General features: G+C 65.0%; 193 protein-coding genes, 4 tRNA genes, 19 pseudogenes and 1 riboswitch (2 of these 217 running past the window's edge). Of the genes and pseudogenes, 114 read left to right on the forward strand and 102 right to left on the reverse strand.

Annotated elements, in window-relative coordinates; genetic code table 11:
* Positions 1–735 carry the 5' end (the start) of an MFS transporter gene (locus ABIF91_RS14335; RefSeq protein ID WP_424579211.1) on the reverse strand. The gene continues 753 nt to the left of window position 1, outside the view, so only the first 735 of its 1,488 coding nucleotides appear in the window; the start codon lies at positions 733–735; its stop codon lies off the left edge, out of view.
* A 177-nt stretch (positions 736–912) separates the two neighbouring features.
* On the opposite strand from ABIF91_RS14335, the gene ABIF91_RS14340 reads away from it, so the two are divergent.
* Positions 913–1,287: a DUF3175 domain-containing protein gene (locus tag ABIF91_RS14340; protein ID WP_050995074.1), complete on the forward strand. Its 375-nt coding sequence runs from the start codon at positions 913–915 to the stop codon at positions 1,285–1,287.
* 51 nt (positions 1,288–1,338) lie between these two features.
* On the opposite strand, the pseudogene ABIF91_RS14345 reads toward ABIF91_RS14340, so the two are convergent.
* Positions 1,339–3,233, reverse strand: a pseudogene (locus ABIF91_RS14345) (methyl-accepting chemotaxis protein).
* A gap of 322 nt (positions 3,234–3,555) precedes the next feature.
* Between ABIF91_RS14345 and ABIF91_RS14350 the strand changes: the two are divergent.
* The 4 genes from ABIF91_RS14350 to ABIF91_RS14365 all read left to right on the forward strand — a co-directional run bounded on the left by ABIF91_RS14350 (position 3,556) and on the right by ABIF91_RS14365 (position 8,595).
* Complete coding sequence (locus ABIF91_RS14350; protein ID WP_028181083.1) at positions 3,556–4,041, forward strand: (2Fe-2S)-binding protein; 486 nt, start codon at positions 3,556–3,558, stop codon at positions 4,039–4,041.
* 86 nt (positions 4,042–4,127) lie between these two features.
* Positions 4,128–6,470, forward strand: a complete 2,343-nt coding sequence (locus ABIF91_RS14355) for a xanthine dehydrogenase family protein molybdopterin-binding subunit (RefSeq protein WP_028181082.1) — start codon at positions 4,128–4,130, stop codon at positions 6,468–6,470.
* 15 nt (positions 6,471–6,485) lie between these two features.
* Positions 6,486–7,286, forward strand: a complete 801-nt coding sequence (locus tag ABIF91_RS14360) for an FAD binding domain-containing protein (protein WP_028181081.1) — start codon at positions 6,486–6,488, stop codon at positions 7,284–7,286.
* A gap of 196 nt (positions 7,287–7,482) precedes the next feature.
* A complete protein-coding gene (locus ABIF91_RS14365) occupies positions 7,483–8,595 on the forward strand; it encodes a CaiB/BaiF CoA transferase family protein (protein WP_028181080.1) in 1,113 nt (370 codons plus the stop codon).
* 299 nt (positions 8,596–8,894) lie between these two features.
* Here the strand turns inward: ABIF91_RS14365 and ABIF91_RS14370 are convergent, their stop codons facing one another.
* Together ABIF91_RS14370 and hppD are read right to left on the reverse strand one after the other, a co-directional pair.
* Complete coding sequence (locus ABIF91_RS14370; RefSeq protein ID WP_026192128.1) at positions 8,895–9,959, reverse strand: IS630-like element ISRj1 family transposase; 1,065 nt, start codon at positions 9,957–9,959, stop codon at positions 8,895–8,897.
* 100 nt (positions 9,960–10,059) lie between these two features.
* A complete protein-coding gene (gene hppD, locus ABIF91_RS14375; RefSeq protein ID WP_424579212.1) occupies positions 10,060–11,178 on the reverse strand; it encodes a 4-hydroxyphenylpyruvate dioxygenase in 1,119 nt (372 codons plus the stop codon).
* Between the two features lie 118 nt (positions 11,179–11,296).
* Between hppD and ABIF91_RS14380 the strand changes: the two are divergent.
* Together ABIF91_RS14380 and ABIF91_RS14385 are read left to right on the forward strand one after the other, a co-directional pair.
* Positions 11,297–11,771 (forward strand): annotated as a pseudogene (locus ABIF91_RS14380) (Lrp/AsnC family transcriptional regulator).
* Between the two features lie 73 nt (positions 11,772–11,844).
* Entirely contained in the window at positions 11,845–12,156 is a 312-nt protein-coding gene (locus ABIF91_RS14385) for a DUF1272 domain-containing protein (protein WP_028178777.1), read from the forward strand.
* Positions 12,157–12,272: 116 nt separating this feature from the next.
* Here the strand turns inward: ABIF91_RS14385 and fahA are convergent, their stop codons facing one another.
* The 5 genes from fahA to ABIF91_RS14410 all read right to left on the reverse strand — a co-directional run bounded on the left by fahA (position 12,273) and on the right by ABIF91_RS14410 (position 17,851).
* A complete protein-coding gene (gene fahA / locus ABIF91_RS14390) occupies positions 12,273–13,541 on the reverse strand; it encodes a fumarylacetoacetase (protein WP_028178778.1) in 1,269 nt (422 codons plus the stop codon).
* Between the two features lie 140 nt (positions 13,542–13,681).
* Positions 13,682–15,028, reverse strand: coding sequence for a homogentisate 1,2-dioxygenase (gene hmgA, locus ABIF91_RS14395; protein WP_028178779.1), 1,347 nt, complete (start codon positions 15,026–15,028; stop codon positions 13,682–13,684).
* 2 nt (positions 15,029–15,030) lie between these two features.
* Positions 15,031–15,987, reverse strand: coding sequence for an MBL fold metallo-hydrolase (locus tag ABIF91_RS14400; RefSeq protein WP_028178780.1), 957 nt, complete (start codon positions 15,985–15,987; stop codon positions 15,031–15,033).
* Between the two features lie 18 nt (positions 15,988–16,005).
* Positions 16,006–16,230 (reverse strand): DUF2783 domain-containing protein, encoded by a 225-nt coding sequence (locus ABIF91_RS14405; RefSeq protein ID WP_028178781.1) that lies wholly within the window; start codon positions 16,228–16,230, stop codon positions 16,006–16,008.
* Between the two features lie 7 nt (positions 16,231–16,237).
* Positions 16,238–17,851: an FAD-dependent oxidoreductase gene (locus ABIF91_RS14410; RefSeq protein ID WP_035670619.1), complete on the reverse strand. Its 1,614-nt coding sequence runs from the start codon at positions 17,849–17,851 to the stop codon at positions 16,238–16,240.
* A 110-nt stretch (positions 17,852–17,961) separates the two neighbouring features.
* Between ABIF91_RS14410 and ABIF91_RS14415 the strand changes: the two genes are divergently transcribed.
* On the forward strand, positions 17,962–18,495 hold the full coding sequence (locus tag ABIF91_RS14415; protein WP_028178783.1) for a MarR family winged helix-turn-helix transcriptional regulator: 534 nt from the start codon (positions 17,962–17,964) through the stop codon (positions 18,493–18,495).
* A 118-nt stretch (positions 18,496–18,613) separates the two neighbouring features.
* On the opposite strand, the gene ABIF91_RS14420 is transcribed toward ABIF91_RS14415, so the two are convergent.
* Positions 18,614–19,420: an N-acyl homoserine lactonase family protein gene (locus tag ABIF91_RS14420; protein WP_028178784.1), complete on the reverse strand. Its 807-nt coding sequence runs from the start codon at positions 19,418–19,420 to the stop codon at positions 18,614–18,616.
* 366 nt (positions 19,421–19,786) lie between these two features.
* Between ABIF91_RS14420 and ABIF91_RS14425 the strand changes: the two genes are divergently transcribed.
* From ABIF91_RS14425 to ABIF91_RS14440, 4 genes are all read left to right on the forward strand, one after another.
* Complete coding sequence (locus ABIF91_RS14425; protein WP_028178785.1) at positions 19,787–21,337, forward strand: caspase family protein; 1,551 nt, start codon at positions 19,787–19,789, stop codon at positions 21,335–21,337.
* A 144-nt stretch (positions 21,338–21,481) separates the two neighbouring features.
* Complete coding sequence (locus ABIF91_RS14430; RefSeq protein ID WP_035670633.1) at positions 21,482–22,147, forward strand: OmpA family protein; 666 nt, start codon at positions 21,482–21,484, stop codon at positions 22,145–22,147.
* 155 nt (positions 22,148–22,302) lie between these two features.
* Complete coding sequence (locus ABIF91_RS14435) at positions 22,303–23,232, forward strand: efflux RND transporter periplasmic adaptor subunit (RefSeq protein ID WP_028178787.1); 930 nt, start codon at positions 22,303–22,305, stop codon at positions 23,230–23,232.
* Positions 23,232–26,381, forward strand: coding sequence for an efflux RND transporter permease subunit (locus ABIF91_RS14440; protein ID WP_028178788.1), 3,150 nt, complete (start codon positions 23,232–23,234; stop codon positions 26,379–26,381). The genes ABIF91_RS14435 and ABIF91_RS14440 overlap by 1 nt, the downstream gene beginning before the upstream one ends.
* A 94-nt stretch (positions 26,382–26,475) precedes the next feature.
* Here the strand turns inward: ABIF91_RS14440 and ABIF91_RS14445 are convergent, their stop codons facing one another.
* On the reverse strand, positions 26,476–27,150 hold the full coding sequence (locus ABIF91_RS14445; protein WP_028178789.1) for a Crp/Fnr family transcriptional regulator: 675 nt from the start codon (positions 27,148–27,150) through the stop codon (positions 26,476–26,478).
* Positions 27,151–27,386: 236 nt separating this feature from the next.
* On the opposite strand from ABIF91_RS14445, the gene ABIF91_RS14450 reads away from it, so the two are divergent.
* The 11 genes and pseudogenes from ABIF91_RS14450 (at position 27,387) to ABIF91_RS14500 (ending at position 40,038) form a co-directional block, all read left to right on the forward strand.
* On the forward strand, positions 27,387–29,435 hold the full coding sequence (locus tag ABIF91_RS14450; protein WP_035670613.1) for an AsmA family protein: 2,049 nt from the start codon (positions 27,387–27,389) through the stop codon (positions 29,433–29,435).
* Positions 29,436–29,665: 230 nt separating this feature from the next.
* A pseudogene (locus ABIF91_RS14455) lies at positions 29,666–32,114 on the forward strand (adenylate/guanylate cyclase domain-containing protein).
* Between the two features lie 210 nt (positions 32,115–32,324).
* Positions 32,325–33,191, forward strand: a complete 867-nt coding sequence (locus ABIF91_RS14460; protein WP_028178792.1) for a hypothetical protein — start codon at positions 32,325–32,327, stop codon at positions 33,189–33,191.
* A gap of 127 nt (positions 33,192–33,318) precedes the next feature.
* A complete protein-coding gene (locus ABIF91_RS14465; protein WP_035670631.1) occupies positions 33,319–34,026 on the forward strand; it encodes a GntR family transcriptional regulator in 708 nt (235 codons plus the stop codon).
* 47 nt (positions 34,027–34,073) lie between these two features.
* Entirely contained in the window at positions 34,074–35,036 is a 963-nt protein-coding gene (locus tag ABIF91_RS14470) for an ABC transporter substrate-binding protein (protein ID WP_028178794.1), read from the forward strand.
* A 6-nt stretch (positions 35,037–35,042) separates the two neighbouring features.
* Positions 35,043–35,798: an ABC transporter permease gene (locus tag ABIF91_RS14475; protein WP_028178795.1), complete on the forward strand. Its 756-nt coding sequence runs from the start codon at positions 35,043–35,045 to the stop codon at positions 35,796–35,798.
* Complete coding sequence (locus tag ABIF91_RS14480; RefSeq protein WP_284282302.1) at positions 35,777–36,583, forward strand: ABC transporter ATP-binding protein; 807 nt, start codon at positions 35,777–35,779, stop codon at positions 36,581–36,583. Before ABIF91_RS14475 ends, ABIF91_RS14480 begins: the two co-directional genes overlap by 22 nt.
* A gap of 7 nt (positions 36,584–36,590) precedes the next feature.
* Positions 36,591–37,400 (forward strand): ABC transporter permease, encoded by an 810-nt coding sequence (locus ABIF91_RS14485; protein WP_028178796.1) that lies wholly within the window; start codon positions 36,591–36,593, stop codon positions 37,398–37,400.
* A 9-nt stretch (positions 37,401–37,409) separates the two neighbouring features.
* Complete coding sequence (locus ABIF91_RS14490; RefSeq protein ID WP_424579213.1) at positions 37,410–38,069, forward strand: polysaccharide deacetylase family protein; 660 nt, start codon at positions 37,410–37,412, stop codon at positions 38,067–38,069.
* 3 nt (positions 38,070–38,072) lie between these two features.
* Positions 38,073–38,942 carry a fumarylacetoacetate hydrolase family protein gene (locus tag ABIF91_RS14495; protein WP_028178798.1) on the forward strand — a complete coding sequence of 290 codons (870 nt, stop codon included), beginning with the start codon at positions 38,073–38,075 and terminating at the stop codon, positions 38,940–38,942.
* Positions 38,943–38,994: 52 nt separating this feature from the next.
* On the forward strand, positions 38,995–40,038 hold the full coding sequence (locus ABIF91_RS14500) for a uroporphyrinogen decarboxylase family protein (protein ID WP_028178799.1): 1,044 nt from the start codon (positions 38,995–38,997) through the stop codon (positions 40,036–40,038).
* A 32-nt stretch (positions 40,039–40,070) separates the two neighbouring features.
* Here ABIF91_RS14500 and ABIF91_RS14505 read toward each other — a convergent pair whose 3' ends face one another.
* Both ABIF91_RS14505 and ABIF91_RS14510 read right to left on the reverse strand, forming a co-directional pair.
* Positions 40,071–41,363, reverse strand: coding sequence for a Spy/CpxP family protein refolding chaperone (locus ABIF91_RS14505; protein WP_051052517.1), 1,293 nt, complete (start codon positions 41,361–41,363; stop codon positions 40,071–40,073).
* 212 nt (positions 41,364–41,575) lie between these two features.
* Complete coding sequence (locus tag ABIF91_RS14510) at positions 41,576–42,592, reverse strand: LysM peptidoglycan-binding domain-containing protein (RefSeq protein ID WP_028178801.1); 1,017 nt, start codon at positions 42,590–42,592, stop codon at positions 41,576–41,578.
* 182 nt (positions 42,593–42,774) lie between these two features.
* Between ABIF91_RS14510 and ABIF91_RS14515 the strand changes: the two genes are divergently transcribed.
* A complete protein-coding gene (locus ABIF91_RS14515) occupies positions 42,775–43,467 on the forward strand; it encodes a hypothetical protein (protein ID WP_028178802.1) in 693 nt (230 codons plus the stop codon).
* 280 nt (positions 43,468–43,747) lie between these two features.
* Here ABIF91_RS14515 and ABIF91_RS14520 read toward each other — a convergent pair whose 3' ends face one another.
* Entirely contained in the window at positions 43,748–44,662 is a 915-nt protein-coding gene (locus tag ABIF91_RS14520; protein ID WP_080660004.1) for a class I SAM-dependent methyltransferase, read from the reverse strand.
* A 39-nt stretch (positions 44,663–44,701) separates the two neighbouring features.
* Between ABIF91_RS14520 and ABIF91_RS14525 the strand changes: the two genes are divergently transcribed.
* The gene (locus tag ABIF91_RS14525; RefSeq protein ID WP_244430014.1) at positions 44,702–45,748 is read left to right on the forward strand and encodes a GlxA family transcriptional regulator; all 1,047 of its coding nucleotides are present in this window, start codon (positions 44,702–44,704) and stop codon (positions 45,746–45,748) included.
* Between the two features lie 107 nt (positions 45,749–45,855).
* Here ABIF91_RS14525 and ABIF91_RS14530 read toward each other — a convergent pair whose 3' ends face one another.
* The gene (locus tag ABIF91_RS14530) at positions 45,856–45,978 is read right to left on the reverse strand and encodes a hypothetical protein (RefSeq protein ID WP_256439331.1); all 123 of its coding nucleotides are present in this window, start codon (positions 45,976–45,978) and stop codon (positions 45,856–45,858) included.
* Positions 45,979–46,087: 109 nt separating this feature from the next.
* Entirely contained in the window at positions 46,088–46,264 is a 177-nt protein-coding gene (locus ABIF91_RS14535) for a hypothetical protein (RefSeq protein ID WP_155252009.1), read from the reverse strand.
* Positions 46,265–46,511: 247 nt separating this feature from the next.
* Here ABIF91_RS14535 and ABIF91_RS14540 point away from each other — a divergent pair, with 247 nt between their 5' ends.
* Positions 46,512–47,666 carry a lactonase family protein gene (locus ABIF91_RS14540; RefSeq protein WP_028180955.1) on the forward strand — a complete coding sequence of 385 codons (1,155 nt, stop codon included), beginning with the start codon at positions 46,512–46,514 and terminating at the stop codon, positions 47,664–47,666.
* 239 nt (positions 47,667–47,905) lie between these two features.
* On the opposite strand, the gene ABIF91_RS14545 is transcribed toward ABIF91_RS14540, so the two are convergent.
* Positions 47,906–48,517 carry a PAS domain-containing protein gene (locus ABIF91_RS14545; RefSeq protein WP_035670580.1) on the reverse strand — a complete coding sequence of 204 codons (612 nt, stop codon included), beginning with the start codon at positions 48,515–48,517 and terminating at the stop codon, positions 47,906–47,908.
* Positions 48,518–48,803: 286 nt separating this feature from the next.
* Here ABIF91_RS14545 and ABIF91_RS14550 point away from each other — a divergent pair, with 286 nt between their 5' ends.
* Positions 48,804–49,694, forward strand: coding sequence for an efflux RND transporter periplasmic adaptor subunit (locus ABIF91_RS14550; protein ID WP_028180956.1), 891 nt, complete (start codon positions 48,804–48,806; stop codon positions 49,692–49,694).
* Positions 49,695–49,980: 286 nt separating this feature from the next.
* Here the strand turns inward: ABIF91_RS14550 and ABIF91_RS14555 are convergent, their stop codons facing one another.
* Complete coding sequence (locus tag ABIF91_RS14555) at positions 49,981–50,829, reverse strand: caspase family protein (protein WP_028180957.1); 849 nt, start codon at positions 50,827–50,829, stop codon at positions 49,981–49,983.
* A 421-nt stretch (positions 50,830–51,250) separates the two neighbouring features.
* Here ABIF91_RS14555 and ABIF91_RS14560 point away from each other — a divergent pair, with 421 nt between their 5' ends.
* The 3 genes from ABIF91_RS14560 (at position 51,251) to ABIF91_RS14570 (ending at position 55,143) form a co-directional block, all read left to right on the forward strand.
* A complete protein-coding gene (locus tag ABIF91_RS14560; RefSeq protein WP_028180958.1) occupies positions 51,251–52,978 on the forward strand; it encodes a hypothetical protein in 1,728 nt (575 codons plus the stop codon).
* Between the two features lie 152 nt (positions 52,979–53,130).
* A complete protein-coding gene (locus tag ABIF91_RS14565; RefSeq protein ID WP_028180959.1) occupies positions 53,131–53,853 on the forward strand; it encodes a thermonuclease family protein in 723 nt (240 codons plus the stop codon).
* A 102-nt stretch (positions 53,854–53,955) separates the two neighbouring features.
* Positions 53,956–55,143: a pyridoxal-phosphate-dependent aminotransferase family protein gene (locus ABIF91_RS14570; RefSeq protein WP_028180960.1), complete on the forward strand. Its 1,188-nt coding sequence runs from the start codon at positions 53,956–53,958 to the stop codon at positions 55,141–55,143.
* Between the two features lie 174 nt (positions 55,144–55,317).
* Here the strand turns inward: ABIF91_RS14570 and ABIF91_RS14575 are convergent, their stop codons facing one another.
* Positions 55,318–56,424: a hypothetical protein gene (locus ABIF91_RS14575; protein WP_424579214.1), complete on the reverse strand. Its 1,107-nt coding sequence runs from the start codon at positions 56,422–56,424 to the stop codon at positions 55,318–55,320.
* Positions 56,424–57,482, reverse strand: a complete 1,059-nt coding sequence (locus tag ABIF91_RS14580) for an MBOAT family O-acyltransferase (protein ID WP_424579215.1) — start codon at positions 57,480–57,482, stop codon at positions 56,424–56,426. Before ABIF91_RS14580 ends, ABIF91_RS14575 begins: the two co-directional genes overlap by 1 nt.
* Between ABIF91_RS14580 and ABIF91_RS14585 the strand changes: the two are divergent.
* Together ABIF91_RS14585 and ABIF91_RS14590 are read left to right on the forward strand one after the other, a co-directional pair.
* Positions 57,436–58,501, forward strand: a pseudogene (locus ABIF91_RS14585) (IS630-like element ISRj1 family transposase). The gene ABIF91_RS14580 and the pseudogene ABIF91_RS14585 overlap by 47 nt on opposite strands.
* A 680-nt stretch (positions 58,502–59,181) precedes the next feature.
* Positions 59,182–61,287: a S9 family peptidase gene (locus tag ABIF91_RS14590; protein WP_028181004.1), complete on the forward strand. Its 2,106-nt coding sequence runs from the start codon at positions 59,182–59,184 to the stop codon at positions 61,285–61,287.
* Positions 61,288–61,483: 196 nt separating this feature from the next.
* On the opposite strand, the gene ABIF91_RS14595 is transcribed toward ABIF91_RS14590, so the two are convergent.
* Positions 61,484–62,203, reverse strand: a complete 720-nt coding sequence (locus tag ABIF91_RS14595) for a ribonuclease activity regulator RraA (RefSeq protein WP_424579216.1) — start codon at positions 62,201–62,203, stop codon at positions 61,484–61,486.
* Between the two features lie 127 nt (positions 62,204–62,330).
* Complete coding sequence (gene araD, locus ABIF91_RS14600) at positions 62,331–64,070, reverse strand: L-arabinonate dehydratase (RefSeq protein WP_028181006.1); 1,740 nt, start codon at positions 64,068–64,070, stop codon at positions 62,331–62,333.
* A 266-nt stretch (positions 64,071–64,336) separates the two neighbouring features.
* Here araD and ABIF91_RS14605 point away from each other — a divergent pair.
* Positions 64,337–64,435, forward strand: a pseudogene (locus ABIF91_RS14605) (response regulator); the annotation flags it as partial.
* A 73-nt stretch (positions 64,436–64,508) separates the two neighbouring features.
* Entirely contained in the window at positions 64,509–68,027 is a 3,519-nt protein-coding gene (locus ABIF91_RS14610) for a PAS domain S-box protein (protein ID WP_424579217.1), read from the forward strand.
* A gap of 183 nt (positions 68,028–68,210) precedes the next feature.
* Here the strand turns inward: ABIF91_RS14610 and ABIF91_RS14615 are convergent, their stop codons facing one another.
* A complete protein-coding gene (locus tag ABIF91_RS14615) occupies positions 68,211–68,846 on the reverse strand; it encodes a response regulator transcription factor (RefSeq protein ID WP_028181008.1) in 636 nt (211 codons plus the stop codon).
* 149 nt (positions 68,847–68,995) lie between these two features.
* On the opposite strand from ABIF91_RS14615, the gene ABIF91_RS14620 reads away from it, so the two are divergent.
* A complete protein-coding gene (locus ABIF91_RS14620) occupies positions 68,996–69,298 on the forward strand; it encodes a hypothetical protein (RefSeq protein ID WP_028181009.1) in 303 nt (100 codons plus the stop codon).
* Between the two features lie 153 nt (positions 69,299–69,451).
* Here the strand turns inward: ABIF91_RS14620 and ABIF91_RS14625 are convergent, their stop codons facing one another.
* The 7 genes from ABIF91_RS14625 to ABIF91_RS14655 form a co-directional block, all read right to left on the reverse strand.
* Positions 69,452–69,955 carry a response regulator gene (locus tag ABIF91_RS14625; protein WP_028181010.1) on the reverse strand — a complete coding sequence of 168 codons (504 nt, stop codon included), beginning with the start codon at positions 69,953–69,955 and terminating at the stop codon, positions 69,452–69,454.
* A 140-nt stretch (positions 69,956–70,095) separates the two neighbouring features.
* Positions 70,096–70,413: a hypothetical protein gene (locus ABIF91_RS14630; protein WP_028181011.1), complete on the reverse strand. Its 318-nt coding sequence runs from the start codon at positions 70,411–70,413 to the stop codon at positions 70,096–70,098.
* A 1-nt stretch (position 70,414) separates the two neighbouring features.
* Entirely contained in the window at positions 70,415–71,296 is an 882-nt protein-coding gene (locus ABIF91_RS14635; RefSeq protein WP_028181012.1) for a CheR family methyltransferase, read from the reverse strand.
* Between the two features lie 60 nt (positions 71,297–71,356).
* Positions 71,357–71,743 (reverse strand): response regulator, encoded by a 387-nt coding sequence (locus ABIF91_RS14640; protein WP_028181013.1) that lies wholly within the window; start codon positions 71,741–71,743, stop codon positions 71,357–71,359.
* Positions 71,744–71,775: 32 nt separating this feature from the next.
* On the reverse strand, positions 71,776–72,246 hold the full coding sequence (locus ABIF91_RS14645; RefSeq protein ID WP_124161037.1) for a chemotaxis protein CheW: 471 nt from the start codon (positions 72,244–72,246) through the stop codon (positions 71,776–71,778).
* 83 nt (positions 72,247–72,329) lie between these two features.
* Positions 72,330–75,155 carry a chemotaxis protein CheW gene (locus tag ABIF91_RS14650; RefSeq protein ID WP_424579218.1) on the reverse strand — a complete coding sequence of 942 codons (2,826 nt, stop codon included), beginning with the start codon at positions 75,153–75,155 and terminating at the stop codon, positions 72,330–72,332.
* A 425-nt stretch (positions 75,156–75,580) separates the two neighbouring features.
* Positions 75,581–75,721 (reverse strand): hypothetical protein, encoded by a 141-nt coding sequence (locus ABIF91_RS14655; RefSeq protein ID WP_162131062.1) that lies wholly within the window; start codon positions 75,719–75,721, stop codon positions 75,581–75,583.
* A 337-nt stretch (positions 75,722–76,058) separates the two neighbouring features.
* Here ABIF91_RS14655 and ABIF91_RS14660 point away from each other — a divergent pair, with 337 nt between their 5' ends.
* The 3 genes from ABIF91_RS14660 (at position 76,059) to ABIF91_RS14670 (ending at position 77,735) form a co-directional block, all read left to right on the forward strand.
* Positions 76,059–76,757 carry a Crp/Fnr family transcriptional regulator gene (locus ABIF91_RS14660; RefSeq protein WP_028180973.1) on the forward strand — a complete coding sequence of 233 codons (699 nt, stop codon included), beginning with the start codon at positions 76,059–76,061 and terminating at the stop codon, positions 76,755–76,757.
* Positions 76,758–76,891: 134 nt separating this feature from the next.
* Entirely contained in the window at positions 76,892–77,290 is a 399-nt protein-coding gene (locus ABIF91_RS14665) for an Hpt domain-containing protein (protein WP_155252013.1), read from the forward strand.
* Positions 77,291–77,486: 196 nt separating this feature from the next.
* The gene (locus ABIF91_RS14670; RefSeq protein WP_028180971.1) at positions 77,487–77,735 is read left to right on the forward strand and encodes a hypothetical protein; all 249 of its coding nucleotides are present in this window, start codon (positions 77,487–77,489) and stop codon (positions 77,733–77,735) included.
* Between the two features lie 72 nt (positions 77,736–77,807).
* Here ABIF91_RS14670 and ABIF91_RS14675 read toward each other — a convergent pair whose 3' ends face one another.
* A complete protein-coding gene (locus ABIF91_RS14675; protein ID WP_028180970.1) occupies positions 77,808–78,425 on the reverse strand; it encodes a response regulator transcription factor in 618 nt (205 codons plus the stop codon).
* A gap of 333 nt (positions 78,426–78,758) precedes the next feature.
* On the opposite strand from ABIF91_RS14675, the pseudogene ABIF91_RS14680 reads away from it, so the two are divergent.
* The 3 genes and pseudogenes from ABIF91_RS14680 (at position 78,759) to ABIF91_RS14690 (ending at position 81,962) form a co-directional block, all read left to right on the forward strand.
* Positions 78,759–79,923 (forward strand): annotated as a pseudogene (locus ABIF91_RS14680) (hypothetical protein).
* 300 nt (positions 79,924–80,223) lie between these two features.
* A complete protein-coding gene (locus ABIF91_RS14685) occupies positions 80,224–80,652 on the forward strand; it encodes a hypothetical protein (RefSeq protein ID WP_155252012.1) in 429 nt (142 codons plus the stop codon).
* A 95-nt stretch (positions 80,653–80,747) separates the two neighbouring features.
* Positions 80,748–81,962, forward strand: coding sequence for an EAL domain-containing response regulator (locus ABIF91_RS14690; protein WP_028180968.1), 1,215 nt, complete (start codon positions 80,748–80,750; stop codon positions 81,960–81,962).
* Between the two features lie 10 nt (positions 81,963–81,972).
* Here the strand turns inward: ABIF91_RS14690 and ABIF91_RS14695 are convergent, their stop codons facing one another.
* Complete coding sequence (locus ABIF91_RS14695; RefSeq protein ID WP_028180967.1) at positions 81,973–82,833, reverse strand: DMT family transporter; 861 nt, start codon at positions 82,831–82,833, stop codon at positions 81,973–81,975.
* A 125-nt stretch (positions 82,834–82,958) separates the two neighbouring features.
* Here ABIF91_RS14695 and ABIF91_RS14700 point away from each other — a divergent pair, with 125 nt between their 5' ends.
* Positions 82,959–84,371, forward strand: coding sequence for a PLP-dependent aminotransferase family protein (locus ABIF91_RS14700; protein WP_028180966.1), 1,413 nt, complete (start codon positions 82,959–82,961; stop codon positions 84,369–84,371).
* Here ABIF91_RS14700 and ABIF91_RS14705 read toward each other — a convergent pair.
* The 4 genes from ABIF91_RS14705 to ABIF91_RS14720 form a co-directional block, all read right to left on the reverse strand.
* On the reverse strand, positions 84,368–84,982 hold the full coding sequence (locus ABIF91_RS14705) for a GDYXXLXY domain-containing protein (RefSeq protein ID WP_028180965.1): 615 nt from the start codon (positions 84,980–84,982) through the stop codon (positions 84,368–84,370). The two genes, ABIF91_RS14700 and ABIF91_RS14705, sit on opposite strands and share 4 nt — an antisense overlap.
* Positions 84,979–86,250 (reverse strand): DUF2157 domain-containing protein, encoded by a 1,272-nt coding sequence (locus tag ABIF91_RS14710; protein ID WP_028180964.1) that lies wholly within the window; start codon positions 86,248–86,250, stop codon positions 84,979–84,981. The genes ABIF91_RS14705 and ABIF91_RS14710 overlap by 4 nt, the downstream gene beginning before the upstream one ends.
* A gap of 314 nt (positions 86,251–86,564) precedes the next feature.
* Positions 86,565–87,080 carry a nuclear transport factor 2 family protein gene (locus ABIF91_RS14715; protein WP_028180963.1) on the reverse strand — a complete coding sequence of 172 codons (516 nt, stop codon included), beginning with the start codon at positions 87,078–87,080 and terminating at the stop codon, positions 86,565–86,567.
* Positions 87,081–87,150: 70 nt separating this feature from the next.
* Positions 87,151–88,212, reverse strand: a complete 1,062-nt coding sequence (locus tag ABIF91_RS14720; RefSeq protein ID WP_284278174.1) for an aldo/keto reductase — start codon at positions 88,210–88,212, stop codon at positions 87,151–87,153.
* Between the two features lie 92 nt (positions 88,213–88,304).
* Here ABIF91_RS14720 and ABIF91_RS14725 point away from each other — a divergent pair, with 92 nt between their 5' ends.
* Positions 88,305–89,207: a LysR family transcriptional regulator gene (locus ABIF91_RS14725; protein ID WP_028180017.1), complete on the forward strand. Its 903-nt coding sequence runs from the start codon at positions 88,305–88,307 to the stop codon at positions 89,205–89,207.
* An 84-nt stretch (positions 89,208–89,291) separates the two neighbouring features.
* Here the strand turns inward: ABIF91_RS14725 and ABIF91_RS14730 are convergent, their stop codons facing one another.
* The gene (locus tag ABIF91_RS14730) at positions 89,292–90,185 is read right to left on the reverse strand and encodes a LysR family transcriptional regulator (protein ID WP_028180018.1); all 894 of its coding nucleotides are present in this window, start codon (positions 90,183–90,185) and stop codon (positions 89,292–89,294) included.
* Between the two features lie 96 nt (positions 90,186–90,281).
* On the opposite strand from ABIF91_RS14730, the gene ABIF91_RS14735 reads away from it, so the two are divergent.
* Positions 90,282–90,611 carry a nuclear transport factor 2 family protein gene (locus ABIF91_RS14735; protein WP_028180019.1) on the forward strand — a complete coding sequence of 110 codons (330 nt, stop codon included), beginning with the start codon at positions 90,282–90,284 and terminating at the stop codon, positions 90,609–90,611.
* The gene (locus ABIF91_RS14740; protein ID WP_028180020.1) at positions 90,608–91,396 is read left to right on the forward strand and encodes an SDR family oxidoreductase; all 789 of its coding nucleotides are present in this window, start codon (positions 90,608–90,610) and stop codon (positions 91,394–91,396) included. The genes ABIF91_RS14735 and ABIF91_RS14740 overlap by 4 nt, the downstream gene beginning before the upstream one ends.
* A 198-nt stretch (positions 91,397–91,594) precedes the next feature.
* On the opposite strand, the gene ABIF91_RS14745 is transcribed toward ABIF91_RS14740, so the two are convergent.
* Positions 91,595–91,684: transfer RNA gene (locus ABIF91_RS14745), tRNA-Ser, on the reverse strand.
* A 415-nt stretch (positions 91,685–92,099) separates the two neighbouring features.
* Positions 92,100–93,230: an ROK family protein gene (locus ABIF91_RS14750; protein WP_028180021.1), complete on the reverse strand. Its 1,131-nt coding sequence runs from the start codon at positions 93,228–93,230 to the stop codon at positions 92,100–92,102.
* Positions 93,231–93,561: 331 nt separating this feature from the next.
* Between ABIF91_RS14750 and rplU the strand changes: the two genes are divergently transcribed.
* The 3 genes from rplU to ABIF91_RS14765 all read left to right on the forward strand — a co-directional run bounded on the left by rplU (position 93,562) and on the right by ABIF91_RS14765 (position 95,054).
* Positions 93,562–93,948, forward strand: coding sequence for a 50S ribosomal protein L21 (gene rplU / locus ABIF91_RS14755; protein WP_028180022.1), 387 nt, complete (start codon positions 93,562–93,564; stop codon positions 93,946–93,948).
* A 102-nt stretch (positions 93,949–94,050) separates the two neighbouring features.
* A complete protein-coding gene (gene rpmA, locus ABIF91_RS14760; protein WP_008538809.1) occupies positions 94,051–94,320 on the forward strand; it encodes a 50S ribosomal protein L27 in 270 nt (89 codons plus the stop codon).
* A 140-nt stretch (positions 94,321–94,460) separates the two neighbouring features.
* On the forward strand, positions 94,461–95,054 hold the full coding sequence (locus ABIF91_RS14765; protein ID WP_028180023.1) for a GNAT family N-acetyltransferase: 594 nt from the start codon (positions 94,461–94,463) through the stop codon (positions 95,052–95,054).
* Positions 95,055–95,238: 184 nt separating this feature from the next.
* Here the strand turns inward: ABIF91_RS14765 and ABIF91_RS14770 are convergent, their stop codons facing one another.
* On the reverse strand, positions 95,239–96,153 hold the full coding sequence (locus tag ABIF91_RS14770; RefSeq protein ID WP_028180024.1) for a DMT family transporter: 915 nt from the start codon (positions 96,151–96,153) through the stop codon (positions 95,239–95,241).
* Between the two features lie 267 nt (positions 96,154–96,420).
* Here ABIF91_RS14770 and ABIF91_RS14775 point away from each other — a divergent pair, with 267 nt between their 5' ends.
* The 3 genes from ABIF91_RS14775 to ABIF91_RS14785 all read left to right on the forward strand — a co-directional run bounded on the left by ABIF91_RS14775 (position 96,421) and on the right by ABIF91_RS14785 (position 99,885).
* Positions 96,421–96,903, forward strand: a complete 483-nt coding sequence (locus ABIF91_RS14775; protein ID WP_424579219.1) for a MaoC family dehydratase — start codon at positions 96,421–96,423, stop codon at positions 96,901–96,903.
* An 85-nt stretch (positions 96,904–96,988) separates the two neighbouring features.
* Positions 96,989–98,029 (forward strand): GTPase ObgE, encoded by a 1,041-nt coding sequence (gene obgE / locus ABIF91_RS14780; protein WP_028180026.1) that lies wholly within the window; start codon positions 96,989–96,991, stop codon positions 98,027–98,029.
* Between the two features lie 221 nt (positions 98,030–98,250).
* Positions 98,251–99,885 (forward strand): alkaline phosphatase family protein, encoded by a 1,635-nt coding sequence (locus tag ABIF91_RS14785; protein WP_028180027.1) that lies wholly within the window; start codon positions 98,251–98,253, stop codon positions 99,883–99,885.
* A 134-nt stretch (positions 99,886–100,019) separates the two neighbouring features.
* On the opposite strand, the gene ABIF91_RS14790 is transcribed toward ABIF91_RS14785, so the two are convergent.
* On the reverse strand, positions 100,020–100,985 hold the full coding sequence (locus tag ABIF91_RS14790) for a Bug family tripartite tricarboxylate transporter substrate binding protein (protein ID WP_028180028.1): 966 nt from the start codon (positions 100,983–100,985) through the stop codon (positions 100,020–100,022).
* 203 nt (positions 100,986–101,188) lie between these two features.
* On the opposite strand from ABIF91_RS14790, the gene proB reads away from it, so the two are divergent.
* The 7 genes from proB to ABIF91_RS14825 all read left to right on the forward strand — a co-directional run bounded on the left by proB (position 101,189) and on the right by ABIF91_RS14825 (position 108,337).
* Positions 101,189–102,307, forward strand: a complete 1,119-nt coding sequence (proB, locus tag ABIF91_RS14795; RefSeq protein WP_028180029.1) for a glutamate 5-kinase — start codon at positions 101,189–101,191, stop codon at positions 102,305–102,307.
* 202 nt (positions 102,308–102,509) lie between these two features.
* The gene (locus ABIF91_RS14800) at positions 102,510–103,805 is read left to right on the forward strand and encodes a glutamate-5-semialdehyde dehydrogenase (protein ID WP_028180030.1); all 1,296 of its coding nucleotides are present in this window, start codon (positions 102,510–102,512) and stop codon (positions 103,803–103,805) included.
* A 23-nt stretch (positions 103,806–103,828) separates the two neighbouring features.
* Complete coding sequence (locus tag ABIF91_RS14805) at positions 103,829–104,473, forward strand: nicotinate-nucleotide adenylyltransferase (protein ID WP_028180031.1); 645 nt, start codon at positions 103,829–103,831, stop codon at positions 104,471–104,473.
* A gap of 197 nt (positions 104,474–104,670) precedes the next feature.
* A complete protein-coding gene (rsfS, locus tag ABIF91_RS14810) occupies positions 104,671–105,027 on the forward strand; it encodes a ribosome silencing factor (RefSeq protein ID WP_028180032.1) in 357 nt (118 codons plus the stop codon).
* Positions 105,028–105,139: 112 nt separating this feature from the next.
* A complete protein-coding gene (rlmH, locus tag ABIF91_RS14815; RefSeq protein ID WP_028180033.1) occupies positions 105,140–105,622 on the forward strand; it encodes a 23S rRNA (pseudouridine(1915)-N(3))-methyltransferase RlmH in 483 nt (160 codons plus the stop codon).
* A 34-nt stretch (positions 105,623–105,656) separates the two neighbouring features.
* Complete coding sequence (locus ABIF91_RS14820; protein ID WP_028180034.1) at positions 105,657–106,982, forward strand: murein hydrolase activator EnvC family protein; 1,326 nt, start codon at positions 105,657–105,659, stop codon at positions 106,980–106,982.
* Entirely contained in the window at positions 106,979–108,337 is a 1,359-nt protein-coding gene (locus tag ABIF91_RS14825; protein ID WP_028180035.1) for a S41 family peptidase, read from the forward strand. The genes ABIF91_RS14820 and ABIF91_RS14825 overlap by 4 nt, the downstream gene beginning before the upstream one ends.
* Before the next feature lie 267 nt (positions 108,338–108,604).
* On the opposite strand, the pseudogene istB (ABIF91_RS14830) reads toward ABIF91_RS14825, so the two are convergent.
* The 4 genes and pseudogenes from istB (ABIF91_RS14830) to ABIF91_RS14845 form a co-directional block, all read right to left on the reverse strand.
* Positions 108,605–109,371: pseudogene (gene istB / locus ABIF91_RS14830) on the reverse strand (IS21-like element IS1631 family helper ATPase IstB).
* 4 nt (positions 109,372–109,375) lie between these two features.
* A complete protein-coding gene (istA, locus tag ABIF91_RS14835; RefSeq protein WP_424579220.1) occupies positions 109,376–111,133 on the reverse strand; it encodes an IS21-like element IS1631 family transposase in 1,758 nt (585 codons plus the stop codon).
* Between the two features lie 108 nt (positions 111,134–111,241).
* On the reverse strand, positions 111,242–111,709 hold the full coding sequence (locus ABIF91_RS14840; RefSeq protein WP_424579221.1) for a DUF2269 family protein: 468 nt from the start codon (positions 111,707–111,709) through the stop codon (positions 111,242–111,244).
* The gene (locus ABIF91_RS14845) at positions 111,706–112,605 is read right to left on the reverse strand and encodes an alpha/beta hydrolase family protein (protein WP_028177051.1); all 900 of its coding nucleotides are present in this window, start codon (positions 112,603–112,605) and stop codon (positions 111,706–111,708) included. The genes ABIF91_RS14840 and ABIF91_RS14845 overlap by 4 nt, the downstream gene beginning before the upstream one ends.
* A gap of 267 nt (positions 112,606–112,872) precedes the next feature.
* On the opposite strand from ABIF91_RS14845, the gene ABIF91_RS14850 reads away from it, so the two are divergent.
* Both ABIF91_RS14850 and ppa read left to right on the forward strand, forming a co-directional pair.
* Complete coding sequence (locus ABIF91_RS14850; protein WP_008136728.1) at positions 112,873–113,382, forward strand: GNAT family N-acetyltransferase; 510 nt, start codon at positions 112,873–112,875, stop codon at positions 113,380–113,382.
* Between the two features lie 178 nt (positions 113,383–113,560).
* Entirely contained in the window at positions 113,561–114,097 is a 537-nt protein-coding gene (gene ppa, locus ABIF91_RS14855; RefSeq protein WP_028177050.1) for an inorganic diphosphatase, read from the forward strand.
* Between the two features lie 134 nt (positions 114,098–114,231).
* Here the strand turns inward: ppa and ABIF91_RS14860 are convergent, their stop codons facing one another.
* The 3 genes from ABIF91_RS14860 to ABIF91_RS14870 are packed head-to-tail and all read right to left on the reverse strand — an operon-like array spanning position 114,232 to position 115,778.
* Positions 114,232–115,116 carry a bifunctional methylenetetrahydrofolate dehydrogenase/methenyltetrahydrofolate cyclohydrolase gene (locus ABIF91_RS14860; protein ID WP_028177049.1) on the reverse strand — a complete coding sequence of 295 codons (885 nt, stop codon included), beginning with the start codon at positions 115,114–115,116 and terminating at the stop codon, positions 114,232–114,234.
* Positions 115,117–115,126: 10 nt separating this feature from the next.
* Entirely contained in the window at positions 115,127–115,471 is a 345-nt protein-coding gene (locus tag ABIF91_RS14865; protein WP_028177048.1) for a DUF167 domain-containing protein, read from the reverse strand.
* Positions 115,472–115,487: 16 nt separating this feature from the next.
* Positions 115,488–115,778 (reverse strand): YggT family protein, encoded by a 291-nt coding sequence (locus tag ABIF91_RS14870; protein WP_028177047.1) that lies wholly within the window; start codon positions 115,776–115,778, stop codon positions 115,488–115,490.
* Positions 115,779–115,983: 205 nt separating this feature from the next.
* Between ABIF91_RS14870 and ABIF91_RS14875 the strand changes: the two genes are divergently transcribed.
* A tRNA-Ala gene (locus tag ABIF91_RS14875) sits at positions 115,984–116,059 on the forward strand.
* 111 nt (positions 116,060–116,170) lie between these two features.
* Here the strand turns inward: ABIF91_RS14875 and ABIF91_RS14880 are convergent.
* The 7 genes from ABIF91_RS14880 to ABIF91_RS14910 all read right to left on the reverse strand — a co-directional run bounded on the left by ABIF91_RS14880 (position 116,171) and on the right by ABIF91_RS14910 (position 124,100).
* Positions 116,171–116,983 (reverse strand): enoyl-CoA hydratase, encoded by an 813-nt coding sequence (locus ABIF91_RS14880; RefSeq protein ID WP_028177046.1) that lies wholly within the window; start codon positions 116,981–116,983, stop codon positions 116,171–116,173.
* Between the two features lie 120 nt (positions 116,984–117,103).
* Entirely contained in the window at positions 117,104–117,898 is a 795-nt protein-coding gene (locus ABIF91_RS14885) for a glutamine amidotransferase (RefSeq protein WP_028177045.1), read from the reverse strand.
* A gap of 117 nt (positions 117,899–118,015) precedes the next feature.
* Positions 118,016–118,795, reverse strand: coding sequence for an SDR family NAD(P)-dependent oxidoreductase (locus ABIF91_RS14890; RefSeq protein WP_028177044.1), 780 nt, complete (start codon positions 118,793–118,795; stop codon positions 118,016–118,018).
* A gap of 222 nt (positions 118,796–119,017) precedes the next feature.
* Positions 119,018–119,503 (reverse strand): TerB family tellurite resistance protein, encoded by a 486-nt coding sequence (locus ABIF91_RS14895; protein WP_028177043.1) that lies wholly within the window; start codon positions 119,501–119,503, stop codon positions 119,018–119,020.
* A gap of 361 nt (positions 119,504–119,864) precedes the next feature.
* A complete protein-coding gene (locus ABIF91_RS14900; RefSeq protein WP_424579222.1) occupies positions 119,865–121,274 on the reverse strand; it encodes an adenylate/guanylate cyclase domain-containing protein in 1,410 nt (469 codons plus the stop codon).
* Between the two features lie 50 nt (positions 121,275–121,324).
* Positions 121,325–122,695 carry a cytochrome P450 gene (locus ABIF91_RS14905; RefSeq protein WP_028177041.1) on the reverse strand — a complete coding sequence of 457 codons (1,371 nt, stop codon included), beginning with the start codon at positions 122,693–122,695 and terminating at the stop codon, positions 121,325–121,327.
* A gap of 34 nt (positions 122,696–122,729) precedes the next feature.
* Complete coding sequence (locus tag ABIF91_RS14910; protein WP_028177040.1) at positions 122,730–124,100, reverse strand: hydrolase; 1,371 nt, start codon at positions 124,098–124,100, stop codon at positions 122,730–122,732.
* Positions 124,101–124,237: 137 nt separating this feature from the next.
* On the opposite strand from ABIF91_RS14910, the gene ABIF91_RS14915 reads away from it, so the two are divergent.
* Positions 124,238–125,926 carry an MFS transporter gene (locus ABIF91_RS14915; protein WP_028177039.1) on the forward strand — a complete coding sequence of 563 codons (1,689 nt, stop codon included), beginning with the start codon at positions 124,238–124,240 and terminating at the stop codon, positions 125,924–125,926.
* A gap of 46 nt (positions 125,927–125,972) precedes the next feature.
* Here the strand turns inward: ABIF91_RS14915 and ABIF91_RS14920 are convergent, their stop codons facing one another.
* Entirely contained in the window at positions 125,973–126,185 is a 213-nt protein-coding gene (locus ABIF91_RS14920) for a cysteine rich repeat-containing protein (RefSeq protein WP_028177038.1), read from the reverse strand.
* Between the two features lie 172 nt (positions 126,186–126,357).
* Complete coding sequence (locus tag ABIF91_RS14925) at positions 126,358–126,666, reverse strand: hypothetical protein (RefSeq protein ID WP_028177037.1); 309 nt, start codon at positions 126,664–126,666, stop codon at positions 126,358–126,360.
* A 253-nt stretch (positions 126,667–126,919) separates the two neighbouring features.
* Here ABIF91_RS14925 and ABIF91_RS14930 point away from each other — a divergent pair, with 253 nt between their 5' ends.
* On the forward strand, positions 126,920–127,975 hold the full coding sequence (locus tag ABIF91_RS14930; RefSeq protein ID WP_028177036.1) for a polysaccharide deacetylase family protein: 1,056 nt from the start codon (positions 126,920–126,922) through the stop codon (positions 127,973–127,975).
* A gap of 140 nt (positions 127,976–128,115) precedes the next feature.
* Here the strand turns inward: ABIF91_RS14930 and ABIF91_RS14935 are convergent, their stop codons facing one another.
* The 5 genes from ABIF91_RS14935 to ABIF91_RS14955 all read right to left on the reverse strand — a co-directional run bounded on the left by ABIF91_RS14935 (position 128,116) and on the right by ABIF91_RS14955 (position 132,682).
* The gene (locus tag ABIF91_RS14935) at positions 128,116–128,505 is read right to left on the reverse strand and encodes a hypothetical protein (RefSeq protein WP_028177035.1); all 390 of its coding nucleotides are present in this window, start codon (positions 128,503–128,505) and stop codon (positions 128,116–128,118) included.
* A gap of 151 nt (positions 128,506–128,656) precedes the next feature.
* A tRNA-Thr gene (locus ABIF91_RS14940) sits at positions 128,657–128,732 on the reverse strand.
* 100 nt (positions 128,733–128,832) lie between these two features.
* Positions 128,833–130,596: a heme biosynthesis protein HemY gene (locus tag ABIF91_RS14945; protein ID WP_028177034.1), complete on the reverse strand. Its 1,764-nt coding sequence runs from the start codon at positions 130,594–130,596 to the stop codon at positions 128,833–128,835.
* Positions 130,597–130,632: 36 nt separating this feature from the next.
* The gene (locus ABIF91_RS14950) at positions 130,633–131,871 is read right to left on the reverse strand and encodes a COG4223 family protein (RefSeq protein WP_028177033.1); all 1,239 of its coding nucleotides are present in this window, start codon (positions 131,869–131,871) and stop codon (positions 130,633–130,635) included.
* 64 nt (positions 131,872–131,935) lie between these two features.
* A complete protein-coding gene (locus ABIF91_RS14955; protein WP_028177032.1) occupies positions 131,936–132,682 on the reverse strand; it encodes a uroporphyrinogen-III synthase in 747 nt (248 codons plus the stop codon).
* Between the two features lie 151 nt (positions 132,683–132,833).
* On the opposite strand from ABIF91_RS14955, the gene tsaD reads away from it, so the two are divergent.
* The 3 genes from tsaD to ABIF91_RS14970 all read left to right on the forward strand — a co-directional run bounded on the left by tsaD (position 132,834) and on the right by ABIF91_RS14970 (position 135,422).
* The gene (gene tsaD, locus ABIF91_RS14960) at positions 132,834–133,907 is read left to right on the forward strand and encodes a tRNA (adenosine(37)-N6)-threonylcarbamoyltransferase complex transferase subunit TsaD (RefSeq protein ID WP_028177031.1); all 1,074 of its coding nucleotides are present in this window, start codon (positions 132,834–132,836) and stop codon (positions 133,905–133,907) included.
* A 2-nt stretch (positions 133,908–133,909) separates the two neighbouring features.
* Positions 133,910–134,890: an NAD(P)H-dependent glycerol-3-phosphate dehydrogenase gene (locus ABIF91_RS14965; RefSeq protein ID WP_028177030.1), complete on the forward strand. Its 981-nt coding sequence runs from the start codon at positions 133,910–133,912 to the stop codon at positions 134,888–134,890.
* A gap of 118 nt (positions 134,891–135,008) precedes the next feature.
* Positions 135,009–135,422: an EVE domain-containing protein gene (locus tag ABIF91_RS14970; RefSeq protein WP_028177029.1), complete on the forward strand. Its 414-nt coding sequence runs from the start codon at positions 135,009–135,011 to the stop codon at positions 135,420–135,422.
* A gap of 67 nt (positions 135,423–135,489) precedes the next feature.
* Here ABIF91_RS14970 and ABIF91_RS14975 read toward each other — a convergent pair.
* Positions 135,490–136,594, reverse strand: a pseudogene (locus tag ABIF91_RS14975) (adenylate/guanylate cyclase domain-containing protein).
* 102 nt (positions 136,595–136,696) lie between these two features.
* Between ABIF91_RS14975 and ABIF91_RS14980 the strand changes: the two are divergent.
* A complete protein-coding gene (locus ABIF91_RS14980; RefSeq protein WP_028177027.1) occupies positions 136,697–137,152 on the forward strand; it encodes an SRPBCC family protein in 456 nt (151 codons plus the stop codon).
* An 11-nt stretch (positions 137,153–137,163) separates the two neighbouring features.
* Here ABIF91_RS14980 and ABIF91_RS14985 read toward each other — a convergent pair whose 3' ends face one another.
* Entirely contained in the window at positions 137,164–138,330 is a 1,167-nt protein-coding gene (locus ABIF91_RS14985) for a DNA topoisomerase IB (RefSeq protein ID WP_028177026.1), read from the reverse strand.
* A gap of 402 nt (positions 138,331–138,732) precedes the next feature.
* Between ABIF91_RS14985 and acs the strand changes: the two genes are divergently transcribed.
* Together acs and ABIF91_RS14995 are read left to right on the forward strand one after the other, a co-directional pair.
* On the forward strand, positions 138,733–140,679 hold the full coding sequence (gene acs / locus ABIF91_RS14990) for an acetate--CoA ligase (protein WP_028177025.1): 1,947 nt from the start codon (positions 138,733–138,735) through the stop codon (positions 140,677–140,679).
* Positions 140,680–141,118: 439 nt separating this feature from the next.
* Positions 141,119–141,634, forward strand: a complete 516-nt coding sequence (locus ABIF91_RS14995) for a L,D-transpeptidase (RefSeq protein ID WP_028177024.1) — start codon at positions 141,119–141,121, stop codon at positions 141,632–141,634.
* Between the two features lie 57 nt (positions 141,635–141,691).
* Here the strand turns inward: ABIF91_RS14995 and ABIF91_RS15000 are convergent, their stop codons facing one another.
* Together ABIF91_RS15000 and ABIF91_RS15005 are read right to left on the reverse strand one after the other, a co-directional pair.
* Entirely contained in the window at positions 141,692–142,282 is a 591-nt protein-coding gene (locus tag ABIF91_RS15000; protein ID WP_028177023.1) for a thermonuclease family protein, read from the reverse strand.
* Between the two features lie 70 nt (positions 142,283–142,352).
* The gene (locus tag ABIF91_RS15005; protein WP_028177022.1) at positions 142,353–142,553 is read right to left on the reverse strand and encodes a DUF1674 domain-containing protein; all 201 of its coding nucleotides are present in this window, start codon (positions 142,551–142,553) and stop codon (positions 142,353–142,355) included.
* A 189-nt stretch (positions 142,554–142,742) separates the two neighbouring features.
* On the opposite strand from ABIF91_RS15005, the gene ABIF91_RS15010 reads away from it, so the two are divergent.
* The 3 genes from ABIF91_RS15010 (at position 142,743) to purH (ending at position 147,718) form a co-directional block, all read left to right on the forward strand.
* Complete coding sequence (locus ABIF91_RS15010) at positions 142,743–144,089, forward strand: RsmB/NOP family class I SAM-dependent RNA methyltransferase (RefSeq protein ID WP_028177021.1); 1,347 nt, start codon at positions 142,743–142,745, stop codon at positions 144,087–144,089.
* 153 nt (positions 144,090–144,242) lie between these two features.
* The gene (locus ABIF91_RS15015) at positions 144,243–145,961 is read left to right on the forward strand and encodes a heparinase II/III family protein (RefSeq protein WP_028177020.1); all 1,719 of its coding nucleotides are present in this window, start codon (positions 144,243–144,245) and stop codon (positions 145,959–145,961) included.
* A 57-nt stretch (positions 145,962–146,018) separates the two neighbouring features.
* Positions 146,019–146,100, forward strand: a riboswitch (ZMP/ZTP riboswitch).
* Between the two features lie 25 nt (positions 146,101–146,125).
* Positions 146,126–147,718: a bifunctional phosphoribosylaminoimidazolecarboxamide formyltransferase/IMP cyclohydrolase gene (gene purH, locus ABIF91_RS15020; protein WP_424579223.1), complete on the forward strand. Its 1,593-nt coding sequence runs from the start codon at positions 146,126–146,128 to the stop codon at positions 147,716–147,718.
* A gap of 99 nt (positions 147,719–147,817) precedes the next feature.
* Here purH and ABIF91_RS15025 read toward each other — a convergent pair whose 3' ends face one another.
* Positions 147,818–149,143, reverse strand: coding sequence for an MFS transporter (locus tag ABIF91_RS15025; RefSeq protein ID WP_028177018.1), 1,326 nt, complete (start codon positions 149,141–149,143; stop codon positions 147,818–147,820).
* Positions 149,144–149,244: 101 nt separating this feature from the next.
* Between ABIF91_RS15025 and ggt the strand changes: the two genes are divergently transcribed.
* Both ggt and ABIF91_RS15035 read left to right on the forward strand, forming a co-directional pair.
* The gene (ggt, locus tag ABIF91_RS15030) at positions 149,245–150,996 is read left to right on the forward strand and encodes a gamma-glutamyltransferase (protein ID WP_080659868.1); all 1,752 of its coding nucleotides are present in this window, start codon (positions 149,245–149,247) and stop codon (positions 150,994–150,996) included.
* Between the two features lie 95 nt (positions 150,997–151,091).
* Positions 151,092–152,388: pseudogene (locus ABIF91_RS15035) on the forward strand (MFS transporter).
* Positions 152,389–152,480: 92 nt separating this feature from the next.
* On the opposite strand, the gene ABIF91_RS15040 reads toward ABIF91_RS15035, so the two are convergent.
* Positions 152,481–153,146, reverse strand: a complete 666-nt coding sequence (locus ABIF91_RS15040; RefSeq protein ID WP_028177015.1) for a glutathione S-transferase family protein — start codon at positions 153,144–153,146, stop codon at positions 152,481–152,483.
* A 164-nt stretch (positions 153,147–153,310) separates the two neighbouring features.
* Between ABIF91_RS15040 and ABIF91_RS15045 the strand changes: the two genes are divergently transcribed.
* The 4 genes and pseudogenes from ABIF91_RS15045 to panE all read left to right on the forward strand — a co-directional run bounded on the left by ABIF91_RS15045 (position 153,311) and on the right by panE (position 157,065).
* Positions 153,311–153,877, forward strand: a complete 567-nt coding sequence (locus tag ABIF91_RS15045) for a DUF2239 family protein (RefSeq protein ID WP_424579224.1) — start codon at positions 153,311–153,313, stop codon at positions 153,875–153,877.
* Between the two features lie 102 nt (positions 153,878–153,979).
* Positions 153,980–155,329: an MATE family efflux transporter gene (locus tag ABIF91_RS15050; protein WP_028177013.1), complete on the forward strand. Its 1,350-nt coding sequence runs from the start codon at positions 153,980–153,982 to the stop codon at positions 155,327–155,329.
* Between the two features lie 90 nt (positions 155,330–155,419).
* A complete protein-coding gene (locus tag ABIF91_RS15055) occupies positions 155,420–156,034 on the forward strand; it encodes a 2-hydroxychromene-2-carboxylate isomerase (protein ID WP_028177012.1) in 615 nt (204 codons plus the stop codon).
* 106 nt (positions 156,035–156,140) lie between these two features.
* Positions 156,141–157,065 (forward strand): annotated as a pseudogene (panE, locus tag ABIF91_RS15060) (2-dehydropantoate 2-reductase).
* 193 nt (positions 157,066–157,258) lie between these two features.
* Here panE and ABIF91_RS15065 read toward each other — a convergent pair.
* The 4 genes and pseudogenes from ABIF91_RS15065 to ABIF91_RS15080 form a co-directional block, all read right to left on the reverse strand.
* Positions 157,259–157,852, reverse strand: coding sequence for a c-type cytochrome (locus ABIF91_RS15065; RefSeq protein WP_028177010.1), 594 nt, complete (start codon positions 157,850–157,852; stop codon positions 157,259–157,261).
* A 191-nt stretch (positions 157,853–158,043) separates the two neighbouring features.
* Positions 158,044–159,326: pseudogene (locus ABIF91_RS15070) on the reverse strand (PQQ-dependent sugar dehydrogenase).
* A gap of 384 nt (positions 159,327–159,710) precedes the next feature.
* Positions 159,711–160,697: an NAD-dependent epimerase/dehydratase family protein gene (locus ABIF91_RS15075; RefSeq protein ID WP_028177008.1), complete on the reverse strand. Its 987-nt coding sequence runs from the start codon at positions 160,695–160,697 to the stop codon at positions 159,711–159,713.
* 79 nt (positions 160,698–160,776) lie between these two features.
* A tRNA-Gly gene (locus ABIF91_RS15080) sits at positions 160,777–160,851 on the reverse strand.
* Positions 160,852–161,122: 271 nt separating this feature from the next.
* On the opposite strand from ABIF91_RS15080, the gene trxA reads away from it, so the two are divergent.
* Positions 161,123–162,046 (forward strand): thioredoxin, encoded by a 924-nt coding sequence (trxA, locus tag ABIF91_RS15085; protein ID WP_028177007.1) that lies wholly within the window; start codon positions 161,123–161,125, stop codon positions 162,044–162,046.
* Positions 162,047–162,079: 33 nt separating this feature from the next.
* Entirely contained in the window at positions 162,080–162,757 is a 678-nt protein-coding gene (locus ABIF91_RS15090; protein WP_028177006.1) for an LON peptidase substrate-binding domain-containing protein, read from the forward strand.
* A gap of 127 nt (positions 162,758–162,884) precedes the next feature.
* Here ABIF91_RS15090 and ABIF91_RS15095 read toward each other — a convergent pair whose 3' ends face one another.
* From ABIF91_RS15095 to ABIF91_RS15105, 3 genes are all read right to left on the reverse strand, one after another.
* Entirely contained in the window at positions 162,885–163,472 is a 588-nt protein-coding gene (locus tag ABIF91_RS15095; protein ID WP_035669013.1) for a cytochrome b/b6 domain-containing protein, read from the reverse strand.
* A gap of 35 nt (positions 163,473–163,507) precedes the next feature.
* Positions 163,508–163,786, reverse strand: coding sequence for a PepSY domain-containing protein (locus tag ABIF91_RS15100; protein ID WP_028177004.1), 279 nt, complete (start codon positions 163,784–163,786; stop codon positions 163,508–163,510).
* Between the two features lie 162 nt (positions 163,787–163,948).
* The gene (locus tag ABIF91_RS15105; protein ID WP_028177003.1) at positions 163,949–164,299 is read right to left on the reverse strand and encodes a hypothetical protein; all 351 of its coding nucleotides are present in this window, start codon (positions 164,297–164,299) and stop codon (positions 163,949–163,951) included.
* 96 nt (positions 164,300–164,395) lie between these two features.
* On the opposite strand from ABIF91_RS15105, the gene ABIF91_RS15110 reads away from it, so the two are divergent.
* Positions 164,396–164,926, forward strand: a complete 531-nt coding sequence (locus tag ABIF91_RS15110; protein ID WP_028177002.1) for a TetR/AcrR family transcriptional regulator — start codon at positions 164,396–164,398, stop codon at positions 164,924–164,926.
* A gap of 60 nt (positions 164,927–164,986) precedes the next feature.
* Entirely contained in the window at positions 164,987–165,184 is a 198-nt protein-coding gene (locus ABIF91_RS15115) for a Trm112 family protein (RefSeq protein ID WP_028177001.1), read from the forward strand.
* 216 nt (positions 165,185–165,400) lie between these two features.
* Here ABIF91_RS15115 and ABIF91_RS15120 read toward each other — a convergent pair whose 3' ends face one another.
* Positions 165,401–166,621, reverse strand: coding sequence for a ubiquinone biosynthesis hydroxylase (locus ABIF91_RS15120; protein ID WP_028177000.1), 1,221 nt, complete (start codon positions 166,619–166,621; stop codon positions 165,401–165,403).
* Positions 166,622–166,827: 206 nt separating this feature from the next.
* On the opposite strand from ABIF91_RS15120, the gene tesB reads away from it, so the two are divergent.
* Positions 166,828–167,691 (forward strand): acyl-CoA thioesterase II, encoded by an 864-nt coding sequence (tesB, locus tag ABIF91_RS15125; RefSeq protein WP_028176999.1) that lies wholly within the window; start codon positions 166,828–166,830, stop codon positions 167,689–167,691.
* A 39-nt stretch (positions 167,692–167,730) separates the two neighbouring features.
* Here the strand turns inward: tesB and ABIF91_RS15130 are convergent, their stop codons facing one another.
* Positions 167,731–168,618 (reverse strand): DUF4339 domain-containing protein, encoded by an 888-nt coding sequence (locus ABIF91_RS15130; RefSeq protein ID WP_028176998.1) that lies wholly within the window; start codon positions 168,616–168,618, stop codon positions 167,731–167,733.
* Between the two features lie 235 nt (positions 168,619–168,853).
* Between ABIF91_RS15130 and ABIF91_RS15135 the strand changes: the two genes are divergently transcribed.
* From ABIF91_RS15135 to ABIF91_RS15170, 8 genes and pseudogenes are all read left to right on the forward strand, one after another.
* On the forward strand, positions 168,854–169,192 hold the full coding sequence (locus tag ABIF91_RS15135; RefSeq protein ID WP_028176997.1) for a P-II family nitrogen regulator: 339 nt from the start codon (positions 168,854–168,856) through the stop codon (positions 169,190–169,192).
* Between the two features lie 130 nt (positions 169,193–169,322).
* On the forward strand, positions 169,323–170,624 hold the full coding sequence (locus tag ABIF91_RS15140; protein ID WP_028176996.1) for an ammonium transporter: 1,302 nt from the start codon (positions 169,323–169,325) through the stop codon (positions 170,622–170,624).
* Positions 170,625–170,934: 310 nt separating this feature from the next.
* On the forward strand, positions 170,935–171,273 hold the full coding sequence (locus tag ABIF91_RS15145; protein WP_008142813.1) for a P-II family nitrogen regulator: 339 nt from the start codon (positions 170,935–170,937) through the stop codon (positions 171,271–171,273).
* Between the two features lie 37 nt (positions 171,274–171,310).
* Positions 171,311–172,759 (forward strand): ammonium transporter, encoded by a 1,449-nt coding sequence (locus ABIF91_RS15150; protein WP_028176995.1) that lies wholly within the window; start codon positions 171,311–171,313, stop codon positions 172,757–172,759.
* Between the two features lie 310 nt (positions 172,760–173,069).
* Positions 173,070–174,284 carry an aminotransferase class I/II-fold pyridoxal phosphate-dependent enzyme gene (locus tag ABIF91_RS15155; RefSeq protein ID WP_028176994.1) on the forward strand — a complete coding sequence of 405 codons (1,215 nt, stop codon included), beginning with the start codon at positions 173,070–173,072 and terminating at the stop codon, positions 174,282–174,284.
* A 9-nt stretch (positions 174,285–174,293) separates the two neighbouring features.
* The gene (locus ABIF91_RS15160) at positions 174,294–176,771 is read left to right on the forward strand and encodes a DNA translocase FtsK (RefSeq protein ID WP_028176993.1); all 2,478 of its coding nucleotides are present in this window, start codon (positions 174,294–174,296) and stop codon (positions 176,769–176,771) included.
* A 152-nt stretch (positions 176,772–176,923) separates the two neighbouring features.
* Positions 176,924–177,679 (forward strand): outer membrane lipoprotein carrier protein LolA, encoded by a 756-nt coding sequence (locus ABIF91_RS15165; RefSeq protein ID WP_028176992.1) that lies wholly within the window; start codon positions 176,924–176,926, stop codon positions 177,677–177,679.
* 132 nt (positions 177,680–177,811) lie between these two features.
* A pseudogene (locus ABIF91_RS15170) lies at positions 177,812–178,189 on the forward strand (endonuclease/exonuclease/phosphatase family protein); the annotation flags it as partial.
* Positions 178,190–178,265: 76 nt separating this feature from the next.
* On the opposite strand, the pseudogene istB (ABIF91_RS15175) reads toward ABIF91_RS15170, so the two are convergent.
* Together istB (ABIF91_RS15175) and istA (ABIF91_RS15180) are read right to left on the reverse strand one after the other, a co-directional pair.
* A pseudogene (gene istB / locus ABIF91_RS15175) lies at positions 178,266–179,032 on the reverse strand (IS21-like element IS1631 family helper ATPase IstB).
* Positions 179,033–179,036: 4 nt separating this feature from the next.
* Positions 179,037–180,794 (reverse strand): IS21-like element IS1631 family transposase, encoded by a 1,758-nt coding sequence (gene istA, locus ABIF91_RS15180; RefSeq protein ID WP_100214066.1) that lies wholly within the window; start codon positions 180,792–180,794, stop codon positions 179,037–179,039.
* 96 nt (positions 180,795–180,890) lie between these two features.
* Here istA (ABIF91_RS15180) and ABIF91_RS15185 point away from each other — a divergent pair.
* A pseudogene (locus ABIF91_RS15185) lies at positions 180,891–181,343 on the forward strand (exodeoxyribonuclease III); the annotation flags it as partial.
* A gap of 236 nt (positions 181,344–181,579) precedes the next feature.
* Here ABIF91_RS15185 and ABIF91_RS15190 read toward each other — a convergent pair.
* From ABIF91_RS15190 to ABIF91_RS15200, 3 genes are all read right to left on the reverse strand, one after another.
* A protein-coding gene (locus tag ABIF91_RS15190; protein ID WP_129557670.1) for an IS3-like element ISRj2 family transposase occupies positions 181,580–182,709 on the reverse strand; the annotation gives its coding sequence in 2 pieces (ribosomal slippage) (positions 181,580–182,457 and positions 182,457–182,709; 1,131 coding nt in all).
* 145 nt (positions 182,710–182,854) lie between these two features.
* Positions 182,855–183,298 (reverse strand): Crp/Fnr family transcriptional regulator, encoded by a 444-nt coding sequence (locus tag ABIF91_RS15195; protein WP_028181423.1) that lies wholly within the window; start codon positions 183,296–183,298, stop codon positions 182,855–182,857.
* A gap of 60 nt (positions 183,299–183,358) precedes the next feature.
* Entirely contained in the window at positions 183,359–184,045 is a 687-nt protein-coding gene (locus ABIF91_RS15200) for a response regulator transcription factor (RefSeq protein WP_024338712.1), read from the reverse strand.
* Positions 184,046–184,221: 176 nt separating this feature from the next.
* Between ABIF91_RS15200 and ABIF91_RS15205 the strand changes: the two genes are divergently transcribed.
* Positions 184,222–184,815, forward strand: a complete 594-nt coding sequence (locus ABIF91_RS15205) for a L,D-transpeptidase family protein (RefSeq protein WP_028181422.1) — start codon at positions 184,222–184,224, stop codon at positions 184,813–184,815.
* Positions 184,816–184,821: 6 nt separating this feature from the next.
* On the forward strand, positions 184,822–185,607 hold the full coding sequence (locus tag ABIF91_RS15210; RefSeq protein ID WP_028181421.1) for a 2-keto-4-pentenoate hydratase: 786 nt from the start codon (positions 184,822–184,824) through the stop codon (positions 185,605–185,607).
* Positions 185,608–185,844: 237 nt separating this feature from the next.
* Here ABIF91_RS15210 and ABIF91_RS15215 read toward each other — a convergent pair whose 3' ends face one another.
* A complete protein-coding gene (locus tag ABIF91_RS15215) occupies positions 185,845–186,534 on the reverse strand; it encodes a YggS family pyridoxal phosphate-dependent enzyme (protein WP_028181420.1) in 690 nt (229 codons plus the stop codon).
* Between the two features lie 109 nt (positions 186,535–186,643).
* Here ABIF91_RS15215 and ABIF91_RS15220 point away from each other — a divergent pair, with 109 nt between their 5' ends.
* A complete protein-coding gene (locus ABIF91_RS15220; protein ID WP_028181419.1) occupies positions 186,644–188,347 on the forward strand; it encodes a diguanylate cyclase domain-containing protein in 1,704 nt (567 codons plus the stop codon).
* On the opposite strand, the gene ABIF91_RS15225 is transcribed toward ABIF91_RS15220, so the two are convergent.
* Positions 188,344–189,390, reverse strand: a complete 1,047-nt coding sequence (locus ABIF91_RS15225; protein WP_028181418.1) for a GGDEF domain-containing protein — start codon at positions 189,388–189,390, stop codon at positions 188,344–188,346. The genes ABIF91_RS15220 and ABIF91_RS15225 overlap by 4 nt on opposite strands.
* Before the next feature lie 190 nt (positions 189,391–189,580).
* Between ABIF91_RS15225 and leuS the strand changes: the two genes are divergently transcribed.
* From leuS to holA, 3 genes are all read left to right on the forward strand, one after another.
* Positions 189,581–192,217 carry a leucine--tRNA ligase gene (gene leuS, locus ABIF91_RS15230; protein WP_028181417.1) on the forward strand — a complete coding sequence of 879 codons (2,637 nt, stop codon included), beginning with the start codon at positions 189,581–189,583 and terminating at the stop codon, positions 192,215–192,217.
* Positions 192,204–192,755 carry an LPS assembly lipoprotein LptE gene (gene lptE / locus ABIF91_RS15235; protein ID WP_028181416.1) on the forward strand — a complete coding sequence of 184 codons (552 nt, stop codon included), beginning with the start codon at positions 192,204–192,206 and terminating at the stop codon, positions 192,753–192,755. The genes leuS and lptE overlap by 14 nt, the downstream gene beginning before the upstream one ends.
* A gap of 130 nt (positions 192,756–192,885) precedes the next feature.
* Positions 192,886–193,914, forward strand: coding sequence for a DNA polymerase III subunit delta (gene holA, locus ABIF91_RS15240; protein ID WP_028181372.1), 1,029 nt, complete (start codon positions 192,886–192,888; stop codon positions 193,912–193,914).
* Positions 193,915–194,088: 174 nt separating this feature from the next.
* Here holA and ABIF91_RS15245 read toward each other — a convergent pair whose 3' ends face one another.
* From ABIF91_RS15245 to mnmG, 4 genes and pseudogenes are all read right to left on the reverse strand, one after another.
* A complete protein-coding gene (locus ABIF91_RS15245; protein ID WP_028181373.1) occupies positions 194,089–194,973 on the reverse strand; it encodes a ParB/RepB/Spo0J family partition protein in 885 nt (294 codons plus the stop codon).
* Positions 194,974–195,108: 135 nt separating this feature from the next.
* Positions 195,109–195,975 (reverse strand): ParA family protein, encoded by an 867-nt coding sequence (locus ABIF91_RS15250; RefSeq protein WP_028181374.1) that lies wholly within the window; start codon positions 195,973–195,975, stop codon positions 195,109–195,111.
* Positions 195,976–196,003: 28 nt separating this feature from the next.
* Positions 196,004–196,669, reverse strand: coding sequence for a 16S rRNA (guanine(527)-N(7))-methyltransferase RsmG (gene rsmG / locus ABIF91_RS15255; RefSeq protein WP_193374329.1), 666 nt, complete (start codon positions 196,667–196,669; stop codon positions 196,004–196,006).
* 108 nt (positions 196,670–196,777) lie between these two features.
* Positions 196,778–198,659 (reverse strand): annotated as a pseudogene (gene mnmG / locus ABIF91_RS15260) (tRNA uridine-5-carboxymethylaminomethyl(34) synthesis enzyme MnmG).
* Between mnmG and ABIF91_RS15265 the strand changes: the two are divergent.
* The gene (locus tag ABIF91_RS15265; RefSeq protein ID WP_155252043.1) at positions 198,641–198,931 is read left to right on the forward strand and encodes a hypothetical protein; all 291 of its coding nucleotides are present in this window, start codon (positions 198,641–198,643) and stop codon (positions 198,929–198,931) included. The pseudogene mnmG and the gene ABIF91_RS15265 overlap by 19 nt on opposite strands.
* 253 nt (positions 198,932–199,184) lie before the next feature.
* Here the strand turns inward: ABIF91_RS15265 and mnmE are convergent, their stop codons facing one another.
* The 3 genes from mnmE to hemJ all read right to left on the reverse strand — a co-directional run bounded on the left by mnmE (position 199,185) and on the right by hemJ (position 202,781).
* The gene (mnmE, locus tag ABIF91_RS15270) at positions 199,185–200,543 is read right to left on the reverse strand and encodes a tRNA uridine-5-carboxymethylaminomethyl(34) synthesis GTPase MnmE (protein WP_424579225.1); all 1,359 of its coding nucleotides are present in this window, start codon (positions 200,541–200,543) and stop codon (positions 199,185–199,187) included.
* A gap of 301 nt (positions 200,544–200,844) precedes the next feature.
* Positions 200,845–202,110 carry a transcription termination factor Rho gene (gene rho / locus ABIF91_RS15275; protein ID WP_028181378.1) on the reverse strand — a complete coding sequence of 422 codons (1,266 nt, stop codon included), beginning with the start codon at positions 202,108–202,110 and terminating at the stop codon, positions 200,845–200,847.
* 248 nt (positions 202,111–202,358) lie between these two features.
* Positions 202,359–202,781, reverse strand: coding sequence for a protoporphyrinogen oxidase HemJ (gene hemJ / locus ABIF91_RS15280; RefSeq protein WP_028181379.1), 423 nt, complete (start codon positions 202,779–202,781; stop codon positions 202,359–202,361).
* 522 nt (positions 202,782–203,303) lie between these two features.
* Here hemJ and ABIF91_RS15285 point away from each other — a divergent pair.
* Genes ABIF91_RS15285 through dnaQ form a run of 4 tightly spaced genes read left to right on the forward strand, consistent with a single transcriptional unit; the run spans position 203,304 to position 206,145 of the window.
* The gene (locus ABIF91_RS15285; RefSeq protein ID WP_424579226.1) at positions 203,304–204,155 is read left to right on the forward strand and encodes a pyruvate, water dikinase regulatory protein; all 852 of its coding nucleotides are present in this window, start codon (positions 203,304–203,306) and stop codon (positions 204,153–204,155) included.
* 8 nt (positions 204,156–204,163) lie between these two features.
* Positions 204,164–204,772, forward strand: a complete 609-nt coding sequence (locus ABIF91_RS15290; RefSeq protein WP_035668978.1) for a Maf family nucleotide pyrophosphatase — start codon at positions 204,164–204,166, stop codon at positions 204,770–204,772.
* 23 nt (positions 204,773–204,795) lie between these two features.
* The gene (gene coaE, locus ABIF91_RS15295; RefSeq protein WP_028181897.1) at positions 204,796–205,395 is read left to right on the forward strand and encodes a dephospho-CoA kinase; all 600 of its coding nucleotides are present in this window, start codon (positions 204,796–204,798) and stop codon (positions 205,393–205,395) included.
* A 27-nt stretch (positions 205,396–205,422) separates the two neighbouring features.
* A complete protein-coding gene (dnaQ, locus tag ABIF91_RS15300) occupies positions 205,423–206,145 on the forward strand; it encodes a DNA polymerase III subunit epsilon (RefSeq protein WP_028181896.1) in 723 nt (240 codons plus the stop codon).
* On the opposite strand, the gene secB is transcribed toward dnaQ, so the two are convergent.
* Complete coding sequence (gene secB, locus ABIF91_RS15305) at positions 206,136–206,621, reverse strand: protein-export chaperone SecB (protein ID WP_028181895.1); 486 nt, start codon at positions 206,619–206,621, stop codon at positions 206,136–206,138. The genes dnaQ and secB overlap by 10 nt on opposite strands.
* Positions 206,622–207,018: 397 nt before the next feature.
* Between secB and ABIF91_RS15310 the strand changes: the two genes are divergently transcribed.
* Genes ABIF91_RS15310 through ABIF91_RS15320 form a run of 3 tightly spaced genes read left to right on the forward strand, consistent with a single transcriptional unit; the run spans position 207,019 to position 209,805 of the window.
* Positions 207,019–207,726 carry a Tim44/TimA family putative adaptor protein gene (locus ABIF91_RS15310; protein ID WP_028181894.1) on the forward strand — a complete coding sequence of 236 codons (708 nt, stop codon included), beginning with the start codon at positions 207,019–207,021 and terminating at the stop codon, positions 207,724–207,726.
* A complete protein-coding gene (locus tag ABIF91_RS15315) occupies positions 207,704–209,218 on the forward strand; it encodes a murein transglycosylase A (RefSeq protein WP_028181893.1) in 1,515 nt (504 codons plus the stop codon). Before ABIF91_RS15310 ends, ABIF91_RS15315 begins: the two co-directional genes overlap by 23 nt.
* Positions 209,215–209,805 carry a Smr/MutS family protein gene (locus tag ABIF91_RS15320; protein WP_424579227.1) on the forward strand — a complete coding sequence of 197 codons (591 nt, stop codon included), beginning with the start codon at positions 209,215–209,217 and terminating at the stop codon, positions 209,803–209,805. Before ABIF91_RS15315 ends, ABIF91_RS15320 begins: the two co-directional genes overlap by 4 nt.
* Positions 209,806–209,968: 163 nt before the next feature.
* Here ABIF91_RS15320 and ABIF91_RS15325 read toward each other — a convergent pair.
* Positions 209,969–210,244, reverse strand: a pseudogene (locus ABIF91_RS15325) (hypothetical protein); the annotation flags it as partial.
* A 108-nt stretch (positions 210,245–210,352) separates the two neighbouring features.
* Here ABIF91_RS15325 and istA (ABIF91_RS15330) point away from each other — a divergent pair.
* From istA (ABIF91_RS15330) to ABIF91_RS15345, 4 genes are all read left to right on the forward strand, one after another.
* Complete coding sequence (gene istA / locus ABIF91_RS15330) at positions 210,353–212,110, forward strand: IS21-like element IS1631 family transposase (RefSeq protein ID WP_100214066.1); 1,758 nt, start codon at positions 210,353–210,355, stop codon at positions 212,108–212,110.
* 4 nt (positions 212,111–212,114) lie between these two features.
* Positions 212,115–212,882, forward strand: coding sequence for an IS21-like element IS1631 family helper ATPase IstB (gene istB, locus ABIF91_RS15335; protein ID WP_038952109.1), 768 nt, complete (start codon positions 212,115–212,117; stop codon positions 212,880–212,882).
* Between the two features lie 89 nt (positions 212,883–212,971).
* Entirely contained in the window at positions 212,972–214,291 is a 1,320-nt protein-coding gene (locus ABIF91_RS15340; RefSeq protein ID WP_424579228.1) for an SDR family oxidoreductase, read from the forward strand.
* Positions 214,291–214,698: a thiol-disulfide oxidoreductase DCC family protein gene (locus ABIF91_RS15345; RefSeq protein ID WP_028180015.1), complete on the forward strand. Its 408-nt coding sequence runs from the start codon at positions 214,291–214,293 to the stop codon at positions 214,696–214,698. Before ABIF91_RS15340 ends, ABIF91_RS15345 begins: the two co-directional genes overlap by 1 nt.
* Before the next feature lie 22 nt (positions 214,699–214,720).
* On the opposite strand, the gene ABIF91_RS15350 is transcribed toward ABIF91_RS15345, so the two are convergent.
* The 6 genes and pseudogenes from ABIF91_RS15350 to ABIF91_RS15375 all read right to left on the reverse strand — a co-directional run bounded on the left by ABIF91_RS15350 (position 214,721) and on the right by ABIF91_RS15375 (position 221,421).
* Complete coding sequence (locus ABIF91_RS15350) at positions 214,721–215,965, reverse strand: flavin monoamine oxidase family protein (protein WP_035671644.1); 1,245 nt, start codon at positions 215,963–215,965, stop codon at positions 214,721–214,723.
* Between the two features lie 96 nt (positions 215,966–216,061).
* Positions 216,062–217,889: pseudogene (gene typA, locus ABIF91_RS15355) on the reverse strand (translational GTPase TypA).
* Positions 217,890–218,128: 239 nt separating this feature from the next.
* Entirely contained in the window at positions 218,129–218,413 is a 285-nt protein-coding gene (locus tag ABIF91_RS15360) for a hypothetical protein (RefSeq protein WP_028180012.1), read from the reverse strand.
* Positions 218,410–219,802, reverse strand: a pseudogene (locus ABIF91_RS15365) (radical SAM protein). Before ABIF91_RS15365 ends, ABIF91_RS15360 begins: the two are co-directional and overlap by 4 nt.
* A complete protein-coding gene (locus ABIF91_RS15370; RefSeq protein ID WP_028180010.1) occupies positions 219,783–220,499 on the reverse strand; it encodes a prolipoprotein diacylglyceryl transferase family protein in 717 nt (238 codons plus the stop codon). The pseudogene ABIF91_RS15365 and the gene ABIF91_RS15370 overlap by 20 nt, the downstream one beginning before the upstream one ends.
* Before the next feature lie 157 nt (positions 220,500–220,656).
* Positions 220,657–221,421 (reverse strand): Crp/Fnr family transcriptional regulator, encoded by a 765-nt coding sequence (locus ABIF91_RS15375; protein WP_028180009.1) that lies wholly within the window; start codon positions 221,419–221,421, stop codon positions 220,657–220,659.
* A 182-nt stretch (positions 221,422–221,603) separates the two neighbouring features.
* On the opposite strand from ABIF91_RS15375, the gene ABIF91_RS15380 reads away from it, so the two are divergent.
* The gene (locus ABIF91_RS15380; protein ID WP_028180008.1) at positions 221,604–221,987 is read left to right on the forward strand and encodes a response regulator; all 384 of its coding nucleotides are present in this window, start codon (positions 221,604–221,606) and stop codon (positions 221,985–221,987) included.
* A 104-nt stretch (positions 221,988–222,091) separates the two neighbouring features.
* Here ABIF91_RS15380 and ABIF91_RS15385 read toward each other — a convergent pair whose 3' ends face one another.
* Together ABIF91_RS15385 and ABIF91_RS15390 are read right to left on the reverse strand one after the other, a co-directional pair.
* Positions 222,092–223,633: an alkaline phosphatase D family protein gene (locus tag ABIF91_RS15385; protein WP_028180007.1), complete on the reverse strand. Its 1,542-nt coding sequence runs from the start codon at positions 223,631–223,633 to the stop codon at positions 222,092–222,094.
* A gap of 186 nt (positions 223,634–223,819) precedes the next feature.
* On the reverse strand, positions 223,820–225,265 hold the full coding sequence (locus tag ABIF91_RS15390) for a TAXI family TRAP transporter solute-binding subunit (RefSeq protein ID WP_028180006.1): 1,446 nt from the start codon (positions 225,263–225,265) through the stop codon (positions 223,820–223,822).
* Positions 225,266–225,420: 155 nt separating this feature from the next.
* Here ABIF91_RS15390 and ABIF91_RS15395 point away from each other — a divergent pair, with 155 nt between their 5' ends.
* On the forward strand, positions 225,421–225,711 hold the full coding sequence (locus tag ABIF91_RS15395; RefSeq protein ID WP_028180005.1) for a 4a-hydroxytetrahydrobiopterin dehydratase: 291 nt from the start codon (positions 225,421–225,423) through the stop codon (positions 225,709–225,711).
* Between the two features lie 100 nt (positions 225,712–225,811).
* Positions 225,812–226,201, forward strand: coding sequence for a YkvA family protein (locus ABIF91_RS15400; protein ID WP_035671635.1), 390 nt, complete (start codon positions 225,812–225,814; stop codon positions 226,199–226,201).
* Positions 226,202–226,439: 238 nt separating this feature from the next.
* Here ABIF91_RS15400 and ABIF91_RS15405 read toward each other — a convergent pair.
* Positions 226,440–227,415: pseudogene (locus ABIF91_RS15405) on the reverse strand (NADPH:quinone oxidoreductase family protein).
* A gap of 196 nt (positions 227,416–227,611) precedes the next feature.
* Between ABIF91_RS15405 and ABIF91_RS15410 the strand changes: the two are divergent.
* Positions 227,612–227,791, forward strand: partial view of an SDR family oxidoreductase gene (locus ABIF91_RS15410; RefSeq protein WP_035671628.1) — the start only. It continues 660 nt past the right edge of the window; 180 of the gene's 840 nt are visible here — the first part of the coding sequence; its start codon is at positions 227,612–227,614; its stop codon lies off the right edge, out of view.

Consider the following 227,791-nt stretch of genomic DNA (forward strand, 5'->3'; position numbering starts at 1 on the left):
GATGGCATGGGCTTCGTCGGGACGGCCATGGATCATCAGCCAGCGCGGACTTTCCGGGATCCACATTCGCATCAACAGCACGACGAGGCCGAGAGTCGCGCCGATGAGAAAAGCCAGGCGCCAGCCGAGATCGGGATCGATCACGGCCGGATCGAGCAGCACGATGGCCGCCACCGCGCCCATCGCGGCGCCGATCCAGAAACTGCCGTTGATGACGAGATCGGTCCAGCCGCGATAGCGCGCCGGCACCAATTCCTGGATGGTCGAATTGATCGCGGTGTACTCGCCGCCGATACCGGCGCCGGTGAGGAAACGAAACAGTGCGTAGCTCGCGACGTCCCATGACAGCGCGGTCGCCGCCGTTGCCGAGAGATAGAGCGCAAGCGTGATGAAGAACAGCTTCTTGCGGCCGATGCGGTCGGTGAGCCAGCCGAAGCCGAGCGCGCCCAGCACGGCGCCCGCCAGATAGGCTGAGTTGGCGATGCCGAGATCGAGATTGGAGAACTGCAGCGAGGGACTCTGCTTCAGCGCCCCCGAGAGCGCACCGGCCAGGGTCACTTCGAGCCCATCGAGAATCCAGGTGATGCCCAGCGCGAGCACGACACGGGTGTGGAAACCGCTCCACGGCAGCGCGTCGAGCCGCGAGGGAATGCTGGTCTCGACGATACGGTCGGTCGCGGTCGCCGCCGGGACTACGGGTACATAGTTCAGGGCTGGGCTTTGCTGCAATTCCATCGGGTTCGTCTGATCAATGGAAAGGACCCCTCTCACGTGATGTGGACGGGTCGATCCGATCATCGGGGTGCGGCAATTCGCCTGCCACCCTGCGACAACGCCTGCGGCGAGGCCAGGTTCCCATGGGAATGCCCGTTGGCACCGCTCGTTTCCGATGGAGCCGCAAGGAGTTGACGCATGGCTCACGTCAGAAAGACGACACATTCAAGGAAGACAGGCGCGCGCAACACCGCGCGTCGCAAGGCGAGCACGACGCGCAAGAGGTCAAATCGCCGTGCAGCACCGAAGCGCTGGTCGCAACGGGTGACGCAGGAGAGCGACGCACTCGATCTCAAGCGCGGAGTGTTCAAGCTCAAGGACCCCAGGAAGATCGCGGCCTCCCTGAAGCGCTCGGCGGAACACAGATCGCGTCGCAAGACCGGCGCCTATCGCTCGGCGCTGTCGATGCTGACCTTCTACATCAACCGCGCCGGCAAGACGCTGCCGAAGACGCAGCGCACGCGACTGGAGCGCACGAAGGTGGAGCTGAAGCGAGCCTTCGGGCGAGAATAAGACTCACGCGCTTCTTACTCCGGCGACGGCGCGGCCTCGGAGGCCGCAAAGCTACGCTGCCCTTATATTCGCCATGAAGCGGTCGAGCTCGGCGCGGAGGCGGGTGCTCTCGCTCGACAGGGTCTTGGCCGAATCCAGCACCTCTTCCGAGGCCGAGCCGGTCTCGGCGGCGCCGCGGTTGACCTCGCCGATATCGGTAGCGGCCGTCTGGGTGCCCTGCGCGACCGTCTGGACGCTGCGGGCGATCTCCTGGGTGGCGGCGCCCTGCTGCTCGACCGCGCTCGCGATCGACGTCGAGATCGACGAGATCTGGCCGATGGTCGCACCGATCTCCTTGATCGCGGCGACCGATTCGGCCGTGGCGCCCTGCATGCCGGCGATGTGCGAGGAGATCTCGTCCGTCGCCTTCGCGGTCTGGCTCGCCAGCGATTTCACTTCGCTCGCCACCACCGCAAAGCCGCGGCCGGCTTCACCGGCGCGGGCGGCCTCGATGGTGGCGTTGAGCGCGAGAAGGTTGGTCTGCTCGGCGATCGCCGTGATCAGCTTGACCACCTCGCCGATCTGCTGGGCGGCATGCGACAGCTTGCCGATGCGGCCGTCGGTCTCCTTGGCCTGCACCACGGCAGCCTCCGCAATGCGGCTGGAATCGCGGACCTGCCGGCCGATCTCCTCGACCGAGGCCGAGAGCTCTTCCGTCGCGGTCGCGACCGACTGCATGTTGCTGGACGCCTGCTCGGAGACGCCGGCGACCTGGCTCGACAGGCTCTGCGTGGTCTCGGCGGTGCGGGTCAGCGTCGAGGCCGCCGATTCCAGCTGCACGGCCGAGGCCGAGACGTTGGAGACGATGGCGCCGACCGCGCTCTCGAAATCATCGGCAAAGCGGATCAACTCGGCGCGGCGGCTCGCGGCCTGCTCCCGGTTCTGGACCTCGCTGGCGGCGGCGTCGCGCTCGGCCTTGGCGACCGCCTGAACCTTGAACTCCTCGACCGCGCCGGCCATCTCGCCGATCTCGTCCTTGCGGCCGAGACCCGGCAGCACGACGTCGAAATTGCCCGACGCAAGCTCGCGCATCGCCTTGCACATCGCGATCATCGGACGCGAGATTCCGGTGCCGAGCAGAAAAGCAAGGACCGCGCCGAGCAGCGTGCCGCCAACGGCCAGCATCAGCACCAGTTGCTCGGTCCGCCCGATGGTCGCCTCCGACTCCGAATCCAGCCGCTGCTGCTCGGCGAGGAGGTCGGCCTTCATCGTGGTCGCTCCTTGCAGGATCGCACCGGCCGAGCCGTTCATCTCGGTGACGAGCTCATCGACCAGCTTGGCATTGGCGATCAGCTTCTCCAGCGCTTCGCGATAGGCGCCGAGCAGAGCCTTGGCATCCTTCAGGCCGGCGACGACCTTGTCGTCCATGGAATAGATCGCACCGAGCGAGTTCTCGACGAATTTCAGCCGCGCCAGCGCGCTGGTGGCGATCGCCTGGTCGGAGGTCAGCACGAAATTGGTCGCCGCAGCGCACTGTCGCGCTTGGCCTTGAGCACCTTTGCGAAGGTCGCGGAGAAGTTGGAGAACTCCTTGGCGAGCTTGTCGAGGCTCTCCTGCCGCGCCGGCGTCTTGGCGCCCTTCACCGCCTGGTCGATGGCGTTCTTCAGGCTGCCTTCAGCATCCAGCGCCGCCTTGGCGTCGTCTTCCTTGCCGGTCACCACGAAATAACGGGCGGCCGAACGATAGGCGAGCAGCTCGCGATCGATGTTGCGGGCGAGATCGGCCTCGGAAACGCTGCTGCGGTACGACCCGACCCCGGAGGCGACCCGCTCGAAGCCGAAATAGGAGAAAGCCATGCTGCCGGCGGAAATCACCAGCACGGCGGCGAAGCCGAGAATGATCTTTGCACGGAACCTGAGGGCCGGAAACAGTGTACGCTTAGACGGCGACGCGATACGCCCGGACATTCCCACCCCCATTTGTAATTCAGCCGCGATCCGGAGGCGCCCCGCCCCCCGACCTGGATGCGCAAAACTAAGGCAGAATCGATAAGGGGCGGTAAATTTGGCAGGCCCGCACGATGCTCGCCGCATCGGCCAAAGGCCGATCTGGATCGAGATGATTGCTGGCATCCCACGCCAGCCCGGCTGCTCCGCCTCCCAAATCCTCGCGCGTCGAACTGGATCAATGACTTTTCAATGACGCCGGCGACCAAAATCCTAGTTGCAAAGTTCCGGGCCGCTGTCTCTAATTAGAAGCAATCAAAATCAATCCCGGGAGGACTACGCCGTGTCTAAAGTCAACCTGACAGTGAACGGCAAGGCCGTTGCTGTCGACGTCGAGGACCGGACGCTGCTGGTCCAGCTCCTGCGCGATCACCTCAACCTCACCGGAACCCATGTCGGCTGCGACACCAGCCAGTGCGGCGCCTGCGTCGTGCACATGGATGGCCGCGCGGTGAAATCCTGCACGATGCTGGCAGGGCAGGCCGATGGCGCCAGCATCACCACGATCGAGGGCATCGCCAAGGGCGACGAGCTGCACCCGATGCAGGCTGCCTTCCGCGACAATCACGGCCTCCAATGCGGCTATTGCACGCCGGGCATGATCATGTCCGCGATCGACATCGTGCAACGCCATGGTGGCCAGCTCGACGAAGCCACCGTCCGCCAGGAGCTTGAGGGCAATATCTGCCGCTGCACCGGCTACCACAACATCGTGAAAGCCGTGCTGGATGCGGCCGGACGCATGAAGGTCGCGCAGGCGGCCGAGTAGAGCGGCCGTCGCGAAGCAAGAAATCACCACTCCCGCTTTCGAGGGAAAGCGCGGGTCAACAAGAATTCCGGTCGGGAGGACCAGTCATGGGTGTTGAAGGCATCGGCGCACGCGTCGTGCGCAAGGAAGACAAGCGTTTCATTACCGGCAAGGGCCGCTACGTCGACGACATCAAGCTGACGGGCATGACCCATGCCTATTTCGTCCGCAGCCCGCACGCGCACGCCAAGGTGAAGGGGATCGACTCCTCCGCCGCACTGAAGATGCCGGGCGTGGTCGCAGTGCTCACCGGCAAGCAGCTCGTCGACGACAAGGTCGGCAATCTCATCTGTGGCTGGGCCATCACCTCCAAGGACGGCAGCCCGATGAAGATGGGCGCATGGCCGGCCATGGCGCCCGAGACGGTGCGCTTCGTCGGCCAGGCCGTTGCCGTCGTCATCGCCGAGAGCAAGAATCTGGCGCGCGACGCGGCCGAAGCCGTCGTCGTCGATTACGAGGAGCTTCCCGCGGTCGCCGACATGCAAGCTGCCATCAAGGCCGGCGCGCCCCAGCTTCACCCCGAAGCGCCCGGCAACCAGGTCTATGACTGGGTGATCGGCGACGAGGGTGCCACCGACGCCGCCTTTGCCAAGGCCGCCAATGTGGTGAAGCTCGACGTCACCAACAACCGTCTCGCCCCGAACGCGATGGAGCCGCGCGCGGCCATCGCCGATTACGACGCGGCGGAGGAGCACTTCACTCTATATACGACCTCGCAGAACCCGCACGTTGCCCGCCTCGTGCTGTCGGCGTTCTACAACATCGCGCCCGAGCACAAGCTGCGCGTGATCGCCCCCGACGTCGGCGGCGGCTTCGGCTCCAAGATCTTCATCTATCCCGAGGAGATGGTGGCGCTGTGGGCCTCGAAGAAGGTCGAGCGTCCCGTGAAATGGACGGGTGATCGCACCGAAGCCTTCCTCACCGACGCGCATGGCCGCGACCACATCACCCATGCCGAGATGGCGTTCGACGCCAACAACAAGATCATCGGCTTGAAGGTGAAGACCTACGCCAATTTCGGCGCCTACATGTCGCTGTTCTCGTCCTCGGTGCCGACCTACCTCTACGCGACGCTGCTGTCGGGCCAGTACAACATCCCGGCGATCCATGCCGAGGTGATCGGCGTCTACACCAACACCACGCCGGTCGACGCCTATCGCGGCGCGGGCCGCCCTGAGGCGAGCTATCTGATCGAACGGCTGATGGAAACGGCGGCGCGGCAGTTGAAGGTGGACCCGGCGGAGCTGCGCCGGAGCAACTTCATCACCCAGTTCCCGCACCAGACGCCGGTGATCATGGCCTACGACACCGGCGACTTCAACGCTTCGCTCGATGCCGCGATGAAGGCGATCGACTATGCCGGCTTCCCCGCCCGCAAGGCCAAGGCGAAGGCCGACGGCAAGCTGCGCGGCATCGGCGTGTCCTGCTACATCGAGGCCTGCGGCATCGCGCCGTCGAAGGCGGTCGGCAGCCTGGGCGCCGGCGTCGGCCTGTGGGAATCGGCCGAGGTGCGCGTCAACCCGGTCGGCACCATTGAGATCCTCACGGGATCGCACAGCCACGGCCAGGGTCACGAGACCACCTTCTGCCAGCTCGTCGCGGAACGGCTGGGCATTCCGATCAGCCAGGTCTCGATCGTCCATGGCGACACCGACAAGGTGCAGTTCGGCATGGGCACCTACGGCTCGCGCTCCGCGGCCGTCGGCCTCACCGCCATCCTGAAGGCCATGGAGAAGATGGAATCCAAGGCCAAGAAGATCGCGGCGCATGCGCTGGAAGCGTCGGAAGCCGACATCGTCATCGAAAACGGCGAGTTCAAGGTGACCGGCACCGACAAGGCGATCGCCCTGCCGATGGTCGCGCTCGCGGCCTACACCGCGCACAATCTGCCTGACGGGATGGAGCCGGGCCTGAAGGAGAGCGCCTTCTACGACCCGACCAACTTCACCTTCCCGGCCGGCGCCTATATCTGCGAGCTCGAGGTCGATCCCGGCACGGGCAAGACCTCCTTCGTCAACTTCGTCGCGGCCGACGATTTCGGCCGGCTGATCAATCCGATGATCGTCGAGGGCCAGGTCCATGGCGGCCTGGCGCAAGGGATCGGTCAGGCGCTGCTCGAGCACGCGATCTACGATGCCAACGGCCAGCCGGTCACGGCCTCGTTCATGGACTATGCCATGCCGCGCGCCGACGATTTGCCCTCGTTCAACCTTTCCCACACCACGACGCTGTGTCCGGGCAATCCGCTCGGCATCAAGGGCTGCGGTGAGGCCGGCGCGATCGGAGCGTCAGCGGCCGTGATCAACGCGATCACGGACGCGATCGGCAAGAACAATCTGGAAATGCCCGCAACCCCTGATCGGGTGTGGCGCACGGTCCACGCGGCTTAAGAGGGAGGAACGAAGATGTACCAGACCACCTATCATCGCGCCTCCTCGGTCGACGAAGCCGTCAGCCTGTTCGGCAAGAGCAGCGAGGCGAAGTTCCTTGCCGGCGGCCAGACGCTGCTGCCGGTGATGAAGCAGCGGCTTGCCGCACCGTCGGACGTCATCGACCTCGGCAAGATCAAGGAATTGCAGGGTGTCGAGCTGTCGGGCGACGTGCTGACCATCAAGGCCGGCACGACCTACTACGACATCATGACGAATGCCGACGTGAAGAAGGCGATTCCTGCGATCGCCTATCTCACCTCGGTGCTCGGCGATCCCGCCGTGCGCTACCGCGGCACGATCGGCGGCTCGATCGCGAACAACGATCCTGCCGCGGATTTCCCGGCCGCGCTGCTCGCGCTCGGCGCCGCCGTGAAGACCAACAAGCGGTCGATCTCGGCGGATGACTTCTTCAAGGGCCTGTTCACCACGGCGCTCGAAGACGGCGAGATCATCACCGCCGTGTCATTCCCGGTGCCGGCGAAGGCAGGCTACGAAAAGATGCGGCATCCGGCCTCGCGCTTTGCGCTGACCGGCGTGTTCGTCGCGCAGACCAAGTCGGGCGAGGTTCGGGTGGCCGCCACCGGTGCCTCGCAAAGCGGCGTGATGCGCGTGCCTGCGATCGAGGCCGCGCTGAAGGCGAACTGGTCGCCCTCGGCGATCGACAACGTGACGATTTCGGCGAGCGGACTGCTGGCCGATATCCACGGCACGGCGGAGTACCGCGCCAATCTCGTCAAGGTGATGGCCCAGCGCGCGGTCGCCGCTGCGCGCTGATAGCGCCTCCACGCAAATTTTCCGCGGCGCGCACTTCGGTGCGCGCCGTTTTTATTTGGCCATGCGGCATGAAAACCGCTTGCCTCGCTGGCGGGAAGGCGAGAAAAGTTAATCAGCCGATTAACTCGCCCCCAAGAGCAACGTGAGGCGTTTGCCGGATCATCGGCACCTGCCCGCGACCCGAGGAAACAACAACGTGCTCGACAAATCAGCCCCCACCTCTTCCGTCCGCACCTCCGGCCCGCTCTCGGGCTTTCGCATCGTCGAATTCGCCGGCATCGGGCCGGGCCCGTTCGCCTGCATGATGCTGGCCGACATGGGCGCCGACGTCGTCACGCTCGATCGCGTCGGCGCGAAGAAAAGCATGAAGTCGGTGGCGGGCCGCGGCCGCAAGGTGATCGAGCTCGACCTCAAGGACAAGGCCGCGATTGCACAGGTGCTCGACCTGCTTGCCAGCGCCGATGCGCTGGTCGAGGGCTTCCGTGCCGGCGTGATGGAGCGGCTCGGGCTCGGGCCCGAATTGGTGCTCGCGCGCAACCCCAAGCTGGTCTATGGCCGCATGACCGGCTGGGGCCAGGAAGGCCCGCTCGCCAATTCTGCGGGGCATGACATCAACTACATCTCCATCACCGGTGCGCTTGCCGCGATCGGCACGAAGGAGGCGCCAGTGCCGCCGCTCAACCTCGTCGGCGATTTCGGCGGCGGCGCACTTTATCTCGTCGTCGGCGTGCTTGCAGCGCTCCTGGAAGCGCAGAAGTCCGGCAAGGGTCAGGTGGTCGATGCCGCCATGTGCGACGGCGCGGCATCGCTGATGTCATTCTTCTTCGACATGACCGCGATGGGACGCTGGACCGAGGGGCGCAACCAGAACTTCCTCGATGGTGGCGCGCATTTCTATGGCGTCTATGAATGCGCCTGTGGCCATTTCATCTCGATCGGCTCGATCGAGCCGCAATTCTACGCGCTGCTGCGCGAGCACGCCGGGCTCACCGACGCCGATTTCGACGCGCAGATGGATCCCAAGGCCTGGCCCGCGCTGAAGGAGAAGCTCCAGACGGTGTTCAAGAGCAGGACGCGCGAGGACTGGTGCAAGATCATGGAAGGCACCGACATCTGCTTCGCGCCGGTGCTGACCATGTCGGAGGCGACAAAGCATCCGCACATGGTCGCGAGAAACGTGTTCGTCGAACGCCACGGGGTGAAGCAGCCGGGGCCGGCACCGCGCTTCTCGCGCACGCCCTCGACGGTGCGCGAGCCGGAGCCGGCGGAGATCGCCGCGGTGATGCAGGCGTGGAAGGCGGCGAAGTAGCCCAGCGACAGACCTGTAGGGTGGGCAAAGGCGCGACGCGCCGTGCCCACCATCACTCCGCAATTGGAGGTGGTGGGCACGCTTCCGCCTTCGCTCTTCGAGCTACGGCGGACAAGTCGCTTTGCACACCCTCCTACTTCAATTTCCGCTGTCGTCCCGGGGCGCGCGAAACGCGAGCCCGGGACCCATAACCCCAGGGAGTGGTGTGGCGACGGCTCGGAGTTTTCACTTCGCGCGACAACTCCTCCCTGTGATTATGGGTCCCCGCCCCCGTGCGCAATTGCCACTAGTACCCGGAATCAGAGCTGAGTGATACGGCGGCCTTTGAAACGGCGTTGACGGACCTTTTTCTTGGTCCAGACGAAGGGCTCGGCTCTGTCGTTGTATGCGTTGACGTAGGCATCGATGTGTTCCTGAAGCTGCTTGAGGCTCGTGAAGGAGGTGCCGCTGAGCGACTGCCCCTGCAAGATGGAAAACCATACTTCGACCTGATTGAGCCATGACGCACTTGTCGGCGTGAAATGAAATTGCACGTTGGGGTGGGCCTTGAGCCAGTCCTCGTTCTTTTTATGGGTGTTGAGGTTGTCGAGGATGACGTGAAGCTTGCGGTTCGGAAAAGCCGCGGTGACGCTGTTCATGAAATCGAGAAACTCGACGCGGCGCCGGCGTTTTGAATGGGTCGCGATGATCTTTCCGGTGGCGACTTCGAGCGCCGCAAACAATGTTGTGGTGCCATGCCGCTTGTAATCGTGGCTTTGGCCGGTCAAGGCGCGGCCATTGGGCAACTTCAGATAACCCTGCGCTCGCTCCAAAGCCTGGATCGAGGGCTTCTCGTCCACGCACAGCACAATGGCCTTCGCCGGCGGCGCGACATAGAGGCCGACAACATCGGCGGCTTTGGCCGTAAAGTTCGGGTCGTTGCTCTCGCACCAGGACTTGCGAGCCACCAGGTCAATCTTGTGGCTGCGCAGGAACCGCCAGACATATTGGACATCGACATCGCCCAGCGCCTCGGCCAGCAGGGGGCCGGTCCAGCGCGCAAACCCTTGCGGTGGCGGCTTATCCAGCAGCTTCAGAATCCGCTTGTCGGTCGTCTTCGTATAGATCGGCTGCTTGCCAGGCCGCGGCTTGTCTTGCAGCCCTTCAAGGCCATGGTCGGCATAGCGATGCCGCCAAAGGCTGACAATCCGCGGCTGGACCCCAACTTCCTTGGCGATCGACCGGGTGCTGCGCCCATCCGCCGCCAACAGAACTATCCGCGCCCGCTTCAAATCGCGCTGCAACGTCACCGGTGAGCGACAGCACGCCTCAAGCACCTTGCGATCTTTCCTCGAAAGGTGGACTTCTCTTGCTTCGGGTATCATCCCGACCTTGAATCACGACTCACGTTCCAAGAAAAGTGGGTACTAGGCGGGGACGACAGCCGTTGTGACGCGGCAGCTGTGCCCGCACGCGCCGCGCGACCTACGCCGCGCTATCCACCTTCAACACGCCGCGCCGGATCTGATCCTCCTCGATCGATTCGAACAGGGCCTTGAAATTGCCCTCGCCGAAGCCATCGTCGCCCTTGCGCTGGATGAACTCGAAGAAGATCGGGCCGATCGCGTTGGCGGAGAAGATCTGCAGCAGCACCTTGGTCTGGCCGCCCTCGACCACGCCCTCGCCGTCGATCAGGATGCCGTTCTTCCGGAGCCGTGCGACGTCTTCCCCATGCTTGGGCAGGCGCGCATCGATCTTCTCGAAATAGGTGTCGGGCGGCGACGGCATGAACGGCAAGCCCGCTTCGCGCAGGCCTTCGATGGTGCGGTAGATGTCGCGGCAGCCGCAGGCGATGTGCTGGATGCCCTCGCCGCGATAGGTCTTCAGATATTCCTCGATCTGGCCGGACTCGCCGGCGTCCTCGTTGATCGGAATCCTGATCTTGCCGTCCGGGCTCGTCAGCGCGCGCGAGAACAGGCCGGAGGCCCGGCCCTCGATGTCGAAGAAGCGGATCTGACGAAAGTTGAACAGCTTCTCATAGAAGCCGGCCCAGACGTCCATGCGGCCGCGATGAACGTTGTGGGTGAGATGGTCGAGATAGAACAGGCCGGCGCCGACCGGCCGCGGATCGCGTGCGCCGAGCCATTCGAACTCGGCATCATAGGCCGAGCCGTTGGCGCCGTAGCGGTCGACGAGATAAAGCAGGCTGCCTCCGATCCCCTTGATCGCGGGGACATCGAGCGTTTTCTGCGCGGATGACACGTCCGCAGGCTCGGCGCCAAGCGAAATCGCGCGGTCATAGGCCGCCTTCGCGTCGACGACACGAAAGGCCATCGACGGCGCGCAGGGACCGTGCGCGGCGACGAACTCGTAGCCGTGGGTTCCGGGCTGCTCGTTGACGAGATAGTTGATGTCGCCCTGGCGGTAGACCGTGATCTTCTTGGTCCTGTGGCGCGCGACGGACGCATAGCCCATCAGCTTGAACAGCGCGTGCAGCTCTTCCGGATTGGGATGCGCATATTCGACGAACTCGAACCCGTCGGTGCCCATCGGATTGTCGGCGCTGATCGTGGCCGGCGGTGCATCGTGCGGAAACGGACCCATGCTGTTCTCCCAATTTGATAGGAGGAACTATCCTTCATAGGAAGCGCAAGGGGCGTGCAAACGGGACCTGATTTCGCTACCTTATGCACGCTTTGTGCAAGAAATGGACGATTGACGCATGATTCCTGTGGACGCCTTCGACCTCAAGATCCTGGGCGCACTCCAGGACGACGGCCGCCTCACCAACCAGGAGCTCGCCGACCTCGCGGGCCTCTCCGCCTCGCAATGCTCGCGGCGGCGGATGCGGCTGGAGGAGGAGAAGGTGATCGCGGGCTATCATGCCGACCTCTCCAGCGAGGCGCTCGGCTTCGGCGTGATCGCCTTCATCCAGGTGGGGCTCGCGACCCACTCCCCGGACAATTCCAAGCGTTTTCGCGCGCTGGTGAACCGGATCGACGAGATCCAGGAGGCGTATTCGCTCACGGGCGATGCCGACTATGTGCTGAAAGCCGTGCTGCGCGACCTCAAGGGCCTCTCCAACCTCGTCAACGACGTCTTGATGCCGCACCAGAGCATGTGCGCGCTCCTCGATCGTGCTCGACAGGCTCAAGGAAAGCTCACGGCTGCCGCTCAAGGAGATCAGGGCCGGCTGAAATGGAGGGAACTATGGCATTCGCGCGGCGCGCGCGATCTGCGATGATCCGGCTCCACGTGCGGAGATTCGACATGGCCCTCCAGCTTCGGCCGAACTGCGAATTTTGCGACCGCGACCTGCCGCCGAGCTCAACGGACGCGCGGATCTGCTCCTATGAATGCACCTTCTGCGCGGATTGCGTCGAGACCAAGCTGTTCAACGTCTGCCCGAATTGCGGCGGAGGTTTTACCCCGCGCCCGATCAGGCCGGCGCAGGAGTGGCGGCCGGGGGTGTGCACAGCGAAGCAGGCGCCGTCCGACAAGCGGGTGCATTTGAAGTACAGCGTGGAGGATGTCGCGGCGCATTGCGCGAGGATCAAGGACGTGCCGCCGGAGCGGCGGTAGTTTCAGGGCCGTCGTTCCCAGGCGCACAAAGCGCGAACCCGGAACCTCGAGACTCTCAGGTGCGCAATTGCGCACCGTAGTTCGATGCTTCGCATCGCCCCGGAATGACGGTGACCCTACTCCGCCGGCAGAATCGTCCCCTCGACCTCGCCGAAGCCGACACGATAACCATTGCCCTGGCACCAGCCGCGCATCACGAGGCTGTCGCCGTCTTCCAGGAACGAGCGCTTGGCGCCGCCAGGCAGTTCGACCGGCTCGGTGCCGTTCCAGCTGATCTCCAGAAGACTGCCGCGCTGGTCCTTCTCCGGGCCGGAGATGGTGCCGCTGCCTAAGAGATCGCCGACATTCATGGCGCAGCCGCTGGAAGCGTGGTGCATGAGCTGCTGCACCGAGGACCAGTACATGTACTTGAAATTGGTGCGGCTGATGCCGGCGGGTGCATTGGCACCCGCAGCGCGCAAGGATACATCCAGCTCGACATCATAGTTCTGCGGCTTCGTCTGCTTGAGATAGTCGAGCGGCACCGGCTCCTGCTCCGGCCCCTTCAGCCGGAACGGCTCCAGCGCCTCGCGCGTCACCACCCAGGGGCTGATCGAGGTCGCAAACGCCTTGGCGAGAAACGGCCCGAGCGGCACATATTCCCATTGCTGGATGTCGCGCGCGCTCCAGTCGTTGAGCAGCACGAAACCGAAGATCATCTCCTCGGCCTGCTGCTCTGTGAGCATTCCGCCCATCGGCGAGGGCTGACCGATCACGACACCCATCTCCAGTTCGAAGTCGAGCCGCTTGCAGGGCCCGAAGCTCGGCGCTTCGACATTCGGCGGCTTCAGCTGCCCGCGCGGCCGCTTCACCTTCGTGCCGGAGACCACGACGGTCGATGCGCGGCCGTTATAGGCGATGGGCATATGCAGCCAGTTCGGCTGCAGCGCGTTGTCCTTGCCGCGGAACATCACGCCGACATTGGTGGCGTGCTCTTTCGAGGAATAGAAGTCGGTGTAGCCGGAGACCGCGAAGGGCATGTGCAGTTTGGCATCGCGCATGGGAATCAGGGCCAGCTTGCGCAACTCGTCATTGTCGCGCAATTCGGGATTGTCGTGCCGCAAGAGCTCGCTGATCCGCGCGCGGGTCGTCGACCACACCTTCGGGCCCAACGACATGAACGGGTTCAGGCTGCCTGCCGCAAAGGTCCCTGGCTGCCCGACATCGAGGCGGCCATCCTGCTCAAGCTCCCACAGATCGAGAATGTAGGCGCCGATGGCGACACCAACGCGCGGCGCCAATCCATTCGCCGAGAACACGCCATAGGGCAGATTCTGAATCGGGAAGTCGGAAGAGGGATCGACATCGATGAAGGAGCGGAGGCTGGGGTCGTTGGGATGGGGCATTGGCTTCCTGCCGGATGTTTTTTTCAGTTTCTTCGCCGTCATTCCGGGGCGCGCGGAGCGCGAGCCCGGAATCCATAACCACGATCGTGAGTATGGATTCCGGGCCTGCGCCTTCGGCGCATCCCGGAATGACGAAGTAACTACGGCCGGCTCGGATCGAACCGCTTCTCCAGGCCTTTCCAGCAATCGGCATAGTCGTCCTGGAGCGTCGATGATTTCGCCGCATGCGCGGTGACGCGCTGCGGATAGCGGGTCTCGAACATGAAGGCCATGGTGCCGGTCAGCTTCACCGGCTTCAATTCGCCGTTGCTGGCGTGCTCGAAGGCGTCGCGGTCCGGGCCATGCGGCAGCATGCAATTGTGCAGGCTCATGCCGCCGGGGACGAAGCCCTGCGGCTTGGCATCATAGACGCCGTAGATCAGGCCCATGAACTCGCTCATGATGTTCATGTGGTACCAGGGCGGACGGAAGGTGTTGTCCGCAACCATCCAGCGCTCGGGGAAGATCACGAAGTCGATATTCGCGGTGCCCGCGGTCTCCGACGGCGAGGTCAGCACCGTGAAAATCGAGGGATCGGGATGGTCGAAGCCGATCGCGCCGACGGGAGAGAAGGTGCGCAGATCGTACTTATACGGCGCGTAGTTGCCATGCCAGGCGACGACGTCGATCAGCGAATGGGCGAGCTGCGTCTTGAACAGCGACCCGCCCCACTTCACGAACAGTTCGGTCGGCGTGTCCTTGTCCTCGTAGTTCGCGACCGGCGTGAGGAAGTCGCGCGCGTTGGCGAGACAGTTGGCGCCGATCGGCCCGCGCTCCGGCAGGGTGAAGGCGCCGCCGTAGTTTTCGCAGAGATAGCCGCGCGCCGGGCCGTTCGGAATCTCGACGCGGAATTTGACGCCGCGCGGGATCACCACGATCTCGCCGGGCTCGGCATCGATGCGGCCGAACTCGGTGACGAGGCGAAGATTGCCCTGCTGAAGCACGAACATCAGCTCGCCGTCGGCATTGTAGAAATGCTGGTCCACCATCGATTTGGTGATGAGGTAGACATGCGCGGCCATACCGGCCTGGGTGTTCACGTCACCCGCTGTCGTCATGGTCTGCACGCCCTCAACGAAGGTGACATCCTCCTTCGGAAGCGGCGTCGGGTCCCAGCGCAGCTGCGCGATCGGCAGCTCGTATTCATGGCACGGTGCCGAGCGCCACAGGCCGGCATCGACCTTCTCGAACCGGCCGGAATGCTTCACCGAGGGCCGGATGCGGTACAGCCAGGAGCGCTCATTGGCGCCGCGCGGCGCGGTGAAAGGCGAGCCCGAGAGCTGCTCGGCATAGAGCCCGTAGGCGCAGCGCTGCGGCGAGTTGCGCCCGATCGGCAGCGCGCCCGGCAGCGCCTCGGTCTCGAAAGAGTTGCCGAAGCCGGACATGTAGCCGGGCGTCACCTGGGCCGAGCTGCGGATGATCTGGTCAGGCGAGGTATTGATGTTCATGACTATCCTCCTCCTTGCAAGGCGGCCCACATTTCCTGGTCGCGCTTGTCGGTCCAGATCACGGGGTCGTCGATTCCGGACGCTTCGTCGTAGGCGCGCGACACGTTGAACGGCAGGCAGTGCTCGTAAATGGCAAAGCTGGAAAATTTCGGATCCATCACCTCGCGGGTCGCAGCCATCGATTCTTTCAGCGTGCGGCCCTTGGCGACCGAGATTTCGGCCGCGCCATACAGCCAGGTGACGAAGTCGCGCGTCATCGCGATGGCCTCGCGCACCGTGGCTGTGCCCTTCAGCGCATCGCCGCGGCCCGGCGCGATCGCCTTGGGATTGAAGTTGCGGATCTCGTTCAACGTCATCGGCCATTCGCGCAAATGCGCATCGCCGCAATAACAGGCCGAGTGATATTCGATCAGGTCGCCGGAGAACATCACCTCCGCGTCCGGAACCCAAGCGACGATGTCGCCTGAGGTGTGGCCGGCGCCCAGCTGCATCAGGCGAACCTCACGCTTGCCGAGGTAAATCGTCATCTCGCCTTCGAAGGTCAGCGTCGGCCAGGTCAGGCCGGGAATGCTCTGCGCATCCTGGAACAGCCGCGGAAATCGGCCGTATTCGGAATCCCAGTCCTGCTTGCCGCGCTCCTCGATCAGCCGATACGTCTCCTGCGAGGCGACGATGCCTTGCGCCTTGTAGGCCGAGGCGCCAAGCACGCGCACGGCGTGATAGTGCGACAGCACGACATACTTGATCGGCTTGTCGGTGACTGCGCGCACGCGCTCGATCACCTTGTTCGCCATCGCGGGCGTCGCCTGCGCGTCGAACACGAGGCAGCCGTCGTCGCCGACGATGACGGCTGTGTTGGGATCGCCCTCGGCGGTGAAGGCATAGAGATCCGTACCGATCTCGGAGAAGGTGATCTTCTTCTCGGAGAGATCGCCGGTGGATGCGAAGTTCTTCGCCATCAATTCGTCCTTACAGGTTTATTGCTGTTGCTGTTGTTGCTGCTGACCGTCGATCATGCGGCGCTTCGCCAGCCCGATCGCCTCCCGCAGCACGTCGATATCGCCGATATGGTTGGCGAGGATCAGCACCAGCGCCGAATCGAGATCGGCGCTCTGCTCCTCGGTGAGCCCGCGATGCGCCTCGACGATGGCGCGGAAGGCGTCGTCCGGACGTGCGAAGTTGGAACTGGTGGAAAGCGGCATGCGAACCTCAATACAAGCCTTCGGCACGCGCCAGCGCTGCCGCGATCGTCGCACGCGCCGGATGGCGGAAGCGCGCCGCGACATAACCATCCGGCCTCAGCAGATAGGCGGCGCCCGGTTCGGCGCCGTAGCGCTTTGCGACCAAGCCCGAGGGATCGGCAAACCCGCCCTCACCGCCGATGCGGATGCCCTTGACGCCATCGGGCGCATCGATGGCCGCACCATTGCTGAACGACAGCAGGGTGAAGTCCGTTCCACCCTTGCGGAAGGCATCCGTCAGATAGATCTGCTCGCCGGCCGGCGTCGTGACGGGAGCGTCGAGCATGGAACAGCCGGGCGACGGTCCACCGTGCCACGTATCCGCGTCGAGCGAGGACAAAGGGGAATCATAGCTGCATGGCACCGAAAGCCGACCGCCATTGACCATACGCTTGCCGAACTCGGTCTCCTTGGCCAGCGACAGCACCGCCTTGCGCAGCCGCGCCTCCTGGTGCGAGTTCGGCGCCATGAAATCGGTCGAGCGGGTCGATTCGCGGATGTTCTCGTCGGCGGCTGCGCTACGCTCGATGTGATAGCTCTCGAGCAGGCTCGCGGGCGAGGTCCCGCGCAGCACGCGATTGAGCTTCCAGGACAGGTTTTCGGCGTCCTCAAGTCCCGAGTTGGCGCCGCGTGCGCCGAAGGGCGAGACCTGATGCGCGGAATCGCCGGCAAAGACCACGCGGCCATGGATGAAGCGGTCCATCCGCCGGCACTGGAATTTGTAGAGCGAGATCCACTCGAACGCGAACTTGTCGTGGCCGAGCATGCGCGCGATCCGCGGCCGCACGTTCTCGGGCTTCTTCTCGACGACGGGATCGGCGTAGCGGTTGAGCTGGAGGTCGATGCGCCAGACATCGTCGGGCTGCCGGTGCAGCAGCGCCGAACGCCCGGCATGGAACGGCGGATCGAACCAGAACCAGCGCTCGGTCGGGAATTCCGCAGTCATCTTGACGTCGGCAATGAGGAACTGATCCTCGAACACCTGTCCGGCGAACTCGGCGCCGACCATCTGCCGCAGCGAGGAGCGCGCGCCGTCGCAGGCGATGACATATTGGGCGAGCACGCGGTAGGCGCCCTCGGGCGTCTCGATGGTCAACGCGACGGAACCGTTGCGTTGCTCGAGCGCCGTCACCTTGTTGCGCCAGCGCAGGTCGATCTCAGGCAGATCGTCGATGCGATCGACCAGATAGGCCTCGGCGTAATATTGCTGGAGATTGATGAAGGCCGGCCGCTTGTGGCCGTCCTCCGGCAGGAGATTGAACTGGTAGAGTTGGGATTCGCCGTGGAAGATGCGGCCGACGCTCCACACCACGCCCTTGTCGACCATGCGGTCGCCGACGCCGAGCCGGTCCCAATATTCCAGCGAGCGCTTCGAGAAGCAGATCGCGCGAGAGCCCTCGCCGATGCGGTCGGCATCATCCAGAAGGACGACACGCTGGCCGCGCTGAGCAAGATCGATCGCCAGCGACAGCCCGACCGGCCCCGCACCGACGACCACGACCGCGTGCTCGGCCGGGCTCTGGCCGGAACGATCCTGATCGGGGTGGCGTCGATAGCCGAACTGGGATTTGGCCTGTGCCATGCACTAACCTCGGCTCTGGTCAGGAGAGGACTGATCTGCTAGATAGTCTCACATGCAACTATTTTGGACCGGAGCCGGCCGGCCGTCAACTGGAATTCGGAGCGCTTTCCTTGGCAAGGACATCCAGCGACATCGCGCTGAAGGCGCGCGAGACTTCGGCGCGGCCAAAGCCACGGCTCGACCTGTTCAAGTTCGTGCCGTTCCGCCTCAACCGGCTCGCAGCGGAAGTCAGTTCCGCGCTTTCGGTCGAATATCAGGAACGGCATGGCCTCGACATTCCGGCCTGGCGCGTGATCGCCACGCTCGGCTTCCGCAACGATGCCTGCAGCGCGCAGTACATCGCGCAATGCACCCGCACGCACAAATCCACCATCAGCCGCGCGGTGACCACGCTGCTCAACGACGATCTGATTGAACGGGTCGAGAACGAGGCCGACCGCCGCGAATTCCGGCTGCAACTGACGAGGAAAGGCCGCGCGCTCTACGAAGAGCTTTTCCCGCAATTGCTGCGGCGGGAAGACGAGATCCTCGCTTGCCTTTCCGCGCAGGAGCGCAGGCAACTCTCGGCCCTGCTCGGCAAGATCGAGCAGAGCCTCGATCTGATCCAGACCAGCGAAGAGGCCGACGCCAAGCAGGCGTATTAGTTAGCGTCATTCCGGGGCGCGCATAGCGCGAACCCGGAATCCGTCTATCCGCGCAATTGGCCGCGCGATGGATTCCGGGCCTGCGCCTTCGTCGCACCCCGGAATGACGGCTTCGCTGTCATTTCGCGAAAGATCGCGTCGGCGGCATATGCAGCGCCCAGGCGTCGACCTTCTCGCTGGCGCGCGGATAGATCTCCGTCACGATCGGATCATGTCCGGGAATGAACCTGTCGGGATGGCCGGCAAGGCGCTCGATCGTCTCCCAGCCCTGCGCCATGTCGCCGACATTGTAGACGATCGGGAACGGGCTCCTGCGCTGCAGATTGGCGTAGTAATGCGCAGCATCGGATGCCAGCACCACCGGGCCGCGCGCGGTCGCGACCCTGACCACCTGCAAGCCGTCGGAATGGCCGCCGACGCGATGCACGGTCACGCCTGGAGCAACCTCGCCGTCACCCGAATAGAAGCTGACGCGCTCGCGATAGACGTGGCGCACCATCTGCGTGACGTGCTCGACCGAGAACGGATGTCGCAACAGGCCGTTGCACATGCAGCGGCCGGTCGCGTAAGCCATCTCGCGCTCCTGGAGATGGAAGCGCGCATTCGGGAAGCGGTCGAGATTGCCGGCATGGTCGTAATGCAGATGCGTCACGATGACGTCGCGAACCGCAGATGCGGCGACCCCGAAGCGCTCCAGCGCATCGACCGGGTTGAGCGTCAGCTTGCGCGCCCGCGCACTCGCCTCCTCGGCATTGAAGCCGGTGTCGACCAGAATGTCGCGGCCGTGCCCTCGGATCAGCCAGACGAAATAGTCTAGGTCCTGCGCCGCACTGTCATGTGGATCGGGTAGCAGGAAGTTCATGCTGGGGGTGCGCGGCGACATCGTCGCGTAGCGAAGGGCGTAGATTTCGTAGACGTTTCCCATGGTCTTGCTTTTCTGAGTTGGATCTTCTGGGACGATCGAGCACACCAAGCCATCACCGGCATGAAAGGTCAAACGGGGCATTGCGCCGGGAGCCGGCCCCGCAATGTGAGACCAATCACATTTTTCATCGCAATGGTTGCCCTAACATGCTGCCGATGGGATCGAACCAGGCCGCGCCGAGTACCGTCATGACAGCCCGTCCACCCCCTCGCGGCACGCCCATACGTTGCGGTCAATCGCTACGATAATGCCGAATCTCCAAGCGGTTGACGCCCCCCGTCCCCGGTTTGATAATGCAAGAAGCGTAAGTTAAGGTCGCCGCGGCGCAAGCTGGAACGGCGCCTTTTTGGCTGGACCGCGCTGATTATGAAAATTCGCTTCTTTTTTCTTCTGCCCTTGCTCGTCTCGCTTGTCCCGACTGCCCCATCCTTTGCGGCCGGCGACCGTTTTGCGCTGGTCATCGGCAACGCCAAATATCCGGACGCGGATGCTCCGCTGAAGGAACCGATCAACGATGCGCGCGACGTGGCTGATGAGCTCAAGCGGGACGGCTTCTCGGTCGAGATCGGCGAGAACCTGACCGGCGACGGAATGCGCCGTGCCTTCGACAAGCTCTACGGCAAGATCAAGCCCGGATCGGTGGCGCTGGTGTTCTTCAGCGGTTTCGGTATCCAGTCGGCGCGCCAGAGCTACTTGCTGCCGGTCGATGCGCAGATCTGGACGGAGTCCGACGTGCGCCGCGATGGTTTCAGCCTCGAGACCGTGCTCGGCGAGCTCAACAGCCGCGGCGCCGGCGTCAAGATCGCGCTGATCGATGCGTCCAGGCGCAATCCGTTCGAGCGCCGGTTCCGCAGCTTCTCGGCCGGCCTGACCCCGGTCATCGCGCCCAACGGCACGCTGGTGATGTATTCGGCGGCGCTGGCCTCGGTGGTCTCGGACGCCGGTGGCGACCACAGCCTGTTCGTCCAGGAGTTGTTGAAGGAGATCCGCGTTCCCGACCTGATGGCCGAAGAGACGCTGAACCGTACCAAGATGGGCGTCACCCGTGCCTCTCGCGGCGAGCAGGTGCCGTGGATTTCCTCGTCATTGGCCGAAGATTTCTCGTTCATTCCGGGCGCCGGCGGATCGCGTCCCGCAACGACGCCGCCGCCTGCGCCTCCCGCTGCGCCGGCCGTCGTCGCCAACAACCCGCCGCCGGCACCACCTGCCCCGCCGGCGCCGCCTCCGCCGCCGAAGCCGGCCGACACTGCCGCGGCATCCGCTCCTGTTGCTCCAGCTGCCCCCGCCCCCGCACCCGCGCCGCCCCCCGCGCCGAAGCCACAGATCGAGGCCGCCCTGCCTCCGCCGCCACCGCCGGTAAAACCGATCGATCCCGGCCTCGCACCGAGCACCGACAGCGGACCCAGCGCCGCCGCGCTGGCTGACGATCCCACGATCAAGGGCCTGACCGCCAAGATCGCCGCCAATCCGGACGACGTGAACGCGTTGTACCGGCGCGGCCAGGTCTATGCCAGCAAGGGTGCCTACAACCTCGCGATCAAGGATTTCGACGACACGCTCCGGATCAATTCGAAGGACGTCGAGGCGCTGAACAACCGCTGCTGGACTCGCACCGTGGTCGGTGACCTCCAGGGCGCGCTGAAGGATTGCAACGAGGCACTGCGGCTTCGGCCGAACTTCGTCGATGCACTGGACAGCCGGGGACTCGTCAACCTCAAGTCGGGCGCGGTGAAGAACGCCATCGCCGATTTCGATGCGGCCCTGAAGATCAACCCGCGCCTGACCTCCTCGCTCTACGGACGGGGCCTTGCCAAACAACGCAACGGCTCCGCCCAGGAAGGAGCGCTGGACATCGCCAATGCCAAGGCGATGGATCCGAACATCGTTCAGGAATTCGCAAGCTACGGAGTGCGTTGATATTTTTTCGAGTTGAGGCAGTCGAAGCCTCGAACCTTGAACGGGCCAAGAAAGACTAATGGGCGGATGCCGCAAGAGGCCTTTTCCGGGGCTTATTGCTGGAATTTGGAAGCACGCAAGCTGGCTGAGCAGGAGGGACTGGCTATGAGATTGGCTGCAAAAGGACTTACCGCGATCCTGTCCATCATCATCGTCGGCGCCGCTCTGTCATTGCCGCGCGCGTACGCAGGCGATGACGGCAACAGCAAGAATGTCACCGAGGACGAGATCGTTCGCGCGCTCGCGCCGCCAGCCAAGAAGCCCCTGACCCGCGGCCTCTCGATCGGCCCGCAGACCGAATCCGCGCCGAACGCGGCGGAGACCAAGCTGATTCAGTCCGTGCGCGGCCGCTCGACGCGCTCGCTGTCGTCGACCGAGCGCGAGGAAATCGCTTCAGTCGTCAAGGACAAGCCGAACATCGATCTCGAAATCACGTTCGACTACAACTCCGCCAATATCAGCGCCAAGTCGATGCCGTCGGTGCAGGCGCTCGGCCGGGCGCTGACCAGTCCCGACCTGAAGGGCTCGACCTTCGTGGTCGCCGGCCACACCGATGCCGCCGGCGGCGAAGCCTACAACCAGGACCTGTCGGAGCGACGCGCCGATTCGATCAAGCGCTACCTGGTCGAGAAATACAGCATCGCCGCGACCGATCTCGTCACCGTCGGCTATGGCAAGAGCAAGCTCAAGAATCCGAGCCAGCCGCTGGCAGAGGTCAACCGCCGCGTGCAGGTCGTCAACATGGAAAACAAGACTACCGCGTCGAAGTGAGCTCGACGTAATCCTTTACAGTGAACAGTCGTGATGTGGTGTAAGGTCTCGCTTCCAAAGCGCGTCCCGCAACCTTGCGGGACGCTTTATTTCAGGGAAACGCTCTGTCTGGGCCTCGCACGGACGGCCGTGAGCCAGGCCAGGATGATCCGGCGATGAATCTGACTCAATATCTCAAGCCGGCCGGAACTGTGCTGTTCGTCGCCGTGCTCGGCGTCGGCTATTATCTGTTCGAGCATCGGCATCGCCCCGAAGCGAAGGAGACGCCGGGCGAGGCGCTCGTCATCGTGACGAAGTCGACCAACGCCTGCTTCTCCGACCTGGTCCGGGTGACCGGCTTCTTCGTGCCGCGCCGCGAGGCGGTGGTCGTTGCCGACCAGGAAGGCTCAAGAGTCACCGACCTCCTGGTCACAGAAGGCGCCATTGTCGCCGACAACCAGGAGCTGGCGCGCCTGACTGCGCCGCCGCAGATTCCGGGGCAGCCGCAGCGACCCGGCCCACAAGGCCCGATCTCGTTGAGAGCACCTGCGCCGGGGCTCATCACCGAGGTCCGCACCATCGTCGGCGCGCCGGCCTCGCCGCAGGCCGGTCCGATGTTCCGCATCGCCGTCAACAACGAGATCGAGCTCGACGCCCAGGTGCCGGCGGTGCACATGTCCAAGCTCAGTTCCGGCGCGACCGTGCGCATCAGCCGCGACGACGCGCCCGATCTGATCGGACGCGTCCGGCTGGTCGCGCCCGAAATCGACCGCACGACCCAGCTCGGGCGCGTTCGCATCAGCGTCATCAACAATCCATCACTCAAGGTCGGCGTGTTCGCCCGCGCCTCGATCGACGCCAAGCGCAGCTGCGGCGTCTCGATCCCCAAGACCGCGATCGACCATCTGATGGTGCAGGTCGTCAAAGGCAATGTCGTCGAGACGCGCAAGGTGCGGGTCGGACTGTCGTCCGACACCTCGACGGAAATCCTGGAAGGTCTCGAGGTCGGGGAAATCGTCGTGGCCGACGCCGGCTCTTCGCTCCATGATGGCGACCAGATCAAGACCATGTTCGCCGATGAACTCGATCGCACGCGGGTACGCTGATGGCTCTCAATATCTCGGCATGGTCGATTCGTCATCCGCTGCCGTCTGTCGTCTTTTCAATCATCCTCCTGGTTCTCGGCTGGACCTCCTTCACCAAGCTTGCGGTGACGCGGCTGCCCTCGGCCGACATCCCTGTGATCTCGGTTGCGGTCTCGCAGTTTGGCGCAGCGCCAGCCGAGCTCGAATCCCAGGTCACCAAGACGGTTGAAGACGCGGTCTCCGGCGTCGAGGGCGTCAGGCACATCACCTCCTCGATCACCGACGGCCTGTCGGTCACCACGATCCAGTTCGCGCTCGAGACCAACACCGACCGCGCGCTCAACGACGTCAAGGACGCGGTGACGCGCGTGCGCTCCAACCTGCCGCAGAACGTCACCGAGCCGCTGATCCAGCGCGTCGACGTCATCGGCCTGCCGATCGTCACCTATGCCGCGATCTCGCCCGGCAAGACGCCGGAGCAACTCTCCTATTTCGTCGACGACGTGGTCAAGCGCGCGCTTCAGGGCGTGCGCGGCGTCGCGCAGGTCGAGCGCATCGGCGGTGTCGAGCGCGAGATCCTGGTCTCGCTCGATCCCGATCGCTTGCAGGCCATGGGCCTGACTGCCGTCAATGTCAGCCAGAGCCTGCGCGGCACCAATGTCGACGTCGCCGGCGGCCGCGCCGAGATCGGCAAGAACGACCAGGCGATCCGAACGCTCGCGGGCGCCAAGACGCTGGGCGATCTCGCCGGCACCATGATCCCGCTGTTCGGCGGCGGCGAGGTCCGGCTCGACGATCTCGGCACCGTCACCGACACCATCGCCGACCGCCGCACCTTCGCCCGCTTCAATGGCGAGCCGGTGGTTGCGCTCGGCATCAAGCGTTCCAAGGGCGCCAGCGACGTGAAGGTCGCCGAAGCCGTGCAGAAGCGCATCGACGCGCTCAAGGCGGCCTATCCCGACGTCGATCTGAAGGTGATCGACACCTCGGTCGAATACACCAACGGCAACTACCACGCGGCGATCTCGACCCTGTTCGAAGGCGCCATCCTCGCCGTCGTCATCGTGCTGCTGTTCCTGCGCGACCTGCGCGCGACCATCATCGCCGCGATCTCGCTGCCGCTGTCGATCTTCCCGGCGTTCTGGGCGATGGACCTGCTCGGCTTCTCGCTGAACCTCGTCAGCTTTCTCGCCATCACGCTGTCGACCGGCATTCTCGTCGACGATGCCATCGTCGAGATCGAGAACATCGTCCGGCACATGAACATGGGCAAGTCGCCCTACCGCGCCGCGCTGGAGGCCGCCGACGAGATCGGCCTCGCGGTCATCGCGATCTCGCTGACCATCATCGCGATCTTCGCACCGGCGAGCTTCATGTCGGGCATTGCCGGACAGTTCTTCAAGCAGTTCGGCATCACCGTCTCGGTACAGGTTTTCTTCTCGCTGCTCGCGGCCCGATTCGTCACCCCGGTTCTGGCAGCCTACTTCCTCAAGCACCATACGCATGTGGAACCGCCGCCCGGCCGCATATTGCGGTCCTATCATCGGATCGTGGCCTGGTCGGTGAAGCACTATTTCATCACGGTGCTGATCGGCCTCGGCGTCTTCGCCGCCTCGATCTGGAGCATCACGCTGCTGCCGCAGGGCTTCCTGCCGGCGCAGGACAGCGCCCGCTCGCTGCTTGCCCTCGAGCTGCCGCCGGGTACCCAGCTCGCCTACACCGAGAAGGTCACCGAGGACATCGTCGCGCGCCTGCGCAAGCGGCCCGAGGTCAAGAGCATCTTCGTCGACGGCGGACGTGTCCCGCCGGGGACCCAGGAAGTACGGCGCGCCGCCCTGATCATCAACTACACGCCCAAGAACAGCCGCGACATCACCCAGCGCGAGCTTGAATTCTCGATCAGCCAGGAGCTGGAGAACGTTCCCGATATCCGCTTCTGGTTCCTGGACGAGAACGGCCTGCGCGCGATCTCGCTGGTGGTGACCGGTGTCGACCCCAACATCGTCAACAACGTCGCGAGCGAGCTTGCGACGCAGATGAAGCGCATTCCCACCATCGCCAATGTGATCTCGGAGACCTCGCTGGAGCGTCCCGAGCTGCGTATCGAACCGCGCGCAGATCTCGCCGCACGGCTCGGCGTGTCCACCGAAAGCCTGTCGCAGACCATCCGTGTCGCCACCATCGGCGACGTCGGCCCTGCGCTCGCCAAATTCGACGTCGGCGATCGCCTGGTACCGATCCGGGTGCAGCTCGAGGATGCCGCGCGCGGCAATCTGAAGACGCTCGAACAGTTGCGCGTGCCGCTCGGCGAGCGCGGCGAGAAGGGCGGCGTGCCGCTCTCGGTCATCGCCGATGTCAAGCTCGACCAGGGTCCGACCAGCATCAACCGCTACGACCGTGAGCGGCAGGCAACCGTCGCGGCCGACCTCGTCGGCTCCGCCGCGCTCGGCGACGCCACCAAGAAGATCTACGACCTGCCGGTCATGAAGACACTGCCGAAGGGCGTGAAGGTCTCGCCCTCCGGCGACGCGGAAAGCCTGAACGAACTGTCCGACGGCTTCGCGACCGCGATCACGGCGGGACTGATGATGGTCTACGCCGTGCTGGTGCTGCTGTTCGGCACCTTCCTGCAGCCGATCACCATCCTGTTCTCGCTGCCGCTCTCGATCGGCGGCGCCATCGCCGCGCTGCTCGTCACCGGCAAGCAGCTCACCACGCCGGTGTGGATCGGCATCCTGATGCTGATGGGTATCGTCACCAAGAACGCGATCATGCTGGTGGAATTCGCGATCGAAGCCATTCGCGCCGGCAAGCCGCGCGAGGAAGCCATGATCGACGCCGGCATGAAGCGCGCCCGGCCGATCGTGATGACCACGATCGCGATGGCCGCCGGCATGATACCGAGCGCTCTCGCGGTCGGCGCCGGCGGCGAATTCCGCTCGCCGATGGCGCTCGCGGTGATCGGCGGCCTGATCTTCTCGACCATCCTGTCGCTGGTGTTCGTGCCCGCGATGTTCATGGTGATGGACGATTTCGGCGCCCTGATCTGGCGCTTCGCCAAGCGGCTGATCGTGCACAGCGAGGACGCCGAGACGGACGATCATCACGGAGCGGCACCAGCGGAAGCGCCCCGCGTACCAAAGAACTTCGTGCACCCGGCGGCGGAGTAGGACCGCGCGTCTCAAACGGACGACGCCGCCGGTTGGGTGCGATGATGAGTGCGCGGCGAGCAGGAAGATCGGACGCCGCGAGCAGCCGCCTCCCCTACTCGTTCCGCGCGATCGCGGTCAGCTTGCTCATGTTCCGCAGCAATATCCGGCCGCGCTGGAGATCGAGGATCGCCTCCTTGCGCCAGGCCTGAAGCTGGCGATTGACGCTCTCGCGGGCGGCGCCGACGAAGACGCCGAGCTGCTCCTGCGAGATGTGGACCTCGGAGCCGAAATCGGCGGCAAGCGCGCAGAGCCGTCGCGCCAGGCGAACCGGCAGCGGCTGCAGCATGGATTCTTCCATGCGCTCGCTCTGCCAGCGGATGCGCTGGCACAGCAGTGCGATGATCTTGATCGCGACCTTTGGCTCGCGCTCGAGGAAGCCGAGGAAATCTTCGCGCCGCAGCACGAACAATTCGCTGGTCTCGCCCGCAGTGGCGTCCGCCGTGCGGCTTTGGCCGTCCAGCACCGCGACCTCGCCGAACAGGTCGCCCGGCCCCATGAAATTCAGCGTCAGCCGGCTGCCGTCGGAGGCGCCGGTCTCGATGCGGACCTGGCCGCGGCGCACGCCGAACAGCGCGTCCCCGGGATCGCCCTTCTGGAACAGCACCTCGCCATTCCCCAAATGCTGGGTGTGACAGAGATTGGACAGCCGCTGGAGCTCGTCTGCGCCGAGATCGGCGAACATCGGGTTCATCTTCAGGATGACCGCAAATTCGGCCTGCTTGCTCATTTCAATGTCCTTGTGAACGTCCTGGTCACTATTCCTGTCAAATCGCTTGAAACCATCAACTTCAGGATCGCGTAAAACCGCGCCGGAGAAGTGTGTCATAAGTCACATAACTTTGCAGTACCCCCTGACTATTTTTACGCGCTTGGAGCCGCTTCCCGTCCGGGGATAAACTAAAGGCGCAAAGGACGGGTCATCTGCCGGATTCGACGCCGATCATCCGTCGTTGGAAAGTCGACATGAGAGCATTGAAATTCGCCGGCGGAGCTTTGGCCGCCGTCATCATCGTGATCGCACTCCTGCTGATGGTGGGAATCCCCTCGGGCTTCCTGACCTCCACGATCGCCTCGCGCGTCGAGAGCGCGACGGGCTATCGCCTGTCGATCGACGGCACCACGAAGATCAGCCTGTGGCCGACGCTGAACGTCACCCTGAACGACCTCACGCTGGCCGACCCCAGGGATCGCAGCGGCATCACGCGCCTGACGGTCGACAGCGTGCAGGCCGACATGTCGCTCGCAAGCATATGGTCCGGCCGCCCTGAGATCGGCGAGCTCGTCGTCACCCATCCCGTGCTCTACCAGCCGCTGCTGCGTGAGCGCCTGCCGAGCGCCGGCGCCCCGTCGAAGCCGCTCGCGCTCGATACCAATGGCGCCACCGTCGACCGCATCAAGGTGATCGACGGCGAAGTTGCATTCTCGCGCCTGCGCGATCGTGTCGAGGGCCGCATCAGCGCCATCAACGCCGACGCGACCGTCGACCGCGACCGCAAGGTCAATATCACCGGCACCGCGCGCGTCGGCGATCATCCGACCAAGTTCGACATCAAGGCAACCGCGCCGGCATCGCCGGGCGAACGGCCAACCGTTCCAGTGGATTTCGCCATCGACATGCCTGACGTGCTGAAGTCCCAGCTCACCGGCCACGCCGAGATGCGGCTCAACCGCGATGTGGTGATGATCAACGGCGTGAACGGCAGGCTCGGCGACGGCGCATTCAACGGCTGGGCTTCGGTCGACATCGCGAGCAAGCCTCTGGTCAAGGTCGACCTCGATTTCCAGCGGCTCGCGATGCCGCTGGCGAAATCGCCGCAGGGCACGGCCGGGCAGCCCTGGAGCGATGCGCCGATCAACGTGTCCGGGCTCAACTATGTCGACGCGCAGTTGCGGATCTCCGCGAACGAAGCCTTGATCGGCGATGCGCGCATCGCGCCGCTGGCGCTCGACGCCAAGCTCGCCGGCGGCGTGCTGAAGGCCGGCACCTCCAATCTCGGCGCCTATGGCGGCCAGGTCTCGGGCGAGGTGATCCTGGATGCGACCAGCGGCGCGCCGAGCTTTGCCATGCATTCCGATCTGGTCGGCGTGCGCGCGCTGCCGCTGCTCCAGGGCCTTGCCGAATTCGACCGCATCGACGGCAAGCTGCAGGCCAAGCTCGCCCTGCGCAGCGCAGGCAACAGTCAGCGCGCGCTGATGGCGAACATGCAGGGCACGGCCTTCGTCAATTTCCAGGACGGCGCCATCCGCGGCATCAACGTCGCGCAGATGATCCGCTCGCTGACGACGGGCATGCTGTCCGGCTGGCAGGCAAATCAGGACCCCGGCCAGGACCAGAGCACGGACCTGTCGCAGCTCTCGGCCTCCTTCCGCATCGACAAGGGCCAGGCGGTGACGACCGATCTCAACCTGATCGGGCCGCTGGTGCGCGTGACCGGCGCCGGCACCATCGCGCTCGACACCAAGATGATGGGCTTTCGCGTCGAGCCGAAGCTCGTGATGACGACCGAAGGCCAGGGCCGCACCTCCGAGCCGGTCGGCTTCGGTATTCCCGTGATGATCCAGGGCAGCTGGTCGCAGCCGCGGATCTATCCTGATATGGCCGGCATGCTGGACAATCCGGACGCCGCCTATGCCAAGCTGCGCGAGATGGGCAAGGGCCTGTTCGGCCCCGACGGCGCCGGGCTCGGCAACATCCTGGGCAGCCTCGGGCTGGGTGGCGCCACCGCGCCGGGCGGCGGCAATGCGCCCGGCAATGCCAATCCGCAAGCCCAGCAGCCGGGCCAGAACAATCTGCTCGGCGGCCCGCTGGGGGAGGCGATCGGCAATCTGATCCAGCAGGGGCTTTCCAGTGGCGCAGCAACCGGCCCCGGCCGCAGCCGCAGCGTGCCGGCAACGCCCTCCACGCCGGCGCCGCAGGCCTCGCCTGCCGCCCCCGCTCTGGAGGACCCGCCGCTGGCGCAGCAGGACAGTCAGCCAATGAACGACGTACTGCGGCAGCTCTTCAATCGCTGACCGAAGGACTGGCGTGCTGGACGTCACGGGCAGATCCTTGCATCGGCTTCGACCCCTGCGGCTTCCTCCGAGCGGGATGAGGCTGCGGCAATTTCCCCCTTCCATCGGCCCGAAAGTCCGCAGGGGGTAACCACGCCGGCCGGTCCGCCGGACCCGCCACGGCCCCATGGCCCAAATTGTGGTAGAACGGCCCGCAGCGCCGGCGTCGATGGCGGCGCGAGAGGATCGGGATGGCAGGAGCGAACGACAAGACACGATCTCTGCGCGGGGGCCTGTTCGCCAAATACGTCGTCTCCCTCGTCGGCCTCGTCGTGTTCGTCCTCGCCGTCAACGGGGCGATGGAGACCTGGATCTCCTACCGCGCCACAAGGACGCAGCTGACCGACGGGCTGGAGGACAAGGCCCAGGCAGCCGCCAGGCGGATCGAGCAGTCGATCTCCGAGCTCGATCGCCAGATCAGCTGGGTGACGCGGGCGAGCCAGGACACGCTGGAGAAGCGCCGCGCCGACTATGCCCAGCTGCTGCACCAGGTCTCCGACGTCAACCAGCTGTACCAGCTCAACGGCGACGGCCGCGAGGTGTTGCGCGTCTCCAGGCAATCGACCACGACCGGCGGCAACGCCGACCTCTCCCGCGACATGCGCTTCACCGACGCCGTCGCCCGCGGCGTCAGCTATGCGCCGGCCTGGTTCGCCGACCGGACGCCGCTGATGTCGATCTCGGTGGCGCATTCCGGCTTCAACGCCGGCGTCACCGTGGCCGAGATCGATCTCAGCTTCCTCTCCGACTTCCTGTCGGACGCCCAGGTCGGCAAGGCGGCCTTTGCCTATGTCGTCGATCCACGCGGGCGCGTGCTGGCGACGTCCTCGAAAGGGCCCGAAATCGGCAAGGACCTCTCCAGGCTGCCGCAGGTTGCGGCCGCGATCGCGCCCGGCCACGAGCCCGACACGTCCGGCACCGACTTCAATGGCCATGCGGTGATGAGCGCCGCGAGCATCGTGCCGAAGCTCGGCTGGAGCGTGCTGTTCGAGCAGCCGACGACGCAGGCCTTGATGCCGATCCGCGACCAGCTGGTGCGCATCGCGCTGCTGATCGGCATGGGCCTGATGGTCGCGATCCTGGCCGGTACGCTGCTGGCGCGCCGCATGATCATCCCTATCACGGCGCTGCGCGACGGCGCGCACAAGCTCGGCGAAGGCGATTTCAGCCACCGCATCGACGTGCACACCTCCGACGAGCTGGAGGACCTCGCCGGGCAGTTCAACCGCATGGCCGACCAGATCCAGGAGACCTATTCGCACCTGGAGACCAAGGTCGAGGAGCGCACCCGCGATCTCGCGCAGTCGATCCACGAGCTCAAGGTGCTGGAGGAGGTCGGCCGCGCGGTGGCCTCCTCGCTCGATCTCAACGCGGTGCTTGCGACCATCGCGGCCCGTGCGATCGAGATCACCCATGCCGACGCGGTGCTGATCTACGGCTTCGACGCCGAGGCGGGCCGCTTCAACCTGGTCGAGGCCAACGGCATCGACAAATCCGCCGACGGCGCGCATGTCACCATCGAGCAGGGCGAGAACATCCTGAGCGATGCCGCCGCCAGCGGCGAGCCGATCGCGCTTGCCGAGCTCGGCGATGCCGCGGAGCAGCCGCTGCGCGAGGTCGCGCTCGCGGCCGGCTTCAACTCGGTGCTGGTGGTGCCGCTGATCGACCAGCAGGGCACGCTGGGCTCGCTGGTGGTGCTGCGCCGCGCCGGCGGGCGAGTTCGCCGGCAGCGTGATCGGATTGATGCGCACCTTCGCCAACCAGGCCGTGCTGGCGATGCGCAATGCGCGGCTGTTCAGCGAGGTCGATCACAAGAGCCACGCGCTGGAGGCGGCGAACAAGACCGTGCGCGCCCAGGCCGACAAGCTGCGCGAGCAGACCGAGCAGCTCAAGGACTGGAACAAGTCGCTGGAGGCGCGCGTCAGGACCCAGCTCGGCGAGATCGAGCGCATCCGCAAGCTCGAGCGTTTCCTGGCGCCGCAGGTGGCGCAGCTGATCGCCTCCTCCGACAGCCCGGAAGGGCTGCTCACCAGCCAGCGCCGCGAGGTCACGGTCGTGTTCTGCGACCTGCGCGGCTTCACCGCGTTCACGGAAGCGACCGAGCCGGAAGAGGCGATGAACGTGCTGCGCGAATATCACGCAGCGCTCGGCCAGCTGATCTTCAAGTACGAGGGCACGCTCGACAAATATGCCGGCGACGGCGTGATGATCCTGTTCAACGCGCCGATCCAGTTCGAGGACCACACCAGGCGCGCGGTGAAGATGGCGGTGGAGATGCGCGACACCATCGGCCCCTTGACCGAGCGCTGGCGCAACCGCGGGCACAGCCTCGGCTTCGACATCGGCATCGCGCTCGGCTATGCCACGCTCGGCCAGGTCGGCTTCGAGCAGCGGCTGGAATATGCCGCGATCGGCAGCGTCACCAACCTCGCCTCCCGCCTCTGCGGCGAAGCCAGGCCCAACCAGATCGTGGTGAGCCGCCGCGTCTACGGCATGGTCGAGCCCTGGGTCGAGGCCCGCGCCCTCGACGATCTCCAGCTCAAGGGCTTCAATCACCCCGTGCTGGCGATGGAGATTTTGAGCTGGCGCGAGGAGGTGGAGAACGTGGTGGATGCCGCGGCGGTGCGGCGGCGCGGGTAGCCAAGACAAAAAAGTGCGAAAACAACCCCATGCACAGTAGACGGGGGTCAGAAAATCAATGGGTTAGCGGGGCCTTCACGCGGGTGCCGAAGCGTTTGACACATCGCGCGAAACACCGCCGGGATGGTAGCATCCCCCGAACCACATCGGTCCTCCCCGCGACCAACCCTCGCCTCGACGGCGAGGCCGAATCCGGATGGGAGACGACCCGTGGCATTTGCCCTGCCTTCGCGCGCTTATGATCTGCAGATGCTGGACCGCCCCGCCGACCGCGCGCGCGATCATGGCTGGGTCTATGGGGTGCCGCCGGGAATCACGAGCGAAGAGTGGCCGCTCGATCCCGTCACGGGCTATCCGCTGATGCACGGTTTCACGCTGCTGCTGCCGGAGGATTATCGCGTGCATGGCGAGGACATCGTCGCGGTGTCGTTCTTTGCCACGGCACCCGATCACAATGACGGCGGCGCGCCCGATGATCCCGAAGTCCGCGAAGCGGTGATGGCGCGCACATCCCATCCACGCCTGTCGCGCATGACCGACATCCTCGACTACGAATATGCCGCGCTGCTGCTGACGCGGGCCGAATACGAGGGCGCGTTCGCGACGCCGCCGGCACCGCTGGCTCTGGCGACGGCCGAGCGGCCGCGCTGGCTCGACGTCGGCGGCGCGAGCGCCTTCTTCGAGGCTGCGCCGCCTTACGCGAGGAAGATGTTCGCCGCTCCGCCGCGCGCGGATCTCAGCGAGAATCGCGCGATCGCCCTGACGCCGCGCGCGAACGACCCCAATGCCGGCAAGGGACCGCAGGACGAGCACGTCCGCGAAAATCCGCCGACCGGTTATCAGCCTTACTACTATTATGTCGGCGGCAGGCCGGGCCGCGACAATTTCCGCCTGCATGACTGGGCCAGGGACCACGCCCACAATCATCTCGGCGGCACCATGCGGCCCTGCCAGACCGTGCCGGAGATGAGTCCGTTCTACATCGAGTTCGAGGAATATCTCGGCGGCTGCAATTTCGGCGGCGGCAACGCGCAGCTCGACTTCAGGGATATGAAGTTCGACTGGGCGTGCGGGTGATCACGCCGAGCGTGCCGCTGCTCCTCAAGCTCAACCAGCAGGCGCCAGAAAAATCGATTTTCGATTTTCTGTTGACCGCGAGGGGCCGCCTTGCAATCATCCCGTGATGGGTCCGCTTCAGTTCGATATGTCCGGAAACCCCGGGGATGGTCCGCGCAGCCTGACGTCGGCGCTGCATGAGCGGTTGCGCGCCGACATCCTGGCAACGCGGCTGCTGCCGGGTCAGAAGCTGCATATCGCCGGCCTCGCCAAGACGTTTTCGGTGAGCCTTGCGGCGGTGCGCGAGGCTCTGTCCCGCCTCGTCGCCGACGGCCTCGTGCAGGCGTCGGACCAGCGCGGCTTCCGCGTGAGCCCGGTGTCGCTCGCCGATCTCGCCGACGTGACACAGACCCGGATCGACATCGAGGGTCTCGCGCTGCGCCGTTCGATCGAGCGGGGCGATGAGTCCTGGCTCGCGTCGGTGAAGTCGACCTGGGCGGATCTGAAGGCCGTCCCCTATCACTACCCCGATGATCCGACCGTGCATTACGAGGAATGGGTGATCCGTCACCGCATTTTCCATCGCGCGCTGGTCAACGCCTGCGGCTCGCCATGGCTGCTCGGCTTCCGCGACGTGCTGCACGAGCAAAGCGAGAGATATCGCCGTCTTTCGATCCGTCGCGAGCTCGGTGGCAAGCCGCGCGACGTCGAGGCCGAACACGAGGCGATCGTCGCTGCCGTGATGAAACGCGACGCGGATGCGGCAGTTCGCGCCTTGTCGAAGCATTTCGGCATCACCAAGGAATTCGTCGAGCTCGCCGCCTCGCGCATTGCGGAGGTGAGCCGCACGACCTGACGATCCCTAGAAATTCGACACAAAAAAAGAGAGACCGGGAGGAAACAATGAAGATCAATCGCCGTCACGCGTTCATGTCGCTCGTCGCCGCCGCAATTTTCGCCGGCCCCGCGAGCGCCGCCGACACCATTCGCGTCGGCCTGCCCACGAAAACATACTGGCCGACGACGATCGCCGAGACGGCCGTGCGGCAAAAGCTATTCGAGAAGGAAGGCATCAAGGCCGAGCTGACCATCTATCGCAGCGGTGCGGAAACGTTCGAAGGCATGGCCGCAGGCGCGGCCGACATCATCCTCGATCCGCCATCGCTGGTCTCCGCTGGGCGCAAGAAGGGCGTGATGTCGCGCATCGTCGCCAATGCCGCGATGGGCAATTTCGGCTGGCAGCTGATGGTGCCGACAAAATCGACGCTCGACGTCAAGGACCTCAACGGCAAGAAGGTGGCGATCACCGCGGCCGGCTCGGGCTCGGACCTGCTTGCGCTGTGGACCATTCAGGACAAGAAGATCGACTTCACGCGCGTCTCCGTCGGCGGCGGCGGCCTGGTGCCGAACCTGTTGGCCGGCAATGTCGAGGCCGCCGTGGTCTATTCGCCGCTGAGCTTCCAGATCTCGAAATCCGGCGAGGCCAAGACCATCCTCGACTACGCGACCGCGGTTCCGCCGAACCTCACCGCGGGCTGGATCGTGCTCGACAAATTCGCCGAGGCCAAGCCTCAGCTGGTGCAGAAGGCGGTGAATGCCCTCTACGGCGCGGTCGCGTTCATGCGCGCCAATCGCGACGTCACCGTCAAGCTGATCGCCGAGCTCTACGAAATGCCGCCGGAGATCGCCGCTCTCGAATACGACAACACGATCATGAAGCTCGAGACCAGCGGCGACATGGGCGCGGCCAATGTGAGCGCGGCGGTGCAGCTCTCGCTCGACCTCGCCAAGCTCGGCGGGCTCAAGGACATCGTGCCGGTCGAGGACGTGATCTCGACCAAGTTCAAGCCCGTCCCGACCAAGTAGTTGGCGATGCAGAGCACGCTTGCCATCAACCTGGCGCGGATCGCGATCATCGTCGCGATCCTGGCGCTGTGGGAGGTGCTGTCGCGCACCGGCATCGTCAATCCGCGCCTGCTGCCGTCGGCGTCCGACACCTTCGTGACGCTCGGCGATCTCCTGCAGCGCGCGGCCGTGCAGAAGGACCTGATGGTGACCGCGACCGAGGTGCTGGCCGCGTTCGCGCTGGCCGTGCCGTTCGGCGCGGTGATCGGCTTTCTGGTGGCGGAGAACCGCTACTTCGCCGATGTCGCCAAGCCGCTGCTGTTCTTCGCCTTCAGCATCCCGAAATCGATCTTCCTGCCGATGTTCATCCTCGTGTTCGGCGTCGGCTTTGCCCAGAAGGTCGGCTTCGGCTTCTTCTCGACGATCTTCATCGTGATCATGTCGACCACCACGGCGGTGGAGTCGGTCAAGGTCGAGCATCTGACGGTGGCGCGCTCCTATGGCGCCACGCCGATGCAGACGGCATTCCGCGTCTACCTGCCGAGCATGCTGCCGGTGCTGCTGGAGGCGCTCAGGATCTCCATGATCTTCAACCTCACCGGCGTGATCCTTGCCGAGATGTACGCCTCGCGCGACGGCATCGGCCACCAGATCGCGACCTGGGGCGAGAATTTCCAGATGAAGCAGCTCCTCGCCGGCGTCGTGATGGTCGCCGCGATCGCCATGACCTTCAACGAACTTGTCAGATGGGTGGAAACGCGATGCAGCCATTGGCGAACGTGACCCCGCTCAAGCCCGCCGCGCGCGCCGGCGCGATCGAGGTGAAGAATGTCGGCCAGGTGTTCAAGACCCGGTCGCAGGACGTCGTCGCGCTGGAGGACGTCTCGCTCGAGGTCAAGCCCGGCCGCTTCGTCGTGCTGGTCGGTCCGAGCGGCTGCGGCAAGTCGACCCTTCTGATGATGATGGCGGGGCTGCGCCAGCAGACCGCCGGCACCATCACGATCAGCGGTGCGCCGATCCTGGAGCCTGACCCCGACAGGGTCGGCGTGGTGTTCCAGGAGGCGAGCCTGTTTCCGTGGCTGACGGCGGAGGACAATGTCGAGTTTCCGCTGGCGTTGCGGGGTGTCCCCAAGGCCGAGCGGCGCGCCAAGGCGCAGGATGCGCTGAAGCTGGTCGGGCTCGAAGGCTTCGGCAAACGTCATCCGCACGAGCTGTCAGGCGGCATGAAGCAGCGCGTCTCGATCGCGCGCGGGCTGGTGCAGGACCCGCCGGTGCTGCTGATGGACGAGCCGTTCGCAGCGCTCGACGAACAGACGCGCATGACCATGGGCGATGAGCTGCTGCGAATCTGGGCCGCGACCGGCAAGACGGTCGTGTTCGTCACCCACAGCCTGACCGAAGCCGTCTATCTCGCCGACGAGGTGATCGTCATGTCGGCACGGCCCGGCCGCATCGTGGACCATCTCCAGGTCCAGCTGCCGCGGCCGCGCACCTACGAGATGCTGAGCGGCGATGCCTTCGGGAGCTTGCGGGACCGCATCTGGCGGCACATCCGCAAATCAGCGTGAGGCGGAGATGAGTGCCAGGATAAGCGCGAAGACGCTGCGACATCTGATCGTGATCGGCCTGATTGCGCTGTGGGAGCTGTTGCCGCGCGCCGGGCTGATCCCGGAACTATTCCTGCCGTCGCTGTCGTCCACGTTGATCGCGGGATGGACAGACGCGGGCGAATACGGTCATGCGCTTGCTGTCACCCTCTATGAGGTCGTGGTCTCCATGGCGTTCGCCTGCGGCGGCGGCATCCTGCTCGGCGCCATCGTCGGCAGCCTGCCGCGTCCGCGCGTGCTGATCATGCCGATGGTGTCGAGCCTCTATGCGGTGCCGCTCGTGATCCTCTATCCCGTCTTCACCGTGTGGCTCGGCATCGGCTCCGAATCCAAGATCGCATTCGCCTCGATCTACGGCTTCCTGCCGACGATGCTCGCCACTGCCGCCGGCATCCAGACCATCGATCCGCAACTCCTGCTCGCGGCCCGCAGCATGGGCGCGACGCTGAGCCAGCGGCTGGTCCGCGTCATCATCCCGGCAGCAATCCCGACGGTGCTGTCGGGTCTGCGCGTCGGCGGTGCGCTGGTCATCGTCGGCGTCGTCGTCTCGGAGATGCTGATCTCCTCGGCGGGCATCGGCTACCTGATCTCGCGCTACCGGACGATCCTCGACAGCCCGCACGTGTTCGCAGGCGTGCTGCTCGTGCTGTTTCTTGCGATCGGCTTCAACGCCGTGATCCGATGGATCGAGCGCAAGGCGGCGATCTGGCAGACCGGCACCCGCGCCGGTCAGGCCAACGACGACATCGCCTCTGGCGCGATGCAGCCGGCCACCTGAGGTACTCGCGTGTACGACTTGACCCTGACGTTCGACAACGGTCCCGACCCTGACGTGACGCCACGCGTGCTCGACATTCTCGGCGAGCGCGGGATCAAGTCCACCTTCTTCGTCATCGGCGAGAAGCTCGCCGATCCGGAGCGGCGCGGCCTTGCGGAGCGTGCGCACCGCGAAGGGCACTGGATCGGCAATCACACCTTTACGCACAGCATTCCGCTCGGCGAGCAATCCGGGCGCGATACCGCAGAGAACGAGATCGGACGCACGCAGGACGCGATTGGCGATCTCGCACATCCGCAGCGCTGGTTCCGGCCGTTCGGTGGCGGCGGCAATCTCGACAAGCGGCTGCTCAAGCCCTCCGTCGTCGACTATCTCGCGCGCAAAAAACACAGCTGCGTGCTCTGGAACTCCATTCCGCGCGACTGGGACGACCCCGACGGCTGGACCGAGCGCGCCCTCGACCAGTGCAGCCGGCAGCCCTGGACGCTGATGGTGCTGCACGATCTGCCGACCGGCGCCATGGACCATCTGGAGCGATTCCTCGACCGCGCCGAGTCCGCCGGCGCGCGCCTCCGCCAGGATTTCCCGCCGCAATGCGTTCCGATCCGCAGCGGCGACATCGTGCTTCCGATCAACGACTATGTTTCCTCCATCGAAGAGAGTGTTTGACCAATGAAAGTCGCAAGCTTCACGATCGCGGGCACTGCAAGCTATGGCATCGTCACCGACAAAGGCGTCATCGATGCGGGCAAGCGCCTGAAGTCCTATCCGACCTTGAAGGCGCTGCTTGCGAAGGGGGCGCTCGACGAGTTGAGAAAACTTGCCGGCGAGAATCCCGACTACGCGTTGCAGGACGTCGCGTTGCTGCCGACCATTCCCGATCCCGACAAGATCTTCTGCATCGGCGTCAATTACGCCACGCATCTGGCCGAGAGCGGCCATCCGACGCCGGCGCATCCGATGATCTTCACCCGCTTCGCCAACAGCCAGGTCGGCCACGGCCAGCCGATGATCCGGCCGCTGGAATCCGAACGTTTCGACTATGAGGGTGAAATGGCCGTCATCATCGGCAAGGCCGGCCGCCGCATCTCGCGTGAAGCTGCGCTCAGCCATGTCGCCGGCTATGCCTGCTACAATGACGGCAGCATCCGCGACTGGCAACGCCACACCTCGCAATTCGCGCCGGGCAAGAATTTTGCCGGCACCGGCGGCTTCGGGCCCTGGATGGTCACGACCGACGAGTTGACCGATATCGCAAAGCAGACGCTGATCACCCGGCTCAACGGCGTCGAGGTGCAGAAGGCACCGATCTCCGATCTCGTCTTCGACGTGCCGGCCCTGATCGCCTATTGCTCGACCTTCACCGAGTTGGTGCCCGGCGACGTGATCGTGACAGGCACGACCGGCGGCGTCGGCGCCTATCGCACGCCGCCCCTGTGGATGAAGGGCGGCGACGTCGTCGAAATCGAGATCTCCGGCATCGGCATCCTGCGCAATCCCGTCAAGGACGAGGGATCGGTCGCGGCAACGCGCGCGGCCTGAACAGTCGCGCTCAACAACGACAAGCCTCGACAACAAGAAGAAGGAGAACCCCATGCCCATCCCGACGCACATCCTGCCGACCACCGTGGTCGGCAGCTATCCGCAGCCGGAATGGCTGGTGAATCGCGCCATGCTGTCGAAGGTGGTGCCGCGCACACGCCTGCACGACATGTGGCGGTTGCCGCCCGAACACCTGGGAGAAGCCCAGGACGATGCCACCATCGTCGCGATCCGCGACATGGAGCGCGCCGGCATCGATATCGTGACCGACGGCGAAATCCGCCGCGAGAGTTACTCCAATCGCTTCGCCACCGCGCTCGACGGCATCGACGGGGACAATCCCGCGATGATCGTGGCGCGCACCGGCAACACCCAGACGCCGGTGCCGCGCGTCGTCGGTCCTGTGAGGCGCAAAGGCCCGGTCGAGCTGCATGACATGCAGTTCCTGCGCAAGAACACGGAACGCGCGGCGAAGATCACCCTTCCCGGCCCGTTCACGATGAGCCAGCAGGCCAAGAACGAGTACTACAAGTACGAGGAAGAGCTCGCGATGGCTCTCGCCGAGGCCGTCAATGCCGAGGCGCTCGATCTGCAAAAGGCCGGCGCCGACGTGATCCAGCTCGACGAGCCCTGGGTGCGCAACAATCCGGAGCTCGCCAAGCGCTATGCCGTCAAGGCGATCAATCGCGCGCTGCAAGGGATCACGGTGCCCACCGTGGTGCATCTCTGCTTTGGCTATGCTGCGGTCGTGCCGGGCTCGAACAAGCCGGCCGGCTATTCCTTCCTGGCCGAGCTCGACGACACCACCGCCGATCAGATCTCGATCGAGGCGGCGCAGCCGAAGCTCGACCTCGGCGTGCTCAAGGACCTGTCGTCGAAGAAGATCATGCTCGGCGTACTCGACCTCGCGGATCCCACGATCGAGAGCGTCGATACCGTCGCCGAACGCATCCGCAACGGGCTGAAATATGTCTCGCCGGATCGTCTCGTCCCGGCGCCGGATTGCGGCATGAAATACATGCCGCGTGCGACGGCGTTCGGGAAGCTGAAGGCCATGTGCGACGCAGCGGCGAAGGTTCGGCGGGAGGTCGGCTAACGACTTTGACGGGAGGAGTTGCGACTTCGGCGTCACGCCCCCCGCTTCGGCCCGAGCGCCTCGAACCCCGCCTTCTGCTCGTCGCTCAGATCCGCCTCGAAATCGTCGAGCGCATCGGTGACGTCGCCGACGGCTTGCAGCATCGTCTGCAGCCGCGCCTTCACGGGCGCGACGCGGGCTTGCGGTGTCGCGGCGGGCTCTGTCGGGCAGGCACTGAGCGTCTGCATGGTGCGCAGGGTGGTGTCCTGGAGCACCTCGAGGCGGGCGCGGGCCACCTCGTCGAGGCGAAGCGTGGAGGCAATGTCGTTTGCGGGCCATTGCTGCTGGACCAGCTGCTCGTATTGGCGCTGCGCCTTTTCGTCATAGCGGGGATCGTAGTCGGGCCGGCAGGCGGCCACCGCCTGCGCACCCCTGGCCGCATCCTTCTGCGAATCCTTTGGCTGATGTGATGCCAGTGCCGCGCGACGGTCGTTGGCCAGGGCATTGAGCCTGGCCCTCTGGTCATCATTGAGGAGGCCGGTGAATTTCGCCAGCGGCGCTTCGATCGCGTCAATCGCCTTGATCATGGCCTCGAGGCGCTCGCGCATCAGGCCGAGGCGCTCCGACGCAGTCGCGGGTGCCTGCTCCGGGCAGGCGGTGTGAATGGAGTCGCGCGCCGCATTCCAGGCGGATGCGAGCTCGTCGAGAGCGGTGCGCTGCAGCTCGTTCGGTGTCACGGCCGCGGCAATGCGGTCGACCGGCAGGCCGCCGGTGTCGCTGGCCTCGCAGAGCGTCTCCGCCGTCGGGACCCTTCGTCCACGCCGGCTTTGCGGCGCGGTGTAGGCGGCGAGCTCCGTCGCCGCATAGGGCGAGAAGATCGCGGCATAGATGTCGCCATAGCCATACAACGAGAGGCTGGTGGTGTCGCCGAACATGATCGCGGTGGTGAGATCGTCATGCGCGAACGGCCAGAACACCGGGCCGACCCAGCCGTAGCTGCCGTCGGGATGGCGCCACCAACCCTGCGGGCGTCGGCCGCCCTGCCAGCCCGATAGCGCAGCCTGCGCCGTGAGGGCCGCACGCAGGACGTAAGGATTGGATAGCTGGCCGCGCTCGGCCCCGCGCGGATCCTGCGCCCTCAGTGCAGCGGAACGGTATCGGCTGCCGCGCACGGCCATGCGGGAGTGGCGCAGGCGCGGCAGGCCGAGCATGTGGCCGACCGCGAAACGTGCAACGCCAAGCGGACCGCCGCGCAATCCGAACTGCGCTTCCGCCTTGTTGGGGAGCAACACCGCCGCAATCACGAGGGTCGCGCCGGCCAGAGCCAGTCCCATGCGTCCCGACATGATCGCCGACCTGGCCACCTCGGTCTCCTCCCAGCACCAAGCGCAATGCGTCGCAGCACAATGACGCGCGAGGGAACCGATTGTTCCGGAGAGACACAGGGCAAAGCGTCGCGGGCGACCGTGCGCTCTGTCCATAGACAGGCAATCTGCGGCCCAACGTTCAAGGCGCCCGCTTGGGCGGGGGTTGGGCGGGGAGAGGACGGAGCGTGCCCTCACTCCGCCTTTTGCGGCATCACGAAAGTCTGGCCGGGATAGATCAGATTGGGGTTGTTGATCTTGTCGCGGTTGGCCTTGAAGATCACCGCGTAACGGGCGCCGTCACCATAGGCGAGCCGGCTCAGAGCCCACAGACTGTCGCCACGAGCAATGACCCGGCTGCCGCCCGCCGGCGCCGGTGCGGTGGTGAGCGCGTCCGCCGGCGAGGCCGATGCGACCGCGGTAGCCGCCGGCGCACGCGCCAGGACCTTGGGCTTCGGCGCGCCGATCGGCCGCGCCGCCTGCCTGTCAGGCACTGAAGCCAGGCGCGGCGAGGCCGATGGCAGGGCGGCCACGACGTCCGGCTTGTCGTCGGGCTTCTCGGCCTGCTTCGGCTCCTGTCCCGCATCTTGCTTCGCGGCCGGTGCGGGCCGCGCGGGCGGCGGCGCCGCCGCGGCGATGGTCACCGGCATGGTCCGGCCGGACTCCGTCACCGTGCCGTCCGGTGCCTTGGCCCGGAGCGTCAATTCATAGGAACCGGAGGGAAACTGCGGCGGGGTCATGACGAACTGGCCCGAGGCGTCCGCGACGACGCTATCGAGCGGCTTGCCGTCGCGCAGCAGCTCGACCCTTGCACCCGGCGCGGCGCGGCCCGCGATCACCGCCGCCTCGCCGTGATCGTCGACGCGGGCGACGTCGAAACGAGGGCCGCTATCCGCAACCGCCGGCGGCGGCTTGACCGGCGCGAGATCGGCGAGCGCGGCCGTGACCTGGTTCTGCGTCTCGGCCAGCGCGCCCGCCTTCGGCCCGGAGGCCGGGGCTGGCGGCGAGCCGCCGGCGAGCTTTGGCTGTTCCGGCTTGAGCTCGGCCTTAGCCTCAGCTTTGGGTTCGGGCTTGGCCCCCGGCTTGACGGCGACGGCGGTCTCCGTCCCGGACGGCAACAGGCGGCGCAGCTCGGTCGGGCCGATCACCAGTGCGGTGCCGGCCAGCGCGAGCAGACAGAGGGCAATGAGGGCCTTGGACGCGGTAATCATCTGAAAAGGACCTTGGGTGGCAAATCAGCCGAGGCCGGCAAAGTGCGCCGATTTGGCTGCGGCAGCAAGACGGTCGATGGGATGATAAGCCTCCGTCCCAGCGCCCGGGATGAACCGGCGCCACCCCGCCGGCGTCCAATCGTCCGAGGCCGCAGCGCGGCATTTCTTCAAGGAATTTTCCCGTGGCCGTATTTCGCCGTCCCGCCCGATGGCTGGCGCTGGTCCTGACGATGGCCGCTTCACCCGCACTCGCTGCCTCCGGCCCGCCGCCCGGCTTCACCCTCTCCGACAACACGGATCTCGCCTTCACCTCGCCCGACGGCGCCACCAGGATCGAGCAGTACGTGAAGGAGAGCGAGGAATCCGACGTCAGGTGGCAGGTCTGGGCTCGGCACGGCGAAGAGATGACCGAGCTGAAGCCGGAGCAGACCTATCCGGCGGGCTTCCGTTTCACCGACGACTCGCAATGGCTGGTGCGGATGCAGAAGACCGGCTCCGGCGAGCAGGACCTCTATCTCTACCATGTCAAGAAGGGAGCCGTCGTGAGTGCGACCAGGAAGTCGCTGAGCGATCTCGCCTGGGCCTATTTCCACAGCCGGTCCGACACGAAGAGGATGAAGCTCGACTACCACATCTCGGCCAATCTCGTGAAAGGCACGGAGGATGGCTATCGCCGGCTCGGCGTCCGCTGGCCCAACAACCGCTATCTCGTGATCTCGCTGTCGGGCGAGATGGACAAGCATCCGAAGAACGTTGCCGTGAAGGGCCTCGCCGACTGGCGCTGCCGCTATGATCTCGAGACCGGCACTTTCGATGTGCCGTCGATATTCGCCAGGGCGAATGCGGAAGCGCTGCGATGGGAGATCAGGCGGTGAGGCTTCATCGTGGACGCGAGGCCGCCATGCCCGGGCTTGTCTCCCGGCGCAGGCGGTGGCGGCCTAACACATCGGCGTCATTCACGCCCCCGCGGTGACCGTCCAGAACGCGCGCCATCCGCGGCGACCGAGCACAGCCACACGCCTCCAGGACAGGCGGGACAGGCCGGCCACTAGCGAAGCGCGGGCGAGGAGGAGGTGGACGACGACGTCAATCACGGCCGCCTCGCGTGCGGCTGGACCGCGATCGCGCCGATGCGCGCAAGGACATGCGCGGCCGTCATGGCCGCGCCTCCAGGATCATGTTGAAGGGCGAGGCGGCAGGCTTGCCGATCTGCGAGAAGCCGCCTTGCCGCAACACCTGCGCGATGCGCTTCTCGCCGGCCTGCGCCCCCAGCCCCAGACCGACGTCCTGGCTCAGCGACGTCGGAAGGCAGATGTGGGTGGAGCCGGCGTAATAGACTCGCCCGACCGGATTGAGATTGTCAGCCAGGCTGTCCCCCGCCGCCGGTTCGACCAGCATCAGCGTGCCGTCGTTCTTCATCGCTGAACGAATGTGGCGGGCGGCGCCGACGGGATCGCCCATGTCGTGCAGCGCATCGAACATCGTCACGAGATCGAAGCCGGATCCGGCGAAATCCTGGGCCTTGGCGACCTCGTATCGCAGATTGCGCGCGCCGGAGATCTCGGCCCGTGCGCAGTCGATCGAGGCCTCGTCGTAGTCGATGCCGATGAAGTCCGAGTTCGGGAATGCTTCGGCCATCAGTCTTGTCGAAAAGCCATGGCCGCAACCGACGTCTGCGACCTTGGCGCCTCGCTCCAGCTTCTCGACGACGCCGTCGAGCGCAGGCAACCATTCGGCGATCAGATGCGCGCGATAGCCGGGCCGGAAGAAGCGGTCGACGCCGCAGGACATGCAATTGCAATGATCGCTCCAGCGCAGGCCCTTGCCGGTCTTGAACGCCTCGGCCAATCGCGGCTCGTCGTGATAGACCGCCGGCAGCAGGCTGAAGCCGCCAACCATCGCGACTGGACTGTTTTCATCCGCGAATACGGCCTTCTGCTCCGGTGTCATGCTGAACGTGTCGTTCGTCGCATCAAAGCTCACGAAGCCGGAAGCCGCCTGTGCGGACAGCCATTCGCGAACGTAGCGTTCGTGAGTCCCCGTTCGCAGAATAGTCAGTTTCGAGCCAATCGAGCCAGAGGCTGCAGAATGTCACGTGGACGTGTACGCGTGAGTATTCCCGTGTTCGCCGAATGCGATCCGTCGATCATCTACGGCGTATTCGACACGCTGTGGGGCGCGGGACGGATGTGGGACGGCGTCAAGGGCGGCACGCCGGAAGGCCTGTTCGAACCGCGGCTGGTGGGCGCCGAACCTGGCCCGATCACGCTGATCACCGGGGTCAGCATCCTGCCGCAGGACTTGGCCGATCACGTTGAATCGACCGACATCGTGTTCGTGCCGAATGTCATCGTCACCACGGAGACGGGCACCGCCGTGCTCGATCGCCGGCTCATCGCATGGATCAGGCGGATGCACGAAGCGGGCGCGCAGCTGTACGGATCCTGCGGCGGGTCCCTCGTGCTCGCCGAAGCCGGCCTGCTCGACGGATACGAGGCGACCACGCACTGGGTTTACGAGCCGGTGTTTCGAAAGCATTTCCCCAAGGTCAAGCTCCGCATGGAGCGCGTCCTGGTGCAGAACGGGCCCGGCCACAATCTCGTCTGCGGGGGCGGTGCATCATCCTGGCAGGATCTCGCGCTGCTGATCGTCGCGAAATACGGCGGTACGGAAGAGGCAATTCGCATCTCGAAGCTCTTTCTCTACCAGTGGCACCGCGAAGGACAATTGCCGTTCGCCTCGATGGTGCAGAACGTGGATCACGGCGACGGCGTGATCAGGAAGTGCCAGGACTACATCGCGCAGAACTACCAGCGGCAGGACCTCATTGCGGAGCTGGTGCATCACTCCGGATTGCCGAAGCGCTCGTTCGATCGCCGCTTCCGGGCAGCGACCGGTTATTCGCCGCTCGCGTATGTGCAGACGCTGCGTATCGAGGAAGCCAAGCAACTGCTTGAGACGACGGAAACGGGCATCGAGGACATCTGCCGCGAGGTCGGCTACGAGGACGTGGCGTCCTTCCGCCGCTTGTTTCGAAAGCAGGCCGGCGTGTCACCGAAGGATTACCGGCGCAAGTTTCAGCTTCCCGACTACGTGACGGGATCGCGGCCCCCGGCCTCCGGCGCATCGGTCAGGCCGCGGCGGGCTGCCGGCTGACGACAACAGGGATCACGGTGGCGGCAGGCAGTCGTGGCGGGCTGCCCTCCGCATTCGTCCGCTCAGGGTCTCGCCGAAACAGGATCAAACCCGCGACCTCGGCAAGCTCACATCGATCGTCGGGCCGCCCGCACTTCGGCAAATTCGGCGTCGGGGTGGCTGACGATGGTGGCGACCATGATGCCGCTGATGATCAGCGACCAGGCGGTGTTCCAATAGATCCAAAACACAGGCCAGCCTCCGTTTCCATCTCTCGCCCGCCAAGCGAGGCTAACGGCGTGGCGATGCCGCCGTTCCCTGGCGCGGCGACCGTCCAACAGCATGCGGGCGGACGAGGCGCTATTTTGGTTTGGTCGGTGGCGGCGCGCGATCGGTTTGGCCGGTGTGGCGCTTTGCCACGACGTCCTCGTCGCGCTCGCCCTCGCGCGGGCGTGGTGGAGGCTTGGGCTGGCCGGCTTGACCGCCATGCTTGCCGCCCATGTCGGGCTTACCTTCGAGATCGTTTTCACGGGGCATGGCGGTTCAATGCGTTCGCACGGCATTGGTTCGCAGCGGCATCGGCTCTTTTCGACCTGTGAACGGGCTCATGGGAGCGTCGCTTTGCAATGCACTGGCCGCACCGCAGCGGTGCGTTGGCTAACCCGGCGCCACCGATACGAATTCGGCATCGATCGATCCCGATTGGGATTTGGTGCGGCGGCGCGCCTGCCGCTATCCTCGCCGGCAAAACGACAATGCCGCGATCCGGCTTTAGGAGGAGCCCATGCCGAAACCGAGGCCGAGACCGCGCCGAGGATCCGCATCCAGAGCATCACGCGCTGCGATCGCCACCACCCTGTTCGTTTCCCTCATTCTCGTTTCCGGAGCCCGTGCTGGCATGGCCGAGACCTTCGCCTATGTCGGCAACGCCGACAGCAACGATATCAGCGTGTTCGAGATGACCGAGCGCGGCGAGATGACGCTCGTGCAGACGGCCCCCTTCAAAGGCGTCGAAAAGCCCGGCTCCTCGACGCCGCTCGCGATCACGCCCGACCACCGCGTGCTGATCGCCGGAATCCGCTCGCAGCCATACCTCGCGGTGAGCTTTGCGATCGATCCCAGGACGGGCCGGCTCAGCCATCTCGGCAACGGACCGCTCGCGGACAGCATGGCCAACATCGCCATCGACCGCAGCGGCAAGTTCCTGTTCAGCGCCTCCTATGGCGGCAGCAAGGTCGCGCTGAATCCGATTCTTGCCGACGGCGTCGTCGGCGAGCCCAAGCAGGTGATTCCGACCGGGCTGAACGCCCACGCCTTCCTGCCCTCGCCCGACAACCGCTTCGTGTTCGCGACCAATCTCGGCTCCGACCAGGTCCTGAGCTTCGCGTTCGACGCCGCGACCGGTACGCTCGCGCCGGGCGATCCGCCGGCGCACAAAGTGCCGGAAAAATCCGGGCCGCGGCACTTCGTGTTTCATCCGGGCGGCAAGTTCGTCTATCTCCTGCACGAGCTGAACGGCGATGTCGCGGTATTCACCTATGACGCCAGGAGCGGCGCGTGGAACGAGATCCAGCGCACCACCACGCTGCCGGAAGGGTTCAATGCCAAAGCGTCCGACAAGAAGCCTTGGGCCGCCGACATCCACATCACTCCGGACGGCCGCTTCCTCTACGCCTCCGAGCGCACCACCAGCACGCTCACCGCCTACAGGGTCGATGGATCAAGCGGCAAGCTGACCACGGTCGGCAGCGTCCCGACGGAAAAGCAGCCGCGCGCCTTCCACATCGATCCCTCCGGGCGCTACCTCGCGGCTGTCGGCGAGCTCTCGGACGGCATGACGGTCTATGCCATCGACCAGAGCAGCGGTGCGCTGACCAGGCTGAAATCCTACCCCACTGGCAAGAAGCCGAACTGGGTCGAGTTCCTGAGCTTGCCGTGAGGGCCGCCGACCTACGTAAACATCCGTAATTTCGCAAGGTCCGGCTTGGCGGCATATCTCAGGCCATGGATCGACAGATTGTCTTCAAATGCCCTCAGACTGGCTTGAACGTGCAGCATCGGCTTACCGATGAGCCCTCCGATCGCACACACGTGTCCGTGTCATGCCCGGCCTGCACGCGGCTACATCTGATCGAGCGGGCCACCGGCAAGTTGCTGGGTGATCGACGCGGCTGACGGTTAACGCGGTGCCGTAACCTGCGCCGTGACGTCTTCGACGTGGTGCAGCAGGAAGACCAGATGGCCCGCCGTGTCATGGAGCGGCGAGTTGATCGGCTGCCAATGACGCTCCACGAAGGTGCCTCCGGGATCCCGGATGTCGTAGCGCTGGATCGCCATGGCATGGGCCCGCCCCGTCTCGCCGACGATCCGCAAGCTGCTGTAGAGATTGCTGACGCCATCGGCGAGCGGATCGTCGGGATTGTCGGGAAATATCTCGAACAGGGACCGGCCGACGACGTCGGCCCGGCTGATGAAGGTCGCCGCCGCATAGGCGTCGTTGATGTCGACGATCGACAGGCCCGGCCCGGGGTCGAGCAGCATATAGGGATGCGGCGAGCCATCGAACTCAGGCTGGAATTGCCGCCGGATCGTTGCGGCGTCGATGTGCTGCCGCCGGCGCTGTTCGAGCGGCGTCGTATCGGCACCGGACGCAGCCGAGTTCAGCAACGCCAACTGGCGCTTCGCCGATGCCAGCAGCGCGCGCACGGTACTCTGGACCGTCGGGTCGCTCGTCTCATTGAGCAGCCGCTCGAAATGGACGATATTCTGCTCGCATACGAACTGCTGCATCCCGTCTCGACCACGAGTTGTACGGCAGCGACGCCGCATCGTTCCTGATCCTAATTCCATACAGGTGGGTCTGGCAGATGAGAAGACCGTGATCGGCCGCACCCGGGGCCCGGACGGCCACGGTAACCGCGCCCCAGAGGCGCGAACCTGTTCTCCAATCCCGCGACCAATCAAAGACTTGCCGCGACGGCCTGCGGCGCGGCATCCTGTTTCGGGACGACGCGGCCATAGTGCGGGCGGCGGCCATCTGCTATCGATTGGAGACATAGTCCCTGTGGAATTTCCGATGCGTCATTTGCCCCGTGCCGTTGGTCGAAGCCTGTGTCCCGCAGCCGTCGCCGGCCTGCTCGTCTTCAGCCCCTGTCCGGCCGGAGCCGCCGATGACGACGCGCCCAAGGGGCCGGCGGTCACGGTGCTGAAGGTCGCGAAATCCTGCTTCTCCGATATCGTCGAGGCGACCGGCACGATCGTCGCGCGCGAGCAAACCTCGGTGCGGCCCGAGCGTCCCGGCCTGAAGGTCACGGAGGTGCTGGCGGAAGCGGGCGATACCACCACCGCCGGCCAGGTGCTGGCACGGCTGGCGCTGCCCGAAGGCGGCACGCTTCAGGTCACCGCACCGGTGGCGGGCGTGATCGCAACTTCGACTGCCCAGATCGGCAACTTCGCCTCGGCCAAGGGCGAGGCGCTGTTCACGATCGTGGCGCGCAGCGAATACGATCTCGTCGGCCTCGTGGCCACCACCGATGTGCGCAAGCTCGCGGCCAATCAGCCGGCGACGGTGTGGATCGCAGGCGCCGACGACATCAGCGGCAAGGTGCGCCGCATCGGCGCGACCGTCGAGCCGAACATCCAGCAGGGGATGGTCTATATCGGCATCTCTTCGCAGAAGCGTCTGCTCCTGAACGCGAGCGGGCGCGCGCTGATCAAGACCGGACAGAGCTGCAACGTCGCGGTGCCGCTGACCGCCGTGCAGTATTCATCCGCGGGCACCGTGGTGCAGGTGATCCGCCGCAACCGCGTCGAGACCAAGCGTGTCGAGGTCGGCTTGATGTCGGGCGGCAACATCGAGGTCCGCGACGGCCTCAATGAAGGCGATGTCGTCGTCGCCCGCGCCGGCGCATTGCTGCGCGAAGGCGATCCGGTGCGCCCGGTGATGGCCGCGGAAGCGGCGAAGTAACAAGTGGAGAAGCGGGATGCTTCACCCTCCCCTGGAGGGGCAGGGCTATCGCATATGACTTTCGGACGGGCCTGAGCAAGCGCCTCGTCCTTCGAGACGACCGCTTTGCGGTCTCCTCAGGATGAGGCTAAGTGGCATCGGTGCCCGTTGAAACTGCTGCCGCACACTCCGCCCTCATCCTGAGGGCCTGCCGGAGGCAGGCGTCTCGAAGGATGGCCGCAGGCGAGTTTCCCGCCGCGTTTCCTCACATGCGATAGCCCTGCCCCTCCAGGGAAGGGTGAGAAGACTAGCCGCCGGCTTCGCCGAACTGGACGTCTTCGAGCAGCGAGGAGGAAACGGTCGGGACCTGGTCGCCTTCGCTGGCGCGGGAGATGGCGAGGCGGGTCTTGTTGAAGACGCTCTCGGCGCTGCCCTGCTTGCTGAGGTTGTTGAGGAACTCGCTGACCAGCACGCTGTGCTCGCCCTTGCCGTCGTCGACGACCTTGCCGGGCGAAGCGGAAGTGAGGATCAGCGCATTGTCCGACGCACTGATCGGCGCGAGGCCGTGGCTATAGGAGCGGAAGCGGCGCTCGTAAGGGTTACGGCGGGAGGCATCGACCACGACGAGCTTGGCCTTGGCGCCCTGCTCCTTCATCATCTCGAGCACGCCCTCGATGGAGACACCATGGCGGCGGACGTCGCTTTCCTTCCAGATCACGGCATCGACCGGCAGCATGTAGCTCTCGCGGCCGGCCTGCACGCCGAAGCCGCCGAAGAACAGCATGACGACGCTGTCGTGCTTGATCCGGGACTTCAGGCGGTTGACGGCGCGGACCATGTCGTCCTTGGTCGCGTCTTCCACCATGTCGACGTCGAAGCCGTTCTTGCGCAGCGACGAGGACAGCGCACGGGCGTCGTTGATCGACTGCGTCAGCGGCGCGCCGGCGTCGGGATAGTGTCCGTTGCCGATGACCAGAGCCAGGCGCGAGGTCTGGCCGATCGAACCGGTGATCTGGTCGGTCGAGACGGCCTTGGCGGCGTCGATCGCCCGCATGTTGAGAGCAGCATGGGCGCCGATCACCAGCGACACCGTGCCGATGAGGGCTGCGGCGAAGGCGATCGTGCGTCTGGAAAGGTCGAGCTGCTTTACATTCATCTCGGTTCGTTTCCTGTGCCAAAGACCAGCCACGCGCGCGCACACTGTTTGAGTAGCGCGATAGCGTCTTTAGGTTTGAGGGATTGGCCGGGGGAGTGCCCCCGAATTGCGCGCAATTTGCGGCGCCGCACCAAACAATCCCTTAACCGCATATAGGCGCTCGGGCAATAGATTGCTCGAAATTTGATATAAGTATCTGAATACGTTGGTTAATTCTCCGAGCCAGACTGCTCCATTTTGGACTCTCCCGTAGCATTCCGGAGGCCGGTCATGCAGGCCTCGTGCCGGCTTTTTCTGTGACGTCTATCACATTTGTTTTTCCTGCGAATCCGGGTAGCCTTTTCAAAGACTTGCAGGGGGTGGTGTGCGGACGGCTGCGCGCTCGCCGGCCCCGGACAAGCCCCCCGCGACCAGGTATTTCATGAGCTTTCATTATTTTGCCGGCGCCGCCTGCCGGGCGCTGACGGCGCGGAAGGACGGCCCCTCGCTTTACGACGTCTGCGATCCCGTATTGTCCGACACGGCCAGCGGCGATCTGCATCTGGCCAAATTCTACAAGACCGCACTCGGCAATCCCGCGCTGCGGATCCTGCTCCGCCGCGCCGGCCTGCCCGAGCTGCGCGACGAGGCCAGGCTGACCCGGCTGCGCGAGGCACTCGTCCACGCCCGCGACGAGGTCGAGCCCGACTGGGCGGCGGTCGGGCAGCCGATCGCCGATCTCGTCGACAGCATCGCGCTCGACCATCCCAAGCCCCCGCCGACGCCGTTCACCGCCGCCATGCCGCAGAGCGCGCAGATCGACGGCGCGATCCGCGACTGCGCGCAGCATCTGCTCGGATCGTACCGCCGAAACGGTTTCCTGCCGACCTATGCCGCCTTCAACCTGATCGGCGATCCCGATTTCCGCGGACGCGAGCTGATCATGGCGCTCACGGGGCTGAACGCGCGCGGCTACAAGAACTCCTCGCTGCTGTTCAACCTCGCCCGCGTCTTCATCGCGCGCTCGCACGCGCGCGCCGTGGTCAATCCGCCCTGGAAAGGCATTGCCGAACCGATGTGGGAGCCGGTGCAGATCCGCCACCGCTCGGCCTATTACGATGCGTTCTTCATCGAGGCGCTGCTGAGCTACGTCGAGACCGGGCTCGCCTCGGTCGCCGACAAGATCGCGGCGGAGCGCGCCATCGCCGACATGGTCGATTTCTGCGTCAACATCAGCCGCGAGGAGGTCGAGGGCATCGACGGCGCGCGCTTCAACGTCGTCACCGCACTCGCGCCGGCGCCGCATCCGCGCTTCTCCCGCTTCTTCGCCCAGATCAAGCAGGATCTCGGTTTCGGCATCTACGTGCCGGATTGCGACACCACGGCGTGCTCGATCTCCGCGGCCACGCAGGCCGGCTGCACCGATCCCATCATCGACCAGCCATTGCTGGATTTCTACGCCGGCTATCAGGTGCGCGCCGGCGTCAACGCGCCGCGCGTGACCGTGCCGCTCAACGACAATATCGACTATGAGGGCGGGGTTGCGACCTGGATCGACAATCTCGACGGCGAGCGCCCTTACGGCAACGATCTCGATCCGACGCTCAATCTCGACATTCTCGAGGTCAGCTTCCGTAATCTTGCGCGCTGGAAGATTCTGGAGACGCCGGCGCGGCTCGCCACCGTGCATCGCATCATCGGCTTTCAGAAGCGGTTGGCGGCCAGCGGCGCCTTCGCCAATCCGCGCTCGCATATCTATTACCTGCCGGAGCTCTACAGCGCCTATTTCGGCCGCTGCTATGCCGCCTTCCTGGCACTGCCGCTGGCGGCGCAGGCCGCGATCGATCCCGAAGGCGATTTCGATTTCATCCGCCACCGCGTGCTGTCCTACGTCAAGGGCGAGCTGATGGCGGCCGAGATGAACGTGTTCGACGCCGCGCTCGCGCTGATCGCGCTCGGCCATCTCGGCGCCGACCCGCGAGCCTTTGCGCCGGCCTTGAACGTCATCATCGCAAGCCTGGGCGAAGGCGGCCGCCGCGGCCCGTTCCGCGCCTATGAATGGAACAAGATGAAGACGCCGACGCGGATTCTGGTCGGCGGACCGGAGGTGACATCGGCGTTCGTGCTGATGGGACTGGCGGTGGCGAAGCGGGCGATGGCGCGGGGGTGATGCTTCATCTTACCCTCCCCTGGAGGGGGAGGGTAAGAGAGAGCCACAATGACAGGAAGTTGAAAGCAGTCGTCAGGCATATGCTGGCCCGGAGGCCAAAAGCCGACCACAATCGCGGGCTCTATCGAGATTTTCCTCACACGCGGACCGGCATGTTGCGAAAGATCCTGATTGCGCTGTCACTGTTCGCCCCGTCGCTCGCCCAGGCTGCCGACATCACCGGCATCGCAAAAGTGCGCGCGGGCGACGCCGTCGTGATCGGGAACACGCGGATCCGGCTCGGCGGCATCGACGCGCCCGCGGTCGACCAGCTCTGCCTCAACACCAAGACCGAGCGCTGGACCTGCGGCGTTGCCGCCCGCGACGAGCTTGCCAAATACGCCGAGGGCAAGAGCTGGGCCTGCCACACGAGGTCGATCGACCGGCGCGGCCGCACCGTGGCGCGCTGCGAGGTTGGCGGCGAGGACATCCAGAAATGGCTGGTGCGCAACGGCTGGGCACTGGCCTACACCCGCATGTCCCACGACTATGAGGCGGATGAGAAGGCCGCGCGCGAGGCCAAGGCCGGGATGTGGCAGGGCGCCTTCATCGCGCCCTGGGACTGGCGCGTGCGCAACAAGAAGACGACCATCCTGGGCGCCACCAGGCCGCCCGACGGCGCGCATGCGGTGCTGCTCGCCTCTGCCTCGGGGCCGGTCGCGCCCTCGCCGGACTGCACCATCAAGGGCAACGTGAACAGCGCCGGCGAGTGCATCTATCACCAGCCGACCAGCCGCTGGTACACCCAGATCAGGATGAAGATCAGCAAGGGCACTCGCTGGTTCTGCTCGGTTGAGGAAGCCGAAGCGGCCGGTTGCCGGGAGACGAAGCGATAACCCAGCCCTGCATTTTACGTGCTTTTCTCGAGACCCGGCGGCGCGTAAAAGCATGAATCAGCGACCTATCAGCCTGTTCTCAACCAACAAGGACCAACAGCAATGACCGTTCGCGCGGGCCGGGAGTTTCTGGCCATCCCCGGGCCCACCACGATGCCCGACGAGGTGCTGCGGGCGATGCATCGTCCGGCGATCGACATCTACTCCAAGGAGATGCTCGATCTGACCGAGAGCCTGCTCAGCGACATCTCGAAGCTGTTTGCGACCAAGGGCAAGTCCTACATCTACATCGCCAACGGTCACGGCGCCTGGGAAGCGGCGCTGAGCAACGTGCTGTCGCGCGGCGACAAGGTGCTGGTGCTGGAGAGCGGGCGCTTTGCGATCGGCTGGGGCAATGCGGCGGCGCTGATGGGCGCCGAGGTCGAGGTGCTCAAGGGCGACTGGCGCCGCGCGGTGCGGCCGCACGAGGTCGAGGAGCGCCTGCGCCGCGACAAGGAGCACACGATCAAGGCGGTCGTCGTCGTCCAGGTCGACACCGCCTCGGGCGTGCAGAACGACATCGAGGCGATCGGCAAGGCGATCAAGGCGAGCGGTCATCCCGCGCTGTACATGGTCGACACTGTCGCCTCGCTCGGCTGCATGCCGTTCGAGATGGACAAGTGGGGCATCGACGTCGCGATGTCCGGTTCGCAGAAGGGCCTGATGACGCCGCCCGGCCTTGGCTTCGTCGCCGCCAATGCGCGCGCGCTCGAGGTGCACAAGAAGGCCAATATGTCGACGCCCTATTGGAGCTGGAGCGAGCGCGAGGGCACCGAGAATTATCGTAAATATGCCGGCACCGCGCCGGTGCATCTGTTGTTCGCGCTGCGCCGGGCGATCGACCTGCTGCACGAGGAAGGCCTGGAGAACGCCTTCCGCCGCCACAGCCTGCTCGCCGAAGCCGCGCGCCGCGCGGTCGCCGTATGGTCGGAGGGCCAGGTGCTCGGCTTCAACGTGGCCGAAGCGAGCGAGCGGTCCAACACCGTGACCACCGTGACCATGAGCAACGGCCACGACCCGGCCGTGCTGCAACGCTATTGCAAGGAGAAGTGCGGCGTCGTGCTCGGCACCGGAATCGGCGACCTCTCGGGACAGGCCTTCCGCATCGCCCATATGGGCCACGTGAATGCGCCGATGCTGCTCGGCACGCTCGGGGTGATCGAGATCGGCCTGAACGCGCTGAAGATTCCGCACGGCAAGGGCGGGCTCGAGGCGGCGGTTTCGTATCTCGGCGAAGAGGTGGCGGCATAGGCGGAGCCACAAACTCCGCCGTCGTCTCTGCGAACGCAGGGACCCATACCGCGCGATATCGTGATAAGGCGCGGAGCCAGTACCAAAGGCCTTTTCGCTACGTGTCTTCGCCAAACTCCTTCCTGGGGTTATGGGTCCCTGCGTTCGCAGGGACGACAGGTGAATTTGCGGCCGTCACTTCGGCACTCGGTAAGCCTCGACCTGCGCCTTCAGCTCATCCAGCGAAGCGAGCGGCGCCTTCGGATCGAGGCGGTACTCCCCGCTCGCCAGCCACTTCAACACCATGGCGTCCACCACCGGCGAATGGTGGATGACGTCGCTGTAATTATCGAGATCGTGCGTCACCGCCTTGATCGCGCGGAAATCATGCAGGCGCACGTTGGGAAACTGCGTCAGGCGCCGCGCGACATGCGCCGTCAGTTCGGTGACGATCTTCAGCGTCTCGGGCGAGGCATCGCGCATGGCGACGAACTGCAGGATCGAATAGGGCGGGAAGTAGATGTCGAAGGTCACGCCGGGATGTCGCGTGATCAGGCCGACGGCGTCGTGCTCGAAATGCCCGGCCATGGCGTCGTAACCATAGCCCTCGCCGAGGAAGCGGCGGCGAACGGGATCGGTGATGTAGGCGAAGGCGGCAAGCGTCCTGGTCGCGTTGTAGCCGCGCGCGACATCGAAATCTCGCGGCAGCGCGTAGATGTCATCGACATCGGACAGCGCGAACTTGACCGGCAGAAACGGCGCCGCCCGGATCAGCGGCTCCCGCAGCGGCAGCATCGACCGCGCCAGCGCGAACAGGGATTCCTTCGCCATCGCCGCGCTGAACAGATAGGACGCGATGCCCTTGGCCGTTCCGCGATAGAGGTCGACGGAGAGATAGGGATCTGTCTCGATGTCGGCGGCATCGACGAAGATGAAGTCGTCCATCTCCCAGATCACCCGTCTTGCGCCGCGGTCGATCGCCTGCGCCAGCACGAAGGCCTGCTGGCGCGAATTGGAGCCGGTCATCGCCAGCTTGAGCGAATGGACGCCGAGCGCGCGATCGATCTCGCTCTGGCGGAAATGGATCGCGAGCGATGTGCCCATGAAGGCGGTGTCGAACGACTGGCTGCGGATCAGCCCGGCATTCTGCACGCGCGTGTCGTCGGAATAGAAGGCCGCCATGAGGCGCGAGGGGCGAAACAGTTGCAGGGGATCGACGACGAAGGTCAGCGCAGCCGCGTCCAGCGCGCACACGACGCTCGCGAGGAGAAGACGTCTCACATTGGCGAACGGTGCGCGCATCAGAACCGGAAATAGATGAATTCGCTGTGGCTCTGGATGCCCAGAATGCCGAACGCGAGCACCAGCGATGCGCCATAGAGGAACAACGGTCGTATCCGCCCTGCCAGCAAGGCCTCGCCGACCCTGCGGTTGCCGTGATCGTAACCCATGATCGCCTGGGTGTTCGGGGTCAGCCACACCAGCGCCGCGTAGACCGACACCAGCATCAGCGCCGCAATCTCCTCGCGGCCAAGGACGATATCGGCGGGATCGGCCATGGCGCGGAGGAGCCGTAGCGCCCATGCGACGCTCTCGGCGCGGAAGAACACCCAGGCGACGACGACGGCAAGAAACGTCAGAACCGCTCCGACGATGCGGGCCGGGCGCGCCAGCGACGACGGGATATCCGGCACCAGCGCGTTGAAGGCATGATTGAGACAGAGATAGGCGCCGTGCAGCATGCCCCACACCACGAACGTCCAGGCCGCGCCGTGCCAGAGCCCGCCGAGCAGCATCGTGATCATCAGGTTCGCATAGCGCAGCACGCGACCTCTGCGGTTGCCGCCGAGCGGGATGTAGAGATAGTCGCGCAGGAACTGCGACAGCGTCATGTGCCAGCGCCGCCAGAACTCGACAATGCTGGCCGCCTTGTAGGGCGAGTTGAAATTGACCGGCAGGAAGATGCCGAACATTAGCGAGATGCCGATCGCCATGTCGGAATAGCCGGAGAAGTCGAAATAGAGCTGGAAGGTGTAGGCGAGCGCGCCAAGCCAGGCTTGGTCGAAGCTCGGCGAGCGCGTCTCGAAGGCGAGCGCGACCAGCGGCTGGATGCCGTCGGCAAGGCAGGTCTTCTTGAACAGGCCGATGGCGAAGATGATGATTCCGCACAGGATCAGATGCGCGTCCGGGTGCTTCGATTCCTCTCGCTCGACCTGCGGGATCATGTCCTTGTGGTGGAGGATCGGTCCCGCAATCAGATGCGGGAAATAGTACCCACTTTTCTTGGAACGTGAGTCGTGATTCAAGGTCGGGATGATACCCGAAGCAAGAGAAGTCCACCTTTCGAGGAAAGATCGCAAGGTGCTTGAGGCGTGCTGTCGCTCACCGGTGACGTTGCAGCGCGATTTGAAGCGGGCGCGGATAGTTCTGTTGGCGGCGGATGGGCGCAGCACCCGGTCGATCGCCAAGGAAGTTGGGGTCCAGCCGCGGATTGTCAGCCTTTGGCGGCATCGCTATGCCGACCATGGCCTTGAAGGGCTGCAAGACAAGCCGCGGCCTGGCAAGCAGCCGATCTATACGAAGACGACCGACAAGCGGATTCTGAAGCTGCTGGATAAGCCGCCACCGCAAGGGTTTGCGCGCTGGACCGGCCCCCTGCTGGCCGAGGCGCTGGGCGATGTCGATGTCCAATATGTCTGGCGGTTCCTGCGCAGCCACAAGATTGACCTGGTGGCTCGCAAGTCCTGGTGCGAGAGCAACGACCCGAACTTTACGGCCAAAGCCGCCGATGTTGTCGGCCTCTATGTCGCGCCGCCGGCGAAGGCCATTGTGCTGTGCGTGGACGAGAAGCCCTCGATCCAGGCTTTGGAGCGAGCGCAGGGTTATCTGAAGTTGCCCAATGGCCGCGCCTTAACCGGCCAAAGCCACGATTACAAGCGGCATGGCACCACAACATTGTTTGCGGCGCTCGAAGTCGCCACCGGAAAGATCATCGCGACCCATTCAAAACGCCGGCGCCGCGTCGAGTTTCTCGATTTCATGAACAGCGTCACCGCGACTTTTCCAGAACCGCAAGCTTCACGTCATCCTCGACAACCTCAACACCCATAAAAAGAACGAGGACTGGCTCAAGGCCCACCCCAACGTGCAATTTCATTTCACGCCGACAAGTGCGTCATGGCTCAATCAGGTCGAAGTATGGTTTTCCATCTTGCAGGGGCAGTCGCTCAGCGGCACCTCCTTCACGAGCCTCAAGCAGCTTCAGGAACACATCGATGCCTACGTCAACGCATACAACGACAGAGCCGAGCCCTTCGTCTGGACCAAGAAAAAGGTCCGTCAACGCCGTTTCAAAGGCCGCCGTATCACTCAGCTCTGATTCCGGGTAATAGGTCACGAACAGCGTGTAATGCGGCAGCGCATAGGCCGCGACCTGCCCGCGATAGGCATCGACCAGGAACGCGATCTGGGTGAACGTGTAGAAGGAGATGCCGACTGGCAGCAGGATGTGGACCGCAACATGCGTGCCGAGCAGCGCGTTGATGTTCTCAGCGGCAAAGCCGGCATATTTGAAGATGCCGAGCACGAGGAGATCGCCGATGACGCCAAAAGCGAGCGCTGCGCGGCGCTGTGACGCCTTGAGCTCCGCCACGATGAGGAGGTGGCCGACGCCGTAGTTGAACGCGATCGATACCAGCAACAGGGCCAGGAACTGCCAGCTGCCAATCGCATAGAAGGTGATCGAAGCCAGTGCCAGCCAGATCACCGGGGCCAGATTGCTGCGCCGGCCGAGCCAGAAGTAGCCGGCCAGCACGACCGGCAGGAACAGCAGGATGAAGGGATAGGAATTGAACAGCATCTGGCTGGACCGGCGGCGGGGATATCGTCCCTAAAGCATACAAGGGCCCGGTCAACAACCCGGCGGCCTGGCGCAGTCCTTCGCCCGCCGCGCTGGCAATTCGCAGAATCGGGACGATATAAGGGAACGCGGCGAGCCGCTTTCTCCCCCTCTCCCCGCTTGCGGGGGGAGCAGCGACGTCGGACACGAATGAGGATCGAGTGACACAAGCCAAGACGCCTTCGCAGCCCCCCGTCGCCCCGCGCCGGCCGCATTCCTTCACGCGGCACGGCATCACCGTGACCGACGACTATGCCTGGCTGAAAGACGCGAAATGGCAGGAGGTGCTGCGTAACCCTGCGGTGCTCGACCTCGATATCCGCAAATATCTGGACGAAGAGAACGCCTACACCGAGAGCCTGCTCGGCCACACCGCGGGCCTGCAGAAGACGCTGGTGCGCGAGATGCGCGGGCGGATCAAGGAGGACGATTCGAGCGTGCCGTCGCCCGACGGTCCCTTCGCCTATTTCCGCCGGTTTCGCGAGGGCGGGCAGCACGAGCTGTTCGGCCGCATGCCGCGCGATGGCGGCGAGGGCCAGATCGTGCTCGACGGCGACGCGCTCGCCAGGGACCACAAATATTTCAAGTTCGGCGGCAGCCGGCACTCCCACGATCACAGGCTGCAGGCCTGGAGCGCGGACACCAAGGGCTCCGAGTATTTTTCCGTCCGCGTGCGCGACTGGGCGACTGGGGCGGATCTCGACGATCTCGTCGAGGAGACCGATGGCGGCGTGGTCTGGGCCGCGGACTGCAAGAGCTTCTTCTATGTGAAGCTCGACGACAATCACCGTCCGATGCAGGTCTGGCGCCACAGGCTCGGCACCAGGCAGGCCGATGACACGCTGGTCTACGAAGAGCAGGATGCCGGCTGGTTCACCCATCTGCACGAGAGCACCAGCGGCCGCTTCTGCGTGATCGCAGGCGGCGACCACGAGACAAGCGAGCAGCGGCTGATCGATCTCGCCAACCCCGAGGCGCCGCCGCGCCTGGTCGCGGCGCGCGAGGAGGGCGTGCAATATTCACTCGCCGACCGCGGCGACGAGCTGTTCATCCTCACCAATGCCGACGACGCCATCGACTTCAAGATCGTGACCGCGCCGCTTGGCTCGCCCGAGCGCAAGAACTGGCGCGACCTGATCCCGTATCGCCCAGGCATCTACATCATCGACCTCGATCTCTATGCCGGCCATCTGGTGCGGCTGGAGCGCGCCAACGCGCTGCCGTCGATCGTGATCCGCGACCTCGCGACGAAGGAAGAGCACGCCATTGCCTTCGACGAGGCCGCCTATTCGCTCGACACGATGGGCTCCTACGAGTTCGAGACGACGAATCTGCGCTTTGCCTATTCCTCGATGACGACGCCGTCGGAAGTCTATGACTACGACATGGCCCGGCGCACGCGCACCCTGCGCAAGCGCCAGGAGATTCCGTCCGGCCACGATGCCGCCAATTACGTCACCACGCGCATCATGGCGAAGGCGCATGACGGCGCCGAGGTACCGGTCTCGATCCTGCATCGCCGCGGGCTGAAGCTGGACGGCGCGGCGCCGCTGCTGCTCTACGGCTACGGCTCCTACGGCATGGCGATGCCGGCCTCGTTCAACGCCAACCGCCTGTCGCTGGTCGATCGCGGCTTTGTTTACGCCATCGCCCATATCCGCGGGGGCGCCGACAAGGGCTGGGGCTGGTATCTCGACGGCAAGCGAGAGAAGAAGACGAACTCGTTCGACGATTTCGCCGCCAGCGCCCGGGCGCTGATCGATGCGAAATACACCAGCGCAAAGCGCATCGTCGGCCATGGCGGCTCGGCCGGCGGCATGCTGATGGGCGCGGTCGCCAATCGCGCCGGCGAATTATTCGCCGGCATCGTGGCCGAGGTGCCGTTCGTCGACGTGCTCAACACCATGCTCGACGACACGCTGCCGCTGACGCCGCCGGAATGGCCGGAATGGGGCAACCCGATCGAGAGCGAGACGGATTTTCGCACCATCCTGTCCTATTCGCCTTACGACAACGTCGCGGCGAAGGACTATCCGGCGATCCTGGCGATGGGCGGCCTGACCGACCCGCGCGTCACCTATTGGGAGCCCGCCAAATGGATCGCGCGCCTGCGCGCCACCATGACGGGCGGCGGCCCGGTCCTGCTCCGCACCAACATGGGCGCCGGCCACGGCGGCGCGTCGGGACGATTCGACCGGCTTGACGAGGTCGCGATCGTCTATGCGTTCGCGCTGTGGGCGGCCGGAATGGCGGAGGCCGGGGTGTAGCGACACCCACGGCTGTCGTCCCTGCGAAGGCAGGGACCCATACCGCGTGATTTATCGAGGGAGTGCGAGAGCAGTACCGGCGAAGAACTGTTACTGCTGGTCATCGCCAAACCACGCCCTGGGGCTATGGGTCCCGGATCTGCGCTTCGCTTGTCCGGGACGACATCGGAGAATGTCGTGCATTCTTCGGGCCGCACTACCTCCCGTTCTTCTTCCGCCATTCCGCGAAATCGATCAGCGTCTGCGGGTCGGTGGCGGGATAGAGGCCGAAGACGCCGCGGCCCTTGCCGACTTCCTCGGTGACGAAGTCCTCGAACGCGGTCATTTCGAACGTCTCGCTCGCAATCTCGTCCGCGAGATGCGCCGGGATCACGATGACACCGTCGGCATCGCCCAGGATGACGTCGCCGGGAAATACCGGGGCATCGCCGCAGCCGATCGGGACGTTGATCTCGATCGCCTGGTGCAGCGTGAGGTTGGTCGGCGCCGAGGGGCGGTGATGGAAGGCGGGGAAGCCGAGTTTTGCAATTTCAGCGGAATCGCGAAAGCCGCCGTCGGTGACGACGCCGGCGATGCCCCGTTTCATCAATCGCGTCACCAGGATCGCGCCTGCCGATGCCGCGCGCGCGTCCTTGCGGCTGTCCATCACCAGCACAGCGCCCGGAGGGCAATCTTCCACGGCCTTGCGCTGCGGATGCGAACGGTCCTTGAAGACGTCGATCGTGTTGAGATCCTCGCGCGCCGGCATGTAGCGCAGCGTGAAGGCTTCGCCGACCATGGTCGGCTGATCGGGACTTAGGGGATGCACATCCTGGATCATCTGGATGCGCAGGCCGCGCTTGAACAGGGCGGTGGCGACCGTGGCAGTGGAGACGGATTTGAGCTTGTTGCGGGTGGCTTCGGAAAGTTTTGTCATGTCGTTCTCTCTCGTGGCGTCATTCCGGGGCGCGCGTAGCGCGAGCCCGGAATCCATCGGGCGGTATGTACTGCTGCAAGATGGATTCCGGGCTCATCGCTTCGCGATGCCCCGGAATGACGGGACATCAGTAAATCGACGGCTCGCCGATCGGCGCGCCGAAATCGGTCTCGAGGAAATCGAAGTCGCAGCCGTCATTGGCCTGCTTGATGTGCCTGGTGAACATCCAGCCATAGCCGCGCTCGAAGCGGGGCTCGGGCTGCTTCCAGGCGGCGCGGCGCTTTGCGAGCTCGGCCTCGGAGACGTCGAGATTGATGGTGCGCGCGGCGACGTCGAGCGTGATGCGGTCGCCGTTCCGCACCAGCGCCAGCGGACCGCCGATGTAGGATTCCGGCGAAACATGAAGGATGCAGGCGCCATAGCTGGTGCCGCTCATGCGCGCATCCGAGATGCGCACCATGTCGCGCACGCCCTGCTTCACAAGCTTGGTCGGAATCGGCAGCATGCCCCATTCCGGCATGCCCGGCCCGCCCTGCGGCCCCGCATTGCGCAGGATCAGGATGTAGTCCTCGGTGACATCAAGATTGGGATCGTCGACCGCCTTCTTCATCGAGGCATAGTCGTCGAACACCAGCGCCGGTCCCGTATGTTTGAGGAAGCGCGGCGCGCAGGCGCTCGGCTTGATGACGCAGCCGTCGGGCGCGAGATTGCCCTTGAGCACGGCGAGCGCGCCTTCCTTGTAGATGGGATTGTCGATGGAGCGGATCACGTCGGCATTGTGGACCTCGGCGCCCTCGATGTTCTCGCCCAGCGTCTTGCCGGTGACGGTGATGCAGTCGAGATGCAGATGCGGCTTGATCTGGCCCATCAACGCTGGCAGCCCGCCGGCATAGAAGAAGTCCTCCGTCAGATAGGTATCGCCGCTTGGACGGACGTTGGCGATGACGGGCACCTTGCGGCTCGCGGTCTCGAAATCGTCCAGGCCGATGTCCTGGCCGGCACGGCGGGCCTGAGCGATGAGATGGATGATCGCATTGGTGGAGCAGCCCATCGCCATGGCGACCGCGATCGCGTTCTCGAAGGCTTTGCGGGTCTGGATCAGCTTCGGCGTCAGGTCCTCCCACACCATTTCGACGATGCGGCGGCCGCATTCGGAGGCCATGCGGATGTGGTTGGCGTCCGCTGCGGGAATCGAAGAGGCGCCCGGCAACGTCATGCCGATCGCCTCCGCGATCGCGGTCATGGTCGAGGCCGTGCCCATGGTCATGCAGGTGCCGTAGCTGCGGGCGATGCCGGCCTCGATGTCGAGCCAGTCCTTGTCGGAGATTTTTCCGGCGCGGCGCTCGTCCCAATATTTCCAGCCGTCCGAGCCGGAGCCGAGCGTCTTGCCCTTCCAATTGCCGCGCAGCATGGGACCTGCCGGCAGATAGATCGCCGGGATGTTCATCGAGGTCGCCCCCAGCAGCAGCGCCGGCGTGGTCTTGTCGCAGCCGCCCATCAGCACCACGCCGTCGACGGGATGGCTGCGCAGCAATTCCTCGGCGTCCATCGCCAGCAGATTGCGGTAGAGCATCGTGGTCGGCTTCAGCAGCGATTCCGACAGCGACAGCGCCGGCAGCTCCAGCGGCAGGCCGCCGGCCATCAGGATACCGCGCTTGACGTCGTCGACACGCGACTTGAAGTGCATGTGACAGGGCTGCGCGTCCGACCAGGTGTTGAGGATCGCGATGATCGGGCGGTCCTTCCACTCCTCGGGGGCATAGCCCATCTGCATGGCGCGGGAGCGGTGGCCGAACGAGCGCAGATCGTCGGGCGCGAACCAACGCGCGCTGCGAAGCTGGTCGGGCGACTTCTTCTTGTTGGTCATTTTATTCCTTGTCCGTCCGAAGGATTGGCCCTGCTCTTCTCACAGGCCCTCCATGCCCGGCAAGGCGCTGGGCGGGCAGAGGGCGAACCTCTGCTATGCACTCAGGCGGGCATACGGACGGTGCGGCGCAATAAATCGGCGGACTCAGGCCGGAGGAGCTCCGAAGTGCTTGCCGGCAGACGAGAATCCGCGCAACAATTTCATGTTTTTGATGGCTTTGATTATGGTCGCCGGGGACTTCCCCACTGACCCGGAGGATTTCAGACGTGGCCAACATCCTGATCGTGGGGGACGATCCGGCCTTGGAGATCACCATCCGGCTGCTGGAACGCGGTGGTCCTCACGTGACGGCCGCCGGCGATGGTTGCAGATGACCAGGACACCTCCTCTGCTCCGGGCCGGAACAGGCACGATACGGCAAGCCCGGCGAAAACCCCCATGAGACTGGCAACGACGCTGGCAACGCGGCTGGCCATCGCGATGATCCTGCTGGTGGCGGTGACCGTGGCCGCAGTCGGGTGGTTGGGCTATCGCAACACCACACAGGCCGTCATTCCGCGGGTCCTGGAACGGGTTGAAGCCCAGTCACGCCTGCTCGCGACCAATCTCGAATCCTACGTTGCCGGCGTGCGCGGCGATATGGTCGGCTACCGCGCCGCAGCGGCAATCAACGGCCTCATCCGCGCTCACACCGGTGGAGGAACCGACCCCATCGATGGCGTCTCGGAGCAAACCTGGCGCGAGCGTATCGCGACGCGGCTCGCGGCCGAGATCGACGCCAAGCCCATCTATGGGCAGTTCCGGATCATCGGTGTCGACAACAACCAGCGCGAACTGGTCCGCGTCGACCGCTCCGGACCGGGCGGAACGGCACGGATCGCCCCGGACGGCGAGCTGGAGCGCAAGGGCGACCGAACCTACTTCAAGGAAACCATGCGGCTCGGGCCCGGCGAGGTTTTACGTGTCCCCGTCGATCTCGCCACCCGCCACGGCGGAACCACGGCCGCTCACGCTCCGACTTTGCGGGTCGCGATGCCTTTGTTTGCATCCGACGGCAAGCCGTTCGGCCTCATCGTCGCCAATGTCGACATGCGTCCGGCACTCGAGCGCGTCCGCTCCATCATGACCTCGGGAGGGGAGATCTACGTCGTGAATTCGCGCGGCGATTATCTCATCCATCCCGATCGCACGCGGGAATTCGGCGCATTGCACGACCGTGCCAACGACTGGCGCAAGGATTTTCCATATTTCGCCGCCTTGGCCGGCACGCTTGAAGTATCCACGCGGCTCATACCGGATGGATCCGGCCGGCCGAGCGGCGCGGCCATCGCGCCGGCGCTGCTCGCGGGCCAGGAATGGGTCGCAATCATCGAGACGATTCCGGCGCCTGTGTTCGGCCTCGTGCCCGGAGCCATCCAGAGAACCTCCTTGCTCGTCGGCGTGCTGGCCGTCCTCGCAGCGGCCTCGCTCGCAGTGCTGCTGGCGCGTTCGCTGACACGCCCGATCGGGCGCCTCACCGCGGCGGTGCAGGCCATCGGCAGCGGACGTCCAGCGGAGATTCCCGTCGACGCCGGCGGCGAGACCGGCGTGCTGGCGCGGGCCTTTGCCCGGATGGTCGAGGAGACGCGTGCGAAAACGGCCGCTCTGGAGCGCGAGATCGAGGAGCATCGCCGTACCGAGGCTGCGCGAAGCCATCACGCGGCGCGCGAGAGGCTGTTCAGCGCCGCGGTGGAATCGTCCGACGATGCGATCGTGATGCAGACGCTCGACGCGGTCATCACGGGCTGGAATCCGGCCGCCGAACGTCTTTACGGCTACTCGGCGGATGAGGCGATCGGCAAGTCCACGTCGATCATCGTCCCGCCCGACCGTCGCGCGCACGGCAAGGACTATCTGCAGCGGATCGCGCGGGGCGAGCCGATCGAACGGTTCGAGACCGTGCGCCTGCGCAAGGACGGCACGCCGGTCGAAATTTCGCTCAGCCTCTCGCCGATCAGGGGGCCATCCGGCCAGATCGTCGGCGTCTCCGGGAGCGCGAGCAGCCTGACCGAGGCGCGGCGCGCCGAGCGGGTGCTGCAGCACCAGCTCGAGGAGCGGCGACAGATCTTCGAGACATCGCAGGACCTGATCATGATCATGGATGCGCGGGGCCATATCGCGCAGATCAGCCCGAGCACTGAGGCCATTCTCGGCTACCGGCCCGACGAGATGATCGGCCGCAGCGGCGCCGATTTCATTCATCCCGATCATCTCGAGACGTCGCGCGCCGAGATGCGCGCCTTGCGGCGCGGGGAGCGTCCAAAACTCGCCGACACCCGCTGCTTCCACAAGAACGGCCACGAGGTCTGGCTGTCCTGGCTCGGTAACTGGTCCGAGCCGGCGCATCGCTTCTTCTTTGTCGGACGCGACATGACCGAAGCGCGGCTCGCGCAAGAATCGCTCCGCGAGAGCGAGCGGCTTGCCCGCAACATCGTCGAGACCTCGCTCGACGCTTTCGTCCAGACCGACGAGACCGGCAGCATCCTGAACTGGAACTCGCGGGCCGAACAGCTGTTCGGCTGGCGCCGCGACGAGGTGCTCGGCAAGAGCACCATCGATCTGATCGTCGCCGAGAGCGAGCGCGAGAGCGTCAGGGCGGGGCTGAAGCGTTTCCTCGCGGACGAGAACGTCACGACGCTGAACCGCCGCCGCGAGCTCATGTGCCGCCGCCGCGACGGCAGGGAATTCATGGCCGAGCTGAGCGTCACCGCCCTGAAGCGCCGCGAGGGCCTGTTGTTCAACGTCTTCTACCGCGACCTCACCGACAAGATCGCCGCTGAGGAGCGCATCCGTCACGCCGAGAAGATGGAGGCTGTCGGCCAACTGACCGGCGGCGTCGCGCATGACTTCAACAACATTCTGACCGTCATCACCGGGACGATCGAGATTCTCGCGGAAGCGGTCGAGAAGGAGCCGCAACTCGCGGCCATCACCAGGATGATCGACGAGGCTGCGGCGCGCGGCGCCGAGCTGACCCAGCACCTGCTCGCCTTCGCACGCAAGCAGCCGCTGCAACCGCCCGAGATCGACGTCAATTCGCTGGTCATCGACACCGCGAAATTGCTGCGGCCGACGCTGGGCGAGCAGATCCAGATCGAATCGGTGTTCGAGGACGAGAACTGCGTCGCGATCGTCGATCCCAACCAGCTCACCACCGCGATCCTCAACCTCGCGCTCAATGCTCGTGACGCCATGCCCGGAGGCGGCAAGCTGATCCTGGAGACGGGCGCCGCCTATCTCGACGAAGCCTATGCCAGCGCCAACGATGTGCCGCCGGGGCATTACGTGCTGATCGCCGTGAGCGACACCGGCACCGGCATCCCCGCAGGCATGCTGACCAGGGTGTTCGACCCGTTCTTCACCTCGAAGGGACCTGGCAAGGGCACCGGCCTCGGGCTTTCGATGGTCTACGGCTTCATCAAGCAGTCCGCAGGTCACATCAAGATCTACAGCGAGGAGGGCCACGGCACCACGATCAAGATGTACCTGCCGCCCGGCAAGACGCCGGCAGCGGCTGGCGAAGGCGTGACGCCGGCGACGATCGAGGGCGGACACGAGACGATCCTCGTGGTCGAGGACGACCGGCTGGTGCGGGACTACGTGCTGGCGCAACTGCATTCGCTGGGTTACGTCACCTTGCAGGCTGCGAACGCCGCGGAGGCGCTCGCGATCGTCGCCAGCGGAAAGCCGTTTGACCTTCTGTTCACCGACGTCATCATGCCCGGCAAGATGAACGGACGGCAACTTGCCGACGAACTGATGAAGACGCGCCCGGATCTCAAGGTGGTCTACACGTCAGGCTATACCGAGAACGCGATCATCCATCACGGCCGGCTGGATTCGGGTGTTCTCCTGCTGGCAAAGCCCTATCGCAAATCGGACCTGGCGCGGATCATCCGCAAGGCGCTGAGCGCTTGAGGCGCGTCTGGTGTCCCGGACGAGACGCAGCGTGCCAGAAGCGCGTTCACGCGCGTCTTCGTCGCGCTATGGCAGCGACGCAGAGCCGCGACCCAGAACTGTCCGCGGTGAAGTTGGAAAGATGGGCCCCGGCTCCGCAGCACATCATTGCATGATGCGCTGCGTCCGGGGCACGAGACCGTTCTACGACGCGCGCTGGGCCGCAGTCATCACGATGCGGATCAGATCGGCGGCATTGCGTGCGCCGAGCTTCTTCATGATGTTGGCGCGATGGTCCTCGATCGTGCGCGGGCTGATGCCGAGCGTGCGTCCGGCTTCCTTGTTGGATGCACCGGAGGCGAACTGCTCCAGCACCTCGCGCTCCCTGCGCGTCAACGGCTCGCGTCCGGGGAAATGCAGCGAGCCGAACTTCGGCGCTGCATTCTGCGCCTGCCTGCGCGCATAGGCGCCGATCGCCTCATCGAGCCGGCCGACGATCTCGCTGCCGCGGAACGGCTTCTCGATGAAGTCGAGGGCGCCGCTCTTGATCGCGCCGACCGCCATCGCGATGTCGCCCTGACCGGAGATCATGAAGATCGGCGCCGGATAGTCCTCGCCCTGCAACTCCTTCAGGATGTCGAGACCCGACTTTCCGGGAATATGCACGTCGAGCAGAATCGCAGCCGGTGTGCGGCTTCGCGCGACCGAGAGCAGTGCGGCACCGTCCGCAAAACAGATCACGTCATAGCCCGCCGCCTTCAACACCATCGACAAGGTGTCGCGAACGGCAGGGTCGTCGTCCACCACGAAGATTTCACCGCGAGAGCTTTGTTCGGCCATGTGCCACATCCGGCTGGCATGAAGGACTCGCGTCCGCGCCAACCCTTATGGCGCTCGGCGCGGATTCGGCCCACCCGTATTTGTACGGGACATGGACTTAACGCACAAGTAGCGGCAGGGTGCCTAATTGCGGGACACGGAGATTATCCATGCTAAATTTCGCCGGCACGGCCCCGCTTGTCGCGACGTCTGCAACTGACAGCCGCCAGTTGATCGCAGCCGATCTTCGCTCTCTGATCGTGCGCATCGACATCAGTCTGCGCCTGATCGACGCAGTCATGGCGGAAGAAGACGCGGCAGGGCACGTGAGCGCTGTCGCGGGTTCCAATGAGATTTTCGTGCTCGACGACGTCACGCCCCGTTACGCCGCCGCGGGCGCCGCGCTCATTGCCTGCCGGGCGGGGCTCGACCGCGCCCTGCAGCAATTGTCGGAATCCGGCAAGCCGGCCTGAGCCGCAATCAGCGCGGCGGAGCCGCCGCAGCCGCTTGCATGGCAGCTCCGCGCGTTCCAGCGCGATGCGATCAGGATGAATCCTCACCGCGCTTTAGGTTGTTGTTTAAGCATGATCTTTTCGGAACCGCTGCGCACTTTTCCGGATCATGCTTTAGGCGCGGTGCCGTTCCACGATCGCGTCGTTGGCGACACCACCCCAGGTGTGGATCGCAGGCAGGCCCATCGCGATCTTGCCGAGATTGGCGAGGCTGATGCGCAGGGCCGCGAGATCCAACGGCTTCGGCAGGCTCTGCAGCTCGATCCCGACGGAGCGGGCGAAGCTGCGGGCGGCGCTGCGGCGTTTGCCGTCCATGCCGCTGATGACGATCACGGAGCCCGCAAATTTCGCGCTCGCCATCTCGCGCAGCACGTCGATGCCGTCGCCATCCTCCAGCACGAGGTCGAGCGTCACGCAATCAAAGCGCGCGGCGCGGAGCTTCTCGATCGCGTCCGTCACCGATGGCGCCACGGTGACTTCGTGGCCGGCCTGCTTGGCGGCGACCGCGATCAGGTGGCGCTGCGTGGCGTCGTCGTCGACCACCAGGAGCTGAAGCGCACGCCGCTCGGCGACATCCGGCAGGTTTGACGAGACGGGGGAAAGAGAACTTCTGGGCATTTCCGTATCCTGAGATTGAGACCCTCAATGGATACACGGCTCGCGCTTAGGCGATGTAAAGCCGCTGCGGCCAATTGATCGGAATGTGTTCAGCAAATGTGAAGCAAGGCGCCGGAAGGAATGGCGGCGCTGCGGCCAGATCACGCCGCGGCGTCGTGGCCGCCGGCCGCACCGCGCTTCTTCCTGTTCTTGCCGCGCAGGAACTGGATGTCCATTTCGGCGCCGTTGACGCGGACCAGCTCGCAGCGGCGGTAGGCGAGGCCCGTTGACGACAGCAGCAGGAAGAACTCTTTCAGATTCAATCCCTGGATCGAGCCCTCCACCGTGAGGATGGCGTCGGTGTCGGAGATTGCGTTGAGCTTGCAGTCCCGCCGCCAGGTGCCGTCGATGGCCATGATGCAGACATCATAGCCGCGGCTGAACGTCACGCGCTCCGCGCCCTTGCCATCGTCGGCCATGTTATTGCCCCGCCATCGCCGCCGCCATGCGCGGCGCCGCTGCGGCGAGAACCGGCTTGGCTGCTGCCGTACGCGGATCGTTCGGCTTGTAGAGGCCGCGCCGCTCCGGAATCGGTCTGAACGTATCGGTCAGTCCGACCACGGTCTCGGCGGCGCCCAGCACCAGGAAGCCGTCCGGCTCGATCTGGCGCGCCAGCCGGTTGAAGATGTTGATCTTGGTGTCCTGGTCGAAATAGATCAGCACGTTGCGACAGAAGATGACGTCGAAGGTGCCGAGCTGGGCAAAGTCGTGCAGCAGGTTGAGCTGGCGATGCTGGATCATCGCCCGCAATTCGGGATTAATCTGCCAGGTCTCGCCGGTCTGCTTGAAATATTTGACCAGCATCTGGATCGGCAGGCCGCGCTGCACCTCGAACTGGCTGTAGACGCCGGCCCTCGCCTTCTCCAACACCTCCTGCGACAGGTCGGTCGCGATAATCTCGATGCGCCAGCCGGTGAGGGCCGCGCCCATCTCCTTCAGGCACATCGCCAGCGAATAGGGCTCCTGCCCGGTCGAGCCGGCGGCGCACCAGATCCGCACGCTGCGGCGGTTGGCCCGCGCCTTGATGATCTCGGGCATGATGTGGTCGCGGAAATGATCGAACGGGACCTTGTCGCGGAAGAAGAAGGTCTCGTTGGTGGTCATCGCCTCGACCACATCGGTGATCAGCGTACGCGAGCCGGCTTGCAGCTTCTGCACCAGTTCGGCGATGCCGGAGAGCCCGGTCTTGCGGGCGAGCGGCAGCAGGCGGCTCTCAATCAGATATTGCTTGTCTGCGGACAGGTCGAGACCGGAATTGTCCTTTAGGAACTTGCGCAGATACTCATACTCGGTCGGGGTCACGGATGGCCTCTCGGAAGCTGTACTGGAACACTCTGGCCCAAGCACTCGGGCCAGACACACTCAGACCATGGCTTGTCCGACCGGGATCAAACCAACTTCAGCGAACTTGTCGGCGATAATGTCTTTGTCGAAAGGCTTCATGATGTACTCGTTGGCGCCGCCGCTGAGCGCCTGCGCGATATGAGCCACGTTGTTCTCGGTGGTGCAGAACACCACCTTGGGCTGGTCGCCGCCGGGCAGGCGGCGCATGTGGCCCATGAACTCGAAGCCGTCCATCACGGGCATGTTCCAGTCGAGCAGCACCGCGTCGGGCAGCTGCCGCTGGCAGATCTCGAGCGCCTTCGCGCCGTCCTCCGCCTCGGTGACTTCGAATTCCAGACCTTCCAGAATCCGGCGCGCGATCTTGCGCACCACGCTGGAATCATCGACCACCAAACACGTCTTCATTTTGGTTCTCCGGCTTCGATGGTTTCGTTGGTTCAGGCCGCCATCATTTCGGGTGCGAGCTCGAGGACGCGATCGACGTCGAGGACGACCATGAGCTGGCCGTCGAGGCGGTGAACGCCGCCGGCGAGCTTGGCCATGCGGGGGTCGAGGTTGACGGGGTTCTCCTCCTTGCCGTCCTCGGGCAGGCGCAGCACCTCGCCGATCTGGTCGATCAGCAGGCCATAGGATTCGCCGCGCAGGTCGACGCCGACCGCCATCGGCACCTTGCCGTCCTCGGCCCTGGGCAGGCCGAGACGGGCGCGCATGTCGACCACGGTGACGATGCGGCCGCGCAGGTTCAACACGCCCGCGATCTCGCGCGAGGACAGGGGAACACGGGTGACGCGCTCGGGCATGAACACGTCCTGGACGCGGGAGATCGGCAGGCCGAACAGCTGGCCGCCGATCATCGCGGTGACGTATTCGACCATGGCGCCTTCGCTTACTTGCGTCTTGCTGGTCATCTCGATATCTCCTCGTCCCGACCGTTCTTTTGTTTGAGCATGATCTCGTCGGAAAACCGCTTCACACTTTTCCGGATCATGCTCTAGGCCGCGGCCCGGCTCAGCTCGGAAGCGCCGGCGGCGCCCGCGGTCTGCTCCTTCAGCGCCGCGATCAGGCCGGGACGGTCGAACTTGGCGACATAGTCGTGGAAGCCGGCCTGGCGGCCGCGCTCGATCGCCGCCGGCGACACCAGCGCCGACAGGCCGATGATCGGCGTCGTGGCGAGGTTGTTGTCGGAACGGATCACTTCGGCGAACTCGAACCCGTTCATGTCGGGCATCTCGATGTCGGTCAGCACCACGTCGAAGCTCTGGGCGCGGAGCGCAGCGAGGCCCTCCTGCGCGGTCGGCGCGGTGCGGACGCGGTAGCCGGCAGCCTTGAGCACCGGAGCCAGCATGTTGCGGAAGAAGGCGCTGTCGTCGACCAGCAGCACCGACTGCGAGTGCATCGACGGCTTCATCTCCTTGCGGGTGAACCAGTCGGAGAACGCCATCGGCAGGAAGTGGCCGACGTCGATCACCTCGGTGGCCTGGCCCTTGATCACGGCCGAGCCCAGGATGCCCGAACTTGAACCGCCGACCTCGATGTTGAGCCGTTCCTCGACGATGTCGATGATCTCGTCGACGACGAGGCCCATGGAGCGGCCGTCGTCGGCGAACACCAGGATCGGCTGGACGCCCTGGCTGGCGATGGTGACGCCTTCCATGGCCACCAGCGGCATCAGCTGCTCGCGGTACTGCACCATGTAGCGGCCGTTGCTGAACTCGATCTTGTCGGCGGGGAGCTCTTCCAGGCGGGTGACGAGCCCGAGCGGGACCGCCTTGGGCTGGGACGAGCCGGCGCGGAACACCAGCAGCGAGGTGGTCTGCTCGCCCGATCCGATGTGATGGCCGGCCGCGTCGTCGCCCATGTCATGGGCCGAGGAGCCGGCGGCGCCGAGCGCCTTCGCAATGCCGTTGGGATCGATGATCATGATCACCGCGCCATCGCCCAGAATGGTGTTGCCGGAGAACATGTCGATGTGGCGCAGCTTGGTCGACATCGGCTTGACCACGATCTCTTCGGTGTGGAACACGCCGTCGACCACGATGCCGAAGGTCTGGCTGCCGACCTGGGTCACCACGATGAAGCCGTTCTCGGGATCGGAGGCCGCGCCGTCGTCGATCTTGAGCAGCTTCTTCAGGTGGATCAGCGGCAGCAGCTTGTTGCGGAGCCGAAGGACCGCGGTGTCCTTGATGCGCTCGATGCGGTGCTCGGAGTTGGCGCGGGCGCGCACCAGCTCGACCACCGAGAGCTGCGGGATGGCGAAGCGGTCGCCGGCGGCTTCCACGATCAGCGCCGAGACGATGGCCAGCGTCAGCGGGATCTTGATGGTGACCGAGGAGCCTTCGCCGGCCACGCTCTTGATGTCGATGGTGCCGCCGATCTGGTCGATATTGGTGCGCACCACGTCCATGCCGACACCGCGGCCGGAGACCGAGGTGATGGCGGCCGCGGTCGAGAAGCCCGGCGCGAAGATGAACTTGTGGATCTGGGCTTCGCTCATCTTCTCGAGCTCAGCCTCGGTGACGAGACCGGAGGAGATCGCCTTGGCCTTGATCTTCTCGGTGTTGAGACCGCGGCCGTTGTCGGCGATGCAGATGATGATGTGGCCGCCCTCGTGATAGGCGGAGAGGCGAATGGTGCCCTGCTCGCCCTTGCCGGCAGCCAGCCGCTCGGCGGGGGTCTCGAGGCCATGATCGGCGGAGTTGCGCACCATGTGGGTGAGCGGGTCCTTGATCAGATCGAGCACCTGGCGGTCGAGCTCGGTGTCAGCGCCGTGCATCTCCAATTCGATCTGCTTGCCGAGTTCGCTCGACAGATCGCGGACGATGCGGGGCAGCTTCTGCCAGGCATTGCCGATCGGCTGCATGCGCGTCTTCATGACGCCTTCCTGCAGCTCGGCGGTGACGTTGGAGAGGCGCTGCAGCGGCACCTTGAACTCGGTGTCCTCGTTGCGCCTTGAGATCTCCAGCAGCTGGTTGCGGGTCAAGACCAGCTCGGAGACCATGGTCATCAGGTGCTCCAGCGTATCCACGTTGACGCGGATCGACTGGTTGGCGATGCGGTCGCCCTCGGAGGCGCCCTCGTCGGCCGTCGACTTCTTCGGCGCAGCCTTCTCCCTGGCGGGTTTTGCTTCCGCGACAGGCGCTTCGGGCGCGGGCTCAGGCTTTGCTTCAGACTTGGCTTCGGCCTTGGCTTCAGCCTTGGCTTCAGCCTTGGCAACGGGCGCGGGCACCGGCGCTTCGATCGCGGTCTCGCGGAAGGCGCGCTCGAGCTCGTCGAGCGAGATCTCGCCGGGACGCAATGGGCGCTCCAGCGTCTGCTCGATCAGCGAGCCCGTGGTCAGCTCCTTGGCGGGTGCAGGCTTTGCTTCGGCGACCGGTGCCTCCGGCGCCAGCGGCGGCGACTCGGCGACAGGAGCGCTAGCAGTGCCGGCCGCCATCGCCGCCATGCCCTGCTCGACCATCGCTTCCAGCTTGTCGATGAGGTCGCGGTCGTTGCCTTCAGGCTCGGCCTCGGTCGCCTCCAGGCCGGCCAGGATCTCCTTGATGCGGTCGATCGAGGACAGGATCACCGTCACCGCCTGCCCGGTCACCGGCATGCCGTCACGGAATTTGCCCATCAAGGTCTCGCCGGCATGCGCCAGCGCTTCCAGCCGCGGCAGCCCGAGGAAGCCGCAGGTGCCCTTGATGGTGTGGACCAGGCGGAAGTTGTTATCCAGGATCTTGGCGTTGTTCGGCTCCTGCTCGAACTTCACCAGCTGATTGTCCACGGTGTCCAGGCTCTCGCTGGTCTCCGTCAGAAACTCCCGCATCAGATCATCCATGAGCTACGCCTTACTGACCTGGATTTAAACTGGACGCCCGAGCCACCCTTGGCACGGAGGGACGCCCTATCCTCGATCGTTAGACATCCCCTTTCACAGTCCCGTTAATTTCATCCTCCGTCCTACTACGGATATTGAAGAGAAGTTTGCGGTTCGACCGCATGCCCCAGCGCTTTTCGGCAAATCCGTCTCCACGCCGCAAAGGAGGCGGCGTGCGAGGTAAACGGGCCGATAACAGCGAGGCGAGGCGCGCGGGAAAGTCCTGCTCGCGAAGAGCATTGGAGACGGCCTGTGGGGGTTGGACCGAGCCGCTCGCAACCGGCGATGCTCTCGTGACCAGCGCCTTGCGGTATTGCTGCGACGTGCGCGGCCCGCGCATGAGGTAAACGAACTCTTACCCTGCGGCCATAGCGACTCGTACCGCGCTAACCTAGCCGCGCAGCCGAGGCAATGCCGCCGCCACGATGCTCTGGCAGGCAATGCGGCATGACGATGTCGATGAACATCAGATCGCGCTGGTCGTATTCGAACGTGCAGCCCGGCTTCGCCAGCCTTGCCATCATCATCCGAAAATTGTTGGACCATGTCACAACCTTCAGGCTAATATCTGCCAGACTTACAACTCAGCGACGAACGGGCACTTGCCGACGGCATCCGATGGACGCGTCGTGCTGTTCCCCGGAACTGCCTCCATGCTTGAAATCGGAGCTTTCCTTCCAGTCGCTGCCGCAAGCGCGCCGTTGCAAGCACGAAGCGCCGCAGGAAGCGATTGCCGCGGCCGGACAACCTGTCTCAATTGCCAATATATCCCGGCCTGTACATGATTGAACCTACCGCGCAGGGCCGTGATTTCGCATGTCGCGATTCGACGGTGCAGGAACAGGGGAGGCAGCTTTGGCAACGATGGCGCGTCCACCGAACGGTTTCCTGTCCGCACTGTCGGCGGACGATTATGAATTGATCCGTCCGCACCTGCGAACGGTTGATCTGCCCCATGACGCAGTGCTGGCCGAGACCGGCGAGACGCTGAAGCGCGCCTATTTTCCGCACCGCGGCGTGATCTCGCTGGTGGTGGAGCTGGCCGGGGACGAGCATGTGCAAGTCGCCATGATCGGCCGCGACAGCCTGCTCGGGACGCTCTCGATCATGGGCGAGGCGTCTGCATTGAACACCGCCCTTGTGCTGGTTCCCGGCGTCGCCTCGGTGGTGGATCTGGACCCGCTGCGGATCGCTGCCGACCAGAGCAGCACACTGCGCACGTTGCTCATGCGCCACGGGCTTGCGGTCTACGTCCAGGTGCAGCAGACCGCCGGCTGCAACGCCGCCCATCAGGTGGAGTCGCGGCTGTCGCGGTGCCTGTTGCACACTCATGATCTGTCGGGCGACTCCCGGCTGCTGCTGACCCAGGAGACCATGGCACGGATGATCGGGGCGCGGCGCAACAGCGTGTCGCTGGTCGCCCACGCCTTGCAACAGGCCAATTTCATCCACTACAGCCGCGGACACATCCAGATCATCGACATCGAAGGCCTGCGCCGGACGGCGTGCGCATGCTACGCCACCGTAAAGGCCCAGTACGACCGGCTGCTCGGCATACGCTGAACGCCGCGGGCGATTGGTAAACCGCCGGCTAATACCGGTCTGCAAACACCGGCCATCCTGCTACCGGAACTGAAATTCCGATGCCCTAGACAGGGATGTACCTCGCGCCGCCACGCGCCGCGCGACAACGCACGATGATCGAGGCAGGCAAGGCCATGTTTGACGCACCCGTCGCGCCTGCGCAGAACGCGCTCGATGCCGACCCCGCGCGCGAGCCGCGCGCGTACGAAGCGCTGGTGCGCGAGATCGGCGAGGATGCCGCCTGTGAAGTGCGCGATGTATTCTGGAGCGAGACCCGCGCGCGCCTGCAACTGTTCCGCACGATCTCGCTTGCGCAGCACCACGCCCGGATCGCGCGCGAGGCGCATTCGCTCAAGAGCGCAGCCGGGACGTTCGGCTATGTCAGGCTCGCAGCGCTGGCGTTGCGGCTGGAGAAGACCGCTGAGGGCCTCGGCGATGCCGAATTCCATGCTCTCCTGGACCGGATGGATGCCGCCTACGCCGCCGCGCGCGCGCAAGAGCCGCAGGTCTAGAACCATCTTCCTTCCGATCGAAGTCGGACGGAAATCGGGCAGCGTTGCGCGTTGACGCTTTTTCCTTGCGCGAACCGGTATCCACTCCGCCCCGGCGAAGACCGCGCGAAGCCCGCCGTACTTCTACGGTTTGGGATGTTCATAGATGGCTAATCATAGGAGGCGATAGTCCCGGGGAAAACCAGGAGGGTTTCCAATGTTCAAGTACGAGACGGCAGACCAGAAAGAGGTTCGTCGCTTCCGCATCGCACAGTTCAACGGCCGGATGGCGACAGTAAAGACTGGCGAGTCCACCGTGACCGGCTTCGTGCGATCGGTGCTTGAGCAGGAATCGAGCGTGCCTCCCCGCTGGACCATCACGATCATTCCGAACGCGCCGAAGGAAGAGATCAAGCCGCTGCGTCGCGCTTCCCCCGCGCGTCCGTTCGCCGAAGACTATTTCTGAGCAGGACGGGTTTCCGAACGTCTCGAGAGATGTCGCCGGCGCATCGCCTGCCGGCGACGCAGCACGCCCGCCTCAGTCGATCGAATGCAGCAGCGCCGCACGGACGAGATCCGCGGTGTTGCGCGCACCGAGCTTGCGCATCGCCTCGGCGCGATGGCTCTCGAAGGTGCGCGGACTGATCTGCATGCGAAGCGCGCCCTGCTTGTTCGAATAGCCTTCGCTGATCAGCCTCAGCACCTCGCGCTCGCGCTTGGTCAGCCGCTTCTGGCCCGACGGACCGACGAGCTCGGCGCTCGGCACGCGCTGCGGCTGCAGCGCGCGAGCGGCCTTCGATCGCGCCTCCTCGGTGCCGGACGGGATCGGCAAGCCGCCTTTGCCGGCGAGCTGCTTGACCAGACCGCAAACGCGCTCGGTCTGTACCAGCGCGTTCTCCACCACCCGCTGCAAATAGGCACGATCGCCCGTAGCAGGCACGAGCTGATCGCTGTGGTGCTTGATCTCGCCCATGTAGAGCAGGAGCGCAGTCAGGGGGCCGTTGAGCTCGCGGGCGATGGCCGCTGCCATTTCGTCGGCCGCCTTGGCACGGGCGGCGCTCAGACGGACGAAATCGGGCTCTTCAGGCGGCGCCGCGCCGCCTTCGTCCCATTCCGACGGCCGCGAATCAGTGGCCGTATTATTCGGTGACCCCATGGCACTCGTTTAGCGGAACCGGAGCCGGTCTGTGCTTAACTTTCTGCTCCGTAAGACTACGGTGATTTGGGCCCTTTTGCGCTGAAAAGGCGACTTCGGCACAATTTGTGCTTGCGTGCGGCCGCCCCCGATCGTGCAGCGGTTGAGTTCCGGCCACATCTCAAAGCGGTCAGACGGAAAGCCCCCCTTGATGGCCGCCTCCGACCGATGCCCGTCCCCCGGCTTTTACGGATTAATTAACGGCGACTTGCTTCTCTAGGGAGGTTGAGCGCGCAAATGCCTCCACGCATTGGGCCCGCAAGCCAGCGGGACACGCTGCGAAAGATGCGTGCCATGAACGAGATCGATCGACTGTCGGAATTCCTGCAGAGGCTGACGCCGCTGTCGCGCAGCTGTCTGCTCAGCGAGCTCGAGCGGCTCGAGCTGTGCGGCATCGACATGCCCGGGTCGGCCGACCTTCAGTCGCGCCTGCGCGCCGAGTTCCGCAAGGACGGATCGACCCAGGCGCGCGCCACCAGCCCATCGCGCTATTTCTTCGCGCCGCTCGAATTGCTGCTGATCGACGGCGCGCCCGACCATGCCAATATGGGGCGGATCTCGCGCAAGACGCTCACGCCGATCTGGGAGTGGATCTGCCGCGACCTGCTGCCGACCATGGCGCGCGACTACATCAAGGCGATCAACGACCAGGTCGCCGCCAACAACCCGAAGGAAGTGCAGAAGATCGCGTCGACCTTCCAGACCAAGGTCGTCAAGGTCCTCGAGAGCACCCTCACCTCGTCCGAGAGCGCCGAAACTGCGCGCGCCAAGCTTGCACAATACACCGCCTCGCGCACCGCCTTCGACGACGTCTTGAAGATGCTGCATGTGTTGCGCTCCGGCGATGCGCTGCCGAAGTTCAACGAGAAGCTGCCTGAGAAGATCGCAAAGTTCGACGACGGCCAGGTCGCCCAGATCACGCTGCAGCTCGACGCCTTCAAGAAGGCCCATCCCCAGGCGCTGCCCTTCGCGCTGGCGCTGGTCGCGCGCCGCCTGAAGACGCCCTGGCAATTGGTGCGGCTTGCCACCAAGGCCGCTGCCAGCAAGGCCGCCGCAGACGTTGCCGCCACGCCCTATGCCTGCGTCGTTCACATGGTCCTCGACCGGCTCGACGACAAGCGCCTCGCGCTTCGTGTCGCGCTTCGGAACAACCGGGTGCTGATTGCCCGCGACCTGCTCGCCGAAATCTACGACGCCGAATATGCGCTCAAGGTCCGCATCGACGGCATCGAGCATTGCGACTGGGGCGTCCGCCTCCAGCAATTGATGGACGCGATCGCGAAGCTGGTCTCCGCCGAGGTGAGCCGTTTCCCCGCCAATGTGGGCCACATTCTCGGATCGCGGCGGCTGCGCAGCCCACGACACGCTCGGCGGCAAGCTGACTTATCTGGCCTGGAAGGGACGCGACGCGATGCAGGACGGTGCGGCGGCGTTCCGCAAGTTGATCGGACAAAACTAGAGCGCGCTGCGATTAGGATGAATCGTCACTGCGCTTTAGGTTGCTGTTTGGGCATGATCTTTCGGAAAACCGCTACGCACTTTTCCGGATCATGCTTTAGGCGCGCGGCGCCCGCGGCAGGCTCAGGAAACGGTCGAAAAACCGCCCCGACAGCACGAATCTGAACCACCAATATATCATTCGCCGCATCGTCATTGCTGTAGTCCTCGACAGCCCACCACCGGCTGCGCGGACCAATAGCGCAGGTGCAGCAATGTGCGTGTGATGTGCTTCACATTCTCGGCCGCCGGGCCGGCTCCGTTGTCGCAGAACCACCGCGCGCGAAAGCGCAATATGCGCGCATGGCGGGAAGACGAGCTGTTCCGGCGCAGCCGTCGCTCCGATGCGCGCGCGGACGCTCGCATCGACGACAATGGCGCTGACGTCATCGCCGCAAGGCAATTGCACACCGACCACAACGACAAGCACCACCAGCCGTGTCCCTCGAACGAGCACGCGGGCTGGCGTGACATGAGAAAGTCGCCGGCAATCGATCCTCCGCCGGACTCTTCGCTGCGCCGGAGCGATAGCGCAACCGCATTGCGCGATGTGATCGAGCGGCAGATTGCACGCCCATTGCGCGCGGAAGATTTTTCACGTGCTTCGACCGTCGTTGCGCGTGCGATGCCCGGATATGCGGATTCTTTTCGAAGCTTCTGTCGAAAAATTAGCTCGAATTGCAGAGCTTAACGTTACCCAAATTATTCAAGAACGATGTGAAGCTCTCCTTATTTGAACCCACGCTCGCCGTTTAAAAAACCGTCACGGAACGGGAGTGGTGTACGATGAACGATGGGATGATTGAACTCGTCGGCCGGAGGCCTGTGACCTTCGGACGACGAAAGGTGACGCCGCGCGCCTGCGTGGCCGACAGCAAGCGTCACCTGCGCGCCTTTCTCAGCGAGGTGCTCGAGGATCTCGGCTTCGTCACCTGCGAATGCGCCAGTGCCGACGAGTTGCAAACCGTGCTCGCCACCGAGTTGCCGGACCTGATCCTGCTCGGCGTCGCCGCCGATGGCATCGAGCCGGGACGATTCCTCGAAATCCTGGTGCGCGAGGCATTTGCCGGCAGGGTCCTCGCCGTCGGTGCCCGCGAATCGATCATCGTCAAAGCCGTGCGGCAGGTCGGTGAGGAATATGGCCTTGCGATGCTGCCGCCGCTGACCACGCCCTTTGCCGCGGAGACGCTGCGCGAGCGTGTTGCGATGCTGCTGCCGGAGGAGCCGGCGCCGAGCCCGGCGGTGCATGTCGGCGAGGCCTTGCACGCCGGCTGGCTCGAACTCTGGTACCAGCCCAAGATCGACGCGCGCACGCTCGTGCGCAGCGGCGCCGAGGCGCTGGTGCGGATGCGGCATCCGACCTGGGGCGTGGTGCCGCCGGCCTATTTCATCCCGGAGCCGCACGATCCGCATTTCCGCGGTCTGTCGGAGTTCGTGATCGATCGCGCCGTGCAGGACTGGCACTATCTTCTCGAACAACAAAGCCCGGTCGATCTGTCGATCAATCTCCCCGCCTCCTATCTGAGGGAACCGCAGGCGGTGCGGGATCTCTGCCGCCGCGTGCCGACGCATCCGGCCTTTGGCGGACTGACGGTCGAGATCGATAGCGAGGAGGCGATCCGCGAGGTCGACCTCTTGACCGAGGTCGCACGCGAGGTGGGCCTGCACAATATCGGCCTGTCGATCGGCAATCTCGGCACCAACTGGCCGTCGCTGATGGAGCTCGACAGAATTCCCTTCGTCAAGCTGAAGGCCGATCGGCAATTCGTCACCGGCAGCGGCGGTGACCGGCTGAAGCGCACGGTGTGCCGTCACATCGTCGAGCTGGCGCAGAGCTTTGGCGCGCGCACCGTGGCTCAAGGGGTCGAGAGCCGCGCCGACCTCGTCGCGGCGAACGAGCTCGGCTTCGATCTCGTGCAGGGCTTTCTGTTCGGCAAACCGATGCCGCTGAAGAAGTTTGCAAGGAGCGCGCTGACGCGGACGGTGATGGGGGAGGCGTGAGGCACAGGCCTCACGCAAACCGCCGCGCGAAGAAGACGCAGACGACCACGAGCGCGGTCGCGGCGATCATGCTCCAGGCGACGGGCTCATGCAGCAGGAAGCCTGCGAGCGCGAGACCGAAGAACGGCTGCAGCTGCTGCAGCTGGCCGACGCGGGCGATGCCGCCGACGGCGAGCCCGCGGTACCAGAAGATGAAGCCGACGAACATGCTGAAGACGGAGACGTAGGCGAGCCCGATCCAGGCCGGCACGCTGATGCCGCTCAAGGCGGGCGGCCATGTCAGGATTGCGAGCGCCGCCATCAACGGCAGGGAGAGCAGCAGCGCCCAGGAGATCACCTGCCAGCCGCCGAGGCGGCGCGACAGCGCGGCGCCTTCGGCATAGCCGAGGCCGCACAGCACGATCGCGGCCACCATCAAGAGATCGCCGGTGAGCGACGCCGAACCGTCGGCAGCGAGGGCGAAGCCGGCCACCGTGGCGCTGCCGAGCACGGCGAACAGCCAGAACAGCGGTTGCGGCCGCTCACCGCCGCGCAGCACGCCGAAGATCGCCGTCGATAGCGGCAAGAGGCCGATGAACACGATCGAGTGCGCGGAGGTGATATGCTGGAGCGCCAGCGCCGTCAGCAGGGGGAAGCCGACCACGACGCCGATGGCGACGATCGTGAGCGAGGCGAGATCCGTCCGTGCCGGCCGCGCCTGACGGAGCAGGCCGAGCAGCGCAGCCCCCAGCAGCGCGGCGATCACAGCGCGCGCCGACGTCAGGAACAGCGCCGAGAAGCCGCCGACCGCCACCCGTGTCGCCGGCAGCGAGCCGCTGAAGATGATGACGCCCAGGAGACCGTTGCCCCAGCCGCTGCCCGCAGATTGCATGTCACCTCATTCCCTGGCGCGGCCATCTATCCGCTTCGACCGTGGCGAAGCCAGCGACAATCCCATACAATCCGACGAAACTGTATTGATATGGAAAGCCATACACATTGGGCGCCGACACACGCATGAAGGGCCGCAACGGCACGCGGACCGCCGATGTTATGAGCGCGGTCCGCGCCAAGGTCGCGGGCCGCGCCCTCGGTGCCGGCGACCGCCTGCCCTCGATCCGCAGCCTTGCCGCGACCATGGACGTTTCGCCCTCCACGGTGGTCGAGGCCTACGACCGGCTCGCTGCCGAAGGCCTGATCCGCGCGCGCCGCGGCTCGGGCTTCTATGTCTCCCCGATGGCAGCGCCGCCGCTCGCGCTGGCCGAAGTCGAGCCGCGGCGCGACCGGGAGGTCGATCCGTTCTGGGTGTCGCGGCAGTCGCTCGACGCCGATGCGGCCGTGCTCAAGCCGGGTTGCGGCTGGTTGCCGGCAGACTGGATGCCGGAGGCCGGCTTGCGGCGGGCCGTCCGTGCGCTGGCGCGGGCCGACGAGCGCCTGCTGACCGACTATGGCAGCACGCGCGGCGCACTGGCGCTGCGCCGGCTGCTGATCACGCGGCTGGCCGAAGATGCCGTTGAGGCGTCAGTCGACCAGCTCATGCTGACGGGCTCGGGGACGCAGGCCACCGACCTCGTCTGCCGATTCCTGCTCCGTCCCGGCGACACCGTGCTGGTCGACGATCCCTGCTACTTCAATTTCCGAGCACTGCTGCGCGCACATCAGGCAAGGATCGTCGGCGTGCCCACCACGCCGTCGGGCCCGGACGTCGCCCACTTCGAGCAGATCCTCGGCAGCGAACGGCCACGGCTCTACATCACCAATTCAGCACTGCACAATCCGACCGGCGCGACGCTGTCTCTTGCGACCGCGCACCGGCTTCTGACCGCGGCCGCCGGGCACGACCTCACCATCATCGAAGACGACATTTTCGGCGACTTCGAGCCGGAGCGCTCGCCGCGCCTTGCCGCGCTGGACGGCCTCACCCGCGTGATCCGCATCGGCAGCTTCTCCAAGACGCTGTCGGCGTCGGTGCGCTGCGGCTACATCGCGGCCCGCGCCGACTGGATCGAGCATCTCGTCGACCTCCAGGTCGCAACCAGTTTCGGCGGGCCGAGCCCGGTCGCGGCCGAGATCATAGCGAAAGTGCTGATCGGCGGCAGCTATCGCAAGCACATGGACGAGCTCAGGCAGAGGCTCACGCGGACGCGTCGCGACGTCGCGCGCAAGCTTCAGGCCCTGGGGATCGAGCCGTGGCTGATGCCGCGCGGCGGCTTCTTCCTGTGGTGCCGCCTTGCCGACGGGCTGGATGCCACGGCTGTTGCGCGTGCCGCGCTCGAGGAAGACGTCGTGCTCGCGCCGGGCAACGTGTTCAGCGTGTCGCAGTCGGCGTCGCACTTCATGCGCTTCAACGTGGCACAGATGAGCGAGCCGCGAATGTGGGACGTGCTGCGGCGGGCTTTGAAGTCGGCGCCCGGAATCACCGGCAGCTAATACAACGGCTCCTCGTACACCGGCTCGCCGTCGAGCAGCAGCCGCTTGATGGCGGCGCGGCCCGAGGGCAGCACGGCGGCGACGACGCGCAGCTTCTGCTGGTTGCGGGCCTGCTCGAGCTTCCGGCCCTCGCCCTCGGGCACGAAGTAGCTTTCGAGACCATATTTGATCAGCAGGTTGTCGCAGAAGGTGCGTCGGCCGGATCCACAGGACCCGCCGTAGTTGGCGACGCGACCGCGGATCAGCACTTCGGGCGCCGTGACCGTGACGGGCTCGGCATGCACCGAGACCGCCGCGTAGAGGCCGTTGGCGTCGGGTGCAAGCTTGACGAACACGACCGGATTGCGTGCGTCGGCCGACTTGCCGGCGAGCACGCCGGCCGGCACTTGCGAGATGTCATAGCGGAGCACGACATAGTCGCCGCGCAGGAGATCGCGGGGATCGACCGGCTGAGTCTGCAACGTGACCTCGGTGCCTTCGCGCAGGATCTGCATCCGGTCGGCAACCATCAGGACCAGCAGCGCACATTGAACGAGGATGGCGGCGGCGAACAGCGCGGCTTTCGGAATGCGCTGCCAGAGCCCGGTGAGGGACGCGATCATCTTGTTCATCGCTCAGCCCTCGGTAGCATGCGATTGAGCGCGGTTGCGAATAGGACGGCCACCACGCCCGCGGCGGCAAGGAAAGCCGATCGACGCAGCAGCGAGCCCTTCACGGCCCAGGTGATGCCCGCAATGACGCCGGCGATGCCGAGCCAGCCGGCGACGATGCGCGGACGCACATCGTCGAGCATGCCCGACACGACGAGGCACAGCATGGCGCAGAGCAGCGCGGCATAGGCGAACCAGGGCTCGCCGGCCGTGGATGCCGGCCAGAGCGGCGCCGCGACCAGCACGAGCCCGATCGCGCATCCTGCCAGGACTTCACCCGGGCGCCTGGTGATTGCGGCGGACACCAGCGCAAGGATCACGCCGGCAACGCCGCACAGGTTCGCCCAAGGCGGCTGGGCCGGCACCGTGGCGGTCCGGAGGCGGATGATGTCGTCGACGGTCGTCACTTCCAGGACGGCGACGCCGGCCAGCGACAACGCGCCGTAGATCGACAGAACTGTTCCGAGGCAGAGGGCCCGCGGCGACGGTGCTGCGGCGATCGCAAGCCCGGCGCCGAACAACAGGGCCGCACCGTTCGCGAGCACGAATGACGGCTGGGCTCCCTCGAAGTCGAAGCGGAGCGACGTCGCAATCCACCACGGCAGCACTGCGAGCGCGACGAGATGAGCCGCGGCGCGCGAATTCCAGGCGAAGGCGAGGCCTGCTGCGACCAGCCAGACCGCCACGAACGGAAGATGCAGGACGTCGGGCGCATCGTGAATCCGCATGCAGGTCCAGATGCTGGCGGCGACGAGACTGACCGCGAGCGCACCGCGCGAGCCGGTCAGCAGTGCGGCGGCAAACGCGCCGATCGACCACAGCAGCATGCCGCCGGCAAAATCCTCGCCGAGATGATACATCTGCCCGACCAGCGCGATGCCGGCGCCGAAGATGATCGCACCGACGCTGGCGCAGAGATCGGCGAGAACGCTGCGGCCGGTCGCGGCAAACCAGGCGCCGAGCGCGCCGGTGACGACCATGCCGGCGAGCAGGATCGCGAACCGCAACAGCCGCGCGATCTCCGTCCAGTGCGCCGCCACGAAGGCGAGGAACGCGGCCGCGATCAGCAGGCCGCCGACGATGGCGACGACCACGGCGATGTTGATGGCGGCCGGAAGCGGCGGCAGCGCATGGCGAATGGCGGTGGCCGCCGCCGGCGCAATCACGCCGTCGGCCTCCCATCGCGCCAGATCGGCTTCGAGGCGCTGCCGGTAGGTTTTGTCGAACATCGTCCTGGGATCACCTGGCGCCCGCCGGATGGCGGGGCCTTGCTAGGTCGGATCGTGCAGGCGATGGGTTCAATCCGCCCCTCGCAGCAGGGCTATCGCCTATGGCTGTTTGCGCGAGCTGAGCGCGCGCCTCGTCCTTCGAGACGACAGCTTCGCTGTCTCCTCAGGATGAGGCTAAGCGGCATCGGAGTTCGCTGAAACCAGCGCCACGCACGCGGTCCCCATCCTGAGGGCCCGCCAAAGGCGGGCGTCTCGAAGGATGGCCACAAGCGATATCACTCTCTCCTGCGATGACCCTCCTCCTCGGAGCGGGGCTATCGCGCCGGCGACGGAATGCGCCGCAGGACGTCGTCATAGGGGACGAGGTCGAGATAGGCCGTCACCTCCGCGGCCTTGCCGTCCTGCATGCGCATGATCCAGGCGTAGCTGTTCGCGTAAGGCTTGCCGTCGCGCGCCACGCCGCCACCTTCCCAATGCGCGATGACGTGGTCACCGTCGGCAAAAATCCTCACGGCTGTCGGACGGACCGGTGCCGACAACCGGCTCGCGAATGGACGGACCGCTCGATCCAGGAACACATCGCGGCCTCGGAATTCGCCGGCGCTTGGGCCAGACCCCTTGATGCGCCAGACCACGTTGTCGTGCAGCAGATCATGGAAGAAGCTGGTGCCTCCCGCGGCCCAGCGATCGAAGGCGTCGGCGACGATCAGCTTGTTGTCGTCCGGCACGGAATTGGCCTGTCCGCAGGGTGCGGCCGTCGTCAGGGTGGAAGCCGTCACGATGACCGCGTAGACGCACGACGCAAGTGCGCGATTAAGCATGGTTGCCATTGGTGTCTCCCGTTCTGGTGCAAAATGCCGTCCTGCCCCGAAGTGATGCACGCGTGGTCGGCTTTGCGATCTATACGCGCCGCGCGACGGCGGCGCCGCCGAAGATGAGCTGCTCGACCATCGGGCGGCGCAGGAAGCGGCCCGGAAAGATGGGATCGGGCGCAGTCGCCTGGTCGAGGCGCGCCATCTGGTCAGGAGACAGCGTGATCCCGACCGCACTGAAATTGTCTTGCGCCTGCTCCAGCGTGCGGGCTCCGATCACCGGTGCGGTGACTGCGGGATTGGCCAGCGTCCATGCGATGGCGACCTGCGAGGATGTCGCGCCGAGCTCCCAGGCGATGGCTCGCACCGTCTCGGCCGCATCCAGCGAGCGCTCGTTGAGAAGGCCGGATGACGCGATGATCGAGGCGCGTGTCGTTCCGACGGCGCGCTCCTGGGAATCCCTGAGATCGGCCCTTGTGTACTTGCCGGTGAGCACGCCGCCGCCGAGAGGCGACCAGGGCAGCACGCCCAATCCGAGGCTCGCCGCCAGCGGAATGAGCTCATGCTCGACCGTGCGCTCGACCAGATTATATTCGATCTGCAGCGCGACGAAGGGCGACCAGCCGCGCAGGTCTGCGATCGTCTGCAGCTGGGCAATGCGCCAGGCCGGCGTGTTGCAGATGCCGACATACTGGACCTTGCCGCTGCGCACGAGGTCGTCCAGCGCGCGTAGCACTTCGTCCGGCTGCGTGGTCGCGTCCCAGGCGTGGAGGTAGAGCAGGTCGATGCGGTCGGTGTCGAGCTGCCGCAGGCTCTGCTCCACCGAACGAACCATGTTGAGCCGGTGGTTGCCGCCGGAATTGGGATTGCCGGGGTCGCGCGCCATGGTGAATTTGGTTGCGAGCACGAGGCGGTCGCGCTTGTCGCGGGCGAATTGACCGACGAGACGCTCGGAAGCGCCATTGGTGTAGTTCACAGCCGTGTCGATGAAATTGCCGCCGCGGTCGACGTACAGGTCGAATATCCGACGTGCCTCGCCGGCGTCGGCGCCCCATCCCCACTCGGTCCCGAAGGTCATCGTGCCCAGTGCGAGGGGAGATACCCGCAAGCCCGAACGACCGAGCAGGCGGTAGTGATCAAGTGATGTCATCAGAGCCTCCATCGTATGGCGGAGACGTAATTTCCAACGAAAGGTGAGACAAGTTGGCCAATGATGACCGAGGTGGTAAGCTCAGCTAACCAATGACCACCGACCTGAACCTCGTCGCCGTCTTCATCGCGGTCGCGGAAGCCAAGAGCTTCCGGGGCGCCGCCGAGCGGTTGGGGGTGACGCGATCCGCCGTGAGCCAGGCCATCCGACGCATGGAAGACCGGCTGGGCGTGGCTCTCGTCCAGCGAACGCCCCGGAGCGTCAGTCTTACCGAAGCGGGCATGCGCCTGCATCAGCGCGTGGCGCCGGCGGTCGCCGAAGTCGAACAGGCGATCGACGGCGCGCGCGATCGTGACGCGCAGCCGACGGGGCAGCTGCGACTGGCTGTTTCGTCGATCGCCGAGCGATTCATTCGCGGCCCGCTGCTGGCCGAGTTCGCGCACGCCAATCCCGGCGTGCAGGTCGACGTGACCGTGACCGATGAGGAGTTCGACATCGTGGCCGAGGGCTACGATGCAGGCGTCCGGCTCGGCGAGGTGATCGAGCAGGACATGATCGCCGTGCCGGTCTCAGGCGATCAGCGTCAGCTCGTCGTGGCTGCTCCGGCCTATCTGGAGCGGTTCGGCGCCCCCTCTCACCCGCGCGAGCTCTCGCAGCATTGCTGCATCGGGTGGCGGCCGGCGCCGCACGTGGCTCCCTACCGCTGGGAATTTGGCGAGGCGGGGCGCGAGTTCGACGTCGCGGTGAACCCGAGGATCACGACGAACGACATGTGGGTCATGGTGCGGACCGCCTGCGCGGGAGGCGGCCTGACGTTCGGCATGGAAGAGACGTTTCGGCCCTATATCGAACGAGGTGAGCTGGTGCCCGTGCTGGAGGCGTACTGCCCGTTCTTCCCAGGCTTTTTCCTCTACTTTCCGGACCGGCGGAATCTTCCGCCGAAGCTGCGCAGCCTGATCGATCACGTGCGCTATCGGCCGGCCAGAAAGAGTTAGAAACTGCTGGCGGACCACGCCCGAACAAGATGCATCGCGATCGCCAACTCGCGTTCTCGACACAACCATTCATCCAGCAAACCGTCAGCCGGCAGGGCCACGCGCCATGTCGATCAACGCCTTGAACGCGGCCGAGGGATTGCGCCTGCTCGGATAGTAGAGACACAGGGGTGCCAGTAGCGGCGTCCAGTCCTCCAGGACCCGAACGAGACGCCCCGCCTCGATGTCTTCGCGCACATCGGACTCCATGAAGTAGCCGATGCCGACATGGTCGAGCACCGTGATGCGCGAGAGGCTAGCCTCGTCCAGCGTGACAGGCCCTTGAACGTCGATCTGGACGGACTGGCCCTCCTTTTCGAATTGCCAGCGATGCAGCGCACCATTCGGCAGCCGGATGCGCAGGCATGAATGGCGCAGCAGGTCGGGAGGCACGCGGGGCTTACCGTTGGCTCTGAAATATTCGGGCGATGCGACCACGGCAAAGCTCCGGGGAGGACCGACGGGAATGGCAATCATGTCGCTCGGCACCAGGTCGGCGCTCCTCAGGCCGAGATCGAACCCTTCGGCAACGATGTCGACGATCCGGCCCTCGGTGACGAGATCGATGTGAACGTGAGGATAGCGTCGCAGGAACTTCAACAGGAGCGGACCAAGAACCTCCCGCGCTCCTGTTGCGAACGCATTGATCCGAAGCGTTCCGGACGGGATTTCCTGCTGCGAACGGGCAGCCCCCATCGCATCGTGAAGCGTCTTTACGGCAGGCCCGACCTGATCGACGAAGTTCCGTCCGGCATCCGTCAGGGAAACACTGCGCGTCGTCCGATTGAACAGTCGGACGCCGAGTTGGCGCTCCAGCTTCCCGATGACGTTGCTCAGCGCGGTGGTCGACAGGCCAAGTTCCAGCGCCGCTGCCCGGAACGATCCGCGCCGCGCAATGGCGAGGACAGCATCAAATTCGATCAGGCCGTGTTTCGGCATTGTCCCACTTTTCGCAACACCGCATGCCGGTTTGCCCCGATTATCGTGAGTTATGTCTCCCTCTAAATCAACCGTCTCATGTCAAGGAGGCGAGCGATGTCGATCGAACTACCCAAGCCCATAGCCGACTATGTCGAGGCCAACGCACAGCTCGACGTGGACGGCATGCTGAAGCCGTTCGCCGCCGATGCGGTCATCTCGGACAACGAACACCGTCATGAGGGCCACGCCGAAGTGCGGACCTTGCTCGAAGAGGCGGTGGTCGGCGCGAAGGCGATATTTGTGCCGGATACCGTTCGCCACGAGAACGGTCAGGTCGTGGTCGAAGGCCTTGCCCATGGCGACTTCAAAGGCAGCCCCATCCGCTTCACCTATGGTTTCACGCTCGAAAACAATGCCATCAAAGCCTTGGAGATCACGATATGACCATCAAGGCTGATCCGACCGAGTTCGCGGGAAAGCGCGTGCTGATCAGCGGCGGCAGCAAGGGTCTGGGCCGCGCCACCGTCGACCGCTTCCTGGTCGGCGGCGCTCGGGTGATCACCGCTGCCCGCGGAACCATGGAGCCCGTCGACGGCGTCGCGTTCGTCCAGGCGGACCTGACGACGGCCGAGGGAGGGGAAATCCTGGCCAAAGCCGCGCTTGAGCATATGGGCGGCGTCGACATCCTAGCCCATGTGATTGGTGGCTCGTCCTCGCCGGGCGGCGGCTTTGCTGCCCTGACGGACGATCACTGGCTTGCCGAGCTGAACCTGAACCTTCTGGCCACGGTCCGCCTTGATCGTCTCCTCGTTCCGCAGATGATCGAACGGGGCGCCGGCACGGTGGTGCACGTCACCTCCATCCAGTCAGTCCTGCCTCTTCCCGAGTCGACCACCGGCTACGCCGCCGCCAAGGCTGCGCTCAGAACCTACAGCAAATCCCTCTCCAAAGAACTGGGGCCGAAGGGCGTGCGGGTCAACGCCGTCTCCCCCGGCTGGATCATGACCGAGTCGTCCGTCGACATGCTGAAGCGTCTGCAGGCCGCAAATGGCGGCTCGATCGAGGAAGCGCGGCAAGTCGTCCTCGACGGTCTGGGCGGGATCCCGATCGGGCGTGCGGCCGAGCCCTATGAGGTCGCCGACCTCATCGCCTACCTGGCCTCCGATCGCGCCGCAGCGATCCACGGCGCCGAGTTCGTCATCGACGGCGGCACGGTTCGGACCGTCTGAAGTCCGGCCCCGACGTTCGCCCTCCGTGGCGGGCGCCGGGAAGCGGCTCCAGGTTAGAAATGGCAAGTGTCGGTAGCCGACGTCGAAGGCTTAGCTCGGAAATGTCGGCTTCGTCTCAGATGCCGGCATTCAAGAACTGAGCGCATAGGCGACGGCTCAAGCGACCGAAGCGTCGGCATATGGCGGCGTATCACGGAATGGCGGAGAGGGAGGGATTCGAACCCCCGATAGGCTTGCACCTATGCCGCATTTCGAGTGCGGTGCATTCAACCACTCTGCCACCTCTCCTGAAGGCGCCAAGTTAGGAGCTGCGGCCCCTGTGGTTGGGGGCGTTAATAGGCGAGGATGGCGGGCCAGACAAGGCGCGGGAGACGAAAATCGGAATGGTCTTCCGCCGAACCCGCGACGGTCGCGGTGCTGACGGCGCCGATTGCGGATTTTGGCGCGCGTTCGAGCCTTTCGGCCCGGAGTTTTCGCGCTTCGCCCGGCGCGGGGGCCGAGGCCGCGGACGCGAATCACGGCTCGAAGGAAGAAAGACGGGGTGGGACCGCCAGACGCGGTAAACACTGGCGGTCCCGTGCCGCTCATTGAAATACTGGCCAGGAAGGGCGGCTTCGCCGGCCGAGTGAAAGCGGCGATTTCGACCGTAGCGTGCAGTCCGCATGGCGCAACGCAATCCGTCCCTTAACCTAACCGGTCAAGGTTACTCCTTGTCCGCCTTGCCCTTTTTCTTCCCGTTCTCCGTGGAATCCCGGTCCTTGCCGTTACCGTTCTCCCTGCGGCGGTTGGTGAAGCGCGCATTGCCGAGCCCGGTGCCGATGGTGAGCACGCCCCAGCGCCCGACATCCTGCATGAACGGCACTTCCGACAGACCCTGAACGACGCCGTCATTGTGCATCAGGATCGCGGTGTCGTGCTCGCCGATGACGGGGATCGCCTCGATGAGGCTCGCCGGCAGGTTGAACTTGCTGCTCTCCCAATTGCCCGGCAGGTTCTGCGCGCCCTTCTCGATCGAGCCGTCCGGGTTGATCACCCCGGGGCAGGCGATGCCGATGAAAGGCGCGAGCTTGTAGCCTTCGTTGTCCGCTTCCGTGATCAACCCCTTCAGCATCTTGGTGAGCCGCTTCACCGCGGCTTCGCGCGTCGGCTCGTCGTCGGCGTGGCGCCACAGCTCGGAATGCACCACCTTGGCCTTCGACAGATCCTTGGTTTTCTTCCAGCCGGTTTCCACCAGGCCGCAGCGGATGTTGGTGCCGCCGATGTCGACGGCGAGGATGCTGTCATGGGCTTCGAAGATCCAGGACGGCGCCAGATGCAGCGCGCCGATCAGGCCGGCTTCGTCGGGATGATGGCGGATCGGCTGCAGGTCGATCTTGAAGTCGTCCGACTTCAGGATGATCTCGGCGCGGGCGATCACGAGTTCGCCGAGCCGGGAATCGCGAAAGCCGCCGCCGACGACGATGCGCTCGGTCTTGGCCCAGGCCTTGGTCTTGAGGAAGCGGCGCGTGACATAGGCCAGCTCCTGGGCGAAATCCTCGATCGCGCTGTGCACCACGGCCGAGGCCTCGGTGTCGTCGCCGACCAGGATGGCGTCCAGCGTCTTCTTGTTGATCTCCTCCGTCGGCACCTTGCCGAACGGGTCCTCCCCCGTCTTGCGCAGCGGCTTGCGCCAGTGGTCGAGAATGTCGCGAAACGCGCCCTTGCTGGCGCGGTCGCCGAGAAAGCCGTTGTCGTCCTTGATCTCGATGTTGAAGCTGTCGACATCGACCGACGGCAGACGGCTCGCGCCGTGCTGGGCGATGCCCGTTGTCTTGACCAGTTCGTCCGTTGCCATGATAGCCCTAGCCCGCGAGAGATTTGCGAGGACAACGGCGAGGGAACCCGATGGTTGCAGCCCGGGCCGAGATTCCCCTCGGCCCCTTGCAAACGCTCCAAATCCTTCAGATCTCGGGCCTTTTCCCGCGGTTTTCCTTGACTCGCGGCGTCCAGCGGCTATAAGTCCCACAGCCGGCGCGGGGCGTTTCTCGCGCCGCTTGCTTTTGCGTGGGTTTTCAAAGGGGTAAGTCCCGCCCGCACAAACGCGCATAAACCCTTAGCGACTGACAAAAAGCCGGCCCCGACGATATCAGTCGCGAGGCCGGGATTGAACACGAAGGAAAAAAACGATGTTCGCAGTCATCAAAACCGGCGGCAAGCAATACCGCGTCGTGCCGGATGATGTCCTGGAAGTAGGCAAGATCGAAGGCGACGTCGGCTCGATCGTGCAGTTGAATGAAGTTCTGGTGGTCGGTGGCGACACGCCGGTGCTGGGCGTTCCGACGGTGGCGGGTGCCTCCGTTGCGGTCGAGGTGCTCGACCACAAGCGCGGCCCCAAGGTCATCGCGTTCAAGAAGCGCCGCCGCAAGAATTCGCGCCGCAAGCGCGGCTACCGCGACGAGATCACCGTGCTGCGCGTCAGCGAGATCCTGACGGACGGCGCCAAGCCCACCAAGGGCCCGCGCCCGAAGCGGGAGAAGGTGGCCAAGGAGCCGGCAGCCGAAGCCGCCGAGTAACGAGAATCGATCACGCCAGTTCACGAATTGAGGCGTGAGACCTTTTGAAATGATTCCGTCAAGGAATTGACCTAGACATACGCAGGATTTCGGAGACGAGCCATGGCTCACAAAAAAGCAGGCGGTTCATCGCGTAACGGACGCGATTCCAAAGGCAAGCGCCTCGGTATCAAGGCGTTCGGCGGGGAGATCGTCACTCCCGGCAACATCATCGCGCGTCAGCGCGGCACGACCTGGCACCCGGGCCTTAATGTCGGCATGGGCACGGACCACACTCTGTTCGCCAAGATCGAGGGCCGCGTTGCGTTCCAGGCCAAAGCCAACGGCCGCACCTTCGTATCGGTACTCCCGATCGCCGAGGCGGCTGAATAGACGGTGGATCAAATTTGGAGTCCGCCGGGTCCTGACTGAACCGGCGGAGTCCACAAGCAGGCTCCAGGGGAGGCGGGAAACCGGCCTCCCCTTTTCTTTGACTTGCTCACTTCGAATTAGTGACTTTCACGGAGCCGGACATGTTGCAGGATTTCTCGAGCGTGACCTTGCAGGAGGCGAGACCCAGCGTCGTCGCCACCGAGCGGCTGACCTTGCGGCGGCCGACCCTCGCCGACGTCAGGACCATCGCCCGGCTCGCCAATGACCGCCGCGTCGCCGAGAACACCCGCCGCCTCCCGCATCCCTATTCGCAGGAAGACGCCGTCGCATTCATCCGCGCCACCGCCGCGCTCGGCAGCGAGACCGTGTTCCTGATCGAGCACGACACCGGGCCGGTCGGCATGGTCGGCATCGACTGCTCCACGCCCGGCAACGCCGAGCTCGGCTACTGGCTCGGCGTCGAGCACTGGGGCCGGGGTTTTGCCACCGAAGCCGCGCGCGGCGCGATCGACTTCTTCTTCGAGGAGTTCGAGGACGAGCATCTCCATGCCGGTGCGCGCGTCACCAATCCGGCCTCGCGCAAGGTGCTGGAGAAGTGCGGCTTCCAGTGGAGCGGCGTGCAGCTGCACCGCTTCCTGGCGCTCGGCTCCTCGACGCCCGTCGACTGCTTCCGCCTGTCACGCGGGGTGTGGGCGTCGCTGAAGAGCTGGAGCAGCGCGCGGCGCATGAAATAGCGCAAGAGCGCACCACATTCTCCGCTGTCGTCCCGGGGCGCGACGAAGTCGCGAGCCCGGGACCCATAATCCCAGGGAGGAGTGCCAGGCAAAGCGCCCACTCCGAGTCTTCGCAAAACAGTTCTCGTAGGTATGGATCCCGGGCTCGCGCTTAGCGCGCCCCGGGATGACGCTGTGGGTGTGGCTACGCCGGCGGATTCACGTCCGCGCTCGCGCGCCCCAAATCGCGCTCGCGCAAATAGATGTAGAAGCCGGCACCGATGATGATGGCCGCACCGACGAGGGTTGCGATCGACGGGACGTCGCCGAACACGACGAAGCCGAAGATCACAGCCCAGACGATCATCGAATATTGGTAGGGCACCACGACGCTCGCCGGCGCGAGCTTGAGCGAGCGGTTGACGCAGAACAGCGCCGTCACAGAAATCAGACCGGCGGCCGCGAAGATCACGAGGCTGCCTGGCGTCGGCGGCACCCAGTTGAACGCCGACAGCACCGCGCCGAGCGAGAACGTGCCGACGAATTGCGAGGACGCCATCACGATGTCGGGTGTCTTGCGCAGGCTGCGCGTGATCAGCATCAGGGTCGCAAACGACAGGCTGCCGCCGAGCGCGATCAGCGCCGGCAGGCTGACGGTCTGCGCGGAGGGGCGCAGCGCGATCAGCACGCCGCAGAAGCCGACCAGGATAGCGGTCCAGCGCCGCCAGCCGACCTTTTCGCCCAGGAAGATCGCGGACATCGCGGTGACGAAAATGGGGCCGGCGAGATAATAGGTGATGACGTCGGCGAGCGGCAGATAGACGGTGGCGAGGAAGAAGGCGGCCACTTCAAGCGTCGACAGCACGACGCGGATCAGCTGCAAGCCCGGCCGCTCCAGATGCAGGAACTGGTGACGCTGCGTCCAGATCATCGGCGACAGCAGGAGCAGCGCCGCGCAGGCACGCAGGAACAAGAGCTGCCCGACCGAATAGGTGCCGACCAGAAACTTGCCCATGGCATCGCCGAACGAGAACATGAAGATCGACAGCACCATCAGCGCGATGCCGGCCAGCCGCGCCGAGCGGTCGTCATAGGCGGAGAGGTTCTTGAACAGGGGCATCGACAGGGTTTGCTTCGGGAAACGCGTCATTGCGAGCGAAACGAAGCAATCCAGGCTGTCACCGCGGCGGCAGCCTGGATTGCTTCGTCGCTGCGCTCCTCGCAATGACGGAGGACAGGGCAGCAGCGCGATCGATAGGGCGTCGGAAGGTCCTTTTAATGGCGACAAGGCACCAAACAAGTCCGAGTTCGATCAATTGAACGCATTGTCGCACTGCGTGCAGCGCGATACGGATCATTCTCCAAGTCCATTCCGATGGTGCAGCGCATGACCGACTTCGATCCCCCCCAGCATCGCATGATCCCCGCGCAGCGCTGGTTTGAGGATTTCGTCGTCGGCGAGCGTTTCGTGCTGCCGAGCCGCACCCAGACCTCGGCAGTGTTCGCCGCATTCCAGACCGCGAGCGGCGACACTCATCCGGTGCACTACGACGTGGAATATTGCCGCAGCCGCGGCATGCCGCATCTGCTCGCCCACGGCTTCCAGACCTTGATCCACACCGCGCTCGGTGCCGGCCTGTTTCCGTTCATGGTCGAGGACTCCCTGATCGGCTTCCTCGAGCAATCGAGCCGGTTCCTCAAGCCGGTGTTCGTCGACGACACGATCTACCCCGCGCTCGAAGTCACCGAACTGGTGCCGGGACGTACGACCGGCGTGGTCACGCTTCGAAGCACGATCTTCAACCAGCGCAAGGAGCTGGTGCTGGAGGGCCTGCAGAAATTCCTGATCCGGCGCCGCCCGGCAGGTTAAGCAAGGCGCGACTTCGCGAGAAATTCGGCCAATCCGCGGGGCAATGCGGGTTGCCGCGGGGGACCGGCTGGCCTACCTATGGCCCATGAAATTCCTCGACGAAGCAAAGGTCTATATCCGCTCCGGCGACGGCGGGAACGGCTGCGTGGCGTTCCGCCGCGAGAAGTTCATCGAATTCGGCGGTCCCTCCGGCGGCAATGGCGGCCGTGGCGGCAATGTCATCATCGAGGTCGCCGACGGGCTCAACACGCTGATCGACTACCGCTACCAGCAGCACTTCAAGGCCCAGAAGGGCGAGAACGGCTCGGGCTCGGACCGCCACGGCGCCAACGGCAAGAACATCGTGCTCAAGGTCCCGGTCGGCACCCAGATCTTCGACGAGGATCGCGAAACGCTGATCCACGACTTCACCAAGGTGGGCGAGAAGTTCGTGCTGGCCGAGGGCGGCAATGGCGGCTTCGGCAACGCGCATTTCAAGTCGTCGACCAACCGCGCGCCGCGCAACGCCAATCCCGGCCAGCCCGGCGAGGAGCGCTGGATCTGGCTGCGGCTGAAGCTGATCGCCGATGCCGGCCTCGTCGGCCTGCCCAATGCCGGCAAGTCGACCTTCCTCTCCAAGGTCAGCGCGGCGAAGCCGAAGATCGCCGACTATCCCTTCACCACGCTGCATCCGCAGCTCGGCGTCGTGAACGCCGACGGCCGCGAATTCGTGCTGGCCGATATTCCCGGTCTGATCGAGGGCGCGCATGAAGGCGCGGGGCTCGGCGACCGCTTCCTCGGCCATGTCGAGCGCTGCCGCGTGCTGCTGCATCTCGTCGACGCAACCTGCGAGCACGCCGGCAAGGCCTACAAGACCGTGCGCAAGGAGCTCGATGCCTATGGCGGACAGCTCACCGACAAGATCGAGATCGTCGCGCTGAACAAGATCGACGCGGTCGAGCCGGACGAGCTCAAGAAGCAGAAGGACCGCCTCAAGCGCGCCGCCAGGAAGACGCCGCTGCTGCTCTCCGGCGCGACCGGTCAGGGCGTCAAGGAAGCGTTGCGTGCGCTTGCCGAGGTGATCGGCGAGGCCCCGGTGTCCAGCAAGGCCAAGAGCGCCGCCGAAGCGGAGCCATGGTCGGCTTGATCGATCCTGCCGAGAGACCCTCATGGTGAGGAGCGCGGAACGCGCGTCTCGAACCATGAAGGCCCGGCTCTCGCCCGCAGCCATCCTTCGAGACGCCCGCTTGCCGCGGGCTCCTCAGGATGAGGTTCGGTGGTTGTGACCGTAGTCAAATTGGGCACTGGCTTGTCATCGCGGCCGCGATATCGCAGCATCGAACGATCAAGAAACAACAGGGATGACGCATGGCGCGCGCGAAGAACGTTCTCTGGATCATGTGCGACCAGCTTCGCTATGATTATCTCGGCTGCACCGGCCATCCCACGCTGAAGACACCGAACATCGACGCCATGGCAAAGCGCGGCGTGCTGTTCACCAACGCCTATGTGCAGTCGCCGATCTGTGGGCCCTCGCGGATGTCGTTCTACACCGGGCGCTACATGCGCTCGCACGGCTCGCATTGGAACGGCTGGCCGCTGCGCGTTGGCGAGCCCACGCTCGGCGATCACCTCAAGAAGATCGGCGTGCGCAACGTGCTGGTCGGCAAGACCCACATGGCGCCCGACCTCGAGGGCATGAAGGCGCTCGGCATTCCCCCGGAATCGATCATCGGCGTGCACGTCGCCGAATGCGGCTTCGAGCCTTACGAGCGCGACGACGGCCTGCATCCGACCGGACGGCCGCGGCCGAAATACGATGAATATCTGCGCCAGCAGGGCTTTGAAGCGACCAACCCCTGGGAGCATTGGGCCAATTCAGGCGCGGCCGACGATGGCTCCCTGCAGAACGGCTGGCTGCTGGTGCATGCCGACAAGGCCGCGCGCGTGCCGGACGAGCATTCCGAGACGCCCTACATGACGCGGCGCGCGATGGATTTCATCAGCGAGGCCGAGACCGACGGCCGGCCGTGGTGCCTGCATCTGTCCTATATCAAGCCGCACTGGCCCTACATCGCGCCAGAGCCCTATGCGAGCATGTATTCGACCGACGACATGATTCCGGTGATCCGCTCCGAGCGCGAGCGGCAGAATCCGCATCCGGTGTTCGGCGCCTATATGGACATGCGCTACTCCCGCAACATGGCGCGCGACGATGCCCGCGACAAGGTGATCCCGACCTATATGGGCCTGATCGCACAGATCGACGACCAGATGGGCGTGTTGATGAAGTTCCTGGAGGACCGCGGCCTCTTGGACACCACCATGATCGTGTTCACCTCCGATCACGGCGATTATCTCGGCGATCACTGGATGGGTGAGAAGGATCTGTTCCACGAGCAGTCGGCGAAGATCCCGCTCATCGTCATCGATCCCTCGCAAGAGGCCGACGTGACGCGCGGCACGCGCAGCGATGCGCTGGTGGAGGCGATCGATCTCGCGCCGACCTTCGTCGATTATTTCGGCGGCAAGGTGCCGGGCCACATCCTCGAAGGACGTTCGCTGCTGCCGCTGCTGCGCGGGCCGACGCCGACGGACTGGCGCAAGGTCGCCTTCTCCGAATACGACTACGCCATGCAGGATGTGCGGCTGAAGCTGAACCAGCCGATCGAGCGCTGCCGCCTGTTCATGGTGTTCGACGGCCGCTGGAAGTACATCCACGCCTCCGGCTTCCGCCCGATGCTGTACGATCTCGAAACCGATCCGGACGAATATCTGGATCGCGGCGACGATCCGGAATGCGCGGGCATCGTAGCTCGGTTGCAGGCCGAGCTGTTCGACTGGGCGCTGCATCCCAACGACCACATCACGACGCCGCGCGAGAAGATTGCAGCCTATGCGGATAACCAGCTCCAGGTGAAGGGTGGGATTTTGATCGGCATCTGGGACGAGAAAGAGCTCGCAGCAATCAAGGACGGTATCGCGCAGCGCGCGAAGATGTGAGTAGAGGGAGGCTCTCTCCATTCGTCATGCCCGGGCTTGACCCGGGCATCCACGTCTTGCGGCAAGCGCGGACGCACGTGGATGGCCGGGTCAAGCCCGGCCATGACGACTGAGTGTGTGTCGCCGCGGGAGACTCAATTCTCGATCTTGTAGCCCGTCGCTTTCACGATCGGCTGCCACAACGACGTGTTCGCGGCGAGCTCCTTGCTCAATCCGTCCCGCGTCGAGCCGACCGGGATCATCCCGATCGCCGTCAGCTTTTCCTTCACCTCGGGTTTGGCCAGCGCGGCGCTCGCGGCCGCGCCGAGCCTGCTCGCAAACTCCGGCGGGCTGCCGGCGGGAAGCCACATGCCGTACCAGGCGTCCGCAACGAGATCGATGCCGCTCTCCTTCAGCGTCGGAACGTCAGGCGCGAACGGCGAGCGCTCGGCACTCGACACCGCAATGATCTTCACCCCCTTGGCACGATGCTGCGGCAGCGCGTCGGCCAGCGTGGTGATGCCGAACGAGATGTGGCCGCCGACGAGGTCGTTGAGGATCGGCGCGCTGCCGCGATAGGGCACGCGGGTCAGGGCAATGCCGAGATCCTTCTCCAGCTTGGAGCCCATGAAATGCGGAATGGTGCCATTGCTCGGCACGCCGAACGACGTCTTGTCGGGATGCGCCTTCAGCCAGGCGACAAAGCTCTTGAAATCCGGAGCGTCGACCCCCGGGCCGATCACGACGGCGAATTCGAACCGCGCCAGCAGCGACACCGGCATGAAGTCCCTGGCCGTGTCGAAGCTCGGTGTCGTCTCCACCATCGGCAGCAGGTACATGGTGGGTCCGGTCGTCACCAGCACCATGCTGCCGTCGGGGCTTGCGCCCTTCACCGCCTTGATCCCGATCAGGCCGTCGCCGCCGGTGCGGTTCTCGACCACGATGGTCCGTTGCAGCACCGGGGCCATCTCCTGCGCGATCAGCCGGCACAACGTATCGCCGCCAGCTCCCGCTGCGAACGGGAAGATGATCTTGCTCAGCCCGGCCTGCGCCTGCGCTCCACCCGCATGCGCCAGGAGCGGCAGGCCGAGGCATCCGGTCATGAATTTGCGGCGGTCCATACGTTTCCTCTCCAGCCCCGTTTTTGGTTGCCGGCATTAGAACCGGAACGGCGTCCAAGACAAGGCCGCCGTCGGCCGTTTACCATCTCGCCCGCCTTGCGCCGGCCATCGTCCTGCTGCAAAAGCAGGCCTCACCGGCGCCGCTCTTTCGCTCCGCCGCTTCCGATGCAGAGCAATTCGCCACGCGCGCCAGCAATACACACATGGCCAGCCCCGAACTCAGTCAATTCCGCCGTATCGTCGTCAAGGTCGGCTCCGCACTGCTGGTGGATTCCGACAAGGGCGAGGTACGCGCGTCCTGGCTCGCCGCGCTCGCGGACGACATGGCCAAGCTGCACAACGAGGGACGCGACGTCCTCGTCGTCTCCTCCGGCTCGATCGCGCTCGGCCGCAGCCGCCTCAAGCTGCGCGGCCCGCTGAAGCTGGAGGAGAGCCAGGCCGCCGCCGCGGTCGGCCAGATCGCGCTGGCGCGTATCTGGTCCGAGGTGTTGGGGGCGCATGGCATCGGCGCCGGCCAGATCCTGGTGACGCTCCAGGACACCGAGGAGCGCCGCCGCTATCTCAACGCCCGCTCCACCATCGGCAAGCTGCTGGAATGGCGCGCGATCCCCGTGATCAACGAGAACGACACGGTCGCCACCAACGAAATCCGCTACGGCGACAATGACCGCCTCGCCGCGCGCGTCGCCACCATGGCCAGCGCCGACCTGCTCGTGCTGCTGTCCGACATCGACGGGCTCTACGACGCCCCGCCGAAGAACAACCCGGATGCAAAGCTCATTCCCGTGGTCGAGAGCATCTCCTCGGAGATCGAGGCGGTGGCGGGAGACGCCGAGTCCGAACTGTCGCGCGGCGGCATGCGCACCAAGGTCGAGGCGGCCAAGATCGCCACGACGGGCGGCACCCACATGCTGATCGCCTCCGGCAAGATCGAGCATCCCCTGCAGGCGATCGCCAATGGCGGCCGCTGCACCTGGTTCCTGACGCCGGCCAACCCGATCACCTCGCGAAAGCGCTGGATCGCGGGCACGCTGGAGCCGAAGGGCACGCTGACGATCGATGCCGGCGCCGTGACGGCGCTGCGCGCCGGCGCCAGCCTGTTGCCGGCCGGCGTGATCAAGGTGGAGGGCCAGTTCGCCCGTGGCGATGCCGTGATCGTCCGCGGCCCCGACACCAGCGAGGTCGGCCGCGGCCTGATCGCCTATGACGCCGAGGTGGCCGAGCGGATCAAGGGCCGCTCCTCGCCTGATGTAATGGCCATCCTCGGCATCAGCGGGCGCTCGGAGATGATCCACCGGGATGATCTGGTGGTTGGCGGGTGAGGACCGCACCGTCATTCCAAGGCGGTGCGCTAGTACCGAACCCGGAATCTCGAGATTCCGGGTCTGGTCCTTCGGACCATCCCGGAACGACGGCGCACCTGACCCAGCCAGCCCGCCATCGGAGAGACCTGCCAACCCTCCCGACCCTTCGCAAATGCGGGATTTCCGTGCTAGGACACCGCCTTAGCAGAAGGTTGAACCCATGGCCGCCCCCCTCAAAGCCGTTGACGGCAATGCCGATCTCCAGGCGCTGATGTCCGATCTCGCCGCCAAAGCCCGCGCTGCCGCGCGCGTGCTGGCGCTGGCGCCGCCGGAGCAGAAGAACCGGGCGCTCGAGGCCATGGAGCGGGCGATCCGCGCACGCTCTGCTGCGATTCTCGCCGCCAATGCCGAGGACGTCGCCGAAGCCCGCGCCGCCGGCAACATGACCGCTTCCTTCATCGACCGCCTGACGCTGACGCCGGCGCGGATCGAGGGCATGGCCGAAGGTATCGCCATCGTCCGCGGCATCGCCGATCCCATCGGCGTCGTCACCGAGAGCTGGCAGCGGCCGAACGGCATGACCATCGAGCGCGTGCGCGTGCCGCTCGGCGTCGTCGGCGTGATCTTCGAGAGCCGTCCGAACGTCGCGGCGGACGCCGGCGTGCTGTGCCTGAAGTCCGGCAATGCCGTGATCCTGCGCGGCGGCTCCGACAGTTTTCGATCCTGCCGTGCCATTCATGAGTGCCTGGTGCAGGGCCTGCGCGAAGCGGGCCTGCCTGAAGCTGCGATCACGCTGGTGCCGACGCGCGACCGCGCTGCGGTCGGCATGATGCTGTCAGGCCTGAACGGTGCGATCGACGTGATCGTGCCGCGCGGGGGCAAGAGCCTCGTCGCGCGCGTCGAGCAGGAGGCGCGCGTGCCGGTGTTCGCGCATCTCGAAGGCGTCAACCACGTCTATGTCGACGGCAGCGCCGACCTCGCCATGGCGAAGTCGATCGTGCTCAATGCCAAGATGCGACGCACCGGCGTCTGCGGCGCGGCCGAGACGCTGCTGGTCGATCGCGCCGCTGCCGGCAAAAATCTGAAACCGCTGGTCGAGATGCTGCTCGATGCCGGCTGCGAGGTGCGCGGCGACGACGCCGTGCAGAAGACCGATGCACGGGTCAAGCCTGCCGGCGCAGACGATTGGGACACCGAATATCTCGACGCGATCATCGCGGCGAAAGTGGTCGACGGCGTCGACGGCGCGATCGCGCACATCCAGAACCACGGCTCGCATCACACCGACGCGATCGTGAGCGCGGACGAGGCTGCCGCGAAGAAATTCCTGAGCGAGGTCGATTCCGCAATCGTGCTGCACAACGCCTCGACGCAGTTCGCCGACGGCGGCGAGTTCGGGTTCGGCGCCGAGATCGGAATTGCCACCGGCCGGTTCCACGCCCGCGGCCCGGTCGGTGCCGAGCAGTTGACGAGCTTCAAATATCGCGTCCACGGCACCGGGCAGACGCGGCCGTAGGTAACGTCGCGAGGCGCGGGCAATTGAGCAACAATTTCGTCGTGCCGCGTTTCGTGGCGCAAGCGATCCCGCCCTCGACACCGGGCATGCGTGTCGGCCTGCTCGGCGGCTCCTTCAATCCGCCGCATCAGGCCCATCGCGCGATCAGTCAATTCGCGCTGAAGCGATTGCAGCTCGATCGCGTCTGGTGGCTGGTCACGCCCGGCAATCCGCTGAAGGAGAACGGCTCGCTGCACGAGCTCGGCGAGCGCATGCGGGCCGCGCGCGACGTCGCCAACGATCCCAGGATCGAGGTGAGCTGTCTCGAATCCGTCATTCGCACGCGCTACACTATCGACACGATCAACACGTTGCGCCGCCGCCTTCGCGGCCTGCGCTTTGTCTGGATCATGGGCGCCGACAACCTCGCTCAATTCCACCGCTGGCAGGACTGGCGGCGCATCGCCGGCCAGGTGCCGATTGCGGTCATCGATCGCCCGCCGCAGAGTTTTCGTGCCCTCGCCTCGCCGGCCGCCAAGGCGCTATCGCGCTACCGTCTGCCCGAGACGAAGGCAGCAGAACTTGCGGATCGGCCGGCGCCCGCCTGGGTGTTCCTGACCGGATTGAAGCTCAACCTCTCCTCGACGGGCCTGCGGAACCCGGACGGGAGCTGGAAAGGTACGAAGTGAGACGAAGTGTGCGGGCTGGAGGCTCTCTGGCATATTGAAACCCTTAACCCCACATGATGTAGTGTAACCAGTGAGCGCCGGATTCGGCGTTCGCGATACAGTGAAAGGAATGGTCCCTGACCACATCTGTATTGTCCAAGCCTGTTTTACCCAAGGTTGCCAAGCCTACGCGTAAAACATCGACCAAAGCTGCGGCCTTGAAGGCGCAACCCGACGCCGACAAGACGCTGAGCCTGATCCTCTCCCGCCTCGAGGACATGAAGGCGGAAGAGACGGTCACCATCGACCTTCGCGGCAAATCGGCGTGCTCCGACTACATGATCGTGACCACCGGCCGGGTGAACCGGCACGTCGGCGCGATCGCGGAAAACGTCACCAAGAGCCTCAAGGAAAACGGCATCAAGAACATCCATGTCGAGGGCTTGCCCAATTGCGACTGGGTGCTGATCGATTCCGGCGACGTGATCGTGCACGTGTTCAGACCCGAGGTCCGCGAGTTCTACAATCTCGAGAGATTGTACACGCAGGGCCCGGGGGCGGCGAAGGCGATCTAGGCTCATCGAGCCGATTTCGAATCGGCTGGCGCGCATGCTAGCGTCGTGTGCGCGCGCTTGTTGCGCGCGGTCTTGAAGCGCGACCCTGAAGATATCAGACCCCGAAGATATCATGCGTGTTGCCGTCATTGCGGTGGGCCGGCTGAAGCAGGGCCCCGAACGGGAGCTTGCGGACCGCTATTTCGAGCGGTTCGACGAGGCCGGCCGCAAGCTTGGATTCCGCGAGCTCAGCATCCACGAAATTCCCGAGAGCCGCGCGCGCGATACCGCGACACGGATGGCCGAAGAGGCCGCGGCGATCTCGGCGCATATCCCGGAAAGATCCATCCTGGTGGCGCTGGACGAGCGCGGCCAGAATCTCGAGTCCACCGTATTCGCACGGCATCTCGGGCGCTGGCGCGACGAAGGCATCGGACATACTATTTTCGTGATCGGAGGGGCGGACGGACTTTCGCCCGAATTGCGCCGTAAGGCCAAGCTCGCGATCGCATTCGGCTCTGCGACCTGGCCGCACCAAATGGTCCGCGTCATGCTTCTGGAACAGCTTTATCGGGCCGCCACCATTCTGGCCGGTCATCCCTATCACCGCGCGTGATGCGCGTCACAACGAGCACTTTTGCCGAGAAGCGATGCGAGCGCCGATTCTCAACCTGCTGCTGATCGCCAACGTCGCCGGCGCAAGCCTGGCGCAAGCCCAGACGGCAACACCGGCGCCGCAGACCGCAGCGATCTCGCCCGACGCGATCAAGCAGCGCGAGCAGGAGCTGGAAGCTGCGCGCGCCAGGCAGAAGAGCGCGGAAGAAGCGCAGGCCAAGCTCAAGGCCGAGATCACCGCGCTCGGCCAGGACCGCACCCAGCTCAATCAGCAGCTGATCGAGACCGCCGCCAATGTGCGCACCGTGGAGACCAAGATCGACGAGGCCGAAGCGCGGCTGCGCGCGCTGAACGGCCGCGAGCAGCAGATGCGTGCTTCGCTCGATTCACGCCGTGCCGACATCGTCGAAGTGCTCGCGGCCTTGCAGCGCGCCGGCCGGCGCACGCCTCCGGCGCTGCTGGTGCGGCCCGAAGATGCGCTGCAATCACTGCGCACGGCGATGCTGCTCGGCGCCGTCGTGCCGGAATTGCGCGGCCGCGCCGAGAAGATCGCGGCCGAGCTCGGCGAGCTCGTGGCCTTGCGCAAGGCCATCGCCACCGAGCGCGACCAGCTCGCCTCCGACCGCGACAGGGTCCGCAACGATCAGACCCGGCTCGCCGCTTTGGTCGACGAGCGGCAACGCCAGCAGGCGGCGCGCGAGAAGGACCTGGACGCCGAGAGTTCGCGCGCCATCGCGCTTTCAAGGCAGGTCGGCGATCTCCAGGGGCTGATCGCCAAGATGGAGCAGGACCTGCAAAGCGCCGCCAAGGCTGCCGAGAAGGCCGCGGAGGCCGCAAGGCAGGCCGAGGCGAAAGCGGCCGCCAGCGCCAAGTCGGGCCCAGGCGCTTTCAAGGACAAGTCCCGCACCACCCCGGCGATGGCCTTCGCCTCGGCCAAGGGCCTTTTGCCTCTGCCCGTTAACGGTAACAAGATCAGGGACTTTGGCGGTTCCGACGGGGTTGGCGGGGTCCAGAAGGGGATTTCGCTGGCCACCAAGCCCGGCTCCCAGGTCACGACGCCGTGTGACGGCTGGGTGGTCTATGCCGGGCCGTTCCGCAGCTATGGACAACTCTTGATCCTCAACGCCGGTGGCGGGTATCATGTCCTGATCGCCGGGATGGAGCGCATTTCGGTCAACATCGGACAGTTTGTGCTCACGGGGGAGCCGGTCGCGACCATGGGGTCGACATCTCAAGTCGCCTCCATTCTCGCCACGAACGCGAGTCAACCTGTGCTGTATGTCGAGTTCCGTAAAGACGGCACTCCAATCGATCCAGGCCCATGGTGGGCCGCAAATGAAGGCGAGAAGGTTCGCGGATGATGCGCAAGACTTCAGTAATCCTCCTCAGCGCCGCCACCGGTGCAGCGCTGACGCTGTTCGTGACCCAGCCCCGCGCGGTGTTCATGGGCTCCAGCGCGCGAGCCGCCACCGCGGACACCTATCGCCAGCTCAATCTGTTCGGCGACGTCTTCGAGCGCGTGCGCTCCGATTATGTCGAGAAGCCCGATGACACCAAGCTGATCGAATCCGCCATCAGCGGCATGCTCACCGGCCTCGATCCGCATTCGAGCTACATGGACGCCAAAAGCTTCCGCGACATGCAGGTGCAGACCCGCGGTGAGTTCGGCGGCCTCGGCATCGAGGTCACGATGGAGGACGGCCTGATCAAGGTGGTCTCGCCGATCGACGACACGCCGGCCTCGCGCGCAGGCGTCATGGCCAACGACATCATCACCAATCTCGACGACGAGGCGGTGCAGGGCCTGACCCTGAACCAGGCGGTCGAGAAGATGCGCGGCCCGGTCAACACCAAGATCAAGCTGAAGATCATCCGCAAGGGCCAGGACAATCCGATCGACGTCACCCTGGTGCGCGACAACATCCGCGTCCGCTCCGTGCGCGCGCGCGTCGAGCAGGACGACATCGCCTATATCCGCATCACCACCTTCAACGAGCAGACCACCGAAGGCCTGAAGCGCGAAGTCTCCAGCCTCACGAACCAGATCGGCGACAAGCTCAAGGGCTTCATCATCGACCTCCGCAACAACCCGGGCGGTCTGCTCGAGGAGGCGGTCACCGTCTCCGACTCGTTCCTTGAGAAGGGCGAGATCGTGTCGACCCGCGGCCGCAATGCCGAGGAGACCCAGCGCCGCACCGCGCATGCGGGCGACCTGACCAAGGGCAAGCCGGTCATCGTGCTGGTCAATGGCGGCTCGGCCTCGGCGTCGGAAATCGTCGCCGGCGCGCTGCAGGACCACAAGCGTGCGACGATCGTCGGCACGCGCTCGTTCGGCAAGGGTTCGGTGCAGACCATCATTCCGCTCGGAAGCGGCAACGGAGCGCTGCGGCTGACCACCGCCCGCTACTACACGCCGTCGGGCAAGTCGATCCAGGCCAAGGGCATCGTGCCCGACATCGAGGTGCTGCAGGACGTGCCGGACGAGCTGAAGTCGCGCACCGACACCAAGGGCGAGGCTTCGCTGCGCGGCCATCTGAAGAACGACGGCGACGAGAAGACCGGCTCGCAGTCCTACGTCCCGCCGGATGCCAAGGACGACAAGGCGCTCAAGCTCGCCGGCGACCTGCTCCACGGCATCAAGAACAGCGCCTCCGCGGCGCCGACGCCAGGCAACGACAACAAGGCGACGACCGACAAGCCCAAAGCGGCGAACTGAGTCCTCGCATTCTGCGATCTGACGAAAAGGGCGGCTCCTGGAGCCGCCCTTTTGCTTGCAAGTCCGATCCCCGGCCTATCCCGGCCTGCCGCCGCTTGACCTCGGCATGGTATCGTCGGCTGGAGTGATTCGGGATCTCGCATGACTGAAACGGCCGATGATCTGAGCGCGCCGCTCGGACAGGACAAGCCGCCCCGCGGGTCACTTCAAATTCCTCCGGGTGTGGTCAGTCAAATTCCTCCACCCGCGAGGCAGGACAAGGGACTGTTAGTTTGAGTTTGTTTCCCGGGCAAGAGCTTCAGCGGCTTCTTTGAGCCGATAGCTGCGTCCGTCGAACTCAAGCAGATGGCAATGATGCATAAGGCGATCGAGGATCGTCGTGCTCATAGTGTTGTCCCCAAGGTATGCCCCCAATCCTGCACGACGCGATTGGAGGTGACGATGACGCTGCGGCGCAGTTTGTAACGCTGATGGATCAGGGTCTGCAGCAAAGTGCCGGCGTCGTCGGGGATGGCGCGTGCGAGGAATAGATCGTCCAGCACGAGGAGATCGCAGTCGATGATGGTTCGCAGCCGGACCTCGCGTTGTGCCGGAGAGTTCAGGGCGTAGCGGTGGAAGAAGTCGTCGGTCTCAAGATACTGGACCTTGTGGCTTTGCAGGATCGCCTGATAGGCAATCGCCTTGGCGATGTGCGACTTCCCGGTGCCAGGTTTGCCAACAAGCAGAGCGTTCTCGCCAGCGGCAATGAACGCCAGGGTGTGGAGCTGGAAGCAGGTCTGACGTGGCAGTTTGGGATTGAAGGACCAGTCGAACTCGGCGAGCGTCAGCTTTTCGTCGAGCCCGGATTGCTGGTATCGCCGCTCGATAAGACGGGACTGACGACGGTCCAGTTCATCCTGCAGGATAAGGGAGAAGGTCTCGAGGAAGGGCTGGTTGGCGCCCTGCGCCTGGAGCACGCGCGTCTGCAGCGTGTCGCGGACACCCGACAGGCGCAGCTGTCGTAGGCAACGCTCAATTTCCGGCATGGTCATCATGTGGCTAGGTCTCCAGTTTAAGGTGAGAAGGTGCAGCGGGAGCGCTCGTGGCGCCGGAGTTGGCCGGGGTTGCGCAGGGGACACGAGCGCGGATTGCCGTGGCGTGATCGTCGTGAGCCTCGGCCTGCCGACCATTGTCGTCGGCGTCGCGCCGCACAGCGCGGCTGAAGAGGTCGCCGTATTCCGCGGGGGTACGGATCAGCGGATGATCCTGGGTGAGCGGCGATGCCGGCTGTGGCGTCACTCCAACCTGCTCGATCGCCTGTTCGAACAACCGCTCGACGGTCGCACGCACGTGCTTGTAGCGGTAGATGCGGTTGTCGATGGCGTGCGCGCAGGCCTGCTCGACCAGCCGCGCCGGATACTTCCGGCCCAGCCCGACAATGCCCCACATCGCGCGCTGTCCGGGGCGCCCTTCGGTGTCGAACACCTGCTGGCACAAGGCCCTGGTCTGCGGTCCGATGCGCTCGGCGCTCGCCAGCAGCACGGCGGTTTGCCGCGACGGGTTGAACGGCCGTTCGCTGGTCGGCAGGACGACAGAACCGGGGTGCGCCATCCGGGAATGAACACGCAGCAGCGCACGGGTGTGGCGATCACGGATCTCGATCGTGGTGGTGTAGATGCGCACGACGACCTGGCTGCCGATCGGCGCGGGCCGCGCGGCGTAATAGCTGTTGTCGACGCGTACGGTGGTGTCGTCGCAGACAGTCCGGACGACTTCGGTGAAGATGCGGAAGGGAGCGACAGGCAGCGGCCGCAGGTGCGGCTTCTCTTCCTGGAACATCGCCTCGACCTGACGGCGCGTGCTGCCGTGGATGCGTTTGGAAGCCCAGTTCTCCTCCCAGTGCCTCAAGAACTCGTTTTGCGCCTCCAGCGTCTCGAAGCGCCGTCCGGCCAGCGCAGTGCCCTGGGTATGTTGAATCGCATTCTCGACGCATCCTTTCCGATTTGGATCGGCCACGCGCGCGGGATCGGCGACCACGGCGTAATGAGCCAGCATCGCGCTGTAAATCGGGTTGAGCTGGGGCTCGTACAAATCCGGCTTGAGGACGCCTTCCTTCAGGTTGTCGAGCACGACATAGCTGGGGACCCCGCCAAAATACCGGAACGCCTCTTCGTGGAGCTGCGCCCAGACTTGTTGGCTGGACTTCCAGACTACCCGCCGGAAGCTGCGCCGCGAGTAGCGTAGCGTCATCACGAACAGGCGGGGACGACGGTACCGCCCGCTCTTCGGATCAACCGTCGGCGCGCCCTCGCCATAGTCGACCTGAGCTTCCTCGCCGGGGAGGAACTCAAGACGATCAAACTGCTCAGGATCAGCGTGCCGCAACCGGCGCACAAACCGCTTGACACTCTGGTAGCTGGACGGAAAGCCAAATTGATCAACCAGGTCCTGGTAAATCGCCTGCGCGTTCCGCTTCAGCCGGACCTGTTCTTCGATCCACGTCCGATGCGCTTCGCAAGCCGAACGGGCCAGGCTGCTGGTGACCGTCGCTTCCGATGTCCCAAAAGCCGGTGGTCGGGGTGGAGGAATTTGGCCGTCCGCGCTCACCGAGCCGGTGGTCACTTCCCCGGGGGAATTTGCCTCCGCACCGGCCCGCAGCGCCTGATAACGCCGGATCGTCTTGCGATCGACACCCGTCAGCCGGTGAATCTCGCGCTGGCTGGTGTTGCGATCAAGTAATGTAAGTACGGTGCTTCGCAGATGTCGCTTCAAGACGTTCAACTCCCCGGCCCCTTGCTGGCTAAAGGGGTCGAACATAAACGTCCTGCCTGACCGGCTACTGCTGTTCAGCGGCGCTGACGGCGATCATCAGGTGGGGGAGTTTCAAGTGACCATACCCGGGGGATTTTGACCGACCCACGGGGCTCAGAATGGTTTGGCTATCATCAACCACAGGATCGCCATCGTCGCCCCGAAGCCGGGGAAGCCGAATGCGAACCAGCGGCGGAACAGGGCGTCGTAGCGCTGTGGCAGCGCACTGCGCTGGGCGGCGGCCTTGCGCGCGAGGTCGCGCATCTCGATCTGCATGAACACGACTGGAATCCAGAACAGACCGGCGATGGCGTAGAGCGCCAGCGAAGCGAGCAGCCAGCCTTCCATGATCGATGTGGCGGACAACATCATCAACAGTCCGCCGCTGAGCGGCTGGAGGATCACGGCCGACAGCGTGAAGATCGCATCCGCAATCACCACCACAGAAGCGGTACGCGCGATGAACTCCACATCGTGCGTGCGATGCGCCATCAGCATGAAGAAGGCGATGCCGGTTCCTGTGCCGAGGATGACGATGGCGCCGAGCACATGGAGAAACTTGAACAGGAAATACAGCGTCATGGCTTCTTGACCGCCACAGGCTTGGGCGGCTTCAGCGCGCGTTCGAGCGCACTGCCTGCGGCTTTGACGCCGGCTTCGGTCTCGATCATCCAGTGACCCTCGCTACCGACGGCCGGCAGGAAGCGCAGGTCGGCCTTGCCGTCGCTTCCGCGAAACGCATCGGCGAGCTTCTGCGAAAATGCGGGCGCGAAATAGCTGTCATTGGCGGCAACGAGCCATGTCACGGGAATACGCGCGGCTTTGCCGAACTCCGCTGCCGCAGCAAGCAGCGTATGCGGCGCGCAGACCCGATTCGGCTCATCATTGGCATGGCCGCCGCGCCCCGGCGCAAACACTGTGATCGCGGAGATCACCATCGGATCGGTATTGGCGAGCGCAAGCGCACCCCATCCGCCGGCGGAATGGCCGATCACGATCGCGGCATCCTTGCGGATGAAATCCTGCTTTCGCAAGAAGCCCAGCGCGAGCGAAATCGCATCGGCCGTTGCGCGGCCCGAGCGCACATAGTCGGCCTCGTCACATCCGCCCTGATCCTCGACATAGCGGCCGCCCGTCGCACCATGGCCGAGCCGCTCCGGCACCAGCACGGCAAAACCAAGCGCGACGAGATAGGCGGCAAGCGGGCGGTATTCCGGCTGCGGCATTTGCGCACGACGCAGCGCGTTCTGCGTCGAGGCGTGCGCGATCACCGCGAGCCGGAATGGACCTGGGCCAAGAGGACGAAACAGGACGGCATGCGCGGCAAGGTCGGTATCCGGCGCGGGCACCCGCCACGCTTGCCGGCGAAACGGTTCGCCCTCCCCTCCCAAGGAGCCAAACGTGACCTGGGCGCACAGAGGGGATGCAGTCAGCAAAGCCAGCAGAGGCAGGAGCGCGATGGTGTTGAGGAGCCGCATGAATTGGCCGAGGGCGGACGCGAACAGCGACAGCCAGATTAGTAGGAACGAATCAATTTCGGCCGACTTTCTGCGTTGCCATTGCCGTCCCCTCGCCGCCGAGACGTAGTTTTGCACCGACGCGCGGCACGCGGTTACGGTTCGAGGCAGCGGCTTGTCCTCTTTCGGTACAACATGGTCGAAATACTGATGCAGAAAGTCCACAGGTTAACCGATAATTAACGATAGGTCTTGCCGCCGGCGCGGTGACTTGGTTTGATCGTGTCCATGAGCACAACCCTGATCGAGGTCCGGCCGGCCAAAGCTGCAGATGCAACTGCGGTGGCGTCCACTCATGACGAAGCCTGGCGCTCGGCCTATCAGGGCATCATTCCCGGCGCCGAGCTGGAAAAGCTGATCAACCGCCGCGGTCCGCAGTGGTGGGACAGTGCGATCCGCAAGGGCAGCCGCGTCAGCGTCCTCGTATTCGGTGACAAGATCGCGGGCTATGCCAATTACGGCCGCAACCGCGCCCGCAGCCTGCATTTCGACGGCGAGATCTACGAGCTTTACCTGCGACCGGAATTCCAGGGTCTCGGCTTCGGCCGCCGCCTGTTCGCTGCCGCCCGCCGCGACCTCATGCAGAGCGGGCTGAAGAGCATGGTGGTGTGGGCGCTCTCGGACAACGATCCGGCCACGGAATTCTACCGTGCCCTGGGCGGCCGCATGGTGGCGCGCTCTTCCGAGCGATTCGGGCCGAAGTCGCTCGACAAGGTTGCCTTCGCTTGGACCAATTGAGCTGCTGAAATCCTACCGGGCAGCGTTCCCGTCCGTCGATACCGCCCGCCTTTCGAGCCGGTGATCGCTGGATTCATTATTTCACAAAAACGCGATGGATCAGCGGGCCAAGCCCGCGTATGACAGCGCCAAAATCGCTGCCGGGCGCGATTTCACCTCGGCAACAACGGAGCCTTGAATGCGTATCGATGCGGTCTCGATCGGGAAAAACGTACCACACGACGTCAATGTCATCATCGAGGTCCCCGTGGGCGGCGAACCGATCAAGTACGAGATGGACAAGGAGGCCGGCACGCTGGTGGTCGACCGCTTCCTCTACACGCCGATGCGTTACCCCGGTAACTACGGCTTCATCCCGCACACGCTGTCGGATGACGGCGATCCCTGCGACGTCCTGATCATCAACACCCGCGCCATCATTCCCGGCGCCGTCATGAGCGTGCGTCCGGTCGGCGTGCTGTTCATGGAAGACGAAGCCGGCGGCGACGAGAAGATCCTGGCGGTGCCGTCGTCCAAGCTCACGCAGCGCTATGACAAGGTGAAGAGCTATTCCGACTTGCCGGACATCACGCTGCAGCAGATCCAGCACTTCTTCGAGCACTACAAGGATCTCGAGAAGGGCAAATGGGTGAAGATCCTGCGCTGGGGCGACGCAGAGGAAGCGCACAAGCTGATCCTCGAAGGCATCGAGCGCGAGAAGAAAAAGAAGGGCTGAGCTTCTGTGTCCCGGACGCGGCGCGACATGAAATGACGCGACGCTGAGCCGGGACCCCCATGCCGCCCTGGGCCCCGGCTCAGCAGCGCACCGCTGAAGAAGCACTGCGTTGCGTCCGGGGCACGAGAGTTTACCTACACCGCCGGTTTCGGCAGGCCGGTGATCGCGCAAGCGGCGCGCAGCGTGTTCACCAGCAGGCACGCCACCGTCATCTGGCCGACGCCGCCCGGCACCGGCGTGATTGCACCGGCAACGCCAAGCGCTTCCTGATAGGCGACGTCGCCGACGAGACGATTCTTGCCGTCATCTTTCGGGATGCGGTTGATGCCGACGTCGATCACGGTCGCGCCCGGCTTCAGCCAATCCCCGCGCACCATCTCGGGCTTGCCCACCGCGGCATAGACGAGGTCCGTCTTCTTCACGAGACCCGGCAAATCGCGCGAACGCGAATGCGCGATCGTGACCGTGGCGTTTTCATTCAACAGCAGCTGCACCAGCGGGCGGCCGACCAAGTTGGAGCGGCCAATGACGATCGCGTTCATGCCCTCGAGCGAAGCGTGCACGCTCTTCGTCAGGATAATGCAGCCGAGCGGCGTGCAGGGCGACAGCGCCTCGAAGCCGCCGGCGAGCCGGCCGGCATTGTTCGGATGCAGCCCATCGACGTCCTTGGCAGGGTCGATGGCGTTGATGACGGCTTCGGTGTTCAGCCCCTTCGGCAGCGGCAGCTGCACCAGAATGCCGTGCACGGCGGGATCGCGGTTGAGCCTTGCGACCAGCGCCAGCAGGTCTCCCTGCGAGACGTCGGCCGGCAGCTTGTGCTCGAACGACGCCATGCCCGCAGCCTGGGTCTGGGTGTGTTTTGAACGGACATAGACCTCACTGGCGGGATCGTTGCCGACCAGGACCACCGCAAGGCCGGGGATCAGATTGTGCTCGCGCTTGACGCGGGCGACCTCCTCGGCGACCCGGACGCGCAGCTCCGCGGCAATGATTTTTCCATCGATGATCTTGGCCGTCATGTCAGTTCCCTCAGTCGTTCGATTTGGCCGACACAAGCTGGCGCAGGGTTTCTCCGAGCCGCGCCGGATCGCCGTCGATCGCGATCTGCTTCAGCCGCGAGGTGGCTCCGGATAGCAGCTTTACACTGGCCTTGGGAACGCCGAGCGATTTCGCCAGTAGCGCCAAAACCGCCTTGTTGGCCTCGCCGCCATCGGCAATGGCGCGCACCCGCATCTTGAGCACCGTACGCCCATCCGAGAGTTGCTCGATCCCGTCGATGTCGTCGCGGCCGCCGCGCGGCGTCACCCTCAGAGCGATGCTGATTCCTGTGGCCGAGTAGCGCCAGGGTTCTTTATGAGCTTCCTTGGCAACCAAAGGCGCTCCAGCCTGCTCAGATCACGTTCGGGTAGATGTAGTACAGGATCACCCGCTCGACGAACATGATGATCAGGATCAGGATGATCGGCGAGATGTCGAGACCGCCGAGGCTGGGCAGGAAATTGCGAATCGGCGCCAGCAGCGGCTCGGTGATCCGGTACAGGAACTCCGCCACCGCCGACACGAACTGGTTGCGGGTGTTCACCACGTTGAAGGCAATCAGCCAGGACAGGATCGCGGAGGCGATCAGCAGCCAGACGTAGAGGTCGAGCACGATGATGACGATGTCGAGAACGGCACGCATGGCTTTTGAAAACTCTGGCTTTTGAAAACTCTGGCTGCGGTCGGGATTGACGCCTTTTGCTAGATATCGGTTCCCCCCGGCCCAAACAAGGGAAGTTCGGGCACCGGAATGGCTAAAACCGGGTTACGCCCGTCCTTGACTTGACCTTGGCGGGGACTTAAATGGCGCCCGGTTGTCGGCCGCATTCACCAGAGCGGCCAGCAAAGGGGCCATAGCTCAGCTGGGAGAGCGCGTCGTTCGCAATGACGAGGTCGGCGGTTCGATCCCGCCTGGCTCCACCACGCTTCGCCCTTCGGGCTACGCGTGGCGCAGCCACGACGGAGCCCGAAGGACGAAGCGTGGTGTCCGGCGAAGCCCGAAGGGCGAAGACGGACTGTAGCTGATAGATCCCCCTACCTCCCCGTAAACCTCGGCGGCCGTTTCTCCATGAAGCTCGCCACGCCTTCCCTGAAATCACTCCCGTTCAACGCCACCATCATCTCCCGGTTGGCCTCGATCGTCGCCTCGGCAAGCGTCTGGAACGGCACCTCGTAGAGCTGCCGCTTGATCACCGCCATCGCGCTCGGCGAGACGAAATCGGCGAGGTCGCGCGCATAGGCGTAGGTCTCCTCGCGCAGCTTCTCCGGCGCACTGAGCCGGTTGACCAGCCCGATCCGCAACGCCTCCTCGCTCGGTACGCGCCGCGCCGAGAGCAACAGATCCAGCGCATTGGCGTGGCCGACGATCCGCGGCAGCATCCAGCTGATGCCGTGCTCGGCGATCAGGCCGCGCCGCGCGAAGGCGGTCGTGAACACGGTGTTGTCGGCAGCAAAACGCAGGTCGCAATAGAGTGCATGCACGAGTCCGATGCCGGCCGTGGCGCCATTGAGCATGGCGATCACAGGCTTCTTGATCGACGGATAATAGCCGTAGCGCGTCTGCCAATCCGGCCGGCGATTCATGTCGAACGGCGGCAGGTTCGAGGCACGCCTGACGTCATCTGGGTCGAGTGCCTTCAGCGCATCCATGTCGGCGCCGGCACAGAAGGCGCGGCCCGCGCCGGTGAGCACGATGACGCGGACATTGTCGTCGACATTCGACGCTTCCATCGCGTGACGCACGTCGCGCTCCATGATCGGCGTCCACGCGTTCATGCGGTCGGGGCGGTTCAGCATGATGGTCGCGATCTTGTCGCTCACCTCGTAGAGAATGTGTTCGTAGGCCACGGCGCTCTCCCTTGTCGGCCGGCACGCATTGGTGCGTGCTCGTTTGCGGAGAGCCTAGCATATCCAGGGAAGAGGTAGGGACTTGCGCGAAGGCGCGAAAAGACTTGCGCGAAGACGCGATCACTCGGCGGCTTGCGCCAGCACCGGCCGGCGTGCGAGCCAGCCATCGATGAAGTGATCGAGCCAGGCGCGCTCCGCGACATCGTAGACGGCACGATCCGCGAAATGATGATGCCGCTGCCGCGCACCGGGCGCGCTGAAGCCGTCATAGCCGCGCGTGGTCCAGCGATGCATCATCGCGTAGGTCACATCGGGGTGGAACTGCACGCCGAAAGCATTGCCGGCACGGAACGCCTGCACCGGAAAGTCATCGCCTTCGGCGAGCAGCTCAGTGCCTTCAGGCAGCTCAAATCCCTCGCGATGCCAGTGATAGACCTGCTCCGGCCAGTGCGGGCAGAGCGCACGGCCCGCAGCGGTCGGCCTGATCGGGTAATAGCCGATCTGGGTCAGCGCCTCCGCATGCGGGGCGACGCGGGCCCCGAGCTGCATGGCCAGCATCTGCGCCCCTAAGCAGATGCCGAGGAACGGCCGCTGCTCGCGGAGCGGAATTTCGATCCAGTCGATCTCGCGGCGGATGTAGTCATCGGGATCGTTGGCACTCATCGGGCCGCCGAAGATCACGGCGCCGGCATGCCGATCGAGCGTCTCGGGCAGGGGATCGCCGAAGCGGGGACGGCGGATATCGAGGCGATGGCCGAGCGCGCGTAGCGCATTGCCGACGCGGCCCGGTGTCGAGCACTCCTGATGCAGGACGATCAGAACCGGCAGCGGGGCTTTGGAGGCGGCGGCGCTCGGCGCCCTCCGTGGGAAGGCGACCACCTCTGCGCCACCAAACCTGTCCGTCCGGAACGACATGGCCTCTGCGAGTGCTATCGGTTCAGACCGCCAGCATAGCTAAGCGATGGTTAACATCGTGTGAGTTCGCGCACATACGTGCGATACTAAAGCAAACTCCGGGCCACTACGGGGCTTCTAGTGCCTCTGCCGTTGAAACCGGCTGGTCGCCGCAAGGATGAAGCCGCGCGGGAAGAAACGCAGCGCGAACGGCACAATCTTGATACCGAGGCCAGGCAGCACTGCCCGTTTGTTGGCCATCAGGCCACGATACGCCTCCCGCGCAACTTCGGCGGCAGAGACGTTGAGAACGGCCGTATCATGTTGCGATCCAACGCCGGCGCGCGCCTGGAATTCGGTCGGCACCGGACCCGGGCAAAGCACGGTGACGCGGACGCCGCGCGGTGCAAGCTCCGCCCGCAACGCTTCGGTGAAGGAAATCACATAAGCCTTCGACGCGTAGTAGACGGCCATGCCGGGACCGGGCAGAAAGCCGGCGACGGAGCCGACATTGAGAAGACCGCCCTTGTTCCTGATGAGCTGATCGGCAAAGCGTAGCGACAGATCCGTCAGGGCCCGGACATTGACATCGACGATGCCGATCTGCTCGATGCGATCGCGCTCGATGGCATCGCCGAACACGCCGAAGCCGGCATTGTTGACGAGATGGTCGAGCTCGACGCCTTCGGCTGCAAGGGCTGCCGCGATCGTCTCGCCGGCATCCGCTTTCTCGAGATCGCAGGCGATCACGATCGGCTTCTTGCCGCCCTTGGCAGCGAGCTCGTTCGCGAGCGCTTCGAGCCGGTCCGCCCGTCTCGCGGTCAATGCGAGGCGGTGTCCATTGGCGGCAAACACACGCGCCAGCTCCATCCCGATGCCCGCCGAAGCACCAGTAATCAACGTCACCCGCTCAGCCACGATCGAAGTCTCTTGAATTCAACTATTTTAGCCCCGCAACGGCGGAACGAGAGCATAGGCCGTGCGCAACAGGCAAGCGGCACTGGCAGCATGGCCGCTTGAGCAGAACGACCGGCAATGCAGAGAAACCGTTGATTTGCAGGCGTATTCGGCGCAGGCGACGATCATATTAAACTTTCGTCATGTGCCCACGCGGGCCGCGATCCGCCGAGTCCAGTGCCGTCAGCCGACGGCGCTGTCCTTGAGCTGACCACCGGCACGCTCCGCGACCGCGTGCTTCAGCTCGATCCGGTCGCGCTGGGAAATCCCGAGCAGGTCGGAAGCACGCCAGACGACATTGTCTTCGAACTCGCTGACCTGGCCGTCGGCATAGACCAGCTCCCACATCATCCGGACGATGCGCTTGCGGCCCTCTTCGTCGAGCGAGCGCATGATGACGCTGGTGAAGTGATAAAGGTCCACCGCCTCGCCCTCGACCTGGGTGGCGTCCACGATCAGACGATCCGCAGTGCCGCGATCGAGCCCAAAATGGCTTTCGATCAGGCTGTGCAGCTTGCGCTGCTCGGCCGCGCTCGGCTGGCCGTCCAGCGAGACCACGTGGACCAGCAGTGCAGTGGCCGCCAGCCGATAATCGCTGTCGCCGAATGCGCGGTCCGAGGCTTGAGGACCGACAATGTCGGCGATGAATTGACGTAAGCCGTCGAGCATAAGGTCCTACCGGGATCGATGACAGCCGCAAGGAGCGCGGCTGTTACCTGCATTATATGAGCAGGAAACCCAACCGGCGCAACGTGCGTCAGTTCCGCGCGCGTATTACGTTTCGGCAATCTGCGGACTTTTCATTCGCCGTCATGGCCGGGCTCGTTCCGGCCATCCACGGCCGCCAAGAAAGACGTGGATGCCCGGATCAAGCCCGGGCATGACGATGGAGAGTGGGGCGCACGTCCGCCCCAACACCGTCATTGCGAGCGCAGCGAAGCAATCCAGAATCTTTCCGCGGAGGCTGGCTGGATTGCTTCGTCGCAAGAGCTCCTCGCGATGACGGAGAATGTGGCGACCTCCTCCCGCCTCACGGTATCTCGTACACCACCATCTTGTCGGCGATGCCGCGGAGCGCGGCCTGCTTCTGGATCGGCTTGATCGCGCGCCGCTCGAGCACCTCGGCGACCGCGGGAGCGTCCAGCACCGGAGCGGTGATGTGAATCTCCTGCGCGGTCGACAGGCTCTGCACGCGGGCGGCGATGTTGACGGTCTGACCGAAATAATCCTGCCGCTCGTTGAGCATGACCGCAAGGCAGGGACCTTCATGGATACCGATCTTGAGAACGAGGTCGTTGGCGCCGCGCTGCTTGTTCAATTCGTCCATCGCCGCGCGCATGCGCAGTCCCGCGGTGATGGCGTGCTCGGGCCTGACGAAGGTCGCCATCACGGCATCGCCGATCGTCTTCACGACCGCCCCCTTCTCGGCGGCGATGATCTCCAGCAGTGCGCGAAAGTGCGCCCGCACGAGATCGAAGGCATTGAGGTCGCCGACCCGCTCATACAGCGCTGTCGAGCCCTTCAGGTCGGTGAACAGGAACGTCAGGGACGTGATCTTCAGCCGCTGGTCGACATTGAGGTTGTCGGCCTTGAAGACGTCGCGGAACGTTTGGTTGGACAGCATCCGCTTGGCCGTCAGGATCGGCTTGCGCTTGCCGATCATCTCGTGCAACGCGTGGTCGGCAATCCAGACCGAAGGCAACACGCGATTGTCCGATTGGTTCTCGAGCATGAGACGCAACGGTCCGGGGCGCATCACGGTGGTCCCCGTCGGCGCCTCCAGCTTGTTGAACATGATCGACAGCTGCTGACGCTCGCTCGTCGGTTCGCCCTGAACGTTCAGGAAATGGGCGGAGTGGGTAACCGGCTCGAACACGATGATGAACTGGCTGGGCAAATTGAGCGAGAGGATCGCCTTCTCGCCGGCGGGCAATTCGAGGGCTTCGAGTGTCACCTCGTTGATCAGGTGGGAAAACGATTCATCGTTGATGTCGACGCCTGAGCTCCAGAACATCTGCCGCACATATTCCCAGATCGGCAACGTGTCGGGGTCATGAGCACCGATGCGGCGGACCCGCGGACTGACGGTGAAGGCCACCTCGACCATCTCGTCTACCGAGGCCTCGTATCCGGCGGCGCAGAGCGCGCAATTGTAGTCGTCGTGCTTCAACGACTTCAACGTGGCGTGCGCCCCCAGCACACCTCCGCAGCCGGGACACAGCACGTTCCAGCTCATGTCGAACAGGCCGAGCCGCGAAGCGTGCAGGAAGCCGGAAATGACCTTCTCCTGGTCGAGGCCGGTACGGTTGGCAAAATCCAGCGCATTGATCCGGTTGAGATCGCGATCGTGACCGTTGGCGATCAGCTGCGCGATGGCCTCCACCACAACGGGATCGGCAGTCTGCTTCAGAACGGAAAACTGGGCCTGGATGTCGCTCATGGCGGGACTCTATCTAGGGTGGATCACGCCATCGGCCAGACGAACGCCTGTCACCGACACGTGATGCGGAACATGGGTGAGTGGTCCGGCTGGGTCGTGACGACGCCGAGCGGGATCACGGGATTCGCCGGGTCGGCAAGCTCGACACGGAATGCGCCGATCAGCCGGGCCAGGGCCAGCACGGATTCGGCCTGGGCAAACGGCGCGCCGATGCAGACGCGCGGACCTGCGCCGAACGGCAGGTAAGCAAAACGGTCCGGCGCCTCCTTCGACATGAAGCGCTTTGGAACGAACGCGTTCGGCTGGTCCCACAGCTTCTCGTGCCGGTGCAGCAGCCAGGGCGCAATCATGATGATGTCGCCCTTGCCGATCTCGACGCCGGCCGCATTGTCCTTGTCGCGCGCGGCCCGCGCGACCAGGAAGGCCGGCGGATAGAGCCGCATGGTCTCCTCGATCACGGCACGGGTGAACTTCTGCCGGTCGATGTCGGCCATGCTGTCGAGATGCTCGCCGCGCGTCTCGGACGCCACCTCCTCCTGCGTGTCGGGATCAAGCGCGAGCAGATAGAGCGCCCAGAACAGCGCGGTCGCGGTGGTCTCGTGGCCCGCGAGGATCATGGTCGCGACCTCGTCGACGAGCTGCTCGTCCGAGAAGCCCTTGCCCGTCTCGGGGTCGCGCGCTTCGTCCATGAGATCGAACAGGTCGCGCGGCGGCGCGCCGTCTTTCTTGCCCATCGTACGCCGTTCGGCGATCATCATGGCAACGAACTCGGTCCAGCGCTTGCGGAAACGGGCGCGGGCAAAATCCATCGGGCTCGGCCAGGACACCGGCAGCAGCATGTCGAGGAAGTACGGCCGCCCGAGCCGCGCGGCATATTCTTTGATGAAGTTGCGCAAGGTCGCGCCATACCGGTCCATGCCGAACGAGAACATCGTGCGCCCGGCGATCTCGAGCGTCATGCGCTGCATGATCTCGCGCAGATCGACCGGCTCGCCTGTTTGCGCATCGAGCTTCGCGATGGTCTCGTCGAGCACCGCCGTCATGTGCGGGACGAGATTTGCTGTGGCGCGCGGCGTGAAGGCCGGCGCGAGCGTGCGGCGCTGAAATGTCCAGGAATGACCTTCCGCGATCAGAAGGCCGTCGCCGAGCACGGGGCGCAGCATGCGGATGCCGGCCGGCGTGCGCGTATAGTTCTCGTAGTTGCTGAGCAGAACGTGCCGGATCGCGTCCGGCTGGTTCAGGATGAAACTGTTGCGGAAAAAGAAGCGGCCCGGGATGACCTCTTCCTCATAGGCGCGCTGCCCCCAGGTCGCGATCATGTTTTGCCGGATCACCGCGAGACGGCCGAAGAATGACATGTCGTCGGGCGCACGCGGAGGAGCCGGAGGGATGATGGGCCGACGCACGCTGGCGAAATTCATGGCTCTCTCCCGCAGATGTGACGCAGCTAAACAGCTAATAAGTCAGCTCGGCGATCGCAATCCTGTTCTCGGCGGCGGGCCAGGTGCGCGCCACAATCCGTTCGCCGAATTGGGCCACGATGTTACGCCCGATCTCGCTGGCCGGAAGTCGCAGGGTCGCTGCCGCATCCGTGGGCACGCCCGGCTTGACGTCGGCCGGCTCCTTGCCATCGAACAGAACCACGTCCCGCGGCAGGCCGAAATAGCCGCGCGGCCGCGACATGATCACGACCGCCCCTGCGTCCTTGTCTGCCGGCCCGAGCGGCCGCGCAGGCCGCAGGTGCACGACGTCGGACGAGCGCGGGAACGGAGAGCGGTAGATGTGCGTCGTCGGCGCATCCGGGGAGGTCAGGACGAATTCGAGCGACCAGGCCGGATCGACCTGCGCCGGCCCCCAGCGGCCGTCGGCAGCGGTCTTTGCGCTGTGCAGCGCACCACCCTTGCGCTCCCCGGTATCAGGATCGACACGGAAGATATCGACGGTTGCGCCCGCGACCGCGCGATTGGTCGGCACACCGCCTGGCGCGCCGGTGACAAGCCCGCTCAGCTTTACGCTGGTTTCGGGCACGATCGCGATGCGGGCGGGCTCGCGGCCGGCAATGAACTTGTAGATCTCGCGGAAGGCGCGAGGGTGAAATGCCACCTCGCGATGATCGAGCGCACCGAGCACGAGGTTGGTGGCGCCCTTCAGCTCAGGTCCCTCGGCGGTCACACCGGTCGGCGTGCCAGGCTTGCCGATGAAGCGGCCGTCGGCTTGCGCATATTTGTCCATGCCGTCGCTGCGCAGGGTGAGGAAGGCAACGCCCGGCGTCACCTCGCTCTCGCCCTCGTTCAGGCCGCGCAGGAATACGCCGCGGCCGTTGAACTCGTTGTTGGGCTGGTCATCGGTCGCGAACACGCCGTGATTGGGCGTGCCGCACAGGACGGCGTGGCTGACATCGCCCGCACCGCCGTTCCTGATGACGTTGCGGATCGCATAGCCCCCGCGCGAGCTGCCGACCAGGGCCACCCGCGCCGCACCGGTCCGGCGCTTCAATTCAGTAATGGCTGCGGCGAGCTCGCGGCGCTGGTCCTCGGTCGAGGAGCGGTTCGCCTGCTCGACCTTGTCATCGCTGCGCGCCAGGGGATCGGTGAAATTGATCGCCATCATACGCTCGCGGGGGATGCCGTTCGATTCCATCCGCCACAAGGTCGTCATCCAGAGCGCATCGTAATCGCCATTGCCGTGAACGAACAGGATCGGCGGCACCTCGGTGCTCGGCGGGACGCCAGGTGCCGTCTGGGCGATCGCGCCGGCCCGCATGCTCGCAACCGCGAAAGGCAGGCTGCCGGCTCCCAGCAGGATCGTCCGTCGCGACAGCCTCATCTGTTCCTCCCGGCAAAACCCATGCCTTTGCACCGCTTATACCTGCCCAACCACTGGACAGCGAAGGACTTTCGCAGGCATCAGTGATCCGATCGGAATCGCTGAAGCCAGTTCTGACACCCGATATGGAAGGGGATATGACCGAGCAGACGAACCGCCAGACATTTGCCGGCGACGGCATCACCGCCCCCCTGCGGTACACATTGTTCCGGCGCATCTGGCTCGCCAGCCTGCTCTCCAATCTCGGCCTCCTGATCCAGGGCGTAGGCGCGGCCTGGGCAATGACGCAGATGGCCGCATCGGCCGACAAGGTGGCGCTGGTGCAGACCGCACTGATGCTGCCGATCATGTTGATCTCGATGCCCGCCGGCGCCATCGCCGACATGTATGACCGCCGCATCGTCACCCTGGTCTCGCTGTCGATCGCGCTGATCGGCGCGAGCGCGCTCACCGTGCTGGCCGGCCTCAACCTGATCACCCCCGAATCGTTGCTCGTCTTCTGCTTCGTCGTCGGCAGCGGCAATGCGCTGTTCGGCCCGGCCTGGCAGTCCTCGGTCAGCGAACAGGTGCCGCCCGAGGCATTGGCGTCCGCGGTGGCGCTCAACGGCATCAGCTACAACATCGCGCGCAGCTTCGGTCCTGCGGTCGGCGGCGTCATCGTCGCCGCGCTCGGCGCCGTGGCCGCGTTCGCCTGCAATGCGATCCTCTATCTGCCGCTGCTGGTCGTGCTGCTGCTCTGGAGCCGCAGCACTGAGCCCTCGCGCCTGCCGCGGGAAAAGCTCAACCGCGCCATGGTCTCGGGCGTGCGCTACATCACCAATTCGCCGCCGATCAAGATCGTGCTGCTGCGCACGCTGGTGATGGGCCTGATCGGCGGCGCCGTGATGGCCCTGATGCCGCTGGTCGCGCGCGACCTCCTGCATGGCGGCGCGCAGACCTACGGCATCATGCTCGGCGCCTTCGGCATGGGCGCGGTGATCGGCGCCCTCAACATCCACGAATTGCGCAAGCGCATGAGCGGCGAGGCCGCGATCCGCGCCTGCACCATCTCGATGGCGTTCGCGATGGCCGCCCTCGCGGTGAGCAGCGAGCCGGTGCTGACGGCAACGGCGCTGGTCTTGGCCGGCGCGGTCTGGATGGCTGCGATCGCGCTGTTCAACATCGGCGTGCAGCTGTCGGCACCGCGCTGGGTCGCGGGCCGCTCGCTCGCGGCGTTCCAGGCCTCGATCTCCGGCGGCATCGCGATCGGTGCCTGGGGCTGGGGCCGTCTCACCGACTATGCCGGGGTCGAGGTCGCGCTGCTGACGGCGGCAGGCCTGATGCTGATCTCGCCGTTGCTCGGCATCTGGCTCACGATGCCACGCGTCGGCGCGCGCAACGAGGATGCGGACGTGCTGGCCGATCCCGAGGTGAAGCTCTCGCTGACCGGACGCAGCGGACCACTGGTGGTCGAGATCGAATACCGGGTCGCCCAGGAGAACGCGCGCGCGTTCCACAACGTGATGCAGGACGTGCAGCTCTCGCGCCAGCGCAACGGCGCCTATGGCTGGTCGATCGCGCGCGACATTGCCGATCCCGAATTGTGGACCGAGCGCTATCACTGCCCGACCTGGTTCGACTACCTGCGCCAGCGCAACCGCTCGACCCAGTCCGAACGCGCCCTGCATCAGCAGGCGATCGACTTCCACGTCGGCCCCGAGCCGGTGCGGATCCGCCGCATGCTGGAGCGCCCGTTCGGTTCGGTGCGGTGGAAGGACGAGACGCCGGACCGCGCCGATGGCGAGGTGCTGCCGGTGGTTGCGACCGCTGCGGGCAGCAGCACGTAAGGGACTGTCGTTCCGGCTCGCCTAACGGCGCGCCCCGGAATGACGATCACTGCCCGTGATCCGTCAGCACCTTGTCGCAGGCCTTGCTGAGGCGGGTGCGGTGCTGCTTCAGGCAAGCGAGCACGGCACCATCGCCATTGTTCATGACGGCGCGGCAGAAGCGCGTGACGTCACGCGCGCAAGCGTCTTGACCCAGCTGCTGCGCCGACGCGCCCGATGCGCACATGAGCAAAGGGATGATGAAAAGAAATCTGGTCATCGCGTAATGCCTCTACCCGGAAAGATGTGCGGGCGAAGCTAGTGCGACGATCCTGGCGCTGCAACGGCTTTGTGGCCGAGCCGAGCGAGTGCCACCGCGGGGGGACCCCGGCTTGCCGCCGGGGCTCATCGCGAGGGGAGCTGACCGACGCAACGATCTCGGCTCAGCGCTCTTACGGCTTGTCCTGGACGTCAGCGACCTTGCGCGAGGCGCCCTTGGCGAGGTTCTTGTCCATCACCGCGCGGCAGCCGGCACTCAGATCCGAGCGATGCTTGATCATGCACGCCGTGATCTTCGGGATGTTGGGGATCTCCGCCGAGCACAGGCGGAAGGCATCGCCGGTGCACATCTGCTGCGCCTCGGCCGAGAAGGCAAAGCTCGAACTCGTCGAAGCGATCGAGACGATGGCGGCAAAGCCCAGAGCCAGGCTGGCGTCGCGGATCTTGCCGGTAAACGACTTGGTATTCAGAGACCTGGTCATTTGAAGCTCCCATTGGCTCCGCGCAAAGCGGGCCGGTTGTCGATGGGAGCCACGATGCTCCGGCAAAACCGTTTCCACTGTGATGACGCTCACGGGAGACCCATCATCTGTGATCCCGGTCACTTTGGCGCACCCCGTTGAAATTCCTCCACAGCCGCCGTCGTGTTGGTGTCGCGTTAACTCTTACTTCGCATTAATGGCTGGTCGCGCGGAAAATTCCGCTGGTTTGGTTGCGTAATTGGAAAGAGTAGCGATGCGTAATGCGTTGGGCCTGATGCTGGCCAGTGTAATTGCGGCGGTCGTGATCGCCGCCGGCGGTTGGTTCTATTATTCCGCGCGCGCCGACCAGGGCGCTCCCAAGACAGTTGCCGCTCGTGCCGCCGATCAACTGCCGGCACGGGCGAAGCTCGCCGCCAAGGACGACGTCGAGACCACCGCGGCGATCGCCGCCAAGCCGGTGGCAGCCGCTCCGGCGCCCGCGCCCGCCCCGGTCATGCCGATGCAGCCGAAGCAGGCCTGCGCCAATCCGAACGCGCTGGGTGTGTCCCGCGTCGTCGAGATCGACACCACGGGCGGTCCCGGCTTCGGCTTCGAGCACTTCAAGCAGTTCGACTTCCTCACCGACAAGGAGGTCGTGCTGACCTTCGACGACGGTCCGTGGCCGGTCAACACGCCCGCGGTGCTGAAGGCGCTCGCCGATGAATGCACCAAGGGCCTGTTCTTCTCGGTCGGCAAGCATGCGACCTATCATCCGGAAATCCTGAAGCAGGTGCTGGCCCAGGGCCACACGGTCGGCACGCACACCTGGTCGCACGTCAACCTCAACAGCAAGAAGATGACCGAGCAGCAGGTCAAGGACGAGGTCGAGAAGGGCTTCAGCGCGGTGAGATTCGCGCTCGGCACCAATCCGGCACCGTTCTTCCGGTTTCCGCAGCTCCAGCACAATCCCGCGATGGTGACCTATTTCGGCACCCGCAACGTCGCGATGTTCTCGACCGACATCGACTCCTTCGACTTCAGGAAAGGTGCGACGCCTGAGAAGATCGTCGAGACCGTGATGACCAGGCTCGACAAGCTCGGCAAGGGCATCATCCTGATGCACGATTTTCAGAAGCACACCGGCGAAGCCATGCCGGCGCTGCTCGCGCGGCTCAAGGCCGGCGGCTACAAGGTCGTGCAGATGAAGGCCAAGGCGACGCTCCAGACGCTGCCGGAATATGACGAGGCGCTGATGAAGGACACGAAGGTGCCGACCGCCGGCACGAATGCACGCCCGATCTCGAGCGTGGTGCAGACGGTGTCGCAGTAACGCGCGATTGGTCCAATCCAAAACTCTTGCGTCATGGCCGGGCTTGTCCCGGCCATCCACGTTTTTGGATCAGCGGCGAAAGCGTGGATGCCCGGGTCAAGCCCGGGCATGACGGCGAGATCGGGGTAAAGGTCTGCCGCTCACCAATAGATGCCGTGCCGATGCAGCTCGCTGATGATTCGGCGTTCGGTCCAGCTGCGCTTTGGCTTCGGCTTGTCCGCCCTTGCCGTGCTCTTGGTGGCGGGCTTGGTCGTCGTGACCGGCGCAGAGGTTGCGGGTGTGGTCACCGTCGGAGCGGTCGCCGCAGCCGGCGCGGAGAGCGACACTGCCGGCGCACGATCGTAATATTTCTGAGCCTCGGTGGCCGGCACGGCTTCGCTCACCTGCGTCGTCACAGTGCTCGCGTACGTCGTGGTTTGCGGAGCGGAGCTCTCTTCGTCTGCCGCGGCCAAGGACAGACTGCGAGACCCGCCTGCCTGGGCAGACGCAGAAGCCAGGAGCATGGCGGCAACCAGAATGATCTTGCGCATGTGAAGTCTCCCCGTGTTTGCGTGACCGGGACGTTAGGGAAGTCATGCCTAGGGTTATGTGATCGCGATCACCCAGCTGAACGAACCTTCATAAAGGCTGACGCGCTGGTCAAAACGCCGCGTTTGCGGGGACCGGGTGAAATCTGAGCGCTGGTGCCGCAAGAGGGATTCGAACCCCCGACCCCGTCATTACGAATGACGTGCTCTACCGACTGAGCTATTGCGGCGACCCTGCCGGGGACCCGGGCGATGCCGGCCCCGATACGCGCGCTCCTGATATCGGGCATGGCCCGAATTGGCAAGGACAAGCGGGAGGCGAAATGCGCTTCACGCGCCCCAGCGGGACCAGAATCCGCGCCAGCCGCCGGCCTGGGCCTTCGGCGTGCCGATTTGTTCCGTGAATTCATCGGTGGGGCCGTCGTCGTCGTCGATGCCGGGATCATCCGGGGCACGGACGATCGGGATGACGGCCTGAATCGGCGCCGAAGCCGGCTTGCCGAGGTCGGCCCGGGTTCGGAAGACCGGCGTTTCCGCCGGCGGTGAAGATTCGGCGGGCGCCGGAGCCGGATTCGCCGGCTCGGAGGGCGTGACCACCGGCTCCTCCTTCGTGGATTCCCTGGCAACCTCTTGGGCCGGAGGGGGCGAATTGTCCTGGGCGGCCGGCGCTGATACCGGGGCCGTCACCGGCGGTTCCACCGGCGCCTCGCTGGGAGCGGCGGCCACCCGCTTCGGCGGCGGAGCGGCGAGCATGGCCTCCTCGAAGGCCGAGGATTCGATCGTGGCGCCCCGGTCCGAGGGCAGGCTGGCGACCGGTGTCTGCCACTGGAACGCATCGAGGCGGCCGGTGACCGGGGAGACCGGACGCCAGCTGTCGCTGACATAGCCGTCCGCGGTCCAGGCGGGATCGAGGCGGGCGCGCACCGCGCGCAAGGTCCAGGCGCGGGCGCGGCCGCCGTCACCATGCTCGGTGCGCTCGAGCTCGGCCATCAGCAGCGCGACGCGCTGGGTCGGATCCTTGAGATAAGGCGCGAGCACCTCGCGCGCGCGGGCGAACTCCGAGGCCTCGATCGCAGCGCGTGCGATCGCGAGCTGCCCTTCGAAATGACCGGGCTTGTCGGCTGGCGTCTTCGCGGCGAGGGTTTCGACCCGCTGCAAGCGGTGCCATGCGGTATCGCCGAGCTTCACATGCGCATAGGCGTCCGCGAGATCGGGATGCGGATTGGCGAGCCAGGCGGCCTCCACCAGCTTCATGGCGCGGCGCACCTGATGCGCCTCGCTCTCGAATTTTGCCGCGAGCACCGCCGCCGGCACCAGGGTCGGTGCGAGCTTCACCGCCTCCATCGCGCTCTCGCGCGCGACGTCGCGGTCCATCGTTTGCAATTCCAGCGCGCGCGCGGTGAGCAGGACGCCGCGCTGCCGGCGATAGGTCTGCCTGTCGATCTGCCCCGCGCGCAGATTCGAGTCGAGGATCGCGAGTGCGCCGCTCCAGTCGCTGCGCGCGCAGCGGAAGCCGAGCACCGCATGCGAGGCCCAGGTCGAGGACGGCGACAGCTTGATCGCTTCCTCCGCGATCATCACTGCGCCGACCGCATCGTCGGCGCGCTGCGCCTCGATGAACAGGCCGCGCAGGCCGAGCAGCCGCGTGTCCTCGCGCTCGGCCATGACGCGGAAGACGCGCTGCGCCTCGTCGCGATTGCCTTCGAGCTGGGCCGACTGCGCGTGCAGCAGCAGCGCGAGCGGATCGTTCGGCGCATGTCGCCGCGCCGCGTCGGCGTGACGGCGGGCCAGCGCGGAATCGCCATGACCGATCGCGAGCAGGCCGTGGGTGATGGCGTGGCGGCCGCGAGCCTGGCGCTTTTCGTGGCGACGGCGGCGCAGACGCCCCGGCGTGCGCCAGATCGTGGTCAGGATGCTCCAGACCAGCACGACGGCCACGGCAAACAGGCCAAGCAGGAGAACGAACCTGGGAAGCGTCGTCGAGATGCGGAAACCAGCCGCGGTCAGCACGAGATCGCCGGGCTGATCGGCAACCCAGGCCGCGCCGGCCGCCGCCAGTGCGATCAGGACAAGAAAGAGGACGATGCGAAGCATGGCGATCCCTATACGCGCCGATTGTTGCGCGAACTTTTACTGAAGAGGCTTGGCCGGATCAGATTTGGCGAGATCCGCCATGGCATCGTCGGCGAATTTGCGGGACGCGGCGAGCGCGGCTTCGCGGGCATCGGTCTTGTCGAGCCAGGCCTGCGCCGGGGCACGATCGGCCTCAGGCAGAGTCTTCAGCTCGCGCCGCGCTTCCACGAAATCGTTGCGAAGCGCAGCCGCGGTCACGCGCGCAACGATGGCACCGCGATCGTTGCCGACCCCGTCGGTACGCTCGATGCGGACGAGCTTTGACGCGCCGGCCTGGAGACGCTCGACGATGCCGGCGTCGCTCGACGGAGCTTCCGCCGGCGGCGACAGCTTCGGCACGATGTTGAGGAGCTCGCGGCTCAGCGCGACCGGCGTCGGAATGCCGGACGCCGCAAACGCGTCGAGCGGCTTCAGCATATCGGGCTTGGCCGCAAGTGACCGCGCCGCGGCCAATTGCGATTGATAGGGATCGCCGTGGCGAACGGCGACGTCGAGCAGGGACGCCGCCACCACATGGCGGAGCGGCTTGTCGTCCATCGTCCTGGCCTCGGCGATCTTCTCGCCCTGCCGCGCGAGCTCGGCGCGCTCCGTCTTGCCGGCGCGCTCGAGCTGGGCAATGCGGTCGATGACGGCGGCAAGATCAGGCGCTGCAGCAGGGGAGGCAACCTTCACGTCGTTCAGGGCGTTCGCAGTCTTGTCGGACTGCGCGCGCAGATTGGCCATGTCGCCGCGCAGGCTGCTCGCGGATTTCTCCAGCGCGTCGATCCGCGCCGCCATGGCCGGATCGGCCGCGGGCTTGCCGGCCTTGGCTTCGACCGCAGCAACGCGTGCGCTCAGCGCATCGATCGTCGCACGGGTGACCTCAGGCGCGGCCGGCGGCGCCTGCACGGCGGGCCAGCCCAGCATCCAGCCGACCGCGATCACGACCGCAGCCGCGACAGCGCCGGAAAACGGTGCAATGATCCAGGGGGAAATCGGCGCCGACACGGGTGCGGCCGCGACGGAAACCTGCTCCTCTGCAGGCTCGGACTGAGGCTCGGCCCTGACCTCTTCGGATCCGGGCTCTTCGAACCTGGCCTGCTCCTGCGCGACATGCTCGGACGCCTCGGGCTCGCCCGCGACCTGCTGCGGCTGGGTCGAGACTTCCGTCGCCTCAAGATCGATGGTGGGCGGGGTGCGCTTGGTACGACCCGTCTCGGGCGCCAATCCAGCGTCTTCAGGCTTGTCGTCGGCCATCGTGACGGTTCCTCACACTTCCATACCCGGGTGAACTAGATTGCGTCGGATTCGGCCTGACCTCTTACGCCAAACGGGTGCGCAACGCACGCTCCAAGGTGTCGAATAGGGCACTTTCGTCCGGCGTTGCGGCCACCAGAACCCGTGACGCGCCGGCGTCGCGCAGCACGCTCGCAACCGTCTCGGACAGGCAGCAATGCGGAATGGCCAGCGCCGAGATTTCGACGCCTTCGTCCCGCGCCGCATCCAGGAACGCGCGTGCGCTGCGCCGGGAGTAGTGCAGCACCGCCTCGACCCCGTACGCGGCAAAGCCCTCGCAAACCCCGCGCGGCAGATGCTTGACCGGCGCCATGCGATACGTGGTCCGCGTGACGACGCGGAAGCCCTCCGCACCGAGTTCGCTGCCGAGGTCGCGCGACAGATCGGCGCCGGCGAGATAGAGCAGCGCGCTCTTCTTCTTCAGCACCTTGTCGCGCGCGCTTTGCATCACCTTGTCGCGCAAGGAAGCAGCATCGCCACCGGCGACGATCACCTCGGCGAAACCGGCCTCGCGCGCCGCAGCAGCCGTATGCTCGCCGACCGCGAACAAAGGCAGCTTCAGGAGACCAAGCTCCGGCAATTGCGGCACGACAGCACGGATCGCGTTGGCCGATGTGACGAGAACGGCGCCGTAGGGACCTTCAGTCTCGTCATGGACGGCGACCGGTTCGAACTTGAGCACCGGCGCGAGCAGCACCGCATGCCCTCGCGAGCGCAGACTTTCCGCCGTCGCCTCATTGTCGGGATGCGGCCGTGTGACAAGAATGGACATCGCTGGTGTTCCCGAACCACGTGGCGGTGGCGCATTGACCAGGACGGTTGCGCGTGACGATTGCGCAAGCCGACCCCGGAATGCTACCGGACGTACCAGAACGCTGCTTTATGGATGAGCGCAAGGGCGCAAATTGGATAACAATTCGCCAATGTTGGTGCTGGGCATAGAAACCACCTGCGACGAAACCGCCGCGGCCGTGATCGAGCGCGCGCCTGACGGCAGCGGCCGGATCCTGTCCAATATCGTGCGGTCGCAGATCGAGGAACATGCCCGCTTCGGCGGCGTGGTGCCGGAGATCGCCGCGCGCGCGCATGTCGATCTGCTCGACGGCATCATCGACCGCGCCATGCGCGAGGCCGGCATCGGCTTTGCCCAGCTCAACGGCGTCGCGGCCGCCGCGGGGCCGGGCCTGATCGGCGGCGTCATCGTCGGGCTCACCACCGCGAAGGCGATCGCGATGGTGCACGATACGCCGCTGGTCGCGGTGAACCATCTCGAAGCGCATGCGCTGACGCCGCGCCTCACCGACGGAATCGAATTTCCCTATTGCCTGTTCCTCGCCTCCGGCGGCCACACCCAGATCGTCGCAGTCACCGGCGTCGGCCAATATGTACGGCTCGGCACCACGGTCGACGACGCGATCGGCGAGGCCTTCGACAAGGTCGCGAAGATGTTGGGACTGCCCTATCCGGGCGGACCGCAGGTCGAGCGCGCGGCGGCGGGCGGCGATGCCACCCGCTTTGCGTTTCCGCGGCCGATGCAGGGACGTCCCGATGCCAATTTCTCGCTGTCGGGATTGAAGACGGCGGTGCGCACCGAAGCGAGCCGGCTGGCGGAGCTCACGCCGCAGGACATCAGCGATCTCTGCGCGAGCTTCCAGGCCGCCGTGCTCGACTCGACCACCGACCGGCTGAGCGTCGGCTTGAAACTTTTCCGCGAGCAGTTCGGCGCGCCGCGCGCGCTGGTGGCCGCCGGCGGTGTCGCCGCCAATCAAGCGATCCGCGGCGCTCTGCATGACGTTGCAAGGCAGGCCGGGACGCAACTGATCATGCCGCCGCCTGCGCTCTGCACCGACAACGGCGCGATGATCGCCTGGGCCGGCGCCGAGCGCCTCGCGCTCGGCCTGACCGACACGATGGAGGCGCAGCCGCGCGCACGGTGGCTGCTCGACGCCAACGCGACGGCACCCGCAGGTTACGGCAACACGCGGGCGGGATATTAGCGATGGCCGCGCTGCAATCCGTCGCGGTGATCGGCGCGGGCGCCTGGGGTACGGCGCTGGCGACGGTGGCAGCGCGAGCCGGACGAAGCGTCACGCTCTGGGCTCGCAATGCGGAGCATGCCGCGCGGATTGCGTCGAGCCGCGACAATCCGCGGCTGCCCGGCGTGCGGCTTGCTCCGGAGATTGTGGTGACGAGCGATCTGGCGCTCGCCGCGCGTGCGGAGATGTTGCTGATTGCAACACCGGCGCAACATTTGCGCGGCGCGGTCAACATGCTGGCCTCGCACCTCGCAAGGCCGGTGCCGATCGTCGCCTGCGCCAAGGGCATCGAGCACGGCACCCATAAGTTCATGACCGACGTGATCGCGGAGGCCGCGCCGCACGCGCAGCCGGCGATCCTGTCGGGCCCGAGCTTTGCCGACGACGTCGCGCGCGGCCTGCCGACGGCAGTGACGCTGGCGGCAAGCGATGAGACGCTGGCGAGCGCGCTCGTGCAGGCGCTGGGCTCGCCGACGTTCCGGCCCTACCACTCCACGGACATCCGGGGTGTCGAGATCGGCGGTGCGGCCAAGAACGTGCTGGCGATCGCGGTCGGCATCGCCGTCGGGCGCAAGCTCGGCGCCTCCGCACAGGCAGCCCTCACAACCCGCGGCTTTGCCGAACTGGCGCGTCTTGGCCGCGCGCTCGGCGCGCGCCGCGAGACGCTTACCGGCCTGTCCGGCCTCGGCGACTTGATCCTGACCTGCTCGGGCCCGCAATCGCGCAACTTCGCGCTCGGACTTGCGCTCGGGCGCGGCGAGCAGCCTCCCGCCGGCAAGCTCGCCGAGGGAGAGTTCACGGCACCTGTGCTGATCGAACTCGCAGCTTCGCAAAACATCGAGTTGCCGGTATCAGAAGCGGTCGCGGCGATCCTGAGCGGCCGAAGCACGATCGATGCCGCGATCTCGGGGCTGATGACGCGCCCCTTCAAGGCAGAGGAATGACGTCTTCTCGTCATGCCCGCGCTTGTCGCGGGCATCCACCTCTTGATATTGAACTGGTGACAAAGACGTGGATGGCCGGGACAAGCCCGGCCATGACGAATGGATAGGGCGCGTTGTCATGAACTACTGGCTCGTGAAATCCGAACCGTCGGTGTGGTCCTGGGACCAGCAGGTCGCGAAGGGCGCCAAGGGCGAGGCCTGGACCGGCGTGCGCAATTTCACCGCGCGCCAGAACCTCGTGAACATGAAGAAGGGCGACAAGGCGTTCTTCTATCATTCCAACGAGGGCAAGGAGATCGTCGGGATCGCGGAGATCATCAAGGAAGCCTATCCCGACCCGACCGACAAGACCGGCAAGTTCGTCTGCGTCGACATCAAGGCCGACAAGCCGTTGAAGACGCCGGTGACGATGGCCGCGGTCAAGGCCGAGAAGAAGCTCGAAGGCATGGCGCTGGTGAAATATTCGCGCCTGTCGGTGCAGCCCGTGACGGCGGAGGAGTGGAAGCTCGTCTGCAAGATGGGCGGGGTGTAGTTAAGTGCAAGAGCCCGGACGAGCGAAGTGACGTCCGGGACTGGCGCACCCCCGCATATCGCTGCGCTCATGCAGGCTTCGATATCGGAACTTGCAGTTCGGGCAACGCAAGCACCTCACATGGCGCGGCAATGCCGCGCAGCGAATGTGATCCGAGCGCGACCAGAGGCATCTCTGTCTCGGCAGCGAGTGCGCCCGAGACCAGCACCGTCCTGCCAAGCGGCTTGCACAATCCCTCGAGTCGACTGGCGAGATTGACGGCGGGACCCGATCGCGGTGAAATCGAGCCGGTTGGCGGCACCGATATTGCCCCAGAGCATCTCACCGAGATGGAGCGCAATACCAAACGACAGCGGCGGAAAGCCGTGGGCGCGGCGCTCCTTGTTGAGATACGCCATCCCGGTTTCGGCTGCGCTTGCCGCGCGCAGAGCAGCCTCACAGGCGCGGCGCGGTGAAGCCTCAATCACCGGAAAGATCGCGAGGACGCCGTCGCCGATGAATTTCAGCACCTCGCCGCCAAAGGCGTGAACCGCGCCGGCGATGCGATCGAACCAGGCGTCGAGCGCCGCGATGACATCGGCAGGCGGGCTGGTCTCCGACAAGATGGTGAAGTTGCGCAGGTCCGCGTAGAGCAGTGCGGCCTGAATGGTCTCGCCGAGATCGCGGCGCAGAGGTGCCGCCATCACCCGCTCCGCGCTACGCTTGCCGAGATAAGCATCTAACGTCGCACGCAACGTCGCGCGCGCGGCGATCACGGCAAGGGGCGTCGCCGCAAAGCGCGCGGCCTGGCGCAATTGCTCGATCTCGTCTGCCGTGAACGGACGCGGCCCAATCCAGCCAAGTTGCGCCCCATCGGACCGGCCGACGATGTCTTCGTGCACCTCGCCGGGCGCGATGTCGCGCAGCCAGCGGCGGCCGGAATCGTTGGGCGGGTCTGGCGCCAGCCCGCCGGGTGCGAAGCCGAGCGCTTCGATCACCTGACCGCTGTCGGCGCGCCACAACCACGTGCGCTTCGCGATCAGCGGATGCGCTACCTCCAGCGTGAGGGCGCCGGCTGCAAGCGGCACGCCGTCGGCGACCAGATGCGTGCCGAGTTCCGCGACCAGGCGGTCGGCCCCGGGGCATTCCGAGGCGGCGTCGACGAGCCAGGCGAGGGTCGAGGAGAGGTGCATGGCCCGATGATGATGAAGCAGAGCTATCTTTGTCACGGGGAATCCTTGACGGGCCGCTTTGGCGCCGCCATGTCCCAAGGCCAGCCCAGGGGATGAGCGCCAATGGCCGAGCCGTTCATAGTGCGACGCGAAACCCAGATCGCGGCCCCGCGTGCCACCGTCTTTGCCTATCTCACCGACCCCGAGAAGATCTTGAGCTGGATGGGCGCCGACGCAACCACGGAGCCGTATCCCGGCGGTCTTTATCTGCTCAAAGGCGTTGGCCCGCGCGGCGGGGCCGCCCGCGGCGCGTTCCGCGAGGTCGTGCCGGTGCATCGTCTGGCCTACACGTTCGGCTGGGAGGGTGGCCAGGAAGTGCCGCCGGGCTCGAGCCTGATCGAGATCGACCTGATCGAGCGCGACGGCGGCACGCTGCTGTGCATGACCCATAGCGGCCTGCCGACCGCGGAACAGGCTGCCGCGCACGCAACGGGGTGGGCGCATTATCTGGAACGGCTCTCCACCGCAGCCGCAGGCGGCGATCCCGGTCCGGACAGGGGCGTTTCCAGCAAGACGTAGCGGCGGCAGGTTTACACCGCCACGGTCGCCACCACCTGCGCCAGCAGCTGCTCGCGCCTCGCCTGGGAGCGCTGGCCCTTCATGGTCGCGGCGAAGCGCTCGAGGATGCCCTCCTCGAACGCGGTGACGATGGTATCGTGGACGTAGCTCTTGCGGCAGATCGCCGGCGTGTTGGAGAGCTTGTCCGCAGCGGCGCGGATTGCGTCCAGCACCTGCTTCTTGCGGCCGCGCTGGCTCGTCGCCGGCGTGATCCGCGACAGCGATTCCACGACGACGGCGGACGCCATCAGCGTGCGAAAATCCTTCAGCGAGATCTTGATGCCGGCGATCTCGCGCAGAAACGCATTCACCTGGGTGGTGCTGACCGCGCGCACGATGCCGTAGGCATCGCGATACTGGAACATGCGCTTGCCGGGGACGCCCTGCAAAATGCGGATGGCGCGCACCAGCTTGGCGGCGTCGCACTCCTTACGCACCGCCTTGCCGCCCTTTGCCTTGAAGGTCAGCACGAAGCAGTCGTCTTCGAGCATGACGTTGGACTTCAGCAGCGTGGTGGCGCCGCGGGTACCGTTGAGGCGGGCATAGGACTCATTGCCGGGGCGGATCGCGGTACGCGCGATCAGCTCGATCACGGCCGAGAGCGCGAACTCACGCGTCGGCTCGTCGCCCGACAGGAAGGCAGAGACCTTGCGCCGGATCTTTGGCAGCGCGCCGACGAGCTTCTCCAGGCGATGCGCCTTGCGGTGCTCGCGGACCTTCTCCCAATCGGCGTGATAGCGATATTGCAGCCGGCCCGCGGCATCGCGGCCCACCGCCTGGAGGTGCGAGTTGGGATCGGCGGAGTAACGCACCTCGCGATAGGCCGGCGGCACCGCCATCGCGTGCAGTCGGCGGATGGTGCGGGCATCACGGATATGCGCGCCGTTGGGACGGACGAAGGAGTAGCCCTTGCCGCGCTTGACCCGCCGGATGGTCAGCTCGTTCTGGTCGCCGAGCCGCAAGCCGTGCTCCCTGGCGAGTGCCTCGACCGTCGCCGGCGCGGTATCGAAGGTCTTTTTCGGGCTGGGGCGCCGAAAAGGGGCCGGTTTGGGCCATTGTCCGAGGGCTTTGGCCAGGGCAATGGCCGCAGGATCGGCTGAAGCGGGCCGCATCGTCCCGGGATTCTGCTGATCCATCATAGTGTTACGCCTTAGCCCTGCGTGTTATCGATCAATGCCGTTGTTCTGATTTTTGTTCCGAGGGGTCTCTTTGGACCCGGGTTGGCCATTTAGGGTGTTCCGAACCGTATTGCGAGTCCCGAATCACTGAGAGGAGGTCTCTAAATACCTCCATGGGGTGCATGAGAGCTCTGCACCGGCCTGGTCCGCACATCCGGGTGAAGGCCCAAAGGCCGCTCGCGGCGCCTGTTTCAGATCTGCGACAGTCCAGGCAGGTCGCCTTGATCCTCCGCATGGCCGGTGGCCCGCCGAAGGTCCAGCTTGTGCTCCTTGTCGGGTCCGGTTAGCCCGACGCATAATCAGTCAATGATCAAGTCGGCTCGCCGGTCGCTGGCGTTCGGCCTGCCGCATGTGGAGGGAAGCATGTCCGAGAAGATCTACGACGTCCCCGCGGAGTGGGCGAAGCGCGCCTGGGTCGACCAGGCCAAGTACAAGGAGATGTACGCCCGCTCGATCTCGGACCCGAACGGCTTCTGGGCAGAGCAGGCCAAGCGCATCGACTGGATGCACGCGCCGACGAAAATCGAGAACGTCTCGTTCGCGCCCGGCAACGTCTCGATCAAATGGTTCGAGGATGGCGTCCTCAACGTCGCCCACAACTGCATCGACCGGCATCTCGCCAAGCGCGCCAGCCAGACCGCGATCATCTGGGAAGGCGACGATCCCTCGCAGTCAAAGCACATCACCTATCAGGAGCTGCACGACGAGGTCTGCCGGATGGCCAACATCCTGCGCACCCGCAACGTCAAGAAGGGCGACCGCGTCACCATCTACCTGCCGATGATTCCCGAAGCTGCCTATGCGATGCTCGCCTGCGCACGCATCGGCGCGATCCACTCGGTCGTGTTCGCGGGCTTCTCGCCGGACAGCCTCGCCCAGCGCATCAACGACTGCCAATCCAAGGTGATCATCACCGCGGACGAAGGCCTGCGCGGCGGCAAGAAGGTGCCGCTAAAGGCCAATGTCGACGCGGCGCTCGCCAAGGCCGACGGGGTCGACTGGGTCGTGGTGGTCAAGCGCACCGGCGGCAAGGTCGACATGAACCCGACGCGCGACCTCTGGTACCACGAGGCGGCGGCAATGGTGACGACGGAATGCCCGGTCGAGCACATGCATGCCGAGGACCCGTTGTTCATCCTCTACACCTCGGGCTCGACCGGCCAGCCCAAGGGCGTGCTGCACACCACGGGCGGCTATCTCGTGTTCGCCTCGATGACGCATCAGTACGTCTTCGACTATCACGACGGCGACATCTACTGGTGCACCGCCGACGTCGGCTGGGTCACCGGCCACAGCTACATCCTCTACGGGCCGCTGGCGAACGGGGCGACCACGCTGATGTTCGAAGGCGTGCCGAATTACCCGGACAATTCCCGCTTCTGGAACGTCATCGACAAGCACAAGGTCAACATTTTCTACACCGCGCCGACCGCGATCCGCGCGCTGATGCAGTCCGGCGACGAGCCGGTGAAGAAGACCTCGCGGGCGAGCCTGCGTCTGCTCGGCTCCGTCGGCGAGCCCATCAATCCGGAAGCCTGGGAGTGGTATCACCGCGTCGTCGGCGATGATCGCTGCCCGATCGTCGATACCTGGTGGCAGACCGAGACCGGCGGCATCCTGATCACGCCACTGCCGGGCGCGACCAAGCTCAAGCCGGGCTCGGCGACGCAGCCGTTCTTCGGCGTGGTGCCCGAGATCGTCGATGCCGATGGCAAGGTGCTGGAAGGCGAGACCACCGGCAATCTCTGCCTGACGCGGTCCTGGCCCGGCCAGATGCGCACGGTCTATGGCGATCACGCCCGCTTCGAGCAGACCTATTTCTCGACCTACAAGGGCAAGTACTTCACCGGCGACGGCTGCCGGCGTGACGCCGACGGCTATTACTGGATCACCGGCCGCGTCGACGACGTCATCAACGTCTCCGGCCATCGCATGGGCACCGCGGAAGTCGAGAGCGCACTGGTCGCGCACGAGAAGGTTTCGGAAGCGGCGGTGGTCGGCTTCCCGCACGACATCAAGGGCCAGGGCATCTACGCCTATGTCACCCTGATGGCCGGCGTCCAGCCGACCGAGGATCTGCGCAAGGAGCTCGTCACTTGGGTGCGCAAGGAGATCGGCCCGATCGCTTCGCCCGACCAGATCCAGTTCGCGCCGGGCCTGCCCAAAACCCGCTCCGGCAAGATCATGCGCCGCATCCTGCGCAAGATCGCCGAGGACGAGCCGGGCAGCCTGGGCGACACCTCGACCCTGGCCGATCCCGCTGTCGTCGACGACCTCGTCAAGAACCGGCAGAACCGGAAGTCGGCGTAAGATCCTGCGCCCCGGACGCAGCGCAGCACGTAAGTGGTGCGCTGCTGAGCCGGGGCCCATGCAGCGGCGGAACGTGTGGTCCCCTGGGTCCGAGCTCTTGCAACAGCGCTAAGGCGCTGCTGCACGTCCAGGACACGAGAGCAACAGGCAGCTTGCGCTGCCCTTCCAGAACAACAGCCGTTCACATCCTCACGCTCTTGTCAGCGCGCGCACCCGCGCGACCGGCATCTTTCCTGGAAAGTGTTGTTTTCAAGTCATTTACTTTGTTTCGAACATTTCCTTTGTTCCCGCTGCTGGCTGGCCCTCTACGGCCGCGCGCGGAAACCATCCGGTTAACAGGCGCGGTTAAGAATAAGCGCCAACGAGGGCCTGGCGCGGCGACGATTGCCGGGTTCTGTGGAATTTTTGGACAATCCATTTGGGGCAAGGGGAAGCATCGATGTCGATGAGGATTGCGGTGGCGTTGGCCGCCACCATCGGGATTGGGGTCTTGATGTCGACCGCGGCACAGGCGCGGCCGGAGCTGGTTGGCACGCACCTCGCCGACTATTCGCCGGGCACCATCGTGGTCAAAACAAGCGAGCGGCGGCTCTATCTCATCCTCGATAACGGCCACGCCGTGCGCTATCCGGTCGGCGTCGGCAAGGCCGGCAAGCAATGGGCCGGCACGACGAAGATCGAGGGCAAGTATCTCAACCCGGCCTGGGCGCCGCCCGCCGAGGTGAAGCGCGACAAGCCTGATATCCCCGACGTCATTCCCGGCGGCTCGCCACGCAACCCGATGGGCGTCGCGGCGATGACGCTGGCCGGCGGCGAATACGCCATCCACGGCACCAACGTGCCGGGCTCGATCGGCGGCTTCGTCTCCTATGGCTGCATCCGCATGCTCAACGACGACATCACCGATCTCTACGGCCGCGTCTCCGTCGGCACGACGGTGGTCGTGACGCGCTGATCGCCTGAATCTGAATCAGTCGAGATGAAAGCTGCGTGTTGCGACGCGGCTTTCTTGTTACCACAAGCGCCAACCCCGCGCGCACCAGCCGTCGCGATGGCCGCCATTGTAACTGCGCACAAAGCCGCCGGCGAGCATTGCCGCCGCAACGCTCGCGGTCTTCCGGGTGGCGACGTCGGCGAGAACGCGGCCGTATTTGTCGGGGCCGAGATTGGTGATCGTCACGCCGCCCTGACTGAGCAGATCGCGCAACGCGCGGGCAGCAGCTTCGGCCTTGTCCAGCTCCTCCTGGCAGGACGCCTTCAGTTCGGGCGCATCGATGCCGCGCAGCCGGACACGTGCGACGAGATCGCCGCCGTTGTGCTGGTGCACGCGCGCCAGAAACGTGTCGCCGTCGACGGTGCGAATGACCTCGACCGGTTGACGAGCACCCGCCGCGCCGGACTGCTGCAGGATGATTTCGGCATCGCGCGACCGTTCGTCATCCACACGCGAAATGGGCCAGATCGTTCCCTGGCGGAAGCCCAGCACGACGGCCGTCACAACGCCGACCACGAACATCCACGGTAACAGTCCGGAGAAGCGACGGCCGAACGGCGAGCCGCTGTATGAAGTCCGGTAGTGACGGCTGGGATCGAAGCGCGACATCCGCGCACGCTAGGGCTGAGTCGGCTGAACCGGCAAGATGGCTCATGAAGAGCGCGCGTAAAGCGGCGTCTCAAAAGTCCGAAGCGATGCCGTTGCGCTCCCAATCGCCGTAGCGGGTTGGCTCCGGACCCTTTGGCCCCTGCAACTCCTTCGGCGCAGCTTCATCACGCGCGGCCGCCGCAGCCTGCCGGCGCGCCTCGGCTTCGGCCAACGCCCGCTGGGCGGCCGGCGACAGCGGCTTGCGATCGGGACGGGAGGGGCGGTCACTCATCTCGTCGGGTTCCTAACGCAGGATCACGGGAAGTGCGAGGTCCAATAACGCATTGCTGAAATGGTCATCGCGGGCTGCAATCGCGAGGGTCCATTCTTACATTTGGCATATTCGCGTGCCAGAGATCGAGTCTCTCGAGGCATGCGCCATTGCGGCGGAACTGCCGCTCGCTCAGAACCTTGCTTCCGCATGCCATCTCAACGTTTCGTCCCTCCATCCGAAGTGCCCGGTCTTGCGGCACGGCGGATTGCCGCCGACATCGTCGATGGCGTGCTGCACAAGCACCGCACGCTCGACGACCAGCTCGACGGCAGCGGCGCCCATCCCGGACTGAAGACGCTGGCCGACCGCGACCGCGCGCTGATGCGCCGCCTCGTCGCCACGGTGCTGCGCCGGCTCGGCACGCTGGGCCATGTGCTGTCCCGCCTGCTCGACAAGGGCATTCCCTCCGATGCGCCCCGCGCGCATTGCGCGCTCCTGATCGGCGCGGCGCAGATCCTCTGGATGGACGTGCCGGATCACGCCGCGGTCGACCTCTCCGTTCGCCTCGTGCAATCCGACCGCCGCGCCGCGCGCTATGCCGGCCTCGTCAACGCCGTGCTGCGTCGCTGCGCGCGCGAGGGCAAGGGGCTGATCGAGGAGGTCGCGACACAATCGCTGGATCTGCCGCCATGGCTGTTTGCACGCTGGAGCGCGCATTATGGCGAGGCGACCGCACGCGACATGGCGCTGGCGCTCGGCCACGAGCCCTCGCTCGATCTGACGGTGAAGTCCGATCCCGCGCAATGGGCGAGCCGCCTGCATGGCGAGACACTGCCGACGGGAACGGTGCGGATGCTGCTGCACGGTTCGGTGACCATGCTGCCCGGCTTCGCCGAAGGACAATGGTGGGTGCAGGACGCCGCTGCCGCCTTGCCCGCCCGGCTGTTCGGCGACGTCAAGGGCAAGTCCATTGCCGATATCTGCGCCGCCCCCGGTGGCAAGACCGCGCAGCTGGCGCATGCCGGCGCGCGTGTCACGGCCATCGACCGCTCGCCCGCGCGAGTGGCGCGGTTGCGCGAAAACCTGGCGCGACTGTCGCTCCAGGCGGAGACTGTCGTTGCTGACGCCGTGGAATGGGCCGGCCCGGCCGAGGCCTTCGACGGTATTCTGATCGACGCGCCCTGTACCTCGACCGGCACGATCCGCCGTCATCCCGACGTGGCATGGCTGCGGCAGGAATCCGACATCGCCGCCCTGGCGGCGCTGCAGCAGCGGCTGCTGCGAAAATCGGTGTCGCTGCTCAAGCCCGGCGGGACGCTGGTCTATTGCACCTGTTCGCTGGAACCCGAGGAAGGCGAACAGGCCGTGGCGGCGCTGCTCGCCGCCGAGCCTGCGCTTCGCCGTGTTCCGATCGACGCGTCGGAGGTCGCAGGCCTCGACGAAATCCTTAACCGGGACGGCGACCTTCGCACCTTGCCCTGCCATCTGCCGAACGCCGATCCCAAGCTCGGCGGCCTCGACGGATTTTTCGCGGCCCGGCTCGTTAAATCCTGATTTTGCACTGGTTTTTGCCACCACGACGCTGATTCGCGCCGTTCAAGGTGGTGTCAGCCGTCCGATTTTGGGATTAATAAGGATTCGTCGTCCTCTCCCCCTTCAAGGCAAGGCGTGTCGGTCGCTCAACGCAGACATATCTCGACGCTGGTCATGAACCGCTTCGCGCGGAACATGCTCGCGCGCGCGAGCGGCGGTTCCGTTGCGCTGTCGCGGGTCTGGCCCGGCCGCACCGACCGGCTGATCATCGCACCGCACGACCTGCGCACCGCGGACGCGACCCGCGCCGCCGAAATCTATGCCGGCCGGTTCGTCTTCGCCGGCAAGATCGTCAATTGCCACGGCCGCTCGATCTTCGATCTCGAGCCGCCGTCGGAGGATTGGGAAGTTGCGCTGCTCGGCTTCGGCTGGTTGCGTCATTTGCGCGCCGCCGACACCGCGTTGACGCGAGCGAATGCGCGCGCGCTCATCGAGGACTGGATCGCCAACCCCGCCAACAAGCGCCGCCCCGTCGCGCGCCGCGCAGACGTGCTGGCCAGGCGCGTGATCTCGCTGCTGTCGCAGGCGCCGCTGGTGCTGGGCGAGACCGACAACAAGTTCTATCGCCGTTATCTGCGCGCCTTGGCCCGCGAGATCCGCTTCCTGCGCTACGCCATGGTCGACATTCCGGACGGGGTGCCGAAGCTCCAGGTGCTGATCGCGCTGTGCTACGCGGCCCTGTGTCTCGCCAACCAGGCGCGTCACATCCGCAGCGCCTCGAAGAAGCTGTCGGACGAATTGCAGCGGCAGATCCTGCCCGATGGTGGACACATCTCACGCAACCCGGGCGCGCTGATCGAACTCCTGATCGACCTGCTGCCACTGCGGCAGACCTTTGCGGCGCGCAACATCGCGCCGCCGCCGGCGCTGCTCAACGCGATCGATCGCATGATGCCGATGCTGCGCTTCTTCCGGCACGGCGACGGCAATTTCGCCCTGTTCAACGGCATGAGCGCGACCTCTTCGGACCTGCTCGCCACGCTGCTCGCCTATGACGACACCCACGGCGTGCCGATGGCGAACATGCCGCATACCGGCTTCCAGCGCCTCGATGCCGGCCAGACCACTGTGATCATCGACACCGGCCCGCCGCCGCCGGCCGGCGTCAGCCACGACGCCCACGCCGGCTGCCTGTCGTTCGAACTGTCCTCGGGCATCAGCCGCATCGTCACCAATTGCGGCATGCCGACCACGGGCCGCGACAATTGGCGACCGTTCGCACGCAGCACGGCGGCGCATTCGACGCTGACCTATCACGAGACCTCGTCATGCCAGTTCGTCGAGATGTCGGCGATGAAGCGGCTCCTGCACGGCGCGCCCATCACCAGCGGTCCCGTCGAGGTCGAAAGCTATCGCGAGATCGTGCAGAACGGCACGCTGCTCACGACATCGCATGACGGCTACCTCGCCAAGTTCGGGGCAATCCACCGTCGCGTGCTGATGGTCGCCAATGACGGCGCACGCGTCGACGGCGAGGACACGCTCTCGCCGCCGCAGGGCCGACGCTTCAAGGGCGCGGATGCCGATTTCGCGCTGCGCTTCCATCTGCATCCGGCGGTGAAGGCGAGTCGGCTCTCGGATGCCCGCGGCGTGATGCTGGTGCTGCCGAACCGCGACGTCTGGACCTTCGAGGCGCTCGACGACAAGGTCGACCTCGAGGACAGCGTGTTCCTGGCCGGCAATGACGGCCCGCGCCGCACCGCCCAGATCGTGATCCGTCAGGACGCGCGGCAGGCGCCCTCGATCCGCTGGAGCTTTGTCCGCTCCACCGCCTCGCCGGCCGTCACCAATGCCCGCCGCAACGCTCGCCGCGAGCCGGAACTTCCGCTGTAAACGCTTGAAATCGGCGTATGTCCTCGTTGTGAAAACGGGCGAAAGCTGCTAACGAACACGCGCTCGCGCGACTGGCGACCTTGGATGGAGCACCATCGGGAAGCGCGGGACATATCCGCCGCGCGCCTGGGCATAGACACTCCTTAAGACAGAGGATCTTGCTCATGACTGACCATCCCCGCCGCGTCACCCGCGCCCTCCTTTCCGTCTCCGACAAGACCGGCCTGATCGAATTCGCAAAGGCGCTTGCCGCGCACGATGTCGAGCTGGTCTCGACCGGCGGCACCGCCAAGGCCATCGCCGCCGCCGGCCTCAAGGTGAAGGACGTGTCCGAGCTGACCGGCTTCCCCGAGATGATGGACGGCCGCGTCAAGACGCTGCATCCGAAGGTGCATGGCGGCCTGCTCGCGATCCGCGACAACAAGGAGCATGCCGACGCGATGAAGACGCATGGCATCGCGCCGATCGATCTCCTGGTCGTCAATCTCTATCCGTTCGAGGCGACCGTCGAGAAGGGCGCCGGCTTCGAGGATTGCATCGAGAACATCGACATCGGTGGACCCGCGATGATCCGCGCCGCCGCCAAGAACCATGACGACGTCGCCGTCGTGGTCGAGGCGCAGGACTATCAAGCCGTGCTCGACGAGCTCGCCTCCAATAAGGGCGCGACCACGCTGAAGCTGCGCCGGCGGCTTGCGGCAAAGGCCTATGCGCGCACCGCGGCCTATGACGCTGCAATCTCGAACTGGTTCAACCGCCAGCTCGAGATCGACGCGCCCGACTTCCGCGCCTTCGGCGGCCGGCTGATCCAGTCGCTGCGTTACGGCGAGAACCCGCATCAGACCGCGGCGTTCTACGCGACGCCCGACAAGCGCCCGGGCGTCTCCACCGCACGGCAGCTCCAGGGCAAGGAGCTCTCCTACAACAACATCAACGACACCGATGCGGCCTATGAATGCATCGGCGAGTTCGACGCCAGGCGCACCGCGGCCTGCGTCATCGTCAAGCACGCCAATCCCTGCGGCGTCGCGGAAGGCTCCAGCCTCGTCGACGCTTATCGCAAGGCGCTGGCCTGCGATTCCACCTCGGCGTTCGGCGGCATCATTGCGATGAACCGTCCGCTCGATGCCGACACCGCCCGCGAGATCACCAAGATCTTCACCGAGGTCATCATCGCGCCCGACGCCAGCGAGGAGGCGATCGCCATCATCGGCGGCAAGAAGAACCTCCGCCTGTTGCTCGCCGGCAGCCTGCCTGATCCGCGCGCGCCGGGCCTGACCGCCAAGACGGTGGCCGGCGGCCTCCTCGTGCAGAGCCGCGACAACGCCGTGGTCGACGACATGACCTTCAAGGTCGTGACCAAGCGGGCGCCAACCGATGCCGAGATGCGCGATCTCAAGTTCGCGTTCCGCGTGGCCAAGCACGTCAAGTCCAACACCATCATCTACGCCAAGGATCTCGCCACCGTCGGCATCGGCGCGGGCCAGATGAGCCGGGTGGATTCAGCCCGCATTGCTGCACGGAAGGCGCAGGATGCCGCAGCTGAGCTGAAGCTCGCCGAGCCGCTCACCACGGGCTCGGTGGTGGCATCGGACGCGTTCTTCCCGTTCGCCGACGGCATGCTCGCCTGCATCGAGGCCGGTGCCACCGCCGTGGTGCAGCCCGGCGGCTCGATGCGCGACGATGAGGTGATCAAGGCCGCCGACGAGCACGGCATCGCCATGGTGCTCACGGGAACACGGCACTTCAGGCATTGAAGCCGCTTTCATTTCGGGGTGCATGCAGCGCGAACTATGGTGCGCAATTGCGCACCATAGTTCATCGCTCCGCGATGTCCCGGAATGACGGTGGTGCCGCTATTGCCGCACCCGCATCAACAGCCCCAGTCCTGCAACGAAGAACACCACCAGCACGGCCATGCCGGCCTTCTGGCTTGCGGTCACGGCGGTGATCACGCCGATCAAGAGCGGGCCGATGAAGGATGTCACCTTCCCGGTCAATGCGAACAGGCCGAAATACTGCGCGATGCGATCCTTCGGTGCGAGGCGGATCAGCAGTGTGCGGGAGGCGGCCTGGAGCGGGCCGCCGGCTGCACCGATCAAGCAGCCCAGCACGAGATAGGCGCGCTCCGCCGCGCTCCAGAACAGGGGAGCGCCTGCTTGCGGCGGCTCAACCTTGACGAACAGGACACTGTCCTTGTCGACCAGAAGGATCGCGGCCACCGACAGCAGCAGGACCAGCAGACTGCCGGCGATGACGCGCTTCGGCCCGAGACGATCGTCGAGCTTGCCGCCGAGCCACGCGCCGAACGTGCCGGCGGCATAGATGCCGCCAAACGCGAACAGCGACACCAGACCATCGGTGTAGATCATGTTGGCGAGCAGGAATGCCGCAAGCGACTTCTGCCTGGGCAGGCCGTTGATCGATCGCTTCAGTTCGGACAAACCTTCTCGCAGGGCCTCGCGTAACGGGCGCTTGGCTGGATAGTCCGGCGTGAACAGGAACATCGGCGTCACGAAGATGATGAACCATAGCCCGGTCAACGGCCCGGCAGCGCGATCGCCCTGATGAGTCACGGGATCGAGCCCGAACAACGGTGTGAAGCCGAGCAACGTGCGACCGGTCTCGGGATTCGCTGCGAGAAAGCCGAGCACGATGATCAGGCTGACGATGCCGCCGACGTAGCCGGTAGCCCAGCCGGTGCCGGAGAGCCGGCCGATGCGCTCCGGCGGCACCAGGGTCGGCATCATCGCATTGTTGAAGAGGGTGGCGAACTCCGCACCGACGCTGGCGAGCGCGACCGCGGTGAGCAGCAACGGAATGATGGCGTAATCGCCGGGCTTGCCGATCCACAGCGTGCAGGATGCCAGCACCAGCACCACGCCGAAACCTGCGATCCATGGTTTCCTGCGGCCCGATGCATCCGCGATGGCCCCCAGCACCGGCGACAGCAGCGCGATCGCAAGGCCCGCGGCGGCCATCGCAAAACCCCACAGCGACTGGCCGGTGGCGGGATTTGGCGCAACGCTGGTGGCGAAATAGGGGGCGAACACGAAGGTCGTGATCAGTGTGAAATAGGGCTGCGCGGCCCAATCGAAGAAGATCCAGCTGACGACGGCAGCACGCGGCGGATAGGTCCGCTGCGCGCTGGCCATACGCACATCGGGGGCAATCGTCGTCATCCCGCGGTCCTCATCACGAACAGTTTTGTCCCTCTTGGAGCAAACCGTATAGCATTGCTGCGAGGTGTGTGAACCGGCCCGAGGCCGCGGCGGACGTTTTGATGATGTCATCATATTCGACACGACGAACATTCTTCGCCTTCATAGCCACTTTGGCGTTCAGTCTCGCTCCTGCGACCGCTCAGGATGCGCGGCGTGGCTATGTGCCGCCCGCGCGCGACACGGTGCGCGCCGTCGCCGCCGACCACGGCATGATGGTGGCGCAGGAGAGGTTCTCTGCGCAGGTCGGCGCCGACATCCTGCGGCGCGGCGGCAATGCGGTCGACGCTGCGGTCGCGACCGGCTTTGCGATGGCCGTCACCTATCCACGCGCCGGCAATATCGGCGGCGGCGGCTTCATGGTGATCCATTCCGCCGATCGTAACGAAGACATCACGATCGACTATCGCGAGACCGCGCCGGCCGCGACGACGCCACAGATATTCCTCGGCGCAGACGGCAAGCCTGACGCGACGAAGTCACGGGATTCCGCGCTCGGCGTCGGCGTTCCCGGCACGGTCGCGGGCCTCGCGCTGGCATTGGACAAATACGGCTCCGGCCAGTTCACGCTGGCGCAGCTACTCGCGCCCGCCATCGCGCTCGCACGCGATGGCTTCATCGTCAGCGACGACATCGCCGATACGCTGCCGAGCTGGCACCGGCGGCTGGCACGCTGGCCTTCCTCGGCCAAGATCTTCTCGCGGCCTGACGGCACGCCGCTGGTCGAAGGCGACCGGCTGGTGCAGGGCGATCTCGCCGAAACGCTGTCGGCAGTCGCCGCACTGGGACCGCGCGGCTTCTACGAGGGGGAGGTCGCCGAGAAACTCGCCAAGGCCGTAACCGATGCCGGCGGGATCATGACGCCGGCCGATCTCAAGGCCTATCGACCGGTCATCCGCGCGCCGGTGCGCGGCACCTATCGCGGCTACGAGATCGTCTCGATGCCGCTGCCTTCGTCCGGCGGCGTGGTGCTGCTGGAGACGCTCAACATCCTCGAAGGCTTTCAGCTTGCCGATCTGAAGCAGGGATCGCCGGCATCGCTGCACCTGCTGATCGAGGCCATGAAGCGCGCCTATGCCGATCGCGCGCGCTATCTCGGCGATCCCGCCTTCGTCAACGCACCGATCGAGACACTGATCGCGAAGGACTACGCCGCCAAGCTGCGCGCGGGCATTTCTGCCGAACGCGCCACGCCGTCGAAGGAGCTCGTGTCCGCTTCTGCCGCGCCCCGTGAGGGCAGCAACACGACGCATTTTTCCGTCGTCGACGGTCGCGGCAACGCCGTCAGCAACACTTATACGCTGAACTTCAGCTATGGCGTCGGCCTCGTCGCCGACGGCACCGGCGTGCTGCTCAACAACGAGCTCGACGATTTCACGGCGGCGGTCGGCGCTTCCAATGCCTATGGCCTCGTCGGCTTCGAGGCAAACCTGCCTGGCCCCGGCAAACGGCCGCTCTCATCGATGTCGCCGACCATCGTGCTGAAGGACGGCAAGCCGGTGTTGGTGACGGGCTCGCCCGGCGGCAGCCGCATCATCTCGACCGTGCTCCAGGTGATCGTGAACGTTCTCGACTACAAGATGGATGTTGCGGCCGCCGTCGCAACGCCGCGGCTGCATCACCAATGGCTACCGGATGAGGTGCGCGTCGAGCGCGGCTTTCCCGACGACGTGCTGCTCGCGCTGAAGGCCATGGGCCATCTCATCGTCGAGCCGATGGGGCAGACATCGGCGAATTCGATTCTCGTGACGCCGAGCGGGTTGCTCGGCGCGGCCGATCCGCGGACGCGCGGTGCGGAAGCGGCGGGGCAGTAGCCCGCTCTCTGCATGGCACGGCAGCGCGCACCGGCTTGCACAGGCCGGCGTGCGTGTTACCACCGCCGGCCAAAGCAATTGCCAGGGAAACGCACATGACCACCGCCGATCCGAGCCAGCGCATCGAACGCGCCGAGATCGAGGACACCAGCCTGCTCGCCTTCTATCGCGACATGAACGCGCCCGAGCGGCGGGACGTTCTGGGCCTGCGCTGCAGGCTGGGCGCTCGACGGCATGGACTTCATGATCTACCCGCTGGTGATCGGCACCATCATCGCCCTGTGGAAGGTCGATGCGGCCTCGGCCGGCCTTGCGGGCACGGTGACCCTGCTCGCCTCCGCCATCGGCGGCTGGCTCGGCGGCTATCTCTCCGACCATATCGGGCGTGTCAGGACGCTCCAGATCACCATCATCTGATTCTCGTTCTTCTCTCTGGTCTGCGCCGTCGTGCAGAATTTCGACCAGCTCCTGATCGCACGTGCCGTGCTCGGTCTCGGCTTCGGCGGCGAATGGGCGGCGGGCGCCGTGCTGATGGGTGAGGCGATCCGGCCGCAATATCGCGGGCGCGCGGTTGGCTCGGTCCAGTCGGGCTGGGCGGTCGGCTGGGGCCTTGCGGTGCTCTCGCAGGCGATTCTGTTCTCGGTCCTGCCCCCGGAGACGGCCTGGCGCTGGATGTTCGTGATCGGTGCGCTGCCGGCACTTCTGGTGTTCTACATCCGCCGCTCTGTCACCGAGCCGGAGATCGCAGCCGAGGCCCGCGCCAGGCGGGCGGAAACGGGCAGTCATCCGAAGCTCTGGGAGATCTTCACCTTTCCGATCGTGAAGACCACGGTGCTTGCGTCGCTGATGGCGACGGGCTGCCAGGGCGGCTACTACGCCGTCACCTTCTGGGTGCCGCAATTCCTGACCAAGGAGCGGCACCTGTCGATCGTCGGATCGACCGGCTATCTCGCGACGCTGATCATCGGCTCCTTCATCGGCTATCTCGTGGGCGCGTGGCTCGCCGACCGGATCGGGCGACGCAATCTGTTCCTGATCTTCTCGATCGGAGCCATGGCGGTGGTGCTTCTCTACACACAGCTGCCGCTGACCAACGAGATCCTCTGGATACTCGGTTTCCCGCTCGGCTTCTTCGCCTCGGGCTATTTCTCCGGCATCGGCGCGTTCCTGACCGAACTCTATCCGACGCGGCTGCGCGGCTCGGGCCAGGGCTTCTGCTACAATTTCGGCCGCGGCATCGGTGCGCTGTTTCCATTCCTGGTCGGCGCGCTGTCGGCGACGACGTCGCTCGCCAATGCGATCGCGATCTTCGCGGTGGTGGCTTACGCGGTGTTCTTCATCGCCGCCTTCGCGCTGCCGGAGACGCGCGGACGCGTGCTGTACGCGGACTGACCTGTCATCCCGGGACACGCGAAGCGTGAACCCGGGATCTCGAGATTCCGGGTTCGGTGCTACGCACCGCCCCGGAATGACGGGAGAGAGACCTACCGCCCGACCTGATACGGCCCGCCCTTTTCCAGCGCGCGCGCATAGGCTGGCCGGGCGTGGATGCGCTCCAGGAACGCCATCGCCCTGGGATGGCCCTGCTCGAGCCCGCCGCGCGCCTGGGCTGCTTCCAGCGGAAAGCTCATCTGGATGTCGGCCGCGGTGAACTCGCTGCCGGCGAACCACTCGCTCTTGGCAAGCTCGCCTTCCCAATAGTCCATGTGCTGCTTGAGCTGCGGATTGACCAGCGCAGTCAGCGCCTGGTTGCAGACCTTGCGCACCAGCGGGCGCAGCAGTGCCGGCGCGCGCTTCGGCATCAGCGTGAACAGCAGCTTGAGCAGCAGCGGCTGCATCGCGGATCCTTCCGCATAGTGCAGCCAATAGGTGTACCGCAGCCGCTCCGGCGTGTTCGGCGGCGGGATCAGCCGGCCGTTGCCGTAGGTCGCGATGAGATATTCGATGATCGCGCCCGACTCGGCGATGGTGTTGCCGTTGTCGGTGATGACCGGCGACTTGCCGAGCGGATGGATGGCGCGCAGCTCATTGGGCGCGCGCATGTCCGGCTGGCGCTGATAGCGCACGATCTCGTAGGGCACGCCCAACTCCTCGAGCAGCCACAGCACGCGCTGCGAGCGGGAATTGTTGAGGTGGTGAACGGTCAGCATCGCGGGGTCCTCAGGGCTAGGCGTGGTCGATCGGCCGAGCGTTCGTGCCAGCCCGGGAACACATTGTCGAGGCGCCGGTGCGGATATTTTCACCCGGGTATATTGACGCCGGCAATTTACCCGGGTATTAAGCTGCCACCACGATCAATATGGCAATGATTCCAATGCAAGGGACCTACACAGCGTTCGTCGGCCAGCGCCGGCTGGCCTCCGGCACGGCCGGCGAGGTCGCGCTCGCCGTCAAGCGGGCAACGCAGCCGCTGGACCAGCCGGTCATCATCTTCGACGACGGGACGGGCCGGTCGATCGACTTCGACCTGCGCGGCGACGATCGCGAGGTGCTGGCGCGGCTGGACAAGCTGGCACCGCCGCCGGCCGAGGCGGCCGAGACACCCGCAGAGCCGCGCGGCCGCGGCCGGCCGAAACTCGGCGTGGTCGCGCGCGAAGTGACGTTGCTGCCGCGGCACTGGGAGTGGCTCGGCGCGCAGCCGGGCGGCGCCTCGGTCGCGCTGCGCAAGCTCGTCGACGACGCCAGGCGCGCCAGCGGCGCCAAGGACCGCGAGCGCCAGGCGCGCGATGCGGCCTATCACTTCATGTCGACCATGGCCGGCGATCTGCCGCAGTTCGAGGAGGCCTCGCGCGCGCTGTTCGCAGATGACCGACGGCGCTTCACCGGACTGATCGCCGATTGGCCGACTGATATCCGCGACCACATCGTCAAGCTCGCCTGACAGCGACCGCGCTTAAAGCGCAGCGCTCTTCACAACCCCATCGACGGCCGGGCCGCGCATCGCGCGGCAACGGCTTCGCACGCCCTGATGAAAGGCCGATCCATGTCCGCTCCAAAGCCGCTCTGGACCACATTCCTCCGCTTCCTCGCACCCTTGATGCTGAGCAACGCGCTGCAATCGCTGTTCGGCACCGTCAGCAATGTCTATCTCGGCCAGATGATCGGGGTCGATGCGCTCGCCGCAGTCTCGGTCTTCTTCCCGGTGATGTTCTTCCTGTTCGCCTTCGTCATGGGACTGAGCACCGGCGCCACCGTGTTGATCGGCCAGGCCTTTGGCGCGGGCGAGCACGGCCGGATCAAGGTCATCGCGGGCACGACGCTCGCAGTCGGCCTGCTGCTGTCGATTTCGGTTGCACTGGTTGGCGGGCTCTTCAGCCGTCAATTGATGATGGCGCTCGCCACGCCCGCGGACATTCTCGATGAGGCCAGCGCCTATGCGAGAATCATGCTGCTGACGATGCCGCTCGGCTTCGTCTTCCTGCTGATGACCGCAATGATCCGCGGCGTCGGCGACGCGCTGACGCCGCTGCTGGCGCTGGCGTTGTCGACTGCGACCGGCCTGATCCTGACGCCATTGCTGATCCGCGGCGCGCCCGGATTGCCGGCGGCGGGCATCACCAGCCCGGCGTGGGCGTCTGCGATCGCCAATGCGACGACGCTGATCGTGCTGGGGGCCTATCTGCTGCGGAAGAAGCACGCGCTCGCGCCGGACGCTGCGTTGCTGGGTCACCTGCGGCTGAACGGCGCCGTGCTCGGAAAGGTCCTCGGCATCGGACTGCCTAGCGCGATCGGCATGGTGGTGATGGCGATCGCCGAGCTGGTGCTGCTCGGCCTCGTCAACGGCTACGGGTCCGACGCCACGGCCGCGTACGGCGCGGTCAACCAGGTGATGGGCTACACGCAGTTCACGGCGATGTCGATTTCGATCGCGGTCTCGATCCTCGGCGCCCAGGCTGTCGGCGGCGGCGACAGGACGCGGCTCGACAGCATCGTCCGCACCGGCCTCATGCTCAACCTCGTCCTGACCGGCGGGCTGGTGGCGCTGATCTATCTCGCGCCGCGCGCGGTGCTCGGCATCTTCATCACCGATGGCGCCGTGCTCGATCTGGCGAAAGGGTTGCTGTACATCGCCTTGTGGAGCTCGGTGCCATTCGGCCTCGCCACGGTGTTTTCAGGCGCGATGCGTGCGGCCGGTGTCGCGTTCACACCGATGCTGCTGTCGATCTTCGCGATTGTCGCGATCGAACTGCCGGCCGCGGTGATCCTGAGCCGCACGATCGGCCTTGCAGGTGTCTGGGCGGCCTATCCGATCGTGTTCTGCGCCATGTTCATTTTGCAGATGGGCTATTACCTCCTGGTGTGGCGCAAGCAGGCGATCCAGCGGCTGATCTGACGGCCTTAAGTATTATGACCGTCATTAAACGGTGGACCTGTGGCGCGGCCTGCGCCACAATGACGAAAAGCGACGTCAGGGAGAATGATTTTGACCCGTACCGCCCCGCAATTCCTGTTCGACTTCGGCAGCCCCAACGCCTATCTCAGCCATCTGGCGATTCCGGCGATCGAGCAGCGGATCGGCGTCAAGTTCGAATATGTGCCGATCCTGCTCGGCGGCATCTTCAAGTCGACCAACAACAAGTCGCCGGCGGAGACCCTGGCCGGCATCAAGAACAAGCGCGAATTCCAGGCGATCGAGACCGAGCGTTTCATCAAGCGCTTTCATGTCCAGCCCTATGTCTGGAATCCGCATTTCCCCGTCAACACGCTGAACCTGATGCGCGCGGCAATCGCGGCTCAGCTCGAGGGCGTGTTCGAAAAATACGTCGAGGCCGCTTTCCACCACATGTGGCGCGAGCCGAAGAAGATGGACGATCCTGAAATCGCGGCGAAGGCGCTGGCGTCCTCCGGGCTCGACGCGCAAAGGCTGTTCACCCGCGCCGGGGAACCTGAGGTCAAGGGCAAGCTGATCAAGAACACCGAGGAGGCGGTCGCCCGCGGCGCCTTCGGCTCACCGACCTTCTTCGTCGGCAACGAGATGTTCTTCGGCAAGGAACAGCTGCGCGAAGTCGAGGAGATGGTGCTGGAAGGGGGCGAATAGGGGAATGGCGAACAGCGAGTCGTGAAATTGTGACTCGTCATTTGCGGCCTCTCACCCTATTCGCTATTCCCTACTCGCCATTCGCCTCGTTCAACGGAGCTCTGCAATGCGTATTCTCGTAGTCGGCGCCGGCGCAATCGGCGGCTATTTCGGTGGCAGGCTATTGCAGGCCGGCCGCGACGTCACATTCCTGGTCCGGCCACGGCGCGCCAGCGAGCTCGCAAGCGCCGGCCTGATCATCAAGAGCCCGAATGGCGACGTGACCTTGAAGAATCCGCCGACCGTGCAGGCGGACGCGCTCAAGGACAAGTTCGATGTCGTGCTCTTGAGCTGCAAGGCGTTCGACCTCGACGACGCCATCAAGTCGTTTGCCGCGGCGGTCGGACCTAACACCGCGATCATTCCGATGCTCAACGGCATGAAGCATCTCGACACGCTGGATGCCAGGTTCGGCAAGGAGCGGGTGCTCGGCGGCCTCTGCGCCATCGCCGCGACCTTGAACGAGAAGCGCGAGGTGGTGCAGCTCCAGCCGATGCAGTCGATCAATTACGGCGAGCGCGACGGCAAGATGTCGGACCGGGTGAAGGCGATCGACGAAGCCTTCAAGAGCGGCATCACTGGCGCCACCGCCAGCCAGAACCTCATGCAGGACATGTGGGGAGAAGTGGGTGTTCCTCTCCTCGCTCGCGGCATCCACCAGCCTGATGCGCGCCTCAGTCGGCGACATCCTTGCGGCTCCGGGCGGCCGGGATTTCCTGCTCGGCATGCTGGACGAGACCAGCGCGATCGCCGCCGCGTCCGGCTATCCGCCGGGCGGGCCGTTCTTCGAGCGGGTGAAGGGCAACCTCACCGCCGAAGGCTCGCCGATGACCGCCTCGATGTTCCGCGACATCAAGGCCGGCCTGCCGGTCGAAGCCGATCACGTCATCGGCGACCTCATCGCGCGCGCCGACGCCGCCAAGGTGCCGGTACCGAAGCTGCGTATCGCGTACACGCATCTGAAGGCGTATGAGAGGCAGCGCGCGGGGTAGGTCGTAACCACACACTCCGCTGTCGTCCCGGGGCGCGCGCAGCGCGAACCGGGGACCCATAGCCACAGGGAGTGGTTATGGAGCGAAGTGGTGACTCCGAGTCTTCGCAAAACGCCATCTTGTGGTTATGGATCCCGGGCTCGCGCTGCGCGCGCCCCGGGATGACGAGTTGTGTTTGCCGCAGCATCCCGCGTTATTTGAAATGCGCGAGATAGTGCGAGACAGCAGTGATCTCCTCGTCGCTCATGTGATAGGCGACGTCCGCCATCGCGGCGACGCCGCCGCCGACGCGCTGGCCGGCCTTGTAGTCGTGCAGCGCCTTGACGAGATATTCCTCGCGTTGCCCCGCGAGCCGCGCGACCGCCTTGGTGCCGGCATAGCTGTCCGTATGACATGAGGCGCAGCGGCGGCCGGCGGCAACCTGCGCGCCCTTCTTCGACAGGTCCGGATCTCCGTCCTCGGCTCCCTTCGGCGGCGTCAGCGAAGAAAAATAGGCGCCGAGATTGCGGATGTCCTCGTTGGTGATCTCCTCGACGATCGGCTGCATCTGCTCGTTCTTGCGCGAGCCGGCGCGAAAGAACACCAGCTGCCATTGCAGGAATTGGTCGGGCTGGCCGGCGAGCGAGGGGATGTTCTCGGTCTGCGAGATGCCGTTCTCGCCGTGACAGCCGGCGCAGACCTCCGCCTTGGCCTTGCCGGCGGCGACGTCGGCGGCGCTTGCGGGGAGGAAGGCAAGCGCGAAGAGCGCAACCGTGCTGATTGCGGACGAGATGAACTGCCGGCGCATGATGGGAATTCCGATCTGTCGAGGTCGTCATTCCGGGGCGCGCCACTGGGCGCGAACCCGGAATCCATAACCACGGATCGGGGTTATGGGTTCCGGACTTGCGCGCAAGTCGCGCAATCCGGAACGACGGTGAATCAAACAAATGTGGCTGCGGCGCCTTTCGGCCGTCGCAGCCTCGTGTCGTACGCGCGCTACTTCTTGCTGTAGCTGATGCGGTAGATCGCGCCGGCCCAATCGTCGGCGACGAGGATCGACCCGTCCTTGGCGAGGATGATGTCGTTGGGACGGCCGAGATAGCCCTGGTCGCCCTCGAGCCAGCCGGAGGCGAAGATCTCTCGCTTTTCGGGTTCTTGCCGTCGGGTCCGACGATCACGCGCACGATCCGTGCGCCCTGGTACTTGTGCCTGTTCCAGGAGCCGTGCTCGGCGATCAGGATGTTGTTCTTGTACTCGGCGGGGAATTGGTCGCCGGTATAGAACTTCATGCCGAGCGGAGCGACATGGGCGCCGAGATTCAGCACGGGCGGCGTGAACTCGGAGCATTTGTGGCCCATCGCGAACTTGTCGTCCGGCAGATTGCCCTGGTGGCAATAGGGGTAGCCGAAATGCTCGCCGATCCGGTTGATCATGTTCAGCTTGTCCGAGGGCAGGTCGTCGCTGATCCAGTCGCGGGCATTCTCGGTGAACCAGAGCTTGCCGGTGCGCGGATCGACGTCGCCGCCGACGGAGTTGCGAACGCCGAGCGCCCAGATTTCGGCGTTGCCGGTCTTGGGATCGACGCGGCGGATCTGCGAGACGCTGGTCGGCGGGATACCGATGTTGAAGGGCGGTCCGAACGGCAGGAAGAACCAGCCTTCCTTGTCGACCGCGATGTATTTCCAGCCATGCGCGGCATAGGACGGCATGTCGTCATAGACGACCTTGCCGTCGCCGAGCTTGTCGAGATTGGCCTCCGCATTGTCGTAGCGGATCAGCTTGTCGACGGCGATGACGTAGAGCGCGCCGTCCCTGAAGGCGAGACCGGTGGGCATATTCAGGCCCTTGAGGACGGTCTTGACCTCCTTCTTTCCGTTGTTGTCCTTGATGGCATAGACGTTGCCGAGGCCGAACGAGCCGACGAACAGCGTGCCCTTGTCACCCCAGGCCATCTGCCGCGCGGCCAGCACGCCCGAGGCATAGACCTCGATCTTGAAGCCCGGCGGCAGCTTGATCTTCTTGACGATGTTGGCGAGCTCGGCGTCGGAGGCGCCGGTCGGCGGGCCCGAGGGCGGCGCCAGGCCCTTCTGCGCCTCGGTCTCGTCGCCGAGGAACCAGTCGTCCGGCGGATGGGTCCAGAACTCCTTGGTGCCGGATTCGTATTTCTTCAGCGGCTTGCTCTTGTCCTGCTGTTGCGCATGGCCGGCGCCGGTCCCCGCGAGAAGGGCAACCGCTGCAAGCGCCAGAACGGATTGAAAGACGGATCGATGAAATTGCATCGCGTCACTCCCCTAAGGCAGCCGTCAGGGCTGCGCGTTATTTTGGTTTTGCCAGTCGAGAGACGAAGTTTCGGGTCCGTCAGAACGACAGACGCAAAAAGGTTAGCACATCTGCGAACGGTGAGAAGCGCGCCGCCTGCACCGCGTTCGCGCTCCGAAAAAATTGAGACGGAATGTCAATGAGGGGGCGAACGCCGCGATGACAACGCTCTCGCTGCAGCGCGGAATCGTAGTGGCGCGCGGATCGTTTTGCCGACGGCACGAGGGGTGCTCGTGCAAAAACGCGAAAACAACCCCATGCACAGTAGAACGGCTCAGACCGGCGCGCTCCCGGCGACGCCGGCCAGACATCTGAAGCGTCGAGCAAAATGGCGATTGCGGCGCTTACGAGGCGACGGGGTAGGGGCCGTCGTCGAACACCGTGTCATGATAGCCCTTCGACCCGATCTCGCGTGCCAGCGTGCTGCGATAATCGCGATCGCCTTGCAGGCTGTGCAGCACATGCGCGAAGTCGAATTCGGGCCGCCAGCCCAGCTCGCGCCGCGCGCGGTCGTTGACATAGACGCGGTCGATCGCGGGGAAGAGCCGCCAGCCGCGCGCCGCATAGAGCTGCGCGCACTCCGGATAGAGCTCGCGCACGACACGGGCCGCATCGCGCGCGAGCGCGGCGAGATGACGCTGCTCGAACGGGCTGGTGGCCGAGACGATGTAACGGGCGAAGCCGATCTTCGGCGCGCGTTCGGCGGCGAGCAGATGCGCGCTCACGGCGTCCGCGATATCCAGCCGGCGATAGAGCAGCTCGTTGGCCTGCGCATTCTCGAGCGCGCAGGCCGACCGCATCAAGGGATCGTCGTCGTCCTCGGGGAAGAAGCGCGAGGTCCGCAAGACCACGACGGGCAAACCGCGCTCGCGAAAGAACAGCTCGCAGAGGCTCTCGGCCATCAGCTTGGTGGTGCCGTAGATATTCTTCGGCACCGACGGCAGATCCTCGGTGACCCACACGGCGGCCTGCCCCGCCTCGGGGCGCAGCTGCGAGCCGAACGCGCTGGTGGTGCTGGTGAAGACGAAGCTCCTCACGCCCGCCGCCGCGGCCGCCTCGAGCAGGTTGAGCGTGCCTGATACGTTGGTGTCGACGAAGTCCTGCTTGGCGTGGGTCGCCACATGCGGCTTGTGCAGCGTCGCGGTGTGGATCACCGCCGCGACGCCGTCCATCTGGCGCCGCACGAATTCGGCATCGACGATCGAGCCGACGGCATCGGTGAAGGGGGAGGGCTTGAGATCGATCCCACGCGCGGGACAACCGCGCCCGCGGAGCGTCCGGAGAATGGCTTCACCGAGATGACCGGCACTGCCGGTGATCAGGATTGTCATGCGAAACTCAACAATACAGCCGTCAGCGGCGCGGAAAACCACGGCCCGACCCGGTTCGGCTGGATGCTCTGGGAAAAATTGGAGCGGGCGAAGGGGCTCGAACCCTCGACCCCGACCTTGGCAAGGTCGTGCTCTACCACTGAGCTACACCCGCATCCTGTGTCGGTCGCGTGACGCGCCGACAACGGCTGTCGTATGCCAAAAGCGGGAGGGGAATGCAACAGCTACCGGCGGCCTCAATTCGCAATTGAGGGCCCCAATGGACCCCGAAGCTCGCCAAATCGACCGGAAAGGCCCCGGAACCGGCGAATCGGAGGGCCTGGATTGAAATTCGGCCCATTCGGCCCAATTTAGGAGCCGACCACAAGCATATGATGTGGCGGCGTGCTAAAGAGCCGTCATTCCAGACATGAAGAGGGAATCCCGTGACGATCATCGACCAGGGTAACGGAGCGGCGGGCCCGGCTGCGGCCGACCTGATCAAGGACACCACCACTCAGACCTTCGTGAAGGACGTCATCGAGGAATCGAAGCGCCAGCCGGTGCTGATCGATTTCTGGGCGGAGTGGTGCGGCCCCTGCAAGCAGCTCACCCCCGTGCTCGAAAAGGCTGTGAAAGCGGCCAAGGGCAAGGTCAAGCTGGTCAAGATGAACATCGACCAGCATCCGGCGATCCCGGGCCAGATGGGCATCCAGTCGATCCCGGCCGTGATCGCCTTCGTCAACGGCCAGCCGGCCGACGGCTTCATGGGTGCGGTGCCCGAGAGCCAGATCAATGCCTTCATCGAGCGCCTGACCAAGGGCGTCACCGCGCCGGGCGAGGTCAACGTCGCCGAGATCGTGCAGGAGGCTGAAGCGGTGCTCGCCGAGGGCGATACGGCGGCGGCGGCGCAGATCTATGCCGAGGCGCTCCAGCACGATTCGACCAATATCGCGGCACTTGCCGGCCTTGCGAAGTGCTACGCCGTCTCCGGCGCCATGGAGCAGGCCAAGCAGACGCTGGCCATGGTGCCCGAGTCCAAGCGCAACGACCCGGCCGTGAAGGCGGTGCAGACCGCGATCGATCTTGCCGAGCAGGCCAAATCACTTGGACCGGTCGCCGAGCTGGAACAGAAAGTCGCCGCAAATCCGCTCGATCATCAGGCCCGGTTCGACCTCGCCACCGCGCTCAACGCACAAGGCAATCGCGCGGCGGCGACCGAGCAGCTGCTCGAGATCATCAAGCGCGACCGCAAGTGGAACGACGACGGCGCCCGCAAGCAGCTGGTGCAGTTCTTCGAGGCCTGGGGCGGCACGGATGATGCAACCGTCGAAGGACGGAAACGTTTGTCGACGATCCTGTTTTCGTAAGGGCGCGCTGGCGACGCCAGGGGGACCGGGCAGATGCCGATCAACATCGAATATCGCGGGCCCGCCGACCTCCCGGAGATCATTCCGGTGTTTCCGCTGCCGGGCGCGCTGCTGCTGCCCCGCGGCCAGATGCCGCTCAACATCTTCGAGCCGCGCTACCTGGCGATGGTCGACGATTCCCTTCGCGACGGGCATCGCCTGATCGGCATGATCCAGCCAGACGCGGCGCATTCGCCGAAGAATTCCGACAAGCCGGCGCTGTTCCGCGTCGGCTGCGTCGGCCGTATCACCCAGCTCGCCGAATCCGGCGACGGCCGCTACATCCTCGAGCTCACAGGCGTCGCGCGCTTCAAGCTTGTCGAGGAGCTCGAAGTGCTGACCGCCTACCGGCAGTGCAAGGTGGACTTCTTCGCTTTCGTCGACGACTTCACCGCGCGCATGGGCGAGGAGGAGGTCGATCGCGAGGCGCTGCTGGCCGTGCTGGCCGACTTCCTGAAGGCCAACAATCTCAAGGTCGACTGGGAAGGCGTCGAAAGCGCGCCCAACGAGGCGCTCGTCAACGCGCTGGCGATGATGTCGCCCTATGGCCCGGCGGAGAAGCAGGCGATGCTGGAAGCGCCCGACCTGAAGACCCGCGCCGAGATCCTGATCGCCGTCACCGAGATGGACCTCGCCAAGAAGCGCACCAGCGGCGATCCGCCGCTCCAGTGAGACTGTAGGCACTACAAGCTCATGCCCGGGCTTGACCCGGGCAATCCACGTCTTTGCCACCCAGAAGAACGTGGATGGCCGGGACAAGCCCGGCCATGACGAGGAGGGAATCTGGCCTTCGAAATTTTTACGAATGATGCCGGATACGCTTGCGTCCGGTGATCATCGCGCGGATCAGGTTCTCGCGCTGCAGAATCCCCATCACCAGCACACCCAACACGTGCAGCACGACCAGAACGATGACCGCGTCCGATGAATAATGGTGGGTGTCTTCGACCCACCACACGCCGAAGAAGGTGACGGTCACCGACATCGTACCGGTGATCGTCGAGACGGCGAGTGAGGCCAGCAGCGCGACCAGCATCAAGCTGCCGGCGGGATTGAGCCCGATATAGCGACCGGTCATCCCGCGCCGGAGATTCCACAGATAGTTCGGCGCGACGCGCAGCCTGACACCGAGCATCCGGAAGCGCGAATAGCGGCTTCCCATAAAGCCCCAGAGCAGGCGGAAGGCGATCAGGCCGATGACCGCATAGCCGACGATGCGGTGAACGCCGTCATACACGGTCGGCGTGAACCACGCGATCAGAACCGAGATCGCGAGAATCCAGTGCCAGAGGCGCAGCGGGAGGTCCCAGACCGCGACCGTCCGCGAGACAAGTCGATTCGCCGGTGTCCTGTCGGACACCCCGCGCTCCTCCGGCACTTGTTTCATCAAGCCCACTTCGCTTCGGGGCTCACGCGCGCAATCTATTTGGCGATCGTGTGCTTCAGGCTGAGATCCTCGGGGCTGTAGAACAGCTCGTAGAGCTTGCCTTCCTTGACGCCGTAGACCTCGTAACACGAGCCCTCGACCTTGGAGCGGCGCACCTCGTAGCCCGCCGCCTTGGCCTTGGCTTCGGCTTCGCTGGCCGGCTTCCACGACGCCTTGGCGAGCTTGGTGCAATCCTTGAAGCCGTCGGCCATGGCCGCCGATCCCATGCCAATACCGATCGTCAGTGCAATGGCAACAACACGAATGACCTTCACGAACGTCTCCTCCTCTCGTGTGCGCGCCGCAGAGCCGCGGGGCGCACCGAAGGAAGCAGAGGAGGTGATGAAGTCAATCGGGTACGGGCCTGGTTCGCTTTAGATAAGTTCTAACATGGCCCACCGCGGCGGCCTTACGCCTCACAGGCCGGATGCGCAGCGCTAGTAGCCGGCGACCGCGAGCGCGACCACTGCACCCATGCCGACCCAGCCGAAATGGCGGCCGCGCATGGCGAAGGCGTTGGCGAGGGCCGCAAAGCCGAACACGATGGCGAGCGTGGCGACGATCCAGTGCCGGGCGAGGCTCGACTCCAGCCGGGGCGCAACCAGCAGCAGCACGCCGCCGCCGACCCATGCCACCGTGCCGGCCTGCCAGACCAGTCGGATCAGCGTGCGCAGGCGCGCCGGCTCGATGCTGGCGCGGGCGAAGACCTTGGTCTCGCCGAGCACGCCATGGATGAGCGCCAGCACGATCGCGGCGAGGCCGGAACATTGCAGGAGAAGGTCGCGCATGGGGCATGCTCCATCCGTACAGTACTGTATGGATATATGCACCGCTTGCCCCGGGCTGTCAATACATTAGTGTATGGTCGCCATCTGGAGCCCGGCATGACCGAACAGCTTTCCGCCGGCGACTGGACCAAAGAGGGCCTGAAGGTGCTCGCCAAAAGCGGCTTCACGGCGCTGAAAGCCGATCCGCTGGCCAAGGCCATGGGCGTCTCGCGCGGCAGCTTCTATTGGCATTTCGCCGATCTGGCCGCGTTTCACGCCGCCGTGCTGAAGCGCTGGCGCGAGATCGCGGCCGAGCAGATCATCGCCGACGTCGAAGCCGCCAGCGACGAGCCGCTCAAGATGCTGCTGCGGAGATCGTTTGGCGCGCGGCTCGACCTCGAGCGCGCGGTGCGCAACTGGGCGGCGTTCGATGCGGCGGCGCAAGGGGCGGTCCGCGCAATCGACCGCCGCAGGCTCGACTACATCGAGGAGCTGCTGGGCAAGCGTGGGCTCACCCCGGCGACGGCGCAGGCGCGCGCGCAGATCCTGTACTGGACATTTCTCGGCTTCGCCCTGTCGGGCCCGCCGCTGCCGGCCGCGCGGCTTCAGGCCCTGCTCGACGAGCTCCTGGCGATGCTCGCCGCTTAGGCCCGTGATGGGCGGGCGCGAATTTCTGTGCTAAAGCCTACCGACTGCCGGAGACCCCCAATGAATGCGCCCACCGAACGTGCCGAAGCCAGCGTCGATCCCAAATTGCTGGAGATCCTGGTCTGTCCGTTGACCAAGGGGCCCCTCGAGTTCGATGCCGCAAAGCAGGAACTGATCTCGCGCAGCGCCAAGCTCGCCTATCCGATCCGCGACGGCATCCCGATCATGCTTCCGGAAGAGGCGCGCAAGATCGATTGAGCTCACGTCGCTTGAATGGGACGCTATGGCCGCGCCACATTCTCGCTGTCATCCCCGCGAAAGCGGGGATCCATAGCCACAGGGAGTGGTTGTGGCACGAGGCTGGCAACTCCGAGTCTTCGCAAAACTATTGCTGCGGCGTATGGGTCCCGGATCTGCGCGCGCCTATGGCGCGCTTGTCCGGGACGACAGCTGAGTATGCGGTAAGATCACGCGCTACAACGCCTCGCCCTTCAACAGCCGCGGCACCTCGCCGGTGAGTCCCGCGGCCTGGCGGATGAAGAGGTTCTTCAGCGGCGGGGCGCGATCAACGAGGCCGAGGCCGATGTCGCGCACCGTGCGCAGCAGCGTCGACTGGTTGGAGAACAGGAAGTTCAGCGAGTTGGTGGCAACGCCCATCGCCATGGTGTCGAAGCGGCGCCAGCGCTGGTAGCGTTCGAGCACGTCGACGCCGCCGATATCCATGCCGAGCCGTGCGGCATCGACGACCACTTCCGCCAGCGCGGCGACATCCTTCAGGCCCATGTTGAGGCCCTGGCCCGCGATCGGGTGGATGACGTGGGCGGCATCGCCGACCAGCGCCAGGCGTTCGGCGATGAAGGAACGCGCAACGAAGTAGGACAACGGAAACACGCGCGGCTTGTCGAGCGCCTTCACCTCGCCGAGATGCAGGCCGAAGCGCCGCTCGAGCTCGCTGTGAAATTCCTCGTCACTGAGCGCGATGATGCGCGCGGCCTCAGCCCGGCGCTCGGTCCACACCAGCGACGAGCGTTTGCCCGACAACGGCAGGATCGCGAAGGGTCCTGCGGGCAGGAAATGCTCTTCGGCGCGACCCTCATGATCGCGCTCATGGCCGACGGTGACGACGATGCCGGACTGGTCGTACTCCCAGCCATGGGTGGCGATGCCGGCGCGCTCGCGCAGCTTCGACCTCGCGCCATCGGCGGCGACCAGCAGGCTCGCCGCGATGACGCTGCCGTCGCCGAGTGTCACGTCGATGCCGTCGGAACGCGCGTCGTAGGACGCCACGGTGGTCGCACGCAGATCGATGCCCTCGGCCTCGGCACGCACCACCAGCGCATCGATCAGGCGGCGGTTCTCGACCATATGCGCGAAGGGCTCACCCGGCGCGACATCGCCGGCAAAGTTGAGGAACACCGGACGGGTGGCGTCCTCCAGCTTCGAATCCGTGACGACCATGTCGAGGATCGGCTGCGCCTCGCTCCTGACGGCGTCCCAGGCGCCGATCGTCTCGAACAGGCGGCGGCAGGCGGCCACGATCGCGGTGGCGCGGGGATCGCGGCTCGGCCGCGTGCCGAGCGCGGGATCGGCGACGATGACGGGGATCTCAGGCCCGAGCCCCTGGCGCAGCGCCAGGGCCAGCGCAAGCCCTGCAAACGCGCCGCCACCGATGACAATGCTACCCTGTACCGACATACCAAGTTTCCCGGTCAATTCCCGGTCTTGCTAGCAGACTTGAGCTGGGCGAAACAGTGCGGTGAAACAAGGGCCGAATGGCCCGATGTGTCATTCCGGGGCGCGCGTCAAGCGCGAACCCGGAAATCCGGAGGTTGTCAGCTCGCGATTCCGGGTTCATCGCTATCGCGATGCCCCGGAATGACGAGAACTTCGAAAGCATCATCATGTCCAAAAGCCTGATCGACCTCATTTCGATCCTCGACCTCGAGCAGCTCGAGGTGAACCTGTTCCGTGGCAACAGCCCGAAGACGAGCTGGCAGCGGGTGTTCGGCGGCCAGGTGATCGGGCAGGCGATGGTTGCCGCGTGCCGCACCGTCGAGGGCCGGCTGCCGCATTCGCTGCATTGCTATTTCATCCTGCCGGGCGATCCGCAGATCCCGATCATCTACCAGGTCGAGCGCCTGCGTGACGGCAAGAGTTATTCGACCCGCCGCGTCACCGCGATCCAGCACGGCAACGCGATCTTCTCGATCATGGTGTCGTTCCACGCCGAGGAGGAGAGCGCGTTCGACCATCAGGACAAGATGCCCGACGTGCCGCCGCCGGAGAAGCTCACGGCGGAGGAGGTCGCGAAGCAGCCGATGTTCAAGGAGATGCCGGAGTTCATCCGCCGCTACTATGAATCCGACCGCCCGATCGAGCTGCGCCCGGTCGAGCTCGGCCGCTATTTCGGCCAGAAGATCGACGACGGCCGCATTCACGTCTGGATCAAGACCGCGGCGAAGCTGGCCGACGATCCGGCGCTGCATATGTGCGCGCTCGCCTATGCCTCGGATTTCTCGCTGCTCGATGCGATCATGGCGCGCTATGGCCGCACACTGTTCGACAAACGCATGATGCCCGCGAGCCTCGACCACGCGATGTGGTTTCACCGCCCCTTCCGCGCCGACGAATGGCTGCTCTACGCGCAGGATTCGCCGAGCGCACGAGGCGGCCGCGGCCTGACCCGCGGCTCGATCTTCAAGCCTGACGGCACGCTGGTCGCCTCCGTCGCGCAGGAAGGCTCCGTGCGCGAGCGGAAGGCATAGCGCCATAAGCGCGACAGATCGCGCTCATGGCTTCCTGTGTCATGCTCCGAACGAACCGCGCGGAACGAGTTCGGTCTGCGAGGCGAACCAGTTCATGATCCAGCGATAGACCCACGGAATCGGGATGATCAGGCTGCACAAGATCGCAGCCACGATGCCGCGCCAGAGGATGTCGAGACCGCTCCCGTTGAACACGACCTCGCGCCGCGTGCCCTCGACGCTGCGGCAGAACCAGCGCATCTGGGCCGCGGCGACCCAGGCCCAGCCGATGATGGTGATGATGGAGATCGCAAACAGCAGATTCCAGCCGATATAGGCCCAGATCGTGCCGGTGAAGCTCAGGCCGAGCGGCTGCCCGTTGGAGGCGAGGTTCGCGACCATCCATTTGATCAGGAGCCAGTAGAGAACGATCTGGGCGACGAACAGCAGGTTGCTCAAGATATCGCTGCCGATGAAGCCGAGGGCGATCGCCAGAACGATGAAGCCGAAATACCAGGGCACCAGCGTCATCGCGTCGCCGATGAAGCTGAGATTGGGCCGGCCCGGGACCTTCACGCAGGACACGATCCATTTCGTGTACCAGACGAAAACCCACGGCGCCGGGATGACGAAGATCATTCCGATCAGCAGGACGATGCTGCGCCAAGTGAATTCCAGGATGCCGAAATCGACCGCCAGAGAGCCGGCGCTGCCTGCGCCGGCATAGCCGCCGGAACCCATCATCGGCGGGCCGCCGGCCGGCATCATCGGCGGGGCGCCGCCGCCGAGCAGGCCAGGGACTTCGGCAGCCTTCTGCCAGCCCGCCATGCCCTCGGTCCATACCAGCGTATCCGGGCGGACGATGCCCTGGGCGATGAGATCGCGGAATTGGCCCTCCGGAAACGGCCCCTGCTGCTTGCCCTCGGATGCGTAGAACCAACTCGCCATGAAGCGTCCCCCAAAACTCTTTTGTACCGCCGGATCGCCGCGGGTTCACCGCATCCATGCCAGAAATGCATTGTGAATGATGAACAGTTGCCCTGTACAGAGGCGGCCGTTCCCATGGCCAGACGTTTTTCCGCTTCAGTCTGCAACTTTTTTATGCCATTTGCCCGGAAAGATGCCAGATTGACGCTGCGCCGGGGACATACGGCGCGGCGCATCCCGGGGAATAGGCCTGACCATGAAACTCGTCGTCGCGATCATCAAACCCTTCAAGCTCGATGAGGTCAGGCAGGCCCTGACCGCGATCGGCGTCCACGGCATGACCGTGACCGAGGTGAAGGGTTACGGCCGGCAGAAGGGCCATACCGAGATCTATCGCGGCGCCGAATATGTCGTGAACTTCCTGCCCAAGCTGCGCATCGAGATCGCGGTCGCCTCCGACGTCGCCGACAAGGCGGTCAGCGTGATCACCGCGACCGCCCGTACCGGGCAGATCGGCGACGGCAAGATCTTCGTCACGCCGATCGACCATGCGCTGCGCATCCGCACCGGCGAAACCGACAGCGACGCGCTCTAGGTTTCGGTTCGACACGTCTTCTCGACGCGAACCGGTATCCACTTCGCTCGAAAACGCTCTGATAAATCTTCGATCGCACCGGGCAACGATGCCACAGCGTGCGACGCCAATTGATGCCGGGGGAAACGACATGGCGGGATTGTTGCGCCGCGCAGCGTGCATGGCTGCGCCGATCGGGCTTGTGTCCGTGGTGGCCTTGCCGGCGCACGCCGCGCCCTCCGGGATCGACACCGCCGACACGGCCTGGATGATCGTTGCCACCGCGCTGGTGCTGATGATGACGATCCCGGGGCTCGCGCTGTTCTATTCCGGCATGGTGCGCAAGAAGAACGTGCTCGCCACCATGGCGCAGAGCCTCGCCGCGGTGACGCTGATCTCCATTCTCTGGGTGGCGTTCGGCTATTCGCTCTGCTTCGTCGGCGACGGGCCGTGGATCGGCACGCTCGACCGCTGGTTTCTCGCCGGCATGACCATGGACAGCGTCAACCCGGCGGCGAAGACCATCCCGGAATCGCTGTTCATGCTGTACCAGATGACGTTTGCGATCATCACGGTCGCCCTGGTCGCGGGCTCGGTCGCCGACCGCATGCGGTTCTCCGCCTATCTCCTGTTCTCGGTCGCCTGGTTCATCTTCGTCTACATCCCGCTGGCGCATTGGGTGTGGGGCGGCGGCTTCCTTGCCAGCATGGGCGTGCTGGATTTCGCCGGCGGCCTCGTGGTGCACCTGTCGGCCGGCACCGGCGGCCTCGTTGCGGCCAAGGTGATGGGGCGACGTCACGGCTACGGCACCGAGAATCTCTCGCCGTTCGATCTGTCGCTCGCGGTGATGGGCACCGGCCTGCTGTGGGTCGGCTGGTTCGGCTTCAATGGCGGCTCGGCGCTTTCGGCGAATTCACGCGCGGTGATGGCGATCATCGCGACCCATCTTGCCGCCTGCGCCGGCGCGCTGACATGGGCTGCGATCGAATGGTCGACGCGGCGCAAGCCCTCCGTGCTCGGCATGACCTCCGGCGCTGTGGCCGGGCTCGGCACCATCACGCCGGCCTCGGGCTTCGTCGCGCCCTGGCACGGCATCGTCATCGGTATCGTCGCCGGGGCGGTCTGCTACTGGGCCTGTACCTGGCTGAAGCACCGTTTCGACTATGACGATTCGCTCGACGTGTTCGGCGTCCATGGCATCGGCGGGCTGACCGGCACTCTGCTCGGCGGTGTGTTCGCGACCAGCGCCATCGGCGGCACCGCGGGCCTGCTGGAGGGCCATCCTCAGCAGATCCTGATTCAGTTCTATGGGGTCGCCGTCACCTTCGTCTGGTCGGGAGGCGTGAGCTTCATCCTGCTCAAGCTGGTCGGCCTGTTCGTGCCCTTGCGCGTATCCCGTGAGCAGGAGCTCGAGGGGCTGGATATTTCGCAGCACGGTGAAGCCCTGCAATAGGCGACTGCACTACGAAATTACCTTCGTGCTGCCCGACGCGTGAGCAACATTGTGTCGGCAGTCTGTCCTGCCCTGGATTTGAGCAGGCATGACCACGATTTGAGCGCGACGTAATAGCGCACTGCACCACAATACCCGTCGAACGCGAAAACACCCGTTTTCATAGTCTGTTAGGCAACACGTCCGATCTGGCACGGCATTTGATTCTAGGGGTCCGGCTGTGCCCGCGTAGTGAATCTTCTCCCTCGTGGCGAACCAGTCGAGAAACGCCCGGCCACGTCCGGACCGGGCCCAAGCGGGGATAGGACCCATGAAAATTGTTATGGCGATTATCAAGCCATTCAAGCTGGAAGAAGTCCGTGACGCCCTGACCGCCATCGGCGTTCACGGTCTCACGGTGACGGAAGTCAAGGGGTATGGCCGCCAGAAGGGTCATACGGAAATCTATCGCGGCGCCGAATATGCCGTGAGCTTCCTGCCCAAGATCAAGATCGAGGTCGCTGTCGCCTCCGACCAGGTCGACAAGACCATCGACGCCATCACGTCCGCGGCGAAAACCGGACAGATCGGCGACGGCAAGATCTTCGTCATCAACCTCGACCATGCGGTGCGCATCCGCACCGGCGAGGCCGATGCCGCGGCCCTCTGATTTCGCGCTCAACCTTATCCAATCAGGAGTGAATAATATGACGTTCAAGCGTCCCTATGGCGCGGGATTGGCGGCTCTCGCAGTCGGCCTGTTCGCTGCGACCGCAGCCTACGCCGAGCCAACGGTCAACAAGGGAGACAACGCCTGGATGATGACATCGACAGTGCTGGTGCTGTTGATGACGATCCCCGGCCTCGCGCTGTTCTACGGCGGTCTCGTCCGTTCCAAGAACATGCTCTCCGTCCTGATGCAGGTGTTCTACACCGTCTGCGTCGTCACCGTGATCTATGCCGTGTACGGCTACAGCCTCACCTTCACCGGCGGCTCCGACTTCATCGGCGGCTTCTCCAAGGCCTTCATGATGGGCGTCACCACCGACTCGAAGGCCGCGACCTTCTCGGTCGACGCCAACATCTCGGAGCTCATCTATATGTGCTTCCAGATGACCTTCGCGGCGATCACGCCCGCCCTCATCGTCGGCGCCTTCGCCGAGCGCATGAAGTTCTCGGCGCTCGCCCTGTTCGTCCCGCTCTGGGTGACGCTGATCTACTTCCCGATCGCGCACATGGTCTGGTACTGGCCCGGTCCGGACCTGATCCAGGACGCGGCCAAGGCTCTCGCTGCGGCAGGTGACGCGGCGGCGAAGACCGCGGCGCAGGCCAAGCTCGACGAGATCAACGCCGACGCCGGCTGGATCTTCAAGATGGGCGCGATCGACTTCGCGGGCGGCACCGTGGTGCACATCAACGCCGGCATCGCAGGTCTCGTCGGCGCTCTCCTGATCGGCAAGCGCGTCGGCTACGGCAAGGACCTGATGGCCCCGCACTCGCTGACCATGTCGATGATCGGCGCCTCGCTGCTCTGGGTCGGCTGGTTCGGCTTCAACGCCGGCTCCAACCTCGAGGCCAGCGGCGGCGCAGCTCTCGCCATGACCAACTCCTTCGTCGCCACCGCGGCCGCCGCGCTGTCGTGGATGTTCGCGGAGTGGATCATCAAGGGTCATCCCTCCGTGCTCGGCGTCATCTCCGGTGCTGTCGCGGGTCTCGTGGCCGTCACGCCTGCAGCCGGCTTCTCCGGCGTGATGGGTGCGATCGTCCTCGGCCTCGTGGTCGGCGTGGTCTGCCTGTTCTTCTGCACCGTCGTGAAGAACGCGCTCGGCTACGATGACTCGCTCGACGTGTTCGGCGTGCACTGCATCGGCGGCATCGTCGGCGCCATCGGCACCGGCATCCTGGTCAACCCCGCTCTCGGCGGCGCCGGCATCGTCGACTACACGGCCATCCCGCCGAAGGTTGCCGATTACGACTTCGCCACGCAGATCCTCGCCCAGATCAAGGCCGTCTGCACCACGCTGGTGTGGTCGGGCGTCGGTTCGGCGATCCTCTACAAGGTCGTCGACGTGATCGTTGGCCTCCGCGCCAATGTCGAGAGCGAGCGTGAAGGCCTCGACATCACCGAGCACACCGAGCGCGCCTACAACATGTAAGTCTCCTCCCGGGACGCGGTCTCATCGAGGCCGCGTCCACAACTCCGGTTCGGGCACATACCCGGCAATGCCCTGACCGTTGAGGGGCTCCAGCGCAAGCTGGAGCCCCTTTCTTTTGATCGGTTCCGCTTGCAGGTCAGGGCAGAAGCGTCCCGAATATATTGTGATCCGGCCTCGATATTCCCGCTCTGGACGCAGGCGGCGGCCGATGGTTAATCGCGTCTTAACCTCGCCCTATCTATGGTGAACTGAACCGCTTCCCGCCGGTGCCTTCGCGCGACCGGCTGTTCCAAGAGTGCTGGCGCCCAGAATGGCTATGACCGCTTCATCCCGTGCGCCGCTGGCCGGTGGAAGCCCCGACAGCGACCGCTCGCCCTTCATCCGGCTGAACGAGCTGCTGGCGCCGCATCAGCCGGGTAAGCCTTTGATCACGCTTGCAGTCGGCGAGCCCCAGCATCCCGTGCCCGACTTTGTCGGCCCGGTACTGGCGAAGCACATCGCCGATTTCGGCCGCTACCCGCTCGGTAAGGGCATCGAGCCGTTCCGCAAAGCAGCCGGCGCCTGGCTGTCGTCGCGCTTCAAGCTGCCGCGGCCGCTCGATCCCGAGAGCGAGATTCTCGTCCTCAATGGCAGCCGCGAAGGGCTGTTCTTCGCGGCGATCACCGCGGCGCGCTATGTCGGGCCGCGTCCCGGCAAGCCTGTGATCCTGATGCCGAACCCGTTTTATCCGGTCTATGGCGCCGGCACCCGCGCCGCAGCTTGCGAGCCGGTCTATCTGCCGACAACGGTCGAAAACGGCTTCCTGCCCGATCTCGATGCCATCGACGAGGCTACACTGGCGCGCACGGTGGCGTTCTATCTGGCTTCACCGGCCAATCCACAGGGCTCGGTCGCCTCGCCCGATTATTTCAAACGATTGAAGCAACTCGCCGACCGCTACGGCTTCGTGATCCTCAGCGACGAGTGCTATTCCGAGATCTACACCCGCGAGGCTCCTGGCAGCGTCCTGGAATGCGCCGGCCCCGACTTCACCCGCGTGGTCGCGTTCCAGTCGCTGTCGAAGCGCTCCAACCTGCCGGGCATGCGCGTCGGCTTCGCCGCCGGCGACAAGAGGTTCATCGGCATGTTCCTGGAGCTGCGCAACGTTGCGGCGCCCCAGGTGCCCGTGCCGCTCCAGCACGTCGCGACCGTCGCCTATGGCGACGAAGCGCATGTCGAGGAGAACCGCAGACTCTACCGCATCAAGTTCGATCTCGCCGACCAGATCATCGGCAATCGTTACGGCTATCGCCGGCCCGATGCCGGCTTCTGCGTCTGGCTCAACACGTCCGCCCTCGGCGACGACGTGTCGGTGACGCTGAGACTTTTCAAGGAAGCAGGCGTGCGCGTGGTGCCCGGCAGCTATCTGGCCCGGCTCCAGCCCGACGGCTTCAATCCCGGTGCCGGCTACATTCGCCTCGCACTGGTGCAGGATGGAGAGACCACGGCGCAGGCGCTGCACCGCCTGGTCGAGACTCTGGGTTAGGCGGGGCCCATGAGCATGTCGGCAATCGAACGTGTCATTCCGCTGGTGGGCCATCTGCCGCCATCGATCCGCGAGGGTCTGGCGCGGCGCATGCGCGAGCTCACCGGCCTCGGCCTGATCGCGCTGGCGGGCGTCGCCTCGGCCGCGCTGATGACGTGGTCGGTGCAGGATCCCAGCCTCAGCCACGCCACCTCGCGGCCGATCCGCAACATTCTCGGCTATGCCGGCGCGATCGGTGCGGACCTCGCGATGCAGATCCTCGGGCTCGGCGCGATCATGCTGGTCCTGACGGTTGCGGTCTGGGGCTGGCGCATGATGACCCATCGCGCGTTCGACCGCGAAGCACTGCGGCTCGGCTGCTGGATTCTCTGCACGGTGATCGCGGCGGGCTTCGTCAGCTGCTGGCCGCATGGCGGCGCATGGCCGCTGCCGACCGGCCTCGGCGGCGTGGTCGGCGACGCGCTGGTGCGTGCGCCGGCAGTGATTTTCGGACCGGCCGGCACGATCTATCGCATCGTGCTGGGCACGATCCTGTTCGCCGCGATGACTGTGACCTTCCTGATCGCCTGCGGCCTTGGCGCCCGGGAGCAGGATGACGAGCTCGCGGAGATCGAGGATGACGACAAGCCGCTCGACGAAGACGAGGAGAGCGATCGCGGCTCGGTGTCGCTGGGCTGGCTGTTCCACGCGCTGATGAGCACCAAGGCGCGGCTGATCTGGCTGCTTGGCGCCGCCTACCGCTCGCTGGTCTCGAGTGGACCGAAAGCCAAGGCCGCTGCATTCAGCCGCCAGGAGCCGAATCTGGGCGGCGGCCGCCCCGCGCCCTCGATCTTGCCGCAGTCCGAAGACGAGAACTACGAGGACGAGCACGAAGAAGAGGAAGACGAGGAGGAGGAAGAGGAGCAGCCCGCCGCGCGCGCCCCGCGCAAGAAGGCTGCACCGAAGGCCGCGGCCAGGAAGTCCTCCGACAAGTTCGACCTTCCCTCCGTCTCGATGCTGGCCGCCCCGAAAGCCGGCGATCGCCAGCCGCTCAGCAAGGCCGAGCTGGAGACCAATTCCCGTTCGCTCGAAGGCGTGCTGCAGGATTTCGGCGTGCGCGGCGAGATCGTGAAAGCCAATCCGGGTCCCGTCGTTACGCTCTACGAATTGGAGCCGGCACCCGGCATCAAGTCCTCGCGCGTGATCGGGCTTGCCGACGACATCGCCCGCTCGATGAGCGCGCTGTCGGCGCGCGTCGCGGTCGTGCCCGGCCGCAACGCGATCGGCATCGAGCTGCCGAACGCGCATCGCGAGAAGGTCTATTTGCGCGAATTGCTGGTGGCGAAGGAGGCGACCGACACGGTAGCAAAGCTGCCGCTGTGCCTCGGCAAGACCATCGGCGGCGATCCTGTCATCATCGACCTCGCCCGCACGCCGCACATGCTGATCGCCGGTACCACCGGCTCGGGCAAATCGGTCGCGATCAACACCATGATCCTCAGCCTGGTCTACCGGCTGCGCCCGGACCAGTGCCGGCTGATCATGGTCGACCCGAAGATGCTCGAGCTCTCCGTCTATGACGGCATTCCCCATCTGCTCACGCCCGTCGTGACCGATCCGAAGAAGGCGGTGGTCGCGCTGAAATGGGCCGTGCGCGAGATGGAAGAGCGCTACAAGAACATGGCCAAGCTCGGCGTCCGCAACATCGACGGCTACAACACCCGCCTGCTCGAACTGAAGGCCAAGGGCGAGGAGCCGACGCGCACGGTGCATACCGGCTTCGACAAGGAAACCGGCAAGGCGATCTACGAGGAAGAGAAGCTCTCGCTCGACCCGCTGCCCTATATCGTCATCATCGTCGACGAAATGGCCGACCTGATGATGGTCGCCGGCAAGGACATCGAAGGCGCGGTGCAACGTCTCGCGCAGATGGCGCGCGCCGCCGGCCTGCACGTGATCCTGGCCACGCAGCGTCCGTCGGTCGACGTCATCACCGGCACCATCAAGGCGAACTTCCCGACCCGCATCGCCTTCCAGGTCACCTCCAAGATCGACAGCCGCACCATTCTGGGCGAGATGGGCGCCGAGCAGCTGCTCGGCCAGGGCGACATGCTCTACATGGCCGGCGGAGGCCGCATCAGCCGCGTGCACGGACCGTTCGCCTCCGACGAGGAAGTCGAGAAGGTGGTGCGTCACCTCAAGACGCAGGGACAGCCGGAATATCTCGAAGCCGTCACCGCCGAGGAGCCGACCGAGGACGAGGACGGCGCCGTGTTCGACGCGACCGGCATGGGCGGGGATGGTGGCGGCGATCTGTTCCAGCAGGCGGTTGCCATCGTGAAACGCGATCGCAAGGCCTCGACCAGCTACATCCAGCGCCGCCTGCAGATCGGCTACAACCGGGCCGCATCGCTGATGGAGCGCATGGAACTCGAAGGCATCGTCGGCCCCGCCAACCACGCTGGCAAGCGCGAGATTCTGGTCGAGGAAGAAGACAGCCATATGTGAGGCAAGCGGCCCCTGAACATCATTTCACGCGAAATCGTTATCTGCTTTTGCCCGAAATCACGCTAGAAAGGCGCCCAGCCATACAGGACGACGCGTTGATCAGACATCCGCACATTCGATTCGCCGCCACCATCGCCGCGCGAGGCGCGCGCGTGGCCGGCGTACTTCTCGTCACCGCCGCGATGGTGACTGCGTCCTCGTTCGCGCAGACCGTGCCCGTGCCGAAGCCCGCGCCGAAGGGCCGCGGCGATGGCGGGCCGGCCGGTGGGCCCGCTGTGACCGGCGCGATGCAGACGCCACCGAATCCGGTCATCCCGGATCCGCGACGCAACGTACCGAGCAGCATCTTCCAGACATTCGACGCCAACCAGAAAGCGCAGGCGGCCAAGGTCAGCGCCTACCTGTCGTCGCTTCAGACATTGGTCGGTAATTTCGTCCAGGTCGGCCCCGACGGCAGCAAGACAATGGGCGATTTCTACATCCAGAAGCCCGGCAAGGTGCGCTTCGAATATGACGCGCCGAGCCCGATCGACATCGTCGCCGACGGATCGTCGCTGGTGGTGCGCGATCGCAAGCTCGCGACCCAGGACATCTATCCGCTGTCGCAGACGCCGCTGCGCTTCCTGCTGTCCGACCGCATCGACCTGATGAAGGACACCAATGTCGTCAACGTCTCGGCCGACGACGTCTTCGTCAGCGTCACCATCGAGGAGAAGCAGGCGCTGGTCGGCACCAGCCGGCTGCTCCTGATGTTCGGCGCCAAGGACGGCCAGCTCAAGCAATGGACCGTCACCGACCCGCAGGGCTACGACACCACGATCGCGGTCTACAATCTGGACTCGAGCAAGAAGCTCGACCCCAACATGTTCAAGATCGATTTCACCAATTACGGCCCGTCGCCGGGCTGAGATAGCATGACCGCTCCAATCACCGTCATGCCCGGGCTTGTCCCGGGCATCCACGTTTTTGGATCCGACAAAAAGACGTGGATGGCCGGGTCAAGCCCGGCCATGACGGATGGAGTTTGTTAGATCGTCCCCATGCGTCTTTCCCTGACAACCTGGAACATCAATTCGGTGCGGCTGCGCATCGACCTGGTCGCGAAATTCTTGAAGAGCGCGCGGCCGGAGGTGCTGTGCCTGCAGGAAACCAAGTGCATCGACGATGCCTTCCCGCTGAAGCGCTTCAAGCGGCTCGGCTATGAGCATGTCGCGCTGAACGGGCAGAAGGGCTATCACGGTGTCGCCATCGTCTCGAAGATTCCCTTCGAGTCCAAGGACATCCGCACCTTCTGCGACAAGATGGATTCGCGCCACATCTCGGTGTCGTTCGGCGAGAGGGCGGGCATCGCAAAGCCTTTGGTGCTGCATAATTTCTACGTGCCCGCCGGCGGCGACATTCCCGATCCCGCGCTGAACGCCCCGCGGGTCACTTCAAATTCCTCCGGGTGTGGTCAGTCAAATTCCTCCACCCGCGAGGCAGGACAAGGGACTGTTAGTTTGAGTTTGTTTCCCGGGCAAGAGCTTCAGCGGCTTCTTTGAGCCGATAGCTGCGTCCGTCGAACTCAAGCAGATGGCAATGATGCATAAGGCGATCGAGGATCGTCGTGCTCATAGTGTTGTCCCCAAGGTATGCCCCCAATCCTGCACGACGCGATTGGAGGTGACGATGACGCTGCGGCGCAGTTTGTAACGCTGATGGATCAGGGTCTGCAGCAAAGTGCCGGCGTCGTCGGGGATGGCGCGTGCGAGGAATAGATCGTCCAGCACGAGGAGATCGCAGTCGATGATGGTTCGCAGCCGGACCTCGCGTTGTGCCGGAGAGTTCAGGGCGTAGCGGTGGAAGAAGTCGTCGGTCTCAAGATACTGGACCTTGTGGCTTTGCAGGATCGCCTGATAGGCAATCGCCTTGGCGATGTGCGACTTCCCGGTGCCAGGTTTGCCAACAAGCAGAGCGTTCTCGCCAGCGGCAATGAACGCCAGGGTGTGGAGCTGGAAGCAGGTCTGACGTGGCAGTTTGGGATTGAAGGACCAGTCGAACTCGGCGAGCGTCAGCTTTTCGTCGAGCCCGGATTGCTGGTATCGCCGCTCGATAAGACGGGACTGACGACGGTCCAGTTCATCCTGCAGGATAAGGGAGAAGGTCTCGAGGAAGGGCTGGTTGGCGCCCTGCGCCTGGAGCACGCGCGTCTGCAGCGTGTCGCGGACACCCGACAGGCGCAGCTGTCGTAGGCAACGCTCAATTTCCGGCATGGTCATCATGTGGCTAGGTCTCCAGTTTAAGGTGAGAAGGTGCAGCGGGAGCGCTCGTGGCGCCGGAGTTGGCCGGGGTTGCGCAGGCGACACGAGCGCGGATTGCCGTGGCGTGATCGTCGTGAGCCTCGGCCTGCCGACCATTGTCGTCGGCGTCGCGCCGCACAGCGCGGCTGAAGAGGTCGCCGTATTCCGCGGGGGTACGGATCAGCGGATGATCCTGGGTGAGCGGCGATGCCGGCTGTGGCGTCACTCCAACCTGCTCGATCGCCTGTTCGAACAACCGCTCGACGGTCGCACGCACGTGCTTGTAGCGGTAGATGCGGTTGTCGATGGCGTGCGCGCAGGCCTGCTCGACCAGCCGCGCCGGATACTTCCGGCCCAGCCCGACAATGCCCCACATCGCGCGCTGTCCGGGGCGCCCTTCGGTGTCGAACACCTGCTGGCACAAGGCCCTGGTCTGCGGTCCGATGCGCTCGGCGCTCGCCAGCAGCACGGCGGTTTGCCGCGACGGGTTGAACGGCCGTTCGCTGGTCGGCAGGACGACAGAACCGGGGTGCGCCATCCGGGAATGAACACGCAGCAGCGCACGGGTGTGGCGATCACGGATCTCGATCGTGGTGGTGTAGATGCGCACGACGACCTGGCTGCCGATCGGCGCGGGCCGCGCGGCGTAATAGCTGTTGTCGACGCGTACGGTGGTGTCGTCGCAGACAGTCCGGACGACTTCGGTGAAGATGCGGAAGGGAGCGACAGGCAGCGGCCGCAGGTGCGGCTTCTCTTCCTGGAACATCGCCTCGACCTGACGGCGCGTGCTGCCGTGGATGCGTTTGGAAGCCCAGTTCTCCTCCCAGTGCCTCAAGAACTCGTTTTGCGCCTCCAGCGTCTCGAAGCGCCGTCCGGCCAGCGCAGTGCCCTGGGTATGTTGAATCGCATTCTCGACGCATCCTTTCCGATTTGGATCGGCCACGCGCGCGGGATCGGCGACCACGGCGTAATGAGCCAGCATCGCGCTGTAAATCGGGTTGAGCTGGGGCTCGTACAAATCCGGCTTGAGGACGCCTTCCTTCAGGTTGTCGAGCACGACATAGCTGGGGACCCCGCCAAAATACCGGAACGCCTCTTCGTGGAGCTGCGCCCAGACTTGTTGGCTGGACTTCCAGACTACCCGCCGGAAGCTGCGCCGCGAGTAGCGTAGCGTCATCACGAACAGGCGGGGACGACGGTACCGCCCGCTCTTCGGATCAACCGTCGGCGCGCCCTCGCCATAGTCGACCTGAGCTTCCTCGCCGGGGAGGAACTCAAGACGATCAAACTGCTCAGGATCAGCGTGCCGCAACCGGCGCACAAACCGCTTGACACTCTGGTAGCTGGACGGAAAGCCAAATTGATCAACCAGGTCCTGGTAAATCGCCTGCGCGTTCCGCTTCAGCCGGACCTGTTCTTCGATCCACGTCCGATGCGCTTCGCAAGCCGAACGGGCCAGGCTGCTGGTGACCGTCGCTTCCGATGTCCCAAAAGCCGGTGGTCGGGGTGGAGGAATTTGGCCGTCCGCGCTCACCGAGCCGGTGGTCACTTCCCCGGGGGAATTTGCCTCCGCACCGGCCCGCAGCGCCTGATAACGCCGGATCGTCTTGCGATCGACACCCGTCAGCCGGTGAATCTCGCGCTGGCTGGTGTTGCGATCAAGTAATGTAAGTACGGTGCTTTGCAGATGTCGCTTCAAGACGTTCAACTCCCCGGCCCCTTGCTGGCTAAAGGGGTCGAACATAAACGTCCTGCCTGACCGGCTACTGCTGTTCAGCGGCGCTGACGGCGATCATCAGGTGGGGGAGTTTCAAGTGACCATACCCGGGGGATTTTGACCGACCCACGGGGGAACGAGAAGTTCGACCACAAGCTTCGCTTCCTCGACGAGATGAAGGCGTGCGAGCCGCTGCATCCGCGCGGCGAGGACCGCCACATCCTGGTCGGCGACCTCAACGTCGCCCCGCACGAGAACGACGTGTGGTCGCACAAGCAGCTTCTGAAAGTCGTCTCGCACACACCCGTCGAAACCGAGAAGCTGAAGGCGGCGCTCGCCGCCGGCGAATGGATCGACGTCGCGCGCGAGCGCATCCCGATGTCGGAGAAGGTCTATACGTGGTGGAGCTATCGTTCCGCGGACTGGACCGTCGGCGACCGCGGCCGCAGGCTGGATCACATCTGGGTCTCGCGCGCGCTGAAGGACGCGGTCAGCGATTTCAAGATTCTGCGCGACGCGCGGAGCTGGGAGCGGCCGTCGGACCATGTGCCTGTGACGGTGACGCTCGATCTTTAAAAGTCACCTATCATTCCGGGGCGTGCGCAGCGCGAGCTATGGTGCGCAATTGCGCACCTGAGAATCCATCAAGCGGCAGAGTTGGTGGATAGAGCTGGCCCCGGTTGTTTGGACAGCGCCCCGCTGGATTTAAGTGGATTCCTGCCGGGTTATGCTGAACGCGGGGCTTTACGGTTTTGTCGTTGCGTCGGGAGGGCGTAGCCCGACCAGAGCGACGACAAAACCGTCGGCGACGGTCATGCGGCCATCACCATAGCTTGCGTGCCGAAGTAAGCCTCGTCGGGCGTGCGCCCGTCAAGGCTCGAGTGAGGGCGTCCCTGATTGTAGAAGGCCAGATACTTGGCAATTGACGCTCGCGCCTCGGACACGCTGTCGTAGGCGCGGAGATATACTTCTTCGTATTTGACCGTGCGCCAGAGCCGCTCGACAAACACGTTGTCGCGCCAGGCGCCCTTGCCGTCCATGCTGATGGCGATCTTCGCGTCCAGCAGCACATCGGTGAACTCGAGGCTGGTGAACTGGCTGCCCTGATCCGTGTTGAAAATCTCGGGCCTGCCGTGCTTCGCCAACGCCTCCTGGACCGCTTCGACGCAGAAGGCCGCCTCCATTGTGATCGAGACGCGATGGGCCAGGACCCGTCGGCTGAACACATCGACGACCGCCGCGAGATAGACGAAGCCACGCCGCATCGGAATGTAGGTGATGTCCATTGCCCACGCATGGTCGGGCCGCTCGATCTTCAATCCGCGCAACAGGTACGGGTAGATCTTGTGACCCGGAGCCGGCTTGCTCGTGTTCGGGCGACGATAGACCGCCTCGATCCCCATGCGCTTCATCAGCGTCGCGATGTGGCGGCGACCGGCGTATACGCCCTCCCGCCGCAGCAACGATCGCAGCATACGCGCTCCCGCGAAGGGATAATCGAGATGCAGCTCATCGAGCCGACGCATCAAGGCAAGGTCCTCGGCCGAAACTGGCCGAGGTTCATAGTAGACCGTGCTGCGAGCCAGCTTCAGGACCTTCGCCTGGCGCACGATAGAAAGATCATGATCGCGGTCGATCATCGCTTTGCGCTCAGCAGGCCCGCCTTGGTGAGCGCGCCGGACAAAAAATCGTTTTCCAACGCCAGCTCGCCGATCTTGGCATGTAACGCCTTCAAATCGACCGGCGTCTCGGCCGATGTCTTGTCATGCCCAAACACGCCGGCGGCGCCTTCCAGGAGCTGGTTTTTCCAGATCGTGATCTGGTTCGGATGAACATCAAACAGTTGCGCCAGCTCCGCCAGTGTCTTGTCGCCTTTGACCGCAGCCAAAGCAACCTTCGCCTTGAATGCCGGAGAATGCGTCCGGCGGCTCTTCTTCGTCATCTTCGCTCCTGATTCGCAGCAAGAATCCTCGCCGCTGTCAGGCAGAAAATCCACTCAAGCTACTGTCCGAATTTGCGGGGCCAGCTCTGATGAATGGATTCCGGGCTCGCGACTTCGTCGCGCCCCGGAACGACAACAGAGAGACTCAAGACGTCAGCTTCGCGCCGGCCATCAGGATATCGCTGGCGATCTGGCTGGAGCGCACCGCGAATTCGTCGCGCAGGCGCACGGCGGCCGCGGGGTCGCTCTCCAGCACGCGCTGGAACAGGCTGCGTGCGACGCGGATGACGGAGGAATGCTCCAGCGCGATCGCACGCGATGGCCGCTTCATCGGCACCACCAGTGCGAGCTCGCCGATCAGCGCGCCGGGACCGGCGATCATTTCGGCGCCGGCGCCGTCTTCGACCCTGAAGGCGCCGCGCTGAACCACGAAGCCGGCATCGGCGGCGTCGCCGAGATCGAACAGGACATCACCGCGGACGAAGTCACGCTGCTCGGAACCGATCGCCAGCATGCGCAACGAGGCGTCTCCCAACAGGCGCAATGTCGGGACACGCTCGAGAAGCGCTACGTCGTCGTCGATTGACATTCCGGTCCGTGGCTCGAGGAACGCGCCAATTTACGACGAATCGCGCGTTTCCGGAACGTATCACGGCACCAGCTTGTAGCCACCGGCTTCGGTGACCAGGATCTCGGGGTTGGCGGCGTCCTTCTCGATCTTCTGGCGAAGCCGATAGATGTGGGTTTCCAGCGTGTGGGTGGTGACGCCGGAATTGTAGCCCCAGACCTCCTGGAGCAGGGTCTCGCGCGACACCGGCATCTGGCCTGCCCGGTAGAGGAAGCGGAGAATCGCCGTTTCCTTCTCGGTGAGGCGGACCTTGCGCGCATTGGCCGCGGTCAGCATCTTCGAGCCGGGACGGAAGGAGTAGGGGCCGACCGAGAACACCGCGTCCTCGCTGGCTTCGTGCTGGCGGAGCTGGGCTCGGATGCGGGCCAGCAGTACAGCGAAGCGGAAGGGCTTTGCGACATAGTCGTTGGCGCCGGATTCCAGCCCCAGGATCGTGTCGGAATCGGTGTCGTGCCCGGTCAGCATGATGATCGGGGCCTTGAAGCCGCCCTTGCGCAAGGAGCGGACCACCTCGCGGCCGTCGGTGTCGGGCAGGCCGACATCCATCAGGACCAGATCGGGGGAGTTGGCCTTGGCGGCGCTCGCGCCCTTGGCGCCGGTGTCGACCGCGGAGGCTTCGAATTCTTCGTGTAGCGATAATTGCTCCACCAACGTATCGCGCAGATCGGTGTCGTCATCCACGATCAGGATCTTGCGGGCATTGGGCATGGGAGGTCATCCTTTTAGGGTCCGGCTCGGCGCGCATCCATGCCGCGCCCAGCCGCGAGGGAAGTTTAGGGTCGCCGTTTTATTGTTGTTCGTGTTGAAGTAGTGGGCTGTTACCGATTCACAAGCCACAAGCACTCTAACTCAGAATAGCAGGGCCATTTGATGAATGTCCTGTAATGAATTCGACATTGCACTTTCACGTGAAAAACAGAGCTTCTTCAGTGAGTTACGCCAGGAATCGAAGGGCCGGGCCGCTCTCCGCGATCCGCGTTAAGCCTGCTGCAGGTAATCCGCGCAGGGGTTGGCTGACGGCCGGAGCGCTGACCATCCCGGTTGCGCTGGGGCGGGGCGGCATTCTCGCCAACAAGCGCGAGGGCGATGGCGGCACCCCCAGGGGCAGCTTCCGTCCCAGGCGGCTGTGGTGGCGGGGCGACCGGCATAGCCGCCCCCGGACGTTCTTGCCGGCCCGGATGATCACCGGCGCAGACGCCTGGTGCGAGGATCCACGGGACCGCCATTACAATCAGGGCATCCGGCTGGGCGAGGGGCAGGGCGGTGACCGGCTCAAGCGGGCCGACCACCTCTATGACTTCATCATCGAGATCGACCACAACACCAGACCGCGCATCGCCGGCCGCGGCAGCGCGGTGTTCCTGCACCTGGCCCGCGACAATTTCGGCCCGACCGCGGGCTGCGTCTCCATGACGAAGTCTGCGATGCTGCAATTGCTGCGGCGCTTGGGCCCGCGAACAAGAATCATCATCGGGTGAGGGTGCATGCTCGACAAGGACCAGATCGCCGCCGCTTCAGAGGTGCTGGTCGGACATTGGCGCGACGGCACCAAGCTGGACGCCCTGGAAGCGCGCTTGCGGCCGCAGAACCGCGCCGACGGCTACGCCATCCAGGCTGAGCTCGAGCGACGATCGAGCGGGACATTGTTCGGCTGGAAGATCGCAGCCACGAGCGAGGCCGGCCAGAAGCACATCAATGTCACGGGGCCGCTGGCCGGGCGCATCATGAGCGACACCGTGATCGCTGACGGCGGGACTGCGCCGATGAAAGGCAACGAGATGCGCGTCGGCGAGCCGGAATTCGCCTTCCGCATCGGACGCGATCTGCCGCCGCGCGCGGTGCCGTACACCACTCGCGAGGTGCTCGACGCCGTCGAGACACTGCATCCCGCGATCGAGATTCCTGATTCGCGCTTTGCCGATTTCGTCAGCGCGGGCGAGGCGCAGCTCATCGCCGACAATGCCTGCGCGCATCTGTTCGTGCTGGGCGCCGCGACATCGGCGGACTGGCGGGCGATGGATCTCGTCGAGGAACGGCCGCAGATCACGCTGCGTGGCGAGCGCCATATCGGCCACGGCAGAAGCGTGCTGGGCGATCCGCGCGCAGCTCTCGCCTGGCTTGCGAATGAACTCAGCAGCCTTGGCATCACCTTGCGGGGAGGGCAGGTGGTGACGACGGGCACATGCCATCCGCCGCTGCCGATCCGGGCTGGCGATCGGTTTGCGACGGACTTTGGCATGCTCGGCAAGGTGTCGGTGGAGTTCGTGTAGGCGCGACTCGCAACGCCGCCGTCGTTGCGAGCGCCACGTTTCGCGCTCGTGCCCCGGACGCAGCGCAGCGCTTCTTCAGCGGTGCGCTGCAGAGCCGGAGCCCATCTCGCCGCATTGTGCCGTGTCGCCGTGGGTCCCGGCTCTGCGCTGCAACGCTTCAAGCGTTGCAGCTTGTCCGGGACACGGGCGTGAGCGTCGGTCGTGCGCCTTGCGCCGTCGATAGCGGCTAAACGGCTTCTACCGATGCCCGAAGATCGCAGACCCCACGCGCACATGCGTGGCGCCGAGCATGATCGCCGTGGCAAAATCGGCGCTCATGCCCATCGAGAGATTCGTCAATCCATTGCGCGCGGCGATCTTGGCGGTGAGGGCAAAATGCGCCGCCGGCGGTTCGTCGACCGGCGGGATGCACATCAGTCCGGAGATCGTAAGCCCATAGGTGTCGCGGCAGCTCGCGAGGAAGGCATCGGCCTCGCCGGGCGCGACGCCGGCCTTCTGCGGTTCCTCGCCGGTATTGATCTGGACGAAGAGCTGCGGGTGCTTGTTCTGGGATTCGATTTCCTTGGCTAATGCCTGGCAAATGCTCGGGCGATCGACCGAATGGATCGCGTCGAACAGCGCGACCGCCTCTTTCGCCTTGTTGGATTGCAGCGGCCCGATCAGATGCAGCGCGATATCGGGGTAAACAGACGTTAAGGCCGGCCACTTGCTTTTGGCCTCCTGCACCCGATTCTCGCCGAATACCCGCTGTCCGGCGGCAATGACCGGGATAATTGCATCGGCGGCGAAAGTCTTGGACACCGCGATCAGCGTCACGGAGGCGCGGTCGCGCCGCGCGTCCTTGCAGGCGCGGTCAATTTCAGCTTCGACCGCGGCGAGCGCGTTTGGTGAATGGCCGGTTACCGGCGCGGCAATGGCTTCTGTCATGACGTCTCTTGGCCGGGATCGTAGCCCGAGTTAAGTCCAATTTTACCGAGTTCAAGAAACAGTTTTTGAACCCTTCGCTTTACCTTGGCCCATGGGGTGGGTAACGAAGATGGCAAGCGTCAGTCTCAACCGCAAACGCGCGAAACTCAAGCAGGTTCTGGGAATCCGGGCGCGGCTTGCGTTGCTTGCGGTCATTCTCGTTGCGCCGTTAATGCTCGAGCGCATCCGCTCGCTCGAAGACACGCGTGTGCGACAGATCGCGCAGGCTGCGGCCGAGTTCACCACGGTGGCAAGGCACAGTGCCGATGCGCAGCGCGAGGTGATCTCGTCGGTCGAGACCATCCTGAAATCGGAAGCCTTCATCCGCGCCTCCGCCGGCGGCATCAGCAAGAGCTGCGACGTGCTGCGCGCAAGCCTGCCGTCGAGCCTTCCCTGGATCCGCACGCTTTTGATCGCCGGCCAGGACGGACGCATCCAATGCGCCACCAACAACATGTATGTCGGCCTCGATCTCAGCGACCGGCCCTACTTCCAGCAGGCACAGCAAACCGGCCGCTTCGTTCTCAGCGATTTCATCCTGTCGCGGCCGGTGCTCTCGCCGACCGTGATGGCGGTTTATCCGGTCTCGGCCTTCAGCGGGGTGCCCGATGCCGTCGTGCTCGCCACCGTCAATCTCGACTGGATGTCGAAGGTCATGAGCAATCTGGGCGGCCGCGCCGGCATCACCGCGGTGCTGGTCGACAGCGCGGGCACCGTGCTGGCGGCGCCCGCCGATCAGCACAGCACGGTCGGCCGTCCCCTCGACAACATGCCGCTGATGTCCGCAATCGCGGACAAGGCGCTGCGGTCCGACCAGGATGAGGGTTCACTGTCCTTCCTCGCCGCCGACGGCTCCCGCCGCGCGGTCAGCTATATCCGCATCGCCGGCACCAATGCCCGCCTGATCGCCAGCATCGATGAAGACAAGGTGTCAGCAGCGGTCAACCGCGACATCCGCACCGCCTATCTGCAGCTCGCTTTCGTCGTCGTGTTCGTCCTTCTCGGCGCGCTGATTGCCGCCGAGAAACTCGTCATCAAGCCGATCGAGATGCTCGCCGACATGGCGAAGCGTCTCGGCGAGGGCGACCTGTCGGCCCGCGCGGCACGCAATCGGCTGCCGGCCGAGTTCGTTCCGCTGGCCCGCGCCTTCAACGCGATGGCTGCGCAACTGAGCCAGCGCGAGCGCGAGCTGATCGCGAGCAACGACCGGCTGACGGTGATGGCCTCGATCGACATGCTGTCGGGGCTCGCCAACCGCCGCGGTTTCCAGAGCCGGCTCGATTTCGAATGGATGCGCGCGCAGCAATATGGCAGCGACCTCGCGCTCCTGATGATCGACGTCGACCATTTCAAGCTGTTCAACGACACTTACGGCCATCTCGAAGGCGATTCCTGCCTGACCCGTCTCGGCGAGTCGCTGTCCGGCATCGCCGCCGACACGATGGGCTTTGCGGCACGTTATGGCGGCGAGGAATTCTGCCTCTTGCTGCCGAATACCGACGTGATGCGCGCCGCCGAAATCGGCGAACAGGTGCGGGCGGCCGTGCTGAGACTCTGCCTGCCGCACATCACCTCGAGCCACATGATCGTCACGGTCTCGATCGGGGTTGCCGCCACAAAGCCGAACGAGTCCTTGCGTCCCGGCGACCTGATCGAAGCCGCCGACGCCGCGCTCTATGCCGCCAAGCACCGCGGCCGCAACAATGTCGTCGAGCACGGCGTGCAGGCGATCGAGACCGGCGCGGCTGATATGATGATGGTGGCCAGCGCCTAGAGCGCAGGCCCGGCCCGCTCGAGCTCGACCTCCGTCACGACGCGATTGCGGCCGCCGCTCTTGGCGAGATAGAGCGCGCGATCGCAACGCTCGATCAGATCGGTGATCGCCTCGCCGGTCCGGTACTGCGCCACGCCGATCGACACGCTGATGTTCGGCAGGATCTCGCCGGTCGAGCGGCGCGTGATCGTGCATTCGGCAATCGCGCGCCTGATGCGCTCGGCGAGCTCGGCACATGTGCCAAGATCGGCGTCCGGCAGCACCGCGATCAGCTCCTCGCCGCCATAGCGGGCCGGCAGATCCTGCTCGCGGACTTTCTCGCGCAGCACCTTCGCCATCAGGCGCAGCACCTGGTCGCCGACGCCATGGCCGAAATTGTCGTTGAAGGCCTTGAAGTAGTCGATATCGAGCATCAGCACGCTGAGCGGCTCGCCCCATTCCGCGGTGGTCTGCGCCTTGCGCAGGAATTCGTCGAGGGCCCGCCGGTTCGCCAGCCCCGTCAACATGTCGGTCCGGGCGCGCTGCTCGGACCTCGACAGCGAATCGCGGATCACGTCGAGCTCGCGGGTCTTTTCCGCAAAGCCTGCCTCCAGCCGCGTCGCCCTTGTGGCGGCCCGCGCCAGCTCGTTCATGAGCTGGGCGACCAGCAGCTTTGGATCGACGCCGGCCCTGCCCTGGTCGGCCACCTGGCTGATGACCTGCATCTGCGAATGATTGTCGGCGATCGCGGTCGCCAGAAATTCCTTCGCGGCCCCCATGAGCGCCTGCAGCCGCTCGGAAGTGTCGACCGCGGCGGCACTCGCCTGGGGCGCGACGTAGGTCTCGAACAGATCCTGATTGGTTCGCGCATCGAAGGGACGATTGTGGTCGATCAGCAGATCGATCGCGTTGCGCAGATCGTCATGACTGCCTGCGAAATACTGGAACCAGACCGCGAAATTGGCCGGAGTCGGCGCAATGCGCTGTTCGACCATGCTCCGCATCGCCCGTCCGGCGATGGACGCGGCATAGTCGTAATCGGGATCGTCGAAGCTGGAATCCATCGCGGTCATGCGGCCCTGTCGGGCCGCAAATTGGCATCGACCCCTTAATCACACCCCAACGCGGGCCCTCGTAGTTATGCGGAGGCGCGACCGAAGTTCCAGAACGCGGCAACCCATTGACCCCCTGAGGTCTTCTATGGCCTAGTCCGCCGTCTTGAGACGGCCGAACCCACGAAAACCCAACGATTCCATGACCTCCGAACGCTATAACGCCCGCGACGCCGAACCGCGCTGGCAACGCCTCTGGGACGAGCAGGCGATCTTCGTCTCCAGGAACGACGATCCGCGGCCGAAATACTATGTGCTCGAGATGTTCCCCTACCCTTCCGGGCGCATCCATATCGGCCATGTCCGGAATTACACACTGGGTGACGTGCTGGCCCGCTTCATGCGCGCCAAGGGCTTCAACGTGCTGCATCCGATGGGCTGGGATGCCTTCGGCCTGCCCGCCGAGAATGCCGCGATCGAGCGCAAGGTCGCCCCGAAGGCCTGGACCTACGACAACATCGCCGCGATGAAGAAGCAGCTCCGCTCGATCGGGCTGTCGCTGGACTGGAGCCGCGAGATCGCAACCTGCGATCCCAGCTATTACAAGCACCAGCAGAAGATGTTTCTGGACTTCCTGCGCGAAGGTCTCGCCGAGCGCGAGAAGCGCAAGGTGAACTGGGACCCCGTCGACATGACCGTGCTCGCCAACGAGCAGGTGATCGACGGCCGCGGCTGGCGTTCGGGTGCCGTGGTCGAACAGCGGGAAATGAACCAGTGGGTCTTCAAGATCACGAAGTACTCGCAGGAGCTCTTGAGCGCGCTGGACGGGCTGGACCGCTGGCCCGACAAGGTGCGGCTGATGCAGCGCAACTGGATCGGCCGCTCGGAGGGCCTGCTGGTCCGCTTCGCGCTCGATCCAGCGACGACGCCGGCAGGCGAGAGCGAGCTGAAGATCTTCACGACGCGCCCGGACACGCTATTCGGCGCGAAATTCATGGCGATCTCGGCGGATCATCCGCTGGCGCAGGCGGCCGCGGCGAAGAACCCTAGGCTTGCGGAGTTCATCGCGGAGATCAAGAAGATCGGCACCGCGCAGGAGATCATCGACACCGCGGAGAAGCAGGGCTTCGACACCGGCATCCGCGCGGTGCACCCGTTCGACCCCAGCTGGAAGCTGCCGGTTTATGTCGCGAACTTCGTGCTGATGGAATACGGCACCGGCGCCATCTTCGGCTGCCCGGCGCACGACCAGCGCGACCTCGACTTCGTCAACAAGTACAATCTCGGCAACACGCCCGTCGTGTGCCCGGAAGGCCAGGATCCCAAGACCTTCGTGATCACCGACACCGCCTATGACGGTGACGGCCGCATGATCAATTCGCGCTTCCTCGACGGCATGACCATCGAGCAGGCCAAGGAAGAGGTGGCGAAGCGTCTCGAGACGGAGCTGCGCGGCAACGCACCGGTTGGCGAGCGCCAGGTGAATTTCCGCCTGCGCGACTGGGGCATTTCGCGCCAGCGCTATTGGGGTTGCCCGATTCCCGTCATTCACTGTCCGAAATGCGATGTGGTGCCGGTGCCGGATGCGGACCTGCCGGTGAAGCTGCCGGACGACGCGACATTCGATAAACCGGGCAACGCGCTCGATCATCATCCAACCTGGAAGCACGTCACCTGCCCGCAATGCGGCGGCAAGGCCCAGCGCGAAACAGACACCATGGACACGTTTGTGGATTCGTCCTGGTACTTTGCGCGCTTCACCGATCCCTGGAACGAGAACGCGCCGACGACGCCTGCGGTCGCCAACCGGATGTTGCCGGTCGATCAGTATATCGGCGGCGTCGAGCACGCGATCCTGCATCTGCTCTACAGCCGCTTCTTCACCCGCGCGATGAAGGCGACCGGGCACATTGCGCTGGACGAGCCGTTCGCCGGCATGTTCACGCAAGGCATGGTGGTGCACGAGACCTACCAGAAGGCCGACGGCACCTATGTGCAGCCGGCCGAGGTGAAGATCGAGGTCGGCGGCAACGGGCGCCGCGCAACGTTGCTGACGTCAGGCGAGGACATCCAGATCGGCCCGATCGAGAAGATGTCGAAGTCGAAGAAGAATACGGTCGACCCCGACGACATCATCGAGACCTACGGCGCCGACGTGGCCCGCTGGTTCATGCTGTCGGACTCCCCGCCCGACCGCGACGTGATCTGGAGCGACGAGCGCGTCCAGGGCGCCTCGCGCTTCGTGCAGCGGCTGTGGCGGCTGGTGAACGATTCCGTCGAACTCGGCAACGGTGCGCCGGCGGCCCGGCCGGCCAGCTTCGGCCCGGACGCGACCACCTTGCGCAAGGCCGCCCATGGCGCGCTGGACAAGGTCACCACCGGCATCGAGCGGCTGCACTTCAACGTCTGCCTCGCCCATATCCGCGAGTTCACCAATATTTTCTCGGAGGTGCTCCAGCGCCCGGGCCAGCCCGCAGCCGACCTGGCGCCAGATCTGGCCTGGGCGATCCGGGAGGCCAGCCAGATCCTGGTCCAGCTGTTCTCTCCGATGATGCCGCATCTGGCCGAGGAGTGCTGGCGGGTTCTGGGCCAGAAGGGGCTGGTTTCGGAGGCCAATTGGCCCCAAATCGAACGCGATTTGCTCGTCGAAGACAGCGTGACCCTGGTGGTCCAGGTCAACGGCAAGAAGCGGGGTGAGGTCACAGTTGCAACAGCGGCCCAGAATCCGGAAATCGAGGCTGCCGTTTTGGCCCTCGATGCGGTAAAGCTGGCCCTGGACGGCAAGCCCGTCCGCAAGGTGATCATCGTTCCCAAGAGGATCGTGAATGTTGTCGGCTAGGATCCGTATCGCAGCCCGCTTGCTGGCAGTCGCTGCATTGGCGGCGCTGACGGCAGGCTGCTTCCAGCCGATGTATGCCGAGCGCACCGACGGCACACCCGGTCTGCGCGAACGGCTGATGGGCGTCGAGCTACCCCCGATCAACAAGCCCAATGCTTCGCGCGAGGCCCGCGTCGGCGTCGAAATCCGTAACGCGCTGGCCTTCAAGCTTTACGGCACGGCGACGGGCATGCCGCCGACCCACCGGCTGGATATCCGCTTCGTCACCAGCCGCTCCTCGCTGATCGTCAGCGCCGCGACCGGACTGCCGACCAGCGAGAATCTCGGCATCGACGCCCAGTACAATCTGGTCGACGTCGCGACCGGCAAGTCCGTCATGACCGGCTCGACATTCTCACGCGTGTCCTATGACATGCCGGGATCCTATCAGCGCTTCTCGCGCACCCGCGCCGTGCGCGATGCCGAGGATCGCGCCGCCAACGAGATCGCCGAGAACATCTCCACCCGGCTCGCCTCGTTCTTCACCGCAGGCACCTGAGTCAGTTCCCGTTATTCCGGGGCACGCGAAGCGTGAACCCGGAATGTCGATTTCCAGCCTCTGGATTCTCTGGTGCGCGATCGCGCACCGCAATTCGCGCTCTGCGCGTCCCGGAATGACGATCTAGACCATGGTCGCGCTGCGCGGAAAAGAGATCGACGCTTTCCTCGCCCGCCCTGATGCGGGCCGTCCGATCATCCTGCTCTACGGTCCCGATGCCGGCCTCGTGCGCGAGCGCGCCGATGCGCTGATCGCGTCCAGCGTCGACGATCCCAACGATCCGTTCTCGCTGGTCAAGCTCGACGGCGACGAGCTCTCCGCCGAGCCCTCGCGCCTCGTCGACGAGGCCATGACCGTGCCGCTGTTCGGCGGCCGCCGCGCCATCCGCGTTCGCGCCGGCTCGCGCAGCTTTGCCAGCGGCATCGAGACGCTGGCCGAGATGAACGTGAAGGATTGCCGCATCGTGATCGAGGCCGGCGAGCTTCGCCCGGAATCGCCGCTGCGCAAGACCTGCGAGCGCGCCAAGACGGCCGTGGCGATCGGCTGCTATCCCGACACCGAGCGCGATCTTGCCAGGCTGATGGAGGACGAGCTCCGCATCGCGAATCTGCGCATCGCGCAGGACGCCCGCGCGGCGCTGATGTCCTTTCTCGGCGGTGACCGCCAGGCCTCGCGCAACGAGCTGCGCAAGCTGACGCTCTACGCCCACGGCAAGGGCGAGGTCACGCTGGATGACGTCATGGCCGTGGTCGCCGATGCATCGGAGCTGAAGCTCGATCCGATCGTCGACGGCGCCTTTGCCGGACGGCCCGACATCGTCGAGACCGAATTCGCCAAGGCCATGATCGCCGGCACCTATCCCGGCGTGATCATCTCCGCCGCGCTGCGGCAGGCTGCATGGCTGCACAAATCCGCGCTCGCCATCGCCGACGGCACGCCGGCCTCCGCCGTGCTCGACGGCGGCTTTCCACGCCTGCATTTTTCGCGAAAGCCCGCGGTCGAAGCCGCGCTGCGCAATTTCAGCCCGGCGCGGCTCGCCGCCATCATCGAGCAGCTGGCAACCGCCGCGCTCGACACCCGCAAGCAGTCCACCCTCGCCGCAGCCATAGCCCAGCGCGCACTGATGGCGATTGCGGCGAACGCGAAGCGGCGTGGCTGAGCCTCCGCTCTCTCCACGTCGTTGCGAGCATAGCGAAGCAATCGAGAATCCCTCCGCGGAAAGATTCTGGATTGCTTCGCTGTGCTCGCAATGACGATGTGGATGTGGAGGCAGACGCGCGCCACGCGCTCGCCATCGTTCCCGCGAAGGCGGGGACGACGGCGAGGTTCGGGCCTACAGCGCGCCCTTGGCGAGCCGCTTCATCACCTCGTCGAGCTGATCGAGGTTGCGGTAGTTGATCTGCACGGAGCCGCCGGGATCGCGATGATTGACGGTGACCTTGAGACCCAGCGCGTCGCTGACACGCTTTTCGAGGTCGATCGTATCGGGGTCCTTTTCCTTCGCGCCGGCGCGCGCCTTCTGCGGCTTGCGCTCGGGCACGCCTTCCTCGTGCGCCAGAGCCTCGGCCTGGCGGACGTTGAGCCCCTCCTCGACGATGCGCTTGGCGGCGGCAAGCGGATCCGGCACGCCGATCAGCGCGCGGGCGTGGCCCGCCGTCAATTCGCCGGTCGCGATGTAGGCCTGCACCTCTGCCGGCAGCTTCGTCAGCCGCATCATGTTGGCGACGTGGCTGCGGCTCTTGCCGACGACCTTCGCGATGTCGTCCTGGCTGCGTTTGAACTCGTTCGCGAGCGCGTGATAACCCTGCGCCTCCTCCATCGGGTTGAGGTCTTCGCGCTGCACGTTCTCGATGATCGCGAACTCCAGCGCGTCGCTGTCGCTGATGTCGACCGGAACGATCGGCACGTCATGCAGGCCGGCGAGCTGCGAGGCGCGCCAGCGCCGCTCGCCCGCGATGATCTCGTAGCGATCCTGCGCGCCCTTCACCGGACGCACCACGATCGGCTGGATCACGCCGTGCTGCCTGATGGAGTCGGAGAGCTCCTTGAGCTCGGTCTCCGAAAAGGTGCGGCGCGGGTTGCGCGGGTTGGGCTTGATGAACTCGATCGGCACCTTGCGCTGTGCGCGCGGACGATCGACATGCTGAGCCTCGCCGCCGACGTCACCGATCAGACTCGCAAGACCTCGGCCCAGTCGCGAACGCGCTTCGTCGGCCATCGCCAGCTCCCTTGGATTCACGGTGCAGCACTCCAGAACTGAATTATCGCGGGGTGGGCAAAGCGAAGCGCGCCCACCGATTGTGCGGAAGACGGTGGGCACGGCGAAGACGCCTTTGCCCACCCTACGGTAGCGTCAATGCGTCGTGCGCAGCTCGCGCTCGCGCTGGATCACCTCGGTGGCGAGCCGCAGGTAGGCTTCGCTGCCGACGCATTTGAGATCGTAGACCAGCACCGGCTTGCCGTAGGACGGCGCTTCGGAGATGCGCACGTTGCGCGGGATCATGGTCTTGTAGACCTTCTCCCCCATGAACTGGCGGACGTCGGCGACGACCTGATTCGAGAGGTTGTTGCGCGAGTCGAACATGGTCAGCACGATGCCGTGGATCGACAGGTTCGGATTGAGCGTCGAACGCACCTGCTCCACCGTCTGCAGCAGTTGCGACAGACCCTCGAGCGCGAAGAACTCGCATTGCAGCGGCACCAGGATCGCATCGGAGGCCGCCATCGCGTTCACCGTGAGCAGGTTGAGCGAGGGCGGGCAGTCGATCAGCACATAGGTGTAGTCGGCGTCCGGCGAGACGTTGTTGTTGAGCGCGCCGATAGCGTCGCGCAGCTTGAAGGCGCGGCCGGGCGTGGTGCCGAGCTCGAGCTCGAGGCCGGAGAGATCCATGGTCGAGGGCGCGATGTGCAGCCGCGGCACCGCGGTCGAGACCACCGCCTCGCGCAACGCGGCTTCGCCGACCAGCACGTCGTAGGTCGAGCAGGAGCGGTTGCGGCGATCGATGCCGAGGCCGGTCGAGGCATTGCCCTGGGGATCGAGATCGACGATCAGGACGCGCTCGCCGATCGCCGCGAGCGCCGTGCCGAGGTTGATCGCTGTGGTTGTCTTTCCCACACCGCCCTTCTGATTCGCCAGCGCCAGGATGCGCGGGTGACCATGCGGGACCTCATTGGTCTCCTGGGCCGTCTGTTCTTGCTGCGGTTCGTCAATCACGCTCATCGCAATTCCCCACTCACCCCTGAACGCCTCACCCGCGTCGCTCGACGGACGTCAGCTCCACGATCCAGCCGTCACCCGTACGGCTTTGATGGAGCTGAGGTCGAATATTCCAATATTTAGCGGCTTCGGTCAATTCAGCCTCTACATCTTGACCCTTCAGAAACAACGCCTTTGCGCCTTGGCGCATCAGCGGCTCCGCAAAGCCAATGAGTTGATGTAGCGGAGCCAATGCGCGCGCGGTGACGCAATCGACGAGGCCGGTGATTCTATCCACATTATCCCCGATCTCGGCGAGATGTACGACCCCCGGAGATGTGGTGACGCGAATCGCTTCGCGCAGGAAAGCCGCCTTCTTGGCGATTCGCTCGACGAGGTGGACGCTCGCGCCCGGCGTCCCCGCCATGGCGCAGGCGAGGACGACGCCGGGAAAGCCGCCGCCGCTGCCGAGGTCGGCCCAGCGTTTTGCGGTCGGCGCGAGATCGACCAGCTGAAGCGAATCGGCAATGTGCCGCGTCCAGAGATGCGGCAGGGTCGACGGCGCGACCAGATTTGTCTTGGCCTGCCACTCGCGCAGCAGAGCGATGTAGCAATCGAGCCGGGCTTCGGTTTCACGTGAAACGGGGGCGAGCTTGAGCGCCGCGATCTTGTCGGCTGCGATGATCGCGTCCAGCGACTGATCGTTGGCGTTGGCGATCTTCGGTCGGCCCGGTGTCGTGTCGGATTGGCGCACGGCGGCGCCTGCTCCGGCTCGTCGCGATAGCGGCCTGTCCCCGCCCGGTCCGCGCTGTTTCACGTGAAACGCCTATGCAATTGCCTTGGAAGTTTTCCGGGCTTCACGGCGCAGATAAGCCGCGAGGATGCCGAGGGCGGCCGGTGTCATCCCATCGATCCGGCCAGCCTGGCCGACGGTGAAGGGCCGGGCCTTCTCCAGCTTGGCCCGGACCTCGTTGGAGAGACCCGGGACCTGCTGGTAATCGACGTCCGAGAGCACCATCCCCTCGTCGCGCCTGAACGCTTCGACGTCGGCGCTCTGGCGCTCCAGATAGACATCGTATTTCGCGTCGATCTCGAGATGGGTGGCGATGACAGGATCGATCGCCGCCAACTCCGGCCAGATCGCGCGGACCTGGCTCCAGCCGATCTCCGGATACGCCATCAGCTCGAAGGCCGACCGGCGCTGGCCATCCCGGTTCAGTGACAGGCCGTGCTTGCTTGCCTCGTTCGGGGTGATGGTCAGGGACTTCGACAGTGTCCGGGCCGTGTCCAGGGCGTCCATCTTGGCGCGGTGATGTCGGGTTCGGGCGGTGCCGACACATCCCAAGGCAATGCCCTTCTCGGTCAGGCGCTGGTCCGCATTGTCGGCCCGCAGCGTCAAACGATATTCGGCCCTGGAGGTAAACATCCGATACGGCTCGCTGATCCCGCGGGTGACGAGGTCATCGATCATGACGCCGAGATAGCCATCCGCCCGATCGAATACCGTCAGTGCGGCTCCGCTGGCGGACAACGCCGCATTCAGCCCGGCCACGATGCCCTGCCCGGCGGCCTCTTCATATCCGGTGGTGCCGTTGATCTGCCCGGCCAGGAACAGCCCGCGCAAGCGCTTGGTCTGCAGGGTCGGATCGAGCTCGCGAGGATCGATGTGGTCGTATTCGATGGCATAGCCCGGCCGCACCATCTTCACCCGCTCCAGGCCCGGAATGCTGGCGAGGATCGCAAAGCTGGACCTCCTCCGGCAGCGATGTCGAGATGCCGTTGGGATAGACCGTCGTATCGTCCAGCCCTTCCGGCTCCAGGAAGATCTGATGGCCGTCGCGGTCGCCGAAGCGGACGATCTTGTCCTCGATCGAGGGGCAATAGCGCGGGCCGGAGCTCTTGATCTGGCCGGAGTACATCGGAGAGCGATGGACATTGGCGCGGATCACCTCATGGGTCGCGGCCGTGGTCCGGGTGATCCCGCACTGGATCTGCGGGGTCGTGATCCGCTCGGTCAGCACCGAGAACGGCTCCGGCGGCTCATCGCCGGGCTGCATCTCGACCGCCGACCAGTCGATCGTGGTGCCGTCCAGGCGGGGCGGCGTCCCGGTCTTGAGGCGTCCGAGGGTGAAGCCGGCACGCTCGAAGGAGCTTGAAAGGCCCATCGCAGGAGCTTCGCCGACCCGGCCGGCGGGCCAACTCTTCTCACCAAGATGGATCAGACCGCGCAGGAACGTGCCGGTGGTGACCACAATCGCCCCTGCCCGCAGCTCCCGGCCATTACCCAGGCGAAGACCCGTGACCCGCCCCTCGGCCACGATCAGTTCGTCGGCCTCGCCTTCAATGACCGAAAGGCCCTCGGTTTCCCGGATCGCGGCCTGCATGGCGGCCGCATAAAGCCTCCTGTCCGCCTGGGCTCGCGGACCACGGACAGCGGGCCCCTTCCGCCGATTGAGAACACGAAACTGGATGCCGCCAGCGTCGCCCACGCGACCCATCAGACCATCGAGAGCATCGACTTCGCGGACCAGATGACCCTTGCCTAGACCACCGATGGCCGGATTGCAGGACATCGCGCCGACAGTCGAGAAATGGTGCGTCACCAGAGCGGTCGCTGCGCCCATCCGTGCAGCAGCAGCCGCGGCCTCACAGCCGGCGTGGCCGCCGCCGATCACGATGACGTCGAAGCTTGCTCGTTCTGTTCGCATGGTCGGACTTCTATCCCAGGGCGGAAAAAGCCGGAAGTGGAAACTCGGGGCCGGTGGTGTTTCACGTGAAACAGGAAGTGGCTGGCGATACGCCTTTTTGCGAAAACATCCCCATGCACAGTAGAAGGGGCGTTGAAGGCATTACTGTTTCACGTGAAACAAGTTCGGTCGAAGAAGCCGAAACGAGCGACGGCGAGACCGTGCACTGCGAGGGCACCGAAGCAAATCCAGAATCCCTCCCGCGGACGCAGCGTCGTCGCAAGAGCTCATAGAAAAAGTGGACTGAATTCGACCATGCCGACCCATTTCCGTTAGCGTCGGGTCGGCGCCGCGACGCCGGTCCAAACTCGCAAAGACGAGATTGAGGCGCGGCCAGCGGCCCTCAGATCAAGCAATGAACCGCCGCACACTGGCCGGAGCTCTCCGCTGTTTCACGTGAAACAGACCCCCGATCCATACCCGCGGCTGTTTCACGTGAAACATAAGGAATGGAACAAATCCTAGTTCTACAATGAAGAACTAGCGCTATTTTCCGATGCAAAATTTCTGGAAGATCGCCCCGAGGACGTCCTCGACGTCCACCCGTCCCAACAGCCGGCCCAGGGCATAGGCGGCAGCACGCAGCTCTTCGGCCGCCAGCTCTTCGCCCTCTTCTACAAGCTCCAGACTCCGGCGCAAGCTGTCCGACGCCTGGCGCAGCAAATCGCGCTGCCGCGCCCGGGTCACCAAGGCGCCTTCCGTCGTTCCGAAGAAGTTGGCGGCGAACGTCACGAGGGCCTCGACCAGCTCCGGAATGCCGTCGCCCCGGCTCGCGGAGATCGGGACCTCGCCCGGCCGCACGGCACCCTCGCGCCCGCCGAGATCGATCTTGTTGCGGACGATCCAAACTAAGCCGTCCGGCGAAACAGCACCGCCACCAGAAGTCCGAAGCGAGCGCATGGCTTCCGGATCGACAGCTTGCCCGCCCTCCACCAACCAAAGAACCAGGTCGGCGTCCCCGGCTCGCGCCCGCGCCCGACGCACGCCCTCCTGCTCCACGGGATCATCGGTCTCGCGAATGCCCGCGGTGTCGATGACAGTGACGGGATAGCCGTCGAGATCGAGCTGCACCTCGATGACGTCGCGCGTGGTGCCGGCGTGAGGCGAGACGATCGCGACCTCGCGCCGCGCGAGCTGGTTCATCAAGGTCGACTTGCCGACGTTCGGCTCGCCCGCAATCGCAACCACCAGGCCGTCACGCAGACGTTCAGCTTGTCCCTGTGCCGCAAGGACTTTTGAGATTTCCTCGTGGAGGGCCTGGACTGCCCTGACTGCCGGCGCCATCAATTCGGCCGGCACGTCGCCTTCGTCGGAGAAATCGATGCCCGCCTCGATCAGCGCGGACGCCTCGATGATGCGTTCGCGCCAGTCGCGCGCGTGATCGCCGAGGAGACCTTGCAACTGGCGCAGCGCCTGGCGCCGTTGCCGGTCGGTGTCGGCGTGGATGAGATCGTCGAGACCCTCGGCCTCGGTGAGGTCGAGCTTGCCGTTCTCGAACGCGCGCCGCGTGAACTCTCCAGGCTCAGCGGCGCGACTATTCGGAATACTCGAAATTGCCGCAAGGAGCGTCGCAAGCACCGCGCGTCCGCCATGGACGTGAAACTCGGCGACGTCCTCGCCGGTCGCGCTGGCCGGTCCTGGAAACCAGAGCACCACCGCATCGTCGATCGGCTGGCCCGCGCCGTCACGAAGCAACCGGCGGCTCGCCTGCCTCGGTGCCGGCAGCTGGCCCGCGAGCCTTGTCAGCACCCGGCCGGCCTGCGAGCCCGACACACGCACCACCGCGATCGCGCTGGGCGCCCGGCCGGATGACAGCGCAAAAATGGTCTGGTCTCGCGGATGCATGGCCTATTTGTCCGCCTCCTGCCGAAAAGGCAAACTTCAGATTTCCGCCGGCTAGCCGGAGGATTTGCTGCATCAAATCTTGCAACAAGAATCTTGCTGCGATGCAGCATTTTGCTGCAAAGTTCCTTCCCCGGGAGAGTTCAGGTCGAGCCAAGCTCCAGCATTCTCTTGTGATATCAAAGCATTAAAGAACGACGGCGATCCGGACGGAAATCACCCTTCATGCTGCAAATTCGCTGCAGCAAAGCCGCACAACAAAAGGGCGCCCAAAGGCGCCCTCCAATCCTTTGCTGCAATGCACTCAGGTATTCATCGACTCGAAGAACTCCGAGTTGCTCTTGGTCGAGCGGAGCTTGTCGAGCAGGAAGTCGATTGCGTCCATCGTGCCCATCGGATTGAGGATACGGCGGAGCACGTACATCTTCTTGAGCACCTGCGGATCGGTGATGAGCTCCTCCTTGCGGGTGCCGGAGCGCGAGATGTCGATCGCCGGGAAGGTGCGCTTGTCCGACACCTTGCGGTCCAGGATCAGTTCCGAGTTACCGGTGCCCTTGAACTCTTCGAAGATGACTTCGTCCATTCGGCTGCCGGTATCGACCAGGGCGGTCGCGATGATGGTCAGCGAGCCACCCTCCTCGATGTTGCGGGCGGCGCCGAAGAACCGCTTCGGGCGCTGGAGCGCGTTGGCGTCGACACCGCCGGTCAGCACCTTGCCGGATGACGGCACCACGGTGTTGTAGGCGCGGCCAAGACGGGTGATCGAATCCAGCAGGATCACGACGTCGCGGCCGTGCTCGACCAGGCGCTTGGCCTTCTCGATCACCATCTCGGCGACCTGGACGTGACGTACCGCCGGCTCGTCGAAGGTGGAGGACACGACCTCGCCCTTCACCGAGCGCTGCATGTCCGTGACTTCTTCCGGACGCTCGTCGATCAGAAGCACGATCAAATAGCATTCGGGATGATTGTGCGTGATCGAATGTGCGATGTTCTGCATCAGCACGGTCTTACCGGTGCGCGGCGGCGCGACGATCAATGCGCGCTGGCCCTTGCCGATCGGCGCGACGATGTCGATCACGCGGGCAGACAGGTCCTTTCGCGTGGGATCGTCGATTTCCATGCGGAAACGCTGATTCGGAAACAGCGGCGTGAGGTTGTCGAAATTGACCTTGTGCTTGGCCTTTTCCGGGTCCTCGAAATTGAGCGTGTTGACCTTCAGCAGCGCGAAATAGCGCTCGCCCTCCTTCGGGCTGCGGATATGGCCTTCGATGGTGTCGCCGGTACGCAACCCAAAACGACGGATCTGCGAGGGCGACACGTAGATGTCGTCGGGACCCGGCAGATAATTCGCATCGGGCGAGCGGAGGAATCCGAAGCCGTCGGAGAGCACTTCGACGACGCCTTCGCCGACGATATCGGTCTCGGCGATCGCGAGCTGCTTGAGGATGGCGAACAGCAGCTCCTGCTTGCGCATGGTGCTTGCGTTCTCGACCCCGTTCTCTTCCGCGAACGAGACGAGCTCAGCCGGGGTTTTCGACTTGAGGTCCTGGAGTTTAATTTCCCGCATTGGGGTGGTCCTGTGGGGTAGCCTTAGAAGAGGGGTGCGAGGAGGCTCTGAAATGCGGACGTGAGAAGGTAAGGTCCGCAGGACTGGCAAGGTGAGCGCCGGGAGGCTTCAAACCTGATGCGGTATCCGGCTTCTGGAAAGCTCGGACACAACCACATCCGCCTGCGTTGGGTGGGATGTCGGTAATATAGAAAATCGCTTCCTGCTCCGCAAGCCGAAGCGCTGAGCGAATCGTCGGCGCAACGTGCCTAGAACGGCTTCACGATCACCATGATGACGATGAAGATCATCAGAACGGTCGGCACCTCATTGATTATGCGATAGAATTTCTGGCTCCGCGGGCGCCGGTCGGCGGCAAAATCCTTCAGCCAACGGGAAAAAAAGCCGTGGACCGCGGACATCGCCAGGACCAATGCCAGTTTTACGTGCAACCAGGGCGATGCGAACCAATGACCGGACCACGCGAGATAGAGACCGGCCAGCCAGGTCACGATCATGGCCGGGTTGATGATCGCCTTGAGCAGCCGGCGTTCCATGACCTTGAACGTTTCCGACTGCTTCGAGCCGATCTCCGCTTCGCAATGATAGACGAACAGCCGCGGCAGATAGAGCATGCCGGCCATCCAGGAGATGACCGCGATCACGTGCAGCGCCTTGATCCACTCGTACATTCCGGCAGCCTTCCGTGTCTTGCCTTTCGCGTTTTCTGGACGCGAACCGGGATCCATGTCGTTCGAACGCGCCCTGTCTCACCGGACTGTGGATGGAACGAGCCCGGTAAGAATTCATTCATAGATTGGGGTGCACACACATATCCGCGTGCTCGGCTCTTCTAAACCTAAAACTTTTAGAATCTTAAGGTTTGAGTCTTAGTGACCGTGGATTGGACTCACACAATTCCGTCCGCCACTTCACGCGCGCTTGTTCACATCCATTAACATATCCTGCGCGACCTCGAGCCGTCCGGATAAGCGGCCCGGACTCAAGAGCTTGCGCTTGCCCGTCGGCAGCTTATCAAGAGGCTTATCCGCGCAATCCCGCTCGCCTCGTCGGAGGGCGCCGGACTTGTCCTGACCGGCACTGGTGTGAAGAAAATTGGCCGTTGTCCCGCCCCTGGTGTCGCACATCCCTTTCCAAGGGGTTAAGGTCCACAGAAATCCACAAACCGCCCCGCCCTCATACAAAGAGTTTCTGTGCCGACTTCGAACAATTATTTCCATCTGCATCTGGTCTCCGACTCCACCGGTGAGACGCTCATCACCGTGGCGCGCGCGGTCGCGGCCCAATACGCCAACGTGACGCCGGTCGAGCACGTCTATCCGCTGGTGCGCAGCCAGAAGCAGCTCGACCGCGTGCTCGACGAGATCGAGGAAGCGCCGGGAATCGTGCTGTTCACGCTGCTCGAAAAGGATCTGGTCGCCAGGCTCGAGGACAAGTGCAAGCAGATCAATGTTCCAAGCCTGTCGATCATCGGCCCGGTGATGCAGCTGTTCGAAGCCTATCTCGGCGCTGCGACCACCGGACGCGTCGGCGCCCAGCACGTCCTCAACGCGGAATATTTCAAGCGCATCGACGCGTTGAACTACACGATGATTCATGACGATGGTCAGCACGTCGAAGGTCTCGACGACGCAGACGTGGTCCTGGTCGGCGTGTCCCGGACGTCGAAGACGCCGACCTCGATCTATCTCGCCAATCGCGGCATCCGCACCGCCAATGTGCCGCTGGTTCCGGGCATTCCCGTACCCTCGCAACTGGAGACGTTGACGCGGCCGCTGGTCGTCAGCCTGCACGCGACGCCGGAACGCCTGATTCAGATCCGTCAGAATCGCCTGTTGTCCATGGGAGCCGAGTCCGGCAGCGGCAGCGGCAGCGACACCTACACCGACAGGCAGTCGGTCACCGAGGAGGTCGCGTTTGCTCGCAAGCTCAGCGCCAAGCATGACTGGCCGCTGCTCGACGTCACCCGCCGCTCGATCGAAGAAACCGCGGCGGCGATCATGAAGCTCTATACTGATCGCCAGCGCAACCGGCCCTCGGAATAGTTTCTGCCATGGCTCTGTGGCGCGGCACATCTCCGTTGATCCTGGCCTCACAAAGCAGCGCGCGCAAAATGCTGCTGGCCAATGCCGGGCTCGAATTCGAGGCTGTGACGGCGGATATCGACGAGCGCGGCATTCAGACCGCATCGAGACTCTCAAACCCGCGCGAGATCGCCCTGTTGTTGGCGCGAGAAAAGGCCAAGGCGGTTTCGACGAGTCATCCAGGAAACTACGTGATCGGCGCCGATCAGACATTGGCTCTCGGTATGCGTCTCTTCAACAAGCCCGCAGGCCGCGCACAGGCGCTGGCGCAGCTGCGCGATCTCGCCGGCAAGAGCCACGAGCTGAATTCGGCCGTAGCCGTGGCGCGTGACGGAAAGATTGTTTTCGAGGACGTGTCAGTCGCCCGCATGACCATGCGAGAGATGACCGAGGGCGAGCTTTCGGCCTATCTCGCCGCCGCCGGCGATGCCGTCACGACCAGCGTCGGCGCCTATCAGCTCGAAGGCCTCGGTATCCATCTGTTCGAGCGGATCGAGGGCGATCATTTCACCATTCTCGGCCTACCACTGCTGCCGCTGCTTGCGTTCCTGCGCCGCGAGCGGCTAGTTGCAGTGTGACCGACAGACATGGCTTTGGCTTGATGCGGATCCTCGGACTGACCGGCTCGATCGGGATGGGCAAATCCACCACCGCGAAACTATTCGCGGAGGCCGGTGTGCCCGTCTACGATGCGGATGCCGCCGTGCATCAGCTCTATGAGGGCGAAGCGGCTCCCGCGATCGAGGCTGCCTTCCCTGGCACCACCGTCAGCGGCAAGGTCGACCGCACAAAACTGTCGGCGCGCGTCGTGGAAGATCCTGCCGCGATCAAGCAGCTCGAGCAGATCGTTCATCCGATGCTGGGCGCCTCCCGGCAGAGATTCTTCGCCGAGGCCGAGGCCGCCAAGGCGCCGGTCGTGGTGCTGGACATCCCGCTGCTGTTCGAGACCGGCGGCGACAAGCGGGTGGACGCCGTGGTCGTGGTCTCGACGTCGCCCGAACTCCAGCGCCAGCGGGTGCTGGCGCGCGGCACCATGGACGAAGCCAAGCTCGACGCCATCATCGCCAAGCAAACGCCGGATGCCGAAAAGCGGCGGCGTGCCGATTTCGTGGTGGATACGTCACACGGACTTGAGCCGGTGCGGGCGCAAATCGCGGACATTCTGGCCGAGGTCGTTAAGATGCCGCAGCGGCGAGCCTGATTCGCCGTCTCACACGGCGACCAAGACATGCGCGAAATCGTCCTCGACACCGAAACGACCGGCCTCGATCCGCTCCGCGGCGATCGACTCGTCGAAATCGGCTGCGTCGAGATCCTCAACCGCATGCCGACGGGACAGACCTTTCACGTCTACATCAACCCTGAACGGGACATGCCGGCGGAAGCGTTCGCGGTGCACGGATTGTCGTCCGAATTCCTGGCGACGAAACCGTTGTTCCACGAGGTCGCCGACGAGTTTCTGGAGTTCATCGGCGACGCCCCGCTGGTGATCCACAACGCCTCATTCGACATCGGCTTCATCAATGCCGAGCTTGACCGCATCAAGCGCGCCGCGATCCCGCGCGAGCGGCTGGTGGATACGCTGCTGCTGGCGCGCCGCAAGCATCCCGGCGTGTCCAACCGGCTCGACGATCTCTGCTCGCGCTATGCGATCGACAATTCACGCCGCACCAAGCACGGCGCGCTGCTGGACGCCGAGCTGCTGGCCGAAGTCTATGTCGATCTGGTCGGGGCGCGACAGTCGCAGCTGCTGCTGGCTTCGGACACCCAGGAGATCCGCGTCAATGCGGCCGGCGATGCGCCGCGGCGGCAGCGCCTGGTGCCGCTGGCGCCGCGGATTTCGGAGGCCGAGCGCGAGGCCCATCGGGCCTTCATCGCGACACTCGGCGACAAGGCGATCTGGAACGAGTACCTGCCCGCTCCAGCCGCCGTGGCGGTCGGTCAGGCCTGACCGGCTTGACCCTGAGCGGCCATTTGCCGCTCCATGTTCTGGCGGTAGAGACCGACGAAGTCGACCGGATCCAGCATCAGGGGCGGGAACCCGCCGTCACGCACGGCGGTCGCGATGATCTCGCGGGCAAACGGGAACAACAGGCGCGGGCACTCGATCATGACCAGCGGATGCAGGTTCTCCTTGGGCACGTTGACGATACGGAACACGCCGGCATAGGCGAGCTCGAACGAGAACATCACCTTGCCTGCGGTCTCGGCCTTGCCCTCGACCGACAACGTCACCTCGAACTCCTGTTCGCTGAGATTGTTGGCGTTGACGTTGATCTGGATGTTGATCTGCGGCGGCTGGCTCTGCTGCTGGAGCGAGCCCGGCGCGTTGGGATTTTCGAACGAGAGGTCCTTGGTATATTGGGCCAGCACGTTGAGCTGGGGAGCCTGGGCCGCCTCGGGAGGGGTGCCGTTACCGTTGGTCATGAAAGTCTCTCCTTACCCGATTAGGGCTGAATTTCGCGGCGGTTGGCTAACATAGGGCCGCCTCGTTCCACAAGGACGAACGGCCCCGGATCGCGGAATCGGGCCGCGCCCGCCGTTTGGAGGGTCATCCTGCCTTTTCCGCGAAATTGCGCCTTAAATGATTGAAGATGCGTGATTTCCCGGCAGGATCGGGTTTCCCCTTAAGCCTAAAACGCGCTACACTTGGTGCTGTGCCAAAAGGCGCCATTGGCCCGGCAAGATTTCGTGCCTACATGCCACGGACCTGACGCGGACCCAAAATGGTGATGTGGACTTGCCGTTTCCGTGGGGAACGGTCTACTGGCCGGATTGATTTTCCCGGCAACGACCCCTGAAAAGACCAGAAAGCGAATACGACGTGGACATCTACACCATCATATTCCTGGCGCTGGCAGTCTTCATCTTTTTGAGACTGCGTAGCGTGCTGGGGCAGCGCACGGGCAACGAGCGGCCGCCGTTCGATCGCACCGCGGCCCGCAATGCGCTGGGAGGTGCCCAGGACAACAACGTCGTGACCGTGCCGGGCAAGGTGATCGACCAGGCCCCGCTCGCGCCGACGGCCGAGCCGACCCCGCCCTCCGATCGCTGGAAGGGGCTGGCCGAGCCCGGCACTGCGCTGGCACAGGGCCTCGATGCCATCGTCGAGAAGGATTCCACGTTCGACCCGCGTCATTTCATCTCGGGCGCCCGCGGCGCCTACGAGATGATCGTGCTGGCCTTCGCCAATGGCGACCGCCGCGCGCTGCGCGACCTGTTGTCGTCGGACGTCTATGACAGTTTCGATGCCGCGATCAAAGAACGCGAGAAGAACGAGCAGAAGACCGAGACGCGTTTCGTCTCGATCGACAAGGCCGAGCTCGTCGGCGCCGAGCAGCGCGATCGCACTGCCCAGCTCACCGTGCGCTTCGTTTCGCAGATGATCTCGACCACCCGTGACAAGGCCGGCAACATCGTCGACGGCAGCGCCGACACGGTCGCCGACATCACCGACATCTGGACTTTCGCCCGCGACACCTCCTCTCGCGATCCGAACTGGAAGCTGGTTGGCACCGGAAGCGCGAACTAAGGTCTTTCTGAAGAACAGCGCGACGGCGCTTTGCGCGTGTGCCGTCGTGCTCTCGTCATTTTCGCTCGGTGCCGAGGCGGCGCGGCGCCACCATCGCAGCCATCATCATCACGCCCGGCAATTGCCTGCCGCCCCGCCGCGGGCCTTGCCCTATCCGCAGCTCCCCCTGCCGTTCGAAATTCCCGGCGCGCAATATCTGCCGCTGGCCTGGGCGGACGTGAAGGGTTGGGAAGACGACGACCATCTCGCCGCCTACAAGACGTTCCGCGCCAGCTGCCGGCCGATCAATGCGCAGAACGGCGCGGCCGAACCCAAGGCCTTGGGCGCCTCGCTGAGCGAGCCTTGCCGCGCTGCCAAGACGCTCGATCTCGCCGACGATGCCAAGGCGAAGACCTTCTTCGAGGAGAACTTCACGCCGTTGCGAATCTCGCGCCTCGGCGAGCCCGACGGTTTCGTCACCGGCTATTACGAGCCGGTGCTGGAGGGGTCGCGCACACAAACCGATCTCTACAACGTGCCGGTCTATCGCCGTCCCTCGAATCTGTTCGTGCGCGGCTACAAGCAGGATTCGGTCAGCCTGCCCAACAAGGGCCCGGTCTATCGCAAGATCGGCCGCCGCAAGCTGGTGCCCTATTACGACCGCGGCGAGATCGAGGACGGCAAGATCGCCGGCCGCGGGCTGGAGATCGCCTGGCTCAAGGATCCGACCGATCTTCTGTTCGCCCAGATCCAGGGCTCGGCCCGGATCAAGTTCGAAGACGGCAGCTCGGTTCGGCTCAATTACGACGCCTATAACGGCTATCCCTACACGGCCGTCGGCCGCATCCTGATCGAGCGCGGCATCATCCCGAAAGAGGAGATGTCGATGCAGAAGATCAGGGAGTGGATGGCGCAGAATCCCGACGGCGCCAAGGAGCTGCGCCGCGCGAATCGTGCCTACATCTTCTTCCGCGAGGTCAACCTCTCCGACAAGGACGAGGCGGTGGGCGCGCAAGGCATTCCGCTGACCGCCGGCCGCTCGATCGCGGTCGACAAATCGCTGCATGTCTACGGCACGCCGTTCTTCATCGAGGGCGAGCTGCCGATCGAGTCCGAACGCGCCAAGACGCCGTTTCACCGGCTGATGATCGCGCAGGACACCGGTTCGGCCATCATCGGCCCCGCACGCGCCGATCTGTTTTTCGGCGCCGGCCAGGAGGCCGGCCGTGTCTCCGGGCGGCTGCGCCATCCCATGCGTTTCGTGATGCTGGTGCCGAAGAGCCTCGATCCCGGCCCGCGCGCCGCGAAATTGCCGATACCGGATCCCAGGCCTTCGGAGAAGATCGCAAAGCTGTTTCCGCAGACCGTCCCGGCCAAGGCGGCAACGCCTGCTGACAAGAACGAAACGGTTGCCATCGCCGGTCCCGTTCCGCTACCGATGCCGCGTCCCGCGATCGACGCTGGCTCTGAGCCGCGTCGTCCGGTGAAGAATCGCCCTCATCGGCAGCAATGAAACGATCGTCCCGTCCGCCCGTGCTGGAGCCTCGCCCCTCGCCGCGCCGCCGTGCGCTGAGCGATGAGGAGCGCGAGCTGTGGGACCTCGTTTCGAGGCAGGTCAAGCCGCTGAGAAAGCCCCGCGTGCCAAAGGCGCATGCCGCACCGCGCCCAGAGTCGTCACCGGTAGTGACTGCCATGCAACCCGCGTCATCGCCGCGGCCCGTCGCGGCCGCGCCGTCGCCGCGCGTGACGAAGCCGTCCATTCCGCCCCTGGCGCCGCTTGGCAAGCGCGAGCGGACGAAGCTCTCGCGTGGCCGCAGCGAGATCGAGGCGCGGCTCGATCTGCACGGCATGACCCAGACGCGCGCCCATCGCGCGCTGACCGGCTTCCTGCACCGCGCCCATCAGGATGGCCTGACCTTCGTGCTCGTCATCACCGGCAAGGGCCGCAGCGGGGGCGAAAGTGGTGTGCTCCGCCGTCAGGTGCCGGAATGGCTCAGCCTGCCCGAATTCCGCGCCTTCGTCGTCGGCTTCGAGACCGCGCATATCGGCCACGGCGGCGAGGGCGCGCTGTATGTGCGGATCAGGCGGGCGAGAGGTTAGTGGCTCTACACCTCTCCCGCTTGCGGGAGAAGGTCGCGCCGAAGGCGCGGGTGAGGGTTCTCTCCTCTTGGGGAATGCCGTTGCGGAAATACCCTCTCCCCAACCCTCCCGCGCAGGCGGGGGAGGGAGCACACCTTCGATGCGGCCCAAGCAGAGCTTTAGACTAAAACGGCCGAACAATTCCGACGCGTGGGATCAGCGTGAGTATCAAGCCGAAGATGTTGGTCTTGCGATCCTCCGCCGGGATCAGCTCTGTCTTCCGAGCGGCCGGCAGCATCTTCACGGCGTGCAGGATCAGGAACATGCAGACTGCCCAGTTCGAGATCCAGCGCGAATAGTCGAACACCATCGCGAACATCACGACATAGGCGAGGCTGATGCCGACCAGCGCCGCGACGACGAGGCGGCGATGCGTTTCGCTGGCGAGTGCGCCGATCAGGCCCCGTGGGTCGGTCAAAATCCCCCGGGTATGGTCACTTGAAACTCCCCCACCTGATGATCGCCGTCAGCGCCGCTGAACAGCAGTAGCCGGTCAGGCAGGACGTTTATGTTCGACCCCTTTAGCCAGCAAGGGGCCGGGGAGTTGAACGTCTTGAAGCGACATCTGCAAAGCACCGTACTTACATTACTTGATCGCAACACCAGCCAGCGCGAGATTCACCGGCTGACGGGTGTCGATCGCAAGACGATCCGGCGTTATCAGGCGCTGCGGGCCGGTGCGGAGGCAAATTCCCCCGGGGAAGTGACCACCGGCTCGGTGAGCGCGGACGGCCAAATTCCTCCACCCCGACCACCGGCTTTTGGGACATCGGAAGCGACGGTCACCAGCAGCCTGGCCCGTTCGGCTTGCGAAGCGCATCGGACGTGGATCGAAGAACAGGTCCGGCTGAAGCGGAACGCGCAGGCGATTTACCAGGACCTGGTTGATCAATTTGGCTTTCCGTCCAGCTACCAGAGTGTCAAGCGGTTTGTGCGCCGGTTGCGGCACGCTGATCCTGAGCAGTTTGATCGTCTTGAGTTCCTCCCCGGCGAGGAAGCTCAGGTCGACTATGGCGAGGGCGCGCCGACGGTTGATCCGAAGAGCGGGCGGTACCGTCGTCCCCGCCTGTTCGTGATGACGCTACGCTACTCGCGGCGCAGCTTCCGGCGGGTAGTCTGGAAGTCCAGCCAACAAGTCTGGGCGCAGCTCCACGAAGAGGCGTTCCGGTATTTTGGCGGGGTCCCCAGCTATGTCGTGCTCGACAACCTGAAGGAAGGCGTCCTCAAGCCGGATTTGTACGAGCCCCAGCTCAACCCGATTTACAGCGCGATGCTGGCTCATTACGCCGTGGTCGCCGATCCCGCGCGCGTGGCCGATCCAAATCGGAAAGGATGCGTCGAGAATGCGATTCAACATACCCAGGGCACTGCGCTGGCCGGACGGCGCTTCGAGACGCTGGAGGCGCAAAACGAGTTCTTGAGGCACTGGGAGGAGAACTGGGCTTCCAAACGCATCCACGGCAGCACGCGCCGTCAGGTCGAGGCGATGTTCCAGGAAGAGAAGCCGCACCTGCGGCCGCTGCCTGTCGCTCCCTTCCGCATCTTCACCGAAGTCGTCCGGACTGTCTGCGACGACACCACCGTACGCGTCGACAACAGCTATTACGCCGCGCGGCCCGCGCCGATCGGCAGCCAGGTCGTCGTGCGCATCTACACCACCACGATCGAGATCCGTGATCGCCACACCCGTGCGCTGCTGCGTGTTCATTCCCGGATGGCGCACCCCGGTTCTGTCGTCCTGCCGACCAGCGAACGGCCGTTCAACCCGTCGCGGCAAACCGCCGTGCTGCTGGCGAGCGCCGAGCGCATCGGACCGCAGACCAGGGCCTTGTGCCAGCAGGTGTTCGACACCGAAGGGCGCCCCGGACAGCGCGCGATGTGGGGCATTGTCGGGCTGGGCCGGAAGTATCCGGCGCGGCTGGTCGAGCAGGCCTGCGCGCACGCCATCGACAACCGCATCTACCGCTACAAGCACGTGCGTGCGACCGTCGAGCGGTTGTTCGAACAGGCGATCGAGCAGGTTGGAGTGACGCCACAGCCGGCATCGCCGCTCACCCAGGATCATCCGCTGATCCGTACCCCCGCGGAATACGGCGACCTCTTCAGCCGCGCTGTGCGGCGCGACGCCGACGACAATGGTCGGCAGGCCGAGGCTCACGACGATCACGCCACGGCAATCCGCGCTCGTGTCGCCTGCGCAACCCCGGCCAACTCCGGCGCCACGAGCGCTCCCGCTGCACCTTCTCACCTTAAACTGGAGACCTAGCCACATGATGACCATGCCGGAAATTGAGCGTTGCCTACGACAGCTGCGCCTGTCGGGTGTCCGCGACACGCTGCAGACGCGCGTGCTCCAGGCGCAGGGCGCCAACCAGCCCTTCCTCGAGACCTTCTCCCTTATCCTGCAGGATGAACTGGACCGTCGTCAGTCCCGTCTTATCGAGCGGCGATACCAGCAATCCGGGCTCGACGAAAAGCTGACGCTCGCCGAGTTCGACTGGTCCTTCAATCCCAAACTGCCACGTCAGACCTGCTTCCAGCTCCACACCCTGGCGTTCATTGCCGCTGGCGAGAACGCTCTGCTTGTTGGCAAACCTGGCACCGGGAAGTCGCACATCGCCAAGGCGATTGCCTATCAGGCGATCCTGCAAAGCCACAAGGTCCAGTATCTTGAGACCGACGACTTCTTCCACCGCTACGCCCTGAACTCTCCGGCACAACGCGAGGTCCGGCTGCGAACCATCATCGACTGCGATCTCCTCGTGCTGGACGATCTATTCCTCGCACGCGCCATCCCCGACGACGCCGGCACTTTGCTGCAGACCCTGATCCATCAGCGTTACAAACTGCGCCGCAGCGTCATCGTCACCTCCAATCGCGTCGTGCAGGATTGGGGGGCATACCTTGGGGACAACACTATGAGCACGACGATCCTCGATCGCCTTATGCATCATTGCCATCTGCTTGAGTTCGACGGACGCAGCTATCGGCTCAAAGAAGCCGCTGAAGCTCTTGCCCGGGAAACAAACTCAAACTAACAGTCCCTTGTCCTGCCTCGCGGGTGGAGGAATTTGACTGACCACACCCGGAGGAATTTGAAGTGACCCGCGGGGTTCTGAGTGCAGCGATGAATCAGCGAACCATCCTGGTGCTCGGCGCCTCCGGCCTGATCGGCCGCTTCGTCACCGACGATCTGCGCACGCGGGGCTTTCGCGTCATCGGCGTGGCGCGCAGCCTGTCGCCGGCCCAGACAATGAGCGCGCTGGACATCGAGCTGCCGATCCTCTCGCTCGAAGCGGCCGCGCTGACGCGTCTCCTCAGCGAGCATGCCGTCGATATCGTGGTGAACTGCCTTGGCGTGCTCCAGGACGGTCCCGGCAGCAGCACGAGCGCGGTGCATCGCGATTTCGTCGCGCGCCTGCTTCAGGCGATCGGCGGCAGCGGCCGCGCGATCCGGCTGGTGCATATCTCGATCCCCGGCGCCGCTGAGACGGATCGCACCGTCTTCGCCACGACAAAGCGTGAGGCCGAGCGCCTGATCGTGGCCTCCGGCATTCCCCATGCCACCCTGCGGCCCGGCTTCGTGGTCGCGCCGGCAGCCTATGGCGGCAGCGCCATGCTCCGCGCGCTTGCCGCCTTCCCGGTCGATTTGCCGGCAAAGGAAATGGCAACGCCATTCCAACCCGTCGCGGTCGAGGACATTTCGGCGACCATCGCCTGGCTCGCCGCACGCGACATCGACGATGCCGCCGTGAAGGCGGTGAGTTGGGACCTGATGCAGGCGGAACCGGTCACGATGGCCGGGGTCATCGAGCCGTTTCGCGTCGCGTTCGGCACGGCCGGCTGGCCGCGTTTCGCGATGCCGCGCTTCATGCTCGATCTCGGCGCGAAAATCGGTGATCTCGCCAATCACCTCGGCTGGATGCCGCCGATGCGTTCCACGGCCGTCGCCGAGCTGCGCCGCGGCGTGCGAGGTGATCCCACGGCGTGGATCGCCGCGACGGGCATCGCGCCGAAGAGGCCGGCGGATGCGGTCGGACGTCATCCCGCCACCATCCAGGATAAATGGTTCGCACGGCTGTTTCTGGTCAAGGCGCTGGTCTTCGCGAGCCTGGTCGCATTCTGGATCGTCTCGGGCTTCATCGCCCTGTTCGTGTCCTACCGCGCCGCCGCCGGCATTCTGAGCGCGCATAGCTTCCCGCCCGCGCTCGTCGACCCCATCACCATCGGCACCAGCCTGATGGACATGGGCATCGGCGTATTGATCGCCTTCCGTCGGACCGCGGCGATCGGGCTGGTCGCGGGCATCGTCGCCTCGCTCGGCTACATGGTTGGCGCGGCGATCCTCACTCCCGATCTCTGGATCGAGCCGCTCGGCGCGCTGGTGAAGACGGGACCGGCAATCGTGCTTATGCTCGTCGCGCTTCTCATCTTGGATAATCGCTGATGAGCAAGTGGCCCGACGATGACGTGATTCTGTTCGACGGCGTCTGCATTTTCTGCTCGCGCTGGGTCCGCTTCGTCGCCAGGCGCGACACGGCGAAACGGTTCCGGTTCACGCCGATCCAGTCGGATTATGGGGCTCGGCTTGCGTGCACGTTCGGCATCGATCCGGATGATCCCGACACCAACGCGGTCGTCCACGGCGGCGAGATCTTTATGAAGTCAGATGCCGCGCTGACGGTGCTATCGCAGCTGCCGGGATGGAGCTGGGTGCGCGTATTGTTTGCCGTGCCAAAGTCGGTGCGGGACCCGATCTACAGCCTGGTTGCGCGCAATCGCTATCGCATCTTCGGCAAGTACGATGTCTGCTTCGTGCCTGATGCCGATTTGAAGGCGCGGGTGATCGAGTAGCTCGCAATGACGGCGTGTGCGGTTACGGCTTGCCCAAAGCCGCCAGCACTTCCTTCGCCGCCCGCTCTCCACTGTCCCTTGCGCCATGTGCCGTCGTGAAGAAGGTCGGCGACGTCGCTTCCCCCGCAAAGAACAGCCGCCCATCCACCGGGGCAGCCAGCACGGCGCGATCTCCCGCATGCCCCGGCAGCGCGTGCGAGTAAGACCCTCGTGCAAGCGGATCATGCGCCCAGCGCGACTCGTACAGCGGCCTCAGCTTGCGGCGGATGTCGTTGCCGAGGAAGCCGGCGATCTCGTCGATGCTCTGCGCGGCGATGGCGCCGTCGCCGGCCTCTTCCAGCTCGCGCGCAAAGCTGCCGCCGAAGAAGCCCTCGATGCAGGGCTGGCCGAACGGGCGGATGTGGTAGGTGCCCATGTCGGTCCGCATGGTGGCGCCACGCAGATTGGCCTCCTTCGGAAAGGCTTCGGCGTCATCGAGCGCCAGCGTCACCTTGTCGTCGACGCCCAGCGGCAGGCCGGCGGCGGCCTCGACCTTGGCGGGGAGCTGCGGCGAGAAGCGGATCGCCTCCTCGGCGATCAGATTGGTCGGCACGGTGACGATCGCCTTGGCCGCGGTCAGCGTGCCCTGCGACGTCTCTAGGCGTAGGCGCTTGTCGGAGTGGTCGATCAGCGCAACGTTGCAGTTCAGCGCCACCGGGCAGGGTGCCCCATACGTTGCAACCAGCGCGCCATAGCCGCGGCGGACGCGCCAGTTGAGGCCAGTGTCCTCATAGGCGTCCCAGTCCAGCGTGGACATGTCCTTGAGTTCGCAGCCGTTGATGTAGGTCGAGATCGCGTCGATCATGGGATTCCAGCGATTGCCGGCCTCGAGGCTCAGGCTCGCGGGTTCGTCCCTGCCCTTTTGCGCGGCTTCCCACAGGCGCTCATAGAACGCGTCCATCGCGCGCATGAAATCGTCGCGCTCGGCTTGCGGGAAAGCGTTGCCGAAGGCGCGCTCGCGCCAGGGCGGCAGGTCCTTGTTGAGCTCGAAACCGAGCTGTCGCGCGATCGGCACGAAGGAGTTCTTGTCCGCGGAGTGAAGCCAGCCGCAGCCGACGTCGAACGTCACCTCGGGCGAGGCCTGCACGGTCCAGGCCCGGCCGCCGAGCCGGTCACGGGCCTCCAGCACGATCACGGAGAGGCCGCAGCCTCGCAGCGCATGCGCCGCGCCAAGGCCGGCGGCACCGGCACCGATGATCGCGACGTCGACGGAGGAGGGAAAGGACATGGCGAATGGCGAGTAGCGAATGGTGAGTAGCGTTATAGCAGAGATGCTGCGCGGGGTTTCCCCCTATTCGCTACTCGCCAATCCCAATTCGCCCAGTTACGCCACCGCTTCCTTGGCCTTTTCCGCGCGCTTGCGCTCGTTCGGGTCGAGGTGCTTCTTGCGCAGGCGGATCGACTTCGGGGTCACCTCGACGAGCTCGTCGTCCTCGATGTAGGCGAGGGCCTTTTCCCAGCGTCATGCGGATCGGCGGGGTCAGGCGCACCGCTTCGTCCTTCGAGGTCGTGCGGATGTTGGTGAGCTGCTTGCCCTTGAGCACGTTGATCTCGAGATCGTTGTCGCGGGTGTGCTCGCCGACGATCATGCCTTTGTAGACCTTCCAGCCCGGCTCGATCATCATCGGGCCGCGGTCTTCCAGCTTGAACATGGCGTATGCCACCGCCTCGCCCTGGTCGTTGGAGATCAGGACGCCGTTGCGGCGACCCTGGATCTCGCCCTTGTACGGCGCGTAGCCGTGGAACAGGCGGTTCATGATCGCGGTGCCGCGGGTATCGGTGAGCAGCTCGCCCTGATAGCCGATCAGGCCGCGGGTCGGCGCGTAGAACACCAGACGCAGGCGGTTGCCGCCGGACGGCTTCATCTCGATCAGCTCGGCCTTGCGCTCGCTCATCTTCTGCACGACGACGCCGGAATGCTCCTCGTCGACGTCGATCACGACCTCCTCGATCGGCTCCATGGTGGAGCCGGTGGCCTCGTCCTTCTGGAACACGACGCGCGGGCGCGACACCGAGAGCTCGAAGCCCTCGCGGCGCATGGTCTCGATCAGGATCGCGAGCTGCAATTCGCCGCGACCCGAGACTTCCATCGCGTCCTTGTCGGCAGCTTCGACCACACGCAGCGCGACGTTGCCCTCGGCTTCGCGCAACAGGCGGTCGCGGATCATGCGGCTCGTCACCTTGTCGCCTTCGGTGCCGGCGAGCGGGGAGTTGTTGACGATGAACGACATCGACACGGTCGGCGGATCGATCGGCTGCGCCGGCAGCGGCACGTCGACGGTCGGATCGCAGAAGGTATCGGCGACAGTGCCCTTGGTCAGGCCGGCAATGGCAACGATGTCGCCGGCTTCGGCTTCATCGAGCGGCGTGCGCTCGAGGCCGCGGAACGCCAGGATCTTGGTGATACGCCCGGACTCGACCAGCTTGCCCTCGGCATTCAGCACCTTGACCTGCTGGTTCGGCTTCAGCACGCCCGACGAGATACGGCCGGTGATGATGCGGCCGAGATAGGGGTTGGCCTCCAGAATGGTGCCGATCATCCGGAACGGACCTTCCTCGACCTTGGGCGCCGCGACGTGGCGCAGGATCAGGTCGAACAGCGGCTCCATGCCCTTGTCCTTCGGACCCTCCGGGCTGTCCGCCATCCAGCCCTGCTTGGCCGACCCGTACAGGATCGGGAAGTCGAGCTGCTCCTCGCTGGCGTCCAGCGCGGCGAACAGGTCGAACACCTCGTTGATGACCTCGGTCGGGCGCGCGTCGGGACGGTCGACCTTGTTGATGACGACGATCGGCTTGAGACCGACCTTGAGCGCCTTGGAGACCACGAACTTGGTCTGCGGCAGCGGGCCTTCGGCGGCGTCGACCAGCACCAGGGCGCCGTCCACCATGTTGAGGATGCGCTCGACCTCGCCGCCAAAATCGGCGTGGCCGGGCGTGTCGACGATGTTGATGCGGGTGTCCTTCCACTGCACCGAGGCGGCCTTGGCCAGGATGGTGATGCCGCGCTCGCGCTCCAGGTCGTTGGAGTCCATGGCGCGATCCGTCACCTTCTGGTTTTCGCGGAACGTGCCGGACTGCTGGAGGAGCTTGTCGACGAGGGTCGTCTTGCCGTGGTCGACGTGGGCGATGATGGCGACGTTACGAAGATTCATGAGTGAGCTTCTTTGCGGTCGAACAATGGGTTAAGCGCGATCTCGCCGGTCGGACCGGGACCTCTTCTCGAAACAACGCTGGAAGACTGGAAACGGGGCGCTTTCCGCCCAAAAAGGAAGCCCGGCCATATCAGACCGGGCGCCCTGCGCGTTGCGGCGCAATATATGCAAAAACGGCCAAAAAACAATGTGTTCTTTGACCGTTGGTTGACTGAATTTTGTCAGGGAATCTCCGGGGCTTAGGCGCCTGGACGGACTTGACCGCGCCGTCCCTTGATGGCCGCCCAGATCAGGGCGACCCCGCCGATGCCCACGACCAGGCCCAGGAACACCAAAGGCGCGATGTCGGAGGCGATGCTGCCATCCTCGAACACCGACATTCCGCCGAACAGCAGCGCACAGACACCCGGCAGCAGCAGGATGATCCCGAAGATCGCCATGAGCGCGGTCAGGCAGCCGCTGCGTTTTTGCGTCGGCGGAGGCGGAACGGGAGGCGCGGGCGGCGGTGTGTCGCTGATGCTCATGCCTGCAAGGCTCCTTCGCTCGCCTGAGCGGCCAAGCTGGCGCGGATACCGTCGATCTTTCCGTTCCGATAGAACAGGTTGTAGGTGTCGAACGGAATGATCGCGCCCTGCTCCGTCACGAAATGGATGCAGGAGCGCTTGACGTTGCCGACGCAGAAATTGAAGCGGTCGAGAAACTGCACGATGGTGACGCGGAAGACATTCTCGTAAGTGAGGCCCTGCGGCACCTCGAAGCTCGGCAGGCAGCAGAGCAATTCGCAGACCCGCTCGCTCGTGTTCAGCGGCCCCGACGACAGCGAGAACAGGTCCAGGAACTTCTCCTGGAATTTCTCCCGCAGCATCGGGTATTTTTCCGGGCTGATGGTGTTGGGCATCACCGCAACGAGCTGCTCCTGCTGTAGCAGCGAGGTCAGCGGCAGCACTTTCTCGCCGTTGCGCAGACCGTAGCCGATCGAGATGCTTTCAGGGTTGCAGGGCAGCGGGATCATGTCCTTGTCGCCGAACACGCCGGTCTCGACGACGCGCGTGCGAATCTCCGACAGCATGATGCGGTCGGTGGTCTTGTCGAAATTCTCGTTGCGCCCGGCGTCCTGCACCGGCTGCAGCGTGACGCCGCGCACGCATTTCCAGGTCAGCGCGTGGCGCACGATGTCGCCGATCTCGGCGTCGTTGACGCCGCGCTTGATGGTCGCGACCAGCGTGGTCGACACGCCATAATGCTCGAGATTTTCCAGCGCCTGCTGGCGGATTTTTCGCAAATCCGCGCCGCGCAGATCGATCAGCGCATCGCGCTGAAGCGAATCGAACTGGAGATAGACCTCCAGCCCCCGTTTGTTCTCGGCGAGCCGTGCCACGAAGTCCTTCTCGCGGGCGATGCGCAGGCCGTTGGTGTTGATCATGACGTGGCGGATCGGGCGGGCGCGCACCGCGTCCAGGATCTCGAAGAAATCGGGATGCAATGTCGGCTCGCCGCCGGATATCTGCACCAGATCCGGCTCGCCTTCGCTCGCCACCAGCGCGTCGAGCATCCTCTCGACCGTCGCGAGCGGGGTGAATTTCGTTCGTGCCGGCGAGGATTCGGCGAAGCAGACCGGGCAGGTGAGGTTGCAGTGCTCGGTGATCTCGATCAGCGCCAGGCAGGAATGCTGCTCGTGGTCGGGACAGAGGCCGCAATCATAGGGGCAGCCGAATTCCGTGCGGTGCTGGAATTGCAGCGGCCGGTCGCCCGGCTTGATGAAATCCTTGCACAGTCGCCAATAGGCAGCGTCCGTCGACACCAGCGTCGACTGAACGCGTCTTGGTCGGCACCAGCTTCAGGCAGGTCTCGCAAAGGGACTGGGTCTGGCCCCAGAAGATGTAGGGACGCGACTTACGCAACGGCGCGTTCATGCAGGGATCTCGCTTTGGCCGCCGTCGCCAGCATGAATGCGGCGTAGAGCAGGATGGACAGCGACAGCAGGTGAAACAGCGTGAAAGGACCGATCAGCGTGCCGTAGGGCTTGAGGAATTCCCATAGGAAGCGCTGCGCTCCATAATAGGCGAGAACCAGGTAGAAACCATTGGTGATGGTGAAGGCGTTTCGGTTCAAGACCGCCAGCACATAGACAATCGCGAAGACGGCCATGGCGGCGCTCTCGTAGAGCTGGACGGGTTGGCGAAGGACGCCGTCGCCGAAATCATGGCCGAAAGGCAGCGCCGTCGGCGTGCCGTAGGTGAAGTCGTCTAGGCCCGCGAAGTAGCATCCGAGGCGGCCGATCGCGATGCCGAGCGCCAGCGGCAGCGCAAACCGGGCGCCGGTTCGCACCGCGATTCCTGCGGACCATTTGTAAAGCTCGATCGCCACGATGCCGCCGGCCAGCGCGCCCTCGACCGAGCGCGCGATGCCGCTCTGCCCGGACAGCCACAGATTGGCCGACCCGAACAGATAGGCGCCGAGGCCGGCGCCGAACGCCAGCGCGGCGATATAGGGCAGCTCGAAGGATTGCGCCGGAAACCGCAAGCCCTGTCGCGCCAGCCAGTAGACAGCCGCTGCGGCCGCCAGCCACGCCGTGATATCGAACAGAGTGTGAAGGAAAGCCCCGCCCATGCGGAAGAGCATAGCACGATCACGTTCAGACGTGCGCGACACAGGCTCACTGGGGTGAGGGGTCTTTCTCGGCAGACGAACTCGTGGAGAGAACCCCTCATCCGGCGCTTCGCGCCACCTTCTCCCGCAAGGGAAGGAAGAGCAGCAGACTGCGCTTCTACCCGGCCTCCCGCTCCTCGGTTGGATAGACGCCGCGCAGCACCTCCTCGAAATGCATCTTCACGGCATCGTTGCACAGGCAGGCGCGCAACTTCAGGCCATCGCGGCTGAGAACCAGGATCGAACCACGCCTTGTGTCGAGAATCCGCTCCGCCTTAAACGACTGAAGCACGCGGCTGGCATAGCTGCGCCCGACCCCGAGCAGCGTCGCGAGCTGTTCGTGGGTCAGCGGCACACTGGTCTCGTCGCCGGTCCGCTCCATCGCCGCCAAAATCCATTTGGCGGTCCGCTGTTCGATCGAATGGATCGCGTTGCAGGCGGTCGACTGGAAGATCTGGGCCAGCATGCAATCGGCATAGCGCGCAAAGATGTTGCGCAGCGACGCCGAGCGCAGCTTGGCCGCTTCCAGCTTGGCAACGTGAACGCGCGCAAACGGTCCGCCGAATTTCACGCAGATCCGGGTATAGGCCGGCAGGAATCCCTCGCTGACGATGCCGCCCACCGCGCCTTCGCGGCCGACCAGAATGGTTTCGACGTCGCGGCCGTCCTCGTTGGGGACGAGGAAGGTCGCGAGCGATGGCCCGCAGGGGAAGTGAACGACCTGCACGTCATCGCCGGGATTGTAGAGCAATTGGCCCGCTGCGGAGTCTTCGACAGTCACGTGCGGCGCAAGCAGGCCGTAGTCGGCCTGGCTCAAACGCCGCAGCAGATTGTTGGCCGGCCGGCTTTCGACCTCGGTGACCTTGCCGATACGCGCATCCATCGTGAAACTCCCGTCCTTCCTCCCACCTTAGCGAGTTCCGCGCCTCCCCTGTGTGCACAAGTGGACAGACTGAACAACGATGATGTGGTGAGTTTCGTTCCGGGAACCCCCCCGATGCGCTACGCGCCAGGCATCGTGTCGCGGCAGTCCTGATCCTAAAACCCCCAGCGCAAGACGCGATCATGGCACCCGCACTTTCCAACGGCTCAGGCTGGCCGGCCGATGTTCTGATCGTCGAGGACGATCCGATCATCGCAATCGATTTCGAGGACCGTCTGCTCGGATTTGGCGTGACCGGCGTGCGGACCGTCGGTTCGGTGAAGCAGGCGCTGGACGCCATTGCGAAGCGCACGCCCGACTTCGCGCTGCTCGATGTCGAGCTGATCCGCGAGACCAGCTTTGCGATCGCCGAGCGGCTGACCGCGCTGAAGGTTCCGTTCGTTTTCGTTACCGGCTATGGCGCCGAGGCGCGCATTCCGCCCGAATTGGCGGGCCGGCCGCGGTTGCAGAAACCGTGTTCGAGCGATGCGTTGGAAGCGGCGCTCAAGCTACGCGCCGTGGGCTAAAGCGCGATGCGATTAGGATGAATCGTCATCGCGCTTTAGGTTGTTGTTTAAGCATGATCTTTTCGGAAAACCGCTCCGCACTTTTCCGGATCATGCTTTAGCGATCAGCTTTGCTTCGGATCGAGCGTGGTCGACCACAGCGCCACGTCGGCGCGGTCGCGCAGGGTCACCGTCATTTGACCCGAGGCGCCGTCGATCTTGACGTGACCGAAGAACTGCATGCCCGCTGACGGCGGCAGGTTCTGGCTCTCCTTGCCCGGTGCCTTGACGAAGCGGACCTCGGGGCCAAAGGTGTTGTCGAGCGCGTTCGGACCGAACGTACCGGCGTGCAGCGGACCCGACACGAATTCCCAGAACGGCTCGAACTCCTGGAATTGCGCCTTGTTCGGATCGTAGTAATGCGCGGCGGCGTAGTGCACGTCCGCGGTCAGCCACACCGTGTTGGTGATCGGCGCCATCTTGATGAAGCGGAGGATGTCGGCGATCTCGAGCTCGCGACCACGCGCCGGACCGTCGCCCTGTGCAATGGCCTCCGAGCCACCCTTCGGCGTGTCCGAGACAATCAGGCTGATCGGCATGTCTGACGCGATCACCTTCCATGTCGCGCGCGAATTCAAGAGACCGCGCTTGAGCCAGGCGATCTGGTCCGGCCCGAGGAAGTAGCTGGCGGGGCCGTAAGCGGTCTCGAGATTGGGCCCGTTCGGGCCGCGATAGCTGCGCTCGTCGAGCACGAACACGTCGAGATGCGGTCCGTAGGCGATATGGCGATAGACCCGGCCGGGCTCCACGATGCTGTCCCGCATCGGATACATCTCGTGGAAGGCGCGCCCCGCGCGGGCCGCGAGCAGCGGGATGTCCCGCACCTTGTAGGCGGCCGGCAGCTCCTTCGACAGCGACCAGTTGTTGGTCACCTCGTGGTCGTCCCACTGCACGAAGATCGGCACTTCGGCATTGAAGGCTCGGAGGTTCTCGTCGGTGAGATTGTATTTGTGCGCGGCGCGGTACTCGTCCAGCGTCTCCGCGACCTTGGCCTTCTCCGGGATCGTGACGTTCTTCCAGACCTTGCCATCGGCGAGCTTCACCTCGGACTGGATGGGACCGTCGGCATAGACCGTGTCGCCGGAATGCAGGAAGAAATCCGGCCGGTGCTTGCGCATCGCCGAAAAGGTGAACATGCCGCCGTCATCGGGATTGATGCCCCAGCCCTGGCCGGCGACGTCGCCACCCCAGACGAAGCTGACGTCGCGGCGGTCGGCCGGCGCGGTGCGGAAGCGGCCGACCACCGGCTCGCCCTCGACCGCGCTGTGCGAGAGATCGCGGAAGCGGACGCGGTAAAAGATGTCCTGGCCGCCCGGCAAATTCTCCAGCAGCATTTTTGCCGTGAAGTCGCTCTCGGGGAGAGCCGCGATCGGCGGCAGCGCACGGGCATCCCTGAACGTATCAGTCGTCGCCACCTCGACCAGCATCTGTGCCGGCCGGTCGGTACGCGCCCACACCACACCGCCATCGACCGTGACGTCGCCAGACTGCACGCCATGAGTGACCGCCGGACGATCGGCCGCGCGCGAGAGATACGGCATTGCCATCGTGCCGAGCGCACCGGCGCTGGTGGCGAGGAAGCGGCGGCGGGAGAATTTGATGTTCATGAAGGATGGCTCGCTGTGTTGCGCGCATCTCGCGCTGTCATTCCGGAGCGCGCGAAGCGCGAATCCGGAATCTCGAGATTCCCCGGTGCGCAGTTGCGCACCTGTCGTCTGGTCCTTCGGACCATCCCGGAATGACAGTGGGAGCTATATCGAGACAATGTGACGCAGCCATTACGCAGGCAGCGCCTACGCGTTGCCGGCGGCCCTGAACTGCGCGCCGGCGCGCTGCAGGTTCTGCGGCAGGCTCATCAGCAATGCCTTGCGGTCGGCGACCGCAGAGTGGAACTGGTCGAGTGCGATGTTGAAGGCGGTGAGCGCGCCTTCCTCGATCGCGCCGTGATCGTAGCAGCGCAGCGTATCGCGCAGGATGTCGTCAGCCTCGGTCTGCATCTGGTCGAGCTCTTCGGTCGTCTCGCATTTGCGCGCAGCGGCGATCATGTCGAGCAGGCGTTCGCGCTGGTGATTGTTGCTGTCGCGCTCATCCTTCTTCAGGTATCCGGCGAACCAGGCGCCGATCGAGCCCATGGCGGAAAGCGCCATCAGGCTCCACCAGATGTAATCGCTGTATTTGTCGAGGAAGGTCTTTTCCTCGCCGTCGACGAAGGCGGCCGCACCCGGATGCACCGGGATCACCGCATCCTTGTCGGTATCAGGCGTTTCGATCTTCGCCGCGAGCGGGAATTCCGTGACCAGTTGCTGGCGCACGGCGAAGAGCTGGCGCGTGAACGCCGCAATGGTGGTTTCGGCCACGCCTTTCCGCGCCACGATGTGGTGCGAAAAGCTGATGGTCTTCACCTCGTCCTCCGGGCGAGCAGGCGAGCCACCATAGGTGCCGGCGGGGATCTCGGACGCTTCGTAGACCGGATGGTTTTGCGCAATCGCATCCGCCGAATCGATCGCGAGGAAGGTGGGCGCGCCGAAATCCTTGGTGGAGGCGGCGATCGCATCCGACGTGATCTTGCTGTTGACGGGGCCGGCCGCGAGATAGACGTCGGCCTTCTGCGCCTTGATCGCCTCGGCGGCTTCGTTCGCCGGGAATTGCACGATCTCGACCTTGGCAGGATCGATGCGGTACTGCTGGAGGATCACCTTGAGCAGATTGACGTTGGCCTGGGTGCGGCCGACCACGCCGACGCGATGGCCGGCGAGCTGTGCGATCTTGGTGATCTTCGGGCCCCGTTTCTTGCCTTTGGCCGGCACGGACCACAGCACCACCACGTTCTTGCGCAGGGTCGCGACCGCTTGCGCGTTCTTGGGCACGTCGACGTCGCCGCGCACGATGGCGAGATCGACCTTGCCTTCCGCGAGCGCATCGGCGCTGGCCGTGGCGCCGTCGGTCTGGAACGGCCGCAGCCTTACCTGACCCTTGGTCTGGGTGAAGGCCTGCGTCAGCGCCTGCACGACCCTGATGTCATCGCTGTTGGCAGGGCCGACCGCGATCTTGAGCGTCACCGGACGCATCGCGAAGTAATAGCCGCCGGCGAGCGCGCCCACGATCGCAAGCACGAGTGCCAGAGACACGAGCGCCGTCTTCCGCGCCGCCGATCGCGGCGAAGGCGGAGGGGGCGCTTCGGCCAGGTCCAATCCCCCGGTCATCGATCTCCCAAACAGGCGCTTCAGGCTCAGTTTCATCTTGGCCGGCGATCTACCGTTGCAATTGTAGCAAATTTCCTTGTCCGGCGGGGTTACATCTCCGTCATGGTTAGCGGACGCAGGAAATCCCGTATGAACCCGGGCAGCGGCGCGGTGTTAGAGTAAAGTTCCCCCAAAAAGGCAAGGAGACGATCATGGCAGAACGGCTCTCGGCGGAGGAGTGCAGGCAGGCGCTGGGCGGACTACCGGGCTGGAGTGAGGTCCAGGGCCGCGACGCCATCGGGAAGATCTTTGTCTTCAGGGATTTCAACGAGGCGTTCGGCTTCATGACCCGCGCCGCGCTGGTGGCTGAGAAGATGGATCACCACCCCGAATGGCGCAACGTCTACAAGACGGTGGAGGTGGTGCTGTCGACCCACGACGCCGGCGGCGTCACCACGCGCGACATCGCGCTGGCCAAGGCGATGAACGCGATCGCAGGCTGACACCGGGCTGACGTCTTGCAGGGATCGGCCGCATCCCCATCTTGTGATCAGCCGGGACCGGGACGACCTCCGCCTCCGGCAGAACGGGGAGTTTTTGAGCATGGCTGCCGAGCACAGCGTCGGCTTCGAGCCGGCCGATCGGCTCGCGGAAGATCGCGAGAGCGTGCGCCGCCGCTTCTGGCGCAAGCTGAAGCGTGTCGCCGCGCACCTGCCGTTCGCGGAAGACCTGCTTGCCGCCTATTACTGCGCGTTCGACCGGCAGACGCCGCGCCACGTCCAGGCCTCGCTGCTCGGGGCGATCGCCTACTTCATCCTGCCGTTCGACTTCGTCACGGACGTGATGCCGATCCTCGGCTTCGCCGATGACGCTGCCGTGCTCGCCACTGCCATCCGCATGGTCGCCAGCCACATCACGAACGAGCATCGCGAGGCCGCCCGCGCCGCGCTGAAGCGCGGGGTTGAGGAGGCGGAAGAAGAAGCGGAAGCTTAGGAGCCCTTACCACGAGCGCGCTGTCATTCCCCGCGACCCGGCTACGCCAAGGCTTCGCCGGGGTTGAGGTCCAGGGGCGCCGAAGCTTTAGCGTAGGCGGCAAGCGGGGATCCAGTACGCCGCGGCCTCTCGGTTCAGTCTCTGACGTCACGGAGTACTGGATCGCCCGCCTTCGCGGGCGATGACAGTGAGTGTGTGGCGTGCAGGCCGCGACAAACGCGCTTCCGCCACAACATCCTCACGGATGCAGAATCACCTTCCCCATCGCCTGGCGTCCCGCCAGCACCTTCAGCGCGTCCGCGGTCTGGGCCAGCGGGAAAATGCGATCGACATGCGATGAGATCTTGCCTTCCGCCGTCCACTTCACGAGCTTCTCGAGATTGGCGCGGTTCTTGGCCGGGTTGAGCCGGGTCCAGGCGCCCCAGAACACGCCGCGGATGTCGCAGCCTTTCAGCAGCGCGAGGTTCAGCGGCATTTTTGGAATGTCGCCGGCGGCAAAGCCGATGACGAGGAAGCGGCCCTCCCAGGCGATCGAGCGCAGCGCCTGCTCGGCGTAAGCGCCACCAACCGGATCGAAGATGATGTCGACGCCCTTGCCGCCAGTGAGCTTGCGCAGGCCTTCCTTCAGATCCTCCTTGGCGTAGTTCAGCGTCAGCTCGGCGCCATGCGCTTTCGCGAATTCGAGCTTCTCGTCCGACGAGGCGCAGGCGATCACCTTCAGCCCCATCAGCTTGCCGAGCTCGCAGGCGGCGAGGCCGGTGCCGCCGGCAGCGCCAAGCACCGCGAGCGTCTCGCCGGGCTTCGGGCTCGCGCGGTCCTCCAGCGCATGCAGCGCGGTGCCGTAGATGATGATGATGCCGGCCGCGCGGTCGTAGTCGAGATTGTCGGGGATCTTCACGATCGATGCCGCAGGCAGCGCGATCTTCTCGCGCGCGCCGTTGTGGCCGCAGGAGGCGACGACACGGTCGCCGACTTTCAGATCGGTCACGCCCGCGTCCGATGCTCTCGATCACGCCGGCGACTTCCGCCGCCGGCGAGAACGGGAACGGCGGCTTGATCTGGTACTTGCCCTGAATCATCAGGATGTCGAAGAAGTTCAGCGCCGCCGCCTTGATCGCGATCACGGCTTCGCCGGGACCCGCCACCGGATCCGGCACCTCGGCCAGAACGAGATCGTCGGGCTGGCAATATTGCGAGCAGAGGATGGCTTTCATGGCAGCACCTGAGGCGTTTCGAGTGGAATTATAGTTGGCCCGTTTCTGCCGGATTTAGTGCGGCCCGACAATGCGGATTCTTTGCTGGACGCAATGTTCGGCCTATCCTCGCCATTGCGAGCCACCGGGTCCGCGCGCCGCGCGGACCCGGTGGCTTGCAATGACTGAGTGTGTGGAAACAGCGAGGATTCAAACGATGTTTGAAACGGGCCTGCTCAAGAACAAGCGCATCCTCGTCACCGGCGGCGGCTCGGGCCTCGGCGCGGCGATGGGACGTCGCTTCCTCGCGCTCGGCGCCGAACTCGTGATTTGCGGCCGCAAGCTCGACCGGCTGGAAGCAACGGCGCGCGAGATGCGCGAGCAGACGGGCGGCAAG

It is taken from the genome of Bradyrhizobium sp. USDA 241 (assembly GCF_049739505.1).
GTDB classification, from domain to species: Bacteria; Pseudomonadota; Alphaproteobacteria; order Rhizobiales; family Xanthobacteraceae; genus Bradyrhizobium; species Bradyrhizobium liaoningense.

What these genes read in the sequence shown, in the direction of transcription:
- lptE (WP_028181416.1), top strand. Translation starts at nt 192,204, where the DNA reads ATGTTGTCGGCTAGGATCCGTATCGCAGCCCGCTTGCTGGCAGTCGCT.
- ABIF91_RS14610 (WP_424579217.1), top strand. Translation starts at nt 64,509, where the DNA reads ATGAGACTGGCAACGACGCTGGCAACGCGGCTGGCCATCGCGATGATC.
- ABIF91_RS14440 (WP_028178788.1), top strand. Translation starts at nt 23,232, where the DNA reads ATGGCTCTCAATATCTCGGCATGGTCGATTCGTCATCCGCTGCCGTCT.
- ABIF91_RS14955 (WP_028177032.1), bottom strand. Translation starts at nt 132,682, where the DNA reads ATGTCCATTCTTGTCACACGGCCGCATCCCGACAATGAGGCGACGGCG.
- ABIF91_RS14675 (WP_028180970.1), bottom strand. Translation starts at nt 78,425, where the DNA reads ATGGGGTCACCGAATAATACGGCCACTGATTCGCGGCCGTCGGAATGG.
- ABIF91_RS15120 (WP_028177000.1), bottom strand. Translation starts at nt 166,621, where the DNA reads ATGTCGGTACAGGGTAGCATTGTCATCGGTGGCGGCGCGTTTGCAGGG.
- ABIF91_RS14885 (WP_028177045.1), bottom strand. Translation starts at nt 117,898, where the DNA reads ATGTCGTTCCGGACGGACAGGTTTGGTGGCGCAGAGGTGGTCGCCTTC.
- ABIF91_RS14690 (WP_028180968.1), top strand. Translation starts at nt 80,748, where the DNA reads ATGAACGATGGGATGATTGAACTCGTCGGCCGGAGGCCTGTGACCTTC.
- ABIF91_RS14900 (WP_424579222.1), bottom strand. Translation starts at nt 121,274, where the DNA reads ATGAGCGACATCCAGGCCCAGTTTTCCGTTCTGAAGCAGACTGCCGAT.
- ABIF91_RS14430 (WP_035670633.1), top strand. Translation starts at nt 21,482, where the DNA reads ATGAGATTGGCTGCAAAAGGACTTACCGCGATCCTGTCCATCATCATC.
- hmgA (WP_028178779.1), bottom strand. Translation starts at nt 15,028, where the DNA reads ATGAACATCAATACCTCGCCTGACCAGATCATCCGCAGCTCGGCCCAG.
- ABIF91_RS15375 (WP_028180009.1), bottom strand. Translation starts at nt 221,421, where the DNA reads ATGGATGCGCGTATCGGCAAGGTCACCGAGGTCGAAAGCCGGCCGGCC.
- ABIF91_RS14465 (WP_035670631.1), top strand. Translation starts at nt 33,319, where the DNA reads ATGTCCGGAAACCCCGGGGATGGTCCGCGCAGCCTGACGTCGGCGCTG.
- ABIF91_RS15155 (WP_028176994.1), top strand. Translation starts at nt 173,070, where the DNA reads ATGGCTATGACCGCTTCATCCCGTGCGCCGCTGGCCGGTGGAAGCCCC.
- ABIF91_RS14950 (WP_028177033.1), bottom strand. Translation starts at nt 131,871, where the DNA reads ATGGCCGACGACAAGCCTGAAGACGCTGGATTGGCGCCCGAGACGGGT.
- ABIF91_RS14800 (WP_028180030.1), top strand. Translation starts at nt 102,510, where the DNA reads ATGGCCGCCCCCCTCAAAGCCGTTGACGGCAATGCCGATCTCCAGGCG.
- ABIF91_RS15090 (WP_028177006.1), top strand. Translation starts at nt 162,080, where the DNA reads ATGCCGATCAACATCGAATATCGCGGGCCCGCCGACCTCCCGGAGATC.
- ABIF91_RS15360 (WP_028180012.1), bottom strand. Translation starts at nt 218,413, where the DNA reads ATGAGCATCAGCGACACACCGCCGCCCGCGCCTCCCGTTCCGCCTCCG.
- rplU (WP_028180022.1), top strand. Translation starts at nt 93,562, where the DNA reads ATGTTCGCAGTCATCAAAACCGGCGGCAAGCAATACCGCGTCGTGCCG.
- ABIF91_RS15065 (WP_028177010.1), bottom strand. Translation starts at nt 157,852, where the DNA reads ATGCGCCGGCAGTTCATCTCGTCCGCAATCAGCACGGTTGCGCTCTTC.
- ABIF91_RS14930 (WP_028177036.1), top strand. Translation starts at nt 126,920, where the DNA reads ATGCGTAATGCGTTGGGCCTGATGCTGGCCAGTGTAATTGCGGCGGTC.
- ABIF91_RS15200 (WP_024338712.1), bottom strand. Translation starts at nt 184,045, where the DNA reads ATGCCCAATGCCCGCAAGATCCTGATCGTGGATGACGACACCGATCTG.
- rpmA (WP_008538809.1), top strand. Translation starts at nt 94,051, where the DNA reads ATGGCTCACAAAAAAGCAGGCGGTTCATCGCGTAACGGACGCGATTCC.
- ABIF91_RS14825 (WP_028180035.1), top strand. Translation starts at nt 106,979, where the DNA reads ATGATGCGCAAGACTTCAGTAATCCTCCTCAGCGCCGCCACCGGTGCA.
- ABIF91_RS15075 (WP_028177008.1), bottom strand. Translation starts at nt 160,697, where the DNA reads ATGACAATCCTGATCACCGGCAGTGCCGGTCATCTCGGTGAAGCCATT.
- ABIF91_RS14615 (WP_028181008.1), bottom strand. Translation starts at nt 68,846, where the DNA reads ATGGCCGAACAAAGCTCTCGCGGTGAAATCTTCGTGGTGGACGACGAC.
- ABIF91_RS14485 (WP_028178796.1), top strand. Translation starts at nt 36,591, where the DNA reads ATGAGTGCCAGGATAAGCGCGAAGACGCTGCGACATCTGATCGTGATC.
- ABIF91_RS14355 (WP_028181082.1), top strand. Translation starts at nt 4,128, where the DNA reads ATGGGTGTTGAAGGCATCGGCGCACGCGTCGTGCGCAAGGAAGACAAG.
- ABIF91_RS14980 (WP_028177027.1), top strand. Translation starts at nt 136,697, where the DNA reads ATGGCCGAGCCGTTCATAGTGCGACGCGAAACCCAGATCGCGGCCCCG.
- ABIF91_RS14925 (WP_028177037.1), bottom strand. Translation starts at nt 126,666, where the DNA reads ATGACCAGGTCTCTGAATACCAAGTCGTTTACCGGCAAGATCCGCGAC.
- ABIF91_RS14505 (WP_051052517.1), bottom strand. Translation starts at nt 41,363, where the DNA reads ATGTCGGGACGCATGGGACTGGCTCTGGCCGGCGCGACCCTCGTGATT.
- ABIF91_RS15250 (WP_028181374.1), bottom strand. Translation starts at nt 195,975, where the DNA reads ATGAGCGTGATTGACGAACCGCAGCAAGAACAGACGGCCCAGGAGACC.
- ABIF91_RS14545 (WP_035670580.1), bottom strand. Translation starts at nt 48,517, where the DNA reads ATGCAGCAGTTCGTATGCGAGCAGAATATCGTCCATTTCGAGCGGCTG.
- ABIF91_RS14735 (WP_028180019.1), top strand. Translation starts at nt 90,282, where the DNA reads ATGTCGATCGAACTACCCAAGCCCATAGCCGACTATGTCGAGGCCAAC.
- ABIF91_RS15130 (WP_028176998.1), bottom strand. Translation starts at nt 168,618, where the DNA reads ATGGCGAGTTGGTTCTACGCATCCGAGGGCAAGCAGCAGGGGCCGTTT.
- ABIF91_RS14445 (WP_028178789.1), bottom strand. Translation starts at nt 27,150, where the DNA reads ATGAGCAAGCAGGCCGAATTTGCGGTCATCCTGAAGATGAACCCGATG.
- rlmH (WP_028180033.1), top strand. Translation starts at nt 105,140, where the DNA reads ATGCGTGTTGCCGTCATTGCGGTGGGCCGGCTGAAGCAGGGCCCCGAA.
- ABIF91_RS14705 (WP_028180965.1), bottom strand. Translation starts at nt 84,982, where the DNA reads ATGAACAAGATGATCGCGTCCCTCACCGGGCTCTGGCAGCGCATTCCG.
- ABIF91_RS14370 (WP_026192128.1), bottom strand. Translation starts at nt 9,959, where the DNA reads ATGATACCCGAAGCAAGAGAAGTCCACCTTTCGAGGAAAGATCGCAAG.
- ABIF91_RS15225 (WP_028181418.1), bottom strand. Translation starts at nt 189,390, where the DNA reads ATGGATTCCAGCTTCGACGATCCCGATTACGACTATGCCGCGTCCATC.
- ABIF91_RS14340 (WP_050995074.1), top strand. Translation starts at nt 913, where the DNA reads ATGGCTCACGTCAGAAAGACGACACATTCAAGGAAGACAGGCGCGCGC.
- araD (WP_028181006.1), bottom strand. Translation starts at nt 64,070, where the DNA reads ATGACCAACAAGAAGAAGTCGCCCGACCAGCTTCGCAGCGCGCGTTGG.
- ABIF91_RS14770 (WP_028180024.1), bottom strand. Translation starts at nt 96,153, where the DNA reads ATGCCCCTGTTCAAGAACCTCTCCGCCTATGACGACCGCTCGGCGCGG.
- ABIF91_RS15205 (WP_028181422.1), top strand. Translation starts at nt 184,222, where the DNA reads ATGAATTCGACATTGCACTTTCACGTGAAAAACAGAGCTTCTTCAGTG.
- ABIF91_RS14535 (WP_155252009.1), bottom strand. Translation starts at nt 46,264, where the DNA reads ATGCCCCGTGAAAACGATCTCGAAGGTAAGCCCGACATGGGCGGCAAG.
- leuS (WP_028181417.1), top strand. Translation starts at nt 189,581, where the DNA reads ATGACCTCCGAACGCTATAACGCCCGCGACGCCGAACCGCGCTGGCAA.
- ABIF91_RS14910 (WP_028177040.1), bottom strand. Translation starts at nt 124,100, where the DNA reads ATGAGGCTGTCGCGACGGACGATCCTGCTGGGAGCCGGCAGCCTGCCT.
- tesB (WP_028176999.1), top strand. Translation starts at nt 166,828, where the DNA reads ATGTCCAAAAGCCTGATCGACCTCATTTCGATCCTCGACCTCGAGCAG.
- ABIF91_RS14655 (WP_162131062.1), bottom strand. Translation starts at nt 75,721, where the DNA reads ATGATGATGGCAAGGCTGGCGAAGCCGGGCTGCACGTTCGAATACGAC.
- ABIF91_RS14670 (WP_028180971.1), top strand. Translation starts at nt 77,487, where the DNA reads ATGTTCAAGTACGAGACGGCAGACCAGAAAGAGGTTCGTCGCTTCCGC.
- istA (WP_100214066.1), bottom strand. Translation starts at nt 180,794, where the DNA reads ATGTTCGACCCCTTTAGCCAGCAAGGGGCCGGGGAGTTGAACGTCTTG.
- ABIF91_RS14740 (WP_028180020.1), top strand. Translation starts at nt 90,608, where the DNA reads ATGACCATCAAGGCTGATCCGACCGAGTTCGCGGGAAAGCGCGTGCTG.
- ABIF91_RS15050 (WP_028177013.1), top strand. Translation starts at nt 153,980, where the DNA reads ATGTCCGCTCCAAAGCCGCTCTGGACCACATTCCTCCGCTTCCTCGCA.
- ABIF91_RS15010 (WP_028177021.1), top strand. Translation starts at nt 142,743, where the DNA reads ATGCCATCTCAACGTTTCGTCCCTCCATCCGAAGTGCCCGGTCTTGCG.
- ABIF91_RS14965 (WP_028177030.1), top strand. Translation starts at nt 133,910, where the DNA reads ATGGCCGCGCTGCAATCCGTCGCGGTGATCGGCGCGGGCGCCTGGGGT.
- ABIF91_RS14920 (WP_028177038.1), bottom strand. Translation starts at nt 126,185, where the DNA reads ATGACCAGATTTCTTTTCATCATCCCTTTGCTCATGTGCGCATCGGGC.
- ppa (WP_028177050.1), top strand. Translation starts at nt 113,561, where the DNA reads ATGCGTATCGATGCGGTCTCGATCGGGAAAAACGTACCACACGACGTC.
- ABIF91_RS14470 (WP_028178794.1), top strand. Translation starts at nt 34,074, where the DNA reads ATGAAGATCAATCGCCGTCACGCGTTCATGTCGCTCGTCGCCGCCGCA.
- hemJ (WP_028181379.1), bottom strand. Translation starts at nt 202,781, where the DNA reads ATGTACGAGTGGATCAAGGCGCTGCACGTGATCGCGGTCATCTCCTGG.
- ABIF91_RS14420 (WP_028178784.1), bottom strand. Translation starts at nt 19,420, where the DNA reads ATGGGAAACGTCTACGAAATCTACGCCCTTCGCTACGCGACGATGTCG.
- ABIF91_RS15025 (WP_028177018.1), bottom strand. Translation starts at nt 149,143, where the DNA reads ATGACGACGATTGCCCCCGATGTGCGTATGGCCAGCGCGCAGCGGACC.
- ABIF91_RS15385 (WP_028180007.1), bottom strand. Translation starts at nt 223,633, where the DNA reads ATGAACATCAAATTCTCCCGCCGCCGCTTCCTCGCCACCAGCGCCGGT.
- ABIF91_RS14500 (WP_028178799.1), top strand. Translation starts at nt 38,995, where the DNA reads ATGCCCATCCCGACGCACATCCTGCCGACCACCGTGGTCGGCAGCTAT.
- ABIF91_RS14775 (WP_424579219.1), top strand. Translation starts at nt 96,421, where the DNA reads ATGACCGACTTCGATCCCCCCCAGCATCGCATGATCCCCGCGCAGCGC.
- ABIF91_RS14540 (WP_028180955.1), top strand. Translation starts at nt 46,512, where the DNA reads ATGCCGAAACCGAGGCCGAGACCGCGCCGAGGATCCGCATCCAGAGCA.
- tsaD (WP_028177031.1), top strand. Translation starts at nt 132,834, where the DNA reads ATGTTGGTGCTGGGCATAGAAACCACCTGCGACGAAACCGCCGCGGCC.
- ABIF91_RS15245 (WP_028181373.1), bottom strand. Translation starts at nt 194,973, where the DNA reads ATGGCCGACGAAGCGCGTTCGCGACTGGGCCGAGGTCTTGCGAGTCTG.
- rho (WP_028181378.1), bottom strand. Translation starts at nt 202,110, where the DNA reads ATGCGGGAAATTAAACTCCAGGACCTCAAGTCGAAAACCCCGGCTGAG.
- ABIF91_RS14435 (WP_028178787.1), top strand. Translation starts at nt 22,303, where the DNA reads ATGAATCTGACTCAATATCTCAAGCCGGCCGGAACTGTGCTGTTCGTC.
- ABIF91_RS15340 (WP_424579228.1), top strand. Translation starts at nt 212,972, where the DNA reads ATGAATCAGCGAACCATCCTGGTGCTCGGCGCCTCCGGCCTGATCGGC.
- ABIF91_RS15140 (WP_028176996.1), top strand. Translation starts at nt 169,323, where the DNA reads ATGGCGGGATTGTTGCGCCGCGCAGCGTGCATGGCTGCGCCGATCGGG.
- ABIF91_RS15135 (WP_028176997.1), top strand. Translation starts at nt 168,854, where the DNA reads ATGAAACTCGTCGTCGCGATCATCAAACCCTTCAAGCTCGATGAGGTC.
- ABIF91_RS14870 (WP_028177047.1), bottom strand. Translation starts at nt 115,778, where the DNA reads ATGCGTGCCGTTCTCGACATCGTCATCATCGTGCTCGACCTCTACGTC.
- ABIF91_RS15290 (WP_035668978.1), top strand. Translation starts at nt 204,164, where the DNA reads ATGGCTCTGTGGCGCGGCACATCTCCGTTGATCCTGGCCTCACAAAGC.
- ABIF91_RS15000 (WP_028177023.1), bottom strand. Translation starts at nt 142,282, where the DNA reads ATGTCGCGCTTCGATCCCAGCCGTCACTACCGGACTTCATACAGCGGC.
- ABIF91_RS14425 (WP_028178785.1), top strand. Translation starts at nt 19,787, where the DNA reads ATGAAAATTCGCTTCTTTTTTCTTCTGCCCTTGCTCGTCTCGCTTGTC.
- ABIF91_RS14550 (WP_028180956.1), top strand. Translation starts at nt 48,804, where the DNA reads ATGCGTCATTTGCCCCGTGCCGTTGGTCGAAGCCTGTGTCCCGCAGCC.
- hppD (WP_424579212.1), bottom strand. Translation starts at nt 11,178, where the DNA reads ATGGGTCCGTTTCCGCACGATGCACCGCCGGCCACGATCAGCGCCGAC.
- ABIF91_RS14820 (WP_028180034.1), top strand. Translation starts at nt 105,657, where the DNA reads ATGCGAGCGCCGATTCTCAACCTGCTGCTGATCGCCAACGTCGCCGGC.
- ABIF91_RS14915 (WP_028177039.1), top strand. Translation starts at nt 124,238, where the DNA reads ATGACCGAGCAGACGAACCGCCAGACATTTGCCGGCGACGGCATCACC.
- ABIF91_RS14970 (WP_028177029.1), top strand. Translation starts at nt 135,009, where the DNA reads ATGAACTACTGGCTCGTGAAATCCGAACCGTCGGTGTGGTCCTGGGAC.
- ABIF91_RS14935 (WP_028177035.1), bottom strand. Translation starts at nt 128,505, where the DNA reads ATGCGCAAGATCATTCTGGTTGCCGCCATGCTCCTGGCTTCTGCGTCT.
- ABIF91_RS15400 (WP_035671635.1), top strand. Translation starts at nt 225,812, where the DNA reads ATGGCTGCCGAGCACAGCGTCGGCTTCGAGCCGGCCGATCGGCTCGCG.
- ABIF91_RS14700 (WP_028180966.1), top strand. Translation starts at nt 82,959, where the DNA reads ATGAAGGGCCGCAACGGCACGCGGACCGCCGATGTTATGAGCGCGGTC.
- ABIF91_RS15005 (WP_028177022.1), bottom strand. Translation starts at nt 142,553, where the DNA reads ATGAGTGACCGCCCCTCCCGTCCCGATCGCAAGCCGCTGTCGCCGGCC.
- ABIF91_RS14995 (WP_028177024.1), top strand. Translation starts at nt 141,119, where the DNA reads ATGTCGATGAGGATTGCGGTGGCGTTGGCCGCCACCATCGGGATTGGG.
- secB (WP_028181895.1), bottom strand. Translation starts at nt 206,621, where the DNA reads ATGACCAACGGTAACGGCACCCCTCCCGAGGCGGCCCAGGCTCCCCAG.
- ABIF91_RS14640 (WP_028181013.1), bottom strand. Translation starts at nt 71,743, where the DNA reads ATGAAGACGTGTTTGGTGGTCGATGATTCCAGCGTGGTGCGCAAGATC.
- ABIF91_RS15350 (WP_035671644.1), bottom strand. Translation starts at nt 215,965, where the DNA reads ATGTCCTTTCCCTCCTCCGTCGACGTCGCGATCATCGGTGCCGGTGCC.
- ABIF91_RS15320 (WP_424579227.1), top strand. Translation starts at nt 209,215, where the DNA reads ATGAAACGATCGTCCCGTCCGCCCGTGCTGGAGCCTCGCCCCTCGCCG.
- obgE (WP_028180026.1), top strand. Translation starts at nt 96,989, where the DNA reads ATGAAATTCCTCGACGAAGCAAAGGTCTATATCCGCTCCGGCGACGGC.
- ABIF91_RS14840 (WP_424579221.1), bottom strand. Translation starts at nt 111,709, where the DNA reads ATGACGCTGTATTTCCTGTTCAAGTTTCTCCATGTGCTCGGCGCCATC.
- ABIF91_RS14480 (WP_284282302.1), top strand. Translation starts at nt 35,777, where the DNA reads ATGCAGCCATTGGCGAACGTGACCCCGCTCAAGCCCGCCGCGCGCGCC.
- ABIF91_RS14450 (WP_035670613.1), top strand. Translation starts at nt 27,387, where the DNA reads ATGAGAGCATTGAAATTCGCCGGCGGAGCTTTGGCCGCCGTCATCATC.
- ABIF91_RS14625 (WP_028181010.1), bottom strand. Translation starts at nt 69,955, where the DNA reads ATGCCCAGAAGTTCTCTTTCCCCCGTCTCGTCAAACCTGCCGGATGTC.
- fahA (WP_028178778.1), bottom strand. Translation starts at nt 13,541, where the DNA reads ATGCCCCATCCCAACGACCCCAGCCTCCGCTCCTTCATCGATGTCGAT.
- ABIF91_RS15110 (WP_028177002.1), top strand. Translation starts at nt 164,396, where the DNA reads ATGACCGAACAGCTTTCCGCCGGCGACTGGACCAAAGAGGGCCTGAAG.
- ABIF91_RS15370 (WP_028180010.1), bottom strand. Translation starts at nt 220,499, where the DNA reads ATGGGCGGGGCTTTCCTTCACACTCTGTTCGATATCACGGCGTGGCTG.
- holA (WP_028181372.1), top strand. Translation starts at nt 192,886, where the DNA reads ATGGTCGCGCTGCGCGGAAAAGAGATCGACGCTTTCCTCGCCCGCCCT.
- ABIF91_RS14565 (WP_028180959.1), top strand. Translation starts at nt 53,131, where the DNA reads ATGTTGCGAAAGATCCTGATTGCGCTGTCACTGTTCGCCCCGTCGCTC.
- ABIF91_RS14710 (WP_028180964.1), bottom strand. Translation starts at nt 86,250, where the DNA reads ATGTTCGACAAAACCTACCGGCAGCGCCTCGAAGCCGATCTGGCGCGA.
- ABIF91_RS14845 (WP_028177051.1), bottom strand. Translation starts at nt 112,605, where the DNA reads ATGCGGCTCCTCAACACCATCGCGCTCCTGCCTCTGCTGGCTTTGCTG.
- ABIF91_RS14555 (WP_028180957.1), bottom strand. Translation starts at nt 50,829, where the DNA reads ATGAATGTAAAGCAGCTCGACCTTTCCAGACGCACGATCGCCTTCGCC.
- ABIF91_RS15045 (WP_424579224.1), top strand. Translation starts at nt 153,311, where the DNA reads ATGCAAGGGACCTACACAGCGTTCGTCGGCCAGCGCCGGCTGGCCTCC.
- ABIF91_RS14405 (WP_028178781.1), bottom strand. Translation starts at nt 16,230, where the DNA reads ATGCCGCTTTCCACCAGTTCCAACTTCGCACGTCCGGACGACGCCTTC.
- ABIF91_RS15345 (WP_028180015.1), top strand. Translation starts at nt 214,291, where the DNA reads ATGAGCAAGTGGCCCGACGATGACGTGATTCTGTTCGACGGCGTCTGC.
- ABIF91_RS14595 (WP_424579216.1), bottom strand. Translation starts at nt 62,203, where the DNA reads ATGACAAAACTTTCCGAAGCCACCCGCAACAAGCTCAAATCCGTCTCC.
- ABIF91_RS15380 (WP_028180008.1), top strand. Translation starts at nt 221,604, where the DNA reads ATGGCACCCGCACTTTCCAACGGCTCAGGCTGGCCGGCCGATGTTCTG.
- ABIF91_RS14645 (WP_124161037.1), bottom strand. Translation starts at nt 72,246, where the DNA reads ATGACCAGCAAGACGCAAGTAAGCGAAGGCGCCATGGTCGAATACGTC.
- mnmE (WP_424579225.1), bottom strand. Translation starts at nt 200,543, where the DNA reads ATGCATCCGCGAGACCAGACCATTTTTGCGCTGTCATCCGGCCGGGCG.
- ABIF91_RS14895 (WP_028177043.1), bottom strand. Translation starts at nt 119,503, where the DNA reads ATGCTCGACGGCTTACGTCAATTCATCGCCGACATTGTCGGTCCTCAA.
- ABIF91_RS14860 (WP_028177049.1), bottom strand. Translation starts at nt 115,116, where the DNA reads ATGACGGCCAAGATCATCGATGGAAAAATCATTGCCGCGGAGCTGCGC.
- ABIF91_RS14945 (WP_028177034.1), bottom strand. Translation starts at nt 130,596, where the DNA reads ATGCTTCGCATCGTCCTCTTTCTTGTCCTGATCGCACTGGCGGCGGCC.
- istA (WP_100214066.1), top strand. Translation starts at nt 210,353, where the DNA reads ATGTTCGACCCCTTTAGCCAGCAAGGGGCCGGGGAGTTGAACGTCTTG.
- ABIF91_RS15015 (WP_028177020.1), top strand. Translation starts at nt 144,243, where the DNA reads ATGAACCGCTTCGCGCGGAACATGCTCGCGCGCGCGAGCGGCGGTTCC.
- ABIF91_RS14695 (WP_028180967.1), bottom strand. Translation starts at nt 82,833, where the DNA reads ATGCAATCTGCGGGCAGCGGCTGGGGCAACGGTCTCCTGGGCGTCATC.
- ABIF91_RS14985 (WP_028177026.1), bottom strand. Translation starts at nt 138,330, where the DNA reads ATGATGGATCAGCAGAATCCCGGGACGATGCGGCCCGCTTCAGCCGAT.
- ABIF91_RS14785 (WP_028180027.1), top strand. Translation starts at nt 98,251, where the DNA reads ATGGCGCGCGCGAAGAACGTTCTCTGGATCATGTGCGACCAGCTTCGC.
- istB (WP_038952109.1), top strand. Translation starts at nt 212,115, where the DNA reads ATGATGACCATGCCGGAAATTGAGCGTTGCCTACGACAGCTGCGCCTG.
- ABIF91_RS14730 (WP_028180018.1), bottom strand. Translation starts at nt 90,185, where the DNA reads ATGCCGAAACACGGCCTGATCGAATTTGATGCTGTCCTCGCCATTGCG.
- acs (WP_028177025.1), top strand. Translation starts at nt 138,733, where the DNA reads ATGTCCGAGAAGATCTACGACGTCCCCGCGGAGTGGGCGAAGCGCGCC.
- ABIF91_RS14650 (WP_424579218.1), bottom strand. Translation starts at nt 75,155, where the DNA reads ATGGATGATCTGATGCGGGAGTTTCTGACGGAGACCAGCGAGAGCCTG.
- ggt (WP_080659868.1), top strand. Translation starts at nt 149,245, where the DNA reads ATGATGTCATCATATTCGACACGACGAACATTCTTCGCCTTCATAGCC.
- ABIF91_RS15390 (WP_028180006.1), bottom strand. Translation starts at nt 225,265, where the DNA reads ATGAAACTGAGCCTGAAGCGCCTGTTTGGGAGATCGATGACCGGGGGA.
- istA (WP_424579220.1), bottom strand. Translation starts at nt 111,133, where the DNA reads ATGTTCGACCCCTTTAGCCAGCAAGGGGCCGGGGAGTTGAACGTCTTG.
- ABIF91_RS14905 (WP_028177041.1), bottom strand. Translation starts at nt 122,695, where the DNA reads ATGAATTTCGCCAGCGTGCGTCGGCCCATCATCCCTCCGGCTCCTCCG.
- proB (WP_028180029.1), top strand. Translation starts at nt 101,189, where the DNA reads ATGGCCAGCCCCGAACTCAGTCAATTCCGCCGTATCGTCGTCAAGGTC.
- ABIF91_RS15115 (WP_028177001.1), top strand. Translation starts at nt 164,987, where the DNA reads ATGAATGCGCCCACCGAACGTGCCGAAGCCAGCGTCGATCCCAAATTG.
- ABIF91_RS15040 (WP_028177015.1), bottom strand. Translation starts at nt 153,146, where the DNA reads ATGCTGACCGTTCACCACCTCAACAATTCCCGCTCGCAGCGCGTGCTG.
- ABIF91_RS14660 (WP_028180973.1), top strand. Translation starts at nt 76,059, where the DNA reads ATGGCGCGTCCACCGAACGGTTTCCTGTCCGCACTGTCGGCGGACGAT.
- ABIF91_RS14715 (WP_028180963.1), bottom strand. Translation starts at nt 87,080, where the DNA reads ATGGCAACCATGCTTAATCGCGCACTTGCGTCGTGCGTCTACGCGGTC.
- ABIF91_RS14630 (WP_028181011.1), bottom strand. Translation starts at nt 70,413, where the DNA reads ATGGCCGACGATGGCAAGGGCGCGGAGCGCGTGACGTTCAGCCGCGGC.
- ABIF91_RS14560 (WP_028180958.1), top strand. Translation starts at nt 51,251, where the DNA reads ATGAGCTTTCATTATTTTGCCGGCGCCGCCTGCCGGGCGCTGACGGCG.
- ABIF91_RS15395 (WP_028180005.1), top strand. Translation starts at nt 225,421, where the DNA reads ATGGCAGAACGGCTCTCGGCGGAGGAGTGCAGGCAGGCGCTGGGCGGA.
- dnaQ (WP_028181896.1), top strand. Translation starts at nt 205,423, where the DNA reads ATGCGCGAAATCGTCCTCGACACCGAAACGACCGGCCTCGATCCGCTC.
- ABIF91_RS14410 (WP_035670619.1), bottom strand. Translation starts at nt 17,851, where the DNA reads ATGGCACAGGCCAAATCCCAGTTCGGCTATCGACGCCACCCCGATCAG.
- ABIF91_RS14570 (WP_028180960.1), top strand. Translation starts at nt 53,956, where the DNA reads ATGACCGTTCGCGCGGGCCGGGAGTTTCTGGCCATCCCCGGGCCCACC.
- ABIF91_RS15195 (WP_028181423.1), bottom strand. Translation starts at nt 183,298, where the DNA reads ATGTCAATCGACGACGACGTAGCGCTTCTCGAGCGTGTCCCGACATTG.
- ABIF91_RS15105 (WP_028177003.1), bottom strand. Translation starts at nt 164,299, where the DNA reads ATGCGCGACCTTCTCCTGCAATGTTCCGGCCTCGCCGCGATCGTGCTG.
- ABIF91_RS14475 (WP_028178795.1), top strand. Translation starts at nt 35,043, where the DNA reads ATGCAGAGCACGCTTGCCATCAACCTGGCGCGGATCGCGATCATCGTC.
- ABIF91_RS15220 (WP_028181419.1), top strand. Translation starts at nt 186,644, where the DNA reads ATGGCAAGCGTCAGTCTCAACCGCAAACGCGCGAAACTCAAGCAGGTT.
- ABIF91_RS15215 (WP_028181420.1), bottom strand. Translation starts at nt 186,534, where the DNA reads ATGACAGAAGCCATTGCCGCGCCGGTAACCGGCCATTCACCAAACGCG.
- ABIF91_RS15145 (WP_008142813.1), top strand. Translation starts at nt 170,935, where the DNA reads ATGAAAATTGTTATGGCGATTATCAAGCCATTCAAGCTGGAAGAAGTC.
- ABIF91_RS14400 (WP_028178780.1), bottom strand. Translation starts at nt 15,987, where the DNA reads ATGGCGAAGAACTTCGCATCCACCGGCGATCTCTCCGAGAAGAAGATC.
- ABIF91_RS14850 (WP_008136728.1), top strand. Translation starts at nt 112,873, where the DNA reads ATGAGCACAACCCTGATCGAGGTCCGGCCGGCCAAAGCTGCAGATGCA.
- ABIF91_RS15210 (WP_028181421.1), top strand. Translation starts at nt 184,822, where the DNA reads ATGCTCGACAAGGACCAGATCGCCGCCGCTTCAGAGGTGCTGGTCGGA.
- ABIF91_RS14750 (WP_028180021.1), bottom strand. Translation starts at nt 93,230, where the DNA reads ATGGCAACGGACGAACTGGTCAAGACAACGGGCATCGCCCAGCACGGC.
- ABIF91_RS14790 (WP_028180028.1), bottom strand. Translation starts at nt 100,985, where the DNA reads ATGGACCGCCGCAAATTCATGACCGGATGCCTCGGCCTGCCGCTCCTG.
- ABIF91_RS15095 (WP_035669013.1), bottom strand. Translation starts at nt 163,472, where the DNA reads ATGAAACAAGTGCCGGAGGAGCGCGGGGTGTCCGACAGGACACCGGCG.
- ABIF91_RS14620 (WP_028181009.1), top strand. Translation starts at nt 68,996, where the DNA reads ATGCTAAATTTCGCCGGCACGGCCCCGCTTGTCGCGACGTCTGCAACT.
- ABIF91_RS14765 (WP_028180023.1), top strand. Translation starts at nt 94,461, where the DNA reads ATGTTGCAGGATTTCTCGAGCGTGACCTTGCAGGAGGCGAGACCCAGC.
- ABIF91_RS14725 (WP_028180017.1), top strand. Translation starts at nt 88,305, where the DNA reads ATGACCACCGACCTGAACCTCGTCGCCGTCTTCATCGCGGTCGCGGAA.
- ABIF91_RS14665 (WP_155252013.1), top strand. Translation starts at nt 76,892, where the DNA reads ATGATCGAGGCAGGCAAGGCCATGTTTGACGCACCCGTCGCGCCTGCG.
- ABIF91_RS15160 (WP_028176993.1), top strand. Translation starts at nt 174,294, where the DNA reads ATGAGCATGTCGGCAATCGAACGTGTCATTCCGCTGGTGGGCCATCTG.
- ABIF91_RS15150 (WP_028176995.1), top strand. Translation starts at nt 171,311, where the DNA reads ATGACGTTCAAGCGTCCCTATGGCGCGGGATTGGCGGCTCTCGCAGTC.
- ABIF91_RS14575 (WP_424579214.1), bottom strand. Translation starts at nt 56,424, where the DNA reads ATGCGCGCACCGTTCGCCAATGTGAGACGTCTTCTCCTCGCGAGCGTC.
- ABIF91_RS14385 (WP_028178777.1), top strand. Translation starts at nt 11,845, where the DNA reads ATGGCCCTCCAGCTTCGGCCGAACTGCGAATTTTGCGACCGCGACCTG.
- purH (WP_424579223.1), top strand. Translation starts at nt 146,126, where the DNA reads ATGACTGACCATCCCCGCCGCGTCACCCGCGCCCTCCTTTCCGTCTCC.
- ABIF91_RS14495 (WP_028178798.1), top strand. Translation starts at nt 38,073, where the DNA reads ATGAAAGTCGCAAGCTTCACGATCGCGGGCACTGCAAGCTATGGCATC.
- ABIF91_RS14360 (WP_028181081.1), top strand. Translation starts at nt 6,486, where the DNA reads ATGTACCAGACCACCTATCATCGCGCCTCCTCGGTCGACGAAGCCGTC.
- ABIF91_RS14510 (WP_028178801.1), bottom strand. Translation starts at nt 42,592, where the DNA reads ATGATTACCGCGTCCAAGGCCCTCATTGCCCTCTGTCTGCTCGCGCTG.
- coaE (WP_028181897.1), top strand. Translation starts at nt 204,796, where the DNA reads ATGCGGATCCTCGGACTGACCGGCTCGATCGGGATGGGCAAATCCACC.
- ABIF91_RS14720 (WP_284278174.1), bottom strand. Translation starts at nt 88,212, where the DNA reads ATGACATCACTTGATCACTACCGCCTGCTCGGTCGTTCGGGCTTGCGG.